Source organism: Anderseniella sp. Alg231-50 (assembly GCF_900149695.1).
Taxonomy (GTDB): domain Bacteria; phylum Pseudomonadota; class Alphaproteobacteria; order Rhizobiales; family Aestuariivirgaceae; genus Anderseniella.
Window position 1 is genome coordinate 172,664 of sequence record NZ_LT703007.1, and the last position, 192,997, is coordinate 365,660.

Annotated in this window: 177 protein-coding genes and 1 tRNA gene (1 of these 178 only partly in view); 93 read left to right on the forward strand and 85 right to left on the reverse strand. The window is 58.2% G+C overall.

The window, feature by feature from the left end; translation table 11 throughout:
- Positions 1–819, forward strand: the 3' portion of a protein-coding gene (locus DHN55_RS20810) for a peptidoglycan DD-metalloendopeptidase family protein (protein ID WP_108883475.1). The gene continues 477 nt to the left of window position 1, outside the view; 819 of the gene's 1,296 nt are visible here — the last part of the coding sequence; its start codon lies beyond the left edge, outside the window; its stop codon occupies positions 817–819.
- Between the two features lie 64 nt (positions 820–883).
- On the forward strand, positions 884–1,363 hold the full coding sequence (locus tag DHN55_RS20815; RefSeq protein WP_337660624.1) for a bactofilin family protein: 480 nt from the start codon (positions 884–886) through the stop codon (positions 1,361–1,363).
- A gap of 29 nt (positions 1,364–1,392) precedes the next feature.
- On the opposite strand, the gene prfB is transcribed toward DHN55_RS20815, so the two are convergent.
- The 3 genes from prfB to DHN55_RS20830 form a co-directional block, all read right to left on the reverse strand.
- A protein-coding gene (gene prfB / locus DHN55_RS20820) for a peptide chain release factor 2 (protein ID WP_108883477.1) occupies positions 1,393–2,524 on the reverse strand; the annotation gives its coding sequence in 2 pieces (ribosomal slippage) (positions 1,393–2,454 and positions 2,456–2,524; 1,131 coding nt in all).
- Between the two features lie 42 nt (positions 2,525–2,566).
- A complete protein-coding gene (locus tag DHN55_RS20825) occupies positions 2,567–5,092 on the reverse strand; it encodes a PBP1A family penicillin-binding protein (protein WP_108883478.1) in 2,526 nt (841 codons plus the stop codon).
- 136 nt (positions 5,093–5,228) lie between these two features.
- A complete protein-coding gene (locus DHN55_RS20830; protein ID WP_337660625.1) occupies positions 5,229–6,662 on the reverse strand; it encodes an N-acetylmuramoyl-L-alanine amidase in 1,434 nt (477 codons plus the stop codon).
- A 679-nt stretch (positions 6,663–7,341) separates the two neighbouring features.
- Between DHN55_RS20830 and DHN55_RS20835 the strand changes: the two genes are divergently transcribed.
- Positions 7,342–10,209 carry an Rne/Rng family ribonuclease gene (locus DHN55_RS20835; RefSeq protein WP_108883479.1) on the forward strand — a complete coding sequence of 956 codons (2,868 nt, stop codon included), beginning with the start codon at positions 7,342–7,344 and terminating at the stop codon, positions 10,207–10,209.
- A gap of 94 nt (positions 10,210–10,303) precedes the next feature.
- Entirely contained in the window at positions 10,304–10,933 is a 630-nt protein-coding gene (locus DHN55_RS20840; protein ID WP_108883480.1) for an ATP-dependent Clp protease proteolytic subunit, read from the forward strand.
- A 13-nt stretch (positions 10,934–10,946) separates the two neighbouring features.
- On the opposite strand, the gene DHN55_RS20845 is transcribed toward DHN55_RS20840, so the two are convergent.
- A complete protein-coding gene (locus DHN55_RS20845) occupies positions 10,947–11,555 on the reverse strand; it encodes a LysE/ArgO family amino acid transporter (RefSeq protein ID WP_337660626.1) in 609 nt (202 codons plus the stop codon).
- A 9-nt stretch (positions 11,556–11,564) separates the two neighbouring features.
- The gene (locus DHN55_RS20850; protein WP_108883482.1) at positions 11,565–12,728 is read right to left on the reverse strand and encodes an aminotransferase class I/II-fold pyridoxal phosphate-dependent enzyme; all 1,164 of its coding nucleotides are present in this window, start codon (positions 12,726–12,728) and stop codon (positions 11,565–11,567) included.
- Positions 12,729–12,970: 242 nt separating this feature from the next.
- Between DHN55_RS20850 and DHN55_RS20855 the strand changes: the two genes are divergently transcribed.
- The 7 genes from DHN55_RS20855 (at position 12,971) to DHN55_RS20885 (ending at position 19,982) form a co-directional block, all read left to right on the forward strand.
- On the forward strand, positions 12,971–14,350 hold the full coding sequence (locus DHN55_RS20855) for a M48 family metalloprotease (protein ID WP_337660627.1): 1,380 nt from the start codon (positions 12,971–12,973) through the stop codon (positions 14,348–14,350).
- Between the two features lie 81 nt (positions 14,351–14,431).
- Positions 14,432–15,211: a DsbA family protein gene (locus DHN55_RS20860; RefSeq protein ID WP_108883484.1), complete on the forward strand. Its 780-nt coding sequence runs from the start codon at positions 14,432–14,434 to the stop codon at positions 15,209–15,211.
- A gap of 200 nt (positions 15,212–15,411) precedes the next feature.
- Positions 15,412–15,867: a type II 3-dehydroquinate dehydratase gene (gene aroQ / locus DHN55_RS20865; protein WP_108883485.1), complete on the forward strand. Its 456-nt coding sequence runs from the start codon at positions 15,412–15,414 to the stop codon at positions 15,865–15,867.
- A 23-nt stretch (positions 15,868–15,890) separates the two neighbouring features.
- The gene (gene accB / locus DHN55_RS20870; RefSeq protein WP_108883486.1) at positions 15,891–16,364 is read left to right on the forward strand and encodes an acetyl-CoA carboxylase biotin carboxyl carrier protein; all 474 of its coding nucleotides are present in this window, start codon (positions 15,891–15,893) and stop codon (positions 16,362–16,364) included.
- Between the two features lie 55 nt (positions 16,365–16,419).
- Positions 16,420–17,757, forward strand: a complete 1,338-nt coding sequence (gene accC / locus DHN55_RS20875) for an acetyl-CoA carboxylase biotin carboxylase subunit (RefSeq protein WP_108883487.1) — start codon at positions 16,420–16,422, stop codon at positions 17,755–17,757.
- 111 nt (positions 17,758–17,868) lie between these two features.
- On the forward strand, positions 17,869–19,179 hold the full coding sequence (locus DHN55_RS20880) for an adenylate/guanylate cyclase domain-containing protein (RefSeq protein ID WP_108883488.1): 1,311 nt from the start codon (positions 17,869–17,871) through the stop codon (positions 19,177–19,179).
- A gap of 44 nt (positions 19,180–19,223) precedes the next feature.
- Positions 19,224–19,982: a pentapeptide repeat-containing protein gene (locus DHN55_RS20885; RefSeq protein ID WP_108883489.1), complete on the forward strand. Its 759-nt coding sequence runs from the start codon at positions 19,224–19,226 to the stop codon at positions 19,980–19,982.
- 17 nt (positions 19,983–19,999) lie between these two features.
- On the opposite strand, the gene DHN55_RS20890 is transcribed toward DHN55_RS20885, so the two are convergent.
- On the reverse strand, positions 20,000–20,617 hold the full coding sequence (locus tag DHN55_RS20890) for an XAC2610-related protein (RefSeq protein WP_337660628.1): 618 nt from the start codon (positions 20,615–20,617) through the stop codon (positions 20,000–20,002).
- A 62-nt stretch (positions 20,618–20,679) separates the two neighbouring features.
- Positions 20,680–20,817 carry a hypothetical protein gene (locus tag DHN55_RS22555; RefSeq protein WP_337660629.1) on the reverse strand — a complete coding sequence of 46 codons (138 nt, stop codon included), beginning with the start codon at positions 20,815–20,817 and terminating at the stop codon, positions 20,680–20,682.
- A 127-nt stretch (positions 20,818–20,944) separates the two neighbouring features.
- Here DHN55_RS22555 and aat point away from each other — a divergent pair, with 127 nt between their 5' ends.
- Complete coding sequence (gene aat, locus DHN55_RS20895) at positions 20,945–21,634, forward strand: leucyl/phenylalanyl-tRNA--protein transferase (protein ID WP_108883491.1); 690 nt, start codon at positions 20,945–20,947, stop codon at positions 21,632–21,634.
- A 117-nt stretch (positions 21,635–21,751) separates the two neighbouring features.
- Positions 21,752–22,225, forward strand: a complete 474-nt coding sequence (locus tag DHN55_RS20900; protein WP_108883492.1) for a DUF2141 domain-containing protein — start codon at positions 21,752–21,754, stop codon at positions 22,223–22,225.
- Positions 22,226–22,259: 34 nt separating this feature from the next.
- Here DHN55_RS20900 and DHN55_RS20905 read toward each other — a convergent pair whose 3' ends face one another.
- From DHN55_RS20905 to DHN55_RS20925, 5 genes are all read right to left on the reverse strand, one after another.
- Entirely contained in the window at positions 22,260–22,661 is a 402-nt protein-coding gene (locus DHN55_RS20905) for a hypothetical protein (protein ID WP_108883493.1), read from the reverse strand.
- 83 nt (positions 22,662–22,744) lie between these two features.
- On the reverse strand, positions 22,745–23,194 hold the full coding sequence (locus DHN55_RS20910) for a DUF2155 domain-containing protein (RefSeq protein ID WP_337660630.1): 450 nt from the start codon (positions 23,192–23,194) through the stop codon (positions 22,745–22,747).
- A gap of 29 nt (positions 23,195–23,223) precedes the next feature.
- Positions 23,224–23,991, reverse strand: coding sequence for a methyltransferase domain-containing protein (locus DHN55_RS20915; RefSeq protein ID WP_108883495.1), 768 nt, complete (start codon positions 23,989–23,991; stop codon positions 23,224–23,226).
- Positions 23,988–24,479 (reverse strand): outer membrane lipid asymmetry maintenance protein MlaD, encoded by a 492-nt coding sequence (gene mlaD / locus DHN55_RS20920; RefSeq protein WP_108883496.1) that lies wholly within the window; start codon positions 24,477–24,479, stop codon positions 23,988–23,990. The genes DHN55_RS20915 and mlaD overlap by 4 nt, the downstream gene beginning before the upstream one ends.
- Positions 24,480–24,533: 54 nt before the next feature.
- A complete protein-coding gene (locus DHN55_RS20925) occupies positions 24,534–24,935 on the reverse strand; it encodes an NADH:ubiquinone oxidoreductase subunit NDUFA12 (RefSeq protein ID WP_108883497.1) in 402 nt (133 codons plus the stop codon).
- 198 nt (positions 24,936–25,133) lie between these two features.
- On the opposite strand from DHN55_RS20925, the gene DHN55_RS20930 reads away from it, so the two are divergent.
- The 3 genes from DHN55_RS20930 (at position 25,134) to DHN55_RS20940 (ending at position 27,554) form a co-directional block, all read left to right on the forward strand.
- The gene (locus DHN55_RS20930) at positions 25,134–25,922 is read left to right on the forward strand and encodes an ATP-binding cassette domain-containing protein (protein WP_108883498.1); all 789 of its coding nucleotides are present in this window, start codon (positions 25,134–25,136) and stop codon (positions 25,920–25,922) included.
- 118 nt (positions 25,923–26,040) lie between these two features.
- Complete coding sequence (locus tag DHN55_RS20935; protein ID WP_108883499.1) at positions 26,041–26,409, forward strand: DM13 domain-containing protein; 369 nt, start codon at positions 26,041–26,043, stop codon at positions 26,407–26,409.
- Positions 26,410–26,564: 155 nt separating this feature from the next.
- The gene (locus DHN55_RS20940; RefSeq protein ID WP_108883500.1) at positions 26,565–27,554 is read left to right on the forward strand and encodes an EamA family transporter; all 990 of its coding nucleotides are present in this window, start codon (positions 26,565–26,567) and stop codon (positions 27,552–27,554) included.
- A 15-nt stretch (positions 27,555–27,569) separates the two neighbouring features.
- Here DHN55_RS20940 and DHN55_RS20945 read toward each other — a convergent pair whose 3' ends face one another.
- Positions 27,570–28,436: a LysR family transcriptional regulator gene (locus DHN55_RS20945; protein ID WP_108883501.1), complete on the reverse strand. Its 867-nt coding sequence runs from the start codon at positions 28,434–28,436 to the stop codon at positions 27,570–27,572.
- 117 nt (positions 28,437–28,553) lie between these two features.
- Between DHN55_RS20945 and glyA the strand changes: the two genes are divergently transcribed.
- Positions 28,554–29,876 (forward strand): beta-eliminating lyase-related protein, encoded by a 1,323-nt coding sequence (glyA, locus tag DHN55_RS20950; RefSeq protein WP_108883644.1) that lies wholly within the window; start codon positions 28,554–28,556, stop codon positions 29,874–29,876.
- A gap of 136 nt (positions 29,877–30,012) precedes the next feature.
- Here glyA and DHN55_RS20955 read toward each other — a convergent pair whose 3' ends face one another.
- Genes DHN55_RS20955 through DHN55_RS20965 form a run of 3 tightly spaced genes read right to left on the reverse strand, consistent with a single transcriptional unit; the run spans position 30,013 to position 34,256 of the window.
- Positions 30,013–30,633 (reverse strand): hypothetical protein, encoded by a 621-nt coding sequence (locus DHN55_RS20955; protein WP_108883502.1) that lies wholly within the window; start codon positions 30,631–30,633, stop codon positions 30,013–30,015.
- 17 nt (positions 30,634–30,650) lie between these two features.
- Positions 30,651–33,041 carry a 1-deoxy-D-xylulose-5-phosphate synthase N-terminal domain-containing protein gene (locus tag DHN55_RS20960; RefSeq protein WP_108883503.1) on the reverse strand — a complete coding sequence of 797 codons (2,391 nt, stop codon included), beginning with the start codon at positions 33,039–33,041 and terminating at the stop codon, positions 30,651–30,653.
- Positions 33,042–33,050: 9 nt separating this feature from the next.
- Positions 33,051–34,256, reverse strand: coding sequence for a methionine gamma-lyase (locus tag DHN55_RS20965; RefSeq protein WP_108883645.1), 1,206 nt, complete (start codon positions 34,254–34,256; stop codon positions 33,051–33,053).
- A gap of 116 nt (positions 34,257–34,372) precedes the next feature.
- Here DHN55_RS20965 and DHN55_RS20970 point away from each other — a divergent pair, with 116 nt between their 5' ends.
- The 5 genes from DHN55_RS20970 (at position 34,373) to DHN55_RS20990 (ending at position 41,540) form a co-directional block, all read left to right on the forward strand.
- Positions 34,373–34,831 carry an Lrp/AsnC ligand binding domain-containing protein gene (locus tag DHN55_RS20970; protein ID WP_108883646.1) on the forward strand — a complete coding sequence of 153 codons (459 nt, stop codon included), beginning with the start codon at positions 34,373–34,375 and terminating at the stop codon, positions 34,829–34,831.
- Positions 34,832–35,759: 928 nt separating this feature from the next.
- The gene (locus tag DHN55_RS20975; protein WP_108883504.1) at positions 35,760–39,509 is read left to right on the forward strand and encodes a vitamin B12-dependent ribonucleotide reductase; all 3,750 of its coding nucleotides are present in this window, start codon (positions 35,760–35,762) and stop codon (positions 39,507–39,509) included.
- Between the two features lie 196 nt (positions 39,510–39,705).
- Positions 39,706–39,975 (forward strand): HNH endonuclease domain-containing protein, encoded by a 270-nt coding sequence (locus tag DHN55_RS20980; protein WP_337660631.1) that lies wholly within the window; start codon positions 39,706–39,708, stop codon positions 39,973–39,975.
- A gap of 159 nt (positions 39,976–40,134) precedes the next feature.
- Positions 40,135–40,902, forward strand: a complete 768-nt coding sequence (locus DHN55_RS20985) for an ImmA/IrrE family metallo-endopeptidase (protein WP_108883506.1) — start codon at positions 40,135–40,137, stop codon at positions 40,900–40,902.
- 239 nt (positions 40,903–41,141) lie between these two features.
- Positions 41,142–41,540, forward strand: a complete 399-nt coding sequence (locus DHN55_RS20990) for an SgcJ/EcaC family oxidoreductase (RefSeq protein WP_108883507.1) — start codon at positions 41,142–41,144, stop codon at positions 41,538–41,540.
- Positions 41,541–41,582: 42 nt separating this feature from the next.
- Here DHN55_RS20990 and DHN55_RS20995 read toward each other — a convergent pair whose 3' ends face one another.
- Positions 41,583–41,846, reverse strand: a complete 264-nt coding sequence (locus DHN55_RS20995) for a hypothetical protein (protein ID WP_337660632.1) — start codon at positions 41,844–41,846, stop codon at positions 41,583–41,585.
- Between the two features lie 196 nt (positions 41,847–42,042).
- Here DHN55_RS20995 and DHN55_RS21000 point away from each other — a divergent pair, with 196 nt between their 5' ends.
- On the forward strand, positions 42,043–42,426 hold the full coding sequence (locus tag DHN55_RS21000) for a hypothetical protein (protein WP_337660633.1): 384 nt from the start codon (positions 42,043–42,045) through the stop codon (positions 42,424–42,426).
- Between the two features lie 57 nt (positions 42,427–42,483).
- Here the strand turns inward: DHN55_RS21000 and DHN55_RS21005 are convergent, their stop codons facing one another.
- The 4 genes from DHN55_RS21005 to DHN55_RS21020 all read right to left on the reverse strand — a co-directional run bounded on the left by DHN55_RS21005 (position 42,484) and on the right by DHN55_RS21020 (position 44,844).
- Positions 42,484–42,753: a hypothetical protein gene (locus DHN55_RS21005; RefSeq protein ID WP_108883510.1), complete on the reverse strand. Its 270-nt coding sequence runs from the start codon at positions 42,751–42,753 to the stop codon at positions 42,484–42,486.
- Between the two features lie 176 nt (positions 42,754–42,929).
- A complete protein-coding gene (locus DHN55_RS21010) occupies positions 42,930–43,367 on the reverse strand; it encodes a MaoC/PaaZ C-terminal domain-containing protein (RefSeq protein WP_108883511.1) in 438 nt (145 codons plus the stop codon).
- A gap of 243 nt (positions 43,368–43,610) precedes the next feature.
- Positions 43,611–44,267, reverse strand: a complete 657-nt coding sequence (locus DHN55_RS21015; RefSeq protein ID WP_108883647.1) for a L,D-transpeptidase family protein — start codon at positions 44,265–44,267, stop codon at positions 43,611–43,613.
- A 148-nt stretch (positions 44,268–44,415) separates the two neighbouring features.
- Entirely contained in the window at positions 44,416–44,844 is a 429-nt protein-coding gene (locus DHN55_RS21020; protein ID WP_108883512.1) for a transcriptional repressor, read from the reverse strand.
- Between the two features lie 175 nt (positions 44,845–45,019).
- Here DHN55_RS21020 and DHN55_RS21025 point away from each other — a divergent pair, with 175 nt between their 5' ends.
- From DHN55_RS21025 to DHN55_RS21040, 4 genes are read left to right on the forward strand one after another with little or no spacing between them, the layout of a single operon-like run.
- Positions 45,020–45,862 (forward strand): metal ABC transporter solute-binding protein, Zn/Mn family, encoded by an 843-nt coding sequence (locus DHN55_RS21025; protein ID WP_108883648.1) that lies wholly within the window; start codon positions 45,020–45,022, stop codon positions 45,860–45,862.
- Positions 45,862–46,749 carry a manganese/iron ABC transporter ATP-binding protein gene (locus DHN55_RS21030; protein WP_108883513.1) on the forward strand — a complete coding sequence of 296 codons (888 nt, stop codon included), beginning with the start codon at positions 45,862–45,864 and terminating at the stop codon, positions 46,747–46,749. Before DHN55_RS21025 ends, DHN55_RS21030 begins: the two co-directional genes overlap by 1 nt.
- Positions 46,746–47,603, forward strand: coding sequence for an iron chelate uptake ABC transporter family permease subunit (locus DHN55_RS21035; protein ID WP_108883514.1), 858 nt, complete (start codon positions 46,746–46,748; stop codon positions 47,601–47,603). Before DHN55_RS21030 ends, DHN55_RS21035 begins: the two co-directional genes overlap by 4 nt.
- Positions 47,600–48,469, forward strand: a complete 870-nt coding sequence (locus DHN55_RS21040) for an iron chelate uptake ABC transporter family permease subunit (protein WP_108883515.1) — start codon at positions 47,600–47,602, stop codon at positions 48,467–48,469. Before DHN55_RS21035 ends, DHN55_RS21040 begins: the two co-directional genes overlap by 4 nt.
- Here the strand turns inward: DHN55_RS21040 and DHN55_RS21045 are convergent.
- Positions 48,456–50,762: a phosphate acyltransferase gene (locus tag DHN55_RS21045; RefSeq protein ID WP_108883516.1), complete on the reverse strand. Its 2,307-nt coding sequence runs from the start codon at positions 50,760–50,762 to the stop codon at positions 48,456–48,458. The genes DHN55_RS21040 and DHN55_RS21045 overlap by 14 nt on opposite strands.
- A 188-nt stretch (positions 50,763–50,950) precedes the next feature.
- The gene (gene aspS / locus DHN55_RS21050) at positions 50,951–52,735 is read right to left on the reverse strand and encodes an aspartate--tRNA ligase (protein ID WP_108883517.1); all 1,785 of its coding nucleotides are present in this window, start codon (positions 52,733–52,735) and stop codon (positions 50,951–50,953) included.
- 155 nt (positions 52,736–52,890) lie between these two features.
- Between aspS and DHN55_RS21055 the strand changes: the two genes are divergently transcribed.
- Positions 52,891–54,135, forward strand: coding sequence for an MFS transporter (locus tag DHN55_RS21055; RefSeq protein ID WP_108883518.1), 1,245 nt, complete (start codon positions 52,891–52,893; stop codon positions 54,133–54,135).
- A 70-nt stretch (positions 54,136–54,205) separates the two neighbouring features.
- Positions 54,206–55,357, forward strand: a complete 1,152-nt coding sequence (rnd, locus tag DHN55_RS21060; protein ID WP_108883649.1) for a ribonuclease D — start codon at positions 54,206–54,208, stop codon at positions 55,355–55,357.
- A gap of 202 nt (positions 55,358–55,559) precedes the next feature.
- Here rnd and cydB read toward each other — a convergent pair whose 3' ends face one another.
- The 8 genes from cydB to DHN55_RS21105 form a co-directional block, all read right to left on the reverse strand.
- The gene (gene cydB, locus DHN55_RS21070) at positions 55,560–56,564 is read right to left on the reverse strand and encodes a cytochrome d ubiquinol oxidase subunit II (RefSeq protein ID WP_108883520.1); all 1,005 of its coding nucleotides are present in this window, start codon (positions 56,562–56,564) and stop codon (positions 55,560–55,562) included.
- Positions 56,554–57,969 (reverse strand): cytochrome ubiquinol oxidase subunit I, encoded by a 1,416-nt coding sequence (locus tag DHN55_RS21075; RefSeq protein ID WP_108883521.1) that lies wholly within the window; start codon positions 57,967–57,969, stop codon positions 56,554–56,556. The genes cydB and DHN55_RS21075 overlap by 11 nt, the downstream gene beginning before the upstream one ends.
- 116 nt (positions 57,970–58,085) lie before the next feature.
- Positions 58,086–59,597, reverse strand: coding sequence for a Ppx/GppA phosphatase family protein (locus DHN55_RS21080; RefSeq protein WP_108883522.1), 1,512 nt, complete (start codon positions 59,595–59,597; stop codon positions 58,086–58,088).
- A 59-nt stretch (positions 59,598–59,656) separates the two neighbouring features.
- A complete protein-coding gene (locus DHN55_RS21085) occupies positions 59,657–61,861 on the reverse strand; it encodes an RNA degradosome polyphosphate kinase (RefSeq protein ID WP_108883523.1) in 2,205 nt (734 codons plus the stop codon).
- Between the two features lie 124 nt (positions 61,862–61,985).
- Positions 61,986–62,687: a DnaA/Hda family protein gene (locus tag DHN55_RS21090; protein ID WP_108883650.1), complete on the reverse strand. Its 702-nt coding sequence runs from the start codon at positions 62,685–62,687 to the stop codon at positions 61,986–61,988.
- A 5-nt stretch (positions 62,688–62,692) separates the two neighbouring features.
- On the reverse strand, positions 62,693–63,787 hold the full coding sequence (locus DHN55_RS21095; RefSeq protein WP_108883524.1) for an AI-2E family transporter: 1,095 nt from the start codon (positions 63,785–63,787) through the stop codon (positions 62,693–62,695).
- 5 nt (positions 63,788–63,792) lie between these two features.
- Positions 63,793–64,365 (reverse strand): CDP-alcohol phosphatidyltransferase family protein, encoded by a 573-nt coding sequence (locus tag DHN55_RS21100; protein ID WP_108883651.1) that lies wholly within the window; start codon positions 64,363–64,365, stop codon positions 63,793–63,795.
- A 31-nt stretch (positions 64,366–64,396) separates the two neighbouring features.
- A complete protein-coding gene (locus tag DHN55_RS21105; protein WP_108883525.1) occupies positions 64,397–65,602 on the reverse strand; it encodes a DUF2066 domain-containing protein in 1,206 nt (401 codons plus the stop codon).
- A gap of 132 nt (positions 65,603–65,734) precedes the next feature.
- On the opposite strand from DHN55_RS21105, the gene purM reads away from it, so the two are divergent.
- From purM to DHN55_RS21120, 3 genes are all read left to right on the forward strand, one after another.
- A complete protein-coding gene (gene purM, locus DHN55_RS21110) occupies positions 65,735–66,817 on the forward strand; it encodes a phosphoribosylformylglycinamidine cyclo-ligase (protein WP_108883526.1) in 1,083 nt (360 codons plus the stop codon).
- Position 66,818: 1 nt separating this feature from the next.
- Positions 66,819–67,466 (forward strand): phosphoribosylglycinamide formyltransferase, encoded by a 648-nt coding sequence (gene purN / locus DHN55_RS21115; protein ID WP_108883527.1) that lies wholly within the window; start codon positions 66,819–66,821, stop codon positions 67,464–67,466.
- Between the two features lie 136 nt (positions 67,467–67,602).
- Positions 67,603–68,307 (forward strand): glutathione S-transferase C-terminal domain-containing protein, encoded by a 705-nt coding sequence (locus tag DHN55_RS21120; protein WP_108883528.1) that lies wholly within the window; start codon positions 67,603–67,605, stop codon positions 68,305–68,307.
- A 259-nt stretch (positions 68,308–68,566) separates the two neighbouring features.
- Here the strand turns inward: DHN55_RS21120 and DHN55_RS21125 are convergent, their stop codons facing one another.
- The gene (locus DHN55_RS21125; RefSeq protein WP_108883529.1) at positions 68,567–70,657 is read right to left on the reverse strand and encodes a molybdopterin-dependent oxidoreductase; all 2,091 of its coding nucleotides are present in this window, start codon (positions 70,655–70,657) and stop codon (positions 68,567–68,569) included.
- A 209-nt stretch (positions 70,658–70,866) separates the two neighbouring features.
- Here DHN55_RS21125 and DHN55_RS21130 point away from each other — a divergent pair, with 209 nt between their 5' ends.
- Positions 70,867–71,301 (forward strand): NUDIX hydrolase, encoded by a 435-nt coding sequence (locus DHN55_RS21130; protein ID WP_337660634.1) that lies wholly within the window; start codon positions 70,867–70,869, stop codon positions 71,299–71,301.
- Between the two features lie 103 nt (positions 71,302–71,404).
- Positions 71,405–72,925 carry an inorganic phosphate transporter gene (locus DHN55_RS21135; protein WP_108883531.1) on the forward strand — a complete coding sequence of 507 codons (1,521 nt, stop codon included), beginning with the start codon at positions 71,405–71,407 and terminating at the stop codon, positions 72,923–72,925.
- Positions 72,926–72,936: 11 nt separating this feature from the next.
- Here the strand turns inward: DHN55_RS21135 and DHN55_RS21140 are convergent, their stop codons facing one another.
- Together DHN55_RS21140 and DHN55_RS21145 are read right to left on the reverse strand one after the other, a co-directional pair.
- Entirely contained in the window at positions 72,937–73,695 is a 759-nt protein-coding gene (locus tag DHN55_RS21140) for a hypothetical protein (RefSeq protein ID WP_108883532.1), read from the reverse strand.
- Entirely contained in the window at positions 73,692–74,189 is a 498-nt protein-coding gene (locus tag DHN55_RS21145; protein WP_337660635.1) for an RNA polymerase sigma factor, read from the reverse strand. The genes DHN55_RS21140 and DHN55_RS21145 overlap by 4 nt, the downstream gene beginning before the upstream one ends.
- Before the next feature lie 107 nt (positions 74,190–74,296).
- Between DHN55_RS21145 and DHN55_RS21150 the strand changes: the two genes are divergently transcribed.
- Both DHN55_RS21150 and DHN55_RS21155 read left to right on the forward strand, forming a co-directional pair.
- Positions 74,297–74,725, forward strand: coding sequence for a DUF4399 domain-containing protein (locus DHN55_RS21150; protein WP_108883533.1), 429 nt, complete (start codon positions 74,297–74,299; stop codon positions 74,723–74,725).
- 162 nt (positions 74,726–74,887) lie between these two features.
- Complete coding sequence (locus DHN55_RS21155) at positions 74,888–77,308, forward strand: FAD-dependent oxidoreductase (RefSeq protein WP_108883534.1); 2,421 nt, start codon at positions 74,888–74,890, stop codon at positions 77,306–77,308.
- A gap of 238 nt (positions 77,309–77,546) precedes the next feature.
- Here the strand turns inward: DHN55_RS21155 and DHN55_RS21160 are convergent, their stop codons facing one another.
- From DHN55_RS21160 to DHN55_RS21175, 4 genes are all read right to left on the reverse strand, one after another.
- Positions 77,547–77,861, reverse strand: a complete 315-nt coding sequence (locus tag DHN55_RS21160; RefSeq protein ID WP_337660636.1) for a hypothetical protein — start codon at positions 77,859–77,861, stop codon at positions 77,547–77,549.
- A 164-nt stretch (positions 77,862–78,025) separates the two neighbouring features.
- Positions 78,026–78,661 carry a VUT family protein gene (locus DHN55_RS21165; protein ID WP_108883536.1) on the reverse strand — a complete coding sequence of 212 codons (636 nt, stop codon included), beginning with the start codon at positions 78,659–78,661 and terminating at the stop codon, positions 78,026–78,028.
- 97 nt (positions 78,662–78,758) lie between these two features.
- The gene (ndk, locus tag DHN55_RS21170; RefSeq protein WP_108883537.1) at positions 78,759–79,181 is read right to left on the reverse strand and encodes a nucleoside-diphosphate kinase; all 423 of its coding nucleotides are present in this window, start codon (positions 79,179–79,181) and stop codon (positions 78,759–78,761) included.
- Positions 79,182–79,323: 142 nt separating this feature from the next.
- Positions 79,324–81,609, reverse strand: a complete 2,286-nt coding sequence (locus DHN55_RS21175; RefSeq protein WP_337660637.1) for an OmpA family protein — start codon at positions 81,607–81,609, stop codon at positions 79,324–79,326.
- Positions 81,610–81,698: 89 nt separating this feature from the next.
- Here DHN55_RS21175 and DHN55_RS21180 point away from each other — a divergent pair, with 89 nt between their 5' ends.
- From DHN55_RS21180 to DHN55_RS21205, 6 genes are all read left to right on the forward strand, one after another.
- Positions 81,699–82,085 (forward strand): carboxymuconolactone decarboxylase family protein, encoded by a 387-nt coding sequence (locus tag DHN55_RS21180; RefSeq protein ID WP_108883539.1) that lies wholly within the window; start codon positions 81,699–81,701, stop codon positions 82,083–82,085.
- Positions 82,086–82,186: 101 nt separating this feature from the next.
- The gene (locus tag DHN55_RS21185; RefSeq protein ID WP_337660638.1) at positions 82,187–82,627 is read left to right on the forward strand and encodes a c-type cytochrome; all 441 of its coding nucleotides are present in this window, start codon (positions 82,187–82,189) and stop codon (positions 82,625–82,627) included.
- The gene (gene trhO / locus DHN55_RS21190; protein WP_337660639.1) at positions 82,624–83,541 is read left to right on the forward strand and encodes an oxygen-dependent tRNA uridine(34) hydroxylase TrhO; all 918 of its coding nucleotides are present in this window, start codon (positions 82,624–82,626) and stop codon (positions 83,539–83,541) included. The genes DHN55_RS21185 and trhO overlap by 4 nt, the downstream gene beginning before the upstream one ends.
- Positions 83,542–83,875: 334 nt before the next feature.
- Complete coding sequence (locus tag DHN55_RS21195; protein WP_108883542.1) at positions 83,876–84,613, forward strand: pyridoxamine 5'-phosphate oxidase family protein; 738 nt, start codon at positions 83,876–83,878, stop codon at positions 84,611–84,613.
- A 1,143-nt stretch (positions 84,614–85,756) separates the two neighbouring features.
- Positions 85,757–87,661: an ATP-binding cassette domain-containing protein gene (locus tag DHN55_RS21200; RefSeq protein ID WP_108883543.1), complete on the forward strand. Its 1,905-nt coding sequence runs from the start codon at positions 85,757–85,759 to the stop codon at positions 87,659–87,661.
- 101 nt (positions 87,662–87,762) lie between these two features.
- Complete coding sequence (locus DHN55_RS21205) at positions 87,763–88,215, forward strand: GFA family protein (protein WP_108883544.1); 453 nt, start codon at positions 87,763–87,765, stop codon at positions 88,213–88,215.
- Positions 88,216–88,352: 137 nt separating this feature from the next.
- On the opposite strand, the gene DHN55_RS21210 is transcribed toward DHN55_RS21205, so the two are convergent.
- The 11 genes from DHN55_RS21210 to DHN55_RS21260 all read right to left on the reverse strand — a co-directional run bounded on the left by DHN55_RS21210 (position 88,353) and on the right by DHN55_RS21260 (position 97,911).
- The gene (locus DHN55_RS21210; protein ID WP_337660640.1) at positions 88,353–89,072 is read right to left on the reverse strand and encodes a DUF1194 domain-containing protein; all 720 of its coding nucleotides are present in this window, start codon (positions 89,070–89,072) and stop codon (positions 88,353–88,355) included.
- Positions 89,073–89,222: 150 nt separating this feature from the next.
- Positions 89,223–90,227, reverse strand: a complete 1,005-nt coding sequence (locus tag DHN55_RS21215) for an ATP-grasp fold amidoligase family protein (RefSeq protein WP_108883545.1) — start codon at positions 90,225–90,227, stop codon at positions 89,223–89,225.
- A gap of 135 nt (positions 90,228–90,362) precedes the next feature.
- Complete coding sequence (locus DHN55_RS21220) at positions 90,363–92,054, reverse strand: Na(+)/H(+) antiporter subunit D (protein WP_108883546.1); 1,692 nt, start codon at positions 92,052–92,054, stop codon at positions 90,363–90,365.
- A complete protein-coding gene (locus tag DHN55_RS21225; protein WP_337660641.1) occupies positions 92,044–92,322 on the reverse strand; it encodes a hypothetical protein in 279 nt (92 codons plus the stop codon). The genes DHN55_RS21220 and DHN55_RS21225 overlap by 11 nt, the downstream gene beginning before the upstream one ends.
- A 3-nt stretch (positions 92,323–92,325) precedes the next feature.
- Positions 92,326–93,792, reverse strand: coding sequence for a proton-conducting transporter transmembrane domain-containing protein (locus DHN55_RS21230; protein WP_108883547.1), 1,467 nt, complete (start codon positions 93,790–93,792; stop codon positions 92,326–92,328).
- The gene (locus tag DHN55_RS21235) at positions 93,789–95,282 is read right to left on the reverse strand and encodes a monovalent cation/H+ antiporter subunit D family protein (protein ID WP_337660642.1); all 1,494 of its coding nucleotides are present in this window, start codon (positions 95,280–95,282) and stop codon (positions 93,789–93,791) included. Before DHN55_RS21235 ends, DHN55_RS21230 begins: the two co-directional genes overlap by 4 nt.
- Entirely contained in the window at positions 95,279–95,638 is a 360-nt protein-coding gene (locus DHN55_RS21240) for a cation:proton antiporter subunit C (RefSeq protein WP_108883548.1), read from the reverse strand. The genes DHN55_RS21235 and DHN55_RS21240 overlap by 4 nt, the downstream gene beginning before the upstream one ends.
- Entirely contained in the window at positions 95,638–96,630 is a 993-nt protein-coding gene (locus tag DHN55_RS21245; protein ID WP_337660643.1) for a DUF4040 domain-containing protein, read from the reverse strand. The genes DHN55_RS21240 and DHN55_RS21245 overlap by 1 nt, the downstream gene beginning before the upstream one ends.
- Positions 96,627–97,130, reverse strand: coding sequence for a monovalent cation/H(+) antiporter subunit G (mnhG, locus tag DHN55_RS21250; protein ID WP_108883549.1), 504 nt, complete (start codon positions 97,128–97,130; stop codon positions 96,627–96,629). Before mnhG ends, DHN55_RS21245 begins: the two co-directional genes overlap by 4 nt.
- A complete protein-coding gene (locus DHN55_RS21255; protein ID WP_337660644.1) occupies positions 97,130–97,426 on the reverse strand; it encodes a monovalent cation/H+ antiporter complex subunit F in 297 nt (98 codons plus the stop codon). The genes mnhG and DHN55_RS21255 overlap by 1 nt, the downstream gene beginning before the upstream one ends.
- Before the next feature lie 5 nt (positions 97,427–97,431).
- On the reverse strand, positions 97,432–97,911 hold the full coding sequence (locus DHN55_RS21260; RefSeq protein WP_108883550.1) for a Na+/H+ antiporter subunit E: 480 nt from the start codon (positions 97,909–97,911) through the stop codon (positions 97,432–97,434).
- 138 nt (positions 97,912–98,049) lie between these two features.
- Between DHN55_RS21260 and DHN55_RS21265 the strand changes: the two genes are divergently transcribed.
- The 3 genes from DHN55_RS21265 to DHN55_RS21275 all read left to right on the forward strand — a co-directional run bounded on the left by DHN55_RS21265 (position 98,050) and on the right by DHN55_RS21275 (position 99,603).
- Positions 98,050–98,739 carry a zinc metallopeptidase gene (locus DHN55_RS21265; protein ID WP_108883551.1) on the forward strand — a complete coding sequence of 230 codons (690 nt, stop codon included), beginning with the start codon at positions 98,050–98,052 and terminating at the stop codon, positions 98,737–98,739.
- Between the two features lie 144 nt (positions 98,740–98,883).
- Positions 98,884–99,216, forward strand: coding sequence for a PilZ domain-containing protein (locus tag DHN55_RS21270; RefSeq protein ID WP_108883552.1), 333 nt, complete (start codon positions 98,884–98,886; stop codon positions 99,214–99,216).
- Positions 99,217–99,240: 24 nt separating this feature from the next.
- Complete coding sequence (locus tag DHN55_RS21275) at positions 99,241–99,603, forward strand: hypothetical protein (protein WP_108883553.1); 363 nt, start codon at positions 99,241–99,243, stop codon at positions 99,601–99,603.
- Between the two features lie 13 nt (positions 99,604–99,616).
- On the opposite strand, the gene DHN55_RS21280 is transcribed toward DHN55_RS21275, so the two are convergent.
- Positions 99,617–100,339, reverse strand: a complete 723-nt coding sequence (locus DHN55_RS21280) for an SDR family NAD(P)-dependent oxidoreductase (protein WP_108883554.1) — start codon at positions 100,337–100,339, stop codon at positions 99,617–99,619.
- Between the two features lie 48 nt (positions 100,340–100,387).
- On the opposite strand from DHN55_RS21280, the gene DHN55_RS21285 reads away from it, so the two are divergent.
- The 3 genes from DHN55_RS21285 (at position 100,388) to DHN55_RS21295 (ending at position 102,892) form a co-directional block, all read left to right on the forward strand.
- Positions 100,388–101,518 (forward strand): M14 family zinc carboxypeptidase, encoded by a 1,131-nt coding sequence (locus DHN55_RS21285; RefSeq protein ID WP_108883555.1) that lies wholly within the window; start codon positions 100,388–100,390, stop codon positions 101,516–101,518.
- Positions 101,519–101,558: 40 nt separating this feature from the next.
- Positions 101,559–101,858, forward strand: a complete 300-nt coding sequence (locus DHN55_RS21290; protein ID WP_337660645.1) for a Rap1a/Tai family immunity protein — start codon at positions 101,559–101,561, stop codon at positions 101,856–101,858.
- A gap of 89 nt (positions 101,859–101,947) precedes the next feature.
- Positions 101,948–102,892: a Stealth CR1 domain-containing protein gene (locus DHN55_RS21295; RefSeq protein ID WP_337660646.1), complete on the forward strand. Its 945-nt coding sequence runs from the start codon at positions 101,948–101,950 to the stop codon at positions 102,890–102,892.
- A gap of 12 nt (positions 102,893–102,904) precedes the next feature.
- On the opposite strand, the gene DHN55_RS21300 is transcribed toward DHN55_RS21295, so the two are convergent.
- From DHN55_RS21300 to DHN55_RS21320, 5 genes are read right to left on the reverse strand one after another with little or no spacing between them, the layout of a single operon-like run.
- A complete protein-coding gene (locus DHN55_RS21300; RefSeq protein ID WP_108883557.1) occupies positions 102,905–103,588 on the reverse strand; it encodes a glutathione S-transferase N-terminal domain-containing protein in 684 nt (227 codons plus the stop codon).
- Between the two features lie 2 nt (positions 103,589–103,590).
- Positions 103,591–103,770, reverse strand: coding sequence for a DUF1737 domain-containing protein (locus DHN55_RS21305; RefSeq protein ID WP_108883558.1), 180 nt, complete (start codon positions 103,768–103,770; stop codon positions 103,591–103,593).
- Between the two features lie 35 nt (positions 103,771–103,805).
- Positions 103,806–104,495, reverse strand: coding sequence for a methyltransferase domain-containing protein (locus DHN55_RS21310; RefSeq protein WP_108883559.1), 690 nt, complete (start codon positions 104,493–104,495; stop codon positions 103,806–103,808).
- Positions 104,495–104,986: a DNA polymerase III subunit chi gene (locus DHN55_RS21315; protein WP_108883560.1), complete on the reverse strand. Its 492-nt coding sequence runs from the start codon at positions 104,984–104,986 to the stop codon at positions 104,495–104,497. Before DHN55_RS21315 ends, DHN55_RS21310 begins: the two co-directional genes overlap by 1 nt.
- A gap of 28 nt (positions 104,987–105,014) precedes the next feature.
- A complete protein-coding gene (locus tag DHN55_RS21320; protein ID WP_108883561.1) occupies positions 105,015–106,499 on the reverse strand; it encodes a leucyl aminopeptidase in 1,485 nt (494 codons plus the stop codon).
- A 469-nt stretch (positions 106,500–106,968) separates the two neighbouring features.
- Here DHN55_RS21320 and DHN55_RS21325 point away from each other — a divergent pair, with 469 nt between their 5' ends.
- The 4 genes from DHN55_RS21325 to rsmA are packed head-to-tail and all read left to right on the forward strand — an operon-like array spanning position 106,969 to position 112,393.
- Positions 106,969–109,278 (forward strand): LPS-assembly protein LptD, encoded by a 2,310-nt coding sequence (locus DHN55_RS21325; protein ID WP_337660647.1) that lies wholly within the window; start codon positions 106,969–106,971, stop codon positions 109,276–109,278.
- Between the two features lie 15 nt (positions 109,279–109,293).
- Positions 109,294–110,451 (forward strand): SurA N-terminal domain-containing protein, encoded by a 1,158-nt coding sequence (locus DHN55_RS21330; protein ID WP_108883563.1) that lies wholly within the window; start codon positions 109,294–109,296, stop codon positions 110,449–110,451.
- Positions 110,452–110,492: 41 nt separating this feature from the next.
- Positions 110,493–111,548, forward strand: a complete 1,056-nt coding sequence (gene pdxA, locus DHN55_RS21335; RefSeq protein ID WP_108883564.1) for a 4-hydroxythreonine-4-phosphate dehydrogenase PdxA — start codon at positions 110,493–110,495, stop codon at positions 111,546–111,548.
- Positions 111,545–112,393 (forward strand): 16S rRNA (adenine(1518)-N(6)/adenine(1519)-N(6))-dimethyltransferase RsmA, encoded by an 849-nt coding sequence (rsmA, locus tag DHN55_RS21340; RefSeq protein WP_108883565.1) that lies wholly within the window; start codon positions 111,545–111,547, stop codon positions 112,391–112,393. Before pdxA ends, rsmA begins: the two co-directional genes overlap by 4 nt.
- Before the next feature lie 49 nt (positions 112,394–112,442).
- Here the strand turns inward: rsmA and gmk are convergent, their stop codons facing one another.
- The 8 genes from gmk to fabD form a co-directional block, all read right to left on the reverse strand.
- Positions 112,443–113,093: a guanylate kinase gene (gene gmk, locus DHN55_RS21345; protein WP_108883566.1), complete on the reverse strand. Its 651-nt coding sequence runs from the start codon at positions 113,091–113,093 to the stop codon at positions 112,443–112,445.
- Positions 113,086–113,973, reverse strand: a complete 888-nt coding sequence (locus DHN55_RS21350; protein WP_108883567.1) for a YicC/YloC family endoribonuclease — start codon at positions 113,971–113,973, stop codon at positions 113,086–113,088. The genes gmk and DHN55_RS21350 overlap by 8 nt, the downstream gene beginning before the upstream one ends.
- A gap of 129 nt (positions 113,974–114,102) precedes the next feature.
- Positions 114,103–115,350, reverse strand: a complete 1,248-nt coding sequence (gene mltG, locus DHN55_RS21355; protein WP_108883568.1) for an endolytic transglycosylase MltG — start codon at positions 115,348–115,350, stop codon at positions 114,103–114,105.
- A 158-nt stretch (positions 115,351–115,508) separates the two neighbouring features.
- Positions 115,509–116,774 carry a beta-ketoacyl-ACP synthase II gene (gene fabF / locus DHN55_RS21360; RefSeq protein WP_108883569.1) on the reverse strand — a complete coding sequence of 422 codons (1,266 nt, stop codon included), beginning with the start codon at positions 116,772–116,774 and terminating at the stop codon, positions 115,509–115,511.
- Positions 116,759–116,908: a hypothetical protein gene (locus DHN55_RS21365; protein ID WP_337660648.1), complete on the reverse strand. Its 150-nt coding sequence runs from the start codon at positions 116,906–116,908 to the stop codon at positions 116,759–116,761. The genes fabF and DHN55_RS21365 overlap by 16 nt, the downstream gene beginning before the upstream one ends.
- Before the next feature lie 130 nt (positions 116,909–117,038).
- The gene (locus DHN55_RS21370) at positions 117,039–117,275 is read right to left on the reverse strand and encodes an acyl carrier protein (RefSeq protein ID WP_108883571.1); all 237 of its coding nucleotides are present in this window, start codon (positions 117,273–117,275) and stop codon (positions 117,039–117,041) included.
- Between the two features lie 234 nt (positions 117,276–117,509).
- Positions 117,510–118,247, reverse strand: a complete 738-nt coding sequence (gene fabG / locus DHN55_RS21375) for a 3-oxoacyl-[acyl-carrier-protein] reductase (RefSeq protein WP_108883659.1) — start codon at positions 118,245–118,247, stop codon at positions 117,510–117,512.
- A 47-nt stretch (positions 118,248–118,294) separates the two neighbouring features.
- A complete protein-coding gene (gene fabD, locus DHN55_RS21380; RefSeq protein ID WP_108883572.1) occupies positions 118,295–119,242 on the reverse strand; it encodes an ACP S-malonyltransferase in 948 nt (315 codons plus the stop codon).
- A 121-nt stretch (positions 119,243–119,363) separates the two neighbouring features.
- Here fabD and DHN55_RS21385 point away from each other — a divergent pair, with 121 nt between their 5' ends.
- The 10 genes from DHN55_RS21385 to DHN55_RS21430 all read left to right on the forward strand — a co-directional run bounded on the left by DHN55_RS21385 (position 119,364) and on the right by DHN55_RS21430 (position 128,865).
- Positions 119,364–120,329 carry a threonine dehydratase gene (locus tag DHN55_RS21385; protein WP_108883573.1) on the forward strand — a complete coding sequence of 322 codons (966 nt, stop codon included), beginning with the start codon at positions 119,364–119,366 and terminating at the stop codon, positions 120,327–120,329.
- Between the two features lie 288 nt (positions 120,330–120,617).
- On the forward strand, positions 120,618–121,040 hold the full coding sequence (gene rpsF, locus DHN55_RS21390; protein ID WP_108883574.1) for a 30S ribosomal protein S6: 423 nt from the start codon (positions 120,618–120,620) through the stop codon (positions 121,038–121,040).
- Positions 121,040–121,273, forward strand: coding sequence for a 30S ribosomal protein S18 (rpsR, locus tag DHN55_RS21395; RefSeq protein WP_108883575.1), 234 nt, complete (start codon positions 121,040–121,042; stop codon positions 121,271–121,273). Before rpsF ends, rpsR begins: the two co-directional genes overlap by 1 nt.
- 119 nt (positions 121,274–121,392) lie before the next feature.
- Complete coding sequence (locus tag DHN55_RS21400; RefSeq protein WP_108883576.1) at positions 121,393–122,358, forward strand: DUF2232 domain-containing protein; 966 nt, start codon at positions 121,393–121,395, stop codon at positions 122,356–122,358.
- A gap of 59 nt (positions 122,359–122,417) precedes the next feature.
- Positions 122,418–123,056, forward strand: coding sequence for a 50S ribosomal protein L9 (rplI, locus tag DHN55_RS21405; protein WP_108883577.1), 639 nt, complete (start codon positions 122,418–122,420; stop codon positions 123,054–123,056).
- A gap of 180 nt (positions 123,057–123,236) precedes the next feature.
- Complete coding sequence (locus tag DHN55_RS21410; RefSeq protein ID WP_108883660.1) at positions 123,237–124,556, forward strand: class I SAM-dependent methyltransferase; 1,320 nt, start codon at positions 123,237–123,239, stop codon at positions 124,554–124,556.
- Positions 124,557–124,623: 67 nt separating this feature from the next.
- On the forward strand, positions 124,624–126,129 hold the full coding sequence (locus tag DHN55_RS21415; protein ID WP_108883578.1) for a replicative DNA helicase: 1,506 nt from the start codon (positions 124,624–124,626) through the stop codon (positions 126,127–126,129).
- Between the two features lie 7 nt (positions 126,130–126,136).
- Positions 126,137–127,246: an alanine racemase gene (alr, locus tag DHN55_RS21420; RefSeq protein ID WP_108883579.1), complete on the forward strand. Its 1,110-nt coding sequence runs from the start codon at positions 126,137–126,139 to the stop codon at positions 127,244–127,246.
- Between the two features lie 72 nt (positions 127,247–127,318).
- On the forward strand, positions 127,319–128,092 hold the full coding sequence (locus DHN55_RS21425) for an MlaE family ABC transporter permease (protein WP_337660649.1): 774 nt from the start codon (positions 127,319–127,321) through the stop codon (positions 128,090–128,092).
- Between the two features lie 8 nt (positions 128,093–128,100).
- Entirely contained in the window at positions 128,101–128,865 is a 765-nt protein-coding gene (locus DHN55_RS21430; protein WP_108883580.1) for an ATP-binding cassette domain-containing protein, read from the forward strand.
- A 22-nt stretch (positions 128,866–128,887) separates the two neighbouring features.
- Here DHN55_RS21430 and DHN55_RS21435 read toward each other — a convergent pair whose 3' ends face one another.
- Entirely contained in the window at positions 128,888–129,736 is an 849-nt protein-coding gene (locus tag DHN55_RS21435) for a HalD/BesD family halogenase (protein WP_108883581.1), read from the reverse strand.
- Positions 129,737–129,969: 233 nt separating this feature from the next.
- Between DHN55_RS21435 and radA the strand changes: the two genes are divergently transcribed.
- The 5 genes from radA (at position 129,970) to DHN55_RS21460 (ending at position 135,385) form a co-directional block, all read left to right on the forward strand.
- A complete protein-coding gene (gene radA, locus DHN55_RS21440) occupies positions 129,970–131,349 on the forward strand; it encodes a DNA repair protein RadA (RefSeq protein ID WP_108883582.1) in 1,380 nt (459 codons plus the stop codon).
- Positions 131,350–131,630: 281 nt separating this feature from the next.
- Positions 131,631–132,305: a CvpA family protein gene (locus DHN55_RS21445; RefSeq protein WP_108883583.1), complete on the forward strand. Its 675-nt coding sequence runs from the start codon at positions 131,631–131,633 to the stop codon at positions 132,303–132,305.
- A 55-nt stretch (positions 132,306–132,360) separates the two neighbouring features.
- Positions 132,361–133,836: an amidophosphoribosyltransferase gene (purF, locus tag DHN55_RS21450; protein WP_108883662.1), complete on the forward strand. Its 1,476-nt coding sequence runs from the start codon at positions 132,361–132,363 to the stop codon at positions 133,834–133,836.
- Positions 133,837–133,888: 52 nt separating this feature from the next.
- A complete protein-coding gene (locus DHN55_RS21455; protein WP_108883584.1) occupies positions 133,889–134,620 on the forward strand; it encodes an SDR family NAD(P)-dependent oxidoreductase in 732 nt (243 codons plus the stop codon).
- A gap of 3 nt (positions 134,621–134,623) precedes the next feature.
- Complete coding sequence (locus DHN55_RS21460) at positions 134,624–135,385, forward strand: fumarylacetoacetate hydrolase family protein (protein WP_108883585.1); 762 nt, start codon at positions 134,624–134,626, stop codon at positions 135,383–135,385.
- A 15-nt stretch (positions 135,386–135,400) separates the two neighbouring features.
- Here DHN55_RS21460 and der read toward each other — a convergent pair whose 3' ends face one another.
- From der to DHN55_RS21495, 7 genes are all read right to left on the reverse strand, one after another.
- Positions 135,401–136,858 (reverse strand): ribosome biogenesis GTPase Der, encoded by a 1,458-nt coding sequence (der, locus tag DHN55_RS21465; protein WP_108883586.1) that lies wholly within the window; start codon positions 136,856–136,858, stop codon positions 135,401–135,403.
- Positions 136,859–136,872: 14 nt separating this feature from the next.
- Entirely contained in the window at positions 136,873–137,544 is a 672-nt protein-coding gene (locus tag DHN55_RS21470) for a tetratricopeptide repeat protein (RefSeq protein WP_108883587.1), read from the reverse strand.
- Positions 137,545–137,679: 135 nt separating this feature from the next.
- Positions 137,680–139,086 carry a multicopper oxidase domain-containing protein gene (locus DHN55_RS21475; RefSeq protein WP_108883588.1) on the reverse strand — a complete coding sequence of 469 codons (1,407 nt, stop codon included), beginning with the start codon at positions 139,084–139,086 and terminating at the stop codon, positions 137,680–137,682.
- A gap of 9 nt (positions 139,087–139,095) precedes the next feature.
- On the reverse strand, positions 139,096–139,914 hold the full coding sequence (gene panB, locus DHN55_RS21480) for a 3-methyl-2-oxobutanoate hydroxymethyltransferase (protein WP_108883589.1): 819 nt from the start codon (positions 139,912–139,914) through the stop codon (positions 139,096–139,098).
- 39 nt (positions 139,915–139,953) lie between these two features.
- Entirely contained in the window at positions 139,954–140,448 is a 495-nt protein-coding gene (locus DHN55_RS21485; RefSeq protein WP_337660650.1) for an MOSC domain-containing protein, read from the reverse strand.
- Positions 140,438–141,013 (reverse strand): NnrU family protein, encoded by a 576-nt coding sequence (locus DHN55_RS21490; RefSeq protein ID WP_108883590.1) that lies wholly within the window; start codon positions 141,011–141,013, stop codon positions 140,438–140,440. Before DHN55_RS21490 ends, DHN55_RS21485 begins: the two co-directional genes overlap by 11 nt.
- A 92-nt stretch (positions 141,014–141,105) precedes the next feature.
- Positions 141,106–142,050, reverse strand: a complete 945-nt coding sequence (locus DHN55_RS21495) for a cupin domain-containing protein (protein WP_108883591.1) — start codon at positions 142,048–142,050, stop codon at positions 141,106–141,108.
- A 161-nt stretch (positions 142,051–142,211) separates the two neighbouring features.
- Between DHN55_RS21495 and DHN55_RS21500 the strand changes: the two genes are divergently transcribed.
- A complete protein-coding gene (locus tag DHN55_RS21500) occupies positions 142,212–142,745 on the forward strand; it encodes a DUF4142 domain-containing protein (RefSeq protein WP_108883592.1) in 534 nt (177 codons plus the stop codon).
- A 5-nt stretch (positions 142,746–142,750) separates the two neighbouring features.
- A complete protein-coding gene (locus tag DHN55_RS21505; protein ID WP_108883593.1) occupies positions 142,751–143,113 on the forward strand; it encodes a plastocyanin/azurin family copper-binding protein in 363 nt (120 codons plus the stop codon).
- Here the strand turns inward: DHN55_RS21505 and DHN55_RS21510 are convergent.
- Positions 143,107–143,673 carry an NnrU family protein gene (locus DHN55_RS21510; RefSeq protein ID WP_337660651.1) on the reverse strand — a complete coding sequence of 189 codons (567 nt, stop codon included), beginning with the start codon at positions 143,671–143,673 and terminating at the stop codon, positions 143,107–143,109. The genes DHN55_RS21505 and DHN55_RS21510 overlap by 7 nt on opposite strands.
- 209 nt (positions 143,674–143,882) lie before the next feature.
- On the opposite strand from DHN55_RS21510, the gene DHN55_RS21515 reads away from it, so the two are divergent.
- From DHN55_RS21515 to DHN55_RS21525, 3 genes are read left to right on the forward strand one after another with little or no spacing between them, the layout of a single operon-like run.
- A complete protein-coding gene (locus tag DHN55_RS21515; protein WP_108883595.1) occupies positions 143,883–144,407 on the forward strand; it encodes a hypothetical protein in 525 nt (174 codons plus the stop codon).
- Positions 144,404–144,748, forward strand: coding sequence for a TraR/DksA C4-type zinc finger protein (locus DHN55_RS21520; RefSeq protein ID WP_108883596.1), 345 nt, complete (start codon positions 144,404–144,406; stop codon positions 144,746–144,748). The genes DHN55_RS21515 and DHN55_RS21520 overlap by 4 nt, the downstream gene beginning before the upstream one ends.
- Complete coding sequence (locus tag DHN55_RS21525) at positions 144,745–145,398, forward strand: hypothetical protein (protein WP_108883597.1); 654 nt, start codon at positions 144,745–144,747, stop codon at positions 145,396–145,398. The genes DHN55_RS21520 and DHN55_RS21525 overlap by 4 nt, the downstream gene beginning before the upstream one ends.
- A 22-nt stretch (positions 145,399–145,420) precedes the next feature.
- Here DHN55_RS21525 and guaA read toward each other — a convergent pair whose 3' ends face one another.
- Positions 145,421–146,971, reverse strand: a complete 1,551-nt coding sequence (gene guaA, locus DHN55_RS21530; protein ID WP_108883598.1) for a glutamine-hydrolyzing GMP synthase — start codon at positions 146,969–146,971, stop codon at positions 145,421–145,423.
- 146 nt (positions 146,972–147,117) lie between these two features.
- Between guaA and DHN55_RS21535 the strand changes: the two genes are divergently transcribed.
- Positions 147,118–147,300 (forward strand): hypothetical protein, encoded by a 183-nt coding sequence (locus DHN55_RS21535; protein WP_108883599.1) that lies wholly within the window; start codon positions 147,118–147,120, stop codon positions 147,298–147,300.
- Between the two features lie 20 nt (positions 147,301–147,320).
- On the opposite strand, the gene DHN55_RS21540 is transcribed toward DHN55_RS21535, so the two are convergent.
- From DHN55_RS21540 to DHN55_RS21570, 6 genes are all read right to left on the reverse strand, one after another.
- The gene (locus tag DHN55_RS21540) at positions 147,321–148,280 is read right to left on the reverse strand and encodes a hypothetical protein (RefSeq protein WP_108883600.1); all 960 of its coding nucleotides are present in this window, start codon (positions 148,278–148,280) and stop codon (positions 147,321–147,323) included.
- A gap of 370 nt (positions 148,281–148,650) precedes the next feature.
- Positions 148,651–149,943, reverse strand: a complete 1,293-nt coding sequence (locus DHN55_RS21550; RefSeq protein ID WP_108883602.1) for a class I SAM-dependent methyltransferase — start codon at positions 149,941–149,943, stop codon at positions 148,651–148,653.
- Positions 149,943–150,371 carry an MAPEG family protein gene (locus DHN55_RS21555; RefSeq protein ID WP_108883603.1) on the reverse strand — a complete coding sequence of 143 codons (429 nt, stop codon included), beginning with the start codon at positions 150,369–150,371 and terminating at the stop codon, positions 149,943–149,945. The genes DHN55_RS21550 and DHN55_RS21555 overlap by 1 nt, the downstream gene beginning before the upstream one ends.
- 18 nt (positions 150,372–150,389) lie before the next feature.
- The gene (guaB, locus tag DHN55_RS21560; RefSeq protein ID WP_108883604.1) at positions 150,390–151,868 is read right to left on the reverse strand and encodes an IMP dehydrogenase; all 1,479 of its coding nucleotides are present in this window, start codon (positions 151,866–151,868) and stop codon (positions 150,390–150,392) included.
- 257 nt (positions 151,869–152,125) lie between these two features.
- Complete coding sequence (locus DHN55_RS21565; RefSeq protein ID WP_108883605.1) at positions 152,126–152,860, reverse strand: SAM-dependent methyltransferase; 735 nt, start codon at positions 152,858–152,860, stop codon at positions 152,126–152,128.
- Entirely contained in the window at positions 152,844–153,893 is a 1,050-nt protein-coding gene (locus DHN55_RS21570) for a Ppx/GppA phosphatase family protein (RefSeq protein WP_337660652.1), read from the reverse strand. Before DHN55_RS21570 ends, DHN55_RS21565 begins: the two co-directional genes overlap by 17 nt.
- A gap of 322 nt (positions 153,894–154,215) precedes the next feature.
- On the opposite strand from DHN55_RS21570, the gene DHN55_RS21575 reads away from it, so the two are divergent.
- The 13 genes from DHN55_RS21575 to DHN55_RS21635 all read left to right on the forward strand — a co-directional run bounded on the left by DHN55_RS21575 (position 154,216) and on the right by DHN55_RS21635 (position 169,984).
- Positions 154,216–155,130, forward strand: coding sequence for a sensor histidine kinase (locus DHN55_RS21575; RefSeq protein WP_337660653.1), 915 nt, complete (start codon positions 154,216–154,218; stop codon positions 155,128–155,130).
- A gap of 12 nt (positions 155,131–155,142) precedes the next feature.
- On the forward strand, positions 155,143–157,266 hold the full coding sequence (locus DHN55_RS21580; protein ID WP_108883607.1) for a helicase HerA domain-containing protein: 2,124 nt from the start codon (positions 155,143–155,145) through the stop codon (positions 157,264–157,266).
- A 91-nt stretch (positions 157,267–157,357) separates the two neighbouring features.
- Positions 157,358–157,431 (forward strand) — tRNA-Gln (locus DHN55_RS21585).
- A 189-nt stretch (positions 157,432–157,620) separates the two neighbouring features.
- Entirely contained in the window at positions 157,621–159,147 is a 1,527-nt protein-coding gene (locus DHN55_RS21590; protein WP_108883608.1) for a long-chain-fatty-acid--CoA ligase, read from the forward strand.
- 226 nt (positions 159,148–159,373) lie between these two features.
- Positions 159,374–161,668, forward strand: coding sequence for a bifunctional salicylyl-CoA 5-hydroxylase/oxidoreductase (locus DHN55_RS21595; RefSeq protein ID WP_108883609.1), 2,295 nt, complete (start codon positions 159,374–159,376; stop codon positions 161,666–161,668).
- Between the two features lie 2 nt (positions 161,669–161,670).
- Complete coding sequence (locus tag DHN55_RS21600; protein WP_108883610.1) at positions 161,671–162,438, forward strand: SDR family NAD(P)-dependent oxidoreductase; 768 nt, start codon at positions 161,671–161,673, stop codon at positions 162,436–162,438.
- Positions 162,435–162,908 carry a MarR family transcriptional regulator gene (locus DHN55_RS21605; protein ID WP_108883611.1) on the forward strand — a complete coding sequence of 158 codons (474 nt, stop codon included), beginning with the start codon at positions 162,435–162,437 and terminating at the stop codon, positions 162,906–162,908. Before DHN55_RS21600 ends, DHN55_RS21605 begins: the two co-directional genes overlap by 4 nt.
- Positions 162,905–163,717, forward strand: coding sequence for an enoyl-CoA hydratase family protein (locus tag DHN55_RS21610; protein WP_108883612.1), 813 nt, complete (start codon positions 162,905–162,907; stop codon positions 163,715–163,717). Before DHN55_RS21605 ends, DHN55_RS21610 begins: the two co-directional genes overlap by 4 nt.
- Positions 163,718–163,719: 2 nt before the next feature.
- Complete coding sequence (locus tag DHN55_RS21615) at positions 163,720–164,868, forward strand: acyl-CoA dehydrogenase family protein (RefSeq protein ID WP_108883613.1); 1,149 nt, start codon at positions 163,720–163,722, stop codon at positions 164,866–164,868.
- 4 nt (positions 164,869–164,872) lie between these two features.
- Positions 164,873–166,492, forward strand: a complete 1,620-nt coding sequence (locus tag DHN55_RS21620; RefSeq protein WP_108883614.1) for an AMP-binding protein — start codon at positions 164,873–164,875, stop codon at positions 166,490–166,492.
- Between the two features lies 1 nt (position 166,493).
- Positions 166,494–166,898: a Rid family hydrolase gene (locus DHN55_RS21625; RefSeq protein ID WP_108883615.1), complete on the forward strand. Its 405-nt coding sequence runs from the start codon at positions 166,494–166,496 to the stop codon at positions 166,896–166,898.
- A 24-nt stretch (positions 166,899–166,922) separates the two neighbouring features.
- Entirely contained in the window at positions 166,923–168,377 is a 1,455-nt protein-coding gene (locus tag DHN55_RS21630) for an oxidoreductase (protein WP_108883616.1), read from the forward strand.
- Positions 168,374–169,984 (forward strand): AMP-binding protein, encoded by a 1,611-nt coding sequence (locus DHN55_RS21635; RefSeq protein ID WP_108883617.1) that lies wholly within the window; start codon positions 168,374–168,376, stop codon positions 169,982–169,984. The genes DHN55_RS21630 and DHN55_RS21635 overlap by 4 nt, the downstream gene beginning before the upstream one ends.
- Positions 169,985–170,001: 17 nt before the next feature.
- Here DHN55_RS21635 and DHN55_RS21640 read toward each other — a convergent pair whose 3' ends face one another.
- Genes DHN55_RS21640 through DHN55_RS21650 form a run of 3 tightly spaced genes read right to left on the reverse strand, consistent with a single transcriptional unit; the run spans position 170,002 to position 178,032 of the window.
- The gene (locus DHN55_RS21640; RefSeq protein ID WP_108883618.1) at positions 170,002–170,436 is read right to left on the reverse strand and encodes an Ohr family peroxiredoxin; all 435 of its coding nucleotides are present in this window, start codon (positions 170,434–170,436) and stop codon (positions 170,002–170,004) included.
- Positions 170,437–170,479: 43 nt separating this feature from the next.
- Positions 170,480–172,561 (reverse strand): penicillin-binding protein 1C, encoded by a 2,082-nt coding sequence (gene pbpC, locus DHN55_RS21645; RefSeq protein ID WP_108883619.1) that lies wholly within the window; start codon positions 172,559–172,561, stop codon positions 170,480–170,482.
- Entirely contained in the window at positions 172,558–178,032 is a 5,475-nt protein-coding gene (locus DHN55_RS21650) for an MG2 domain-containing protein (protein WP_108883620.1), read from the reverse strand. Before DHN55_RS21650 ends, pbpC begins: the two co-directional genes overlap by 4 nt.
- Positions 178,033–178,202: 170 nt before the next feature.
- On the opposite strand from DHN55_RS21650, the gene DHN55_RS21655 reads away from it, so the two are divergent.
- Positions 178,203–179,018, forward strand: a complete 816-nt coding sequence (locus DHN55_RS21655) for a phytanoyl-CoA dioxygenase family protein (RefSeq protein WP_108883621.1) — start codon at positions 178,203–178,205, stop codon at positions 179,016–179,018.
- 13 nt (positions 179,019–179,031) lie between these two features.
- Here DHN55_RS21655 and DHN55_RS21660 read toward each other — a convergent pair whose 3' ends face one another.
- Positions 179,032–179,640: a peroxidase-related enzyme gene (locus DHN55_RS21660; protein ID WP_108883622.1), complete on the reverse strand. Its 609-nt coding sequence runs from the start codon at positions 179,638–179,640 to the stop codon at positions 179,032–179,034.
- 94 nt (positions 179,641–179,734) lie between these two features.
- On the reverse strand, positions 179,735–180,688 hold the full coding sequence (locus DHN55_RS21665) for a helix-turn-helix transcriptional regulator (protein WP_337660654.1): 954 nt from the start codon (positions 180,686–180,688) through the stop codon (positions 179,735–179,737).
- Positions 180,689–180,785: 97 nt separating this feature from the next.
- Between DHN55_RS21665 and DHN55_RS21670 the strand changes: the two genes are divergently transcribed.
- The 5 genes from DHN55_RS21670 to DHN55_RS21690 all read left to right on the forward strand — a co-directional run bounded on the left by DHN55_RS21670 (position 180,786) and on the right by DHN55_RS21690 (position 190,244).
- The gene (locus tag DHN55_RS21670) at positions 180,786–181,610 is read left to right on the forward strand and encodes an isochorismatase family protein (RefSeq protein ID WP_108883624.1); all 825 of its coding nucleotides are present in this window, start codon (positions 180,786–180,788) and stop codon (positions 181,608–181,610) included.
- Positions 181,611–181,787: 177 nt separating this feature from the next.
- Positions 181,788–183,143, forward strand: coding sequence for an efflux RND transporter periplasmic adaptor subunit (locus DHN55_RS21675; protein ID WP_108883625.1), 1,356 nt, complete (start codon positions 181,788–181,790; stop codon positions 183,141–183,143).
- Positions 183,140–186,226 carry an efflux RND transporter permease subunit gene (locus tag DHN55_RS21680; RefSeq protein WP_108883626.1) on the forward strand — a complete coding sequence of 1,029 codons (3,087 nt, stop codon included), beginning with the start codon at positions 183,140–183,142 and terminating at the stop codon, positions 186,224–186,226. The genes DHN55_RS21675 and DHN55_RS21680 overlap by 4 nt, the downstream gene beginning before the upstream one ends.
- 325 nt (positions 186,227–186,551) lie before the next feature.
- Positions 186,552–187,967 (forward strand): TolC family outer membrane protein, encoded by a 1,416-nt coding sequence (locus DHN55_RS21685; protein ID WP_337660655.1) that lies wholly within the window; start codon positions 186,552–186,554, stop codon positions 187,965–187,967.
- A 132-nt stretch (positions 187,968–188,099) separates the two neighbouring features.
- Positions 188,100–190,244, forward strand: coding sequence for a type I secretion system permease/ATPase (locus DHN55_RS21690; RefSeq protein ID WP_108883628.1), 2,145 nt, complete (start codon positions 188,100–188,102; stop codon positions 190,242–190,244).
- Positions 190,245–190,277: 33 nt separating this feature from the next.
- Here the strand turns inward: DHN55_RS21690 and DHN55_RS21695 are convergent, their stop codons facing one another.
- Positions 190,278–190,892 carry a ribbon-helix-helix domain-containing protein gene (locus DHN55_RS21695; RefSeq protein ID WP_108883629.1) on the reverse strand — a complete coding sequence of 205 codons (615 nt, stop codon included), beginning with the start codon at positions 190,890–190,892 and terminating at the stop codon, positions 190,278–190,280.
- A gap of 245 nt (positions 190,893–191,137) precedes the next feature.
- Here DHN55_RS21695 and DHN55_RS21700 point away from each other — a divergent pair.
- Positions 191,138–192,997 (forward strand): hypothetical protein (locus DHN55_RS21700; RefSeq protein WP_337660656.1); only part of this gene is annotated, 1,860 nt, incomplete at its 3' end.

Genomic DNA, 192,997 nt, shown 5'->3' on the forward strand with positions numbered 1-192,997 from the left:
CCGCAAGCCACACCCGGCGTTCGTACAGCAGGCAATACCACATCACCGCGCGCGGTTGACAAATTCACCTCGGATTTCACTTCACCTGAAGAAGCCGTGAAACCGCTAGCCGACTTGCGCGCCTATATGGCTCAGATGGAAACCCGGGAAGCCGCACTGCTGGGTGCTGTCACAGAGTATGTTGCAGGTCAGACAACACGACTTGGCAAAGTGTACCGTTCCCTGGGAGTGAATGCCGACAAGATCGCGAAATCATCAAGATACAAGCCCGAGGCGGTCGGCGGTCCGTTTGTCGCTGCAAGTGCGGGCGATCTGGGATCGAAGGTGCTGGCGCAGAGTGTGTCGGACCTGTCGACACAGCTCGACCGGTGGGAGACCCTGAAATTTCAAACCACCCGCCTGCCGCTCACAAGGCCCATGTCCCCGGAGCACAAGACATCCAGTTCCTTTGGCCTGCGCAAGGACCCGTTCCGCAAAAAGCCCGCCATGCACTCCGGCATTGACTTTCGTGGCCCCACCGGTTCTCCGGTCCATGTCACGGCCCCGGGAAAGGTGATCAAGGCAGGCTGGTCCGGCGGATATGGCAAGATGGTCGAGGTGCGTCACGACGGCGGCGTTACCAGCCGATATGCGCATTTAAGTATAATTTCTGTTCGCACTGGCCAAAAGGTCAAGTCAGGTGATAGAATAGGAAAAGTTGGAAGTACAGGTCGCAGTACTGGCCCGCATCTTCATTACGAAACACGCGTGGGCGGCCGCGCAATAGACCCTGTAAGATTTTGGAAGGCCCGCGATGTTTTTCAAGAAATCACGCGCTAAAGCGCCAAAGAGCGGAGCCAATAGCGGCGGAGGCCGACAACGGCATCGTTCCGGTCCATCGCTTTTGTCTCTGGACCTTGTCATCGACGGTTCGGTGTCAACCGGCGGCGAACTGCAAGTTGACGGCACCATAAACGGTACGGTGCGTGCACGCGCCGTGGTGGTGGATGGCAATGGTGTCGTTTATGGCGACATTACCGCAGAAGAAGTGATCGTTCGTGGTCGGGTGATTGGCCCGATACGCGCGCTCCACATTCATATCTATGCGGGAGCCCATATTGAAGGCGATGTCATCAATCAGACGCTGTCGATTGAAAACGGCGCCCATGTGGATGGCAAGATACGCCGCGTGGAAGACCCCTTGTCGGAACCGATCGATCAGGAACAGGGTTATGCCAGCAGCGGCTGGGGACAGAATTATGCTCCGGTCTATGACCAGCATTACCCGCAGGAGAACGTATATTCCCTGCCAGGCACCGATGACATCGAAGATGACCCGGTCTATCCCGAGCCGCCGGCCCGCAAGCCGAAGGCAGCCGAATAAAATCGCCTGAGATCACACGGCCGTCAGCCTTATTCTATGTCGGACACCTCGTCCGGGCCTCCGCCATGCACTCTTTGAGCCAATGACGCCTCGATGAACTCGTTGAGGTCTCCATCCAGTACTGCGGACGGATTGGTGCTCTCGTGGCCGGTCCGCAAATCCTTCACAAGCTGGTAGGGCTGCAGAACGTAGGACCTGATCTGGTGCCCCCAGCCTATGTCGGTCTTGGTGGCCTCTTCGGCGTTGGCCGCCTCCTCGCGGATCTGCAACTCGCGTTCATACAGTCTGGCCCGCAGCATGTTCCATGCGGTCGCCCGGTTCTTGTGCTGCGATCTCTCGTTCTGGCACTGTACCACAATGTTGGTCGGGATATGAGTGATGCGAACGGCTGAGTCGGTTGTATTCACGTGCTGGCCACCGGCTCCCGATGCCCGATAGGTATCAATCCGGCAGTCGCTTTCATTGACTTCAATTTCAATATTGTCATCGACCTCGGGATACGACCACACCGATGCAAACGAGGTGTGCCGGCGCGCATTGGAATCGTAGGGCGAGATTCGCACCAGCCGGTGTACTCCGCTTTCGGTTTTCAGGCGGCCATAGGCATTGTGACCATTTACCTTGAGGGTGGCCGACTTTATGCCGGCCTCCTCACCGTCATGCATTTCGATCAGTTCGACCTTGAAGCCCTGCTTTTCAGCCCAGCGGGTATACATGCGCGTCAGCATGGAAGCCCAGTCCTGGCTCTCCGTACCGCCGGCGCCTGCATGCACTTCCAGGAAACTGTCATTGCTGTCTGCCTCGCCCGACAACAGCGTCTCTATTTCGAGTTTGGCGATTTCGGGCTGTAGTTCCTGGATCTGGGTTTCAGCCTCGCCAATGACCGACTGATCGTTCTCCATCTCGCCCAGTTCGATCAGTTCGACACTGTCGGAAATGGTTTGTTCCAGCCGCCGAACCGTGCCGATGCGGCTTTCAAGGTCCTGGCGCTTGCGCATGACGCGCTGGGCTTCTTCAGGATCGTTCCACAGGTCCGGATCTTCGGCCTGGGCATTCAGCAGATCGAGATCACGTAGTGCCTGATCCCAGTCAAAGATGCCTCCTCAGCAGCCCAATGGACTGCTTGAATTCGTCGACAAGTGTCTCGATTTCTGCCCGCATGCGAATCTTTCCGTGCCTGATTGGTGAATAATTCCGGCCCGGTCAGTACAGGCCGCCGGTGCCTGTCGTCAACCCGCCTTCGGACACAGCCGCAGACCCCGTGTCGCCACCGTTGATCACGATGCCACCGGCCTCGTTGTAGCCGCCGACATTGAGGCCTGAACTGGCGATAGCATCACCGCCGGTCACCAGCCGCTGGCGCTCCGGAGGTTGTTCGCCCGGCTTGAACGCTTCCAGGATGACATTGGCATTGCCATAGATGCCGCGCTTGCCGCTCTTCGGGTCAATCGGGATCAGCCGAACGCCGGAAGGTACACGAAACGGCGTTGCGGACACGTCTTTCAGCGCAAGCTTCATGAACTTCGATACGATGGGAGCAGCCAGCGAACCACCTGTCTCACCCTTGCCCATCGGCCTGGGCCGGTCGTAGCCGACATATACGCCAACCACAAGATCCGGCGTATATCCAATAAACCAGGCATCGCGCTCATCATTCGTCGTACCGGTCTTGCCGGCAATAGGTTTGCCTATTTCCTGCAATTTCTTGGCTGTCCCCCGCTGAACAACACCTTCCAGCATCGACGTGATCTGATAGGCGGTGTACGGGTTCATCACCTCTTCCCGGTTTTCAATAAATTCCGGCTCTGGCTGGTTCGTCCATTCCGCCGCGTTACACTGGGTACACTCGCGCTTGTCATGGCGCCACACCGTGCGCCCATACCGGTCCTGTATGCGATCCAGCATGGTTGGCTCGATTTTCTTGCCGCCATTGGCCAATACGGAATACGCCGATGTCATTCGCAGCAAAGACGTCTCGCCGGAACCAAGTGATGTTGCGAGCACTGCCGGCATGTTTTTATAAATGCCGAGCTGCTCTGTCAGGCTCTTGAACTTCTTGATGCCCATATCCTGCGCCAGGCGCACCGTCATCACGTTTCGTGAAAACTCGATGCCGCGCCGCAATGTCGACGGCCCATAGAACTTCTTGGTGTAGTTGGACGGTTTCCATGTCTCGCCGCTGCGCAGCTTTATCTCCACCGGCGCATCCAGTACGACCGATGATGGCGTGTAACCATTGTCCAGCGCTGCCGCATACACAAATGGCTTGATCGAGGATCCGGGCTGGCGTCTTGCCTGTGTCACCCGGTCAAACTGACTGCGGCTGTATGAAAACCCGCCGGTCAAAGCGAGCACGCGGCCGGTGTGCGGGTCCATCGCGACCATCCCGCCGTCGATCTCAGGTATCTGGACCAGATGGTAATTGTTGCCGGATCCTGCCGCGGTTGCATAAACCACATCGCCCGGTTTCAAGACGTCAGCCGCAGATTTTATCTTGTCGCCGAGCACCACGCCGTTCTTGTTGATGCCTTTATGCTGCCGTGCCCAATGCATGTGCTGCAACGGGATGACACCTTCTTTTGCGTCCGGCGTCTTGCCCTTGACCACCCGCGACGGCCGCAACCCGATGCGCGCCTGCTCGTCGCTGACTTCCAGCACGACGGCCAGTTGCCATGGATAGACATCGCCCAACGGCTTTTTCTTGGCCAGTGCGGCAGGCCAGTCCGCATTGACCTCTATGCGCGAGACCGGGCCGCGCCAGCCGTGATTGCGATCAAACTGGATCAATCCACCTGCCAGGGCCTGGCGGGCAAATATCTGCAGTTTGGGATCAATGGTCGTGCGGACGGACAAGCCGCCGGTACGCAGGACTTCCTTGCCGTAAATCTTCTCCACGGCCTGCCGCGCTTCTTCGGTAAAGTACTCGGCCGCAAACAGTTTGGCGCCAAACGGGCGAAGTGTCACTTCGATATCCTTGGCCTGCGCTTCCTTCATCTCGGCTTCCGTGATGTAACCGTTGTCATACATCCGTTCCAAAACCCAGTTGCGCCGCCCAATTGCACGTTTGCGATGACGCACGGGATGATAATTCGACGGACCCTTGGGCAGTGCCGCCAGATAAGCGACCTGAGCAAGATCCAGTTCGATCAGCGATTTGCCGAAATAATTCAACGAGGCCGCCGCGACGCCATAAGAGCCCTGCCCCAGGAAAATCTCGTTCAGGTAAAGCTCAAGAATCTGCTCCTTGCTGAACGAACTTTCCATGCGCAGGGCAATCAACGCTTCGCGCAGCTTGCGCGTAATGGTGCGTTCATTGGTCAGCAGAAAGTTCTTCGCGACCTGCTGGGTAATTGTAGAGGCACCGATCAGCCGCCGGTTCGACCCTTGCAGGCGCGCTCTTACGTTCACGATAACGGCTCTGGCAAGCGCTTCGGGATCAACACCGATGTGCCTGTAGAAATTCTTGTCCTCTGCGGAGGTCACGGCCTCCACCAGCCTTTTCGGAACCGCGTCTATAGGCACAAACAGCCGGCGCTCCTTGGCATACTCCGCCAACAGGGATCCGTCGGCGGCGTGAATACGCGTCATTACCGGGGGTTCGTATTTGGCCAGGCTTTCATGAGACGGCAGGGTCTTGGAGGTATCATAAATGATGTAACCCACAGCCAACGCGATGGCAAAACACACCGCCAGCCCAAAACTGAACAGATATTTGATAAATCGAAGCATTCAGATCAGCGTCCCGGGTTTGCAGCGAACCATGCCCGCACCTTTATACTTGGTATGCGCTCACAAAGCCAAATATTGTGGCAATCGGACGGCACTGCAACGGTTTGTATGAAGATTGACCGATGGACGCGGTATTTCATTGTGCCAGTTGCTGCCGGGCCGCCACTTCCGGCGAGAAAAACCCCTCGATTGCCGCGGTAACGGCACCTGCCGCCTTGCGCCGCCACCTTGATGACACCAGGTTTTTCTCGTCATGCCGGTTCGACAGATAGCCCAGTTCCAGCAAAACCGATGGAACGTCCGGTGCACGCAGCACCTTGAACCCGGCTGACCGCACGGGGCGCCTGTTCAACGGGGTAACCGGCTTCAGGTTCTTCACCACCCGGCGGGCGAAGTAGATTGAATGATTCTTGGTCTCCCGCAGGGCCAGATCAAGCAGAATATCAGCGACCTCGCCTGCATCCTCGCCAAGGTCGACACCGCCGATGAAGTCTGCGTTGTTTTCTTTTTCCGCCAGTGCGGCCGCTTCCGCGTCGGATGCCTTTTCGGACAAGGTGTAAACGGTCGCTCCGCGCACGCGGCGCTGCCGCAAGCTGTCCGCATGAACCGCAATAAACAGATCAGCCTTTTTGGCGCGGGCAAATTTGACGCGCTTGCCCAGGGAAATGAACCTGTCATCGTTACGGGTCATGTGAACCTCAAACCGCCCGGTCGCCAGCAGCCGCTTGCGCAATTCACGCGCAAATGCCAGCACAACCTTCTTTTCCGGCGTACCCTTTCTCGACACCGTTCCGCCATCAATCCCGCCATGTCCGGGATCCAGCACGACAACCGGCCTGGCAGGAATGGAGCCGGCCCCGATGCCCTGTTCTGTGGATGCTGCTGCGGACTGGGAAGGTTTTGGACGGGGTTTGGGAATGAGGCGAGCTGTTCTTTCTGTCAGTTCGACCCTTTCAGCCTCTTCATCAATGCGTGCAACTCCTTCGCGTTTCAAGAGTTCCGCCAAGGTGTCGGGAACCTGACGAACCGGTGAAGCCGCAGCGTTGCGGCTCGGCCGTTCGGTTGCCTTGATGCGGGCGAAAGTACGCTGATCGGTTTGAATTATATCGATAATCATACGTGCCGGCTGGCCGTTTTCAGGATTGAGCACGAACGATTTCTCGATCAGGACGGGGCCGGTTGTATCAATAACGATGCGCGATTTTCCGGGTGCAAGTTGGCCAAACCGATACGCCCTGACGAGCCCCCTGCCCACATCTCCGATTTCGGGAGGCATATTGAAGCGCACATCCGGCAGGTCGACCACCACACGATAGGGATTGTCGATCACATAAACCGAATAACTCACCGGCCTGTCGAGATCTGCCACAAACCGGGTCCGGGCATCATCTCCTGCTATGCGCGCTTCGCTCACGCTGGCAATTGGCGGCGTGGCGCTGGCGGAATCCGGGTACACTGCAATGTGAACAGCAATGAAAACGGCGGTTGCAACAGCAACCGCAGCGCACCACCTATACAATGCAGTGATCAGATATATAGCCCGGCGAGCCACGATATTGCGCTTCCCCATCACAAGATTCAGTCGCGCAAATTCTAGCAATAGTGTGGTTAACCATTCGTTTAGAGTCGTCACGCATGACGGGCCTATTCACAAAAATTCGCCCGGTTTGCCGTGAAATTCCGTTCCCGATCAGCGAATCCCGCCACACTGCACCCCAGGTCAGGCAGTCAAAGGCGGCTCTGTCACCGCCACCTGCCCTAGCGGAATACTTAAAACGCACTATTGCGTAACCCCAGAGACGTGATAAAAGCACAGTTGATCCTTAAGCGTGGTTTCACGGTGCAGCGAAGCAGCATCACACGCTGAAAGGACCTGTAATTTCTTAGCGTTCACAAAGTCCGGGCTGGAGAAAGCCACTTTGTTGAACAGCGAGTGTCACCGCACAGGGTGACGGGTTCGATGGGCAACTGCCCAGCGCGTAATCCAACCCCTGAAGCGGTTTAGTGAACCGTTCAGCGCCAGATTAAGGCGCGAACATATGTGGAAAACAAAGAATGAGCGCGGCAAGCAATATGACCAGCCGGTTCCTGCTTTTCAGCAGTGAAGCCTCGGCTGTGTTGTGCCCTGTCGGCACCAGACGCGCCCGTCCTGATTACTACCGTACAACTGCCCGCAATCGTATAGGTGCGCCACCCGGAGCGCCGCCTGTCCGAATCTGTGCCCGTTTGTGCGGCAAGGATTTGCCAATATGGCCAGCAAAATGCTTATCGACTCAGCGCACCCGGAAGAAACCAGGGTTTGCGTTGTCCGCGGCAACCGTATCGAGGAATTCGATTACGAATCCGCATCCCGCCGCCCTTTAAAGGGCAATATTTATCTCGCCAAAGTTACACGGGTTGAACCCTCTCTGCAGGCCGCCTTCGTTGAATACGGCGGCAACCGGCACGGGTTTCTGGCGTTTAGCGAGATTCATCCCGATTACTACCAGATCCCCGTTGCCGACCGGCAGGCACTGCTGGACGCAGACGCCGAAGACGCCCGTCTGGCCCGGGAGGAAGAAGACGCCGAGCCCGAAAAAACCAAACCGCGCCGCCGCCGCTCACGGTCTGCGCGCTCCAAGGACGACAAGGTTGCCAGTGACCCGGTAGTTGATGAAGCAGCAACGGATGACAGCGTCGACGGTGAAACGGCGGACAGTGAAGATGGTCAGGTTGAGGCCGGGACATCTGATACCGACAGTGACGCTGCCGAGGCTAAAGCCAAGGACGCCGACACTGATGCAGAACCAGCAGACGCGGCTGAAGCGAAGGTTTCGGATGCAGACGACGCCGATGAAGAACTCTCTGCTTCACAGCAGGCTTCAGAAACCGCCGAAGATGACAACGGCGAAGGTGACAACGGCGAAGGTGACAGCGAAGACACGGATGAGGATGCGCAGGCTGATGCAGATGACGACAACGAAGTTGCCGCTGCTGAAGACGACGGCGAGTCCGCCGATGACGATTCGGACGAAGCCGCACCAAAACCCCGCAAGCGGGCCCCGCGCAAGAATTACAAGATTCAGGAAGTTATCAAACGCCGTCAGGTCCTGCTGATCCAGGTTGTCAAGGAAGAGCGCGGCAACAAGGGCGCTGCACTGACCACCTACATGTCTCTGGCCGGTCGCTATTGTGTGCTTATGCCGAACACGGCGCGCGGTGGCGGCATCTCGCGCAAAATCACCGATGCTAGCGACCGCCGTCGCCTGAAAGACGTCATTCGTGAAGTCGAAGTGCCCGAAGGCATGGGACTGATCGTGCGCACAGCTGGAGCACAGCGCACCAAAACCGAGATTCGCCGCGACTATGACTATTTGCTGCGCATGTGGGAATCAGTGCGCGAACTGACCTTGAAGTCAGCCGCCCCTACCCTCGTTTACGAAGAAGGCAACCTGATCAAGCGATCCATTCGCGATCTGTATTCAAAAGACATCGACGAGGTTGTCGTGGAAGGCGAAGAAGGCTTCCGCGAGGCCAAGGATTTCATGAAGATGCTCATGCCAAGTCATGCGCGCAATGTGAAACTTTACAAAGATACCCGTCAGTTGTTCACCCGCCATCAGGTTGAGAGCCAGCTTGACGGGCTGTTCACACCAAACGTCACCCTGCCGTCCGGCGGCTATATCGTAATGAACCAGACCGAAGCGCTGGTATCGATTGATATCAACTCCGGCAAGGCAACCCGTGAACACAGCATCGAAGACACGGCGTTAAAAACAAACCTGGAGGCCGCCGTGGAAATTTCCCGGCAGTTGCGCCTTCGCGACCTGGCCGGGCTCATTGTCATCGACTTCATTGATATGGAGGAAAACCGCAACAACCGTGCGGTTGAGCGCAAGCTCAAGGATGCATTGAAGAACGACCGCGCGCGTATACAGGTTGGCCGTATATCGCACTTCGGGCTTTTGGAAATGTCTCGCCAGCGGCTGCGCCAGGGCATGATGGAGAGTTCCACCATGCAGTGTCCTCACTGCGAAGGCACCGGCGTCATTCGCGGCGTTTCAAGTTGCGCCCTTTCTGTATTGCGCGGCATTGAAGAGCATCTACTGTCCCGCAAGCCCGAAAGCCTGGACGTGCGGGTGCACCCGGATGTGGCTTTCTACATCTTCAACGAGAAACGTGACCACCTGCTGTCTCTTGAAGAGAATTACGGAATTTCAATTTATGTCCTGCCGGATTCAGACCGTGCGCTTGCCGACAGCGTCATAGAGCGCAAGCCGGACCGCAAGGGCCCGGCTGCCCGTCCTGTTTCATCGGATACGGCAGTCGCCATGGGCGACGGCATGGAAGCCAATGAAGAACCTGCTGCTGGAGATATTGATAGTGCAGACGGTGACGCGTCTGACAGCAAGCGGAATGATGAAGTGCAACTGGACGAAAACGGCGAGCCGCGCAAGAAGCGCCGCCGCCGCCGGGGACGCCGCGGTGGCCGCAAACAGCGTGAAGAACGCGAAGGCGAAGTAGTTTCCGGTTCCGATGACGCTTCCGCTTCTGCGGAAACCGCTCAGGCCAGCGAAGAAACGCCTGAAGCGAGCGGCGAAACCGAGGCAGCAACCGACACCGTTGCTGATGAAGACAAGCCGAAAAAACGCCGCCGCCGGTCACGTGGCGGGCGCAGCAAGGCAGCTGACGAAGGCACCGAGGCCGAAGAAATTGCGGCAACCGCAGACCCTGAGGTTGAGGAAGCCGTCGCTGTTGAGGCGGACGCTGCTGTGCAAGCAAGTGCCGAAGCAGAAGAGAAACCGAAGGCCAAAAAGCGCAGTCCGCGCAAGGCTGCTAAAAAGGCCAAGGCAGACAGCCCCGAAGCTCCTGCCGAAGAGACGGCTGAAGTTGCTGCAGAAGCCGAAGCCGAACCGGCTGCTGACGAAAAGCCTGCCAAGAAGCCGCGCAAGCGCGCTGCGAAAAAGGCAAAGCCGGCAGAAGCGGAGTCACCTGTTGAAACCGTTGTCGCAAACGGGAGTTCCGCACCAGTTGAGCTGGCGGAAAGTGAACCGGCTGCCTCCAAATGGGCACCTCCCGAGCCAACCGTCGATCCTGCAACAGCTCCGAAAAAAGCCGGCTGGTGGGGCAAGCGCTGACATTTCGGCATTTCGATCCGGATGACTTTTGGCTGATACGGCCAGAAGTCTTCCCGATCTGTTGCAATTACGCCCACAACGAACGGCGGTTCGAATGAGCACGAACCGCCTTGTTCTGTTTGGGCTGGTTGTCGTCGCCGTGCTGATGGGATGGCGGCTATACGAGCAGAAACATGCAGATACCGGGCAGTTGGCCGTACACCAGAGCGGTGATGTGGTTGTTCTCTCGTGGTCCGGTGAGGTTGACCTGCCCATGCATACGCTGCTGATGCGCGCATTCGAAGAACGCCGCACCACGTCAAAGCGCTTCTTGCTGCGTTTGAATTCGCCCGGCGGCTCGGTTCGCGAAGGCGGCGACGTGGTTGAACTGCTGCAACGCATCAAACGCACCCACACGCTCGACACCTATGTGGCGTCCAGAGACATCTGCATGTCCATGTGCGTTCCGATTTTCCTGCAGGGCAGCGGCCGCATCGCGGCAACAGATGCACGCTTCATGTTCCATGAGCCCAAGCGTTTCTACGATGACGGCAGCGAGGCCAAAGGCTTTTCATTCGAGCGCCAGGCTCTCACACGGCGGTTTTTTACCAGGTATTTCGTCAATTCTCCCATGAACGCCAATTGGAGAATCCAGCTCGAGAAAGACTGGGTCGGCAAGGATATATACAAGTCGGGCAAACAGCTGGTTGAGGAAAACTCCGGGATCGTCACCAATCTCCGCTAGGGAATTGGCCCTGCTACAGCAAGTCCCACAACAGCCGCCCTGCCAATGCCCACATGATGACGCCGATGATGGTGTCGAGCGCCTGCCAGCTGGTAGGCCGTGCAAACCATGGCGATAACAAACGAGCGCCATAGCCGAGCGAGAAAAACCAGGTAAACGACGCGATGCATGCACCGGCCCCGTAGGCAACTCTGTCCACACCATCGTAACGCGCCGACAAGCTGCCCAGCAGCACAACTGTATCCAGATAAACGTGCGGATTGAGAAATGTGAAGGCGAGCACGGTGGTAATCGCCGTTCGCAGGCTCAGCGGTCCACCGTCGCCTGCCCGTAACACGCCGGGAAATGCAGCCCGCCTGAAGGCCAGGAGGCCATAGGCAAACAGAAATGCAGCGCCACCGGCAGTTATGAATTTCAAGAGGAACGGCGCCTGTTTGACGAGCGTTCCCAAACCCGCGACACCTGCCGCGATCAGCATTGCGTCCGCCAGCGCGCAGATGAAGCACAACACAAACACATGTTCGCGCTTGAGGCCCTGACGCAGAACGAAAGCGTTCTGTGCGCCAATGGCGATAATGAGGGTCCCGCCAAGCAGGAACCCGGCTATGGCGGCAGCCATCACGGAACTGTCCTATCCTGCCTTTGGAAGCCAGCGTGACAGTCGTTCAACGGCCTTTTCCATGTGTTCCATCGAACCGGCAAACGACAGGCGCAAAAACCTGTTGCCGCGTTCTGCATCAAAATCGGCCCCCGGAGACACGGCGACATGAGCTTCCTTGAGCATTGCCTGAGCGAAGGCAAAGCTGTCATTGGTCAGGTTTGCGACGTCGGCATAAAGATAGAAAGCCCCGTCTGCCGGCGACAGATTGCCGAGCCCCAGTCCCGGCAACTCACGTAACAGAAAGTCCCGGTTTTCACGATACTCCGCCTTGCGGTGCTCCAGCTCTTCGGTCGCGTCAAACGCCGCTATGGCCGCGTATTGTGAAATTGTCGGCGGTGAAATGAACAGGCTTTGAGCCAGGCATTCTACAGGACGGACCAGGCTGTCGGGGACGATCATCCAGCCGATACGCCAACCGGTCATGCAGTAATATTTCGAAAACGAGTTAATGATGAGAGCGTCCGGATTGCTGGTCAGTGCGGTCGCCTGCGGCATTTCATAGTTGAGGCCGTGATAGATTTCGTCTGAAATGAACCAGATGTCCCGGTTCGCGCAGGTGCGGGAAACGGCTGCCAGATTTTCCGGTGTGACCATTGTCCCGGTCGGATTGGCAGGGCTTGCCAGCAACAGGCCGGACAATCCGTTTTCACAGGCGGTTGAAATCTGCTCGGGAGTTGGCGCCCAGCGATGGCGCCCGTCCACCTCAATGTCGGCAACCGTGATATCAAGCGCCGTCAGGATGTTGGAATATGCAGGATACCCCGGCACCGTAAGTCCGACCTTGTCGCCCTGGTCGAAACAGGCGAGAAAACTGAGGACGAACGCCCCCGACGAGCCGGTTGTCACCACCACCCTGCCGGGGTCAACTTCCACTCCATAAGCGTCGTGATAATGCTGTGCTATGCGCTCCCGCAGCGCCGGCAGGCCAAGCGAATTCGTGTAGCCCATGTATGCACCGTCCAGAGCCTGCCTGGCTGCCTCAACCACCTTTTGAGGTGGCCCGCCGGCGGGTTGGCCTGCCGACATATGCACTACGTCGTGACCGATAGCCGCTAGCGCATTGGCTTCACGAAACATGTCCATTACGATGAACGGTTGAACAAGAGCAGCTCGTCTGGAAGATGAAGGGGACATTTTACCTGGAATCGATGAATTGGCGTGGGGGGGAACGTTACTGGCCCTACCTATCAGATGCGATGGTTCGTGCAAACCGGCTGAAGACAAACTACATCACGGCTCTGTGACCCTGGACCTCATCGCATCACCCATGCTTTTGCCGTAATGTTCGATACAAATCCGTCTGATCCGGACATGCGTTTCATCGGTGTTGAAGTCGCGTGGAACCGGACGCACAAAAGGACCTATTCAAACCGCTGATGAAGAAATCATTGCGCACGATCGGGATTCTTGTTCTGTCCGCCGCCATGCTGGCGCAGGCCAGCCTGTCCTCCTTTGCGCAACAGCGCGGCAACAGTCCCCGGCTGATCCGTGACGCGGAAATCGAAGAGCTCATGCGGCGCTATCTCAAGCCGATCTTCAAAGTCGCGAAAATTCCACCCAGAGCCGTGAACATCTACCTGATCGACGACAGTCGCATCAACGCGTTCGTTGCCGGTGGCCAGCGCATTTTCATTCATACCGGCCTGATCGAAAAGGCTCAAAGTCCCAACGAGGTTATTGGCGTCCTGGCGCACGAGACGGCCCACGTTGCCGGTGGTCATCTGGCCCGGCTTGGTGTTCAGCTCGACCGCGCTTCGACCCAGGTCATCATCGGAACCTTGCTGGGCGCGGCAGCCGCAATCGGTGCATCACAGGCTGGTGCGGCATCCAGCGGCGGGGCGACCGGGGCACTGGTCTTTGGCGGTGCGGAGTTTGCCAGGCGCAATTTGCTGACCTATGTCCGGGCCCAGGAAGCAGCGGCGGACGAAGGCGCATTGCGCTATCTGGAGGCATCGGGGCAATCCGGCCGGGGTATGCTGGAATTGTTTCAGAAGCTCTACAACCAGTCCATTGCCTCCCTGCAGTACGTCGATCCGTATGCCGTGTCCCATCCGTTGCCCCTGCAGCGTATCCGGGTTCTGGAGAATCGCGTCCGGGCATCGAAGCATTACAACAAGAAGGACAAGGATTACCTGGTGTTCCGCCACAAGATGGCACAGGCAAAACTTGCCGGTTTCACCCGTTCGGCGCAATCCGTGTACTCATCCTATCCAGCTGCGGACAAATCCATCCCTGCCCAGTACGCCCGCGCTATCGCTGCCTACAGGGTGGGCGACCTGCAGACCGCCATCCCTGCGATTGACAAGCTGATTGCAAGAATACCGAAGAACCCGTATTTTTGGGAACTCAAGGGTCAGGCCCTGCTTGAAAAAGGTTTCCCGGCTGATGCCGTCGCACCATTGCGCCAGGCTCTGAAACTGTATCCGAAAAGCGGCCTGATCAGCATTCTGCTGGCGCAGGCACTGCTTGCCGCCAATACCAAAGAAGCGGCGCGGACGGCATTGTCAGTGTTGTCCAAAGCGCAGAGATTTGAGGGTGAGTCGGGCTCGCTGCATTTGCACAAGGCGCGGGCACACGGCATTTTGGGCGACTATGCTCGCGCAGAATTGTCCACTGCGGAAAGTGCCATGCTGCGCGGCGACAAAAAGCTGGCAAAACGGAAGGCCGAAGGCGCCAAGCGGCGGTCAAAATCCGGTTCTACTGTGTGGATCAGGGCAACCGACATACTCAACGCCCTGAAAAAAAAGAAAAGTTGAAGATGAAATTCCCCAAGGAACCGGTATAACCGGTCCAACAAACAGATCCGTCCGGTTTGGACAACACAGGAGTTTAGTTTCATGCGCACCAAATTCACAGCCCATCTTGTGGCCCTTGCACTTGCAGCCGGCAGTGTCGTGCTGCCTCAGCACGTGTCCGCGCAGGAAACTTTCTCAAAGGCGCAAACCAATGAAATGCACAATATAATTCGTGAGTACCTGCTGGAGAACCCGGCCATTCTCAACGAGATGATCGCCAAGCTGCAGGTTGCTGAGCGTGATCAGCAGGACAAGCAGGCCCGCGAAGCCATCGCCAGCAACGCGAAACAGCTTTTCCGCGACGAGAATGACTTTGTTGTCGGAAATCCCGATGGCAATGTCACCATGGTCGAGTTCTTCGACTACAATTGCGGCTTCTGCAAGCGGTCTGTCGCAGACGTGCTTCGTTTCACCGAGGAAGACAAGAACCTGCGCATCGTCATGAAGGAATTTCCGATTCTGTCGGAAGGTTCGATCATCGCATCACGCGCGGCAATCGCAGCCAAGAAACAGGGCAAATACTGGGAGTTGCACCTCGCCTTGATGGCAGCCAGCGGCGGTATCGACAATGAGGCAATGGTCATGTCGATTGCCGCTGAGGCCGGCCTTGATGTGGAGAAGCTGAAAGCCGACATGACATCGGACGCGGACGCGATTGAGAAGAGTATCAATGACAACCGTGCACTTGCCCAGTCCCTCGGAATCAACGGAACCCCTGCGTTCGTTATCGACGACAATCTGGTCCCTGGCGCCATGCCTTACGAGCAACTTGCAACCAGTGTCAAAATTGTTCGCGACAAAGGCGGGTGCCAGTTCTGCTGACGCCGCAACAGCAAATCACAGGCTTCCGCTTCCTGTGATCCATACATCCGTGGTGACCAGATAATCTCATCCACAGCCTGACCGGTGCCTACGCTTGGCCGGGCGCTGTTTTTGTGGCAATACCGGTGTACAAGAAAAGCACGGGACGGCATTTGCATGCTGTGAGCCTGCTGACCTGCCCCAATTGGAGATGATCTCTGTTGTCCGACACGATTCTGATACTTAACGGTCCGAACCTGAACCTGCTCGGCACGCGCGAACCTGAGATATACGGCGCAACCACGTTGGCCAACATTGAAGCCCGTTGCCATGCCCATGCGGAAAAACTCGGCGCCAAAGTCGATTTTCGCCAATCCAACACCGAGGGCGAACTGGTGGACTGGATACAGCAGGCGCGGGATACGGCTATCGCGATTGTCATCAATGCCGCCGCCTACACACATACGTCGGTCGCGTTGCACGACGCGCTGAAAGCCACCGGGCTGCCAGTCGTGGAACTGCACCTTTCAAATGTGTACAAGCGCGAGAGCTTCCGGCATAAGAGCTTCATCTCCAGCGTTGCTGACGGGGTCATGTGCGGGTTTGGAGCGCATGGCTATGTATTGGCAATCGACGCTGCAAAACAAATCGCCGCCGACAGGGCTGGCAAAACCTGAACAACAGGACACCGGAATCAGACATGGCCAAGGACAACAAGACATTCGACAACGAGCAAATCCGCCAGCTTGCCGAAATTCTGACCGACACGGGTTTGAGTGAAATCGAGGTTGAACAGGATGGCCTGAAAATCCGGGTGGCGCGCGAGATCTCCGCCACCTACGCAGCGCCTGCACCGACGATCCAGGCACCTGCGCCGAGCATTGTCAGCGCACCCAGTGCACCTGCCGCAGAGGCTTCCGCCGCGCCTGCGGCAAAATCTGCCGGAACCGTAAATTCACCGATGGTCGGCACCGCCTACATGTCGCCTTCACCGGAGGCTGCCCCGTTTGTACAGGTCGGCAGCAAGGTCAAGGCAGGCCAGGCCATCATGATCATCGAGGCCATGAAGACGATGAACCAGATCCCTGCCCCGCACAGCGGCACCGTGACGGCGATTCTCGTCGGCAATGGGGATCCTGTTGAATATGACGAGCCGCTGATGGTGATCGAGTAAATCCGCTGCACCCTGCACCCCAAAAACGGACCGCCCCTGTAAGGCCCAGATCCTGATGTTTGAAAAAGTCCTGATAGCCAACCGTGGTGAAATCGCACTTCGTGTCTTGCGCGCCTGCCGCGAGCTGGGCGTGCAGACGGTCGCTGTTCACTCGACCGCAGACGCAACGGCCATGCATGTGCGCCTGGCAGATGAGAGCGTGTGCATCGGTCCGCCATCTGCAACAGACAGTTATCTCAATATCCCGGCCATCGTTGCCGCGTGCGAAATAACAGGTGCCGATGCGGTGCATCCTGGCTACGGATTCCTGTCGGAGAATGCCAGGTTTGCCAAAATTCTCGAAGAGCATGACATCGCCTTCATCGGCCCATCGGCCGAACACATCTCGGTCATGGGGGACAAGATCGAGGCCAAGCTCACGGCCAAGAAGCTGGGCATCCCGGTGGTTCCAGGCTCGGACGGCGGGGTTTCAGGGTTTGATGAAGCCCGGCGTGTGGCGAAGGAAATCGGCTATCCGGTGCTGATCAAGGCCGCCGCCGGCGGCGGCGGGCGCGGCATGAAGGTCGCGTTGTCCGAGGACGAAATCGACACCGCGCTGTCCACCGCTCAGACCGAAGCGAAGGTCAACTTTGGTGACGATGCCGTATACATAGAACGGTATCTGGGCACGCCGCGCCATATCGAGGTGCAGGTGTTTGGCGACGGAAAAGGCAATGCCGTCTATCTGGGCGAGCGCGACTGTTCGTTACAGCGCCGGCACCAGAAGGTCTGGGAAGAAGCCCTGTCGCCGGCCCTGAATGCAGCCCAGCGCAAGGAAATCGGGGAGACCTGTTCCAAGGCGATGGCGGAAATGAAGTACTCCGGTGCCGGCACTGTAGAGTTCCTCTACGAAGACGGCGAGTTTTTCTTTATTGAGATGAACACCAGGCTGCAGGTTGAGCACCCCGTAACAGAGGCAATTACCGGGCTTGACCTGGTACAGGAGCAGTTGCGGGTTGCGTCAGGCGCCACGCTCGGCTTCAGGCAGGAAGACATACATTTTTCCGGCCACGCCATTGAGTGCCGCATCAACGCGGAAAACGCGGAAACCTTTGCGCCTTCTCCCGGCAGGGTAATCGGCGTTCATCAGCCGGGAGGCCTGGGTGTCCGGGTCGACTCAGGTATCTATGCCGGCTATTCAATCCCGCCCTACTATGACAGCCTGATCGGCAAGCTGATCGTACATGGCCGTGACCGCAATGAATGCCTGATGCGGTTGAGACGCGCGCTGGGGGAATATGTCATCGAGGGAATCGAAACCACGATTCCGCTGTTTCAGCGCCTGCTTGGCGAAACCGATATCATCGATGGTGAATACGATATTCACTGGCTGGAGAAGTTTCTGGCCAGGTAATGATCTGGCCGCGAATTTGTTCAGCCCGTCGGCATGGAAACTTGCGAAATTTATCCTATATAAGTCGTTCGGTCCGGGCATTTGTGTCCGGGCGATCCACGGGAACAGTCTATGCCACCGATTTATCTTGATCCGGCACCAAGGTCCTATCCGGACTTTGTCCACCTGCTTGGCCGCGGCAATCGCGGCGAGGCGGCAGCTGGAACAACGTCTTCAATAACCGATCTTGAGGACTGGCTTCTGGGAGAAGCCATAAACGAAACCGACATGCTGTCGCTGACAGAGTCACTGGCCTGGCGCATGGTCGCTGCCGGCCTGCCAATCGTGCGCGCCACGATCCATGTGGGGACACTGCATCCGCAACTGACCGGCTTCGGCTGGAGCTGGAACAAATTTGACGGTCTGTGCGACGAGATCGTTGTGAAGGCCATGTCAGCCCAGTCGGAAGCATACATGCGCAGCCCATTGCGCCCGGCAGTTGAAGATGGCCAATCACTGTTTCTGGACGTTAGCGACCCGGAAACCCAGGCCCGGTATCCGATCATCGAAGAACTCGCCGAACAGGGCATCAAGCATTACGCCGTCCTGCCAATGCCCAAGCGCATCGGGGCACAACGCTTCGACGTGGTTACAATCGCGACCGCTGAACAGGACGGTTTTACAAAGCAGCAGCAGCGTCAGCTTGACCGGGTACTCAAGTACCTTGCGCTGCATGTTCACCGTCACACATCGCGGCGTGTCGCCGAGAACGTCCTCAATGTCTATTTGGGTCACAGCGCCGGCAAGCAGGTGCTCGAGGGTTCGATCAGCCGGGGCGACGGCAACGCCATCGAGGCAGTAATCTGGTTTGCCGACATGCGCGGGTTCACCGAACTGACCGAAAAATATTCAGGCCCGCAGGTCAACCGGATTCTGAACGGATTCTTTGAGCAGGTGGTGAGCGCGGTTACGGGCAATGGCGGCGATGTGCTGAAATTCCTGGGTGACGGGGTGTTGGCGGTGTTTCCGTTCCAGTGTGCCGCATCGGCTGCAGATGCGGCAAAAGCGGCCATGGGCGCCGCCGACGAAGCGCTCAGAAACCTTGATGCCTATAACGCCAATCCTTGCGAAGATGTCCGCAATCTGAATGGCTGGACCCCGATCCGATGCGGCATCGCCATGCATATCGGGGAAGTGTTCTTCGGCAATGTCGGCGGTCATGACCGGCTGGACTTTACAGTCATAGGCAGTGCGGTGAACGAGGCCGCCCGCCTGGAAGCTCTGACCAAGCGCGTCATGCGCCCGGTGGTGATGTCACAGCAGGTCGGCGACCTGCTTGAAATCCCGCTGGACGACATCGGTCACCATGAATTGAAAGGAATTGTTCAACCCGTCCGTGTTTTCGCCCCAAAGCACTGGAAGTCTACTGCTATACAAATCTGAGAATCAGATTTTAAGGCGACAAAGATGTTCGGGAGGCATTCTCTATGAAAATGGCTGCGCTGATAGCCACGGCAGTGATGCTGCTTGGTCTTGGCCCTGCAACGGCACTGGCCGGGTGCAAGGATCATGCGGGATCAGGCGTTGACTGGTCCGGCTGTTCAAAAAAGCTGCTGATGCTGGGGTCTGCTTCACTGGATGGCGCAAAGCTTGACGGCAGCAACCTGACCAGCACAGACCTTGGTGGTGCAAACCTCAACGGCGCAAACCTGGATAATGCCGACTTGAGTTATACCTCTTTGAAAGGAGCCTCTCTCAAGGGCGCATCGCTGGTGAAAACAGCAGGCAATCGCACAGTGCTCGCAGAAGCGGATCTGAGCGATGCCAAGATGCAGGCGATTGAGTTGTTCCGCGCTGATTTGAGCGGCGCCAACCTGACCAAGGCCAACTTGTCACGTTCCAGCCTGCCACGCGCCATGTTTGAAGGCGCAAACCTCAGTGGTGCGTCACTCGAAAAATCCGACGTCATCCGCAGCAATTTCAACGATGCCGACCTGACCGGTCTCGACTTCACCTACGCCATAGTCGCAAGGGCCTCATTCAGAAATGCCAAGCTGGCGGGATCCGACTGGACCAACGCCTACCTGTACCGCAGCAACCTGGTGGGTGCCGACCTGTCAGGCGTAAAGGGACTGACCTCGGCCCAGGTGGCGATTGCATGCGGAGACGGCACGACCAAACTCCCGGCAGGCGTTGATGCGCCAGATCCATGGCCGTGCAACAAGCAGGATGAAAGCGCTCTGTAGGGCCCTTACCCTGATTGTCAGCGAGCGACTTCGCGGGAGATCCCCTGCAGCACCAGTTCACCCTTGTGCCAGGAATAGGTCTTGGTGGTGATGTTGTTATGCTCGTCAACCAGGTAAGCCCGCACGACCTGTGACGCTGTACTTACTTCCGGATTCGGCAATTTGCTGAGTGCGCGGTGATACACAAATCTGTCGAGCACCTCATCCCACAACCAGAATTGCCAAGGCTCGTTTGCGCCGGTAAGAGCAAAATCCCTCAACCCGAAGTCCGGCATGCCGTCAAAATTCATGTCGCGAACAATGATCGATACATTTTCAGGGTCAATGAAAGGCCGGGCTGAAACCGCAATGCGCTGGACCGTTTCATTGCTTTCACTCCGGAACAAAACCTCTGTCACCCGGTTCGGCGCCTGCCCGACCAGTTCAACCGAGCCCTGGCTGCCTGCAAATTCGACCTGACAACGGGCCAACACGCCATTGCTGCCGCTGGCAACAAGCGGCAGGTCGCAGGGCTGGAAGCTGGCCGTAAACGAAGCATTGCCGGGTGCAGGCACGGCCGTTGACGCGAGCCATAACATACAGCATGCAAGCGCACCCTGCCCGGCTGCTGTCCAACTCATCTTTGAAGCAGTCATGATGCACCTTGTGTTTGCGATCCGGACAGGCTCGCATCCGCATTCGGCATGACAACCCGATGTTAGCCGTTGACGTATCCGACAATGAGGAAACCAACCACCAGCAAGGTGATCGAAGTCATCAGAATTTTCAGAATCCGGCCATTCTTCACGATCCGCCCGGCGCGAGCTTCCTCGCCTGTAATCTTGTCGTCCTGCATTTCTCATTTCCCCGGTTTTCTGTCCAACAACCGGCAGGCCTAGCATGCCAGCCGATATTGCGCACCCTGCTTCACCAAGAATTGTTCTCTTGCCGGTCACACCGGCAATCCGGTAACACTATCAGCCATGTCGACGATCACACCCCAGGTTCTGCTGAAAGCTTACACTGCCGGGATTTTTCCGATGGCAGAAAGCGCTAATGACAGTGCGCTTTACTGGGTTGAACCGGAGGTGCGGGGAATTATCCCACTGGATGGTTTTCATGTATCACGCTCACTCGCCCGCCGAATCCGGTCCGGGCAGTTTTCCGTTACAGTGGACACTGACTTCGACGGTGTAATCCGGGCGTGCTCGGGCCAGGCCGGCAGTGCCGGCGAAAATGCGGTTGTCGAGCGGCCCTCAACCTGGATCAACGCCAGAATCTCAGCATTGTACAACCAGTTGCATGCGATGGGGTGCTGTCATTCGGTTGAATGCCGCGACAGCGAAGGGACGCTGGCTGGCGGGCTTTATGGCGTACGCATCGGCGCCGTGTTTTTCGGCGAAAGCATGTTTTCCGCACAGCGCGACGCTTCCAAGGTGGCGATGGTGCATCTCGTCGCGCGCCTAAAGGCAGGCAGCTTTCGCTTGCTGGACACCCAGTTTGTGACCGACCATCTGAAGACATTCGGTTGTGAGGAAGTCCCGCGCGACGACTATCGCAAACTGCTTGATGATGCTTTAGTGGCGCACGCGGACTTTACGGCATTTACAGACGACGACAATCCGGAGGCTGTACTGGCATCGGCAAAGTCCGGCCATCATGACGACACATAAGATGATCACAATTTTGCAGACACACAACGCACTGACCCCAGATCACACAATGTGCTCCACAAAATCGAGCTTGCTGCTATACTAGTTTAGAACCAATCAGTTACGGTGTTATCCAACATGTTGAAACTCTCCTCCCTCCGGTCCATTCGCTGCATCGCCGTCGTCGCCTGGTCATGTGCGCTGGCAACGCCGGCAATTTCTGCAGACGTGTTTGTGTCGGTCACCGGGGTACGCAATGCAAGCGGTACGGTTCTGGCATGCCTGTGGAGTTCCGGCTGGGGTTTCCCGAGTTGTGAAGAAGGCCGCAGCAATGTCAGGCAGGTCAAGATTCCTGCTGTGCAGGGGACTGTAAGCTTCCTGTTTGAAAATGTGCCGGACGGGAAATACGCCATCTCCGTAGGACATGACCAGAACAATGACGGAGTTCTGGAACGGCACCGGTTCCTGAAATACCCGATCGAGGGTGCGGGCGTTTCAAATTACAATACACCGCCACGCTTCATACCACTTCATCACGAAGCGACATTTCCCGTAAAAGGTCCTGCTGTCACTGAAATCAGCATTCCGATGCATTACCCGCCGGACGACTAGTCCTCCTGGCATCAGGGCGGGAGTACCGTCATTCCTACCGATTCAGCTGACCGGGACAGCCCGCAGCGGACCAGCGTTTGTTGACGTTGAAAATACGCCGTGATGCGGACGTCATCTGGGTCGCAAATTTGCGGCATGATTTCCTGTCCGAGCGCGAATCGCAGTTGGCCAGCATCGCCTTGTGGGTCTTGTTGATATCCGCAAGCGTCGGATGCGCTCCTGATTGCTGCTTTTTCAGCGTCGCATGATACCAGTTGCTCAGATGGAATTCTTTCTTGGCCAACCTGAGAATTGACGGTCGTATCTTTTTCGAAAACTCTTTTTTCAGTGCCGAGCACGACGCAGAATGTGCCGGCGTGGCCGCCATGGGCACACAGATGATACATGCCGCCACTGCACCTGACAGAAAATTCACCAGCCGCTTTGTTACCATCATGTTCCCGCCTGTCTCAGCATTGCCCGTTCGTATGTCTTGATCGCGCGGATGTGTGGCAAAACTAGGGTTCGCGCCCAAAGTCGTCATTCTTGTGGCGATGTTTGCTGCTCAGCTTCAGCGGGAGGCTCGTTTTGGGCCGGTGGAATGGTGCCCGGTTCATCGTCAACGCTTTTGCGATTCGGATCATGACACCCAATGAGCCACACATCATAGACCGGGTGCTCAACTGCATTCAGGCCAGGGCTTTCGGCCAGCATCCACCCCGAAAATATTCTGCGCGTGCCGCCGCTCAGCAGGTTTTCATCAACCTGAACAAAAGAGGTCGTTTTCGGTTCCTCTGTCGGCGGCCTGGAATTGCAGATGCGCGGATACACATTCAACGCCCCGAACCTGCGCACTTCATTGACGGGAATTTCAAACGTGGTGATGCGGCCGGTGATCTTGTCGAGCCCGGCAAAAACCGCCAGCGGGTTTTCAATGGCCTGCGCGCGCAAGGGACCTGGTGCAACAACCAGAACCCCTGCCAAAATCATACCCGAAACAAGGTATATCCCTGACAGCTTCATAAAGGCTTCACTGCCTCCACGCGAATACGCACATAGTCAGCCGTCCAATTACCGCGAGCATCACACAGGCTCGGCCGCAGCAATTGCTCGACCTCATCCAGGACGCTGTCCGCTTCGGTTCCAAACTGCTCGAAAAACGGCTTGCGGAAAAGCTTGAGCCATTCCTTCATGCCGGTCTTCAGAGGTGTCGGGCGCGGATACAGCCCCACCCTGCGCACGTCGAACCCTGCGTCTGCCAGCATATCGGCATAGACATCCGCAGACGGAAAAAACCATGGTCCCGCCAGGCTCTCGTCGCCTTCCCTGCGTGCGCTGACAGCCCGCATCGCAGTCACAATAGCTGCCACATTGCCATGCCCGCCAAATTCAGCAACGAACCGGCCACCAGGTTTCAGGGCACGCCATATGCCGTCAATGACCAGTTCCGGCTGGCTCATCCAGTGCAGCGCCGCATTGGAGAATACCGCGTCAAACTCTGCCGGAAAATCAAGCTTGTGACCATCACGGTTCATAACCTTAAGGCCACGCTCGCGCGCCGCCGCCAGCAGATCATCGCTCATGTCGACGCCAAGCACATCGGCACCAATATCGGCTAGCTTGTGCGTCAGGGCACCGTCTCCGCATCCAAGGTCGAGAATCTTTTCGCCCGCCTGCGGAGCCAGCCACTCAAACACGGCACCGGCCAGATCGGCTACAAAACGGCCATGCGTAGAATAGGCATCGGCAGACCAGGTTTGCTTTGATGATGATGTGTTGAAGTTCATTGGCTTGACTGGGTCGAGTCGCCTTCCGATTTCTTGTCGTCCGACTTGCCTGAGCCAAGCACGAACTGGGAGACCAGTCCGAACAGGTCAATGGCGTCCTGGGTGAACTCTATCTCACCGCCGCTGGCAATCAGGGTGTCACTGCCGCCCGGCTCCAGCGAAATGAATTTTCCGCCAAGCAGACCTTCGGAAGCGATCTTGGCAGTGGTGTCCTCGGGCAATTTGACAGTGGAGTCGACCGCCAGTTCAAGATTTGCCCGATAGCTTTCACGATCAAGTTTCTGCGCCGTCACCGACCCGATCTTGATGCCGGCCATACGCACATCGGTACCAACCGAAATTCCGTCAACAGATCCGAACGATGCGTTGACGCTGTAACCGTTTGCAGGCCCGCCGAGCCCGCCTACGAAATACATGAAACCGAAAAATCCGACCGCAATGGCAACAACGAACGCGCCAACAGCTGTCTCCGCCATGGAATTCTTCATATCCGGGGTGCTCCTGCCTCAATACCCGTGGTGTGAAAGTGCTTGACCAGGCCGCTATTCAGGCTGCCATGCGTCGTAATCCGGTTTTGCCGCCTGCTTCGGCGTCGCACCCAACAGGCTGCCGGCGGGCCTGTAAGCTTTGGACGATCCGGTCAGGTTGGGATGATGCGGTTTTTGCCATTCGCGCGCGGCATACTCCACCTCGCTTGGCGGCGTATCGGTGCGGTGATGCATCCAGCCATGCCAGCCGGGCGGGATCATCGACGCTTCCGCATAGTTGGCATAGATGACCCAGCGGCGCTCGGCAATCGACGCCGGCAATTTGGACGGGGCGCGGTAATAGGTGTTGCCGAATTCGTCGGAACCGACCTTCTCGCCGTGGCGCGCCGTGAACCAGCGCGTTCCCATGGTCTGACCGTTCCACCAGGTAAACAACTGCAGTAGTAAGTTTTTCATGCCAGAAACCCGAGCTGCGCAAAGAGCAGACATATAACGTGAATTGCTGACCCGTTATGGCCTATTCGGAAGGCTCAAGTCTAGGGTGTGGCGACAATTACAAGCATGGAATTGAAACGCTGCAACGATTGAGAAAAGTGGCTGCACGCGGTACAAGCTCATATCCAACGCCGATGACAATCACTCCGGACCTGCCTCATGACCACCAGCACAAACACCGTGAAACTGTCCATTGCCGGTGTGAACATGTCATTTGACGATGCAAAAGTGCTGCATGACATCTCCATGGATATTCCGACCGGCCGCAAGACCGTGCTTATCGGGCCTGCCGCCTCAGGTAAAACCGTGTTGATGAAATGTGTCGCCGGTATTCATGCGCCGAACACGGGCACCATCAGGCTGGACGGTCAGCTGATTACGGGAATCAGTCAGCGGGACCGTAATGAACTGCTTGCCGATACCGGCGTGCTGTTTCAGCAAGGCGGCCTGTTCGACAGCCTCATGGTCTGGGAGAACATTTCGTTCCGGCCAATCAACCATGACGGCATGAACCGGACGGAGGCCCGCGAGCTTGCAATTGACAAGCTGGCCCGTGTGAACCTGCCGGCCAGTACCGCGGACCTGTTGCCGTCCGAATTGTCCGGCGGAATGCAAAAACGGGTCGGCATCGCACGCGTCCTGGCCAGCCAGCCTTCGCTGATGCTTCTTGATGAGCCCACCGCCGGCCTTGACCCGATCACCACCAAGGCGATTTACCGCCTGCTCGACCGCTCCATTGAAGACAGCCACGCCACCGTGTTCGCCATTACCAGTGACATGGATGCTGCCCGCAGCGAATACGATCACATGTTCATGCTGCATGAAGGCCGGATTGTGTGGAGCGGTGCTGTGGCCGACATCGACGCGTCGGAAAACCCATATGTCCTGCAGCTCGTCAACGGCCGGGCTGACGGACCGATCAAGATGCGCATGAAGGCGCGCGCCTGACCATATAATGTTCACTTCCTTCGGTATAATCACCGCATTCACACTGCCATGTGATTTGCACGTGACTTCTGTGACACCATAAATTGGCCACAAAACAAACCCGACCGGAGAAACCCTCATGTTCAGATCAACCGCACTGGCCGTCGCCCTGCTGGCATTTGCTGCCAGCCCTTCGCTGGCTGCAAGCGGCAGCTTCAAAGGCGCCAAGGGCCACACAACGACCGGATCGGTTACCGTGACCGAACAGGGCGGCAAGCTGGTCATCAAACTGGGCTCCAACTTCAGCCTAGATGGCGCGCCGGATCCTTATGTGTCACTGGGCAACGGTTCCCGCCCCGTCAAGGGCGGCACGGCAGGTGTGCTGCGCAGGAACAAAGGTTCCGGCACCTATTCGGTTCGGGCAACAAAGGCCACCAAAGCCGCCAAAGAAGTGGTTATCTGGTGCAGGAAGTACTCTGTGCCGCTCGGTGTTGCCAGATTGAAATAGCCGTTTCCCGGCCTGACCCATTGTCAATTCGCGACATTTAATCTGGCGTTTTTGAGCGAGACATCCTCAGGGCCTGCATGACAGGCTTTCAGTATCAAGACTTGGTCTCTGCGTTGCAGATGGCCGGCAATTGGTAAGGAAAGCGGCTGCAAGCGATGAGCGTTCCAACCGGCGATTTCAGGCTGTCCGGCATGAGCGATACGGCTCGTGCGGTTTTGTTCTTGTGCGCCGGCATTTTCATCTTCTCGTTTCAGGACGTAATCGTCAAACAGCTGTCGGACCGCTATCCGGCACATCAGATCGTGTTTGTCCGCGCCATCATCGCCCTGCCCCTCATGTTCATGATCGTGCACTATGAATCAGGCCTGGGGACGCTGGCGACACGACATCCGATCATGCATGCGCTACGATCGTTCATCGGCTTCGGCGCATTTTTCTTCTATTATCTGGCACTTCCCACCATGCCCTTGACGGCGGTGGTGGCCATCTGGTTCACCGCGCCCCTGTTCATTACCGCGCTTGCCGTTCCCATCCTCGGGGAACGGGTTGGCTGGCGCAGATGGGCCGGAATCCTGTTCGGGTTTGCAGGTGCCATGGTGATTATTCAACCGGGCGCCGACACATTCCAGGCAACAGCCATCCTGCCGATCCTGGCGGCATTCTGCTATTCGATCTCGGCCCTGCTCGGCCGCAAGATGGGGATTACGGAATCAGGATCCGTAATGGCGTTCTACATGATGATCACCTTCTTCTACTGCGGCGGCGCGATCGGGGTGCTGGTCGCCAATCTTGACCCCCCGGCTGCAACCGACAGCGCACTGAAATTCCTGCTGCTGCCGTGGCACATGCCGGCAGGAACCGAACTGTTGATGATAGTGGTGATCGGGGTGATTTCAGCATTGGGGTTCTGGCTGCTGGCCACCGCCTACCGCATCGGCAATGCTCCGACCGTTGCGCCATTCGAGTACACATCAATGCTGTGGGCCACTATCCTGTCATACCTGTTGTGGGGCGAAGTGCCGAAATCGACCACCCTGGTCGGCGCCCTGATGATCATTGCGTCGGGTGTCTATGTGCTCCGGCGCGAGGCTGTGGTCAGAGACCGTCCGCTGGCGGGTAAAGGCATGTGGCGCTCGCGCAACTGACCTGAACCGGCCGAGTTACCGGTTTTGCTGCAGCCACCGCATAACCCGGTATGCCGCACCGCCTGGCTTGAGAGGCCTTTGCGACCACAGCCTGAGCGAAGTGTTCAGCTCAACCCTGAGATCAAAGGGCGCCACCAGTTCACCGCTTGCCAGATGCGATGCGACCAGCGCCTCGTGTCCCATCAGCACACCGGCACCGTTGACCGTCTCCTCAACCGCCAGCGTATAGAGTGAAAACACCGGGCCACGGGGTGTAAAATCCGAACCGGCAGTGCGAAACCAGATTGCCCAGTCGTCGATCCAGGTTGAGTCAGACAGGCAGGAAACCTGCGCAAGGTCGGCCGGTGATCCAAGCTTTTCAGCCAACGCCGGCGAGCAGACCGGAAATATGACATCCCGGGCCAGAGTTCCCTTGGCGTCATCGCCGTAAAACAGGCTCAGCTCGTAAGGCGTGCGCTTGAGGTTGGGCGGAACTTCCATTGCCGTGATGGAGATTGATATATCCGGTGCTGCGGCACGCAAGGCCGGCAGGCGCGGCGACAACCACAATTGCGCCAGCGACGGCAAGGCGGCGATATGCACAGCACTTGGCGCCGCTTCGTTGCGCAGGGTCTGAACCGCGAGCCCGAGCCCGTCGAACGCCTCGGTGAACCCCGGCAGCACCGCCTGGCCCAGGGCGTTCAGCTGGACACCTCGCGGTGTACGTTCAAACAACACCGCGCCCAGTTCTGCCTCCAGCGACTTGATGTGCGCGGTGATGGCACCCGGTGTCACGCCCAGTTCCTGCGATGCCGCCGCAAATCCGCCCAGCCGGGCAGCAGCTTCAAAGGCCCTGAGCGCAGTCAGCGGAATGTCTTTGGGTCGTGGTGGTGCAACAGCCATTTTAGCCTCAATTTTTCTAACCCTAATATTTCGCAAAACTGATTTGCCTGCAAGCCCGTCCGCTGCTCTTGTGGGAAGATGATCGCGACACTACTTCTGCCCGCCAAGGAGACAGCCATGACATCCATCTCACCAAGACCCTGGGTTCCGACCCACTGCGAGACCGTGGTACAGCGCATCGCCGACGAGACGGCGCGGGCCTCCAGCGCGCAGATAGATACCCGGCTTGAGCAACTGGTTGAAGACAACAAGACCATCCATGAGCGTGATTGCTTCAATCTCAACCCGGCCACCAATGTCATGAACCCACGCGCCGAAGCCATGCTGTCGGCCGGCCTTGGATCACGTCCGTCGCTGGGATACCCGGGCGACAAGTATGAGATGGGGCTGGAAGCCATTGAAGAGATCGAAGTCATCACTGCTGAATTGTGTGCAGAAATTTTCGCGGCAAAGTATGCGGAAATCCGCGTGGCATCGGGTGCCATGGCCAACCTGTACGGCTTTATGGCACTGACCAGACCCGGCGATGCGGTGATCGTGCCGCCGGCATCAATCGGCGGTCATGTAACCCATCACGAGGCCGGATGTGCAGGCCTTTACGGCCTCGATATCCATCGTGCTCCGATCAGGGACGATGGTTACACCATCGATGTGGACGAGTTACGGGAACTTGCCCGCAAGGTTCGCCCCAGGCTGATCACAATCGGCGGCAGCCTCAACCTGTCGCCGCATCCCGTGGCTGAGGTGCGCGCGATCGCCGATGAGGTAGATGCCCGCGTGTTGTTCGATGCGGCACACCAATGCGGCATCATAGCGGGTCAGGCGTGGCCCAATCCCCTGGCGCAAGGTGCGCATATGATGACCATGAGCACCTATAAGAGCCTCGGCGGACCTGCCGGCGGGCTGATTGTCAGCAATGACGCCGAAATCGCGGAGCGGCTCGACCACATCGCATTTCCCGGCATGACTGCCAATTTCGACGCGGCAAAATCTGCAGCACTTGCCATCACCATGCTGGACTGGCGTGAGCATGGAAAAGCCTATGGCGCCGCCATGGTCGAGCTGGCAAAAACCCTGGCGTCAACGCTCGCCGCTCACGACATGCCGGTTCACGGCGAGGCATTCGGCTACACGCAGTCGCACCAGTTTGCCATCGAAGCCGCCCGCTTTGGCGGTGGCCAGGCTGCATCGAAAAAGCTGCGCAAGGCAGGATTTCTGGCCTGCGGTATCGGCCTGCCGGGAACCGAAGTCGCCGGAGACATGAACGGCCTGCGCATCGGCACGCCGGAACTCGTGCGCTGGGGCGTGACGCCGGATCACGCAGAGAAACTGGCCGGGCTGATTACACGTGCGCTGGGCACAAACGATCCAGCGTCGCTGGCCAGCGAGGTGACGGCCTTCCGGCAGCAGTTCGACCAATTGCAATTTGTCAGGAACTGAACAGCCGGTGCCGCAATCCTGCCGGATCAGATCTTATCTTTCGTCAGGCTCAGGTGAAAAATTTGTCATTACAACCTCCCGTGTTCTACAAGCACGATGAGAGTAACAACTGTTTGACACACCGGCAACTGGCATACTATTGCGGCGGCAGTCCGCGCTGCTGCAGAACCTGCCGGATGAGATCTTCGGCGGATGCCGGGTTGTCGAAACAGCCTGAAATATTGCGGATGCGGCTGGCGATGCTGATCTCGGGGAACCCGATCTTTGCCATGTCGGCGCGCAACGCGGCAGTCACCTTGTCGAACGCCGGCTTGCCGAAGCCTTCTTCATCGCGCAGACGGCGGATGGAAACGCAATCACTGATGGCTTCATTCATGAGATGTTCGGGACCATTGCGCGGCGGATGCGGCCGATCGACATCGCCGGTCTGGTGGTGAGCACATTCATGCCGGTCGATGAACTGCTGGAACTCACGCGGTGCCGACGCGAAATTGGACCTGAGTACGACAGGTTTTCCGTTGCCATCCCTGATCGCCATGCCGGCTGCCAGGCCGGGACGGCCCCGGTCCGTCGTGTTGAACTGAACCTGCTCACCCTTGTTGTTGATACAGGCAGGAACCCTTGCGAGATCAGCAGCAGCGGCTTCATTGTCCCCCTGCGCTACTGCACCGCCGCCAAACATTGCCATGACCAGCACTGTTGCGGTCACAGCAACCGTGCCTGTGCGGCTACGTTTCTCGGCAACACCGCCTGCCATACTGTGCCGCAAACCTGTCATTGGTCGGTGAACAGCAGGGCCGGAATTTCCGAGCTTCCCTCTGTCAGACCGGTCGCGGCGTGCACGATGGCGTTGGCATCAATGCCGAAATGATCGTACAGATCGGCAATACTGCCGGTCTGGCCGAAGTGCTCCACGCCGAGCGGGATTGTCCGGTGCCCGACCACGCCGCCCAGCCAGGCAAGCGTCGCCGGATGACCGTCAATGACGGTGACAATCGAGCAGTTGCCCGGCAGCGGCGACAACAATGCCTCGATGTGACTGCGCGCCCGGGCATTGCCGCGCCGGCGATCACGTTGCGCGGCTGTCCAACCGGCATTCAGTCTATCTGCCGACGTAACGGCCAGAACGCCGACGTCGCGCCGGACCTCGGCAATACGTGCCGCCGCCGCAATGGCCTGCGGTGCAACGCAGCCCTGATAGGCAATGACCACTTCGCAGTTCGGACCCGGCTCGCGCAGCCAGTAAGCCCCGTCAATGGTGCCCTGCCGGAAGTCGTCATTGGCACGGGTACCGGGCTGTTCAATCGGATTGGTGCTCAGGCGCAGATACACCGAGCCGCCGGTTTCGTCGCGCAGCCAGGTTCGTTCGTCACGGTCGCCTTCGCCATCCTTCTGCATGTAGTCGAATGCCCACTGCATGATGACCGCCAGTTCATCGACGAAGGCAGGCTCGAACGCCGCCAGCCCGTCCTGGCTCATACCGATCAGTGGTGAACCGACAGACTGATGGGCCCCGCCTTCAGGCGCCAGCGTGACGCCGGACGGGGTGCCGACGATCATGAAACGGGCATCCTGATAGCAGGCATAGTTCAGCGCATCGAGACCGCGGGCGACAAACGGGTCGTACACAGTGCCGACCGGCAGCAGGCGCTTGCCGAACAAGGAATGCGACAGGCCGGCAGCGCCGAGCAGCAGGAAGAGGTTCATTTCGGCAATGCCGAGCTCGATATGCTGGCCTTCCGGCGTGAACTCCCATTTCGCCGTGGACGGGATTTTCTCGCTGATGAAGGTGTCGGCCTGTTCGGTGCGGGCAAACAGCTTGCGCCGGTTGACCCAGGGGCCCAGGTTGGTGGTGCCGGTGACATCCGGTGACGTGGTGACGATGCGCTCGGCCAGCACACTGTCACCCTTCGACAGGTCATCGAGCACCTTGCCGAAACCCATCTGGGTAGAAATTTCACGTTCGCTGGAGGGTTCGATATCCGGCACCGGTATTGCCGGCTCGCTGAACCGGCGCACGCCTTTGGAAAAGAACGCCGTCTGGTCCAGAAATGCCTGCAGCGCATTGGCATCACTGACTGTTGCGAACCGGTCCCATTCCTCGCCCTCGGCCACGCCCATGTGCTGTTGCCACGCCGCCATCTGGGTCTTGTTCATCAGCCCGCCATGATTGTCCTTGTGGCCGGCAATGGGGGTGCCCCATCCCTTTACGGTATAGGCGAGGAAACAGACCGGCCGGTCATGGTCGACGGCAGCGAATGCCTCGGCCATAGTCGCCACGCAATTGCCGCCGAGGTTTTCCATCAGTTCGGCCAGTTGGTCATCCGACCTTGCATCGATCAGCGCCGTCACATCGCCCTGGTCGCCAAGATCATCCATGAGGCGCTTGCGCCAGACTGATCCGCCCATGAATGTCAGGGCTGAATAAAGCTGGTTCGGACAGGCATCGATCCAGGCTTGCAGCTTGTCGCCGCCGCGTTCTTCGAAAGCAGCGCGCTGCAGATGGCCGTATTTGACGCGCACCACATCCCAGCCGAATGTATCGAATATCTTTTCCACCTGTTGCCAGAGGCCTTCGCGCACCACGCCGTCCAGCGACTGGCGGTTATAATCGATGACCCACCAGGTGTTGCGCAGGTCGTTCTTCCAGCCTTCCTGCAAGGCTTCATAAATGTTGCCCTCGTCCAGTTCGGCGTCCCCGACCAGCGCCACCATCCTGCCGAGCGGCACTCCCTGCCCCCAGGCCTTGGCGGTGATGTAGTCCTGCACCAGCGAAGCAAATGAGGTTATCGCGACGCCAAGGCCCACCGACCCGGTCGAAAAGTCGACATCGTCGATATCCTTGGTGCGTGACGGATAGGACTGGACCCCGCCGTACCCTCTAAAATTCTCCATCTTCTCACGCGTCTGGTTACCCATCAGATATTGAATGGCATGAAAGATCGGCGAGGCATGCGGTTTCACAGCCACCCGGTCCTCGGGCCTGAGTGCGGAGAAATACAGCGCGGTCATGATCGACACCATCGAGGCGGACGATGCCTGATGGCCGCCGACCTTGATACCGTCAGCCTTGGGCCGGATGTGGTTGGCGTTGTGGATCATCCAGTGCGACAGCCACAAAAGCCGTTGCTCAATGGTCTTCAGATGGGTTTGTGTTTCGGTCATGAACCTGGTCTATGCAGCTTTCAAATTGGTGGCCCCCGGCAAGGCCTGCTCGAGATCTGCCAGTATATCGTCGACACCCTCAAGCCCGATCGACAGGCGGACAAGGCCATCGCTGATACCATGCACCATTCGTTCTTCCGCTGTATAGGTGGAATGCGTCATGCTGGCGGGGTGCTGGATCAGGGTTTCCGTGTCACCCAGCGACACAGCGCGCCCGATCATCTCAAGGCGGTTCATCAGGGTGCGCCCGGCGTCAAGGCCGCCTTCAAGTTCAAAGGCAATCATGCCGCCAAAGCCGGACATCTGCCGGCAGGCCAGTTCATGCTGGTCAAATCCGGGCAAGCCGGGATAGCAGACCTTTGTGACGGCTGGATTTTCATCCAGCATGCGAGCAACAGTCATGGCACTCTGGCAATGCCGGTCCATGCGCAATTCCAGGGTCTTGATGCCGCGCAGTATCAACATGGCATTGAACGGCGCCATGACGGCGCCGGTCATGTCCTTCATCCCGAACATGCGGATTTCGGCGATCATCTCCGCACTTCCAACGACAAGTCCTGCAACCACGTCGCCATGTCCACCGAGATACTTTGTGGCCGAATGCACCACCAGATCAGCGCCCAGCGTGACAGGACGGGTCAGGTACGGTGTGGCATAGGTATTGTCGACCACGACCACCGCGCCTTGCGTGTGCGCAATCTCCGATACACGTTTAATATCAACCAGCCGCATGTTGGGATTGGCCGGGGTCTCGAAGTACACCACCTTGGTCCTGTCGCTGATTGCGCCGACCAGGTTGTCCGGCTCTGTCAGATCCACATGCGTAATCACGACGCCGAACTTACCCAGCCCGTGCTGCAGATAGGAGAATGTGCAGCCATACAGCGTCTTGTCGACAATGATCTCATCGCCCGGGGCAACCAGGGTCCACAAGGTGGACGAGATGGCTCCCATGCCGGAAGCCAGCGCCAGGCCTGCCTCGGCCTCTTCCAGGTCGGCAATCCGCCGCTCCAGCAGGTCAAGCGTGGGGTTTGATATGCGCGAGTAGATGTGACCCTGCCTGTCTCCGCTGAACATTTCTCCGCCAGCTTCGGCGGTTTCGAATGCGAAGGTCGACGTGAGATGCACTGGCGGTGTCAGGGCACCTTCGTGGTCAGCCGGTTCATAGCCATGGTGAATTGCCCGCGTTGAAAAGCTCCTGGATGATGATTTCATGACAGCCTCCGATGTTTGTACTCGGTCCAGCATATGTGAGGTTGGCAGGCTAAATATTGCTATTTATGCCAATATTACTGTATTTATTGGAATTATATGCCAACATGGAATTCGATATGGACCCCAAAGACCGTCAGATCATACGCGCGCTGCAGCGCAATGGCCGCATGACCAACCAGGACCTGGCAGCCGAAGTGAATTTGTCTCCGTCGCCCTGCCTCAGAAGACTGAAGAACCTTGAGGCCAGCGGCGCCATTCGCGGCTACAGCGTGAGCGTGGACGCCAGGGCCTACGGCCTTCCGGTAAACGTGTTTGTACGTGTCAGCCTGGAAAGGCATACCGAAGATGTGGTGCAGCATTTCGAAAGCCGGGTCAGGGCCATCGATGAAGTATTGGAATGCTATGTGATGACCGGCGTTTCGGATTATCTTCTGCGCGTCGTGGTGGCAGACCTCGATGACTATGAGAAATTCGTCCGCAAACGGCTGCATCCCATTGGCGGCATTGGATCAATTGACACCAGCTTCGCCTACGGAACCGTCAAGAAAACCGATGTCTTTCCGGCAATTGACTGACCCTACCTGCACTGCCTCGCAGTAAAGGTGTGCTGAAACAACTGCCCGGAACGCTACTTTTTCCCCTGACGATAGGACATGGTCGCCAGCACGATCCCGAACGATACAAAGGCAACTATGACCATGGCGAGATACAATTGCTCATAGGTTGTCATGACTTCATCTCCGTTGTTCAGATACCTGATCCGATGGAGAGTGTGTCGCCGGTGATGAAAATGCGTGTTGATCCAGATCAATCCAGCGAGACCGTTGAGCGCTCCGATTCCCGGCCACTCGCCTGATTCTCGCGATTATCACCATCACCACAACTTAAACGTGTATTTTTAACTTCCAAAGCAACCCTGGGTGCTTTGGCGTTAACCTGTCGTTAACCAAAAACTTCACCGGTTTGAAATGTGACCGGCACTATATCTCGTGGTGTCAGCGCGGTGTTCAGAACCATGACGGTCGCGTGACGTCAGATATCTATGGATAGTTACTGCCGCAATGCCGCGGAATCGTTGAGGTTCGGGGGCGAATCGTGGCTATCTCCGGTTATCCACAGAACCTGTCAAGGCTGTGGATACTATATGTTGTGTTAGGGTTTCGTTAACACACTAGGTATTGACGAGAGCCCGCAATCGGCACTACATTCATGTGCATGGGAACGGGGCATGGGACGGCTCGGAGTTAGGGCCATCCCCAAGGTAATTTTAGTTACCGAACTCCAAGGTCTAACGATGGATAAAGCGGAGTAATACCGCACTATCCAAACGGGGAAGCTGTGACTTGTGCGTACGGGCTGGGAAGCCAGGTACGCGTGAAGGTAAAGCTTTGCTGCGAAGTCTTGTCTGTAGGGGGGCGTAAGAACAATGGGATCGCTGAAAAGCGCTTGAAAACAACAACTTGATCAATTGAAAGCAGATAGGCTGCTTTGAAGGGGAATACAATGCGGGTAGAACGGCGCTTTACAGCCGAAGGTAAAGGTCCATATGCAGGTGTGGAGTTTCGCAAGGCGACCAGCGAAATCAAGAACCCTGACGGGTCTATCGTGTTTCAGCTCAAGGACATCGAAGTCCCCAAGGCCTGGAGCCAGGTTGCCTCCGACATCATCGCACAGAAATACTTCCGCAAGGCCGGTGTACCCGCACGGCTGAAAAAGGTTGAGGAAAATTCCGTCCCGTCATGGCTGTGGCGCTCCGTGGAAGACACAGATGCGCTGGCAGAGTTGCCTGAAGACGAACGCTATTCTTCTGAAATGTCTGCACAGCAGGTGTTCAACCGGCTGGCCGGCACGTGGACCTACTGGGGCTGGAAAGGCGGTTACTTCGATGCCGAAGAAGATGCGCTGGCGTTTTACGAAGAGATGGTCAACATGCTGGCGACCCAGCGTTGTGCACCAAACAGCCCGCAATGGTTCAACACCGGCCTGCACTGGGCCTATGGTATCGACGGTCCCGGCCAGGGCCACCACTATGTCGACTTTGAAACCGGCAAGCTGACCAAGTCCACTTCGTCTTATGAACACCCGCAGCCACATGCCTGCTTCATCCAGTCGATCTCCGACGACCTGGTCAATGAAGGCGGCATCATGGACCTGTGGGTGCGCGAAGCCCGCCTGTTCAAATACGGCTCCGGTACCGGATCCAACTTCTCCTTCATCCGCGGCGAGAACGAGCCCCTGTCAGGCGGCGGCAAATCCTCCGGCCTGATGAGCTTCCTGAAGATCGGCGATCGCGCTGCCGGCGCCATCAAGTCCGGTGGCACGACGCGCCGCGCCGCCAAGATGGTGGTGGTGGATGTCGATCATCCCGACATCGAGGCCTATATCGACTGGAAGGTGAAGGAAGAAGAAAAGGTTGCGGCACTGGTAACCGGCTCCAAGGTCACCCAGCAGCACCTGAAGATCATCATGAAGGCGTGCGTCAACTGCGACGGCCCTGGCGATGACTGCTACAATCCAGCCAAGAACCCTGCCCTGAAGCGCGCCATCAAGGATGCGCGCAAGTCACATGTGCCTGACAGCTACATCAAGCGCGTCCTGCAGTTTGCGGCACAGGGCTTCAAGGAAATCGAATTCGACACCTATGACACCGACTGGGACGGCGAGGCCTACCGCACGGTATCCGGCCAGAATTCCAACAACTCGGTCCGCGTGACCGACGAGTTCCTGCGGGCCGTTGAAAACGGTTCTTCCTGGGACCTGAAATGGCGCCTGCAAGACGGGGTCGCCAAGACAATCGATGCCGGCGACCTGTGGGGCAAGATCGGCAATGCGGCGTGGGCCTGTGCCGACCCGGGTATCCAGTTCCACACCACCATCAATGACTGGCACACCTGCCCGGCCTCCGGCGACATCCGCGCATCAAACCCATGTTCGGAATACATGTTCCTGGATGACACTGCCTGTAACCTGGCGTCGCTGAACCTGTTGACCTTCCTCGACAAGTCCAACTCGAAGTTCGACATCGAAGGCTTTGAGCACGGTGTCCGCCTGTGGACCATGGTGCTGGAAATCTCCGTCCTGATGGCACAGTTCCCGTCCAAGGAAATCGCCAAAAGGTCCTACGAGTACCGCACGCTGGGCCTCGGCTTCGCCAATATCGGCGGCATGCTGATGACGTCCGGCATCTCCTATGACTCAGATGAAGGCCGCGCCATCTGTGGCGCCATCTCGGCCATCATGACCGGTGTGTCCTACGCAACGTCTGCCGAAATGGCCGGCGAGCTTGGCCCCTTCCCCGGCTACAAGAAAAACGCAAAGGCCATGCTGCGGGTCATGAAGAACCATCAGCTTGCCGCGCGCGGATCTTCTCAAGGCTATGAGAAGCTGGCGGTGAACCCGGTGCCACTTGACCATGCAAACTGTGCCGACAAGGACCTGGTGGCACACGCTGTTGCCGCCTGGGACCGGGCCGTGAAGCTCGGCGCCAAGAACGGCTACCGCAATGCGCAGGCCACGGTGATCGCCCCGACCGGCACCATCGGGCTGGTCATGGATTGCGATACTACAGGTATCGAGCCTGACTTTGCCCTGGTGAAGTTCAAGAAGCTGGCCGGCGGCGGTTACTTCAAGATCATCAACCGCGCCGTGCCTGCAGCCCTGCACACGCTGGGCTACAGCGAAGGCCAGATCGAAGGCATCATCAAATATGCCGTCGGCAACGGTACGCTGTCAGGTGCTCCCGCCATCAACCATGAAACGCTGAAAGCCAAGGGCTTCACGTCCAAGGAACTGCAGATCGTGGAAGATGGCCTGGCATCGGCGTTCGATATCAAGTTCGTGTTCAACAAGTGGACGCTGGGCGAAGAATTCTGCACCAAGACACTCGGCATCTCCGCCGAACAGCTTGACGATTTCAACTTCTGCGTGTTGAGCCACCTCGGTTTTGCCAAGGCGGACATCGAGGCAGCCAATGTCTTCGTCTGCGGTGCCATGACGCTGGAAGGCGCACCGGAACTGCAGGACGAGCACCTGCCCGTCTTCGACTGCGCCAATCCGTGCGGCCGTCTCGGCAAGCGCTACCTGTCGGTGGACAGCCACATCCGCATGATGGCGGCAGCACAGCCGTTCATCTCGGGTGCCATCTCGAAGACCATCAACATGCCGAACGAGGCAACCGTTGAGGACTGCCAGGCGGCCTACATGCTGTCGTGGAAGCTGGCCCTGAAGGCCAATGCGCTGTACCGCGACGGATCCAAGCTCAGCCAGCCGCTCAATGCAGCACTGATCGAGGATGAGGACGAAGACGCCGATGACATGATCGATCAGGTCGCCGCCATGCCGCAGACACAGCGGGTGGAAAAGGTCGTCGAGAAGGTCATCGAAAAGGTGCTGGCGCGCGAGCGCGAAAAACTGCCGCAGCGGCGCAAGGGCTATACCCAGAAGGCCATTGTCGGCGGGCACAAGGTCTACCTGCGCACCGGAGAATATGACGACGGCAAGCTTGGCGAGATCTTCATCGACATGCACAAGGAAGGTGCCGCCTTCCGCGCCATGATGAACAACTTCGCCATCGCGGTGTCGCTCGGCCTGCAATATGGCGTGCCGTTGGAAGAGTATGTCGAGGCGTTCACCTTCACCCGCTTTGAGCCTGCGGGTCAGGTCCAGGGCAACGAGGCGATCAAGAACGCCACGTCGATCCTCGACTATGTGTTCCGCGAACTGGCCGTGTCCTATCTGAGCCGCAACGACCTGGCCCATGTCGAGCCAGCCGATATTCGCTTCGATGCCATGGGCAAGGGCGAAGACGAAGGCAAGCCCGGCGCGGCGCCGTGCCCTCCAGGCGGCATGCCGGCCATGGCGGTGGCATCATCGGGCTACACACGGCAGAAGTTGTCGGACAATGTGTTCATGATGCCGAACAGCCTGACGTCGGCAGCCATAACCAATCCGGTTGCCGCCAGCCAGTCGCGTATTGAAGCGGCCTATGTGGCAGACGGCGCGGCTGCTCTTGATGTGGCTGTCGAGATGGCGGTTGAAGCCAGCCTGCAGCCGGCAATAGAGACCGAGGAAAGCGTGGCCCCGCTGGACATCGATTCAGACGGCCAGGTGAAAACCGAAGCCGAACGCCGGGTCGAGGCGCGCATGAAGGGATATGAAGGCGACAGCTGCGGCGAATGCGGCAACTTCACCCTGCTCCGCAACGGCACCTGCATGAAGTGCGATACCTGCGGGAGTACGAGTGGCTGCAGCTAAACAAATGTCGGAGGGTGGGGCTTGTGCCCCACCTGTTATCAAACTTGACAGGCCAATACTCCGGTGTTGGCCATCAGCACGAGGAGAACAAAAAGTGATCATTTTTTAGGAAGAAGAAAGGGCACCGCGCTACTCGTAATAGCACGATGCCCCACATGCTTAGCCCCCAAAATTGACATACCAAGGACCTCACAAAATGAGTTTACTACAAATGTTCGAGTCGGACAGCCGCAAGGTTGCCGCATGGCAAAAAGCTACAATTGTCCCCGGTTTTGACGCTTCTAGAATTAGGCGCGACAGGTTCGGCAATTACATCAGCTGGTTCGACTATGGATTGAAAACTACCTACGGTTGGGAAATAGACCACGTCTGGCCCAGTTCACTCGGCGGCAGCGACGCCAACGGCAACCTCGCTGCGACCCATTGGCAAGCCAATAGAATAAAATCCAATAGATTTATTGGATAACCCAACTGATGGCGGGGCAACTGCTCCGCCATATTGGTTGCTGCAAAGCTTAAAATATCGTCCACAATATTGCGACTCAGTCGCAAACTAGGATATCCTAAAAAGTCAATCAATTCAATTCGCTGACATTGCTCAAATACTGCGAGTTAGGCACAAATTATGAAATCAATCAGCACAATTTCAAGAGTCGCAAATCTAGTGCGAATTAGGTTGTTTTGCTCTGATTCGTTTCCTTTACCAATCGAAATATTGCTACATCGCATTAATGATATCGTACGCGGGGCGAAAATTATCGTCAAAACAGACAATACAATGCCTCATGACGAAGCTTATGCTGATTGCGAAGAAAAGATCATCTATCTCCGTAAGACAGTGGTCGACCAGCTTAGATCGAATAACCCGAGAGCGAGATGGACCTTAGCCCATGAGCTTGCTCACTTAGTGCTTTCTCATCGAGGCACATTATCACGGGCAGTCACCAATTTGCGCGGCAGTCAGTCAACAGTGCGAGTTTACGAACGAGAAGCAAACATATTTGCGGAGCACTTTTTGGCCCCTGATATGATGGTAGAGACTTGTGCGGATGCTGGAGAACTTTCAAAAAAGACCGGGATGTCCCTTTCCGCGGCACAAATCCGGTTCAACGAATTTCAAGCCTTAAAACGTCAGGAGAAGGGCGAACTACGTGATCTGCCTGGATCGGCAAAAGCGTATCTGAAGAAGCAGATCGACAAGGGTTACAAACCGCGCCATGTCTCTGTCGACTCGATCAACGTACATTCACTTGGATCTGAGAAAGCCGCGATCGCACAAGGATATCTCGCGGAACCTTGCCCCCAATGCGGCGATAGAAAACTAGTTAGGCGATCCGGACGGATATTCTGCGAGTGTGGCTGGCCACCGGATGGTGACTTTGCGACAGATTGACTCGGAAAATGCCGTGGTTCCTGAGGGCATCATCGTTATGCCAGCAAAGGCTGGCATCCATTTCCGTAACGACGCGTGTCCAAATTGCTGCCTATGGACCCCAGCCTTCGCTGGGGTGACAATTTGAATGGATTGCTGGCGAACTCCTCTTTCCAAACCGGCCTGTATTTCCCTATGCTCAACACTCGATATGAGCGCTCGGCAGCAAATCCCTCACACCATCAGGAAACACCCGACACATGGCCCCTTCCCCGAAATCCGTTCATGACATGGCGGCAAAATATGCTGCTGCCTGGAGTTCCCAGTCACCGGAAGGCGTCGCGTCGTATTATGCGCCCGACGGCAAGATTGCCATCAATGGCGGCGATGAGATCGCGGGCCGGGCAGCGGTCGCGGAAATGGCGGCCGGGTTTTACGAGGAGTTTCCAGACCTGATCGTGCATCTGGATGATATTCGTGCTGCCGGCAACCAGGCGATTTTCGTCTGGACCCTGGAAGGCACCCATTCAGGTACCGGCAACCGGGTCAAGGTACAGGGCTGGGAAGAATGGACCCTGAGCGATGATTGCCTGGTGGCAATGTCGCTGGGCCGGTTTGATGCAGTGGAATATGACCGCCAGATCGCCGAAGGCATCTGACGGGAGTTCGCATCGGCATCTCGTCTTCGCCGGATACCCGGATCAGTTGATCAGCATGGCTTCCGTTGACGAATGGCCGCGGTCACATCCACCGCCATACCCGGAATAAGACGGTACGGACTGTGACTGCTTGCCGGTCTTGCCGACTTCGCCCGTCGCCACTGTGGCGGCAGCTTCAGCGGCCGTTGTGGTCGTTACTGCAGTGTTGGCATTTGTTGCCGGAGCGGGTGTTGCTTCAGGCATCGAGCCGGCGACAGCCGGCAATGCGAACAGGGCAATGAAAGCAGGAACAAGCATTGTTTTCATGGTAACCTCCGATAAATCGACATGGTACTCATCAAGGCCGTCTGCCTTAGTGTAACGCACTCAATGCGGTTTTCCTATGGAGCTTTCGTGGTTTTGGCGATCAGGTAACCTGAGCCCCGGCGAGACCAGGCTGGCAACAACGCCTGTTGCTCCCCATATCTGACAGGTAGTGAAGTCGAACCAGGAGGATGCACAGATGGCCGTAACCCAGATACTTGCCGCCCTGATCGGGCTCTATTTCATCTGCGGCGGCATCGCCATCCTGCGCGACCGCAAGGTGATGGCTGGCATGATGGAGTCGCTTATTGATCAGCCGGTACTGGGCTATCTGGGCGGCGTCATGGCGTTTGCCATCGGCGGCACGATTTTGGCCGTGCATTCACTGTGGACCGGATGGCTGGCTGGTTTCGTGACGCTTGTCGGTTGGGTGGCGCTGGCAGAAGGCGTGCTGCTGATTGCGGCACGTGAACCATTTTTGAGGATTGTGTCGAAACTGAAACTGGACAATCGTTTCGGCACAATCTTGAGCCTGGGCATCATCGCGCTTGGCGGTGTGCTGCTGGCGGCGTCATTACTGTGAGATGCAAACCCTGAAAACCGGCCCGCGTTAAGCGGTTCGTGTCATTCCACAGAGCGTTCAAAGGTGGAACTTCGTTGGTGACTGGCGGGCCGTTTTTGGCTTGGCGGGCCGTTTCCTGGCAGGCGATTTCCGATTTCCGGCAGCAGCGTTGTTGGCTGTCAGCAACGGGATAAGGCGTGACAGACGTGCACTGCACTGCACCAGCAGTTTAAAATCGTCCTCGCTCAAGGTTCCGCCGCCTGCGGCCAGCTTTTCCAACACATCAAGATCAGCGGATACTGAATCCACAGCAATCGTCTCTTCGGAAAAATTGTTCAACCCGGTCATGTGATACGGGGCCTTTTACAAGGATGATCGACAACTTCACCTTCCCCCGATGGCGCGAACTCAACGCAACAAACATGTTTCTTTAAGCAGGTATTAGCAGATTCGGCGATTCTGCAGAATCCCGATCAGGCAAAGATTATACTGCAGTTATGATGAAATTGAGTTTTCTGCGTGCGTCAGTCGTCATCCGCACTCGGCACCTTGACCAGGGCCTCGCCTTCCAGCACCAGCAGATCTTCAACCGAGCAACTGCAGGCCAGCCTGACGCGATTGCCCTTGTCGCTCAATTCCAGCACTTCGACACGCGCCGTTACAATGTCACCAATGCGCACCGGAGCCTTGAAATTCAGTGTCTGCTTCATGTAGATCGCGCCGGGCCCCGGCAACCTGGTGCCGATCACTGCTGAAATCAGGCTGGCTGTGTAAAGGCCGTGGGCAATTCGACCCTTGAAAGGGGTCTGGGCTGCAAAGTGTTCCGACAGATGGATCGGATTACGGTCACCTGATATCTCAGCGAAACCTATCACGTCGGACGACTTGACCTCCTTGGCATAGGTCTCCGACATGCCAACGGACAGATCTTCGAAATACAGGGTCTGGGTGGCAGGAAGCATGGCTGGAATCTCGCTTAAAACTGGCGACAGACGAATTATATTGCACCGCAATATGCGCATCCGGGCAATTTCTGTCCAGCCCTGGTAGAAAGGATTCGGCGAACTGGTTTTCGCCCGCCTGGCCAAGCAAAAACAGGCCCCAAAAATGAGAGACCCCGGAACGCTTGAGCCCCCTCGTGCGTTCCGGGGTCAGGGTAACCCCCCAAGGCTCCCCTGCAAAACCAGTTATGTGGGCGCTGCCTGCTAGCGGCGCACGATCACCCTCGCACCGACGCGGGCGCGCTTGTGAAGATCGATAATGTCAGTGTTGGTCAGGCGAATGCAGCCCGACGATACAGCACCGCCGATTGAAGACGGGTTGTTGGTGCCATGAATACGGTACAGCGAGCTGCCGATATAAAGTGAGCGGGCGCCCAGAGGATTGTTGGGACCGCCTTCCATGCGCGCCGGCAGGATAATGCCCTTTTTCTTTTCACGCGCGATCATTCGTTTTGGCGGTGTCCAGCTTGGCCACGTGGCCTTGCGGGAAATTTTCGCGCTGCCGGACCACTGGAAGCCCTGGCGGCCTACGCCGACGCGGTATTTGTAGGCCTTGCCGCCGGGTTGAATGAGGTAGAGGTTGCGTTCGGACGTATCGACAATGATCGTGCCCGTCTTGTGTTTGGCCCCTTGCGGAAAACTGACCAATCTCCGCGTACTGGGTCCGTAGTTACCACCGCCCCCACCAAAATTGAAGCCGGAGCGGCTCCTGTCGCCGTTGTTGTTATTGCCGATTCCACCAAAAAGACATTCGATAAAATTACTGCACTGCTTGCCGTTTCGCGATTCTGCGCTTGCTGTTGGCACTGCCACAGCCGCTGCGAGTACAATCGCGGAAAGTGATAGTAATGTGCGGCGCATGGAACCTCCTGCTCGCGAATCCCTTGAAGCAATCAGCTTCTCGATGACCTGACCATAGATGCGGCTGCGCAGCACATTCAAGGGCGAGTAGAGGCGTCGATGCATTATTTTGAAAAGTGTTGCATAAATGCCACGGTCGGCAAAAACCTTATACTTTAGTCTTACGACCGTACAATTCGAGCCGGTGATGGACAATTTCATAACCCAGTTCGCGGGCAATCTCTTCCTGCAGGCGTTCGATCTTCTCCGACTGGAACTCGATCACCGCGCCGGTGTCCATGTCTATCAGGTGATCATGGTGCGGCCCGTCTGCCGGCTCATAGCGCGACCTGCCGTCGACAAAGGCGTGGCGCTGGATGGCGCCATGTTCTTCCAGCATTTTCAAGGTGCGGTAGACAGTGGGCAGCGAGATGCGGCTGTCCTGCCTCACAGCACGCCGGAAAATATCCATGGCATCGGGATGCTCGTCCCCCTTGTCGGCCAATATCTGGATGATGAGTTTGCGCGGCTTGGTAATACGCGCCCCGCCCTCACGCAGGGCGTTCAAAAGTTCATCGCTGTCCAACGGTGTCGACATGGCGGCAAACTAGCAAGTTGATAATCATTTGCAATAACAAAATGCCGTTGTGAAATTCCTTATTGCAAATAATTTGCATTTACATAAAGTAACCGCCAGCAAACTGACAACCGGAGCATCGTACGTGGGTCAAAACCTGAAACAGATCGCAATCCTGGCAACACTGGCGGTCGCCATGTTCGGCATGGCGCCAGGTGCCCATGCAAAACTGAAGGTTGTCACCACCTTCACCATCATTGCCGACATGGCGTCCAACGTGGCCGGAGATGCCGCTGAGGTCGTTTCCATCACCAAGCCCGGCGCGGAAATACACAACTACCAGCCGACCCCCAAAGACATTGTCCGCGCCCAGGATGCCGACCTGATATTGTGGAACGGGCTCAACCTGGAACAGTGGTTTGAGAAGTTTCTCGCCAACCTGTCCGGCGTTCCGTCCGTCGTCATCAGCGACGGGGTCCAGCCCATGAGCATTGTGGCAGGCCCCTACTCCGGAAAACCCAACCCGCATGCCTGGATGAGCCCGACAGATGCGCAAGTGTATGTCGACAACATGGCCCGTGCCATGGCTGAACAGGATCCGGAAAACGCAGATGTCTACAAAGCCAATGCAGAGAGTTACAAAGCCGAGATCGAAGCCCGCGTTGCCCCCATCCGCCAGTCACTTGCCGCCATTCCCGACAACGAACGCTGGCTGGTCACAAGCGAAGGCGCATTTTCCTACCTGGCCCGGGATTTCAATCTGAAGGAACTGTTCCTGTGGCCGATCAATGCCGACCAGCAGGGAACGCCACAGCAGGTGCGCCGGGTGATCGACGAGGTACGGGCCAACAATATCAGGTCGGTGTTCAGCGAAAGCACGATTTCGCCGGCTGCCGCAAAACAGGTGGCGCGTGAAACCGACGCCAGATACGCCGGGGTACTGTACGTGGACTCACTATCCGGCCCGGACGGTCCCGTGCCCACCTATCTCGACCTGCTCAGCGTCACAACCCAAACAATCGCGGCGGGATTGAAGTGATGCTAAACCCGGTCCGAACAGAGCAACACAACGACGACGGACTCCAAGTCCAGGATGTGACCGTTACATATCGTAACGGTCACACTGCACTTTATGACGCCAGTTTCTCATTGCCGGCCGGCACGATTACGGCCCTCGTCGGCGTCAACGGATCCGGCAAGTCCACCCTGTTCAAGGCCATTATGGGATTTGTACCACTGGCCAAGGGCGACGTCAGAATGCTCGGCATGAGCGAGGAACAGGCGCTGGAGCGCAACCTTGTCGCCTATGTGCCGCAATCCGAAGAAGTCGACTGGAACTTTCCCGTCCTGGTCGAGGATGTGGTGATGATGGGCCGGTACGGCCACATGAACTGGCTGCGCATGCCGAAGCAACGTGACCATGAAATGGTTGCCAGCGCACTTGAGCGGGTTGGCATGAGCGACTTCCGCAAACGCCAGATCGGCGAACTGTCCGGCGGCCAGAAAAAACGGGTGTTCCTGGCCCGGGCGCTCGCCCAGGAAGGCAGGATCATCCTGCTTGACGAACCGTTCACGGGCGTCGACGTGAAGACCGAGGACGCCATCATCAAACTGCTGCACGGTTTGCGCGATGAAGGACACATCATACTTGTCTCGACCCACAATCTCGGCTCGGTGCCACAGTTCTGCGACCGCGCCATCCTGATCAAGGGCACCGTGCTTGCCGACGGACCGACGGCGCAGGTGTTCACGCAGGCCAATCTTGAACATGCCTTCGGCGGCGTGCTGCGCCAGTTCACCCTGGGCGGCGAAGACCTGCATGACGACGATGATGCCCGCACCGTTACGGTTCTCACCGACGATGAGCGCCCGTTCGTGATTTACGGCGACAAGGAAAAGGAAGAAGAACAGGAGCGGCGAAAATGAACCTGCTGCTGGAGCCGTTTGCCTACAACTACATGGTCAATGCCATGTGGGCTTGCGCGCTGGTCGGTGCCGTGTGCGGTTTCCTGTCGGCCTATCTGATGTTAAAGGGCTGGTCCCTGATCGGCGATGCCCTGTCGCACGCGATCGTGCCCGGCGTGGCCGGCGCCTACATGCTCGGATTGCCGTTCTCGATCGGGGCGTTTTTCTCCGGCGGCCTGGCGGCGCTGACCATGCTGTTTCTGAACCAGCGCACCAAGCTGCGCGAAGACGCCATCATCGGCCTGATCTTTACATCGTTCTTTGCGCTGGGACTGTTCATGGTCTCGCTGTCACCGACATCGGTCAACATCCAGACCATCGTGCTCGGCAATATCCTCGCCATTACCCCGGAAGACCTGGTCCAGCTGGTCATCATCTGCGGCGTTTCCATGACCGTGCTGCTGCTCAAATGGAAAGACCTGATGGTCACGTTCTTCGACGAGAACCACGCCCGCTCAGTCGGGTTGAACACAACCGCCCTCAGGCTGGTGTTCTTCACCCTGCTGGCAGCGTGCACCGTTGCTGCACTGCAGACAGTCGGCGCGTTTCTGGTGATCGCAATGGTGGTGACACCGGGTGCCACCGCCTATCTGCTGACCGACCGGTTTTCCAGACTGATCATCCTGTCAGTGTCGATTGGAGCCGTCACCAGCTTTCTCGGAGCCTATCTCAGCTATTTCCTCAACGGCGCGACCGGCGGGATCATCGTCATCCTGATGACTGCTGTTTTCCTTCTCGCTTTCTTGCTGGCGCCAAAGCACGGCATGCTGGCGGCAAGGGCAAAGGCCCGAGCCGTCCTGGAGACACGGTCATGAGCCCCGTCCTTGACTGGTTCATGCAGCCGTTTGCCTTCGAGTTCATGCAGAAGGCGTTCATCATCACTTTCCTGCTGTCGGTGCCGATGGCGGTCCTGTCCTGTTTCCTGGTGCTCAAGGGCTGGTCGCTGATGGGTGACGCCATTTCACACGCAGTGCTGCCCGGCATCGTGCTGGCCTACATTGTCGGCGCGCCCCTGGCCGCCGGTGCGTTCGCGGCGGGCATGGCATGTGCGATGGCAACCGGATTCCTGGACCGTAATTCCAGAATAAAGCAAGATACCGTAATGGGGGTGGTGTTCTCCGGCATGTTCGGCCTCGGCCTGGTGATGTATGTCGCCATACAGACCGAGGTACATCTCGACCATATTCTGTTCGGCAACATTCTCGGACTGACCTGGGGCGATGTTACGGAAACAGCCGTCATCTCGATCATTTGCAGCCTGGGCATGGCGATCTGGCGCAAGGACCTGCTGCTGCATGCGTTTGACGCACAGCACGCTCGTGCCATCGGGCTGAAAGTCCAGCTTTTGCATTACGGGCTGCTGGCCGCCATCTCGCTGGCCATCGTCGGCGCGCTGAAAGCGTCCGGGATCATACTGGCGATTGCGTTGCTGATCGCGCCGGGAGCGATCGCATTTCTTGTCACGCGGCGGTTTGAAACCATGCTGGGCGTCGCCGTCGCGGTCGCGGTCGGCTCAAGCCTTGCCGGTGTGTTTGCCAGTTTTCATCTGGATTCAGCCCCTGCGCCGACCATCGTACTGGTCATGACCGGCCTGTTCATCGCCGCCTTCATCCGCCAGCAGATGCGCTTTGCAAAGCTCAGTCGGCAGCCACGCCAGAGTTCTGACCCTACGCCTTCGTGATGGAGTTGGCGTAGTCGATACGCGCCTGCACTTCCACCGCGGCAACAGCCGATACATTGACCACCGACCTGGTGGTGGCGGCCGGCACCAGCACATGGGCGGTTGCCGCGGCGCCCACCAGGATCGGGCCGATCGGTGTGCCGGCGCCGAGCTCCATGACCAGCTGGTAAGCCAGGTTGGCCGCGTCGGAGTTCGGGAACATGAACACATTGGCCTCGCCTGTCAGGGTGGATCCCGGGAACAGCCGCTGGCGCAAATCTTCGTTCAGCGCCGTGTTGCCATGCATCTCGCCATCAAACTCAAAGTCGGTGCCCTGCTCATGCAGCAGGTCGGCAGTGTCACGCATCAGCTGGATCTCTGCCGACTCGGCGGAGCCAAAGCTGGAATTGGCCAACAAGGCCACTTTGGGCTCGACGCCAAAGCGCTTGATGATGCCTGACACCCGCCGGGTCAGTTGCGCCATCTCCGCGGGCGAGCGCTCGACATTGCCGTAGGTATCGGCAAAGAAGTAGACGCCGCGATCCAGAATGCAGCCCGATATGGCAGCAAAATCACCGGTCCGTGGTCCCATGCCGATAATCCGGCGGATGTGGTCGAGATGGCTGTAAAACCGTCCTTCGAGTCCACAGATCATCGCGTCGGCGTCGCCGCGCTGAATGGCGAGTGCCGCGATCACGGTTGAATTGGTCCGCACCAGTGTCCTGGCGGCATTCAGCGGTACGCCCTTGCGGCCGGCGATTTCAACCAATGTGTTGACGTAATCCAGATAGCGCGGGTCCGATTCCGGGTTGATGACCTCGACATCCTTTCCGGCCTTGAGATGAAGCCCGAAAGAGGCAGCCCTGCGCTCGATCACGTCAGGCCGGCCAATCAGGATCGGAATGGCCCAGCCGTCTGTCTTGGCCAGGGATGCAGCACGCATGGCACGCTCATCTTCACCTTCGGCGTAGATGATGCGCTTGGGGTTCTGCTTGGCAGCGGCAAACACCGGACGCATGATCATGCCGGAGCGGAATACGAAGCGTGTCAGGTGTTCGACGTAAGCGTCGAAATCCTCAATCGGCCTTGTCGCCACGCCTGTCTCCATGGCCGCCTTTGCAACGGCAGGTGCGATGCGCAATATCAGGCGCTGGTCAAACGGGTTGGGAATCAGGCTGTCTGTGCCGAACGAAGAGACGCCACCTTCATAGGCACGTGCGGCGAGCTCGGAAACCGCTTCGTGGGCAAGGGCGGCAATAGCATGGGTTGCCGCAATCTTCATTTCCTCATTGATCGCCGTCGCACCGACATCCAGGGCACCGCGAAAGATATACGGGAAGCACAGAACATTGTTTACCTGATTGGGGAAATCAGACCGGCCGGTGCAGATCATGGCATCAGGTTTGACCTTGCGGGCTTCATCGGGGTGAATTTCCGGATTGGGATTGGCCAGCGCCATGATGAGCGGCTTGTCGCCCATCTTTTCGACCATCGCCGGTTTCAGTACACCGCCTGCGGACAGCCCCAGGAACACGTCAGCCCCTTCAATGATATCGCCGAGGGTGCGGGCTTCGGTCTTCTTGGCGTAAGGCGCCATCCACTGGTTGATGCCGTCGCGGCCTTCATAGGCCACGCCGTCAATGTCTGAAATCCAGATGTTTTCCGGTTTTGCCCCCATGCCGACAACCAGGTTGAGGCAGGCCAGCGCTGCAGCACCTGCGCCGGAGGTCACAATCTTGCTGTCTTCCAGTTTCTTGCCGGCAATCTCCAGCCCGTTTACGATCGCAGCGGCGACAATGATTGCCGTGCCGTGCTGGTCGTCGTGAAACACCGGTATGTTCATGCGCTGCTTGAGCTCGTCTTCGATAATGAAGCATTCCGGCGCCTTGATATCCTCCAGATTGATGCCCCCGAAGGTCGGTTCCAGTGCCGCGACAGTATTCACGAAGAGGTCGGAATCCTTGGCATCAAGCTCCAGATCAAATACGTCGATGTCGGCAAATTTCTTGAACAGGACCGCCTTGCCTTCCATCACCGGCTTGGACGCCAGCGGACCGATATCGCCAAGCCCCAAAACGGCGGTGCCGTTGGTGATCACCGCAACCATATTGCCGCGCGCCGTCAGCGAATGCGCTTCAGCGGGCTTGTCATGAATCTCCATGCACGCAGCCGCCACACCGGGTGAATAGGCCAGCGCCAGATCGCGCTGGTTGGACAAGGGTTTGGTGGCCTTGATCTCCAGTTTTCCCGGTTTCGGGTTGCGATGGTAGTGCAGCGCGTTTTCGCGCAGCTCGTCGGTTACAATGCGTGGCATGGAGGCGTTTCTTCCGGGTTGTTCATGTCCTGGCGGATCTTGTTATGGCTCCAAGCCTATAGCAGCGTAAGAAGACATTCCACAGTATAGATTGCTGCGAACCGAAGGTGTCACACAGCACAATACTCAGGACATGGAGCCGGGATCATGCAAACCGTGTTTGCAGGGAGGTCACCTTCGGCCGGCGTTCACTCTTTCGGCAAGGACAACCGCACATGCAGTTCCCGCAACTGGCGCGGTTCTGCTTCGGACGGCGCGCCCATGAGCAGGTCGGAGGCCTGCTGGTTCATCGGGAACAGGGTGATCTCGCGCAGGTTTCGCGTACCGCACAGCAGCATCACAACCCGGTCGACACCAGCCGCCATGCCGCCATGGGGCGGTGCGCCATACTGGAACGCCCGGTAAAGGCCGCCGAAGCGTTCCTCGACCACGTCCTTTGGCAATCCGGCAATCTCGAACGCCTTGACCATGGTCTCCGGCTTGTGATTTCGGATACCGCCCGAGGCGATCTCGAAACCGTTGCACACCAGGTCATACTGGTAGGCCTTGATGGTCAGCGGGTCCTGGTTCTCCAGCGCATCCATCTCGCCCTGCGGCATCGAGAACGGGTTGTGCGAAAAATCGACCTTCTTTTCTTCCTCATTGAATTCGTAAAACGGGAAGTCGACGATCCAGGCCAGTTCGAAACGGTCTTCATCGATCAGCTTAAGTTCCGCCCCTGCCCGGTCACGCGCAGCGCCTGCGAAGCTGGCAAACTTTTCCGGCAGGCCGGCAACAAAGAAACAGGCATCACCGTCATCCAGGCCCATCTGGGTGCGAATGGCATCAGTCCGCTCTGGTCCGATGTTCTTGGCCAACGGCCCCGCCCCTTCAAGGTTTTCACCTTCGCCGCGCCAGAAAATATAGCCCAGGCCGGGCTGGCCTTCGCCTTGCGCCCACGAGTTCATCCGGTCGCAGAAGGCGCGCGAGCCGCCGGTCTTTGCCGGGATCGCCCAGATTTCGACCTTCGGATCAGACGCGATCATGCCGGCAAACACCTTGAAACCAGAGCCGGCAAAGTGTTCGGTCACCGCCTGCATTTCAATCGGGTTGCGCAGGTCCGGCTTGTCGGAACCATACTTGCGGATGGCATCGGCATAGGCAATGCGCGGGAAGCTTTCGGTCACCGGCTTGCCGTCGGCAAATGCCTCGAACACGTTGCGCATCACCGGTTCAACAGTACTCAGTACATCGTCCTGGGTCACGAAGCTCATCTCAAGGTCGAGCTGGTAGAACTCACCGGGCAACCGGTCGGCGCGCGGGTCTTCATCGCGGAAGCACGGCGCAATCTGAAAGTACTTGTCGAAACCCGACACCATCAGCAACTGCTTGTACTGCTGCGGCGCCTGCGGCAGCGCATAGAACTGGCCCGGGTGGATCCGGCTCGGCACCAGGAAGTCGCGCGCGCCCTCAGGCGACGATGCAGTCAGGATGGGCGTCGAAAACTCGTTGAAGCCGGCACCGGCCATTTCAGCCCGCATCTTGGCGATGATGGCTGACCGTTTCATGATGTTGGCATGCAGCGTCTCACGGCGCAGGTCGAGGAAACGGTATTTCAGCCGGATATCTTCGGGATAGTCAGGCTCGCCGAACACCGGCAGCGGCAACTCCGATGCTTTCGACAGCACCTCGATTTCGCGTGCGAACACCTCCACTTCTCCGGTCGGCAGGTTGGTGTTGACGGTTTCTTCCGAGCGCGCCTTGACTTCTCCGTCGACACGGATGACCCACTCACCGCGCACGGCTTCAGCAGTCTTGAAGGCGGGTGAGTCCGGGTCAGCCACGACCTGGGTCATGCCGTAGTGGTCGCGCAGGTCGATGAACAGCAAACCGCCATGGTCGCGCACACGGTGAACCCAGCCTGAAAGGCGTGCGGTTTCACCTACATTGGTCTTGGAAAGCTGGGCGCAGGAATGGCTGCGATAGGCGTGCATGGGTAACCCTCTTGGCAAACACGGAACTTGTGCGTTGGAATGCGCGGGAAAAGCGCACGAGGCAGCCTATTTGTCAAGGTTTTGGCTTGAGAACCCGAGGACAGAAGTCTAGGACAGATGTACGCACTGATTTTGCTTCGCGCGGACGCACGTCGATGAATTTCCTGCTTCCCCTGTCTCCCCTGCTCGCCGCCGCCGGCATCCTGCTTGCCGGCAACGGATTGCAAGGCACGCTGATTGCCCTGCGTTCTGCTCACGAAGGGTTCGATCCGTCGCTGATCGGGCTCATGGGGACCGGCTATTATGCAGGGTTCATGTTGTCATGCCTGTTTACCGCAAGGCTGATCCGCGCAGTAGGCCATATTCGCGTGTTCTCCGGACTGGCCGCCATAGCGGCATCGGCATCGCTGACCATGGTTTTGTGGCTTGACCCCGTTGCGTGGATTGGCCTGCGCTTCATTTCCGGCTTCTGCTTTGCCGGCCTGTTCATGGTCATCGAGAGCTGGCTCAATGCGTCCGTTGACAATGCCCATCGCGCCAGCACCTTGTCGGTTTACAGGCTGGTGGACCTTGCGGCGGTTACCGGATCGCAGTTCCTGCTGCCGGTGTTCGGTGCGTACGGCTTCGCCATTTTCGCCATCGCGGCGATCATGACCTGCCTGTCGCTGGTACCGATATCCCTGATGGACAGGACCGCCCCGAAACCGCCTGACGAGTTCCGGTTTTCCATCGCCAGCATCTGGGCCGTGTCACCGCTGGCCTGTTTCGGCTGCATCACCATCGGCATGACCAATTCGACCTTCCGGCTGATGGGGCCGATCTATGCATCAGACATCGGTTTTGACACGACCGGCGTTGCTACTTTCATGAGTGCAGGCATCATTGGCGGGGCGGTTTTGCAGTTGCCGCTCGGCTGGCTGTCGGACCGGCTCGACCGGCGCTGGGTCCTGATCATTGCCACACTGGGCGCTGCTGCTGCAGGCTTCGTATTGTCCTATGCAGCCGGGACATCACATTCGATGGCCCTGACCGGCATCTTCATGTTCGGCGCCTTTGCCCTGCCGCTGTACTCCTTGTCGGCAGCGCATGCCAATGACCGGGCAAAACGGGGACAGTATGTCATCGTGGCCGCCGGGTTGAGTTTCTTCTTTTCGCTGGGCGCGATGATCGGGCCGTTTGTGGCCGCACAGGTGCTGTTAATCTTCGGACCGGACTTCTTCTTCACCTACACCAGCATCGTGCACCTGAGCCTGGTAGCCGTAACCCTGTGGAGAATGACAGTGCGCCGGACACCTGACATGAAGGCGAAAAAACGCTATGCGACGCTGCTCAGAACCTCTCCGGTGATGTATCGCCTGGCCCACAAGGCCGCCAACAAAGGCCAACGCAAGAGCGATTGACGGTGTTTTCAACCATAGATTGAAGCGATGCGCTTGATTTGCGGCCAACATTCTGGCTTTGTCCCTGCCCATGCAAATAATTACCACCACCGACGACCTCGCCCGCCTCTGTAAAACGCTTTCCTCAGACGCTTATGTGACTGTTGATACCGAGTTCATGCGCGAGCACACGTTCTGGCCGATCCTGTGCCTGATCCAGATTGCGGGAACCAGCGAGGAGGCCATCATCGACCCGATGGCCGACGGCATCGACCTGGCTCCGTTCCATCAGTTGATGGCGAATGAGGCGGTGCTGAAAGTGTTCCATGCCGCCCGGCAGGATGTCGAGATTTTCGTTGAGGCAACCGGCGCCACGCCGACACCGATCTTCGATACGCAGATTGCCGCGATGGTGTGTGGGTTCGGCGACCAGGTCGGATATGAGGCACTGGTCCGCAAGCTGGCCAGCCAGCAGGTCGACAAGTCTTCCCGGTTCACCGACTGGGCCCGCCGGCCGCTGACCGACAAGCAGCTTGCCTATGCGCTGTCCGACGTCACCCATCTCCGGGTGGTCTATGAAAAGCTGCACGACATGCTGGCCGAAAACGGCCGCACGCCCTGGCTGGCGGAAGAAATGGCGGTCATTGCATCTGCCGATACATACATTTCCAGACCGGACGATGCGTGGAAGCGGCTGAAATTCCGCCCGCGCAATCCCAAGCAGATGGGAATTGCCGTTGCCCTGGCGAAGTGGCGTGAAGAGCGTGCGCAATTCAAGAACATGCCCAGAAACCGCATCATCAAGGACGATGCAATTTCTGAACTGGCAACACAGGCGCCGCGCAACAAGGCCGGGCTGGCGAAACTGCGCGCTCTGCCGCGCGGGCTGGCGGATGGCGGGCTGGGAGACGAAATCCTGCGCGCCATCGAGGCAGGCCTTGCCATGTCGAAGGACAAACTTCCACGAATTGAACCGTCGAGAGGCCCGCAGCCGGAAGGTGCATCAGCCATTGCCGATGTATTGAAACTGGGCCTGAAAGTGGTCTGCGAGCGCGAAAACATCGCCCCGCGCCTGATTGCCAACGCGGCCGATATCGAGGAATTCGCCGGCAATGGCGGGGATCACCTGCAGATGATGCGCGGCTGGCGGCATGAGCTGTTTGGCGAAGTCGCACAAGGCTTGAAAACCGGCAAGCTGGCGATTGGCATTCGCGACGGCAAACCGGACATTTTCAGCGCTTAGAGCGGCATGGGTTCAGCTGAACTCATTTAGTTTCTCTAACATCTTATAAACAATCAGCTTTATGGCTTTTGATTGATTCAGTCAAACGCCATACGGATCTAGACAAGCACAAGCTTGATCAGATAAGCGATGCTGCCGACGACGGCCACACCGGCCAGCCAGTAAGCGACGAACCACATCAGTTTGCCGGCAGAAGACGCCATCAGTGGTAGCCCTCGTCCGGATCGATCTTGCCGCGAAATACCCAATATGAATAAGCCGTATAGGCGAGGATCAGCGGCAACAGCAAAGCGGCACCCACGAGGGTGAAGGCCAGGCTTGAATCGGGAGCGGCCGCTTCGGCAATCGTCAGGCTCGGCGGCACGATGTGCGGATAAAAGCTGATGCCGATGCCGGCAAAGCTCAGAATAAACAACACCAGAGACGCCAGAAACGGCGTGGCGTCGTGTTTGTCCCGCAGACCGGTGTACAGCTTCCATGCCGATGCAGCGAGCAACAAAGGCACAATCGCGGAGAAAATCGCGGTCGGCCAGGCGAACCAGCGATCAGCATAAACCGGGTCCAGAAACGGGGTTATGGCGCTGACAACGCCAATGAAGCCAAGCGTTATGACAGCCAGTCCCCGGGCCCTTGACCGCATTCTCTCCTGCAAGCCGCCTTCTGTCTTGTAAATCAGCCAGGTGGCCCCAAGCAGTGTGTAGCCAAACACCACCGCGACACCCGTCAACACGGAAAACGGGGTCAGCCAGTCCCACCAGCCACCGGAGTAAGCACGGTCGGTAACGGAGATGCCCTGCACGAGAGCCCCCAGTGCGACACCTTGCGTGAAGGCCGCAACAAACGAACCGCCCCAAAAGCCCCAGTTCCACAGAAACTGGCCGCGTGCCGTGCGCCAGCGATACTCGAACGCAACCCCGCGGAACACCAGTGCCAACAGCATGATGATCAACGGCATATAAAGCGCCGGAAGAACAGTCGCATATGCCAGCGGAAACACCGCAAACAAGCCGCCGCCGCCCATCACGAGCCAGGTTTCGTTGCCGTCCCAGACAGGGGCCACCGAATTCATCATGATATCGCGATCATGCTTTTCATGTTCGACCACGAACAGCATGCCGACGCCGAGATCAAAACCGTCCAGCACCACATACATAAGAACGGCAAACGCGATGATGGCGGCCCAGATATGAGGAAGATCAAATTCCATTGCCCGTGCCCTCCTGTCCTGCCGCCTGCGCAACAGGCGTGATGCCTGCGCTGCGCAAGGGACCCAGTTTGAGTTCTGCTCCGCCACTGCCCGGGGGTTTGCTCATCATCCGGAGAATGTAGAACACGCCTGCCCCGAACACGAAGAAGTACACAATGATGAAGGCGACCAGCGATGTGGCGACGGCCGGTGCCGCTATGGGAGCAAGCGAGTCACTTGTCCTCAGCAAGCCGTAGACGGTGAACGGCTGGCGGCCGACTTCCGTTGTCACCCATCCGGCCAGCACCGCGACAAACCCGGCAGGCCCCATGGCAATGGCAGCCATGTGCAACCAACTGTCGCGATAGAGCACATTGCGCCAGCGCGCCCACAGGCTCCAGATGCCGAGGCCAAGCATGGCGAAGCCCAGGCCGACCATGATGCGAAAACTCCAGAACACGATGGCAACCGGCGGTTCGTCTTTATCGTCAACTGTGTCCAGGCCCGCCAGTGGCGCGTTCAGGTCATGCTTCAGGATCAGGCTCGACAGTTTCGGAATTTCGATGGCGTAGTCGACGCGTTTTTCCGCCTGGTTCGGTATCCCGAACAGGATCAGCGGCGCGCCGTCCGGATAACTGTCGAAATGGCCTTCCATGGCCATGACCTTGACCGGTTGATGTTCAAGCGTGTTGAGCCCGTGCAGGTCGCCGGCGAATATCTGGACCGGCGTTACGATGGCCGCCATCCACATGGCCATGGAAAACATCACGCGGGCCGGTTTGTGCTTTCTGTCCTTCAGCAGATGCCAACCGCCAACCGCACCGACAACCAGGGCCGTGGTGAGAAACGCAGCCAGCACCATATGCACCAGCCGATAGGGAAAGGACGGGTTGAAGACAATCGCCCACCAATCCTCCGGCACAAACTGCCCTGCTTCGTTGATCGAGTATCCGACCGGTGTCTGCATCCATGAGTTGACCGACAGGATCCAGGTAGCCGACATCAAGGTGCCTGCTGCGACGACGGCTGTGGCAAACATGTGCAGCTTGTCGCCGACGCGTTTGCGCCCGAACAGCATGATGCCGAGGAAACCAGCCTCCAGGAAAAACGCGCTCAAGACCTCATAGGCCATCAGAGGCCCGAGAATGGGTCCGGTCTTGTCGGAAAACACGCTCCAGTTTGTGCCGAACTGGTAGGACATGACGATGCCCGACACGACGCCCATGCCAAAGGCCACCGCGAATATCTTTTTCCAGTACTCAAACAGGGTCAGATAGGTCTCGTCGCCGGTTTTCAACCACAATGCGTTGAGCACCGCGAGGTAGTTCGCCAGGCCAATGGAGAACGCCGGAAACACGATATGAAAAGAGACCGTAAACGCGAATTGAAAGCGCGCAAGCAATTCGGCAGAGAAGCCATCAAACATCTGTCATGTTCCGGGTTCGATTGGAATGCCTATGGTTTCAAGATAGGCTTCCGCACTGACCAGCACACTGGCGGATACTGTCGCAGGGCCAAATCGCCGCAAGGCGTAATCACCTGCTATCCGCGGCGGATTTCCGGTTCCAGCCCCATGGCGCCGGCCAGCTGGTTCAGCTTCTTTGCAACTGATTCACCGTAAAGGTCCGACAGCTTCTTCGGCATGTCCAAGACCAGTTTCTTGCCGTCAATGAACAGTTTTATCTTGGGCAGAAGGCCGGTCATGGCACCGGTCAGCACATATGCAAGGCGCATGGCGCCGGCCAGTATGCGCGCGCGCTCCAGCCAGTCTTCCGGAATCAGGTCGACGAATTCGCGCGGTGCATGTTTGGCATTGATGCCCTGGTAGCGGAAAAAGACGGCCAGTGCCAGGAACAGCCGGCCGGGATGATCGACGCCCACAATTGCCGCTTGCGAGATGATGGTCAGCGCGCGTCCCGACCGGTAATCAGGGTTTGCCCGCCAGGAAATGTCAGCCAGCATGCAGGCCGCGTGACGCAGGCGGCGCTCTTCTTCCGTCTCGGCCTGCTTGGCATCGGCAAACAGGTTGTTGGTCCATGCGCACAGTTCCAGTTCGTGATTGGGCGATCGTGCATAACGTTTTGCAAAGTCCCAACTGGCGTTTAGCAACGGGTCGGAATCGCGGACACGCTTTTTGAGCTTGCCGAACAACAGGCCCTCACGAACACCGTAGATCGACGTCACCATGTCTTTTGGTTGCGTGCGCGCCAGCAGGCGCTCCAGCACCAGTGCCGCCAGCGGCAGTGTTTCCGACCGGCTCTTGGACACAGCGTCAATACCCTTGAGCGTGTCCGGAGACAGGCGTGACACAAAATCAGCCAGCGACAGGGCAGTTGAATGATCCATTGTGTAGCCCTGAACAATGATCAACGGATAGTGGATCTGGGCCATGTGCAGACGGGCAAGGTTACGCCAGGCGCCGCCAACGCCATAAAAGGTTCGCCCCTTCAGGTTTTGCAGCAGTTTCGCCCGATCAAGCTGCGCATCGATGTATTGCTTGGCCGCATCGATGTCGGTGCCGGTTTCACCCAGAATCCGCAACGGGCCCAGAGGCAGGGTTATGCCATCGCGCAGCTTGCCCATCGACACATCAACAAGTTCCAGGCTGCCGCCGCCCAGGTCGCCAACAACGCCATCGGCATCGGGTATGCCCGACAACACGCCCTTTGCCGCAAAGGCGGCTTCCTGGCGCCCGGTCAGAACACCGATATCGACGCCCAGGAGCTTTTTGGCTTTTGTTATGAAATCCCGGCCGTTGGATGCGTCGCGCACGGCAGCGGTTGCCACGGAAAAGATTTCACTGACATTCATCTGACTGCACAGGGCGCGAAATCGCCGTATGGCGTTCAGGGCGCGTTCCGAGGCGTCATCATCAAGCGCGCCGGTTTCAGCCACGCCGCGGCCAAGTGCGCACAATACCTTTTCATTGAACATGGGCGACGGCGCGCGCCTGAGGCCGTCATACACGACCATACGCACGGAGTTCGAGCCGATATCCACCACCGCTACCGGGGGTGCACCGGAAATCCTGTCGAGTCTCTTGGCCGGGTTCACTCAGACCTGTCCCGCTACTGAAGTGCAGATCAGAATCACCCCCTGACCGCGCATTGCCTTTAACGACCGGCAATAGCAGGTGGAAGGCTATCTTTCAAAGAACTTCCGCGTCCGGATAGCGATGGGTTGTTCATAAAGTAGTCATGAGCGTTAAATGGCTCTTCGTCCGGACCCGCTGCGATGCGCTGCGAGCTGCCGTCAGGCATCAGTTGCCAGCTTTGCTGGTTATCCCTCAGGTTGGCGACCATGATCTGGTCAAGCACCTGTTCATGGACTGTCGGCGTATCCACCGGCACCAGGGTTTCCACGCGGCGGTGCAGGTTGCGCGGCATCCAGTCTGCCGATGAAATGTAAATGCGTGCCTTCTTGCTTGGCAGGCCTTCGCCATTGCCGAAACAGACAATGCGGGAATGTTCCAGAAAGCGGCCAATGATGGATTTAACGCGGATGTTCTCCGACAACTTGGGCACGCCCGGCCGCAGGCAGCAGATCCCGCGGATGACCAGTTCGATCTGAACACCGGCATTACTGGCGCGATACAGCGCATCGATGATTTCCGGATCGACCAGCGAATTCATTTTTGCCCAGATGGCTGCCGGCCTGCCGGCCTTGGCGTGAACGATCTCTTCTTCGATATGCGACAGCAGGCGCTTGCTCAGCGTCAATGGCGACAAGGCAATACGTTCCAGTTCGGTCGGCTCTGCATAGCTGGAAACATAGTTGAACAGCCGCGCCGCATCTCGGCACAGGGCCGGGTCGCAGGTAAAGAACGACATGTCGGTGTAAATGCGCGCGGTAACCGGGTGATAATTGCCGGTTCCGTAGTGGACGTAGGTTCTCAGGTGACCGCCTTCGCGGCGAACGACCATTGACGTCTTGGCGTGGGTCTTAAGTTCAACAAAGCCGAACACCACCTGGACACCGGCACGCTCCAGGTTGCGCGCCCATTGAATGTTCTTTTCCTCGTCGAATCGGGCTTTCAGCTCGACCACCGCCATGACGGATTTTCCCGCCTCCGCCGCCATGACCATCGCTTCGACAATCGGGCTCTGGTTGGACGTGCGGTACAGGGTTTGCTTGATGGCCACGACATCAGGGTCGCGAGCCGCCTGACGGATAAACTGCACGACAGCATCAAACGACTCATACGGGTGATGAACAATAATGTCCTTTTGCCGGATAGCGGCAAAACAGTCGCCACCATGGTCGCGGATGCGCTCCGGGAACCGCGGATTGTAAGGCGGAAACTTGTGTTCCGGCATATCGTCGATAATGAGCTGGGAGGTATCGGCATAGCCGACAACCCCGTCGCACATGACAATGGCATCGGCCTCCGCGTTGAGTTCGCGGGCAATGAAGGTTCTGAGGTTTTCCGGACAACCGGTATCGACTTCAAGGCGCACCACGCTGCCCCGGCGGCGGCGTTTCAGGGCTCGTTCAAAATAGCGAACCAGGTCCTCGGCCTCTTCTTCCACCTCGATGTCACTGTCGCGCAGGATGCGGAATATACCCCTGCCCTGCAATTGATATCCGGGGAACAGCCGCGGCGCAAAATGGGTGATCATGTCTTCGATCATGATGAAGCGCGCAACCGACAATCCGTCATCCGTTTCGCCATTCGGCAGACGGGTAAACCGCTCCAGCTGCTGCGGCACCTGCACCAGTGCCTTCATCGTCTCGCCATCCGACTTGCGCATGAGCTGCAGTGCAATCATCAGGCCACGGTTGGGCAGGAACGGAAACGGATGCGCAGGATCGATGGCGATCGGCGTCAGCACCAGCAACACCTGTTCATGGAACCGCTCATCAAGCCAGGCCCGGTCCTGCCGGGTCAGTTGATCGGTATTGATGAGTTCAACCCGGTTTTGCTGCAGCTCATCACGCAGGGCATGCCAGCGCTCGTCCTGCTCGCCCATCAGTTCGGCCGCCTCCGCGCGCACGCTGGACAACTGATCGGCCGGTGTCAGGCCATCTTGCGACAAACCGGTGACATGCTCGCGTATCTGGGCGGCGAGCCCGGCGACGCGGACCATGTAGAATTCATCCAGGTTATTGCCGGATATGGACAGGAACCGAAGCCGTTCGAAAAGCGGATGGGCGGTGTTTCGTGCTTCCATGAGCACACGGTAATTGAACCCCAGCCACGACAGTTCGCGATTGAAAAACCGCTTGGGTGAATTGATCAAATCCGGACTGGCTACAGGACCGCCGGTTGTCGGGTTGGCAGTCGCCAGTTCCTTGGATTCCTTGCTCTCGAGATTCATGTTTCCTGGTTCCGCGGGCTGATCAGAACCGCAAAAATTGCAGACGATCACCTATCTGATAGAAAAACATAACACATCTATGACAGCGACCCCAATGACGCTGCGCAAAGAGTATTAATCAGGTTCAGTCGTCATCGAACGTGTCCTGCCCGGCATCGTCCTGCATTACACGGGCAACCAGGTTGCGGGTGATTTCAGCGCGATCCGCCAATGCCCGTGCGTCGATTTTCGCCACCAGCGACCGGGCCGCCGCAAACGAGCGTTCCATCCGCAATACCATATAACTGATAGCGGCTTCGTCGACATGCAACTGCCGGTCTGCAAATTGTTTCACCAGCAGTCCGCGCAACAATTCATCATCAGGATCACCCAGGCTTGCCACCTGTGCCGCCTTGAGGCGTGAAACGAGATCAGGCAATGCAACATTCCAATGCGACGGGTAATCGCAAGACGTGATCAATATGCTACCGGACGTTTCGCGTGCCAGATTGATCAGGTGAAACAAGGCAACTTCGTCGAACCCGTCACCCGGTGCATCTTCCACGGCAACCGCACCGGCGCGCATCAGGTCGGCCACACCGGACATTTCCAATGCACTGGCCTGAACCACGCCGGCGTCAGCACGGGTACACCACACATCGCACAGATGGCTTTTGCCGGACCCTTCCGCGCCCACCAGAATGAGCACTGGTGACGGCCAATCGGGCCATGCATCCACAGCCGCCACGGCAGCCTCATTGGCGCCTGAAACCAGGAAGTCATCACGCCCTGTCGCCACCCGGTGCGGCAGGTCGAGCGTGAGTTGATGTGCAGGTCTTGCGGACACGGCGTTCAACCGCCTTTGGGGGGTGCCGGCTGGCGACGTTTCCTGACCCCCAGATACAGTTTCGAGCCGAGGTACTTGTTCAGGAAAAACCGGGACAACACACCAATGGCGGCTGCAAGCGGCACTGCCAGCAATATACCGGCGAATCCGAACAGGTAACCGAACGCCAGCAAGGCAAACATCAGCCAGACCGGATGCACGCCGATGGACTGGCCAACCAGTTTCGGCGACAGGAAGTTACCCTCGATAAACTGGCCAAACCCGAAGATGCCGGCAATGATGAGGATCTGCACCCAGTCCGGCCAGAACTGCACCAGCGCCGTGGCTATGGCGAGAATACCGCCAATAGCAGCACCGACAAACGGAATGAAGGACAACAAACCCGCTGTGAGGCCGATCAATAAGCCGAAATTCAAGCCAGCGGAAATCAGCGCCACGGCATAGAATATTCCAAGCAGCATGCAGACGGTGCCCTGCCCGCGAATGAACCCGGCCATGGCCGCATTTATGTCGCGGGCAACACCACGCACGGTATCAACATGATCGCGCGGCACCCAGCCGTCGATCCGCTCAACCATGCGGTCCCAGTCGTTCAGCATGTAGAAAGTGACAAGCGGCGTGATGATCAGCAGCGACATGAGATTGAACAGCGCCAGGCCACCTGTAAGAATGGACTGCAGGAGACTGGCTATCCACACCGCAGCCTTGGCAGCAATATCCGACCCCGATGCCGGCAGGGTTGAACTTGTTTTGGCAAGCGCTTCCTTCAGCCAGACCGGCGCCAGATCATTGAACAACGTTACAAGGGTCGAGACATTGGATGGCAAGCGCTCGGCGAATTTACCAATCTGGTCTCCGATGAGCGGTACAACCAGCAGCAGAACCAGCACGAGCACAAAAATACTGGTCAGGACAATAACCAGGGTTGCCGCCAGACGCGGCAGTTTCAGGCGTTCAAGGGCATCCGCTACGGGATCGAGAAAATAGGCCAGCACAATGCCTGCAATGAACGGAAGCATGATGTCGGCAAACAACCACATGAAGGCAATGAACGCGCCGAGCACGATCAGCCATACAGAGACCTGACGCTGGACAGTCATGGCTTTCACCCCTCATCGGCAGAATCAGCAGAATGATCTCTAGCACCCGCTTTCGCCATATGTTGTAGCCAGTCACGCAAATAAACAGCAAGAGAGGCCAAGGTCAGAGCTGCCGTAAGCGATGCTCCTGCCATTACCATGGTTGAGTTCACTGAAGAAAACGCTAACGCGGCAAGCAAGGCTATCACCAGCAGGATCTGCATTACCGTATTGGCTTTTGACACCATGTTCGGTTCCATCTTGACCGGCCTGTCCATCAGCCAGGACAGGATTACGGCACCGACAATCGCCACGTCCCGGCTGACTACGATAATCACGATCCAGGTCGGCAGGTGCTCGAATATACCGAGTACGACGTAGATGGTCACCAGCAACGCCTTGTCAGCGATAGGATCCAGATAGGCGCCGAGTTCGGACGCCAGGTCAAACTGCTTGGCCAGAAAACCGTCCACGGCGTCCGAGATGCCGGCCAGGACGAAAACGAAGAACGCGGCCGGGTAAAGCGACTGATACAGCAGCCACACGATAACCGGCACCAGGAACAAACGCCCGATTGTGATGAAATTGGGAAGCGTCATTGCCGATGCACCGGCAAACCGCACCTGAGCATCAACTTGCCTGCAACACCCATGTCCCACCTACGTTCTGCAATGCAAGGCCAGCCGACCAAAGCGACTGGCGCAATTGTTCAAACCCCGTCACGTAAGACAACTGCACGATGGCGCCGCCTTGTGAAATGGTCGAAATATCGACGCCTGAGACCCCCGGTGTCGACAATATCCTTGCGCGCAATGCCGACCACTCTTCGGTCGAATAAAAGGCAACGGCGATCGGAAGCGTCGCGACAGGCAGACTCTGGGTTACGGGGCCTGTTTCGTTCTTCTTCTTCCAGCGCAACAGCATGACCTGATGGAAGCGCAAAGCCGCAATTCTTGCAGCTTCTGCGATACCGCCGCCGTTCTCCGCGACATAAGCCTTGTCAAATTCCAGCCTTCCCACCGCGCTGGCGCCGACCATGGTCGCCTGGACCGTATCCTCGCCGACGGCCGAGGCTTCCGCGACCAGGATCGTATCCGCTTCATACCGCAATCTGATCGCCTCCAGCGACGCCTCATCGCGGCCGGCGGCAAGTTCGGCGGTCAGGGTATCGGTGTCGGCCAGATCGCCCAGCGGTACAATCAGGGGAACAGGCGAGTTCTCCGCCCGCAGTGACAGCCAGGCCGTCCGCCACGGGTTGTCTTCCCACAACATCAAACTTTCCGGGGTGCGCCAGACCGGTATAATGACCGTCCTGCCGGCCAGCTTCTCGCTGTAACTGACCCCCAGTTCAGCCATTATCTTGCGCATTTCACCGGGCAGGAAGCGCACTGTAAGTTTGCCGATATAGCGCTGCGGTCCGGTACGCTCTTCCTCAATCGACAGACTGTCTAGCATCGCGTCAATGCGTTTGGACGGGATGCCCGAGAGTTTGCCCGCAAGTGCATTACCACCGACGCGCTGCGCAAACAGGGCGAATGCTTTCACGTTTGCCTCAGTAATGGCCTGTTTTTTGGCCTCGGCTGCGGTTTCTGCCCGTACGTCCACCTCTACGCCGGTTATCGTGTACAACGGGTTTTCCCGGGCAAACGACGGTGATGCAGCAACAAGGCTTGCGAACCCGATCAGCAACGCGCAGACAACTGCGAAGCGCATGGCAGCGGCGGTCTGCCGGCACGTGCGCTTGAGGCGACCGGTCAAGTTGGCCGGCCCATCTGCGGCAATCGTGGCCCTCGAGCTGTCGCACCTGTTCAGCACGTCGTGGATAAATGACTTCATTACCCGGCGATTTTCCTTGCAACCATCCCGTTCAATCACCCAATAAGGGTGGCCTTCATGCCAGTGTCAACCGGCACAACAGTCAATGGCAGTGGCAGACGGAAAATTCAAGCGTAGTGTGCAGGCACAAACATGACAAATGAGCACAACGGACTGACCTACAGCGATGCAGGGGTCAGCATTGAGGCGGGAAATTCACTGGTGGACGCCATCAAGCCATTGGCGGCTTCCACGAAGCGCAAGGGCTCAAGTCCGTCGCTCGGCGGTTTTGGCGGACTTTTCGACCTGAAGGCATGCGGGTTCAAAGACCCGGTCCTGGTCGCAGCCAATGACGGCGTCGGCACGAAGTTGCGGGTCGCGATTGAAAGCGGCATTCACTCCGGCGTCGGCATCGACCTGGTGGCCATGTCGGTCAACGACCTCATTGTGCAGGGTGCAGAGCCCCTGTTCTTCCTCGACTACTACGCAACCGGGAAACTCGATGTCGGTATCGCCCGCGATGTCGTTGCGGGCATTGCGGAAGGCTGCCGCCAGGCAGGCTGCGCGCTCATTGGCGGTGAAACAGCTGAAATGCCAGGCATGTATCATGGCGCCGATTACGACCTGGCGGGGTTTGCCGTCGGCGCGGTAGAACGGCGCAAGATACTGCCGAAGAAGGGCGTCGGAGCCGGAGACGTGATCCTTGGCCTGGCATCATCGGGTCCCCATTCAAACGGCTATTCACTGATCCGCAAGATTGTCGAGGTGAGCGGCGCGAACTACAAGAATGCAGCGCCGTTCGACAGTTCGCGCACGCTCGGCGAGGCGTTGCTTGCCCCAACCCGGATTTATGTGAAACCTGTGTTGACTGCCCTGAAGGCACACACCGGCATAAAGGCGCTTGCGCATATAACCGGCGGCGGCTTCACGGAGAACATTCCGCGTGTGCTGCCGGACGATTGTGCAGCTCATATCGACCTGGCAAGCGTCGGTTCGCCGCCGGTGTTCGGGTGGCTCGCAAAAAACGGCGGTATAGCGCAGAAAGAAATGCTGCGCACCTTCAATTGCGGTATCGGCATGATTGTCGTGGTCAGCGCAGCCAAGGCCGATGATGTTATGCTGACCCTTGCCGAAGCCGGCGAACAGGTTGTGCGGCTGGGCGAGATTGCAAACCGCACGGGCCGGCAGGCGAGAGTGAAATTTGCCGGCGCATTGTCGTTGGGAGACAACAGCTGACATGAGCCGCAAACGGGTTGGCATACTGATTTCAGGGCGTGGCTCGAACATGGCTTCGCTTGTTGATGCGGCCCGGCGTGATGACTGCGCCTACGAGATTGCCTGTGTGATTTCAAACCGGCCCGATGCACCGGGTCTGCAGATCGCCAGAAATGCCGGTATCGAAGCTGTTGCCCTCGATCACAAGGCACTGGGCACGCGAGACGCACTGGACGCAGCCATACATGAAGCTTTGCTCGCCAATGGGGCCGAACTGGTTGTGTGTGCCGGTTTCATGCGCATCATGACAGGCGATTTTATCGCCAAATGGGAAGGCAGCATGATCAACATCCACCCTTCCCTGCTACCCTTGTTCAAAGGTCTGGATACCCATGAACAAGCACTGCAGGCCGGCGTGCGCGTGCATGGATGCTCGGTACATTTCATCTCTGCGGAGCTGGATGCCGGTGCGATCATCGCACAAGGCGTAGTCAAAATCGGGCTGGATGATGACGCGGACACGCTGGCAGCGCGGGTGTTACCGGTGGAACATCTCATTTATCCGGCAGTGCTGGGCGCGCTGGCTGAAGGCCGCATCCGGCTGGAGAACGGGCAGACAGTATTTGCTGACGACGATGCCGCCAGCCTGTCCATTCTGGCAACCGGTTAGCGAGCACCTGTCTTGATATCGAGACCTTTTCCTACACGATAGTGTTACCTGCGGTACGCCCACTTGAACTGGCGACAGAAATGTCGGAACATAATAAGAACATTGATGTTTGTTCAACGCCTTCATGGAGTGTATTATGTTGAAATTACAAATGTTTGGCACGGCATTCGGATTGCCGGACCCCAGCCCGTTCGCCATGAAAGGTGAAATGCTGCTGAAGCTGGCTGGCCTCGAACACTCCACGGAAGTCGGAGATGTGCGAAAAGCACCGAAGGGCAAGATGCCGGTCCTGGTTGATGGCGACACGGTCATTCCGGATACGACCTTTATCCGGTTTCACCTGGAAGACAAACATGGCATCGACTTTGACAAGGGTCTTTCGGCACGTGATCGCGGTATCGCATGGTCGGTTGAGAAGATGCTGGAGGAAAGCCTGTACTTTGCGGTCATGCACGAACGCTGGGCGATAGATGAGAATTTCGACCGTGGACCTCGGATGTTCTTTGACACCATTCCTGCGCCTGTGCGGGGTGTCTTGGTCGGGATGATCCGAAAACAGGTCAAGCGCAACCTCTGGGGACAGGGAACCGGAAGGCATTCTCGTGCCGAAATCTGCCGACTGGCAGGGCGCATGCTGACATCATTGTCAGATGTGATGGGCGACAACAAATACCTGATGGGCTCTCGCACATGCGGGGCAGATGCTGCGGTATTCAGCTTCGTGGCGGGCAGCTTGTGCCCGGTGTTTGACAGTGAGGTCCTGGCACATGCGCAATCACACAAAAACCTGGTGGAGTACAATCAGCGCATGATGGCGGAATTCTATCCCGACCTGGCATAAGCAAAACCGGACACTTTCAGGAACAAAGCGGTTTCAAGAATTGCCTTGATCCGGATGTCAGGTCAGTGCAGAGGCCAGAACAGCCAGCGGAGCCAGCGTTGCAACGGCAATCAGACCTGCTATGCAGACCAGCTCCAACACAGGAGAACGTGTACGTACAAAAATCATGGCCGAAAGATGCCGTGATTCTCGAAATCAGGAAACGATTCTTTTCAAGGGCTTGGCAGACAGAGATGACATTCTGCCTGAACTTTCGCGTTCAGGCTGGCCTGATCCAGACATGATTGTCGTGAAAGGCACCGCCGCCAACCGGCGCAGGCTGATCGGCACCGACCAGGGTGTTAATGCCGCAACCGCCTTCAAAACTGCGGTTCGGCCAGATGCCCTCAGATACCACGACACCGCGCTTTACCTTGTCGTGCGTACGCACATGCAGGATCACGACACCCAGTTCATTACCGATTTTGACCTTCTGGCCATCAGAAAATCCACTTGCATCCATGTCGGCGGGATGCATCAGCAGTTCCGGCCGGCCTTCGCGCTTAACCGAACCGGGCGTTTCGTTGAACGTGGTGTTTAAAAAAGTCCGTGCAGGACTGGTGGCCAGCCGGAACGGATGGACTTCATCTGCCGCCATGATGACTTCCCAGTGATCCGGGAATCCGGGCATCTGTCCAACCGGGCCTTTTGAACTGACATGGGCCTTGTGCCGTACATCCTGCCATTCGGGTTTAAACCGGAACCTGCCGTCGGGATGGCCGAAACCGTTGAGAAAGTGAGCGGTTTCAAAATCGGGTTGAACATCGCACCACCTGGCCGCTTGAAGATCGTCGATACGCATCCGGCCGGAATTTTCAAGCGTCCAGTCAATCAGCTCACGTTCACTCATCGCGAATCCGGGATGCTCGGCGCCCACCCTGCCAGCCAAGTCACAAATTACCTGATGGTTGCTGCGGCATTCGCCCGGAGCATCAATCAGTTTCGCGCCGACCTGAATGAACTGATGTCCGCTGCCCTGATAAACGTCGTCGTGTTCCAGGAACATGGTGGCCGGCAGCACGATGTCCGCCAACTCAGCCGTTTCGGTCATGAACTGCTCGTGTACACAGACAAACAGATCATCTCTGGCAAAGCCCTGTTTCACCGCGTTCTGATCCGGCGCAACCGTGATCGGATTGGTGTTTTGCGTGAACAGGACAGTGACGGGCGGGCCACCCTGCAAATCATAAGGGTCATTGTTGAGGACAGCACCTATGCGGCACTGATCCAGCATACGGACCGCAGGGTCGAAGGCATCAAGGCCCTCGATCATCATCTTGTTCCATTTGTAGATACCGGAATTCGAATGCAGCGCGCCACCGCCTTCATGCTGCCAATGCCCCATCACCGCTGCAATACTGGTGACCGCATGCATGTTTGCCGAGCCGTTGCGCGATCTGGCAAAACCATAACCGAGGCGGAAATAGGTTGCGCTGGTGCGGCCCACAACTGCTGCAAAATTCTCGATCTCTTCGACACTCAATCCCGTGACAGATGCGGCCCATTGCGGTGTCTTGTCTTTCAGGTGTGTCTCAAGTCCCGCCGGATCGTCGGTGTATTTTTCCATATAGGCGCGATCGGCGTAGCCATCTCGGAAGGCGACATGCATGACAGCGCACGCCAGCGCACCATCGGTGCCAGGGCGGATCACGAGGCCGATATCGGCTTTCTTGAGAGAGCCGGTTTCATAAACGTCAACCACGGCGATTTTCGCACCCCGGGACTTTCTGGCCGCAGCGGCATGGGTCATGACATTGACCTGGGTGTTGACCGGGTTGGTGCCCCACAAAACAACCAGGTCGGACTTGGCTATCTCGCTGGAACTGGTGCCGCTGAGACTGCCGGTGCCCGCCGTATAGCCTGCGATCGGCAGCGACGTGCAGATGGTATCGTACATGCCGGAGTATTTTTTTACGTGACGCAGGCGATGCATTCCATCGCGCATGACCAGCCCCATGGTGCCGGCAAAGTAGTATGGCCACACGGCTTCGGCCCCGTGTTTTTCTTCTGCGGCCAGCATTGCTGCTGCGACTTCGTCAAGTGCGTCTTCCCACGACAATTGCTGCCAGTTACCTGACCCGCGCGCGCCCTTGCGCTTCAGCGGATGCAGCAACCTGTCCGGATGATGGATACGCTCGGCATAGCGGCCGACCTTTTCGCAGATCACCCCGGCGGTGTAGGGGTTGTCCCTGGCACCGCGCACCCGGCCAATGGTGTAGGCGTCCAAGACCTCGACCTCCAGGGCACAGGTCGATGGACAGTCATGCGGACATACGGAGTGCATTGTCTTGATATTCGGGCGCAGGTTCATATTTGCACCGTAGCTTCATGATACTGTTACGCCAATGGTCTTTGAGATCATATCAGCAATGTGAAGACTGCTCAGCCGCAGGCGACGCCCGCGACAAGGCACGAATCACCATGTTCCTATATCATCACCGCACCTGTATTGGACGCGAAGGGCGACAGTGGCCAGTGGAGTACAAATCGATCAGAGACTGGCTTTCCGGGGCGGCGCAGATGTTTTCTGCCCGTAACTCAGCCCTGCAAATCGGTGCCCTGCCATGCCGCAAAGGCAACGGATCACTGGAGGTCTGCCTGATCACGTCCCGCGGCGGCGGCAGGTGGATCATCCCCAAGGGGTGGCCGGAAACAGACCTCAGCCATGTCGAGGTTGCGGCGCAGGAAGCCTGGGAAGAAGCTGGCCTGACCGGACCGGTAAACCGCGATCTTTATGCATCCTACACGGCATCAAAGGAACTTGAGCCGGGGGTTGGAATTCCGGTGCGCATGGATGTCTACCTGATGATAAATCCTAAACAGGCCAAGAAGTTTCCGGAACTGGGAGAGCGCAAGGTCAAGTGGTTGTCCATAGACAAGGCTGCCGAACGAGTGGACGAAGACGGTTTGAAAGATGTGCTGATCAAACTGAAAACCGACGGCTTGCCCACCTAGCCCGGCCAAATATTGGCGGGCATAACTTTTTCACAATGATGGTGCCGCCACGTTGCATTTGATAGTCACAAAACTGTCATAAACCAGCGGAACGGCCATAAAGATGAGTGACGACGTCCAACCAGATGCGCCCCAGTTGCGCAAGACTTCGCTCGACAAGGATCTGTCAAAACTCTCCAGTATGGAAACCGCCACCAGAGCGCTGTCCATGCAGCTTCTGGCACCTGGCCTGGCGATTGTGTTTCTGGCCTGTGCCGGGTTGCTGGCCGCCGCTTATTCCGGTGAAAATCCGAACAGCGCGCTGATCGTTGCAGCCGCCATCATCGGTGGTTACATGGCGCTTAACATCGGCGCAAATGACGTGGCCAACAATGTCGGCCCTGCCGTGGGCTCCAAGGCCATGTCCTTGATGGCCGCGCTGGTGATTGCGGCTGTTTTTGAAAGCGCAGGCGCCATTATCGCCGGCGGCGATGTTGTTTCAACCATCTCAAAGGGCATTGTCGACCCCAAACAGGTGGCCGATGCAAACACCTTCGTGTGGGCCATGATGGCTGCACTGCTGTCGTGCGCCATGTGGGTCAACCTGGCAACCTGGCTCGGCGCGCCGGTGTCTACCACCCATTCGGTTGTAGGCGGTGTGATGGGCGCCGGCATTGCCGCTGCCGGTTTCAGCGTGGTGAACTGGGGAGTGATGGGCGCCATTGCGGCAAGCTGGGTGATCTCACCGCTTCTGGGCGGCGGCATCGCCGCGCTGTTCTTGTGGTTCATCAAGTCGAACATCATCTACCAGGATGACAAGATTGCCGCAGCGCGCAAATGGGTTCCGGTGCTGGTCTCCATCATGCTCGCAGCGTTTACCTGTTACCTGGTCATGAAAGGCCTCAAAAAAGTGTGGAAACCTGACCTTTCGGTCATCGCCATGCTGGGCCTGGCGGTGTTCGGTGCTTCCGTTCTGGTACTGCGTCCGATCATCCGCACTCAGTCGCAGGGCATGGAAAACCGCAATCAATCTCTGCGAAAACTGTTTCATATTCCATTGATCTTTTCCGCCATGCTGTTGTCTTTCGCCCATGGCGCCAACGATGTCGCAAACGCGGTCGGCCCGCTTGCCGCCATCCTGCACACCATCCAGTCCGGTTCGGTGGACGCCAAGGTCGGTATCCCCTTGTGGGTCATGATGATCGGCGCCTTCGGCATCAGCCTTGGTCTGTTTCTGTATGGTCCCAAACTCATCAGAATGGTCGGCGAACAGATCACCAAGATGAATCCGATGCGGGCATTCTGTGTGGCGCTTTCTGCGGCCATTACAGTGTTGATTGCCTCCGGACTGGGTCTGCCTGTCAGTTCCACCCACATTGCCGTGGGCGGGGTGTTCGGTGTTGGTTTCCTGCGCGAATATTACACAACGCATTCCAAACGCCGGCGCACCTATCTGGCCCGAAAGGCAGGCAATACCAGGTTCACACAGGTCCAGGCCGATGAGCGCAGCGAAGACGAAATCGTCTACCGCAAACTGGTGCGCAGATCACACTTCATGACAATTGTCGCGGCATGGCTCATCACGGTACCGGCAACCGCCGTGCTGGCTGGGGCACTGTACTTCGTACTGCAGCAAATGGGTTGAACGGAAAATACCTACAACTGGCCGCGCAATGCCTGCGCCATGCCAACCAGTTGCTCGTTCGGAACATCACCTATGACCATGTAGCTGGTGCCGTTTCTGGCCCAGTGGACGATGGGCAGACCTTCCCTGACCTCCGTCGCCAGATCTGCATCTGGCGCCCCATCCTGCGTGATGCAAAAGGCAACCGGTGTGACGCCGTCATGCAGATAGGCCAGTTGCACCAGCGGACGCGAACCGAACCTGAGCATCTGCCCACGCCTGAAATCGGCTATGGGAACTTTCAACGCCTGCCGGGTGAGCGTTACGCCGATACGGCCGGACAAGTGTTCCAGCGTCTTGTCCACTTCGGCAGGCGCAATTGCGTTCCACTTCAGCGTTTCTGCCGAGTAAAGCACCTGATACTCAGCCACTGCTTCACGCCATGACTTGTCCGCGGTAGTCAAGTTACCTGAGCCTGATCCCACCAGCACACCTATCGCCAGACACGCCGCGCACGCTGCAGCTACCAGCAGTCTCCTGTTGCCAGCACCGGTTTTCACATCATTGGCGGGTTCTGCATCCATTGCCAGGGCAGATCGCAGTTCATCAACCGGCGCGCCTGCCCCGAGCGCCAGATAGTCTTTTGACATACGGTCACGATCGATCTGCAACTCCGCCAGTTCAGAGGCCAGCTGTGCATCGGCGAGGCTGCGCTCACGCACTTCCTTCGCCTGGTGTTCGTCCAGTTCACCATCAAGATATGCTGTGAGTGTTTCGGGCGTGATCTTCATTTCGATTTCCTGACCGCATCGTTTTGCGGATTCATACCAGCCAATTTAGCCCGTGCCGCAGCCAACCTGCTCATAACAGTGCCGATTGGCACATCCAGCGCCTGAGCCGCTTCTGCATATGTCCATCCTTCGAGATAGACCAGCAGAACCGTTTCACGCTGGGCCTCTGGAAGCTCTGCTACTGCAGTTAACACCTGGGATGCGAAAATATTCGTTTCCACATGGCCGGCCCCGTCAAAACTCAACACGTTTTCCGCCTCAACCGTACCACTTCCCGTGCGCACCCGCGCCGCCCTGAGTTCATTGCGCCACACATTCATCATCATGGTCATCAACCAGCGGTCCAGCCTGGTGTCGGGATGGTACATGGCGGCCTTTTCCAGCGCGCGGACACATGTCGCCTGCACCAGATCCCGCGCGCGTTCCGCATCGCGGGTCAGCACGAGGGCGAACCTCCACAAGGCGGACAGATGCTGTTCCAGTTCATCGCGCACTACGCCGAGATCCCATAATTTGCTTCATGATCGAATAAACCGGGGCCTTGCGGTGTTTATCCCGCAGTACCGCAACGGCGTACTGACCTAACCTATGGAGAGAAACTATGAACAAACTCATCTCAATCGCAAGCCTTGCCGCCACAATTGCATTGTCCGGTGCAGCCCTTGCCGGCGAAACCCCTGCTCCTGAAGGTGCCGGTGTCTACTTCATCAATGTCAATGACGGAGACACCCTGACCAACCCCGTAACCATCCAGTTCGGCCTCAAGGGCATGGGTGTCGCGCCGGCCGGTACTGAAAAGGAACATACCGGCCATCATCACCTGATTATCAATGAAACCATTGAAGGTGAGGAACTGAACGAACCCATTCCTGCCGACGACCAGCATGTGCATTTCGGCGGCGGCCAGACAGAAAAGACACTGGACCTGCCGGCAGGCACACACACCCTGCAACTGGTCCTGGGCGACTGGAGCCACATTCCGCACAATCCGCCGGTCATGTCCGAAAAGATCACCGTAACCGTGAAATAACACTCTGCATGCGTGAAGCCGCTTCATCTGATGGTGAGGCGCCTTCACCTTGCTCCGACCAGAGAGGAATATTTGTCAGAGCCACGATGTGTCGCTTCTTGCCGATACAGTTGAATACGGTGTCTAATGGGTCAGTATTTTTTCCCTTGAAGGACATAGAGCATGAAATCGACTGCGCGGGTTGTCATCGTTGGCGGCGGTGTAATGGGCGTCGGCCTGTTGTATTCTCTGGTAAAAGAAGGCTGGAGCGATGTGGTACTGGTTGAAAAGGGCGAGCTGACGTCGGGCTCTACCTGGCATGCAGCGGGCCAGTGCCCGCATTTCACCGGCTCACTTAACCTGGCCAAGATCCATCACGAAGGCACACTGGTCTATCCCAGGCTGGAGGAAGAGACCGGGGAAGCGGTGTCCTGGCACGGCTGCGGCGGCCTGCGTCTTGCCATCACCGACGCGGAAGTCGAATGGTTCAAGCAGGTCTACGGCGTTTCCAAGCTCATCGGCTATGAAGCTGCCCTGATCGGACCTGACGAAATCAAGAAGTACCATCCCTATCTCGAGACCTTCGGGGTCAAGATGGCCTATGTCACCGTAACCGACGGCCATGTGGCACCGGCGGATGTCACCAACTCCATGGCAGCAGGCGCGCGCCAGGGTGGCGCGGAAATCTATCGCCGCACCATGGTTGAGAACATTGAACTGCTGCCCACCGGCGAATGGAAAGTCATCACCGACAAGGGCAGTATTGTGTGCGAACACGTGGTCAATGCGGCCGGCTCCTATGCCGACGTGGTGGGCGCATGGACCGGACATAATGTGCCGATCTGCAACATGCTGCACCATTACCTCATCACCGAACCGGTTCAGGAGCTGATCGACCTGAAAGACGAACTGCCGGTGGTTCGCGATCCCTACTCCCATTCCTACCTGCGTGAAGAAACAAACGGTGTTCTGGTTGGTCCTTATGAAACCGAAGGCGCACATGTGTGCTGGGACGGCAAGCCACCGACATGGGACTTTGAGAACGAACTGATCACACCGGAACTGGACCGGTTGATGCCGTGGCTGGAAAAGGCCACCGAGCGCATGCCGATCTTTGCCAATGCCGGCATCAAGTCGGTTATCTCCGGCGCCATCACCCACACCCCGGACGCCAACTTCCTGCTTGGTCCGGCACCCGGGCCGGCAAACTACTGGATGGCAACCGGCGCTTCCATCGGTGTCTGCCAGGGCGCAGGCGCGGGCAAGTACCTGGCACAATGGATGGTGCATGGCGCAACCGACATCAACATGGCTGAATTCGATCCACGCCGGTTCGGCAACTGGGCCGACAAGGACTATGCGACCGAGCTGTCCATCGTTGACTATCAGCACATGTATTACTGCTATCGCCACGGCGAGCAGCACATGAACAAACGGCCATTGCGCACATCGTCCCTGTATGACCGCCTGAAGGACCGCGGTGCCCAGTTCCAGGCTGTGTTCGGCTGGGAGCGCGCACGCTGGTTCTCCACCGACGGCAAGAGCGAAGACTATTCCTTCCGCCGCTCCAACTGGTTTGATGTGGTGGCTGAAGAGTGCAAGGCGGTGCGCGAAACCGCCGGTCTCATGGACCTCACGACATTTGCCAAGTTCGACGTGAAAGGCAAGGACGCAGAAAGCTTCCTGGAGCGCATATGCGCCAATCGCATCCCCAAGAAGGTCGGCGGCATCATGCTGGGCCACCTGGTCAAGGAAGGCGGGCGTATCGAGAGCGAGATCACCGTCACCCGCCTCGGCGAAGAGCACTTTTATGTCCTGTCAGCCGCCGTTGCCCAGTTGCATGACATGGATGCGTTGCGCTGGCGCCGCAGCAAGGACGAAGTCGTTACAATTACGGACGTAACGGATGATTTTGGCGTCCTGGCGCTGGCCGGTCCGTTGTCGCGGGATATTCTGCAGCCGCATACGCCGCAGGACCTGTCCAATGACGGACTGCGCTGGCTGCGCGGTACTATCACCGAGGTTGCCGGTATCAAGGATGTCCGTCTGATGCGGGTCAATTATGTGGGTGAACTGGGTTGGGAAATACATGCCCCGATGGATGGCCTGCCGGCAATCTTCGACGCCTTGATGGCAACCGGTGAACCATTGGGAATGCGACTCTTCGGCGCCTATGCCATGAACTCGCTTCGCATGGAGAAGGCCTATCGCGGTTGGGGAACCGAGCTGACCCAGGAAGTCACCCTGATCGAGGGCGACATGGAACGCTTCTGCCGTCTGGACAAGGAGTTCATCGGCAAAGCGGCTACACAGGCATCGAAACAGCGCGGCCCGCGTATCCAGCTTGTCTACATGGAGGTTGAAACAACCGATGCAGACTGTGCCGGCAATGAACCGATCTATCAGAACGGTGAGATTGTTGGCCTGACCACCGGCGGTGCCTATGGTCATGCGGTGAAAAAATCACTGACCTTTGCGTACCTGGATCCGAAAAAGGCCGACATGGCCAAGGACTTCGAGATCATGATGTTCGATGAAATGCAGCCTGCCAGGATCATCGAGCAACCGGCCTGGGATCCGGAGAATGTCCGCCTGAGAGCGTAGTTCTCCTTCACCTCAACATGAACCGTGGGTGAACAAGGCATTCACTCACGGTTCTGTGATCATGTGGAACAGTGGCGCCAATAATAACAACTCCGACAAAAGGAGATTAGCGCCATGACTTACGACATCAAAGTGATCCTGTTACTCGGCATGCTTGCCGGTTTGTCGTTCATTGCCAGCCTGGCCATAGTCTGAAACGCGCCATGCACGGCAGGCATCAATAGTGGAAACCGCTGGATCAGAGCCCGGAAAGCTTCGGTCTGCGGCTGTATTCAGCCCAGGAATTGCCGGCTGCAACAATGCAGGCCGTGCCATCAACCTGAGTAACCACAATGGTCCAGGTACCGGTTTCCGATGTGAACAACTCCACCATGCCGGACGATCCGACAAGCCCCATCCCTGAGCGTTGTTCATTGTACTTTGCCGACAGCTTGTCGGTGATCTGGTTGTGTTCGGCGCAGTAACGGATGCCAGCATTGGCTCGCGCGGGCGCTGTGGCCCAGGCAAAAATGGCGAGCGCAGCAGCAATCAAGGCGTAAACTCTTAAAGACATTACCGTCTCCTTCCCCGCACCCCCTGCAGCAGTTTTTGCGCCACACGCGAGATGCAATAGAAATTGCCAAGCCGGTCCCTGTCAGTCTGATGACAAAGCCTGCGCCCTTATGGTTAATGAAAGATTAACAGCCGGCGAAACAGTCGCAGTGGAATGGCAGAATCTCAGGCAACCGAGGTCTTGCCGACCACTCGATCGAGACGGCGCCACAGCAGGCCATAAGGTGCCAGCAACACCAGCGCCATCGTTACCTTGACCATCAGATCGCCCAATGCCCAGGACACCCAGCGTGGCGCCTCAACGGCAAGCACACCAAGCAATGGCGCAGGCTGCACGGCAAAGTCGAGACCTGCTCCCAGAAAGGAAAAACTGGCTGCAAAAGCGAATGAGAAGAAGATGAAGGTGTCGACGACTGCGCCGACCATGGAAGAAATCAACGGCGCCCGCCACCATTGGCCCGACCGCAGCTTGTCAAATATCGATACGTCCATCAGCTGGGAAATCAGGAACGCCGAGCCGGATGCGATGGCAATGCGCGGGCTGGCCAGAATGATCGAAACCAGTACTGCGATGGCAAAACCTGCAAATACCACCTTGCGGGCCGCCGCGGCGCCGAACAGCCGGTTGGTCAGGTCCGTCACCAGGAATGCCACCGGAAACGTAAACGCGGCATAGGTCAGAAGGTCGGCCAGTTGCACGGCACCAATGGTCGCGTGCACCGGAAACTGCACAAGATAGTTTGACCCGGCAATGATCACGGCCATCGCCACCACGGCAACAAAGAACTGATGTATTTTCATGTCAGCTGACTTCATAGCCGATGTACCATTTCCGGTTAAAATGCCATGAGAGTGACTGCAACCGGCCACTCCCGCATTTCAGTTCATGTTATCTGACCTAGCCGACGATTTCAGCTTCCGAGAAATTCTGGCCGATTTCGATAGCGGCATTCTCAACACTGTCGGAACCGTGTACGGAATTTGCCTCGATCGACTCAGCGCACTCCTTGCGGATTGTACCGGCATCAGCGTCAGCCGGATTGGTCGCGCCCATGACGGTGCGATAAGCCGCAACAGCGTCTTCGCCCTCAAGAACCTGTACCACAACCGGGCCGGAGGTCATGAAGTTGACGAGGTCCATATAGAACGGGCGTTCCTTGTGAACGGCATAAAACTCCTTGGCCTGGTCTTCGGACCACTTCACGCGCTTTTGCGCGACGATGCGCAGGCCGGCAGCTTCAATCATGGAATTGATCTTGCCGGTCAGATTGCGGCGGGTAGCATCTGGCTTGATGATGGAGAATGTGCGCTGGACGGCCATGGGTCGTTCTTTCATGAAAAATGGTTTTGAGGATTGCTTCAGATGGCGCGCTTATAGCCGCGCTGCAATCAGACTTCAAGCGGGCATAGATACAGCAAAGGGTGCCGCTTTGACGCGGCACCCCTGCTCTTCGATAACGCTGTTACCGGCTGGCAAGAAGCGGCGTAATGCGCCGGATGGTAACACGGCGGTTTTCTGCCTCTTCTTCCTCGGTTTCAATTTTGAGGAACTCCTCGCCATAGCCCACCGTTTCGATGTTGGTGCGCTCTATGTTGAAGAATTGCAGCATGGCATCGCGAACCGCATTTGCACGCTTGGATGACAAACCCTGATTGTAGGCGGCAGATCCAACCGCATCGGTATGCCCTTCGATGAGGAAGACCTCATTGGGGTTGGCAGCGATGATGCGCTCAATGATCTCGCCAATTCGTTCAAGTTGAGGAATTTCCTCTTCGCGAACAAACGATTCATTGAAGCCAAAACGGATTGTGTCCACTTCAATGGCCGGCATGGAATCGCGTGCCGACGGACGGCCACTGCGGAACTCCTGACGTGAGAACTTGCGTTCAATACGCCGGCGCGGTGGCGCCACCAACTGCTGTTCAAGCAGTTCATCATCAGCCTCTGCAGCGGCGATATCATCCCGGTCGGGACCGATGCGCACTGGCGGGATCTGGATGATGATCTGGTTGTTGTCGCGGTTGCGGCGCAGTCTTTCCCTGCGGTCCGCACGCCCGGCAATCAACCTGCGGCGTTTCTCACGGCGAGCTTCGCGCAGCAGATCACGCAGGCGTTCCTTCTGACCGGCACGCAATGTGTTGGAGGCCAGCAGATCACGGGCAGACTTGATGCGTCTCTGCAACTGCCGGTCGTTCAGGTCACGAACATCGCGACGGTCACGCAGCAGTTGACGGGCATCCAGCCTGTCTTCACGCCGTTCGGCCCGGTTCTGGTCACGGCGGGCAACACGATCGCGCAATTCATCGCGATCGGTACGCGCCATGCGGCGTACCTGGCGGAACAACGGCCGATTGAGATCGCTGTCACCCATGATCCGGCGGGCCCGTTCGAGCCTGCGGCGCAATTGCGGGTCGCGCAGTGAAGCGGCAGACCTGTTGTCAGCCAGCAAATCGCGGGCTTCGCGGTTGACATTGGAAGCCGGTTGCTGGGTTACCTGTGAGCGGCGATCAACTTCCGACCGTGCCACACGCACCTGTTCGCGCACCTGGCGCTCAAGCCGGTTGCGCAGGCCATCACGCTGCAACAGGTTGCGGCCATTGCGAATACGGGTCCGCAACTCACCATCACTCATCCTGCGCACGTTCTTGTCATTGAGCAGGTAGCGCCGGGCCTGGCGGTTCACATTGCCGGACTGATCCGGTTGCGGTGGTGTCACCACGGTAGAGCGACGATCCGCCTCCGCGCGCGCAGTCTGGACCTTGTCACGAACCTGGCGCTTCAGCCTGTTGCGCAGGCCATCGCGCTGCAACAGGTTGCGTCCGTTGCGGATGCGGGTCTGCAGTTCGGCATCACTCATCCGGCGCACATTCTTGTCATTCTGCAGATAGCGCCGGGCCTGGCGGTTTACATTGCCAGCCTGATCCGGCTGTGGCTGGTTCGCAACTTTTGCGCGGCGAGCTTTCTCATCACGGGCTAACAGAAGCTGTTTAAGCACCCTGCGCTCCGTGTTTTCGCCCAAACGCTTGTCCCGCTCCATGATGTAATTGCCATCACGGATGCGGGCCTGCAGTTCGGCATCACTCATCCGACGCACTTTTTTCTTGTTGCGCAGATAGCGTCGTGCCCGTTGTTTTACATCACCGTTGTTGCCTTGCAGGGCAGGCTGGACCTGTTGTTGCGGGACCGGCTGAACCTTAGGCGTTTTGACGACGGCAGCCCGGCGCGCGGTTTCAGCGCGGGCGGCCTTGACCTGGTCACGAACCTGGCGTTTGAGCTTGCCGCTCAACCCGTCCTGCTGCAGCAAATTGCGACCATTGCGGATGCGGGTCTGCAACTGGTTGTCTTTCATGCTGCGCACATTGGCATTGTTGCGCAGATAACGCCGTGCCAGGCGGTTTACGTTGGCAGACTGATCCTGCTGTTGTTGAACAGGTTGTGCCTTGGGTTGAGGCTGTGGCTGCGCTTCCTGCTGCTGCTGTACGGGCTGCGGCTGAGCCGGTTGTGGTTGGGCCGCCTGATTCTTGCGGCGCTTGAGCTCACGCTGAACCCGGCGAAGCTGGCGTTTCTGTTTCTTGCCACCTCCATTGTCGATTTCGCCGCGCAGGACCTGCTGGCGCTGCAGCAACTGCTCAACCGACATTTGCTTAACCTGGTCTTTGCTTTGCGCCATGCTGCCGACCGGCGCCAGCGCAAGGCCGGCGGCAACCACCAGCGCGCCCAGCATGGACGTTTGAAATACCCGTTTCATTAATTTCCCTCCTTGGCAAACCTCGCACATGCGCGCAAGTTTGCGGTCAATGATGTCCAACAATCTGGCAAAACGGAGATGAACGAGACATGAACCCGATTGAAATGGAAAATGCATCGCCTGCCGTGCGAGCTGTCTATGACGACATATGTACCACGCGCGGCGTTCCCGACGTCAACAATTTCTGGAAGTACCTGGCCAATGAACCCCGCATGCTGGCAAATGTCTGGAACAGCCTGAAAGACATAATGGGACCTGGTGCGCTTGATCCTCTGACCAAAGAACTGATCTACACGGCGATTTCCATGTCAAACAACTGCGACTACTGCATGGCAAGCCACGGTGCGTCGGCGCGCGCCAAGGGCGCGGATGAAGCAATGATGAATGAACTGATCGCAGTTGTGGGACTGGCCAATATGACCAACCGGCTTGCAACGGCTTACAAGGTGCCTGTAGACGAGGCTTTCAAAACCTGATCCGCCGGGATTCAGGCCGCCGGCACGACTTGAACGGCGCAACCAAGTTGTGCCAAACCCTCACTGTGACCCAAACAACCACTCTCAAGGAACGCCGACCAGTGACCCGATGCACTAAATTAGCAGTTTTTGCCGCAATTTTCGCGATACCGACGCTTGCGCTGGCTCATTCCGGCGCGACAGGTATCGTGAAGAAACGCATGGAAGTCATGAAGGACGTCGGTGCGGTGATGAAAGAACTTGGCGCCATGGTAAAGGGAGATGCGAATTTTGACGCATCGACGGTGGCGAGACGTGCCGGTGATCTGAAGGTGCATGCCGCCGGCATGCCTGCCCTGTTCCCGGAAGGCTCCATCCATGGCCCAAGCGAAGCGCTGCCGCAAATCTGGGCGGATTTTGAAGAGTTTAGCAGAATCGCTTCAGATCTTGAATCCGCTGCCGCGACCCTGTCCGGCGTGACCGAGGCAGCAGCCCTGCCCGCCGCACTCGGTGCTGCCGGCAAAACCTGCAAAGCCTGCCATTCGGATTATCGAAAACCGTGAAAAACCCGGACAAGACAGTCGTTGCGGCCCTGTACAGGTTCGCGGTGTTTGACAGGCCGGAAGACCTGCAGGGCCCGCTGTCCAGCATTGCCGGCCATCACGGTGTCAAAGGCACGCTGTTGCTGGCGCGCGAAGGTATCAACGGCACCATTGCCGGCAGTCGTGAAGGTATTGATGCCGTTCTTGCCCACATCCGCACACTGCCCGGCTGCGCTGACATCGAGCACAAGGAATCCTGGGCTCCAGACATGCCGTTCAATCGGCTGAAAGTCAGGTTGAAACGCGAAATCGTGACGATGGGCATAGAAGACATCGATCCCAACCAGATTGTCGGCACCTATGTTGAGCCACAGGACTGGAATGACCTGATCAGTGATCCTGATACAGTGGTTATCGATACCCGCAATGACTACGAGGTTTCCATCGGCACTTTCGATGGCGCAATTGACCCAAATACCAGGTCTTTTCGCGAATTTCCCGACTGGCTGAACGCCCGTCACAACGAGCTTGCCAGCAAGAAAGTCGCCATGTTCTGCACCGGCGGCATACGATGCGAAAAGGCAACCGCCTTTGCCAAACAGGCCGGGATCGACGAGGTTTATCACCTCAAGGGCGGCATTCTGAAGTATCTCGAGCTGGTGCCGCCGGAAGAAAGCAAGTGGCGCGGCGACTGTTTTGTGTTTGATGAACGGGTGTCCGTCGGCCTCGGGCTGGAACCGGGTGAACATCAACTGTGCCGGGCGTGCCGCATGCCGTTGACGGCCGAGGACCTTCAATCTGAATTGTACGAAGAAGGCGTTTCATGCGTACATTGCCACGACACCCGCACGAACGAAGACCGGGCCCGCTTCCGGCAGCGCCAGCACCAGATCATGCTGGCAAAGGCGCGCGGCGAAAAACATCTCGGTAATTAGACGCAAATTGCAAAAAAGACGCGCCCCGGTCGCTTGAACGGCAGGGGGAACCGTTGTGCGAGGGAGCGCGATCTGATCAGCGGGGCTTTTCATGGTGTCCGGGAGGGGTATACCGGGGCCATGATGCCCATCTTCTAAGTCCGGCGTATGTTTGGTTCTTGTTGCATCACAATGCCCGGATACGTTTGCAGGGGATCGGGGGGCTTGCCTTTGCTTCGTCTTCTTGTTGTTCAACGCCTTGTTGTTGATGAGTAACCTAGGCATATTTTGAAGACATGAATGTGCATTTCATCACATTGCGAAACTGCCCTGCTTTTCCGCCCAAGGAACCTACATGCAAGCCATCACTCCCAGAGGCGTTGAAATCAACCTGGATGCGGCTCGCCCGATAGAAGCCATCCGCGTTGCCCGAACGCTGCTGCGCACAAGCCGGGTCACCACGCTGGCGACGCTTGATCCCAGTGGATATCCATACAGCACAGTTACCAACCTGATCGTCGAACCCGACGGCGTGCCGGCTGTGTTCATGTCGGGGCTTACGGTTCATGCCCGCAACATAACGGCTGACGCCCGTGTCTCGATGACGGTGGCAGACACCGGGAGCGACGTCATGACCACCGCGCGCCTGACGCTCAGCGGACAGGCAGTGCGGGTGCCGGATGCTCAGGTACCTGCGCTAAAGGCACGGTATGTGGAACGGTTTCCCAAGGCGAGACTCTATCTCGGCCTGCCTGATGCGCTTTGGTACCGGGTTCGTGGCGAAGCGGTGCAACTCAATGGCGGACCGGCGCAGAACGCCAATTCCGTTACACCTGAGGATCTGCTGACCAATCTGGCTCCGGCTTCAGAACTCATGGACTCAGCCCCTGCCCTGATTGCTTCACTGAACGAAGGCGACCGGGCGGCCCGGCTGGCTGCAACTGCGGGAGCCGAACCCGGGCGCTGGCGGGTCAGTGGTATCGATCCGGAAGGTATTGACTTGAGCACAACCTCAAATCTGGCGCGGCTGTGGTTCACCGGTCCGGTTGCCTCGCGCGAAGACTTCGATACCGCGGTCGCGGATGTGCTCTAACTGGTCACGGCTTCCTGAGTCCGCCCGAAGAACAGAAACCTTCTCAGACCCTGCCCCGGCCTGGTCAGGCGCTCATAAAAGCCAACAATGAAGCGAAGTTCTACAAGGGAAAAATAGGACTTGGAGATATCAAGCGCCTGGTGACTGGAGCCGCGTATGTACCACCCGATCAGTCCCGATGATCCATATCCAAAAACAAAAAACCGCGCTCCTTATCGCATTTACGGCAGGGGGAACCGTGTTGCGGGGAGCGCGGTCTTAATTCGCGGGGGCTGTGTCATGGTGTGCCGGGAGGGGTAACCGGAGGCCATGGTGCCCATCTTTTAAGTCCGGCGTCTGTCTGTTTCTTGTTGCATCACAATGCCCGGATAGTTTTGCAGGGGATCGGGGGGCTTGCCTTTGCTTCGTCTTCTTGGTGTCCAACGCCTTGTTGTTGATGAGCAACCTAGGCGGGTTTTAAAGACTCAGATGTGCAATTCATCACATTGCGAAAATCATCACTTTCCAGCCGGCTTGTCGGCGCTACTGCCGGGTGTATCCGGGGATGTGGCCGGCATCCTGGCCGGGATCGCACTGATCGTGACAGCATTCGTTATACTGGACAGGATCATTTCGCGACCGGTGGCTGCAACTGCCGAATAATTTGTGCTGACCCGAACCACACGCGCTAGCGGCATGAAGCGCCGGAATGGCACGGCAAAACTCAAGCAATACCAGCGCAAACAAAAAAACCGCGCTCCTTATCGCGGTTACGGCAGGGGGAACCGTGTTGCGGGGGAGCGCGGTCTTGAACTCGCGGGGGCTTTGTCATGGTGTGCCGGGAGGGGTAACCGGGGGCCATGATGCCCATCTTTCTTAGTTCGGCGTCTGTCTGGTTCTTGTCGCTTCAGAATGCCCGGATACGTTTGCAGGGGATCGGGGGGTAAACTTTGCTTCGTCTTCTTGGTGTCCAACGCCTTGTTGTTGATGAGCAATCTAGGCGGGATTTAAAGACTCAGATGTGCAATTCATCACATTGCGAAATCGGCGATGGGCAAAACAAGCCTGCCGATGGACCTGCGGACACAAGAAACTGATGCGACTGGGACAAAAACACCGCAATCGGCACATGACAACTCGGCCGACAATCGCTAAATACCCCGCATGCTTCATATCAATGCGCTGACATATCGCGTCGAGGGACGCCTGCTGATCGACAATGCCACCGTTGCCCTGCCCGCCGGCCATACGGTCGGCTTCGTCGGGCGCAACGGCACTGGCAAGTCGACGCTTTTGAAGTTGATACTCGGCCAGATACAGGCAGAGTCAGGCTCGTGCACCGTGCCGCGCAATGCCCGCATCGGAACGGTTGCCCAGGAAGCACCAAGCGGGTCTGAAACGCTGATCGAAGTGGTACTGGAAGCCGACAAGGAGCGCGCCAGCCTGCTGGCCGAGGCAGAAACCGCAACCGATCCAAACCGGATCGCCGACATCCAGATGCGTCTGGCGGATATTGATGCACACTCTGCACCGGCGCGCGCTGCGGCCATTCTGGCCGGCCTTGGCTTCAACGATGCGGCTCAAAACGAACCCTGCTCCGCGTTTTCCGGCGGCTGGCGGATGCGTGTCGCACTGGCGGCAGCCCTGTTTGCCGAACCGGACGTACTGTTGCTGGACGAACCGACCAACTATCTCGACCTTGAAGGCGTGATCTGGCTGAAGAACTATATCCGCACCTATCGCCACACCGTCCTTATCGTCAGCCATGACCGCGACCTGCTCAACGACGCAGTCAGCGCCATCCTGCACCTGGAGCAATGCAAACTGACGCTCTACCAGGGCAATTACGACACCTTCGACCGCATTCGCCGCGAAAAGCAGGCGCTGCAGATGAAGATGAAGCGCAAGCAGGATGACGCGCGCCAGCACATGCAGGCGTTCGTCGACCGCTTCCGCTACAAGGCGTCGAAGGCCAAGCAGGCGCAATCACGCCTGAAAGCGCTGGAGAAGATGCAACCGATTGCAGACGTGATCTCCGATCGCGTTTCGCCGTTCCTGTTTCCAGAACCGGCCCGCCCGATAAATCCGCCGCTGGTGCGGTTTGAAAAGGCAGCGGTGGGGTATGAGGACGGTAAGCCGATCCTGCGCAATATCGATTTGCGCATCGATGGTGATGATCGCATTGCCCTACTGGGGGCAAACGGCAACGGCAAGTCCACATTTGCGAAGCTGCTGTGCGGCCGGCTTGGCGTGATGGATGGGCACATGCGTCATCACAAGAAGCTGAATGTGGCCTATTTCGCGCAACACCAACTTGATGAACTGAACCCTGGGCAAACGCCTTATGATCATTTCGTGGAACTGATGCCAGATGCCACCGAAGCCCAGCGCCGCTCAAAACTCGGTGCATACGGCTTTGGCGCCCACCTGACCCACAACAAGGTCGAAACACTGTCGGGCGGCGAGAAAGCCCGGCTGCTGTTTGCGCTGGCAGCCTTTCACGGGCCGAATATCCTGGTGCTCGATGAACCGACCAACCACCTTGACGTGGCGGCGCGCGAAGCGCTGGTGCATGCGCTTAACGAGTATGAAGGCGCGGTCATCCTGATCAGCCATGACAGGCATCTGATCGAGGCATCGGTTGACCGGCTGTGGCTGGTCGATGAGAGCACAGTCAAGGCCTATGACGGTGATCTGGACGGCTATGCGCAACTGGTTCTGGAAAAGAGCCGGACCGCAAGGCGTGAGGCGAGGAAAAGCGCGCGCGCGTCAAATCCCGCCACCGAGCCTGTAAAATCCAAGCCGGCGCCTGCCAAGGTCAACCTGGTGCATCTTAAGAAGCAGATTCAGCAAAGCGACAGCAAGATGCTGGAACTGCAGGAAAAAATAACCATTCTTGACCGTGCGCTGGCGGACCCGCAAATGTATGCGGCACAACCGAAAAAGGCGGCCGACTTTGCCAAACTGCGCGCCAAGCTGGCGGAAGACCTGGAGGCGACGGAGTTGAATTGGCTGCGAATGCAGGAGACCTTCGACTCCGCCTCAAAGGGCCCACGGAAATCGGCTTAGGCCTGGCCAAGGCGCCGTACGGGTTTCCAATTGATTCCAGATACCGGCTAGACTGGCTCTGAGCGATAGAACCTGTTTTTGACACATGGGATGATGATGCGATGGTGTTTTCGGGCGGCTGCCAATGCGGCACAATTCGGTACGACATAAACAGCAAACCGGTTCTTGCCTATTGCTGTCATTGCACTGACTGCCAACGGCAGTCGAGCAGCGCCTTCGGCATGTCCGTCTGGTTCCCGGCGAGCGCATTCACGCTGACCTCCGGTGCATTGCTGACCTGGACAACAAGGGGCGATAGCGGAAACGAAAAAACCTGCACCCTGTGCCCCGATTGCGGCACGCGCATTTATCATTCTTTCCCGGACCAGTCGGATACCCTCAGTGTGAAAGGAGGATCACTGGACAAGATCCACGAAATAGATCCGGTCGCACATATCTGGACAAGAAGTGCGCAGCCATGGGTCTTGCGACTGATCGATGGTGAACTCTGTCATGAGACCGAGCCCGAAAATTTCGACCATCTGGTCGCCCGATTCCAACGAAAACCGGATTAAGTGCTGGTGCGGGCTGACACCGGTCAACTGGCATGGCAAATCTGGCGCATCTCAAGAAGCAGATTCAGCAAAGCGACAGCAAGACGTCAGACACCGCCTCAAACGCGTCAGCCAGGGCCAGATTGGAAACGCCAGAGTTAATCGCGGTTTGCCGCGAAACTATAGGTTGCCGGTGTCACACCCGATACCTCAAGCACCAGTTTGCGCCGTACCGTTTCTGCAAAACTTGCTCTGCCCTCCGCCGTCACCATGAAGGCACCGGGACCGCCGATGATACGGTCGGCGTATTCCTGTTCCAGGTTGGCCCCGGCCCGTCTGCCGTCTTCAGGGCGCAGAATTGGCAGTGCGTTGATAGTGATGCCCGCCGCGAGCACCTCTGCACGCGCGACAGCGATAGGAGGGCCTGAGAAATTGCGGATACTGTCGCCGGAAAAATCGATCACGGCGCGGGGTGCGCGAATGTCATTTGCCTCGATCAGTTTTTTGGCATCCAGCAGGGCACCGCCAATAGCGTTGCTGCCATATGCCTGGCGCGGCGGGCCGGTCAGGGCTTTCGCGAAGGCTTGGGCGGTTTCCAGGCTTTCGATAATCATCCAGTCGGCCACCACGGCAGTATTGCTTGCCCATTCTACATAGGTCACCGCAATTGAACCGTAAATCGAACTTTCAATAGCGGCCACGACCTGCGGGTCGGTCATGGCCGACGCGTATCCCTGGCGCTGAAAGGCAAGTTCCTCAGCATCGATGGAGCCCGAGGCGTCGGCAAGCAGTACCAGTTCCAGCCCGGCTTCGCGGCGCTCCTGCGCAGCAGCGGTTCCGGTAAGCAGGAGAACGAGAAGAACCCTGAGAAACATCATATTGCTCAGGTTAAGCAGATTTTGCCTGATGGCAAGCTGTAGACCGGGTCCTGGTCCGGGCAATAAGCCGATATGCAGAAATAGGCAGCATCCGTAGAGAATGCGGACGCGACACTTATGGTCAACCGCGATGTTGATGTGCGCAACTTGTCATCTGGCGAACGTCAGGTCCTCAGCCATGTCCGCAAACTTGCGATCCAGGTCCGGGTCATCGAACACGCCGCTGCAGTTGCCGGGACACAGGGTGATCTCGCTTAACTTCAAATCGCCGTTTTCCAGCAGGAACAGGTCGACCCGGGCATATTTGAACTGGCCGCCGATTGCCTCTGCTACCTTGCACATGGCGGCAAACTCTGCCGGGGCCGGTATGAATTCACCTTGCGCCGTGCTGTCGATGTTGAGTTTCAACGGCCGAAAGTTCCGGTCATACAAATTGCGCTGATAGCTCTCGAACCGATCCCGGATGTGCTGGACAAAACCGATCCGGCCACCCAGTACCGTGAACTGAAACTCGTTTGGCGAACCGGCATCTGAAACCGACGGTTCCAGGAAGTACTCCTTTGGATAGGTGTGGTACCACCACTCGCCCAACCCTTCCACGTCTCTCCTGCGCGGCCACCGCCGTGCCTGCGACAACGCTCTGCGCCGGGTATTTTCCGAGATTGGGAATGCAAGCCGCAATTGGTTGCCAGATCCGTAATTGGCCTTGAAAAAATAATTGACCGGCGGCACGTCTTCGTTGCGCGGCAGGGAAATTTCGTCAGACAGCCAGACAGGTTTTACGGGCGATACCAGATGTGCAACCTGTGACGGGACAAAATTGCCGACAGCAAGCTTGTTGCCCGGTGACGGCTGCGGAATGTCGCAGAACACCTTCATCCAGAACAGCTTCTCATTGTAGGTTTTGGGATCGGAAAGGCTCGGCATTACGCCGTGCGCCTTGCGAAAAATGTCAGCCCCTCTGGCGATCGCATACCTCAGGTCGTCCGGGTCGTAATAGTCCACGCCGCGCAGGTGGTCAGGTTTGGGCGGCCGGTCAATCTGGTCTGCGTAGCGTTGGTAGACTGTGTGCATTTCGATTGCCGCATGGGAAAGCGCGCTGCTGCTGACGCTTACCAGCGGAAAATACCGCTGCAGTTTCCCCATGAAACTCATGACCGTTACTCACACTTTCCCTGACAGCAGAAAGGCAAGGGTACGGAAATTCCTCTGATGGCTCAACAAGATGGCCGGAACAGGATTAATATTTACCTGCCCTCGCCCGGCCTCTTCCGGTTAGGCGGCGCTCGGCTAATCCAGATAATAGACCAGTATGTAGAGCGTCAGCAGGACCATGGCATACAGGGCTGCCAGACCGGTTGCAGATGTGGCGCGCAGGATCAAGCCGTCACGTTCAGACAGCTCGTCCAGCCTTTCCTGTCCGGTTTTCAGGAACCCCAGAACGGTTTTCTCCACAGCGGATCTCGCTGCGGTGCAGGCGTCATAAACCAGGTCGCCTGCCCTGAAGACCGCGATACGCCAGATCCAGTCGAGGTCCAGCGTGATGGTCAGGGTCCGCTTCATGTAGTTGAGCAGCAGGAAGAACGCCAGACCGGAGAACAACAGCAATTGCAGGTAGAACACCACCTTCTCAGGCTTGTAGACCGGCACAATTGCCGCATTCGGCAACATGGCGTAAAGCGGGTCCGCATAAATACCCAGGGCCACACACAGGAAGGCAAAGAAGATCATCGCCGCCGCCATGTTCCAGGGCGCATCCTTGGGCCGCAGGCCGGAGTCTTTCTGGAAGAACACGAACCACGGGAACTTGATGCCTGCGTGCAGGAAAACACCGGCGGAGGCTGCCGCCAGCATATACCAGACAAACACCAGATGCTGCTGTTCAGCCGCCACTGAAATCATGGTTTTGGTTGTGTAGCCTGACGTGAGCGGGAATGAAGAAATAGCCAGCGCGCCGATGATACCGCAAATGCAGGTCACCGGCATGGTGCGGAACAGGCCGCCAAGATCGGTACACTTGCGCATGCCGGTGCGATACAGGACGACACCGGCACTCATCAGCAGCAATGCCTTGTAGATGATGTGGGCAAATGCATGCAGTGCAGCACCGTTAAGTGCGAGTTCCGTCCCGATACCGACGGCGCAGACCATGAAGCCAACCTGGTTGATAATCGAATAGGCCAGGATACGCCGTGCATCGTTTTCCAGAAGTGCGTAGATGATACCGTAGAACACCATGTACAGCCCCACCCAGATCAGCACCTGTTCGCCGGGGAACAAGAGGATCAGCGCCAGCACGGCCGTCTTGGTCGTGAACGCCGACAGGAAGACGGCGCCGGTCGGACTGGTTTCGGGATAGGCATCCGGCAGCCAGGCCGAAAACGGCGGTGCCGCGGCATTGATCAGGATGCCGATCAGGATCAGCCAGCTGTCGAGATTCGTGGCCAGCATGGCCTCGATGTCCAGCGAACCGGTATGAACATATACGCCTTCAATGCCGATTTTCAGCAGGATTCCCGACAGCAGGTGCATCATTGCGTAGCGGATACCGGCCCGGCGCGAGGCTTCTGTACCGCCACACCACACCACAATGGTGGAGAAGATCGCCATGATCTCCCACCAGATGAACAAGGTGATCAGGTCGCCGGCAAACGACACCCCTACCGCGCCGGACGCATAGGCGAAAGCGGCGCCCAGTTCTGCCGTCTTGGCGGTCCGGAACGAAAACAACGCGCCGGTGAATGCCATGATGGTGAACACGGTGGCAAACATGCGCCTCAACGGCGAGACTTCGAGCGGTTCGATCGGGTAGCCCAGGAACCTGGTGGTGATCAAGACACCGTCCGGCAGCGACCAGATCGCCCACAAAGTGATAAGCGGTGCTACCAGCAAAATGATGGCGCGTGCATTGGGCCGGGATATCACCGCCATGAAGGCGGCAAACAACAAGATCAATGCGGGCGGGAAGGTTTCAAAGATCATAATAATCATCCTTCCGCTTCACGATGTTACCCAATACCTTGGCGACGAATACCATCGCCACACAGGCCAGGAATCCGAACACGGCCGGGAAGGCAAACCATTCGTCGACACCATGAAAATGACCCGCCGTGCCGGTGAACAATTCCAGCACAACGGTGATCGCCAGCACGATGATGGAACCTATCCAGATCTTGCGGATGTTTTCCGGCCGCACCAGCCAGTGATCGTGACCGGGAGCCGTTTCGGGTTTTTTCGGGGTGCGGGCCATGATCTATTTCACCAGTATCTGAGCTTCAAGGTCAGCAATCGGCTGATGGAAGAGGAAGAATGCGAATGTCAGCAAGGCTGTAAACGTCAGTGCCGCCACCATCGGCCAGGGCGCCTCGCCATGCTGTTTGACCGGCTTGACGTCTTCTTCATACAGGAAAGCGGCAAAGATGAACGGCAGGAAATAGGCTGCATTCAGCAAGGTAGACGCAACAAGTGTGGCAAGGGCCAGGTAGTTGTCGTCCTGAATGGCGCCGCCGAGAATGTACCATTTGGAGATGAAGCCGCCGGTGGGCGGCACGCCGATCATCGACAGGGCACCGACGGCGAAGGCCGCCATGGTCCATGGCATGCGCCTGCCGATGCCGCGCATGTCGGTGATCTCGGTTTTCTTCGATGCGACGTAAATGGCGCCTGCTGCGAAGAACAAGGTGATCTTGCCGAAGGCATGCGCCATCATGTGCATGGAAGCGCCGACTTCCGACAATGGCTTGAGCACCGATGCCGCCAGCACCACATATGACAACTGGCCGATGGTCGAGTAGGCCAGCAGGCGTTTGAGATTGGTCTGGCGCAGCGCGATGAAACTGGACACCACAATGGTGAAACACGCCATCCAGATAATCAGCCGGTGGCTTGGCTGGTTGAACAGGAAATCAATGCCGAAGATGTAGACGAACACCTTGGTGACGGTGAATACACCGGCCTTCACGACCGCGACGGCATGCAGAAGGGCCGAGACAGGTGTTGGCGCCACCATCGCAGCCGGCAGCCAGCGGTGGATCGGCATCAGTGCCGCCTTGCCGATGCCGAAGGCAAACATCAAGAGCAGCAGACCTACCAGCGGTTCAGCGATCTTGCCTTCAAGAATGCCCCCTGGCGTGAAATCCAGCGTGCCGGCAACCGAGTATGTCCATATCATTGCCGGCAACAGCAGGCCGATGGAGGTTCCCAGCAGGATCCCCATATAGACGCGCGCCGACCTGACGGTCGCCTCATCGCCCTTGTGGGCCACGAGCGGGTACGTCGAGATGGTCAGGACTTCGTAGAAGATGAACAATGTCAGCAGGTTGGCAGAGAACGCCACACCGACGGCAGCGGCAAGCGCAATGGCAAAACAGACATAGAACCTGGTCTGGTTCTGCTCGTTGTTGCCGCGCATATAGCCGATCGAGTAGACAGAATTGACAATCCACAGGCCCGACGCCAGCGCCGCAAACAGCATGCCGAGCGGCTCAACCTTGAAGGCAATCCTCAGGCCGGGCAGCATTTCACCCAACACCAGTTCAGGGCGTCCGCCGGCCTGCAGGGTGGGGACCAGGCTCCACACCACGACAGCAAGGCAGACCGCTGTTGTCAGGGTTACGGTTTCGCGCACATTGGGCCAGCGCCCCGTCAGTGCAATGGCGACAGCACCCACAAGCGGGATGATCAGTGCATAAAGAATGGTGTCTGCTTCGCTGAATATCATAATGCAACACCCAGCAATGATTTGGCGGCAATGGATGCAAGCCCGACGGTTACGCTGGTATCAAGCGCGATCCATATGCCGGTCAACACCACAATCCATGTCGGAATCAGCATGACCAGCGGCGCTTCTTCGGTTACCGGCACGGCATTCGAGCGCGGTTCACGGAAGTAGGCAACCTCGATCACCTTCCACACGTAAATCACCGCCAGCAGCGACGACACCAGGATCACGGCAACCAGCAATGCGCCGAGCCAGCCTTCAGCAAGCGCGGCCAGAACCAGGTACCATTTCGAAATGAAACCCGGCGTCAGCGGCACGCCGATGAGCCCCAGCCCACCGACGACAAAAGCCGCCATGGTCCATGGCATCGCCTTGCCCGCCCCGGCCAGGTTGGCCACGTTCACCGTGCGGTAGCGCAGCGCAAGGCACGCGACAGCCATAAACATTCCACCCTTGATAAGGCCGTGGTTGAACATGTGGACGATGGCGCCGGTCAGCCCTGCAACCGAAGTCATTGAGATGCCCAGCGCAATGTATCCGATCTGCGCAACAGACGAATATGCCAAAAGCCGTTTCAGATTTTTCTCGTAGATGGCCAACAGGGAACCGGCGAACAACGCCAGGACGCCAAGTGGAACCAGGAAGAACGTCAGCTGGATTTCATGATTGGTAATGCTGTTCTGGAAGATCGCATAGTCCACCCGCATCAACACATACAGCGACACCTTTGTGGACGCGGCCGCGATAAACACCGTTACCGCATTGGGCGCAAAGGTGTAGGCGTTCGGCATCCACGAGTGCAGCGGGAAAACCGCCGCCTTGACCGCCAGGCCGACAGACACGAAGCCTGCAGCCACCAGCACCAGACGGATGTCTTCAACCTGCCCGACCCGGGCAGCAAGGTCAGCGGTGTTGAGGGTTCCCGTCACCATGTACAGGAAACCGACGCCGATCAGATAGAAGGTGGCGCCCACGGTACCCATGACAATGTAGCGATAGGTGGAAATCAAAGCGCGCCGGTCAGGCCCTGCCGAGATCAGCACATATGTCGACAGGGACGAGATTTCCATGAACACGAATATGTTGAACGCATCACCGGTTATCACCATGCCGACGAGGCCGGCGGTACACAAAAGCCAAGCTGCGAAAAACGCCGGCGCGGTTTCCTCACCGACTTCATCGGCCAGGCTCTTGTAACCGAAAATCAGCGCGGCAGAAGACGCACCGGTGATCAGCATGGTCATCAGCGCCGATAATGCATCAATGTGCAGCACAATGCCGTAAGGCGCCGGCCATCCGCCCATTTCATAGATAATGGTTTCACCGCCGATGACGCTTGCAGCCAGCGAACAGGCCACGAAAAATGAGGTGACGACAGCTGCCGTTGCCGCAAACCACGGAAATCCGTGCAGGCGCAGCATGTAGGTTATCGGCGCGGTAAACAGCAGCACCGCAACCACCAGTGCCGGAAGCTGGTCATAAAGTGTCACGGTTCGCGGTCCATTTCCTGAATCTTGTCTTCTTCAATCGTACCGTAGGCTTCCTTGATACGGACCGTGACGGCCAACGCCAGTGCCGTTGTCGATATGCCGACCACAATCGCCGTCAGGATCAGCACCTGCGGCAGTGGATTGGCGAACACCTGGTTTTCCACGCCCTCCTGGATAATGGGCGCGGTACCGCCATCGATCTTGTCCATCGAGATGTACAGCAGGAACACCGCTGACTGGAAAATCGTCAACCCAATCAGAGACTTGATGATATTGGTTCGGGCAAGCACACAATACAGCCCGATCATCAGCAGGACGGCGAAGATGAAATAGTTATACAGCCCCAGCACTTCCATTACCTGATCCCCCGTCTGGAGAAGGCCTGGAAGATGGTGATCATGACACCGGCGACGGTCATCCCGACGCCTGCCTCGATAATCAGGATGCCCAGGTGCTGGCCGTGGACCGGGTCGTGGGACAGGACGGAATAGTCCAGGAAGCGCCCGCCCATTGCCATGCTGGCGACGCCAACAGAGGTATAGGTGAACGCGCCCAGTGCCACCAGCATGCTGGAAAACCACTCCGGCACCAGTTCGCGGCCACGCGCGCCGCCTTCGACCAGCGAATACAGTATGACGCCGGCAGCAATGAGCGCACCGGCCTGGAAGCCGCCGCCTGGGCCGAAATCGCCATGGAACTGAACATACAGGCCGAACAGTACGATAAACGGCACCAGCATCTTGCCGACGACGCGCGGAATGAGATGGTGGCGCAGGTTGTCGCTGCGCTTGTCGAACTCACCTTCCTCGATTGAATCACGGCGCGGCCGCACCCGCCCGAGCAGTGACATCACGCCGATACAGGCAATGAACACCACGAACACCTCGCCGAGCGTGTCATAGCCGCGAAACGAGGCCAGCACCGCCGTTACCACATTGGGTACGTCGATCAGTTCCGGTGTCTTTTCCAGATACCAGGGCGCAACGTGCTTGTGCACAATGGCGTTGGGGTCGCCCAGCCTCGGAGCCTGGAAGGTTGCAAATATGATGACGCCACCCAGCGCGGATGACGTCAGCAGCGGAACCCATGAGCCGACCGGCGGCGAGCGGTCATACTCCGCGGTCAGCGCCAGGGCACCGAGAAACAGCACCGTGGAAATCCCTGCCCCGATCACTGCCTCGGTCAGGGCCACGTCCGCTGCGTCCAGGATGAAAAAATTGGCCGCCATGATCAGCGAGAAGATACCGGACAGCATGACCGCGGTGAACAGGTTGTCGGTGCGCAAAATGGCAACAGCCACGATCACCAGCATGGTCAGCAGAAACAGGGAGAACACGATAGTCATCATGACTTCTTCCTCGCTGTTTTCTTCGCCGGTTTCTTAGCTGGTTTTTTCGCCGCTTTCTTGGCCGGCTTCCGGGTGGCAGTCTTCTTTGCGGCCTTCTTCGCGACAGTCTTGCCCGCAGTATCCTTAGCTGCCGGCGCTGCCGTTTGCGTTACAGATGCAATCGCCGGGTCGTTCTCCGGAAGCGGTGTACCGGTTTCGTTGCGGCAGGCTGTCTTGACGCCCGACAGCAGGGCCGCGTTGGCAAGCGCGTAGGATGCCGTCGGAGAGGTCAGGAACAGGAACAGAAAAATCGCAGCCAGCTTGAGGGGCACCAGGGTGAAACCACCCTGCAGCATGAGACCTATGAGGATCAGTGCCGCACCGCCCGTGTCGGTCAGCGATGCTGCGTGCATGCGGGTAAAGAATTCCGGCATCCGCATGACGCCAAAACCGCCGACAAAAACGAAGAACCCGCCAGCGAGCAGCAGAACAGCAGATGCTATATCAAGCAACAGATCCATTACTTGCCTGCCTCCCTTTCGGCTTCTGCGTCACGGCGCACGGCACGGGACTGGAAGAACAGGAGAACGGCAAACACGCCAATGAAATTGATCAGCGCGTAAGCCAATGCAAGATCAAGGAAATCCGGACGCCCCGACAGGAAGGAGATCACAGCGATGAACAGCACCGTCTTGGTGCCAAACATGTTGACTGCCAGCACCCGGTCGAAAATGGTCGGGCCGATGAGGCCGCGCACCACAGCCAGGACCATGGTGACCAGAATCGCTATGCAGGTGCCGAAATAAACCCACTCCATGCCAGCTATCGCTCCAACGCCGTTATGCGACGGTCCATCTCGCCTTCATGAAGACCATCCGCACCGGACTGGGCCAATGCATGCACCAGCAAATCGCCGTCCTCGATGTCGACGGTAATGGTACCGGGTGTCAGCGTAATCGAGTTGCCGTAAATCACCTGCCCCATTTCCGTCGCCTGCCCGGCCTTGAGCCTGATCATGACCGGATCAATATTCATCTTGCCGGACAGAATGATCTTCGCGACTTCGACATTTGACTTGGCAATCTCCAGCAGCAGCCAGGGCCAGTAAGTGGCCAGCTGATGCACATGCTGGAGGATTTTGAACTGGGAACCTTCTCCGTCTGCCTTGCGCATGCGCAGCGCCAGATAGGTGCACACCAGTGCAGACGCGAGGCCAAGCCCCAGCAGCAACGGCTTGAAATAGCCGGACCACAACATCCAGCCGACACACAGTGCTACGAACAACCCGAGCTTTTGAAGCATCCACTACCCCTTGAACATAAACAGTTGTTCGCCATTTATGGCACTAGCGTCAATGGGTTTCCGCAAGTTTTAATCAACTGATCGTGCCAATTGTGCCGCATGGCAGAATGATTCCGGTCAGGATATCAATGAGTAACCATGATTTACGCCCTTATAGCCGTGATTTTCCTGGCCCTGATGTTCGGCCCGCAAATGTGGGTCCGCTATGTAATTGCCGAGCACGCGGATGACAGGCCCGACTTTCCCGGAACCGGCGGCGAGCTTGCGCGGCATCTTCTAGACGAAGCCGGTCTCGACCATGTTCCAGTGGAAGCGCTGCCCGCCGATGGCGGCGACCACTACGACCCGCAGGCAAAGGCAGTGCGCCTGAGCCCCTCACACCATGACGGCAGGTCGATAACCGCCGTGGCGATTGCGGCTCACGAAGTCGGGCATGCGATGCAGGACGCGGAAGGTTACAAACCCCTGGCATTGCGCACAAGAATGGCGATGGCAGCCCAGAAAATTCAGGGAATCGGCTCAATACTGCTGATCGGCGCACCCATCGTCATGGCAATTACGCGCAAGCCTTCCATCCTGCTGATCGAAATTGGTGCCGGTCTCGCCATACTGGCCACCGGCGTGGTCGTGCACCTGATTACACTGCCGGTTGAATTCGATGCCAGTTTTTCACGTGCGCTGCCAATTCTGAAGCACGGGGAGTATCTGAAAGAAGATGACTTGCCGGGAGCAAAAAAGGTCTTGCGGGCTGCCGCGCTGACCTATGTGGCCGCGGCAATGGTCAGCCTGCTCGACGTCATGCGGTGGCTGCGTTTATTGCGGTTCTAGAGCCTGACGGCCCGGATTCGCAGAAATCCGGGATGCTGTTTGCGGGATTATCATCAATTTTTAGCGACCCTTTTAAATCAACAGTAGCCTGAGCCTGATAGCTTTCCAGTGTCGCGTGAAGCGATTGCGGCCAGGTGGAGGAGAATGGAATTGGATATTCTGGGTGAATTCGAAGACAGGCGCAAAACAGCTAGGACAAAGGTGCTGCAAAGCGGAGTCGCACTCACGATAGACGGCGCGCAGCGTGAAGCCTGCGTTATCGACAATTTGTCGGAGACCGGCGCACTGCTGTTTGTTGAGCGGCCGGAGCAGTTGCCGGACGACCTTATTCTGGTGATTGACGGGGAAAGCAACAAGCGTCCGGCTCATGTTATCCGGCGCAAGGAAGATGCGGTCGCGGTAAGTTTTGTAACCAGAAACACCGCTGAAACCCAAGATAGCGGTTGGGTGTTTCCACCAGATCAGGACAAGGACTGAAATTTTCAGGGGAGAGACAGGGCAATGGCAATGTTTGGAACAAATGAAGATACCAAAACCAGCAAGCAGCAACGCGCCGAGCGCCATGACTGCAAGCAGTTTGGAACGTTAATCAGCCCATGCGGCAACTTCACAGAACCATGCCTGGTACTGAACCAGTCAAGAACCGGCGCACTGGTCGAAGTGGAGTTCGCAGACGACGTCGGAGATGATCTGATGCTGGCTGTGGATGGTGACAAGTACCGCCGCCCGGCCCGGGTTGCATGGCGCGACAGCTTCCGTCTTGGTATCGAGTTTATCCTGCAGACAGACACTGCTGAAAACAGGGCCAACTGGATCCTGCCGCTGCCCGTGCAGGAATCACTTCCCGACGATTATTTCGATTAAGCACTGGGTGGCCTCAGAAGTTTTCCAGCCACGGTCTCAACTCGGTCTCCTGGGTCCAGGCTGATCGATGCTGGTTGGCCAGGTGCCAATAGGTATCCGCAATGGCGTCAGGGTCGAGCATGCTGTCCGGCTTGCCCGGCGCGTCATGGCGCTCCGGGCGGGCGTCGCTTCGAATACCACCATCGATATTAACATGAGTCACGTGCACGCCTTTCGGCTGCAGCTCACGCGCCATGGATTGAGCCAGGCCGCGCAGGGCGAATTTTCCCATGGCAAACGGCGCAGACATGGCATAGCCCTTCATGGACGCCGAGGCACCGGTGAAGATAATCACCCCCCTGCCCGCATTGGACATCCGTATTGCAGCCTGCCTCGCCACCAGGAAACCACCGTAACCGGTGACCATCAATGCACGACTGACATCTTCCGGGTCGAGTTCGGTAATCGAACCGCGCACCCTGAAGGACGGATTGTAGACCACTGCGTCAGGAGCTCCGGACTTTGACTTGTCCAGGTTTGCAAACAGCACCTCGACCTGGTCGGGCTTCGATGCGTCGCACTTGTAAACCTCCGCCCCGGTTTCATTGACCAGTTCATCGAGCTTGTCGGTGTTGCGTGCCGCCAGGGAAATTGCAACGCCTTCGGCATGGAACCTGCGGGCAATGCTGGCGGACAACCCCGCGCCGGCGCCAACGATCAACACATGGTGTAACTTGCTTTCGGACCTGCTATTCATCGGCTGAGTGTTTCCATTTTCGAGTTTTCCTGGGAGTGCAATTTATCTATGGCAATCTGTAGCACAATTAACCTGCCACGCCATGCGGTCGGCACACAACACAGCCTTAAAGTCTGGCAATTTGGCGAACCCGGTGCCTCGCCAAAAGTCTATATTCAAGCCTCCATGCATGCAGACGAACTGCCGGCCAGCCTTGCGGCGGCAAAACTGTTGCCCAGGCTGATGGCAGCCGATGAGGCCGGGAAAATTTCAGGCGAGATTATCCTGGTTCCCGTGGCAAACCCAATTGGCCTGAACAATGTCAGCCTGCGCAGTCACAATGGCCGCCATCATCTTCCCACCGGGGAAAACTACAATCGCGGGTTTCATGATGTGTCGGATCAGGTGCTCGATGCCATTGACGGCAAGATGGCAAATGGCCCGGAGGCGGACACGGCTCTGGTGAAAAGGGAAGTGGCCGCGGCCCTGGCGGCGGCGGCCCCGGCCAATGAAGCGCAGGCCCTGCGATTGGAACTGATGCGGCTGGCGTGTGACGCCGACATCGTGCTGGACCTGCACACTGATTCAGAGGCGCAGATGCATCTGTACCTGGACGAAGACCACTGGCCCAAGGCGGCCGACCTGGCCGGCCTGCTGGACGCCAGAGTGGTCATGTTCGCTCGCGCATCAGGCGGTGGCCCGTTCGAGGAAACCATCGCCTGGCCCTATGTTCGCGCGCGTGAGACATACGGTGCGGATGCCGTGGAGCTGCCGCTGACCGTCGTGGTTGAGCTGCGGGGCGAGTATGACGCCAGCCACGCACTTTCGGATTTTGATGCAGACGCCATGTACCGCTTCCTGTGTCATCGCGGTGCCATCACCGAAGGTGCCGGGCTGCTGCCCGAATTCACCGGTGTAGCCGCGCCGTTTTCCGCCACAGACACCTTGACGGCAAAAGCCGCCGGCATCGTGGTCTATACCGCCGACATCGGCCAGGCCGTCAAGAAAGGCGATGTGCTGGTTGAAATCATCGACCCGCTTGCGGACGGCAATATTGTGGTGGACCGTATCACTGCTGCGGCGGACGGTGTGTTTTTCGCCCGTTCCAATCAGCGTCTGGCCTGGCCCGGAGAAACCGTCGGCAAAGTGCAAGGCACAGAAGTTCTCGCACATCGCACAGGCAAGTTGCTTTATGATTAGGATACTGTTTTTATTGTTGTCAGTTGCCTGCTGTCAGACAGTGCCGCCGGCTAACGCAACCAGCAGCCGTTTGTTCAACGCCGACATACTGTCGAAGTTCTGCAACTCGCCGCATGGCGCGCCGTATGATGATGGCATCTGTGCCGGTTACATTACCGCCATTGCCGACGTCTTGCTGCAGGACCAAGCCCTGGCAGAACGCCTGTGCGTGCCTCGAAACCTGTCGACTTCCGACTTTTCCAAGCTGGTTACGCGTCACATAGCGCGTAATCCCGACGACAAGAGGCTGCCGGCCGCCCAGGTGGTCCGCGCAGCGCTGCTCAAGGCGTTTTCCTGCTAGCGCGGCGGTTGCAGGTAAAACCAGATGTGACTTGGATTCGTAAAAGGACTCCGTTTATAAAATGGTCACATTGATGACTGGAAGCCGGAATGATTGACGTAGATGCCGTGGTGACCTGGGTGGACGGTGCAGACCAAACCCACGCGAGGAAGCGTCAAAGCTTCATGGCGTTGTCGCAGTCCGAGCTTCATGAAAACGCGATCAACCCGCATCGGTGGGTGGACAATAACGAACTACATTACTGCCTTCGTTCAATTCAGGTGAATGCACCCTGGATCCGACGCATCTGGCTCGTCACAGACAATCAAACTCCTGATATTTCTGCATTTTCACAAAAATTTCGCGACAAGATCCAGATTGTGGATCATGTCGGTATCTTCGCTGGATTTACCGAGTTTCTGCCGACATTCAATTCTCTGGCCATTGAAAGCCTGCTGTGGCGTATTCCGGACCTGGCTGAACACTTTGTCTATTTCAACGACGATGTGTTCGTGTCGTCCCCGGTTCGCAAAACTGACTTTTTCAAGGACGGCGAGCCGGTCTTGCGCGGCAAATGGGTGGACTATTCCGAGCTTGCTGGCTCAGCCGAGCGGCGCCGGGATCCGGCTTTGATGAACCACTACAATCAGATCGAGGCAGCCGAACTGGCGGGTTTTGATGCCGGTAACCTGTTCTGCAGCGCCCATGCAATCCACCCGATGAACAAATCGGTCATGGCGCGACTATTTGAAGATCATCAACCGGCATTTATGAACAATATCGCGCATCGGTTTCGCGTCACTGACCAGTTTCTCCCCCAAGGCCTCTACAATCACGCCAGCATCAGGACAGGCAAAGCCAGGATACTGGACAAACGGGACCACATTCATCTTGCCTCCGGCGCCTTTGACAAATGGTCGACGCGGGAAGTCACCGATCACCTGCTCAAGGCGGCAACGCCGGACATAAAGTTTCTTTGCGTGAATGACCTGCCCGGCGTCGAGCAAAACATTCCCGACGCCCGCGATCTGATCGAAGAAATTATCGGCGCCTGACCGGCACATATATCAGGCCGCCAGCAGCGCCTGTACCTCGGCCTCGTCCGTCATCAACTCCAGGCAGCGCCGGAACCAGTCCATTGCGGGACCTTCTTCCAGCACAGAGAATTCGGACACCACGTGGGGCCACATCAAGGTGCCGAACAGAATACAGTCCGCATAGTCAGGTTGTTCGCCGCCAAGCCATTGTGCTTTCGCCAATGCCCGCCGGACCGGCGCCAGCGTCATGGAGTTGAAACCGGCCACCCGGCCTTCGCGGCCGGCCTGGAATTCCTCGAGTGTCTTGCCGAAACGCCCCTCCCGGCTGGAACGAAAATAGTCCTGGTCCTCCGGCCGGAGTACTGACCACACGTCCACGATAATCATGGATGCCAGTCCGGCAACGACTGCAGTGTCAGCCCAGCCCTGGATCAACCGGCAATGGGCTTCAGCCGCTTCGCCCCGGAACAGCGGCTTTGCGGGATGAACCTTGTCGAGGTGCCGGGCAATCTCGAAGCTGTCGACAATTGCCCCGCTGTCCGTTTCCAGTGTCGGCACCGTCTTTCCGGTGCCGCTGCAAATGCCGGGTATCTCGGTGAAGCCCACAGAGGCAGCTTCAACTTCAAGCCCCTTGATGGCCAAGGCCATTCGCGTGCGCCAGCAATAGGGTGAAAAACGCCGCTCATCGTTTCCGCAAAGTTCATAGAGTTTCATGTTCAGTCTCCTGCACGAATTTTCAGGACAAGCGCCTGCGCGACTACGCAATGCTCGCCATTGTGGGTGATTGACGGCGAGCCGTACAACTCATACCCATCGTCCAGAGCAGTTGAAATCCGTTCACAAAAGCCGCGATCATCCTTCCCCGTCAGAATCCGGTAACGCAGTTTATCACTCATATTCAACCCTCTGTTTTATCTCAACATTTTTCAGCTCAACCGGGTCGTTCAAACATAACCCTGGCATGCGCAACACTGTGTTGGCCATCTGCCAGGCTGAAGCTCTGATAGGCCCGCGGTGTCAGTCCGAAATTTTCAAACTGCATGAACTCAGTCTTGGTGAGTGGCCAGGGAGGGCCCGCCACGTCAGTTCCCTCGTCCCGTACCCGACCGATAACCAGAAGCATTCCACCGGGGGCAATGAGACTTGCAATGGCCGGAAAGGCATCAGCCCGTTCCGCCCCCCTGAGCGCCTGCAGTGTGTAGGTTTCGTGTACGAGATCAAACTTTCCCAGCCACTCGCGTGGCGGATCCAGAAGACTAGCAACCACATATTCCACCTTGGAATGGGGAAACCTCTTGCCTGCCCATTCTATTGCGACTGGTGACACATCAAACGCGGTCACGTCGTAGCCTGTGGCCGACAATGCCTCGGCGTTGTCACCCAGCCCGCAACCGACATCGAGTGCACGTCCTTCGTGGATCATGCCGGAACGGGCGATCCATTCGGCAAGACCGGGATGGGTTTCCTCATCCGCCCAGGGCACCATTGCCGTATCGCCGCCGGCCCTGCGGTAAACCTCGTCAAACCAGGCCAGTGGTTCGCCACGAGCCTCGGCCTCGGCGTGAATCGACCCGGTTGTTTCGCGCGCGCGCCTGCGTCTTGAGGCGAATTCCTCGTTCATCAGCCCGGGTCACTTTTCTGTTGGGCCTGCCTGGAACCGGATTCAGCCTTCTTGACCCATCCACCACGTTCGTCCTGCTGCCAGTATGTCGCCGTCAGTCCCTGCGAACTGACGCTCTTCCATCTTTCACGTGCCGCCGCCAATGCGCCGTCATCGTTACCGTCGAACAAAATGATCAGGCGATCCAGTCCGGCAGGGTTGTCAAACTGAGCACCGTCCACCAGGAATCTGATATTGGAATCATTTGGATTTTCATCACTCGTGGTCAACCAGACCGGTTGCAGCTGTGCATTGCCGTCGTCCTCGCTGCCGTGTGCAAGAAACTCATCATCACGCCATTGCCAGAACTGTTCAGACAAGAATTTCAGCCGCCCGGGATCAACGGTCTGCACGACCGCTTTCCATCCGCGTTGCAGGGTTTTCTGCACAAGTTGCGGCAGCACGTCTTCAAGGCGCGCGCGCTCGAGATGATAGAACAACACTTCTGTCATGGTTGACGGTATCCGCGCCGATTGAGGCTCACTTCTCGTAGTGCCTGGCCACCAGACGGTCGAGCAGGCGCACTCCCCACCCCGATCCCCACGACTGATTGATCGGCGACTTGACCGCATCCATGGCGGTCCCGGCCACATCCAGATGCGCCCACGGCACGTCGTTCACAAAGCGCTGCAGGAACTGTCCGGCCGTAATGGATCCGGCCATTCTGCCGCCGATGTTTTTCATATCCGCAATATCTGAATCGATCAGTTTGTCGTATTCCGGCGCAAGCGGCAGGCGCCAGACGCGCTCGCGCGTCTCCTGCCCCACACCTGCCAGTTCATCGGACAGCTTGTCGTCATTGGAAAACAGCCCGGCGTGCTCCTTGCCAAGCGCAACAAGGATGGCGCCCGTCAAGGTGGCCAGATTGACCATGAATTTGGGTTTGAAACGGTCTTGCGTGTACCAAAGCGCATCGGCCAGAACGAGACGTCCCTCGGCGTCGGTATTGAGCACAGCAATGGTTTGCTTGGACATGGACGTAACCACGTCACCGGGGCGCTGGGCATTACCGTCCGGCATGTTTTCGACCAGGCCCACAACACCTATGGCATTGACCTTCGCCTTGCGTCCTGCAAGCGCGGCCATCAGGCCTGTGACACATGCGGCGCCCCCCATGTCACCCTTCATGTCTTCCATGCCGGCAGATGGCTTGATCGAGATACCGCCGGTATCGAAGGTCACTCCCTTGCCGACAAAGGCAACGGGCTGATCGCCCTTCTTGCCGCCTTCCCAGCGCATGACACACAACCGCGGTTTGCGCGGAGATCCGAGGGAGACACCCAGCAATGCGCCCATGCCCAGCTTGCCCATCTGCTTCTCGTCAAGCACCTCAATGACCAGCCCAAGTTTTGATAATTTCTTGATTTCGCCGGCAAAACTTTCCGGATGAAGGATGTTGGCCGGTTCGTTCACCAGGTCTCTTGCCAGGTGAACCCCCGTGGCAACCGCATCCAGGGCAGCATACCGGGTTTTTGCCGCAGCCGCCGATGCAGTCAGCATTTTGACACTGGCAAGCTGCTTGGTCTTTGACGGTTTCGATTTGTATTTCGTGAAACTGTAAGTGCGCAAGCGGATACCCGAGGCAATCCGGGAAGAAACCGCCGCCGGGTCGATACCGGGCTTGCCGGGAAGTGACGCCGACACCGTCAAACCGGTTGCCTGAACCGCGCCGGCCGCGGCAGCAATCGCACCCCCGACATATTCGGCGGCAACTTCATCCAAATCGTCGGTTTTGCCGACACCCATGACAATGATGCGGTCAGCCCCCGATCCCTTCGGCAGGATGATATCGAGGGACTTTTCACGCTCTGCCTTGAAATCCGCCACCTTCATGGCATTGCTGATCGCACCGTTGACGGACTTGTCAAGCTCGGCACCATCGTCGGACAATTTACCGTCCTCACCTGCCAAAACGACTGCGACACCCGATTTCGGGGCTGAAAACGTGGAAAAACTGATTTTCATTGGAGAATCCTGTAAAACGGAAGAAAGATGTGCGTACGTCCGGCAGAGCCACGGTGAACGCCAATTAGTAGCTGCCTGCTCGGGTGCTGGCAATGGTCTGCCAATCAGGCTTGGTGTGCCATACACGACAACGTGTTCACCATGTGTTTACCAGACCGCCTTCAGCAACCGAATCGCGGCACTAAATTTACTAATAAACTGCTGTCAAGCCCTTCTCATTGCATGGCAAAACAGGTTAAAAGTTCAAGGGTGTATTGATTTTGAGTGTGTGGGCTTTTGCTTGCGCGTGTCTGGCATGAGTTACGCATCCGGTCTTTGGGAGGATCGGAACCGCCTGATGCGGGGAAACAGCCAGAGGATGGCGCAGTGAACGGCAAGTGGGATACAGGGGAATAACGGAATAGCACAACGGCCCAGATATGGTTCTGCGGAACAGGGTAGTCACGCGCGTGCGCACGGGAGCGTACGTGTGCCCGCGCTCGTGCGAACCGCTGCTGCGGTCGCGCTGTTCGGTGTGCTGGCGACCGGCAGTCTGGGCGCATCCACAAGCCCGGCGCAGGCGCAATCGGTTACCAGCGGCAAGTCGGATTTTTCAAACCTGCCGCGCACCTCCCGCAAGACCCCGCCGAAAGGCACACGCGTCGATGTAGATGCGGATCAGATCGTTTTTGACGAGCGGACCGGAGAAGCAATTGCAACCGGCGATGTCGTCCTGACTTACGGCAACTACATACTCATCGGCCGCAAGGTTACCTATAACCGGCATACCGACACGATGCGCGCCGAAGGCGAAATCAGAATGCGCGAGCCGGGCGGCAACATTCTCGAAGCTGATATCCTGCAGTTGCAGAACCGGTTCCGTGACGGCTTTGCCGAACACCTTCGCCTGCTGTTGACCAACGAAGCCGTGGTGACGGCGAACTATGCCAAACGGCGCGATGGTTATCTGACCACCTATGAGCGCACGACCTATACCCGCTGCAGAAGTTGTGTGACCGATGACGGCACACCGGCTTGGCAGCTCGTGGCCAGCGAGTCCGTTCATGACGAACGTGAAGGCATTATCGAGCACACGAATGCGCGGCTGGAAGTTCTGGGCGTGCCGGTTTTCTACTGGCCGTATCTATCGCATCCTGACCCCACGGTGAAACGCAAGTCGGGACTGCTGATACCGCGCTTCAGTCATTCCACCGTATTCGGCTATGGCTATGAACAACCCTATTTCTGGAACATCGCGCCCAATGCCGATCTGACGCTGTTGCCGAAGTTCACCTCCGAACAGGGTCCCTTGCTGGGAGCCGAGTTCCGGCACCGCCTTGCAAAGGGCGAATATTCCATCAAGGGCGTAGGCGTTTACCAGTTCAATCCCGATGATCTGCCATCACCGGGCAATGAGCGCTGGCGCGGCTGGGTCCGGACCCAGGGCAAGTTCAACATCAACAGGCACTGGGCCTGGGGGTGGGACGGCACGATTGTGTCCGATGATACCTTTGGCCGCGAATACGACTTTGACGAACGCACCGAGATTGCCAACTTCATTTATCTGGACGGGATTAATGATCGCAATTATGCGACCATACGGGCCTATAATTTCCAGGGACTGCTGCAAACGGACGGTCAGGACACCTTCCCGACAGCGGCCCCCTACTTCCGGCACGATTACACATTCGATTTCCCGGTGCTGGGCGGCGAACTGGGTCTGAACACAGACGTCTATGCCGTCTTCAGGGACAGTGGATTTGTTGTTTACGACACAAACCCGCAGACCATTGACGTTGTACAGGGCACACGCCAGTTGCGGGCAACCACCCAACTTCACTGGCGCAATGAGATTGTGACCGACGCAGGTGTGATCGTGACACCGTTTGGCCGCCTGCGCGGTGATCTGCTGTTGTCAAACGGCGTGCCTGAGCAACAGTTGGTCAATCCGGGTCCGGCGCCTGCTTTCGGTGAAGTCACAGACGGTCGTTTCCTGCCCTCGGGTGGTGTGGACATCCGCATGCCGCTGCTGAAGGTGGACGGCATGGGCACACATGTCCTTACACCGATCGCGCAGATTATCTCGTCGAAGAACGAGGGCGATACGTCGACATGGGGTAACGAGGATGCCATCTCGCTGAACTATGCAACAACGAATCTGTTTCTCGAGAACCGCTTCACGGGCAATGACCGTTATGAAGGCGGCACTCGGGTAAATGCCGGCTTCCTGTACACGCTCGGCCTGGACAATGGCGGTTCCTTCAATGCCAGCTTCGGCCAGTCGTACCATATTGCCGGACAAAACAGCTTCGTGCTCGGTTCCGGCCTCGAAGAGACGGTTTCGGACCTTGTTGCAGCAATATGGCTGCAGCCTGACGAACACTACAAGTTGAGTTACCAGGCCCGTTTTGATCAGGAAGACCTGTCAATCCGCGAGCAGGATGTCGGCATAAGTGCCACTTTCTCACGCCTTAAAACTGCCCTGAATTACGTGAAAGTGGACAAGGCGGTGGCTTACGGTCGTCCGGACGATCTCCAGCAAATCTGGGGATCAGCTGAGGTCAATGTCGGGCGAGGTGTAAGTGTCTTTGGCGGTGGACGATATGATATCGACAATGACAGGTTCATCGATCGCCATGTTGGTATCGGCTTCAATTGTGACTGCGCCAAAGTCAGGTTCCGCTACAAGGAAGAGTTCCTGACTGACCGCAATCTTGTGAGGGACCGTTCGTTCCTCCTCGATGTAGAGCTGGTTACACTTGGCAGCACGTCCTTTGGGACAAGTCTGTCGGGTCAGTGAAGAACAGGTGGAACTATGAAAACGCTGCGGCCGTCCGGTCCTGCAAAATCAATCCTGAGAGTCAGCACTTTAACGGCTGCCGTTCTGTTGCTGGCCGGGTGCGGGCAGCAGATTGATCTGTACGATTATTTTGACGACGACAAGCCTGCTGCGAGCCCATCGGTAAATGCCGGTGGAGCGCAACCGGCCAATGCGCTTGTCAGCAATTCAACACTTGGCGCCACCGACGCAGCACTGGCAAATGCACGCCCGTCGAGCGGCATAGAGAAAGTCAGCCTGAAAGATGCCCAGGGGGTTGCCGCCACCGTTGATGATCTTCCAGTCACCAATTTTGACATCTCCCAGAGGATCAACCTGGAAAATGCACTGGGTGCCCGGCTCTCTGCCGACTTGCCGACGCGAAAGCGCATTCTTGGAACGCTGGTCAACGAGAAAGTCGCCAAGTCAAAAGCGAGCAAGGTAAATTTCAAAATCCCCGAGAGAGATCTGAACAAGCGCCTGGACGGCATGGTCAAGCGCATGAAACTGACGCGCGAGGGCCTGAAACAGCGCCTCGGGGAAAAAGGCGTGAACGAATCCACGCTGAAGAACCAGATCGAAGGGTCACTGTATATTCGCTGGGTCATGTCTCAGCAAAACTCCGAGACCAAGGTCGAAATCGATGAGGCTGCGGTGGACGCGAAATTCAACGAGATACTTGCAGACCCACGCATGAAGCCTGTAACGGTGATCTCGCTTCAACAGGTAGAGCTGCCTGTGGAAAAGACAACTGAAGCCATGCGTCAGCAACTGCTGTATGCGCGCAGTATTGAAGCGCGTCAGATCATGAAGCGGTACAAAGGCTGCAGGTCAATAAAATCAGCGAGCAAGGATGTGTTCAACGTCAAGATGGGCAAACGCGTCGACGCGGACCTTGGGAAATTGCCGGCCGAGTTGCAAAAGGCACTGCGCAAGGCAGGCACACGCAAGATGATCGGCCCGATCCCCGGCCCGACCGGTGTTCGGCTGATTGCAAACTGTGGAACCCGAAAAATTTCACCGCCCCGGCCAAGCCGCGCGCAGGTCAAGGCGTCCCTTCGCAACGAGCGGTTCGAGGCTGTAGTTCAGCAGGCAATGGCAAAGGCGCGTGAAGACAGCTTCATTGACTACAAGGACCCGTCGTTCAGACCGTAGGGAATTGATCCCGACAAGCTGAACCGGGCCTGTGGACGGCAATGGCGAACCAAATCTCACCCCTACCCCTGGTCGTAACGATGGGCGAGCCGGCAGGTGTCGGCGCAGACATCATACTGTCAAGCTACCGGCAGGCGGCGAAGCACCGGCTTCCGGTGTTCGGTGTCATCGGTTGCGCAAAGGCACTGCACCATCGTGCGCAGCTGACAGGACACTCTACGGTTGAAGTAATCCCTGTTACCGGCGCCTCGCAAATCCCGGACGTGTTTGAACGCGGCCTACCCGTGCTTGACCTGCCGCTGGAACATGACCCGCAAGCAGGTGTGCCGTCTTCGCATTCTGCCAGCAAGGTTATCGAATGGGTGGACACGGCAGTGAGGCTGGCACTTGCCAGCGACGTTTCGGGAATTGTAACCGGCCCTATCCACAAGGAAACGCTTTATCAGGCGGGGTTCAGACACGAGGGCCACACTGATTATCTGGCACATCTTGCTGTCAAGGCTGGTTATCCCGCCGAGCCGGTCATGATGCTGTCTGCGGGTGACTTCCGCACGATCCCTCTCAGCGTTCACATACCTCTTTCACAAGTCCCTTCTGCGGTGACACATGCCGCCATTGTTGCCCAGGCGCAGGTGATAGACCGCGATCTGAAACGTTATTTTGACATTGAGCAGCCGCGCATCGCGGTAGCGGGCCTGAACCCGCATGCAGGCGAAAACGGCACGATCGGTTCAGAAGACCGGGACATCATCTCACCGGCAATCCAGGAACTTGCGCAGGCAGGAATAAATGCTTTCGGCCCGGTATCGGCAGATACGCTGTTCCACGAAGAAGCACGCCAAGACTATGACGCCGCCTTGTGCATGTACCATGATCAGGCATTGATACCCGTGAAGGCCATCGGATTTCATGAAGGCGTCAATACCACATTGGGCCTGCCTTTCATCCGGACCTCCCCAGATCACGGCACGGCACTGGAATTGGCAGGCACGGGCGGCGCCAACCCGTCCAGCTTCATTGCCGCGGTAATGCAGGCTGAGCGAATGGGCGGTGCCGAGCAGGTGCTGCGCGAGCTCGTGTCATCGCAAGTCTCATGAACGAGACTGCAGACGACAATCTGCCCCGCCTCAGCGAAGTTATTGAGCGTCATGGATTGTCGGCCAGAAAAAGCCTCGGTCAGAACTTCCTGCTTGATCTCAGCCTGACACGGCGAATTGCCCGGACAGCCGGGACCCTGGAAGGTTTTACCGTGATCGAAGTGGGCCCCGGCCCCGGCGGGCTGACCAGAGCCTTGCTGCTGGAAGGAGCGGACAAGGTTGTGGCGGTTGAACGTGATGAGCGTGCCTTGCCGGCACTGGATGAAATATCCGCCGCCTGGCCGGGCAAACTGACCGTGATGCACGGCGACGCCCTGGCGACCGACTGGCAAGCCATTGCCGGGCACCAACCGGTCAAGATTGTCGCCAACCTGCCTTACAATATTGCAACGCCGTTGCTGACCGGATGGTTGACCGGACATTCCTGGCCGCCGTTCTGGTCTTCACTGACCCTGATGTTCCAGAAGGAAGTGGCGCAGCGAATTTGCGCCGGTGTGGGAGACAGTGCCTATGGCCGCCTGTCGATCATTTCACAGTGGCGCAGCGATGCCGTAAAAATGTTCGATGTGTCCCCGAAAGCCTTCACGCCGCCGCCCAAGGTGACGTCTTCCATAGTGCATATCACGCCACGCGCCGAACCGATGGTTGATTGTGATGTAACCGTGCTCGAAAAAGTCACGGCTGCCGCGTTTGGACAAAGGCGCAAGATGTTGCGATCCAGTCTCAAGACGTTGGGCGGTGACCCCGCCGCCCTTATTACACAAGCCGGGCTGAAACCGACCATGCGGGCCGAGGAAGTCGACGTCGCCGGGTTCTGCAGGCTGGCGAAAGCCGCGTCTGCCTGACGGTCCGAAGCAGGTACTTTCAGCCTCCAGCCGATGCACCCAGTATGTGTCACAGGTGCTTTCTGAGCCGTTTCACAAACGTATCAAGGCCGACGCGGCGGTGACGGCGCAACCGCTCGGCATCGAGAATCTTGCTTATGGATCGATCGCACTGATCCAGGTCATCATTGATCAGCACATAATCGTACTCGGCCCAGTGACTGATCTCGTTGGAGGCTTCCGCCATGCGCTTTGCCACCACGGATGCCGCATCCTGCGCGCGGCGAACCAGCCGGTCACGCAGTTCCTCCGCAGATGGCGGCAGGATAAACACCCGCACAAGATCGTCAGTCATGCGGGCATGTATCTGCTGCGTGCCCTGCCAGTCTATATCGAACAGCACGTCCTTGCCTTCTGCCAGCCAGTCGTTGACAGGTTTGATCGGCGTGCCGTAGCCATTGCCGAACACTTCGGCATATTCCAGCAACTCGCCGTCTTTCACCATTTGATCGAACTGCGCGCGCGAGATGAAATGATAGTCCTTGCCGTCGGTCTCACCCGGCCGCGGTTTGCGCGTTGTCACGGATACCGACATAACCATGTCTGACTCGCGCGCCAGTAACTGTCTTGACAATGTGGTCTTGCCGGCTCCCGACGGCGAGGACAACACAAACAGGAGGCCGCGTCGCGCAATAGCTGATGATGTGCCTTGACTACTCAATGTTTTGCACCTGCTCGCGAAGTTGATCGATCACGGTTTTCAGTTCCAGCCCGATGTGGGTCAGTGACGTGTCAGTGGATTTCGAACACAAGGTGTTGGCTTCGCGATTGAACTCCTGTGCCAGGAAGTCGAACTTGCGCCCAACCGGTCCTTCTGCAGTCAACAGCTCCCGCGCTGCTGTAACATGGGCCACCAGCCGGTCCAGCTCCTCCTGAATGTCGGCTTTTGCGGCTGCCAGCATGGCTTCCTGATGCAGACGTTCCGGCTCCAGGGACGATGCCGTGCCGACAATCCGTTCAATACTCGCAGCCAGCCGGGCCTGGATGGCGTCGGGTGTACGGGACGGGTTGGCAATTGCCTGGGCAGTGAGATCCGCGATCCGGTCCAGTTGACCTGATACAACTGTTGCCAACCGCTCGCCTTCGGCCAGGCGGTTTGCGGCCAGCGCCCTGATTGCCTGATCAGCTGCAACGATAAGAGCCTCGTCACGCGCAGCTACGGCCTCCTCGTCGGGCTCATCTGCGGCATGCTCGATTACGCCGCGCATAGCCAAAATGGCATCGGTAGAAGCCGGCTGTCCTCCATTTGCCTTTTCCACGGTTCGCACCGCCTCGATGGCTGCGGCAAGGGCATCCGTGTTCACCCTTATGCTGGAAACCGCCTCATCCTTTTCAAGATTAAGGAACACCTGGACATTGCTGCGCTTCAGGTGCTTGGCTGCACTGGCGCGAATAGCCTGTTCCACGGCTTCGGTGCCGGTCGGCAGCCGCAGACGCACATCAAGCGACTTGCCGTTGACCGAACGCATCTCCCATTGAAACGTCCATGGCCCAGAACTTCCCTCGCCGCGGCCAAAGCCGGTCATGCTGGAAATGGTCATGTCAATTTGCCCTTTACCCCGGTCCCGTTACCATCTGGTAGCTGGCGCAGAGCTACCAAGAATCACTCCCCGGCACCACCTTACCGGCAGGCGGAGCGATATGCCATGCGAGGATGCAGGGCAATTGCCTCACTGGCGTTGCGGCTTGCTCTTGGGAATGGGAACACTGCGACCTGCAACTTCGACGACGCGAAAGTTGCCTGACCGCTGCTGCGCGCCGTCCGATTGTGCCGGCACCGGGACGGACGCTGCAGAACTCTCAGAAGCCTGGCTTTCGGACGGTGCCGGAGGCTCTTCCTCAACCGCCGCCTGTTGTTCGGCTTCCCCGGTAGCGGTCTGTTGTTCGGCTTCCTGTTGCTCGCGTTTATCGCGCAGCCAGCTGCGCCATTTTTTCACGTTGGCGTTATGTTCAGGAAGTGTCTTTGCGAACACATGCCCGCCGGTACCATCTGCCACAAAATACAAATGCTTTGTCTCGACCGGATTGAGAACGGCTTCAATGGATGCCCGGCCCGGATTTGCGATCGGCGTCGGCGGCAGTCCGTCAATCTGGTAGGTGTTGTAGTCGGTCTTCTCGCGAATGTCGCTGCGCCTGATCGGCCGGTCGAGCTTACCCTGCCCCCTGGTGATACCGTATATAATGGTCGGGTCCGACTGCAGTCTCATGCCCCTTCTCAGCCGGTTTACAAACACGGCAGCGACCTGGGCCCTCTCGTCCGCCTGACCCGTTTCCTTTTCTACGATGGAGGCCAGTATGAGTGCTTCTTCAGGTGTCTTGAAAGGAAGGCCTTCCGCGCGCGCCGGCCACTTTTTTTCAATAAACTTGTTTTGTGCCGTATTCATCTGGTCAATGATCGACTGGCGCGTACTGCCGCGGGTAAACAGGTAGGTATCAGGAAGCAGTTCACCTTCCGATGGCGGTTTTTCGATTTCACCGACAAGCACATCATTGGCCTTCAGGCGTTCCATCACCTGCCATGATGTGAAACCTTCGGGCATTGAAACCTTGTAGAACAGAGTCCGGCCGGTCTTGATCTTGCGAAGCACATCGATCAGCGAACTGCCGGCAGCGAACTCGTATTCACCTGCCTTGGGATCGACATCGAAAGTGTAGCGCACCGCGGTTATGCCGAGAATCGTCATGATGCTGCTGTCCACAACACCCTGCTCGTTCAACCGGTTCGCAATGTCGATGGTTGAGCTTCCCTTTGGAATGTTCACCACCTTGGCTTTTGCAAGCGGGCCTTCAATGTTTGCAAAGAACCACAGCAGCCCAGCTGAGCAGGTGGCCACGAACGTCAGAGCAAACAGCCACCTGAACAAACGGCCAATCAGGCTTCTCGACGATTTGGGCCTGCGGTTGGGCAACACACTCATTCAGGTTTGCATCCCTGTTATCTGCTTCAGGGCAATCCACGCGCAGATGACTCCGCCGGACGGCACCAACAATCTGGAATTGATCAGACAGACAGTTTCCGGTTGTAACAACCAAAAGTCATCCCGATCCCGCACCCCGGTTATTCAGGCGCGGGACTTCAGATGTCCACGCGACGGAAAATCAGGGAAGCGTTAGTGCCACCAAAACCAAATGAATTCGACAGAACTGTGTTGATCTCCTTTTTTCGCGCCGTGTGCGGCACCAGGTCGATAGCAGTTTCAACAGATGGATTGTCCAGATTGAGTGTTGGCGGCGCCGTGTTGTCGCGCATGGCGAGAATAGAGAAGATGGCTTCAATGGCACCGGCCGCTCCCAACAAGTGGCCGGTTGCGGACTTTGTCGACGACATGCACAACTTGTCTGCCTGATTGCCCAGGAGGCGTTCAACGGCTTTCAACTCGATCTCGTCACCCATCGGTGTCGATGTGCCGTGGGCATTTACATAATCGAGGTCCGAGGCGGAAATACCGGCTCTTTTCAGCGCCGCGGTCATACAGCGAAACGCACCGTCGCCATCTGCTGCTGGTGCCGTGATGTGAAAGGCATCACCCGACATGCCGTAGCCCACAACCTCGGCATAGATAGTCGCGCCGCGTGCTTTCGCATGTTCGTATTCTTCAAGTACCACAACCCCCGAGCCTTCACCCATGACGAATCCGTCACGATCCTTGTCGTAGGGCCGCGACGCTTTTTCCGGCGTGTCGTTGAAATGGGTTGAAAGCGCCTTGCATGCCTGAAAGCCCGCGTAACCGATACGGCTTATAGCCGCCTCGGCGCCACCTGCGATCATCACATCGGCATCGTCAAGCGCAACGATTCGCGCGGCATCACCGATGGCATGAGCGCCTGTCGAGCAGGCCGTCACAACCGAATGGTTCGGTCCCTTGAACCCGAATTCTATGGATACGAGACCGGACACCAGGTTGATGAGCGAGCCTGGAATAAAGAACGGGCTGACCCGCCGCGGGCCTTTTTCGGCGAGCAGATGGGTCGTCGCTTCAATGGACGGCAGGCCGCCGATTCCGGAGCCTATCAGAACGCCGGTGCGCCAATGATCCTCGTCTGTCTCCGGTTTCCAGCCGGAATCGCGAACCGCCATTTTCGCGGCGGAGTAGCCATACTTGATGAATGAGTCGTAGCGGCGCTGCTCTTTCGGCTCCATCCAGTCGTCACAGTTGAATGTGCCGTCGGCGCCGTCTCCGGTTTTCACTTCGCAGCCGACCTTACAGGCCATGTCAGACACATCCATACGGGTCACACGGGTCGCGCCCGACTTCCCGGCCAGCAGATTGGCCCAACTGTCATCCACGTTGGCGCCGACCGGCGACACCATGCCAATTCCCGTGACTACGACTCTGCGCATGAAAACACTCCCTGGATCAGGACGATCGCTTTTTCTCTGCCCTCGACCAGCATGGCTTTCAGTTGGTTCAACCGAAACCCGTCCTGATCGCTTTCGACGTGATAGAGGAACTTTACCGATTCAGGTGAATCCATATTGTTCCGGCAAAAAATGCCTGTGACCGGCATTCAACAAATACGGCGGCAGTGTTTTGCACTGCCACCGTACTCAACTCCGTAACTGATACCGTACGCCAGCAACAGGCGAACGGCAGGACCTGACAGATCAGGCCGCATTCTTTTCAATGAAACCAACAGCATCACCAACAGTCTGGATGGTTTCAGCTGCGTCGTCCGGAATCTCAATTCCGAACTCTTCTTCGAACGCCATAACCAACTCAACGGTATCCAGGCTGTCTGCGCCGAGATCGTCAATGAAGCTGGCCTCCTTTGCCACTTTGTCAGCGTCTACGCTGAGGTGCTCAACGACAATCTTTTTGACCCGATCAGCAACATCACTCATTTCAATATAACCCTCGTTAAGTTGATCCGGCGTTCAAGACTGCCCCCGCACCCTGCGGGAACCGAATCCGGTTCAGAAAAATTTCCAGTGGGTAAGCCTCTGTTTATACCGAACTTTCAGCCAGCAAGGCTGAGCATTCCCACATCTACAACGCGCCTATTATCACACATTTACCCGCTACTCCAAGCCCGAAAACCGAAACAATGCGAGGTTGTGGACGACGTGCGCAGCGGATCACAACATGGCCATTCCACCATTGATGTGCAAGGTCTGGCCTGTGACATAGGCAGCTTCCTCGCTGGCAAGATAAGCCGCCCCTGCGGCAATTTCGTCCGTATGCCCCAAACGACCAGCAGGAACCGAAGCCAGAATCGCCTCTTTCTGCTTGTCATTCAACTCATCCGTCATAGCCGTCTCAATGAAACCCGGGGCAATGCAGTTGACCGTGATGTTGCGCGAGGCAAGTTCCTGGGCGAGAGATTTCGACATGCCGATCATGCCGGCCTTCGATGCGGCATAGTTGGCCTGGCCGGCATTGCCGGTCACACCCACGACCGACGTTATGTTGATCACCCTGCCCCAGCGCTGTTTCATCATGGTGCGCATGCAGTTTTTGGTAAGTGTAAACGCAGCCGTCAGGTTCACGTCCATTACCGCCTGCCAGTCTTCCCGCTTCATGCGCATGGCCAGGTTGTCTCGCGTGATGCCGGCATTGTTGACCAGAATATCCAGGCCATCCATGGCTTCCTGAGCAGCCGGAACAAGTTTTTCAACATCATCCGGGTCAGACAAATTGCATGTCAGCGCATGGGCGCGCTCCGCAAGACCTGCCTTTACCTCTTCCAGAACTGCGGCACGCGTTCCGGACAGGGCAACGGTCGCGCCATTGGCATGCAATGCCTTCGCAATGGCTGCACCAATACCCCCGGTAGCTCCGGTTATGAGGGCCTTCTTGCCGGTAAGGTCAAACATGTTCATCTCTCCTGATTGGTTCGGCAGACGGTTTTGGGGTCCTGACCCTAAGCGTTCAGGCTTTGCGCAACCGCCTCGATATCGGCAACAGATGTTGTGGCCATGCAGGCCGCATCTGGTGCCATACGCCTGGCCATTCCCGTCAACACCTTGCCGGCGCCAATTTCAATAAAACTGGTGACGCCGTTGTCAGTCATCCATGCAACCGATTCACGCCAGCGCACAGTGCCTGTTACCTGGGCAACAAGATTATCGCGAATCTGGTTTTGGTCACTGACGGCGCTGGCCGCAACGTTGGCCACCAGCGGCACGGACGGCGCAGCCATGTCGACTTGCGAAAGAGCACCGGCCATGACATCCGCAGCCGGTTGCATCAGTGCACAGTGAAACGGTGCCGATACCGGCAGCAGCATGGCCCGCTTGGCGCCATGTTGTTTGGCAATATCAACAGCGCGCTCAACAGCGGCCTTTGACCCGGACACAACGACCTGGCCAGGAGCGTTATCGTTTGCCGCCTGGCATACGTCGCCCTGGGCAGCCTCCTCGGCCACTTTCATGGCTGCTTCAAAATCAAGCCCCAGCAAGGCCGCCATGGCACCCGTGCCGACCGGTGTTGCCGCCTGCATGGCTTCGCCGCGGGTGCGCAGCAACCGGGCGGTGTCTGCAAGGGAAAAGGTCCCCGCCGCTGCCAGCGCTGAATACTCGCCCAGCGAATGCCCGGCCACATAGCCCGCCTTGCCCGCAACAGAGATACCGAATTCCTGGTCAAGGACGGCTGCAACAGCCATTGAAACCGCCATCAGCGCCGGCTGTGCATTCTGGGTCAGTGTCAGTGTCTCTGCAGGACCGTCCCACATGACGGCTGACAGCTTTTCGCCGAGTGCCGCGTCAACTTCATCAAATACTGCACGGGCGGCGGGAAACGCGTCTGCAAGGTCCTTGCCCATGCCAACGGCCTGCGACCCCTGGCCCGGAAATGTAAATGCAACTGTCACGTCTGCGGTCTCCAGTCAGATAACTAAGATGTAGCGGGCTTGCAGCATGGGCAGCTATGTATTGTCAAGCAGGCAGGCTTATGCAAGCGTCCCGGCTCACCTTTCACAACAGACGAGCCTTATGTTTACAGCAGACGAAATTGCAGACGCGCGCGCCATCATCCATGAGGCGATGCCGCCTACACCACAATATGCCTGGCCGCTCCTGCAGGCCGAACTGGGCATCGAGACCTGGGTCAAGCATGAAAACCACACGCCGACCGGCGCCTTCAAGGTGCGCGGCGGACTGGTGCACATGCGAAAACGCGCCGAGCGCGGCGAAACCAATGGCGTGATTACCGCGACCAGGGGCAATCACGGCCAGTCAATTCCCTATGCAGCGTCCCGCAACGGCGTGAAAGCCACAATTGTGGTGCCGCACGGCAACTCTGTTGAAAAGAATGCCGCGATCAAGGCACTGGGTGCAGAGCTGGTTGAAACCGGACAGGATTTTGATGAAGCCAGGGTTACCTGCATGCAGATGGCGGCAGACCGCGGACTGGACATGGTGCCTTCGTTTCATCGCGAACTGGTGCTGGGGGTCTCAACCTATGCACATGAGCTGTTCGAGGCCGCCGGTGAACTGGATGCGGTCTATGTTCCCATTGGCATGGGATCAGGCTGTAGCGGCGTCATCTCGGCGCGCGACCATCTGGGCCTCAAGACCAGAGTGATCGCCGTGGTGTCCGAAAATGCCAATTGCTACAAGTTGTCGGTCGATGCAGGCCGGGCCATCGAGACCAATTCGGCGGAAACCTTTGCAGACGGCATGGCCGTGCGGGTCCCCCACCCGGACGCGCTTGAGATCATTTCGCGCGGCGTGGATGAGATTGTGGAAGTGTCGGATGACCAGGTGGCTGATGCAATCAGGCTGTATTATCGCGCCACACACAATGTTGCAGAAGGTGCAGGTGCCGCGCCGCTTGCCGGGTTGATGGCTCAACGCGAGGCAATGCGCGGCAAGAGGGTTGGTCTCATATTGTGTGGCGGCAACATCGATACAGGTAAAATGGCGACAGTTCTTGAAGGCAAGACGCCTGCCCCATGATCGGGCCGCACAGTTGTCAGGGTCGGGAGCCGCCAATCTTAAACCTTGCAAACCGGGCAGATTGCCGTATAAAGCGCGCGTTCTTGAGCGGTTTTCCGGTCGGGGGCTGAACGGAAGGTCATGTTCGTTTCCTGGGCATGACAGGGCTTGAAAGCCCGGCTTCCCGTGTCCCTGCTCTTTCGAGGAACCGGTGTCTCGAGCCTTTCTTTCCGATGGGCTCGGGGGAGGCTATGCGCCGGAAAGTTTGTTTAAGAACAAGACTTTGGATCAAACAGAAAGGCTGAATTCATGCCATTGTATGAGCATGTATTCATGGCGCGTCAGGATATTTCCACCGCGCAGATGGATGCACTTACAGACCAGTTCAAAGCCGTTATCACCGATAATGGCGGCTCGATCGGGCGCTCCGAATATTGGGGCCTGAAGCCACTTACCTATCGCATTCGCAAGAATCGCAAAGCCCATTACGCACTGATGAACCTCGATGCACCTGCACCTGCGGTTGCTGAAATGGAACGCCAGATGGGTCTCAATGAAGACGTCATCCGGTTCATGACGATCCGTGTCGAAGAACATGAAGAAGATCCTTCGGTTCAGATGCGCGCCGGCCGTGAGCGCAGTGACCGTCCCGGCGGAGACCGTGGCGACAGAGGTCCCCGCACCCCGCGTCCGCCGCGTGAAGATGCGCCCAAAGCAGAAGGAGCCAGCTGATGTCAGGTGCACGCAGACCATTCTTCCGCCGCCGCAAGAGCTGCCCGTTCACGGGCGACAATGCGCCGAAGATAGACTACAAGGACTCACGCCTTCTGTCGCGCTACATCTCCGAGCGCGGCAAGATCGTGCCCAGCCGCATCACGGCTGTTTCTGCAAAGAAGCAGCGTGAACTGGCCAAGGCGATCAAGCGCGCACGGTTCCTGGGCCTTCTGCCCTACGTCGTGAAGTAAGACACAAGCATTCCCCCTGATCAGGCAATTCAGCCCGGTCAGGGACAGCTCGGTATTAACCGGTTGGGGCAGGCTTTTGGATTTGCCTCTAACCCATCGCAAGATGCGGGACAGCCCAGATGATGAACAACTGGATTGTAATAGGCATTATCGCCGGCTTGGCAGCTGGCCTGCTCCAGGCAGGCGGCAGCTCGGGCAATGCGGTCGGCCTGATGATGATCTACCTGGCGTCTTTTCCACTTTTCATTGCCGGTCTGGGCTGGGGTGCCGTAACCGCGGCACTCGGCGCATTGGTGATGATCGTCGGCTACCTGATCGGGTTCGGCTGGAAGGCGGCTTTTTATGTGGCGCTGAGTGCCGGCATTGCCCCGGTAGTGCTCAGTCACCTGGCGCTGCAGAACAGGCCAGCTTCAGTTGGCCCCGCCGATGAAGGCGAAGTTTCCGATACAGACAGAGCCTGGTATCCAGAAGGCCGTCTCGTTGTGTGGACCGCCATCGCCAGCGCCATCTTGAGTGTGCTGGTCATTCTTGCGCTGGGACCCGATGTCGACAGTTTCCGCGCAGCGGTCGGCGAAGTCCTACAGCCGTTGTTCGATGAAATGGCCAAGCAGCCCAACGCCCCTGCTGCCGATCAGATTGAACAGATAAGGTCTTTTGTCGTGCTGGTGCTGCCGGCCGCACTCAGCATTGTCTGGTGCATTTCGACCATGGTGAACATGTATCTGGCCGGCAGCGTGCTGCGCAAGACCGGCGCCGGACTGCGGCCATGGGCGCCGTTCAGCCAACTGGCCTTTCCACGCTGGGCGATCTGGATATTGTCGGCGTCGGCCGTGGGCACCTTCCTGCCCGGCACGCTGGGGGCATTTGCGTGGGTATTCACCGCAGCCCTGATGCTGGCTTACGCGATACTGGGCCTGGCTGTGATGCACGGACTGCTCGACAACCATCCCATGCGCGGTTTTCTGCTCGGCCTCTTCTACCTGTCCATGCTGTTTCTGTCGGCGATCGCGATTGTCCCGCTGATCATGCTCGGCATGTTCGACCAGAGCTTCAATATCCGCAAACGAAACAAACCGCCCGACTGAGGTGGTTGCCTTTCAATCCCAACATCCAAATTACTGAATCAATCAAGGAGTACTAAATCATGCAAGTCATTCTGCTGGAAAGGGTCGAAAAACTCGGCGCCATGGGTGATACGGTCCGCGTCAAGGACGGTTATGCCCGCAACTTCCTGCTGCCACGCGGCAAGGCGCTTCGGGCATCGGCCAAAAACATGGAAAAATTCGAAGCCCAGCGCGCAGAGCTTGAAGTCAAGAACGCAGCCGCTGTTGAAGCTGCCAAGACCGATTCGGAAAAACTCGACGGTTCAAGCTTCATCCTGATCCGCCAGGCTGGTGAATCCGGTCAGCTTTACGGCTCGGTTTCAACTCGCGACATTGCGGCGGCAGCCAGCGAAACCGGCGTCAGCGTTACACGCAACCATGTGGTATTGCCTGATCCGATCAAGACCATCGGACTGTACGACGTACGTGTTGCGCTGCATGGCGAAGTCTCGTCAACCGTGCAGATCAATGTTGCCCGTACGCAGGATGAAGCCGAAGCACAGGCGCGCGGTGAAGACCTGACCGGCAACGCGGATGAGCGTGACGAAATCCGCCGCGCAGCCGAAGAACTGTTCGAACAGGCCGAAGCTGATGCAGCTGCAGAAGAAGACGCTGAAGACGCAGCAGCAGACGAAGCTGGTGAAGCAGACGATGCTGAAGCGGAAAAAACAGACGAATAACCAGCCGCCTTTCATGGGCGATAAATGCTGATCAAACAACTCAATACAGCCGTCTGCGTACAGCGCAGGCGGCTTTTTTGCGCCTGATACTACCCTTACGGAAATTGACCAAAAGCAAAGTGTTTGCCAAAATTGCCGGTATATTGAGACCGGGTGGCAATGGATCGAGGAATCGAACCGATGCAGACTTTGCTCAAACAGATGTTGAGCCATGTGGTGCAGCACGGAGACCTGAGCGTCTCCATGCCGGATGGCAGTGAAACCCGATTTGGTGATGCCACCGGCAAACCGGCGGGCTTCCGCATTCATGACCAGGCCACTGTCCTGCACCTGCTCGTGGACCCTGACCTTTATCTGGGTGAGGCTTACACAAGCGGTCAGCTGACGGTGACACACGGCAACATATACGACGTGCTGAAACTGCTGATGGCCAATCTGGAAACCGCAAAGACACCGGTTCCGGTGCGCCTGCCCTACGCTATCCGCAAACGGCTGAAACGCCTGCAGCAGGACAACCGGATTGGCCGGGCCCGAAACAATGTGGCACATCATTACGACCTGTCGGGCGACCTGTACGATCTGTTCCTGGACAATGACCGGCAGTATTCGTGCGCATATTTTGAGAAGACCGGCCAAAGCCTGGAGCAGGCCCAACTTTCCAAAAAGCGCCATCTTGCTGCAAAACTTGTGATTGAACCGGGCATGAAGGTGCTCGACATCGGGTCCGGATGGGGTGGTCTGGGGCTTTATCTCGCTCAGGCTGCGGGCGCGGAGGTTACCGGTGTTACCCTGTCTGAAGAACAGCACAAGGTATCCAGCCGGCGTGCCCAGGATGCCGGACTGGACGGCCAGGTCGGTTTTCACCTGAAAGACTACCGGGAACTGGACGGCAAGTTTGACCGGATTGTATCCGTCGGCATGTTCGAGCATGTCGGCGTCGCCCATTATGGCGAATTGTTCGGCAAGGTCCGCGACCTGCTGGCACCGGATGGCGTTTTCGTACTCCACTCCATTGGACGGGCAGATGGTCCCGGAGCAACAAGCGCCTGGATACAGAAATACATTTTTCCGGGCGGCTACTGCCCGGCCCTGTCGGAAGTCCTGCCGGAAGTCGAAAAAAGCGGCATGTACATGACCGATGTCGAAATACTGAGGCTTCACTACGCCCGCACGCTGGCTGAATGGCGCAAACGCTTTGCGGCACACAGAAAACAGGCCATCGCCCTTTATGACGAGAAGTTTGCCCGGATGTGGGAGTTCTATCTCGCTTCGTCCGAATTGAGCTTCCGCTATCTGGGCCTGAACAATTTCCAGCTGCAGGCAGCAGGCAATCAGTATGCCCTGCCCCTGACCCGGGACTACATTGCCCGGGAAGAGACTCGTCTGCGCGCGATCGAAGGCAAGATTTACAACCGGCGCAAGCAGGCAGACCGGCGAAAACAGGTTGTGAAGGCGTCTTCGGTCGAATCACCGCATTATCCACAGATTAGCAAGCAATAGTGGAAAGGTCGGCGCCACGGCAGATTGGGCCTCGCGGCATAAGGCCGGGCGCGCTATCAACAAGGTCATGGAATCAGTTCTCAAACTCAGTCAGGATGGCAGCGACCCGTCTGACGCGGAAGAATATCGCACCGCGCCGCATAATCTGGAGGCGGAGATGGCATTGTTGGGTGCCATTCTGGTCAACAACGAGGCTTGTGACCGGGTGTCCAACTTTTTGCTTCCGGAGCATTTCCATGAAGGCGTGCATGCCCGCATTTTTGAAGCTGCCTCAACACGTATTCGCAGCGGCCAGCTGGCATCGCCGGTGACGCTGAAATCCTTCTTTGAGCAGGATGAAACCCTGCAGGACATCGGAGGTCCTGCCTATCTGGCCCGTCTGGCGGCATCTGCCACCACCATCATCAACGCCGAAGACTATGGCCGCACCATCTATGAACTCGCCCAGCGCCGCGCGCTGATCGGCATCGGGTCGGAGATCGTCAACAACAGCTTCGACACACCGGTCGACAAATCCTCTCGAAATCTGATTGAAGAGGCCGAACAGCAACTTTATGAAATTGCCGAGTCGGAAAAATACGGCCAGGGTTTCCAGCCATTCGGTACGGCGCTGACAGAAGCCATCGACATGGCGGCAGCCGCGTATCAGCGCGATGGCGGATTGTCGGGCATATCGACCGGCCTCAAAGACCTGGATGAAAAGCTTGGTGGACTGCAGGCATCCGACTTGCTGGTGCTTGCCGGACGCCCTGCCATGGGCAAGACATCGCTTGCCACCAATCTCGCCTACAATGTTGCCGCAGCCTATCAGGCTGAACACAATGCCGACGGCACCATGAACGTGAAGAATGGCGGTATCGTCGCGTTCTTCTCGCTGGAAATGTCCGGCGAACAGCTGGCCACCCGTATCGTGTCCGAGCAGGCTGAAATTTCGTCGGAACGCATCAGGCGCGGCAAAATCACGCCTGACGAGTTTGACCGCCTCGTCGAAGCAAGCCAGCGGCTGTCCGCGATGCCGCTGTATATCGATGCAACGGGTGGTCTGAATATCGCCCAGCTTGCCGCCCGTGCGCGCCGCCTGAAGCGCCAGCGCGGCACCCTGGGCCTGATCGTGGTCGACTATCTGCAGCTTCTGGCAGGTTCTGCCCGCAGGGCCTCGGAGAGCCGTGTTCAGGAAGTTACCGAAATTACCACTGGTCTCAAGGCATTGGCCAAGGAACTTAATGTACCCATCCTGGCGCTGTCACAGCTGTCACGCCAGGTGGAAAACCGTGAAGACAAGCGGCCGCAACTGGCCGACCTGCGTGAATCCGGTTCAATTGAGCAGGACGCGGACGTGGTCATGTTCATTTATCGCGAGGAGTATTACCTGGGCCGTGATGAACCCAAACCCAACACCGACGAACACCTGCAATGGCAGGAACGCATGGACGGGGTAGTCGGTGTGGCAGACGTGATCATCGGCAAGCAACGCCACGGTCCCACCGGTACAGTGTCGTTGCACTTTGACGCGAACCTGACCCGGTTTGAAAACCTGGTACGGCCTGGTTACGCACCAGATATCCGCGACTAACCGCTTCATGGCTGTCCCACCCGAACTGGCCGCCGCCGAGCTGACGATCAACCTTGCCGAGCTGGTTGAGAACTGGCGCATGATCGCCCGGCAGGTAGCGCCCGCCGAATGCGGCGCCACCATCAAGGCCAATGGCTATGGTTGCGGCGCAACTGAAGTCGCGCAAGCCTTGTGGACAGCTGGTTGCAGGACCTTTTTCGTGGCGTTGCCCGTGGAAGGCAAACAGGTACGCGACGCCCTGCCCGAGGCAGTCATTTATGTTCTCGATGGCCTGTTTGCAGGGCAATCGGACTTCTACATTGCCCATGGCTTGCGTCCCAGCCTGGTATGCCCGGAAGACCTGCACGAATGGGCCGACGCTGCCGGCGGCAGACACAAGGCCGCCGTCCACATAGATACCGGCATCAACCGGCTGGGATTTGATCATGCGCAGGCAGAAGCTCTTTCAGCTGATGCGGACCTGATGAGACGTGCCGGGCTGTGCCTGCTGATGAGCCACCTGGCCAGCGGTGATGACGAGACCAGCCCATCCAACGCAAACCAGCGCGACCGGTTCGCCGGCCTGCGCACACTGTTTCCAGACCTGCCTGCCTCACTGGCAAATGCGCCCGGCACATTTCTCGGGCCTCAGTTTTCTCATGATCTGGTGCGCCCCGGTGTCGCCCTTTACGGCGGCAATCCGCTGACCGGCAAACCGAACCCGATGCGTTCCGTCATTTCCCTCAATGCTCCGGTATTGCAGGTCCGCGACGTGGCTGCCGGTGACGGTGTCGGGTATGGCGCGACATGGCGGGCGGACCGGCCCTCGCGCGTTGCCATCGTCGGTGTCGGATACGCTGACGGCCTGTTGCGCGCAATGTCATGGCCGGCGCAGCAGGACGGACCTGCCAAGGTATGCATTGCCGGACAAATGGCACCTATTGTCGGCCGGGTATCGATGGACATGATTACCATAGATGTCACCGACCTGAACCCGGAACAGGTTCGCCGCGGCACCGCAGTCGAACTGCTGGGGAAAAACATCGGTGTAGATGACTGGGCGCGCTGGGCAGGCACCCTGTCTTACGAAATTCTAACATCTCTTGGCAGACGCTACGCAAAAGTGTACTCGTCATGAGTGCATTTTGCGGGGGATGCAGAGCAAAATGACGGCAGGACGACCAACGGCATCAAGAGGCAGCGATTACCGGTGACTTTTCTGGCTACCATCGGCAGTTTCATTTTTTCCATGTTTGCGGAGGTGGGACGGGTCACGATTTTTGCGCGTGATGCGGTTATCCGCGGACTGCTGCCGCCCTGGTATTTCCGCCAGTTGCTCGAACAGATTGTCCGCATTGGCTACAATTCCCTGCCGGTGGTCGGGCTGACGGCATTCTTCACCGGCGGTGCACTGGCGCTGCAGATCTACATTGGCGGCACGCGCTACAATGCAGAGAACCTGGTCTCGTCCATCGTGGCACTGGGTATCACCCGCGAGCTCGGCCCGGTCATGGCCGGCCTGATGGTGACCGGCCGGGTTGCGGCGGCCATAGCCGCTGAACTGGGCACCATGCGCGTGACCGAGCAGATCGACGCATTGACCACCTTGTCGACAAATCCGTTCAAGTATCTCGTGGGCCCGCGCATTCTGGCGGCGGTGATCACAATGCCCATACTGGTCGGCGTTGCCGACATTATCGGCATCTTCGGCGGCTTTGTGGTCGGCACCTCGTCACTCGGCTTCAACTATGCGGCCTATATCAAGAACACCACCGATTTCGTGCAGGTTGCCGACGTGACCTCAGGCCTGATCAAGGCTGCCGTATTCGGTTTCATCATCGCGCTGATGGGCTGTTATCACGGCTTCAACTCGAAGGGTGGTGCACAAGGTGTCGGCAGAGCGACGACCAACGCGGTCGTGTCCGGCTCCATTTTGATCCTGGCAGCAAACTACGCACTGACGTCGCTGCTGTTTAGCGAGTGAGGCGAGTGATGGCTGAGCCGCACATCGTACTTGAAAATGTCCACAAATCGTTCGGCAGCAAGCATGTGCTGAAGGGTGTCAATGTGGGGGTTGGCAAGGGACGATCACTGGTGGTGATCGGCGGCTCAGGCTCCGGCAAATCGGTTACGCTGAAATGCATTCTGGGACTTTTGCATCCTGAAAAGGGCTCGATCCGGGTGGACGGACAGGAAGTCATCGGGCTGGAAGGGCCGGCGCTGGACCAGATGATGAGCCGGTTCGGCATGGTGTTCCAGGGAGCCGCCCTGTTCGACAGCCTCAGCGTCTGGCGCAATGTTGCGTTCGGCCTGATCCAGGGCCGGAAAATGAAGGCGTCCGAGGCGCGCGCCATTGCAATCGACAAGCTGGCGGAAGTAGGCCTGGGTGCGGAACTGGCCGATATTTCGCCGGCGGAACTGTCCGGCGGCATGCGCAAGCGCGTCGGTCTGGCACGTGCCATAGCACCGGAGCCGGAAATCATCTTCTTCGATGAGCCGACCACGGGTCTTGACCCGATCATGGGCGACGTCATCAACAACCTGATTGTCGACAGTGTGAAACGGCTGGGTGCGACGACCATCACCATCACCCATGACATGGCATCCGCCCGCAAGATCGGCGATGACATAGCCATGATCTACAAGGGCAAGATCGTGTGGTGCGGCCCGGCGGATGAGATAGACCAGAGCAACAATGCTTACGTCGACCAGTTCATCCACGGCCGCGAAGAAGGCCCGATCGAGATTGAACTGTAGCTCCCGGGTGTCACCACTGGCCTCAGTCAACCAGAGTATCTGCCCTCACGCCTGCGCGCTCCATATGGACAGGCAACACGCGTCCGTATAATTGCCGGGTTCGTTCCGGGCTGCCGACCATGGCAGGTTCTTCAACAAAAGAATAAATCGCAACATAGCGCCTGCGCGGGCCCGCTAACGGGCGAACGCGGTGCAGCGAATACCTGCCCTTGAAAATCTGCAGGTCTCCCGGTTGCAGCGCGAGTGTCTTCACCGTTGAGCTGTTCTCATCCAGCACCGCTTCAACGCCGGGATAGTTTTCGTCATCCGGGGTTCGCAAGTTGGGGCAATACTCGAACTCCCCTCCCTGCTCTGCATTCTGGATCGCCAGGGTGACCGTGAAATTGTTGGTATCAAAATGCCACGGGAAACCGGCGCCTTCCTCGGCGACATTCACTATGACATCAGCGAGCGGGTCGGCATACCGAAAGAACCTGTCTTCACACAGTGCCTGCTGCACGAATGCTGAAAACAGCGGCCATTCATAAATGCTTCTGATGCTGCTTTCCGGCCCGAAATTATCAGCCGGGACAAACGAGTTGGAGCGGTCGAAAAACCGCCTCAGCGGATGGCTTTCACGATAAGCGGGGTTATCCTGCGTAAAATACACATTGGTCCGATTGAACGAGCGATGTCCCCGGTCTGCAACCCGGTTCGCTTCCTGAACCAGGCCAGTGATCCGGTCGGCCCGCACAAATCCGCGCAGTACGGCGCACCCATCGTCGTTCAGTTGAGCCTGGGTTTGTGCAAGCAAGCTTCGAAAGTCGCCGGACGTCGGCAAATGAATGGGATATTTGTCCAGATCGACCAGGTCCAACACATCAATAGCCATGACCCCACCTTGTCCAATACTGCTCCAGATCACACCATGCGATAAATGATCACCGCCTGTGAGAGGAACATTTCATGGCTGTGCGGCGTGGGAAAGCAAAAAAGTGAAGCCTGATGTAACCGGCATCGCCACTGTCGGACCGGATTTGCGGCAAGATGGTTGCCGTCAGGCAAGGTTGTGAATACCGTCGAAAAGCCGCTCGACATTGTTCTCTTTTTGTTCTATGACGCGATATGGGAAAGATCACACTGAGATTCGTCTGTCAGGGCTGTGGCGCTGCATATTCGAAATGGGCCGGGCGCTGCGAGAATTGCGGCGACTGGAACTCGCTGGCCGAGGAAACCTCGACACAGGTGCCGGTTTCAGGCGCCAAGGGTGCCGCCATGCCGAAGGGCCGGGCAACACGGCTTGTCGGGCTTGAGGGTGAGACGCCAATGCCGGAACGCATCATGACCGGCATTGCCGAGCTTGACCGGGTGGCCGGTGGCGGGTTTGTACCGGGATCCGGCATCCTGATCGGTGGTGACCCGGGCATCGGCAAATCCACCCTGCTGACCCAGGCGCTGGCAACCGTCGCCAATGCGGGCCACAAGGCCGTTTATATTTCCGGCGAGGAGGCGATTGACCAGGTGCGGCTGCGGGCGCGCAGGCTGGGGCTTGGCAAGTCCCCTGTCCTGCTGGCGGCGGAAACCAACGTGTCTGATATCCTGGCCACATTGAGCGAAGGCGAACCGCCGGCCGTGGTGGTGATCGATTCCATCCAGACCCTGTGGTCGCCGGTGATCGAAAGCGCACCGGGCACGGTTTCGCAGCTTCGCGCCGGGGCTGAAGCGCTGATACGCTTTGCCAAGCAAAAAGGAGCGGCGGTCCTGCTGGTCGGGCACGTCACCAAGGACGGCCAGATCGCCGGACCAAAGGTTGTTGAACACATGGTGGATACGGTGCTGTATTTCGAAGGCGACCGGGGACATCAGTTCCGGATTCTGCGGGCGGTCAAGAACCGCTTCGGTCCGACCGATGAAATCGGCGTATTTGAAATGTCGGACGCAGGCCTGCTTGAAGTGGACAATCCATCGAGGCTGTTCATGGGGTCCGGCGAAACGCCGACACCCGGCTCTGCGATCTTTGCCGGCATGGAAGGTACCAGACCGCTGCTGATGGAGGTTCAGGCACTGGTTTCGCCATCAGCCCTCGGCACGCCGCGGCGCGCCGTGGTCGGCTGGGACCAGAATCGCCTGGCCATGGTGCTTGCGGTGCTGGAAGCCCATGGTGGCGTGAATGTCGGCCAGCAAGATGTCTATCTCAATGTCGCAGGCGGCATACGCGTCAAGGAACCGGCTGCGGACATGGCAGTAGCGGCAGCGCTGGTATCGTCCCTGACCGGTGCGGTGATTCCCCCTTCCTGTGCGCTTTTTGGTGAAATCGCGCTGTCAGGCGCCCTGCGCCCGGTCGGTCAGAGTGATCAGCGCGCCAGGGAGGCAGCCAAGCTGGGACTGGAAACCGCCATTGTTGCGCACGGTGGTGAGATGAAGCAGCGGACCGCGCCGGATCTTCGCCAAATGGCCTCCGTTGCGGACCTGGTGGCCTATATTGCGGGGCTTCCCAAAGGCTAGCATTCATCACTCGGCAAAGCGGTTCATGCGTGCGAGCAGTATTCCCTGACACAACTCGCCTGCTCTTCGGCAGGCGTTAAGGCACAAACTTGAACTGCGCTGCGCCAGTTATCCAATTTACGATGTGTGTAACCACACTGTCACATTGATTTTGACATGCTTCCATGGCACACAGACCCGACTTGCTGATCAATTGGCGAGCTTGTCTTGTAAGTATGAATTATGTGGACGTGCGTTTGCCGCTTTGACCGCGCCGGCTTGTGCCGGAGGAGTTTTTGAACATGTCTTTCACCTGGCTCGATGTCGTACTGGTCTCAATTATGTTGATTTCCGGTTTTCTGGCAGTCATGCGAGGATTTTTCCGCGAGATAATGTCACTTGTGGCCTGGGGCGGTGCGGCAGGTGCGGCTGCGCTGGTTCTGTCCGTTCCGGAATTGCGGCAGCAGGCAGCAGACGTCCTGAAGCCTTATCTGGACAACAATGACACATTGATCATCATCGCAATTGCCGGAATCGTGTTCCTGGTGATGCTGATTGTCCTGTCAATCATCACGGTGAAGCTTTCCGATTCGCTGCTTGAGTCGGGCGCGGGCCCGATTGACCGTTCACTGGGGTTTCTGTACGGGCTGACACGCGGCCTTGCCCTGATGGTAATCATGTTTACACTTTTCGTCTGGTATATCCCGCGCGAAAAGGTGCCTAATGAATTGCGTGATGCGGCCATGTTGCCACTGGTGGAAAATTCGTCGTTTTTCCTCGTGGACACCATGTTGACAATTGGCTGGATGCAGCCCGCTTTGGCCGAAGACCTGAACGGCAAGATCAGGATTTCAGGCGGGTCGCGTTCAAACAGTGAAGCCACGCGCGGCACGAGCGGCGAAGGCAATACCGGTTATCAGTCGAACCAGCGCAATACGCTCGACCAGATTATCGAAAGCACGCAAGGCCAGCAGTAGATGATACAGTCTGCGGCCAAGGACCAGGATAAAGGCCACTAGAAGGCAGAGCATGATGACGGACGCTCACGACAGACTGACTTTCGAACTGGATATGGATGGCGACAGCCTGCGCGAAGAATGCGGCGTGTTCGGCGTGTTCGGCCATGACGATGCCTCTGCCCTGACCGCACTCGGCCTGCATGCCCTGCAACACCGGGGTCAGGAAGCATGCGGTATTGTCTCTTTCGACGGCAAACGCTTTCACTCTGAACGCCGGATCGGCCTGGTCGGCGATGCATTTTCCAAACCCTCCACCATGCAGCGCCTTCAGGGCCGCGCGTCGGTCGGCCATACCCGTTATTCCACAACAGGCGAACAGGTGCTGCGCAATGTGCAGCCAATGTTCGCGGAGCTGAGCACCGGCGGTTTTGCGGTAGCGCACAACGGGAATATCACCAATGGCCTGGCGCTGCGCCGCTCGCTGATTGCCGATGGTGCAATCTGCCAGTCCACGTCCGACACCGAGGCAGTCCTGCATCTGGTGGCCCGCTCCCGCCAGCGGCACCTGGTTGACCGTTTCATTGATGCCATCAAGGCGCTGGAAGGCGCCTATTCGCTGGTTTGCATGTCTTCAAAGAAAATGATCGGCGTGCGCGACCCACTCGGCATCCGGCCCCTGGTTCTGGGTGAGCTGAACGGTGCCTACATATTGTCGAGCGAGACCTGCGCGCTGGATATTATCGGGGCGCGCTTTGTGCGCGAAATCGAAAACGGCGAAGTGGTCGTCATTACCGAAGACGGTGTCCAGTCCCTCAAACCGTTCCCGCCGCAGCAGGCGCGTCCGTGTATTTTCGAATACATCTACTTCTCACGACCCGACAGTGTCATCGGCGGGCGCTCCGTCTACCAGGTGCGCAAGGAAATGGGCCGCGAGCTTGCGCGCGAAGCAGGCGCGGACATCGATGTTGTGATCCCGGTCCCCGATTCCGGTGTGCCGGCCGCACTCGGATATTCACAGGAAGCCGGCGTGCCCTTTGAACTCGGCATTATCCGGAACCACTATGTCGGACGCACTTTCATTGAACCGACACAGCAAATCCGGGCACTTGGGGTGAAACTCAAGCACAATGCCAACCGGGCGGTTATTGAAGGCAAGCGCGTCATGCTGGTCGATGATTCCATCGTGCGCGGAACAACCTCGGTGAAAATCGTGCAGATGATGTTCGAGGCGGGTGCCAAGGAAGTCCACATGGCGATTGCCTCTCCCCCCATCACGCACCCGGATTTCTATGGTATCGACACGCCTGAGCAGAAGGCCCTGCTCGCTGCAACTCACACGATCGAGGAGATGAGCGAATATATCGGCGTGCAGTCGCTGACCTTCCTGTCGGTGGACGGCATTTACCGTGCAACCGGGTATGAAAAACGCGATCCCGTCCGTCCACAGTTCACCGACCATTGTTTTACCGGTGACTACCCGACTGCCCTTACCGACTATAGCGACGGCGGCAATCCTCATCAGTTGTCCCTGCTGGCCGAAGCCGGCTGATCCGGGCGCACCACCGGGCCTCATGTCCCATTTGAACTTCAGGAATTGATCCATGGCGAAATCACTGGCTGGACGCATTGCGCTTGTTACAGGCGCATCTCGCGGCATCGGCAAAGCCATAGCCTTGAGGCTTGCTCAGGAAGGCGCCCATGTGATTGCCACAGCCCGCACCGTCGGAGGGTTGGAAGAGCTTGATGACGACATTCAGGCCAGTGGCGAGTCTGCCACGCTGGTGCCGCTGGATATCAAGGACTTTGCCGGAATCGACCGACTGGGCACTCCCATTGCGGAGCGTTGGGGCAAGCTCGACATCCTGGTCGGCAATGCCGGCATCCTGGGTTCACTGACCCCCCTGCAGCATCTGAAGCCGGAAACGTTTGATGACCTGATGGCGATCAATGTGATGGCCAACTACCGGCTGATCCGGTCCCTGGAACCGCTGATCAAGGCGTCGGACGCAGGCCGCGCGATCTTTGTAACCTCAGGAGCTGCTCACAAGGCGCGGGCGTACTGGGGCGGGTATGCTGTTTCAAAGGCAGCGCTTGATATGCTGGTGCGCACCTGGGCGGCGGAACTGGAGACAACCAACGCCACCGCCAACCTCCTGAACCCCGGCCCCATAGCCACCCGCATGCGGCGCCAGGCCATGCCCGGTGAAGACCAGAAAACCCTGCCCACACCGGAGCAGTTGGCGGACGCGATGATTTCGTTATGCTCGGCGGATGCAACCTCCAACGGCGCCGTTCACGATTTCAAGGACGGTGTCCTGATACAGCGGAACTGATAAATGAACATTGCACAAGCACTGGCGGATGCACGTACGCAAGGCCGCAAACTGAACGACTATCCCGGCCATGCCCCGGCAAGTGAGGCAGATGCATTTGCAGTTCAGTGTGACGCGGCCAGACTGACCGGCTGGAAACAAACCGGCTGGAAGATCGGCTGTACCAGCAAAATGGCGCAAGACATGCTGCGTGCAGACGGCCCCTTCCCGGGGCCGGTCTATGCTGAACGCACCTTCCCCGACGACGGCGATGTGCCGGTGAGCCCGTCAGCCATTCGCCTCGTTGAGCCGGAAATCGCCTTCACCATGGCGCGAGACCTGCCGGCGGGTGCGACGGATCATTCCGTCGAAGACGTACTTGGCGCGGCGGCATCGGTGCACCTGTCGCTGGAACTGGTCAACCGGCGGCTGCCGGGAGGCCTTGAAGACGGCAATATGTGGAACATTGCCGATGGCGGATGCAATGACGCCTTCGTGCTTGGCCCGGCAAACGATGTGTTGCCGGCAAGTAAGTACGCGGCACTGGAGCTGAACGTCACCAGGAACGACCAGCCGGCAACAACCGGTGTCGGCGCCAACGCGCTCGGCGGACCGGACATTGCGCTCACCTGGCTTGCAAACTATCTCAACGCCGGCGGCCTGATGCTGAAAGCAGGCGACGTGATCACAACCGGTGTGGTGACCGGGCTGGTCTATGTCGACCCCGGTGACGAGATCATCAGCACCTGTGCCGAACTGGGTGAAGTCAGCGCGCGCTATAAATAGAGTCAATACAACGGATTATCGTTGTTTCTTCGCCTTGTGGGCATAAGGGTTCTTACCCTCGCGCAGGTTGATGCGCACGGGCACGCCCCACAGGCCAAAGTCTTCCCGCAGGCCGTTGATCAGGTAGCGGTTATAGCTTTCCGGCATGTTTGACGCGTTTGAGCAGAACGCCACGAACGTCGGCGGACGGGCGTTCACCTGGGTCATGTAACGCAACCGGATGCGCCGGCCACCGGGTGCCGGCGGCGGATGACGCTGTATCTGCTCTTCCAGCCAGCCATTGAGCCGGTTCGTCGGTATCCGCATGTTCCACAGCTTGTAGGTCTCCATCACGGCGGGCATCAGCTTGTGAACACCGCGGCCGCTAAGGCCGGAAAATGTCACGACAGCAATGCCGGAGACCTGTGGCAGAAGCCGGGTAACCTCAAGCTCGATTTCACGGCGCAAAGCGTCCTTTTCCTCGATCATGTCCCATTTGTTGATCGCCAGCACCATTGCCCTGCCCTCGCGCGCCATAAGCGAGGCCAGCTGCAAATCCTGCTTTTCCAGCGGCTGTGTCGCGTCTATCAGCAACACGACGACTTCGGCGAACTTGATGGCACGCAAACCATCGGACACCGACATCTTTTCCAGCTTGTCGTTCACACGCGCCTTCTTGCGCATGCCGGCGGTATCCCACAGTTTGATGCGCTGACCGTTCCATTCCCAATCGATGCCGATCGCATCCCGGGTAATGCCCGCCTCCGGGCCGGTGAGCATACGTTCTTCACCCACCAGCCGGTTGATCAGCGTGGATTTGCCGGCATTGGGCCTGCCGACGATGGCGAGCCTCAAAGGCCTGTCGGGTGCCAGACCGTCACCGGCGTCTTCATCGTCAGGATCAAAGGCAATGACATCGTCGAAACCGTCTGCCTCATCATCGAAATCTGTTTCCTCGGCAGCCGGGCCGTGCAGTCTGAAGGCTTCTTCCAGCGCGTCGTGCAGGTCTCCAAGACCCTCGCCATGCTCAGCCGAAATCGCAACCGGATCCCCCAAGCCCAGTGAATAACTTTCCAGACGGCCGGACTCGCCCTTGCCGCCTTCCGCCTTGTTGGCAGCCACGATGACCGGTTTTCCGGTCTTGCGGACCAGTTCGGCAAAATGTTCATCCGACGGCGTGACACCGGCCCTGCCATCGATCATGAACAGGCAGACATCAGCCTGTTGAATGGCCTCGCGGCTCTGCTCGGTCATGCGCCGCGCCAGCGTCTCAGGACCGGCGTCTTCCAGACCAGCCGTATCAACTATACGAAACTTCAGGCCGCCGATTCTGGCATCGCCCTCGCGACGGTCACGGGTCACGCCGGGGCGATCATCAACAAGCGCCAGACGCTTGCCGGTCAGTCTGTTGAACAGGGTTGATTTGCCAACATTCGGCCTGCCAACGATCGCAAGAGTTGGAAGCCGTCTGGCCTGTGCCGTCTCGGAGGCCATGGAATCAAGACTTTCTAATTGGTGGCTTGCGGCAGCATCGACTGTATCTGTGCGGACACGAGCACGGTGCGGGCCCGCAGTGCGGCGGGTGTCGCCGGGTCTGCAAGGATCAGCTTGAGTTGTTCATCGGCAGCCTTGAAGTCAGACGCGCGAACATGGGCCAGCGCCAGAATTTCACGCACCGCATGACGCCAGGAAGAATCGCTGCCATCAAGGCCCGACAGGCGTGAGGTAAGATCGGAGACCCCGTCCGTATCCACCAGGAGATAAGCGGCGCGTATCCGCGCCAGGTTGCGCAAGGGCTTGTCGACGGAGGTGTCGGCTGCCACGGCATCGTATATTTTCACCGCTTGAGCATTGTTGCCGTCCTGGCCGAGGCGGGCCGCCTGCGACAGCTTGGCCAGCACCGAATAACCCTTGTGGCCGGACTTGGTGATCTCGTCAAATGCCGCATCTGCTTCGGCGCTCTTGCCTGCGGCACTGAGGGTGATGGCATTATACCATTCCATGCCGGCTTTTTCCGCCAGCTGGGCCTGCCAATACTGCCAGCCCTTGAAGCCGCCAACCACGACAACGATGCCAATGCAACCGGCAAGGATCAAGTTGCCGAAGCGATCCCAAATCTGGGTTAGCTTGTCGCGGCGGACTTCTTCATCCACCTCACGAAACAGTCCATCGTCACTCATCGGTCAATCCACGTGTTGAAAAAAGGCGGCTCTTTTCGCTTTCACCGCGCTTCGTTGCGCCTTGGGTAAAGCAGGCGTTCAAACCGATCAAGGCAAATTGAGTTGATCAGGATATATGCAGTGCCGCACCCACATTCAAATTTCGACATTAATCCACGTCATCATGCCGGCAGCCTGATGCTCCAGCATGTGACAATGCAGCATCCATTTACCGGGGTTGTCGGCGACAAACGCCACCCGCATCCGGCTATTTGCAGCCATGACGACTGTGTCACGCCAGTCCAGGCTGGTCACTGGCTTGTCGTCAACCGTCAGCGGCAGCACGTGATGACCGTGCAAATGCATGGCATGGGGCCAGGCGGTTTTGTTAACGAAGTCAAAAACTGCCGTATCGCCTTTCTTCAGGCTGGCAAACGGTTCTTCTGTCATGCCGGCCACACCATTGAAGGCCCAGGCCATGCCATTTTGCACAAGCTCGCGCATGTCTACGTCGCGGCCACGCAGTTTCGCCCCCGCAAGCCCGCCCATGGCACCGCCTTCCATGACCAGTTCAATCGGGGCAACGCCGGAAATGTCCAGGGTTTTCGCCAAGCCGTTGCCCGGCAAGGATGCAATGTCACCTGTATCTGCGGCTCCCTGATCACCAGTGCGATCGATATAGGCAACCTCCAGCGGTTCGTTGGCCCGGTTCAGGTTGGCCAGGATGATTTCATCCGCCCCGCGCCGGATCATCAGGTCGGTTCGTCCGCCAGGGCCAAGCTGCAGCGGATCCGTCCCCAATGCACGGGCTGCCCCAAGGGGCTGACCATCCAGCGCGACGATGTATGGTTCCGCGCCTTTTAGCTGAAGGTTCATGACGCGGGCGTTGGCGCAACTTATCAGGCGCAGGCGCAGGCGCCTGCCGGCCGGAGCAGCAAGGCGCGGGCGGGACTTGCCGTTGACGGTAAACCAGTTGCCCAGCCTGCCGCCGTGCGCTGCCATGCGAATGTCGCCAAAGGCCTGCTGATTGATGGTGCCGTCGTCGTTGATGAGCCAGTCATCCAGCACCAGGGTCAGTTCTTCGGTTTCGGCGGGCGGCGTTTTTTCTTCAACGATCAGTGCACCATAAAGCCCGTGTTCCACCTGCCTCGATGATCCAATGTGCGGGTGATACCAGTAGGTGCCGGCATCCGGAGCGGAAAACACATATTCGAATGTTTCTCCCGGTTCGACGGGGTTCTGCGTCAACGGCGAACCATCCATGGCATTGTCGATGCGGATGCCGTGCCAGTGCAGCATGGTCGGTTCATCCAAACCGTTGACCAGGCGGACCTTGACCTGGCCGTGTCTTTTGACGCGAATTTCGGGGCCGGGATTGATGCCATTGTAGGTCCACAACCGGGTTTCTCTACCCCCTTCCAGAATGACACGCGGCACCTTCTGTATTTTCAGTTCAACGAAACCGTCGCTCGCCGTTTCCGCCTGCATCATCTCGGGGTTACCACCGATCACCGCAAAGGATGCAGCGGTTCCGGCAAGTATCTGGCGACGGTTGAAGCGCATCGGCGTTATTCAGTCCTTCACATCATAAGTGTTTTCAGGTGCCGGGAAGGCACGGGTGCGCACATCTTGCGAATATAGTTTGATGGCGCGTTCAATGGCGCGACCGACCTTGCCGAACTCCTTGACGAACTTCGGCACGCGGGGGCTCAGGCCAAGCATGTCCTCCATGACAAGAATCTGCCCGTCGCAGGCAGCAGATGCACCAATGCCGATGGTCGGGATGGCTATGGACCTGGTGATACGCGAAGCCAGCGGTTCGGCCATGGCTTCCAGCACCACACTGAATGCGCCCGCCTCAGCCACGGCTTTGGCGTCGGCCTCAATGGCTGCCCACTGGTCACGCTGCCTGCCCTGGGTCTTGAAACCGCCGATCGTATTGATGGATTGCGGGGTGAGACCGATGTGCGCCATGACAGGGATGCCGCGCTGCACCAGGTAGCTGATGGTTTCCGCCATGTGGGCGCCACCTTCAAGTTTCACTGCGCCGCAATCGGTTTCCTTCATGATCCGGGCCGCATTCCTGAACGCAACTGCCGGGCTTTCCTCATAGGCGCCAAACGGCATATCGACCACGACAAGGGCGCGCTCAGACCCCCGCACCACTGCCTTGCCATGCATGATCATCAGTTCAAGCGGCACCGGCACCGTAGATTCAAACCCGTGCATCACCATGCCGAGAGAATCTCCCACCAGCAGAAAGTCGCAGTACTTGTCGGCAATACCGGCAGTATGGGCGTGATAGGCGGTCAGAGAGACAACGGGCTCGCCGTTCTTTCGGCTTGCAATGTCGGGGGCGGTCAGGCGCCGGACCTGTTTCTGGACAGACATTGGGATTCAAGCTCCTTGGATCGGCAAGTCAATTCTATTTCAGGGCAATCTTATCACTCGTTGCGGCGGGGAGACCAGCACTTCGACCGTATCGCCCAGTGCGACATGACCGCCTTCCAGTACACGGCAGGTGATACCACCGCGCCAGTCCGGATGCAGCGCCTTGCGCAGTCCGGCCAACGCGTCATCCATACGCTTGCACGGCACTGTCTGGCTGGTGACCTCAAGCAGCACGTCGCCTACACGCAACACGCCGCCGGCAGCACGCGGCAGATGAACATCTTGCACCAGAAAATTCGCCCGGCGGGCGGTCCACGGCAAATCCGGCTCGCCGGCGTCACTTGCTGCGGCGCGCCATGCTTCGAGCGCCAAAACGGTAATCTGGCGCTTTGGAAATTTCGTCCCCTTGTGATCACCTTCAAGACCCGCAGCAACAGTCACGGATCCGGACAATACTTCCTGCATTGGCACAAGCCGCTCCGCCCGGCGCGCGATGCCGATCAGGCGCCCGGTGGTGTCTGGATCACTTGGCAAAGATGGCCATGTCCTGAATGGAAAACAGCGCCACGCCGATAACGTGCTGATGCATCTGGATCATGACACCGTAGAGAGCAACGCCCACGAACAGCGCGATAACATCATGTCCCTGGCGCACTTCCGGCGACGGTCTGAACCCTTGCGCGAATCCGGCGGCAAGATGGGTTGCACCATAGGCCAGGAGCCCGCCGAACAGGATGACACTTGCCTGATCACCATTGGCCAGCAGATGGCCGGTTGCCCACAACACCACGGCCATGGCCAGAGGTAAACGCAGTAACTGGCGGGCCTTGCCACGGAACAGAAACACGCCGAGCAGCAGGAATGCGACGAAACTCAGGGCAAGGTTGGCGCTGAACCCCCAAGCTGGCGGATCGTACACCGCAATCCGGTCCGCCATCTGCCAGCCCAGCACGATCAACACCAGTGACAGGATTGAGCCGGCGGCAAACAACATGCCGTAGGCCTTGCCGAACCTGTCCTTCAGGCGAGCCTTGAGAGACGGAAACGCCGGAACAAGATGTAGAACTGCAAACAGGACAACGGCAAGGAACAACAGCATGGGAATGGATCAATCCGGTTCGAACATGGTCAACAGGTGGACTGATACAGGAACGCGACCGCTGCGCCAATGGACGGGTGGTCACACTGACCCTAGGCCAACTGCTGGATCTGCCGCCTGTAGCTTGCAGGCGCCACACCCAGCTGCTTCTTGAAAACCCGCCCGAAGGCGGCCTCGGACTGGTAGCCTGCCTCTTCCGCAATATCGATGATGGGTAATCGCGATTCCGCCAGGCGCTGGCGGGCGATCTGCATGCGCCACTGGGTAACATAGCCCATCGGGGTATTGGACATGGTTGAGGTAAAGCGGCTGGCAAAGGCGGTTCTTGACAAACCGGCGGTTTTTGCCAGCGTCTCCAGCGACCAGGCATGTGACGGGTCCTTGTGGATGGCCTCAAGTGCCCTGCCGATTGCCCGGTCGGCAAACCCTGCCAGCACCGGCTTGTCGGACCCGCTGGACGCAAGATAGGTGCGCAAGGCCTGGGCAAACACGATCTCCGAGAGCTTCAGTGCGATCATGTCGCTGCCCATCTGGCCGTTGCCGGCCTCAGCGCCGATGACACGAAGAGTGTTCTCCATCCAGGTGCCTGCCGCGCTGCCATAATTGCGAACGTGGATGTGGTCAGGCAGCGCATCAAGCAACGGATGGTTGGCATTTTTCTCAAACGCAAAATGACCGCAAACCAGTTGGGTTTCCTGGTCTGTTCCCAGCTCTCCGTAAACAAGCGTGCCACTGCCGGTAAATCCGGATTCCTGAACCACCCGATCCAGCTGAACCGACAGGTTTTCGGTGCGCGGGTCGCAGAACAGCGTATGACCGGCACCGCGCATGATGATTATGAGATCGCCCTGCTCCAGTTGCACCGGTTCGTCCGCACCGCTCACCCGGACGAAGCAGCGGCCGCGATGGGCAAAGTGAAACCGCGCCACGTTTTCAAACGACGGCACCGCAATGCTCCACGGCGAGGTGAAAGAGGTCCGGAAATACAACGTACCGGCCAGTTGCAGACGCGAAAGGATGTCACTCAAAAGGTCCATGCAGGCTTGTTACACCATAATCCTAAAACCCACAACGAAATGGGACTATCGGTCAAATAATCCGGACGATCTGAAATGGAACGTCCGCAACTCGTTCGTTTTAATGCGCTCACCGCCCAGGAACGCTTGGGCTGATCACTTTGACAAGGACACAAAGCCCCATGAAACAGAAACTGCTCATTGCCGCCTCCATGCTCGCGCTCGTGATGCAGGCAACGCCCTCTGCCGCACAATCTCCTGCCGAACTGAACGATCTGCAGATTGCCCACGTTGCCTATGTGGCGGACAATATCGACATTCGTTATGCCCATCTGGCGCTGGCGATCTCCAGCAATCCGGCCATTCACGAGTTCGCCCGCACCATGATCCGCGACCACACTGCGGTCAACGAGCAGGCCCTTGCGCTGCTCAAGAAACTCAACGCACAGCCGCAGGACAACTTTCTCAGCAAGCAGCTGACTGCAAACTCCGAAAAACTGGTCGACGAGATGAGCCAGTTACGCGGGGCTGCGTTTGACAAGCGCTATGCAGAAAACGAGCTGGCCTACCACAAGGCGGTCAACGACCTGGTCAGCAATGCCTTCATTCCCAATATCGAAAATGCCGAAGTAAAATCATTGTTTGAAGCCGGCCTGAAAATCTTCAAGGCGCATGAGCATCACGCTGAAATGATGGTCAAGGCCGTGAGCAAATAGGCACCATGAAACGGCGTATTTTCCTCAACAAGGCTGCGGCGGCAATTGCCACTGCGGCCTTTCCCGCCCTGCTCTTTACGTGGCCCGGAAGCGCAGCTGCCCAAGCCCGCAATCATCGTGTCGAGATCAGTGGTTTCAAATTTACACCAGACAGGCTTGAAGTTTCGGTTGGTGACACCATCACCTGGATCAACCGGGATATCGCGCCACATACTGCCACGGCATCTGATGCAAGCTGGGATACCGGTGAACTGGTCAGGGACGCCGAAGCCAGCATTGCCGTTACTGCCGGTATGGAAACATCCTATTTCTGCGCATTCCATCCGATGATGAAGGCACAGCTGTCGGTCACCGCACCGGATCAGTAAACCGGCGACACGCTGAACAGGGTCTGATGCAGGCTGAAAACGACGCCGAATATCACAACGCCGGCAACCACTGCGATGATGTCGTGTTTGAGCTTGGGCTCATAGGACGGCACCTTGCCGCGCGCAGTGTTCACGATGATGTCGAGTACACCGAGAGTCAGAAAGCCGCCAAACAGCAGCACTTCGGACAGATTGCCGTTGACCAGCAAATGTCCTGTTGCCCACAGGGCGACACCAAGTGACATCGGGTGCTTGACCCACAGCCTGATATGGCTTTTGCCGTGCGCCGACGCCAGCAGGACAAGAGCGGCAAGCACCAGTACCGTGGTGCCAAGGCTGCTGCCGACAATCGGATCATAGACAATACGCGCGGCATCAGGCCCGGCGCGGGCCAGAATGAATCCCCAGATCATCAGGCCAAGGCCTGCCAGCGAGATCAGGGAATAAATGCCCTTGTAGGCATTCTCACTGAGCTTTGAGGTGATGGCGGCGCGCAGGGGCGTCAGCGACATCAGGTGAACCCCGAAGAACAAAACCATTCCCCAAATCAATTTTGTCATCTTGTCCTTGTCCGTTCCGTTTTGTCGGGCACACCCACCTAGTATGCGGCAAAAGAATCTGTCCTGTACTCTAACTGTTGCCACAGTGATTGACCATGACATCTTAGAAGTGGCATCAATAGGTCGCGTGACCGCCTGCCGCAGGTTACCACCGGCGACAAATTCATAACTACGGCACCAGCCGCCCCCTTTGCACAGGAGACTCCCCCGTGAACAGACGTCTGAGCACTGCCCTGACAGCTATTTTTGCACTGGGGCTGGTTACACCGGCATTTGGCGCTGAAATCTGCGGCATCGAAGCAACCGCCAGCAATGGCGGCATGATGGTGCAGACCGGCAAGTTTACAGCGCGGTGCATCGAGAAGGGCAAGTGTTCCATTTCCCTGTCCAGCGTCGACAATGTTGGCATTGCGCTCGAGAGAGCCTCTGTTTCGGGTTCGTGGCTCACGCTTGTGACGAGCACTTCGTCAATTGACTCCGGCGCCGGTTTTGATCTGCTTTTCGACGGCGAGGACGAAACCCGGATCGCGCCGGATTTCCTGATCGCGGCCGAAGACATGAAGAGCGTGCGTGTCGATGATGATGTGTCCGACATCGTGCTGACCACCATGCTGCAGTCAAAGACGATGAATGCGACCGTGCAACTGGTCGGCGGCAAAAGGATTGTCCACGAGATTGCTCTCGGCAACCTGGCCGCCGCCACCAAATGGGTTGATTGCGCGCAAGCCAAATGACCGCTGATCCGGAAACAGCCAGGGCCCGGCTGACGGCACGGCGCGACGAACTCGAAAAGCTGTCGTCAATCTCGGCGGAAGACCGCGATGCCGTCGAACTGGATCAGCAGTCGGTGGGCAGGCTGTCACGGATGGACGCCATGCAGCGCCAGGCCATGGCGCAGGCACAGGAACGCGCACGCACCGCGGAACTGGCCCGGCTCGACCAGGCCATGCGGCGGCTTGAGGACGGTGAATACGGGTGGTGCGTCACCTGCGGGGATGAAATTGCGGCAGCCCGCCTGGAAGTGGATCCGGCAGCTGCGGTGTGTGTTGAATGTGCTAGCGGCGGGAATTCATGATGCGGCGGTTATCTATCTGGCTTGCTTCGGCAGGCCTTTTGCTGACGGTAAACAATGCTCAGGCCGAGCAGTTATGCAATCAGCAGGTGCATGAGAAATTTGATGAAACCCGCATCTATTCGCGCAGCTTCATCGCTTCCTGCAAGCCGGGATCGCACTGCCGGGTTGTAACCCACAGGCTGGACAAGCGGGCGCCGCTGGGTTTCAGCCACACGCTGACGTTTCAGCGTGCCGACCCCCAGTCAAAATGGCAAATATTGCTGGTCGATGTGCTTGAGCTCGCCGATACAAAGACCGGGTTCGCCCTGACAATAGACAAAAACCCTGTCCTGGACATCTCCAGCCAGGCAATCACCACGCCGGTTTCAGTAAACGAATATGCGATTGAGCCAGTCGTGAGCGACAAGGCGCTGAGCGAGGCAAAACCCGGCGACAATATTAGCTGGAGCTACACGCTTCAGGCTGGCGAAACAAGCAAAGTGCGGTTTTCATTGTCGGGCCTGACAAAGGCGCTCGAATGGGCAGAGTGCGCGCAAGCCAAGCTTGCCAGCGGCAAATCCAGCCCGCCAAAACCAGGTGGTGAGAAACCGGAGTATTCACCGCCGGAACCGGATGTGCCTGTCGATCCCATTGGTGACGGCAGGGATTAGGTGCTCCAGCACCTGCCCGGCCCTACTCCCACTCAATGGTGCCCGGCGGCTTCGAGGTTACGTCATAGACGACCCGGTTGATGCCGCGGACCTCGTTGATGATGCGGGTTGCGACACGACCCAGGAACTCCATGTCATAGGGAAAGAAGTCTGCCGTCATGCCGTCGACAGAGGTGACAGCACGAAGCGCGCAGACGAACTCGTAGGTTCTCCCGTCGCCCATGACACCGACGGTCTGGACCGGCAGCAGGACCGCAAATGCCTGCCAGATGTCGTCATAAAGACCGGCTTTTCGAATTTCATCGAGATAAACGGCGTCAGCCTCCTGGAGGATCCTGACCTTGTCGCGGGTCACACCGCCGGGGCAGCGGATCGCAAGACCGGGACCCGGGAACGGATGCCGCCCGATGAAGCTGTCCGGCAGGCCCAGTTCGTGGCCAAGCGCCCTGACCTCATCCTTGAACAGTTCGCGCAGCGGCTCGACGAGCTGCATGTTCATACGATCCGGCAAGCCACCAACATTGTGATGCGACTTGATGGTGACCGACGGGCCGCCGGAGAACGACACACTCTCGATAACGTCGGGATACAACGTGCCCTGGGCCAGGAAATCCGCACCGCCGACTTTCTTGGCTTCGCGTTCGAATTCCTCGATGAACAGGCGCCCGATCGTCTTGCGCTTGGTTTCCGGATCAGCCTCGCCCTCAAGCGCGTCCAGGAAGGTATCGGCTGCATCCACCAGCACCAGCGGGATGTTGTAATTCTCGCGGAACATTGTGACGACCTGCTGCGCCTCGTCTTTGCGCATCAGGCCATGATCCACCAGGATACAGGTCAACTGGTCGCCAATGGCCTGATGGATCAGCACCGCGGCAACGGAGGAATCCACACCACCGGACAGGCCGCAGATGACCCTCCCGGAGCCGACCTGCTCGCGAATGGCCGCAATTGCCTGGTCCTTGTAGGCGCCCATGGTCCAGTCGCCAGAGAACCCGGCCAGCCTGACAAAGTTTTCATACAACTTTGCGCCGCGCGGCGTGTGGTGGACCTCCGGGTGGAACTGCACGGCGAAGAAACTGCGCGACGTATCCGCCGTGATGGCAAACGGCGCATTGGGTGATGTGCCATAGACTTCGAAGCCTGGTGCGAGCTTCGACACATGATCGCCGTGGCTCATCCAGACCTGTTCGTCGCCGGCATCGAACCAGCCGTCCAGCAACGCCAGTTTGCTTTCTGCCGGCGTCACATAGGCGCGTCCAAACTCCGCCGTGCCTTCACCGCGTTCCACCAGCCCGCCAAGGCAATGCATCATCACCTGCTGGCCATAGCAGATGCCAAGAACGGGAATTCCCAAGTCGAATACCGACGGCGGCGGCATTGGCGCACCGTCATCAAACACCGATGCCGGCCCGCCGGAGAGGATCACCGCTTTCGGTGCAAACTCTTTCAGGAAGGCATCCGTGACATTCTGGAATGGATGGATTTCGCAGTACACGCTCAGTTCGCGCAACCGACGCGCGATGAGTTGGGTTACCTGCGAACCGAAATCGATAATGAGGAGACGGTCTGTCATAGCGAGCGGATACAGAAAAGCCGACGAGTCCGCAAGACAAACAGTCAATCTTGCCACGCGCTATTCACAACTCAGACGGTCTTTGTGGTATCATGCCCCCGTTACGGCTGGAGGGTGTTTGCTCGGTTTAGGAGGAGACGCTGTTTATGAACGCAATACAAACTGCCGAACATGCCCGCGCTCTGATTGATGCATATGGCGAAAAGGCGGAAGCACACGCAGCTCAAAAAGCCAGTGAATTGCGCAATTCAGGCGAGCATCAGCACGCCGAGGCGTGGCTGCAGGTGCGAAAGGCCATCATGCAGATGCGTGGATCACATGTGAGTTGAATGCAACGCTACCCGCAAACTCAGTTGAGTTTGCGGGTAGCATCCATGCGCCAGAAAACTTCCTGGCAGCGCTTCATGCGGCGGCCAAGAGCCTTGGGCGCAGTTGGCACAAGAAACGCCGGTGCCTGGGAGGTTCGCTCAAAGCAGAAACTACGCGGCAGACTGCTATAGATTGACCGCGGCGGTTTCGACCATTTGATCCGCTTCATACGCACACCGGTATCGCTGTTATGATACCAGACCTGCGATATGCCGATTTCATCGCAGAGAAAGCCGATCGCAGCTGACAGAGCGACTTCGGCCCAGTCATTGGCGTGACGCTTGAGAACATATTCGCAGTAAGGCTTTACTCTCCTTGCAGGACCAATACCCCAGACGCCATCGTTAGGCCGCCCGCTTTCTATTGCTCTGATAGCTGCGGAACGAGCCGAGCTGGCGCCACGCAGCCAGTCATTCTGCACCTCTTCGATCAACGCCTGGCCGCTGGCAAGGTCGAGATCCAGGCGTACCCATGCCATTGTAGTGCGACCGCTTTTGCAAACCGGATGAGCTGAATAATTCAGATCCGTTTTCGAGACCGGCCGCGCCACGCGCTGATAGGTCTCGTCATGCTCCCGGTCGAAGTTCACCTGCAGAACCAGGTTCACGCCTGGCCGCGAAGTCTGATAGTAGCTGCGGTCCCCTCCCCGCCAACCCCACAGCCCGAGCGTGAGGACATAAGCCCGGTCGTTCTCGCGGGGCATGCCCAGCAAGTCATTGTTACTCAAGTTGGCTCCGCCACAGTGTTTCAGCACTGTCGCGACAGGCTTGCGATCAAGCAGGCGCCCCCAGCGGCTGGCCCGGATGTCACGGACCGGCACACCGGCGGAGCCCAGTTTCGGTGCCAGTAGCCGGGCGGCATATTCATCGTTGCAATAACGATAAACGGTTCGCTCCTTCGGCAGGCAGGCGATAATTTCGTTGGCATCACGGATATCCATGCTGCGTCAACTCCGGTTCATTGCAAATGCCCAGCCGGCCGCAGCCTGGAAAACGCGTGAGCAAACGCACGAACACACAGGCCCGGCAGACCGGGACAGTTAAAGTCTTTCATGAAAGGTCAAAGGATGCCGGCTGGCGCCGAGCACGGCTCAGAAAACTGACGTGGCAGCTCCGGGCACAAGAGCAGCGCATGCGGCAGGTGATTTACCTGTCGCAGCAATCGGCATCGCGAATTGGCGATCGAATAGCATGTGCGTTACTCCACGAATTGGGTGACGGCATATGCCACAGTTCCCGCAGCCTTGCCAAGTGCCTGGGCAAAAAATTCGCAAAGTGTTGTATTTTTACAACACTGGAACCTGAAACGCCCTAGTCCTGCCGCTGCATGACGGCGATGAAGAAGCCGTCGACATTGTGATCTGCCGGAGACAACAACAGTGTATCAGCGCTGCCGTCAGATGACGCAGGCGCATCGCCGGGAAGGCACTGAGTCCAGACATCAGCATAAGGCACGATAGAGAAATCCGGATTCGACGCGAGAAACACCTCGATCTGGTCGGTGTTCTCTTCCGGCAACAAAGAGCATGTCACGTAGATCAACCGTCCACCCGGTTTCACCAGCGGAGCAGCTCGGGCCAGCACAGCACGCTGATCATCACCTCGGTTGATGAGGCTTTCAGGCGTCAGCCGCCACTTTGCATCAGGCTTGCGCCGCCAGGAGCCGGACCCGGAACACGGTGCATCGACCAGCACCCGGTCCATGCGACCAACCAGTTCATCGAGCTTGTCCGGTTCGTCGGCCGGAATGACCTGGACATTGTGTACCCCTGCCCGATTGAGCCGAGCGATAATCGGTTTCAGGCGGTTCTTGTCGGCATCCCAGGCGTGTATCTGGCCCTTGTTGCCCATGGCCGATGCCAGGGCCAGCGTCTTGCCGCCCGCCCCTGCGCAGATATCTGCAACCTGGTGGCCGGCCGCTACCGCACACATGCGGGCAGCGACTTGTGATGCCGCATCCTGTATCTCAAAAGCGCCGCGCTGGAAGGACGGCTCCGCTTCAAGATTGGGCGTGCGTTTCAGGCCTTCGGGTACCTCGATGCGAACGGCATCAGGCGCAAACGGGACTTCCACCGCGTCGAACTTCGACAGCTGGTTGAGCAGTTTTTCCCGCGTTGTCTTCAGCAGATTGGCGCGAACATCCACCGGCGCACGAACGCCAAGCGCCTTGCCGTGGCGCACCGCATTGTCGCCAAACGCCTTTTCAAAGGACGGCATCAGCCATTCGGGAATGTTGGCCTGGTCATGGAGCGCCGCATCGGCGGGCATCCCGGCAGACAGCGCTTCTGTTTCTGCTTGCGTCAATTCGCCGGGACCATGCTTCGACACACACAGTTCAGCCAGCTCTTCCACGGTGATATTCATCAGCCTGACGGCACAGGCAAGTACCAGCGCCCGCGGCGTATCGGAGCCCATCATCGACGCGAGCACCGCGCGCTGGCGCATGATGTCGTACACTATGTTGCCGATGGCCGCGCGATCACTGGAACCTGCAAACCGGTGCGCCTTACCCCAATCAGACAAGGCCCCGTTCACCGGGCGATGACGGTCGCTTACATCAGCGATAACCTCGACAGCGGCTGCGAGCCTTCCGGACAGATGCATTAGATTGTTCCCGTCGAAAAAACATGTGCGGCCAACATGGCCCACATAATGGTGACTGCAAAGACACTGGTGAAAAAGCTGCAGAACCGAACCGGCAGCTTGTTCGACCCGCAATGACAGATGGAATGCACGATGCGGGCGCTGACAAAGCCCCATGCCAGCCAGACAAACACCACACTTACGGCGTTGATGGCAAGTGCAGTGGCAACCGCGGCGAAGAACAACAGCGGTATTTCGAACAGGTTCTTGTAGTTGTTGCTGGCTTTCAGCACATGGGATGGCCACACCCGGTCGTCCAGCATGGCCTCCCTGCCGACTTTTCCGGCCTTGTAAGCGGTGCGCCGTCTCGCACCAAGTACCAGCAAAACAACGATGGTCAGCAAGGCTTGCGCACTTGCAGCCAGCACGAGCATTTGCGGATTGGTCATGGCTCCGGCTTCCCGAATTCAGCCCTGGCGTTGATAGTTTGGTGATTCCCGGGTGATCTGCACGTCATGCACATGGCTTTCGCGAAGACCGGCGCCGGAAATCCGCAGGAATTCCGCCCTGGTCTGCAAGTCCTCGATGGTTGCAGACCCGGTGTATCCCATCGCGGCCCGAAGTCCCCCGGCCAGCTGGTGCAGCACGGCACCAACCGGTCCCTTGTAAGGCACCTGGCCTTCAATGCCTTCCGGCACCAGCTTGAGCTGGTCCTTCACTTCCTGCTGGAAATAGCGGTCGGCGGAACCGCGCGCCATGGCGCCGACTGACCCCATGCCACGATATGATTTATAGGAACGGCCCTGATACAGGTAAACTTCACCGGGACTTTCATCGGTACCGGCCAACAGATTGCCAACCATGGCGCACGATGCTCCGGCCGCAACTGCCTTGGCCAGGTCGCCGGAAAACTTGATGCCGCCATCGGCGATCACAGGAACGCCTGTTTGCTTTGCTCCTTCGGCGCAATCCATGATGGCGGTGAGCTGGGGTACGCCGACACCGGCGACAATGCGGGTCGTGCAAATGGAACCGGGCCCGATACCGACCTTGACGGCATCGGCTCCCGCATCGATCAATGCTCGGGTTGCATCCGCCGTGGCAACATTGCCGGCGATGACCTGCACCTTGTTGGACAGCTTCTTGATGCGGCGTACCTGCTCCAGCACATATTGCGAATGGCCATGGGCAGTGTCGACCACAACGAGGTCCACCTCGGCATCGACCAGCATTTCAGCGCGGGCATAATTGCCTTCACCGGTACCGGTCGCTGCCGCTACTCGCAGGCGCCCCTGTTCGTCCTTGACCGCGTTGGGGTTCAGCGCAGCCTTGTCCATGTCGGTGACGGTAATCAGGCCGGTGCAGTGAAAATCGTCATCAACGACAATCAGTTTTTCAATGCGATGCTTGTGCAGGAGCTTGCGGGCTTCATCCTTGTCGACGCCTTCTTTCACCGTAACAAGGTCACGGGTCATCAAATCCCCGATCTTGCGGTTCAGGTCGTCTTCAAAGCGAACGTCGCGGTTGGTGATGATGCCGACCAGCTTGTTGCCGTCATCCACGACCGGAATACCCGAAATACTGTGCAGGGCCTTGAGTTCACGCAGATCACCCAAAGTGGCTTCAGGGCGGATGGTGATCGGGTTGACCACCATGCCGCTTTCAAACTTCTTGACCTGGCGAACCTCGTTGGCCTGGCGCTCGGGATCCATATTTCGGTGCACGACCCCCAGGCCACCGGCCTGCGCCATGGCAATCGCCAGGCGGCCCTCGGTCACCGTGTCCATCGCCGCGGACAATATGGGCAGCGACAATTCAATATCACGGGTGAGTTTGGTGCGTGTCTGCACATCGCCAGGCAACACGGCTGACGCCGCAGGCTTCAACAGCACGTCGTCAAAGGTCAGGTATTCGGGGATCGAGTCGGAACGCAGTTTGGCGGCCATTGCCAATCCTTTCGCACTTTTAAAGTGTTAGAACAACTTTTCGGGTCCGTTCGACCCCCTGTTGATCTAAGGAACGGTCACAGCGCGTTCGGCGTCATTCCAAACACGACTCGCAACCAGATTGACGACTGTCTGTAACACCCAGTTGAAGGCCGCGGCAAGCGACAGTTATCCACACCGGGTGTGGCATGTTGGCCATTATCGGATTCATCGCCGGATCGACAGCCGGTTGATGGGACCAAGGCGAGATAATCAGCCTATTCGCTGGCCCCGCGATAGCCCATGGCCACGAGGAACAGTTCGGCGGAATCTTCGCGGCTGGATTGCGGCTTGAAATGACGCACGCTTCTGAATTCCCGCTTCAGCATGGCCAGCAATTCGCTCTCCGCGCCGCCACGCAGTACCTTGCACACGTAAGTTCCGCCCGGCTTCAACACCTGGCGGGCAAACACGAGGCCTGCGTCGGCCAGGGCCATGATCTTGAAATGGTCGGTCTGGCGGTGGCCGGTGGCGTGAGCTGCCATGTCGGACACCACCGCGTCCGCCTTGTCCCCGCCAAGCGCCTCGATCAGGGCATCTGCTGCACCGTCTTCAAGAAAATCCTGCTTGAATATGGTGACACCGGCGATCGGCTCGATGCCGTGCATGTCGATGGCGACCACCTTGCCTTCACCGGAATCGGCATTTGTCCGCCGTGCCGCAATCTGCGACCATCCGCCGGGAGCCGCGCCAAGGTCCACCACACGGCCACCGGGTTTCAGGAACCTGAACTCGTCATCGATTTCGGCGAGCTTGAAGGCGGAGCGCGACCGATAGCCTTCCAGCTTGGCGCGCGACACGTACGGATCGTTCAACTGGCGTTCCAGCCAGCGGGTGGACGACAGTCTGCGTCCACGCGCGGTCTTGACCCTCTGCGCCGTCTTGGTCGGGTTGCGGCCCGAGGTTCCCGTAGAGCGGGGTTTCTTGCCGCTTGGTCTACGTGGGCCTGGCATAGTTTCCATCCTCGTTCATGAGTGAAGTCAAGATGCCCTCGCGAAGCCCGCGGTCCGCCACGCGGATACGGTCTGCCGGCCACAGGTTGCGAATTTCCTCCAGTATGGCACAGCCTGCCAGAACAAGATCGGCCCGTTCCGGCCCGACACACGGCGATGATGCACGTTGTTCATAGGTCATGGACAACAGATCATTGGTGACAGCGCTGACTTCATCCCCCAGAATCCAGGCGCCGTCGACGCGGGCGCGATCATAGCGGCGCAGATTCATGTGGATGCCGCACACTGTGGTGACCGTCCCCGACGTTCCCAACAGATGATCGGGCACCGGATCAATTCCCGACCCGTTGCGCAAGCGGTCCGCGAACGGCCGGGCAAGTTCAGCCACATGGGCGCGCATCGCCGCGAAACTTTCAGAATTTACGTGCTTGCCGCCGAATTTCTCGGCAACTGTCACCACGCCTGCGGGAATTGAGGTCCAGTCGTCAATCTTGTAGCGTCCGTCGACGACATTGAGCCACAGGATTTCGGTCGACCCGCCGCCAATGTCGAACACCACCACCGACTGTGCCTTGCCGCAAATCAGCGGCGACGCCCCGGCGGCGGCCAGACTTGCTTCGGTTTCCCGGTCAATAACCTCAAGATCCAGCCCGATCTCGGTTTGCGCCTGCTCGATAAAGCGCTCGCCATTGCCTGCCATGCGGCAGGCTTCGGTGGCAATCAGACGAAAACGCCGGACATCCCACCATTTCAATTTGTTGGAACACACCCTGAGGGCTTTTATCGTGCGATCTATCGCGTCCTGGGAAATCTCTCCGCTTTGCGATACGCCCTCTCCCAGCCGCACGATGCGGGAAAACGCGTCAACCACCTCAAAACCCGAATCTGCCGGGCGCGCCAGCAGCAGGCGGCAGTTATTGGTGCCCAGATCAAGCGCACCATAGATGGTTTCACCCGGAATCTTGCGGAATCTTGCGGTTGGCTTACCGGACGTAGCCGTACCGGACTTCGCCTTTTTCTCAGGCTCAGCCACCTCGTCACGCCGACGCGGCGGGCGGCGTAGATGCCACCCATGGCGCCGGCGCGTTTTGGCCGGTTTCGCGCCGGTTTTACCCTCAGCGCCCAAATCAACACCCTGTCAGGTTACCCGTCGCCCGCGCCTGGCCCCAGCGTACTCAGCCATTCCAGGGGGCGACCATAAAGGCAACCTGCCTCAATACGTTTCGTTACGTTCACTGTAACAGCTTTACGGACAAGGTAAAGCGAGCTGATTTTTCATGGTTACATTGAGCGGGATTTCATTAACGCATGATTAGACCTTGAGCGGTATGTTTAGCCCCGCAAGGGATAGTCGCATGAATAGCTATGGAAAAAGCTGGTTTGCAACCGGGTCGCTAATCGGGGAGTTCTCCGATCAAATCCGTATGGCCGTTACTCAGGAGCGCTCGGCACTGGCTGTGAACACGGCCCGCGTCGAGGCTGAACTCGCATCCAAGGCGAAATCCGAGTTCATCGCGTCCATGAGCCACGAATTGCGCACACCCCTGAACGCTATTATCGGCTTTTCCGACATGATGCAGTCCCACAAGGACCTGCCGGATGCACAGACCGATCAATATGCCACTTACATCAATGAAGCCGCTCAGCACCTGTTGCAGCTGATCAACGAAATTCTTGATGTTTCCAAAATTCAGGCCGGCGCACTGACAGTCGATCTGCAAATGCTGGATGTCAAACCCATGGTGGAAAGCTGTGTGCACTTCGTCGAGATGCGTGCCGCAGAACAGAAGGTTACGGTCATCTGCAACATTGCCGACGACCTGCCGGCCATCAAGGCTGACCCGCTGCGGTTGAAACAGGTCATGCTGAATCTTCTGAGCAATGCCGTGAAATTCACCGACGAAGGCGGCAAAGTGGTTCTTGAGGTAGTGGCCGAGGGCACCGGTTATGTAGCGTTTTCCGTCACGGATACCGGTCGCGGCATGAGCCAGGAAGAACTGCTGATGGCGACGCAACCGTTTGGCCAGGTTCGCGGCGGACACAGCAATGCCAATGAGGGAACCGGACTGGGCGTCCCGATTTCTGCTGCACTGATCAAGTCGCACGGCGGCAAGTTCACCCTGGAAAGCAAGCAAAACGAGGGCACCTGTGCCCGGTTCATCATCCCGATCGGAACAAATGATGAAGTTTCCATCGAAGCAGAAACTGCTTCGGCACAACACGACACAGCACAAGCTGAAACAAGTTTGCCGGCACAACCGGCTCATTAGAAGGCACACCAAATGACCACGCAACCCATTGCTGCTGCTACCACTTCGCGCGGGCCCATGAATATGGCCAGTGAACGCATTGGCCGCATTGTGGCCGTGACCGGTGCCCATGCGATCATCCTGCTTGATGCCGACGATGCGTTTTCCGCAGGCAATGAAGGCTCACCGGAAATCGGCACACTGTTGAAAGTGGATACCGAAGCGACCGTGACGCTTGCGTTGGTCTCAGCCCTGAGTTCTCCCACGCCGTCGCACGAAAACCCGGAACAGGAAATGCGTATTGTCGAAGTGGAATTCATCGGCGAGTTGCCGAAGGATGATCACGGCAACCCCAAGAGCTTCCGGCGTGGTGTGTCGTCCTATCCAGGTCTCGGCAACATTGTTTGTCGTGCGTCCCAGAACGAACTGTCGATGGCCTATGCCAGCGACGAAGACACCTCGATCCGCATCGGCCACATCCAGCAGGACATAACCATTCCCGCAATGGTCAAGATTGACGAACTGCTCGGCAAGCACTTTGCCGTACTGGGCACAACCGGCACCGGCAAGTCATGTTCGGTTGCACTGATCCTGCGCCGCATCCTGGAGAAAAATCCAAAGGCACACATTCTTCTGCTGGATGTCCACCGTGAATATGCATCTTCCTTCAAGGAGTACGCCGAAGTTATCCAGCCTGCGAACATGTCTTTGCCGTTCTGGATGCTCAATTTCGAGGAAGTCGTTGAAATCCTGATCGGCAACCAGCCAAACCGGGAGCAGGACATTGAAATTCTGCGCGAGCTGATCCCGCTCGCGAAGACCCGCTACGCCGCCAGTACCCGCCGCGACAAGGCGGCGGCTCCAAGCCTGCGTTCCAAGGACCCTGCAGACACCATGAATCTGGGTGTCGATACACCGGTGCCATATCGCTCGTCCGACCTGATGAGCCTGATTGAGGAACACCTCGGCAAACTCGACCTGAAAGGTGAACTTGCCCCGTTCAAGCGGCTCAAGGCACGCCTCGACACCATGACGCGTGACCCGCGCTATGCATTCATGTTCGGTCACATGACCATATCCGACAATATGGCTGAAGTGGTTGGCCGTATCTTCCGTATCCCGGTCGACGACAAGCCGATCACGGTGCTCGAGCTTGGCGGCCTTCCGTCGGAAGTGATCAATGTCTGCGTATCCGTCCTGGCGCGCATGGCGTTCGACTTCGGCCTGTGGAGCCAGGGACGCGTGCCGATCACCTTTGTGTGCGAAGAAGCCCACAGGTATGTGCCGTCTGACAAGACCAGTGGATTTGAACCGACCAAACGGGCCATTTCGCGGATTGCCAAAGAGGGCCGTAAGTACGGCGTCTCGCTGGCGATTATCACGCAGCGCCCGTCGGAACTGGATCCGACTATCCTGTCACAGTGCAACACCGTGTTTTCCATGCGCCTGACCAATGAGCGCGACCAGGAAATCCTGAAGGCCGGTATTTCCGACGCCGCAGCTTCCCTGATGGAATTCATGCCGACAATGGGCACAGGCGAAGCAGTCACCTTCGGTGAAGGCGTATCGCTGCCGACCCGCATCAAATTCGACCTGCTGCCGCGCCATGCCCTGCCGAAGAGTTCCACCGCATCATTTACCCGCAACTGGAGCATCGATGTGCCGGATGAAGGCTTCCTGGAAGCCATCGTGGCGCGCTGGCGCATGCAGTCCTACGATGTCGGCTACGAGGATTCAGCTCCGGAAGCGGCTGACTTCAACCCGGAGACCGGCGAGTTCGCGGAACAGGCCGCCGAGCCTGCGCCTGCTGCTGCGCCCCAGCCGGCAGTTGCACCGCAACCTGCAGCCCCGGCTGCCCAGGCACCTGCGGCCGCACCGGCGGCAGCGCCTGCCCCGGCACCAGCAGCTCCGGCCCCAGCGGCGGCTGCGGCCCCTGCTCCCGCAGCGGCTGGAGCAGTAGCCGGTGCAAGCTCATCACTACTGAAAAAACCACTCGATGTATCCGGTCTGTCAATCGGACAACCGGAAGCAGCACAGCCCGAGGCAAACGGCGCTCAGCCACAGCCTGCACCGGAAGCCCCGGCGGCGGCCACTGCGGCGGCATCCCTGCGCAAGGACACCGGGCTTGGCTCGTTGTTGCAAAAACTGCGCAACTAGCGGTTTTGCATCTATCCTGAATTGCCGGGCTTGACACCGGCAAGCCGAATTGGCTAAGCCACCAGTCATACCGCCCGTTCGGCATGAGTATTGGGGAATAGGTTAACGGTAGACCCACGGACTCTGACTCCGTTAGTCCTGGTTCGAATCCAGGTTCCCCAGCCAGCCTTTCATTCTCCGACAGTTTTGCGGAAATCAAAACACGCTTCTTGCAAAACTTGTTTGCAGATCGACGACTTTTGGCGGAAAATCAACGGCAACCCTGAGAACCTTCGGGCGATAACCTCTAGCAGTCCCTTACCGTTTCCGGCTGGTTCGGGTAGCGGGGTCAAACAAGATTGAGAGAGGTTGATCATGCTGACCGGCGATATGCTGCGGCGATCTGCGGAAAGATTTCCTCATAAATCAGCAATCCTCTGGGAAGGCAGTTCGCTGACTTACCTTGAACTCGACAACGCGGCCAACCGGCTGGCGAACGCGTTGATCGCGCATGGCATCGCCAAGGGTGGCAAGGTCGGCATCATAAGCCGCAACCGCACTGAATATGGGATCGCCTTTTTCGGCGTTGCCCGCTCCGGCGCGGTTCTGGTCAATACCTCGGTTCTGTATGCGCCGGACGAACTGGCCTATGTACTGGACAAGGCAGACATCGAACTCTTGTTCTACGAAGACCTGTTCGGCGAAAAAATCGATGCGGTGCGAGATCGGCTGCCCAAGCTGAAGAAAGCCATCCGCATTGCAAGCAATGACAGTGACGAATTTGCCGATTTTCTCTCATCATCACCTGCTGATGCACCGGCGGCTGACATCCACGAAGATGATCCGTTCTGCATGACCTACACCGGTGGCACCACCGGCCGACCCAAGGGCGTCCTGGTCAGCCACCGCAACCGGGCGGTCACCGCGCATACGGTGATGGTGGAAGAGGCCATCGACGAGCGCGACGTGGTCGGGATCGCCACCCCGATGTTTCATGTGGCAGCTCTCAACATCATGTTTCAGCCGGCCATCCTCGCAGGCGCCACCACGACGCTGCTGAGCAAATGGGATGCTGGCGATTTCGCGGACATGGTGCAGCAATCCGGCATGACCGCCGCCTTCATGGTGCCGACACAGGTGTCGATGGTGGTCAGCGATCCGCAGTTCGATGGGGCGAAGTTCGCAAGCTGGCGCAAGCTGTCATTTGCCGGCGCCCCGATGCCCGACTGGGTGCAGCACAAGATGATAGAGGTGCTGCCCGACGTGAAGATGACCCAGATTTACGGGCAGTCGGAGATGGGTGTGCTGACCTCGCTGCGTCACTGGTACCTGCCTGAAAAACTCGGGTCCGTGGGCCGTCAGGCCTACAATGTGGATGTGGCGGTAATTGATCAGGACGGGCATCCGGTTGCTGTTGGTGAAATTGGAGAAATCGTCTCTCGCGGCGACAATGTGATGCTGGAATACTATGACGAACCGGAGCAAACGGCCGCTTTCTGGCGGCATGGCTGGGCCCATACGGACGACGTCGGCACCATTGACGAGGACGGTTTCATCACCCTGGTCGACCGCTCCAAGGACATGATCATTTCCGGTGGCGAGAACGTCTATCCCAAGGAGATCGAGAATGCCATCTACGATCATGAAGCGGTTGCCGAATGCGCCGTCTTCGGCATACCGCACGACAAGTGGGGTGAAGTGCCGGCCGCCTATGTGTGCCTGAAGGACAATACCGAGCTTACCGAGCAGGACCTGGTTGCCCATTGCGCCGCCCGCCTGGCGCAATTCAAGCGGCCGCGCATCGTTAAGTTCGTCGACGAGTTCCCCAAAACACCGATCGGCAAGATTCAGAAGAACATCCTGCGCGAACCGTACTGGAAGAACCGGGACAAGAGGATATGACCGGCCAATACGCCCCGCCTTGCCGTGGGTGACACCGCACTCTCGCCCTCTCATTCGAATTTTTTACATCATAAAACCGATACAACCTTCTGTTTTTTATAATCAAAACTACATTTCAATGTCTCTTTATAATTCATATCTAAATATTTTACTTTTAAAACATATTGACCTGATGCATGATCTGACCATCTAACGCAGCACTTTTGCTGGCAGGAGGTTGGACCCGATGAAGGCTGGATGTATCGGCGGCGGCCCGGCGGGGTTGTATTTCGCAATCTCAATGAAACTGCGTGATCCGGATCATGAGGTCATCGTCTATGAGCGAAACCGGGCCGATGACACTTTTGGATGGGGCGTTGTGCTGTCCGATGAAACCCTGGACAACCTGGCGGCCAACGACGCCATAAGCGCGACATCCATCCGCGAGCATTTTGCCTACTGGGACGATATTGCGGTTCATTTCAAGGGTACGACACAACTCTCCACAGGACACGGGTTTTGCGGCATCGGGCGCAAGCGGTTGCTGCAAATCCTGCAGCAACGGGCCCGCGACGTGGGCGTGGACCTGCGTTATGAGACCGAGATCAAGGACATCGACGACCTGATGCGAACCCACGACCTGGTGGTCGCGCCCGACGGTGTCAATTCGATTGCCCGCGGCAAGTTCCAAGACGTATTCAAACCGGATATCGACGTTCGCAAATGCCATTATATCTGGCTTGGCACGCATCAGAAATTCGACGACGCCTTCACCTTTATTTTTGAACAGACAGAACACGGCTGGATCTGGGTGCACGCCTACCAGTTTGATCCCGACACCGCGACTTTCATCATCGAGTGCTCTGACGAAACCTATCAGCATTTCGGTTTCGAACACATGAGCCAGCAGGAGTCCATCGCCACCTGCGAGGCGATCTTCAAGGACTATCTCGGCGGGCACTCGCTGATGACCAATGCCGGTCATATACGCGGTTCCGCCTGGATCCGGTTTCCGCGCGTGCTGTGCGAGCGCTGGAGCCATGACAACCTGGTGCTGATGGGCGATGCCGCGGCGAGCGCGCATTTTTCCATCGGATCAGGCACCAAACTGGCTCTGGAAAGCGCCATTGCACTGGCCGACTACCTGCACACTGAACCGTCCATGCAGGCGGCGTTTGAGAAGTATGAAGATGCCCGCCGCCTCGAGGTATTGCGTTTGCAGTCGGCAGCGCGCAATTCGCTGGAATGGTTCGAGGACATTGAGCGTTACTTCAATCTCGATCCGGTGCAGTTCAATTATTCCCTGATGACCCGGTCGCAACGCATCAGCCACGAAAACCTGCGCCTGCGCGATCCTGAATGGATGCAGCAGGCAGAACGCTGGTTCCAGACAAACTCCGGAGTGGCGGAAGACAAACCGGTGCGGCCACCGATGTTCGCCCCCTATTCCCTGCGCGCCATGACCTTGAAAAACCGTGTGGTCGTATCGCCGATGGCACAGTACAAGGCGGTGGACGGCTGCCCGACCGACTGGCACCTGGTGCACTATGGTGAGCGCGCCAAGGGCGGCGCCGGACTGGTCTATACCGAAATGACCTGCGTCAGCCCGCACGGACGGATCACGCCGGGATGCACGGGCATGTATGCAGCCGAACATGAAGCGGCGTGGCAACGGCTGGTGAACTTCATTCATGCGGAGACAGGCGCCAAGGTCTGCTGCCAGCTCGGCCACTCCGGCGCCAAGGGCTCAACCCAGCTCGGTTGGGAAGAGATGGACGCGCCGCTGCAGGACGGCAACTGGCCCCTGCTGGCAGCGTCCGAAATCGCCTGGTCGCCACGCAACCAGACACCCAAGGCGATGGACCGGACCGATATGGACCTGGTACGCGAGCAGTTTGTGGCATCTGCGCAGATGGCTGACCGTGCCGGATTTGACATGATCGAACTGCACTGTGCCCACGGCTACCTGCTGTCGTCCTTCATCACGCCGCTGACCAATCACAGGACCGACGACTATGGTGGCAGCCTTGAAAACCGCATGCGGTATCCGCTTGAGGTGTTTTCCGCCGTGCGCGCCGTGTGGCCTGACGACAAACCGATTTCGGTCAGGATATCCGCCAATGACTGGATGGACGATGCGGGCATCACGCCACAGGACGCTGTAGACATCGCCCGCATGCTGAAAGCCGCCGGGGTGGATATCTGCGACGTGTCTGCCGGCCAGACATCCGTGTCGGCCCAGCCGGTTTATGGCCGCATGTTCCAGACGCCGTTTTCCGACCGCATCCGCAATGAAGCCGGTATCGCCACCATGGCGGTCGGCAACATCTATGAGGCCGATCACGTCAATTCCATCCTGATGGCCGGCCGGGCCGATCTGGTGTGCCTGGCCCGCCCGCATCTGGCCGATCCGTACTGGACACTGCGGGCAGCCGTAGCGCTGGGTGACACACAGGCACAATGGCCGGCCCCCTATCTGGCAGGACGCGACCAGGCCTACCGGCTGGCGGAGCGGTCCGAACAACAGACACTGAAGGTGTGATCATGCAGGCAAACCTCGATGGACAACATGCGCTGGTTACAGGTGGCGGCACGGGCGTTGGCTCTGCCATCGCCGTGGCACTGGCAGAGGCAGGAGCCGCCGTCACCATCACCGGACGCCGCGAAGCACCTCTCAGGGAAACGGCAGCCGGCCACGACAAGATGAGCTTTGCCATTGCCGACGTCACCGATGCTGACGCCTTGCGCACCGCATTTTCTTCCGCGGCAGACAAGCACGGCCCGGTGTCCATCGTGATCGCCAATGCCGGGGTGGCCGAAAGCCAGCCGTTCAGCCGACTGACCGGGGAACAATGGCAGCATACGATCGATGTCAACCTGACCGGCGTGTTCAACACGTTTCAGTGCGGGCTGGCCCCCATGCTCGCTGCCGGCTACGGGCGGATGATCGCCATCGCTTCCGTGGCAGGTTTGCGGGGAAGCGCCTATGTCAGTTCCTACTGTGCCGCCAAGCACGGCGTGGTTGGCCTGACCCGCGCTTTGGCCGCGGAACTCGGCCCGAAGGGTGTTACGGTCAATGCCATATGTCCTGGCTATACCCGGACACCGATGCTGGACCGGACACTGGACAACATTGTGGAGAAAACCGGCATGAGCCGTGAGCAGGCTGCGGCCAGCCTGCTGAAAGGATCTCCAACCGGCCAGTTCGTGCAGCCGGATGAAATTGCAGACATGGTGCTGCAGTTGTGCGCCGACAATGCAGCGCCGCGCAACGGAGAAGCTATTGCCATGCCGGAAGGGATCGCAGGATGAGCACGCCTTTGAAACAACCCGAACAACGCCCGGCATCGAAACAACGGCTGCGGTTCTGGCTGCGCCTGTTGAAACTTCAACGCCATATGGAGGCAGTGTTGAGGGAGAGATTGCGGGCGGAATTCAACACCACGCTGCCGCGATTTGACGTCATGGCGGCGCTGCACCATTACGAACGGGGCTTGCGGATGAGTGCCCTGTCCTCCTTCCTCAAGGTTTCCAACGGCAATGTCACCGGCATTGTCGATCGCCTGGTGCTTGACGGCTACGTCATGCGGGTACCGGTCAAGGGTGACCGGCGGGCCATGGTGGTCCGGCTGACGAAAAAAGGCCGTGACGATTTCATCCACATGGCGGGCGTGCACGAAGGCTGGGTGAACGAGCTACTTGCCGACCTCTCGCCTGACGAAGCCGAAGCGATGATGGCCGGCATGGACCGTCTCAATCAATCTCTGGGAGAGCACACATGAGTGACATGAGCGGGCTGAAGCCCGAGCACTTTCACTGGCAGATGGACGGCAGCGTCGCAACGATCCGGCTGGCCCGGCCGGAGCGCAAGAACCCGCTGACCTTCGACAGCTACGCGGAACTGCGCGACACGTTTCGCGCCCTCGTCTATGCCGACGATGTGGATGTCGTGGTGTTTCTGCCCAATGAGGGCAATTTCTGCTCCGGCGGTGATGTGCACGACATCATCGGGCCCCTAACCAAAATGGACATGAAAGGGCTTTTGAACTTCACCCGCATGACCGGTGACCTGGTCAAGGCCATGCTGGCCTGCGGCAAGCCGGTGATCTCAGCAGTCGACGGCGTTGCCGTGGGCGCAGGCGCCATCATCACCATGGCATCAGACCTGCGGATTGCAACGCCGGACGCAAAAACCGCCTTCCTGTTCACCCGGGTCGGGCTGGCAGGATGCGATATGGGAGCATGCGCAATGCTGCCCCGCATTATCGGCCAGGGACGCGCGGCTGAATTGTTGTACACCGGGCGCGCCATGACGGCGCAGGAAGGCGAGCGCTGGGGATATTTCAACCGACTGGTGGATGGAGCAGAACTTGAGGCGGACGCGCTGGCGCTGGCGGCCAGGATTGCAGCTGGACCGAATTTTGCCCATTCCATCACCAAGACACAGCTCAACCACGAATGGTCGATGAGCCCGGAACAGGCCATTGAGGCCGAAGCGCAGGCGCAGGCCATCTGCATGCAGACCCAGGATTTTCATCGTGCCTATGAGGCATTCGTTGCAAAGGAAAAACCCGTGTTCGAGGGCAATTGATCATGCCGGACACCAGCTTTCTCCACTGGCCGTTTTTCGAAGACAGGCATCGCGAACTGGCAGCAGCGCTGGACAACTGGTGTGAAGCCAACCTGCCGGTGGATCATTCGGATGTGGACGCGGCCTGCAAGGCACTGGTGGCAAAGCTTGGACAGGACGGCTGGCTGAAACACTCGGCAATCGATCCTGACCAACCCGCCGTACTGGACGTGCGCAGCCTTTGCCTGATCCGCGAGACACTGGCACGCCACGACGGGCTGGCCGACTTCGCCTTTGCCATGCAAGGCCTCGGCACCGGTGCGATTTCGCTGTTCGGCACGACCGAGCAGCTGGGTTGGTTGCGCAAGACGAGAGCCGGACAAGCACTCTCGGCATTCGCACTGAGTGAACCCAAGTCTGGTTCCGACGTCGCCGCCATGGACATGACAGCCGCACGCGATGGCAATCATTTCGTGCTGAACGGTGAGAAAACCTGGATCTCCAATGGCGGTATTGCAGACTTCTACTGTGTTTTCGCCCGCACCGGGGAAGCGCCGGGTGCCAAAGGCTTGTCGTGCTTCCTGGTACCGGCGGATGCGGATGGCCTGAACATTGCCGAACGCCTTGAGGTTATCGCCCCTCACCCGCTGGCCCGGCTGGAGTTTGACAATGTCCGTGTCAGTGCCGACGCGCTGATCGGTGAACCGGGACAAGGCTTCAAGGTAGCCATGTCGGTCCTCGATGTTTTCCGCTCAACCGTCGGGGCTGCAGCGCTGGGCTTTGCACGCCGGGCACTGGATGAAACGCTTGTAAGGGTGCGCGAACGCGAGCTGTTTGGCGCCCCGATGGCTGAGCTGCAAATGGTCCAGGGTCACGTGGCCGAGATGGCGCTGGATGTGGATGCCAGCGCCCTGCTGGTCTACCGCGCGGCGTGGACCAAGGACACAGGTGCTGCCCGGGTCACCCGCGAGGCCGCCATGGCAAAGCTGCACGCGACGGACAAGGCACAGGATGTGATCGACCGCGCGGTGCAGCTACATGGTGGCGACGGCGTGCGCAGCGGCCACATCGTGGAGAGCCTGTACCGTGAAATCCGGGCACTTCGCATTTATGAAGGCGCATCGGATGTACAGAAAGTCGTTATCGCGCGTCAGATGCTGGCAGGAGGTTAAGCCAATGGACCTGTTACCAAGCGCTCATGTGGATACGTTCAGCCGGGACAACCTGCCGCCCACCGACCAGTGGCCGGAGTTCCTGCTAGACGGGTTCGCCTATCCTGAGCAGCTCAATGCGGCTGTGGAGCTGACAGACCGGATGGTCGAACAGGGGTTTGGTGACCATGTGGCCCTGATCGGCAATGGCCGCCGGAGAACCTACAAGGAACTGTCCGACTGGACCAACCGCCTCGCCCATGCACTGGCGGAGGATTACGGCGTCAAACCGGGCAACCGGGTACTGATCCGGTCTGCCAACAATCCGGCCATGGTGGCGTGCTGGCTGGCCGCAACCAAGGCAGGTGCCGTTGTAGTCAATACCATGCCGATGCTGCGGGCCGGCGAACTGTCGAAAATCGTCGACAAGGCGCAGGTGAGCCTCGCCTTGTGCGACACCCGTATGATGGACGAGATCGTGGCTTGCGCAAAGACATCGCCGTCGCTTGAAAAAGTCATCGGGTTCGACGGCACGGCCAATCACGACGCTGAACTGGACCGTGCCGGACTCGATAAACCGGTCTCCTTCGACGCGGTACAGACCAGCCGGGACGACGTCGCCCTGCTCGGCTTTACTTCAGGCACCACCGGCGAACCGAAGGCGACCATGCACTTCCATCGCGACCTGATGATCATTGCGGACGGGTATGCCAAGGAGGTTCTTGGTGTTACACCCGACGACGTGTTTATCGGTTCGCCGCCGCTTGCCTTCACCTTTGGCCTCGGCGGACTGGCGGTGTTCCCATTGCGCTTCGGGGCAACGGCCACCCTGCTGGAGACCGCCTCACCGCCCAACATGATCGAGATCATCGAGACCTACAAGGCGACCGTGTGCTTCACCGCGCCGACCGCCTACCGCGCCATGATGCGGGCGATGGATGAAGGCGCAGACCTGTCATCCCTGCGAGTTGCGGTTTCTGCCGGAGAAACCCTGCCCGGCCCGGTTTTCGAGGAATGGAAAGACAAGACCGGCAAGGAGATGCTCGACGGCATCGGCTCGACGGAACTGCTGCACATCTTCATCTCAAATCGCTTCGGGTCCGCCGCACCTGCCCAGACCGGCACCCCGGTCACCGGCTATCAGGCCATTGTGGTCGACGACGCAATGAACGAAGTGCCCCGCGGCACAATCGGTAAACTCGCCGTCAAGGGTCCGACCGGCTGCCGCTATCTGAACGATGACCGACAGGCAAACTATGTGCGCGATGGCTGGAACCTGACCGGTGACAGTTTCATCCAGGATGAGGCAGGGGTATTTCATTTTGCCGCGCGCAGCGACGACATGATCATATCTTCCGGCTACAACATCGCCGGGCCGGAAGTGGAAGCAGCGCTTTTATCCCACGACGACGTCGTTGAGTGTGCCGTCATCGGTGTGGCGGACGAGGATCGCGGCCAGATTGTGCAGGCCCATGTAGTGCTGATCGAAGAGGTCAGCGCAGATGATGACTGCATCAAGCGCCTGCAGGATCATGTGAAACAGGCCATCGCGCCGTTCAAGTATCCGCGCTCAATTGTGTTCACCAGCGCGCTGCCCAAGACACAGACCGGCAAGATCCAGCGCTTCCGGCTGAGAGAGGAATGAGATGATGGAATTTCTGCAGCCAAAAGGCTGGAAACAACCGAAAGGCTATGCCAATGGCGTAGCTGCTGAGGGACGCATGGTGTTCACCGGCGGTATGATCGGCTGGACCGCCGAGGAAGTGTTCGAGAGCAAGGATTTTGCCGGACAGGCCGAGCAGACACTGCGCAACATTGTGGCCGTGCTGGCCGAGGCAGACGCTAAGCCTGAACATATTGTGCGCATGACCTGGTACGTCACCGACAAACAGGCATATCTCGCCTGCCAGCGCGAGCTGGGTGCCGCCTACAAGCGGGTCATCGGCAGGCATTTCCCGGCCATGGCTGTGGTTCAGGTCACAGCGCTGGTTGAAGACGACGCGATGGTGGAGATCGAGGCGACGGCGATGATGCCGCCCACCGGCCAATGACCGTTTCAACGAGTTCACGATAACATGTGGAAGCCGCCTGAAAAAATACGATGGAAACCGGAACCCGGTCATCTGCCGGACGCGGAAGAGCGCGCGGCGGCGGCCCTGTTCTCCCCCTTGCTGTCCGGCCGGCTTGCACTGCGCAACCGGACCTGGGTACCCGCAATGGTGCCATGGCGGGCCACGGACAATGGCCACGTGACACCTGAAGTACTCGACTGGTATGGCCGGTTCGCACGAGGACGCCCGGCAGTCATCGTGGTGGAAGCCACCGGCATCCGCGATGTACCGTCCGGACCTTTGCTGCGCATCGGCCATGACCGGTTCCTGGACGGGCTTGAACAACTGGTTGACGTGGTGCGCCGGGAAAGCGGCGGGACAACCAGGCTGTTCATTCAGCTGATCGATTTCCTGGCAATCAAGCGTCGCCCCGACCGGGTCAAGTTCCTGCAGCGCTTCCTCACCGTCACGCCGCAGCACAGGCAGGTGCTCGGCATGGGTGATACTGACGAAGCCGATGTCCGCCAGGCCATGATTGCCATGACCGACAGTGAGCTGGAACCGGTTCTGGCCGCGCGCGAATTCGAGGCGCTGACAAAAGGCTACCGCGAACAGGTGAATGACATGCATCTGGACCACATCAGAGATCTGCCCCAGGTGCTGCCGGAGCTGTTTGCCGAAGCCGCCAGCCGGGCCAGCCGGGCCGGATTTGACGGTGTTGAACTGCATTACGCCCACGCCTACACCATGGCCTCGTTCCTGTCGGCGACCAACCGGCGTGATGACGGATATGGCGGCGCGGCAGATGCAAGGGTTCGCCTGCCGCTTGAGGTGTATGAAGCGGTCCGCAAGACGGTGCCGGACGACTTCATCGTCGGCTCGAGATTCCTGGCTTCAGAGGAGGTTGCAGGCGGCAGCTCACTTGACGATGTCTGCCACTTTGCAACAGCTTTCGCCCGTGCCGGTATGGACTTCCTGTCGCTGTCGCGCGGCGGCAAGTTTGACGATGCCAAGCAGCCCAAGGTGGGCGCTGCCGCCTACCCCTATACCGGGCCGAGCGGATACGAGTGCATGCCGCAATACATATCCGACGAGAAAGGCCCGTTTGGCCGCAACATGGCCGCGACGAAAACCATTCGCGAGGCGGTGCGCAGAGCCGGGTTCAACACACCGGTTGTTGCGGCAGGCGGCATACACAATTTCGATATGGCGGAAGCAGCGCTCAATGACGGTACTGCTGACATTATCGGCGCGGCCCGCCAGGCACTCGCCGACCCGGACTGGTTCAGGAAACTCGAAACCGGTCACGGCGGCGAAATCAGGTTATGTGAATATACCAACTACTGTGAAGGGCTCGACCAGAACCACAAGCAGGTGACCTGCAAGCTCTGGGACCGGGTGCAACTGGACGAGCCGGGGGTGCGCAAATCCTCCGATGGCAAGCGTCGCCTGATTGCACCGGACTGGACACCTGAATGACGCCGCCGGCCAGCCCGCAGAAGGACCGGTTTGTGCACGACCGGCTGCCGCCCCGGGAACAGTGGCCGCAGATACAACCTCTGGCAGCCAGCGCAGGTCTGGACACTCTCAATTGCGTGTCCCTGCTGCTTGACCGGCATGTTTCAAATGGAAATGGAGACAGTCCGGCAATACGAGGCGGTGACCGCACCTGGACCTATGCAGAGCTGGACGAGCATGTCTGCCGGACTGCATCGGTCATGGTGCACCGCTACGCCATCGAACCGGGCAATCGCGTGCTGATCCGCGGCGGCAATTCTCCGGAAGTGGCCCTCATCTGGCTGGCCGTACAGAAAATCGGTGCGGTCGCCGTTACGACCATGTCACTGCTGCGCGACAACGAGCTGCGGGTGATTATCGACATGTCACAACCTGCCCTGGCGATCTGTGAAACCAGCCTGATGCAGGACCTGTCACTCGCTGTCAGGTCGTCTGGCAGGAATGTTCCGGTCATCGGATTTGAAGCCGGTCACGGCGAGCTGTTCGAGCTGATGGCCGACGCTTCGCCACAACATGAAACCTGCGCCACGCTGCCGGATGACATATCGCTGATTGCCTTTACCTCCGGCACCACCGGCAAACCCAAGGCCACCGTTCATTTTCATCGCGATGTGATCGCCATTTGCGAAACCATGTGCCGGCACATGGTTGCCCCTGACCGGCAGGATGTCTTCATCGGTACCGCGCCGCTGGCATTTACCTTCGGCCTCGGCGGGTTGCTGGTGTTTCCGTTACACGCCGGGGCCTGCAGTGTTCTCAATGCACGCTATTCACCGGAGCAACTGCTCGATGCGATAGAGACCTACGGCGCAACTGTCTGCTTTACCGTGCCGACGTTCTTCCAGCAGATGGTAAAACTTAAGGCAGACCAGTCACTGGCAACACTGCGCCTGGCGGTATCCTCAGGCGAGGCGCTGCCCTTGCCTGTCAGGCAGGCATGGGCCGATGCGACGGGCATGCAACTGGCGGAAGTGCTCGGTTCAACGGAAATGCTGCATGCCTTTGCCGGTTCAACCGGACAGGATGTGCGCGCCGGTTTTATAGGCCCGGCCATACCGGGCTTTGAACTGGCAGTCGTTGACGATACCGGCCGCAAACTGCCGGCCAACGAGATTGGGCGGCTGGCGGTCAGGGGGCCAACCGGATGCCGCTACCTGGATGATGCCCGCCAGCAGGCATATGTGCAGCACGGTTGGAACATCACCGGCGATGCCTGTTCGATGACGGAAGACGGGTATCTCGCCTATCACAGTCGTCTCGACGACATGATTATTTCTTCCGGCTACAACATTTCAGGTGTTGAAGTCGAAAACACGCTGCTGCTGCACCCGCATGTTCGTGAATGCGCCGTCGTCGGTGAAGCATCAGAGGAACGCGGACAGGTCGTGGTTGCCTACGTGGTAACACCGGTTGCCGTTGAAGACCGGTCAAGGCTGGCGGGCGACCTGCAGGATCATGTCAAAAACACCATCGCGCCCTACAAGTACCCGCGCGCGATCCGGTTTCTGGATCAGTTGCCGCGCAATGAATCGGGCAAGATTCAACGCTTCCGCCTGCGCGGCAGCTGACCTGTCATCGTTTCGATCTAGACAACCACCGGATTGATGTCGAGCGCGCCGCGGGTCGCGTTGGAATACGGGCAGACCTGGTGGGCTTCCTCGACCAGCCTGGCTGCCTTGTCCTTTGCGACGCCCGGCAGCGAAACCTCAAGTTTCACATCGAGGCCGAAACCACCTTCGGAACGAGGTCCGATACCGACGGTGGATGTGACGGTGGTGTCGTCAGGAATTTTCATTTTCAGGTCTTCAGAATGGCCGGCGACAAATTTCATGGCGCCGAGAAAACACGCGGCATAACCGGCAGCGAACAATTGCTCGGGATTATTGCCGTCCTTGCCGTCTCCACCCAGTTCCTTCGGTGTTGAAAGCGTCACATTGAATGCGCCATCCAGCGTGCCGGAGACGCCGTCGCGCCCGCCGGTTGCGCGGGCCTGGGTGCTGTAAAGTACTTCGGTTGGCATGATCGGTTCCTTTCTCGTTTTCACACAACAGACTTGCCGTCGCCTATTCCAGATACACGCTGATACTGGCAGATCGTCCCCGGGCATCAATAACGGACAGGCGTGAAAACCCTATACCACCAGCCTGCCACAAGCCACTGCGCGACCGCAGCGGCTCGCCGACGGGAACACCGTTGGCCAACAGGCGGTACGGGGGCCGTCCGCCCTGCAACTTCAACATGAGTGGTTGCACAGCCCCGCCCGACGCCAGGCCAAGGTCCACGTGCGCCCCGTCCGGCGGATAGACAATATGCAATGCGGGTTCGTGCAGGCCGACCTGCGGCAGTCCGGCATCCGGCGCGGTGAAAAACCTGAGCCCGGAAGGCAGATCGGCTGCCTCTATCCGCACCGCGCCGGCAGGCGCTTGCGGCAGGGCCTCGAACTTCAGTCCGGTGCGCGCAAAGCTGTCGAACAGGATTGGTGCCGCCACGGTTATTCCGTTCAGATCAGGCACCGGCGCGCTGTCTGCCCGTCCGACCCACACACCCAGCACATGGCGTCCGTCGAACCCGATGGACCAAGCATCTCGATTGCCGTAGCTGGTGCCGGTCTTGTAGGCGATCGGCAATCGTGCAGTACCACGCGGCGGTGCGACACCTGACAAAATGTCGGACACGTGCCAGGTGGCAACAGGCGAGAACATCGCCCGCCCCGCAGCGGCGGCAGGTCTTCCTGTAACACCGTCTCCAAGCGTCACGGTGCGACCGTTATTGGCGAAAACGGTATATGCCTGCACCAGGTCTTTCAGTGTGACGCCGACACCGCCAAGACCAATGGCCAGGCCGGGCGCCTTGTCCCTCGGCAGCACTGGCACAACCCCTGCCCTGTGCAACCGGCCGAGCAGGCGCGACGGCACCGTGGCCTGCAGCAACCTCACAGCCGGGACATTGAGCGACAGTTGCAGCGCCTGGCGCACACTTACATCGCCCTGGTAGGTCAGGTCGAAGTTCCGCGGCCTGTAACCATCGAAACTGGCCGGGCGGTCCTCAATCAGTGTTTCCGGCAATACCAGGCCGTCTTCCAGGGCCAGTGCATAAATAAACGGTTTGAGTGCAGACCCTGGAGACCGCGGTACGCCGGTCATGTCTATCCAGCCTGACCGCCTGACGTCCAGCAGACCCGCCGACCCGACTTCCGCCAGCACCTCTCCGGTATGGACGTCCGCCAGCATCATGGCAACCGACAAATCCGGGCCGAGCCGTTGGGCAGCCTCTGATGCCACCACTTCCAGTGCCTTTTGCACCGGACGAGACAGCGTAACCTGATGCACTTGTTCCGTGGGCCGCAACCAACGCGCCTGCTGCGCCAGATGAGGCGCCAGTGCCGGCAAGGCCAGCCGCCGTGCCCGGACCGGAACAGCAGAGGCTCGCGCCACCTCGCCGGATGCGATGAAGCCGCCTTCAGCCATGCGGGCCAGCACCTGGTCACGGGCTGCTTTCGCGCGCTCGCGATAGCGGTCTGGCCGGCGACGTTCCGGCGATTGCGGCAGGGCCACCAGCAGTGCGCCCTGGGCAAGGCCAAGTGACTTCGGCTCCTTGCCGAACCAGGCAAGCGAGGCAGCCCTCACTCCCTCGATATTGCCGCCATAAGGTGCATGAGTAAGGTAGAGTTCGAGTATCCGCCGCTTGTCCAGCCGGCGCTCTATCTGCAGCGCCCGCGCCATCTGGCGCACCTTGGCAGTCAAGGAACGTTCAGGCCGCGGCTCGAGCAGCCGTGCCAGTTGCATGGTGATGGTCGATCCCCCTGACACGATACGACCGTGACGCAGCATCTGCCACGCCGCGCGGATCATGGCCAGCGGGTCCACACCGCCGTGCTGCCAGAACCTGCGGTCTTCGTAGGCGACCAGCATGCGCACGAACTCCGGGTCGACCTTGTCCAGCCGGACCGGCAGGCGCCAGCGCCCGTCTGCGGCAGCGAACGCCCGCAACAGCTTTCCGTCACGATCAACAACCTCGACGGATTGTGTCGAGCTTTCAGGCAACGGCGGCGGATAGGCTTCGTCCAAGGCCGCCAGGCCCGGCATCGCGGCAAGCGCCACCATGACGACGAGGGCCAGTGCGACAATGCCCGGCTTGTGTTTCATGGCCGGGCCGGGTTTACGTCAATTTGCCCTTGTGCTGTTCGTGCCGTGAACTGGGGCCGGTACATGTCCTCGACCACGGCGGCGGGCTGGGCAAATTTGCCCGGTGAGACAGCACGCACAACGTAGGCCGCGCTGAACTCCCTGTTGCCGCCCTTGCGCACATCGAACGCCGCAATAAAGCGGTCGGCGCGGAACTCGCTGTGCGCCGCACTGGCATTGCCCAGCCATTCAAAAGACTTGAGGTCGGCGCTGCCCACCAGTTTCGGACTGTCGATTTCGAAGCCGCCCGGCAACAGGTCGCTGACCACGATGCGCGCGGGCCAGTTGTTCTGCTGCACGATGCTGATCGTTACAACGAAGCGGTCATTCTGCCTTACCTGACTGACGTCGGTTTCAACCCCATCCAGCGTGTAGTACCTGCGTTCGATGGTGAAGCCCTTGCCGCCTGCAGGCAGTGCCGCCAGCGGTGCTGCAAGCACATTCACCGTTGCCAGCACCTGCTCCTTCCCGCGATTGACAATTTCCAGCGGTGTGGCGGCAAGATCTTCACCTGTCGTCCTGGCGGAATAGCCACCGGCATGATCGGTGCCGCCCACCGCAAGCTTCATCGACGCATTGGCCTGCCTCACGCCGCGCGCGGCAAGCAGCATCCAGACATTTTCCTGCGTGGTGGAATACCGGTCGCGGGCCGCCTTTGCCGATACCAGGTCCACCATTGCCGGAATTGATTGCGGCCGGGGCTGGGTTTCCGACGCCAGCGCCAGCATGGCCGAGGCATCACGCAGGCTGGAGCCGTAATCCGAACGTGACAGGTTACCCTTGTCCTTCCGCGCCTGTGCCAGGGCTGACTGGAACGCCGTGCCGGATCGGTTAGCATCACCGTAGAGCGCCAGCGCCGCGCCAAGCTGCGCCCGTGCCATCGGGCTCCGGAATTCTTCCATCTTGGTGTCGGCATAGTAGCGCAGGTCACCCGCCGACGCCCGGCGGTTGCGTGCCAGCACATAAAGGGCATAGGCAATGCCGCCGCCGCGATCCTTGACGTTCTGGTCATAGGACAGGACGTTTTGCAGGTTTTCAAGCGCTGCCAGCATGGCTTTCTCACGGACCTTGAACCCCTTTTCCCGGGCCCGGGTCAGGAAATCAGTGACGTAGGCATCGAGCCAGAGATCGCCATAGCCAGGCGACCACAAGCCGAAGCTTCCGGTCGAAGACTGGTTGGCCAGCACCCGGTAAATCGCCTTTTGAACCCGGTTGCCGACATCGCCCGCATCCTCTGCCTTGGGGTCTCCCGGCAGATCGCTCAGATAGAGCAGCGGCAGTGCACGGCTGGTGGTCTGCTCCGTGCAGCCATAGGGATAGCGATCAAGCGACGCCAACACCGATGCCGTATTAATACCACGCGTCCTTGTTACATCGACGGTTACCATCGCACCGTCAGGTTGAGAACCTGCGAGCAACTGCTCATCCAGGGCGATGGCGCCGCCATTTGCCGCCAGCGTCATCTCTTTGCGCCGCGTGACCGGCAACGCCGCGGGGCGGACCGGCACATAAAGCGTCTGGGCCAGATCGATGCCGGTATCATGGGTCAGCCGTACGCTCACCTGGCCGGAACCGACGCCGGTGGCCGAGATGGGAACAGACAGGGATGTCTTGCCGCCTTGCGCCAGCTTGACGATGTTGGGCAGCAGCCCCTGATCGGCAGACAAGCCGTTTTCCGCGATGATTTCGACCACATAATCACCTTCCGGGCCGTCGGTGTTGGCGATGTCCAGCCGCAGGCGTGATGTGTCGCCGGGCGACATCACTTTCGGAGCGGATGCCAAGAGCACAACCGGATCGCGGACGATTACGTCGCCGGATGCACTGCCGACCTGATCTTTCGACCACGCCACCGCCATCAGACGGACCGTGCCGTTGAATTGCGGCAAATCAAAACTTACCGATGCCTTGCCGTCGGCACCCACTTCCACCGGCCCGGAAAACAGCGCCAGCAGTTTCTGCGTCGGCGGGCTGCCGTCAGACGACAGGCCTGCAGCGTCACCGCCACTCCGGATCCGTCCTTCGACACCCAGCGAACTGTCAATCAGGCGGCCATAGATGTCGCGGATTTCCAGTCCGATCTTGCGCTGACCAAAATACCAGCCGGCCGGATCAGGCAGTTCATAACGGGTCAGGTTCAGAATACCGACGTCGACGGCTGCTACTGTCACGTAGGCCTGCTGACCTTCGGCGAGACCAGTCAGTGTCATGGGAACATCAAGCAGTCCCCGTGCCGCAATTTTTTCCGGCACATCCAGAGCCAGGTTGATCTTGCGTGGTTCTGGATCGACCTGCAGCCATTTCACGCCGATGGCGCGAGACGGAAGCCGGCTTTTTTCGGCATCACCGCGCCGGTACAGCGTGGCGGTTACGTAGGCACCTGCTCCCCAGTCTGCACCCACCGGCATCTCGATGACCGTATCGCCTGCCGGAACACTGGCTGTCCTGACGTCGGACAGCTTGTTGGTGCCGACGGTTACCAGCACTTCGCCGGCATGGCGTGCAGAGATTGTCAGCCGCGCCGTATCACCGGCAGCATATGATGCCTTGTCCAAAGCCATCTCGAGCCCGTCCGGGGTGTCGAGGGAGGCGGCGGCTACAACCCATCCGGCATTGAACTCCACGCTGGCGGCGGCGCCGCCGGAACGGGGATCGGTCACCTCCAGCCGATAGCGGCCCCAGCCGACAGGAACGGATATGCTGGCTTCCCCTGTTGCCGGCGCATCGACCTGCCCGTCCATCACCTGCCGGGTCAGGTCGATGGCTTCATAACTCCACCGGTCTCCGGTCCTGTACCACTGGTAGTTGCGTTCTACGCGGATCAACCGCCATTTCAGGCCGGCGACACGCGCCTTGCTGCCGTCCGGTGTAACGGCAATGACCTTGAATCCGGCTGTTGAATTTTCCGCGACCTGCGCCTCGCCAGCTTCCTGCTTGATGCCGATGACCATGCGCTCAGGCTTGACCTTCAGAGCAACATCCCTTTCCACGGCCCGGCCGCCGGGTTCGCGCACGCGCATGACGACACTGGCGCTGAGCAATTGCGTTGTCGCCGGCGCTCCCGTCAGGACGACCGGGAATTCGGCCTTGCCGGTGCCGTCCAGGTCCGGGACCGCGTCGAGCCTGCGGGTCACGGTTTCCACCTGTTCCTCCGCCAGGCCGAAGGAGTAACCTGGATAGGCGTCCCACTCGCGTGTCGTCTTGATCCGGACGCTGCCCTCAACCCCAAGACCAGCCGCCGGCGCCCCGTACAGGTACTGCCCGTCGACTGCGACTGTGGCGGGCTGGGTTACGGCAATTTCCGCTGGCGTGGCAGCAAGATCAAATTCCAGCCGGTCAGGTACGAAATCCTCGACAAGGAAGCGCATCTCCGCAACCGGTTGAGCCTTGACGTCGGTGTGCATCCGCACGGTCCAGGTGCCACGCATTGCATTGCCCTGAAGCTCGTAGCCCACCGTATGGCCACCAAGCCTGTCGTCGCTGGATACGATACGCCGGTCTTCGACACCGTCTGGGCGGCGGAAGATGAAGGTCAAAGGCAAACCACCCAGGGCATGAGCCGATACGTCCCGCAGCAGTGCGGAGGCATGTACTGTTTCACCGGGCCGATAGATGCCGCGTTCGGTCCACGAAAACGCATCGATCGCGCCGGGAGATGCCCTGCCCGCGACGCCACGGTCCGCAAAATCGAAACCGGCCTTGGTCAGGTCAAGCAGCACGAAGTCATTGCTGCCGTGGCGCACCAGAACTGCCGCCGGAGCCATTGCACCTTCGCCGCGAACCAGGCCGGCGGCAAAGCTGGCCCGTCCTTTGGCATCGCTGACGGTGGTCCCCAGCACTTCATTGTTGCGGGCGACCAGTTGCACATCCGCTGTTGCCAGCGGTTTCGCCGAAGCCAGGCTGCGCACAAACACGTTGAGGCCGTCTTCACCGGTAAAGCTGGTTATCCCGATATCGGAAATGACAAACCACTGCGTTGCCCGGGCGTCCCAGTGATCGCTCTTGCCGTCCTTGGGCACGGCGGTCAGCACATAGATGCCCGGTTTGCGGTCGGGTATCGCCTTGTCAACCGGAAAGCTTGTCGTCACTTCCTTGTTCAGCTTGCTGGCAATATCGATGCTGCCCTGCCATACGGAGGATCCAAGCTCCTGCTTGATGTTGTCGACCTCATGACCTTTCAGCTGGCGCAGGAAAGAACTGCCGGACAACAAACGGGCGAGTGCCCTGTCACCTACGCGGTAGGCCTCAAGCCGGGCACTGTCTGTGTTGACCGAGACCAGCGGGATGCCGTGCCGGGTCGTACTGGGCAGGACAAAGCGGTCTCCGGTAAAGCGCACTGCCGGAGCACGGTCGCGAACATAAACATTCAGAACCACCGGTTGCTCCAGCACCTCGCCCACCGATGATGGCAGGCCCTGCCGAAGTCCAACCGCGTAGGTCTGACCATGGGCCAGCCATTCGGCGCAGACCTGCTTGTCCTTGGCCTCCAGTGACTTGGCAGGTACGCCGTTTACAGTGACAAACTGGGCATAGTCAGTGCCGGAGCGCACCAGGGCCTCGGAAAACTGCACACAGATGCGTGGTGTGGTAGCGTCGCTGTCCACTGAATGGCCGACGACCCGAAAGCCCTTGCGTTCGCGCAGTTCCCTATAGGCCGCGCGCACCTCCGCCGACGATACCAGCCCGAGGCTGGCCTTGTAGGCTTCCAGCGCAGGCCGGAACAGATTCCGCTTGTCGAGCGCATCTGCCAGCACCGCCAATGCCTCGGCCCTGAGTGCAGTGCTCTTGCTTTCGCGATAGGCAATCTGGGCAGCCGAAGAGGCGGTCTGTTTGAACCGGTAACTGTTTTCACCCGGGCCGGGGATCATTCGAAGTGCCGCCCTGGCAAGACCAACCCAGAGCGAAGCGTCACCCGCATCCAGTCTCAGTGCACCCAGATAGGCATCGCGCGCGATCCGAACTTCCCCCGAAACCAGGCCTGCTGCCCCTGCACCCTTCAACGCGTTGAACCCGCGCGCCTCGGCGGCATCGGGGCTGCCGATTTCAGACTGCGTCTGGCGCACTTCAGCCTTCACATAGTCCGGCAAAAAATTCAGCGGCGGCGGAGCGGCGATTTCAGGTTGCGTCGATTTCTCCACCAGTCGCCCGGCGACCGCGCCGACGAACGGTTTTGCCACGCCATGATCGGATTTAAGGAAACACCAGCGCTGCTTGCTGGTGTAGGTGAGCGCGTGGCACTGTTCATCTTCAAGACAAAGCGCCTTGCATTGATCAAGCGACACATCGGCCTGCGTCCTCAGGTCAAACCCGAAGTAATCCGCATCCCGCGATGTAATGATGGTTCGTTCAGCAGGATCGGCGTGCGCCGGTAGAAAAACGAATGTGAGCAGTAACAAGGCGAACGCAAGCGCGCTCAAGAAACCCGACCTCATGGTCTGTTCTCCGTCCAACAACGATCGCCCCGTCTGACTACCCATAATGCTGCGCCTGCGCCAGATGTCAATTGACAGAATTTCCAGTTACATGTCCAAATCCCTACCGCGGCCAGTATCGCGGCCTGATTGCTTCAATCTGACGACAACAACGTTTGAGACCCTGTACCATGACCCAGTCCAGCGCGGTGCGCGACATCACCGAAAGTGAAATCGAAACCTACAGGCAAGACGGTGTTGTCTGCCTGCGCGGGCTGTTTTCATCCGACTGGGTGGCAGTGCTGCGCGACGCCGCGGAACGATCAATGCAAGCCCCGGGTGAACTTCATGCGGAGCTGGCAGAAGACCGGAAAGAAAGCGGCCGCTTCTTCCACGACACGTTCATCTGGACGCGGGACGACACCTGCCGCGACTTCGTTTTCAATTCTCCGGCAGGCGCAGCAGCCGCCCGGATCATGCAGTCGACCAAGGTGAATATCTTCTTCGACCAGTGGCTGATCAAGGAGCCCGGGACGACCACCAGAACCCCATGGCATCATGACATGACCTACTGGCCCATTGACGGTGATCAGATTTCCACCCTGTGGCTGGCGCTCGATCCGGTAACCAAGAATACCGGCGCTGTCGAGTACGTGAAGGGATCACACAACTGGCGCCAGAAGTTCAGACCAGCCAGCTTCAGCGGCTCCAACCAGTACAAGGAAGCCTTGCCGGACGTGCCCGATATAGACGCCATGCGCGACGAGCTGGAATTCGTCCGGTTCGACCTGGAACCGGGAGACTGCACCCTGCATCACGGATTGACGGTTCATGGCTCACCGGGAAATCAGTCAGCCAGTCACAGGCGCCGTGCCCATGTTTCGCGCTGGGCCGGCGATGATGTGATTTTTCACCCGCGAGACGGGTTGCAGGAAATGCCACCCCTGCCCGATCTGGCCGGCGGCGATCCGATTGACTCAGACCTGTGGCCGAGGATTGTCGGATAGCAACTTCCAAAATTCAGGCGTGGTTCCAGTCGTCCGGATCATCGGAATTGTTCGGTGACAGGCCCAAAATGTCTCCGTCCGTCGAGCACCCCAGGCCCAGTACGGTGCGGTTGGCATAGCTGAAATACGCGGACACCTGATTGATTTCGAGGATTTCGCCGTCGGTGTATCCGGCAGACCGTAATTCGGCAACTATGCCTTCGCGCATGGCGGCTGGGTTTTCGGTCAGTTGCCTGGCGTATTCCATGGCGATCTTCTGCCTGCCATCCAAAGGCGCATCGTCAATGGCCCGGGCCTCGACAGCCGCACGGATCGCCGCCGCCCTGGTGTCATCCTTCAGGAGTCGTTGCAGCCCGCAAAAATGATGCTCAACGCAGTAGCTGCACTCGTTGAGCGAACTGACCCAGACGCCCAGCGTTTCCAGAAACCACTTCGGGATAGTGTTGCCGGAGTGATGCAGGACATATTTGTAGATGGCCATGTGGCCTTCCATCGTGTGTGGCCTGAGCGAATGCATCATCATGATATTGTCGACGTTGTTGCCGGGCCCTTTGACCCGGTCGTACAAGGTCTTCAGTTTTCCCTCCGCATCCTCATAGGGAACAGTTTCTATCCAGGCCATTTCATTTCCTCGCTGGGTTCACGCAAGTGCCATCGCAGATCCATGGGCTAGCAACCATTCCAGAAGGTTGCAAACCCAAATGGAGCTGTCCTGCTCAATCCCGATTGTTCCTGTGGTTCTTGCGATAGGTATCAGGAGATGTACCGCAGGTGCTCGAGAAGGCCCTTGAGAAAGCGCTGCGACTGAGAAACCCGACCTGCTCGGATATCCGTTTCACCGGCAGGTCCGAGTGGGCAAGCAATGCCGCAGCGGTGTGCATGCGCAAACCGCGCAGCATTTCCATCGGCCCGTGGCCGCAGGCCCTGGAAAATTTGTCCGCAAAAGACGACCTGCTCATACCTGCTGTAGCAGCGAGACTGTCCAGCGAATGCGGATGGCCGGGTTTTTCCAGCATGGTCCGCAGCGCCGTCCAGAGACGCTCGTCCACCAATGCAGCCATCCAGTTGAGACCGACATCACCGGCCACAAGCCTGTTGCGCAGAAGATGTATCATGCACTGGGTCAGGATGGCGCGGATCAGTGCCCTGCTGCCGAGAGACGGCGATGACAATTCAACCAGCATCTGTTCGATGGGCGCCAGCATGGGGCTTTGCGCCGTTACCTTCTCAATCACCGGTTCACGAATCAGATTGATGAGATCGCTGGTGCCACGCAGGCCGATATTGACGTGGCTGCAGATGGCCAGGAGCTTGCCTTCAGTCGCACCATTGCCATCGCTGCGAAGGTGGGATGCAAGATCAAGTTCTGCGGGATGACAATCCGGAACCGGCGTGCCTGGATGACCAAAGCTGCGCAGGGTGTGCGAGCGAAGTGTCGGCACAAGCACCAATGTGCCCGGCTCTATCGGAACCGGCGTGCGGCCCTTGAAAACAAGTTCCCCGCGGCCTGCCAGAATATAATGCAGCGTGGTGCCGGACTGGCTGTCGAGACCAAGCGAACACTGCCCCTGCAACTCGCATAGAGCAAATGGCTCGGCCCTGACGGCTATTTCATTGAAAACACGTTCGAACGGCATGTGCAGACCATAACGCAGCTTCTGGACTTTCAAGCACTGAAAAACCCAGCTGGGCACGACATCTGGACGAAAAAGCACATCGATTGCCCCAAGTTAACCCCGTCGCCCCCTGAACAGGAGAGTTTTCAAGATGTGCAATGATCATGACTTCAACAACAACAAGGTGAACCGCCGCGCGGCCATCACAGGCAGTATTGCCGCCGGTGCAGCGGCAGCCGCCAGCGTGGCAGCTTCCGGCGCGGCCAATGCAGCCGACGACCCTTATGCGGAGCCTGCAAAGCCTGCCCTGCCACCAAGTGACATGAAACTGGACCTGAAGCGGACTGCTCTGGTGGTCACCGACCCCCAGATCGACTTTCTCAGCCCTGAAGGCGTGACCTGGGGCGTGGTGGGCGCCAGCGTCAAACACCACAACACGGTTGCCAACATCGAGACGCTGTTCCGCGCCGCCAAAGCCAGGGACCTGACCGTTGCGGTTTCCCCGCACTATTACTATCCGACCGACCACGGCTGGCGGTTTGAAGGTGCGCTTGAAAAACTGATGCACAAGATCGGCATGTTCGATCGCAAGGGCAGCCTTACGACAGAAGGGTTCGAGAACTCCGGCGCTGACTTCATGCCGCAGTACAAACCGTACATCTTTGATGGCAAAACCATCGTGACCTCGCCGCACAAGCTGTACGGCAACGAGTCCAACGACCTGGCACTGCAATTGCGCAAGCACAAGGTTGACCAGATCATCCTGTCTGGAATGTCGGCCAACTTATGTACCGAAAGCCATTTGCGGGAACTGCTGGAACAGGGTTTTGAAGTTGCCGTGGTCAAGGACGCAACCGCTGCAGCCATGTTGCCGGAAGGCGACGGCTATCTCGCCGCCCTGACCAATTTCCGGTACATGGCCAACGCTGTGTGGTCGACAGAAGAAGCCGTGAAACACATTCAGGACGCGGCATAAGGCAACCGTCGCCTGCCACAATCCAGCACTTATGCGCACCTGGTCCCGACCGGGTGCGCTTTTTCGTATGTGACGCCGCATTAGCGCCGGATTCCGGGGCTGGATTACGTCCCATATCCCTGCAAGTATGAGCACCCCGGACCGGGGCTGATTCACGTTCAAGCAAGGGCTCAAGTCATGTGGCGTAAACTTCTGATATTGCCACCCATTTTGCTGGGTGTCTTCGTTGTCTGGTGGTTTGTCAACCAGCGCCAGCCGCCGCAGACAACCGCGCCGCAGGAAGAAGTCCGCAATGTCCGCATTATCGAGGCTGTGCGCGCTGACCTGATCCCCGCTGTCAGTGGTTTCGGCACCGTACAGCCAGCGAAAACCTGGCAGGCTGTTGTGCAGGCGGCCGGAGAGGTTGAGTACAAGCACCCGCGCCTCATGCGCGGCGCGATCATGCCCGCCGGGACGGAGATTATACGAATTTCACCGCGCGACTATGAACTTGCGATTGCCCAGGCGGAAGCCAACATCAGCCGGGCCGATGCGCAGATTACCGAATTTGACCTGACCGAGGACAACACCAAGGCCAGCCTCAAAATCGAACGCCAGTCCCTTACGATCAGGGAGCGCGAGCTGGCGCGGAAGGAAGAACTGGTTCGCAGCGGCGCGACATCCAGAACTGCGCTTGACCAGGAGACCCGTGATACGCTGGTGCAACGCAAGAAGGTCCAGGACCTGGAGAACACGCTTAAGCTGATACCATCGCAACGCGCCGCGCTCGTGGAGCAGAAAAAACTCAACCAGATCGAATTGGACCAGGCCAGGCTGAACCTCGCCCGCACCCGAATTGCGCTGCCTTTCGATGCCCGTATCAGCGAGGTTTCTGTCGAAATAGCCCAGTATGCACAAGTTGGATCGGTGCTTGTCGCTGCCGATGGCATCGAGACTGCCGAAGTCGAGGCACAGGTGCCGCTGGCCCAGTTTTCAGCGCTGGCCAGAGCGACGACACGTGGCGACGGCCCCGTTGGTATAACACCTGAAACGATCGGTGATGTCGTCAAGCGACTGGGATTTTCCGCCACTATTCACCTGAACGCCGGTGAGACCGAAATCATGTGGCCTGCCCGGTTCTCGCGCATTTCCGATACGATTGATCTCAAGACCCGCTCGATAGGCGCCATCGTTACTGCACAGGACACCTGGAAAACAGCCAGGCCCGGGCAACGCCCACCGCTGTCGAAGGGGATGTTTGTCGAAGTAAGAATACGGGCCGGCAAACTGGCCGATCAGATTTTAGTGCCCCGCTCCGCCCTGCACGATGAAAACCTCTACCTTGCCGACAAGGACAACCGGCTGGTCATCCGGCCGGTGGAAACCGGCCTGGCGCAGGAAGGCAATGTCGTTATCCGCTCTGGCGTGGAGCCCGGTGACCGGGTCGTTGTGTCCGACCTGCTGCCGGCAATCGAAGGCATGCTGCTGCGCGTCACCAGGGATGAAAAACTGGAGGCCGAGATTCAGCGCCAGCTTGCGGACAACATCAAATGATCGGGTATTTCGTCCGACATCCGACGGCTGCAACCCTGGTCATGCTGGGCCTTCTGACCCTCGGCATCTTCTCCTTTCCGTCCCTGCAGCGTGAAACCTTTCCACGCATTGCACCGAGCAAGTTGCAGGTCACAGCAGTCTGGCCAGGCAGCAGGCCTGAAGAGGTCGAGCAGGCCGTCTGCCAGCGGATTGAAGATGCCATTGACAGCGTCAACAACGTCGCTGAGGTCATATGCGAGGCGCTCGAAGGCATTGCCACGGTCACGGTCGAAAAAACCGACACGGTTGATCTGGACCGGTTCACATCCGACATTACCAATGCGGTCGACGGTATTACGGAGTTTCCGGAAAATGTCGAACGCCCGGTGGTTTCGCAACTTGGCCGCACGGACTTTGTCGCATCGGTGGCGATCACCGGACCGAAAGATCCGGTCAGCCTGAAGGCCTATGCGGAGTACATCAAGGACCAGATGAAACTCTGGGGCGGCATACCCAAGATCGAGGTTCTGGGTTTCTCCGACCATGAGATACGCATCGAGCTTTCCCGGCCGAACCTGCGCAGTCTCGGCGTGTCGGCAGAAGACGTCGCACGCGCAGTGCAGAAGGAATCGATCGACCTGCCGTCCGGCAGCCTGGAGACGACAGACCGCGAATTTCTGGTGCGCTATGCCGGGGAGCGACGCAAGGTGGATGAATTCCGCGACCTGGTGGTTGTCTCAGCCAGCAATGGTGGACAAATACGCCTGGGCGATATCGCGCATATTACTGACCGGTTCAAGCTGGATGAACAACGCATTGATTTCAATGCCAAACCTGCCGCCATCCTGTCCATTACCAAGACAACGGACCAGGATACACTGACTGTGATCGAACGGGTAAACGGCTTCCTTGGCGATGCCCGGAAAAAAGCGCCCCCCGGCGTCAAGATGGCTGTTACCAATGACGTGTCGTCAATCGTTTCCGACCGCCTGCGCCTGCTGATCAACAATGCTGTCCTCGGTCTTGCGCTGGTGTTCCTGGTGCTTTGGCTGTTTTTCGGATTTCGCTATTCATTCTGGGTGACCGCCGGCTTGCCGGTCTCGTTCGCAGGCGCGTTTTTCCTGATGGTGCTGGTGGGGTATTCCATCAACATGCTGACCATGGTTGGACTGCTCATCGTGATCGGGCTGTTGATGGATGATGCCATCGTGATCGCCGAGAACATCGCCAGCAGGTACGCCGCCGGCAGCTCAAGCAAGCAATCAGCCATCGATGGCGCCGGACAGGTGCTGCCCTCGGTATTCGCCTCATTTGCCACAACAGCCTGTATCTTCGGGTCGCTGGCGTTTCTGAAAGGCGATATCGGCCAGATACTGCGCGTGGTGCCCGTTGTCATGCTGTTCGTGCTGATCGTCTCGCTGGTCGAAGCCTTTCTCATTCTGCCCAACCATTTGTATCATGCGCTTGAAAAGTCAGGCTCCAAACAGGGCCGGGTCCAGCAGGCCGTCGAGACCGGCGTCAACTGGCTTCGCGACCGCCTTGTCGTCCCGCTGGCCAGGATAGCTGTGACATGGCGGTACCTGACCTTTGGTGCCGCGATCGGCGTGCTGCTGCTTGCGGTGGGAGCGATGGTCGGCGGCCTGATCAAGTTTTCTCCGTTTCCGGACCTGGACGGCAATGTCATGGAAGCCCGCATCATGATGCCTCAGGGAACGCCGCTTGAGCGCACCGAGGCCGTGGTCGCACGCATTGACGAGGCGTTGGAGACCGTGAATGCCCGCCTGAGTCCGAAGCAACCGGGCGGCCAGAAACTGGTGCGCAGCATAACGCATCGGTTCAGTTTCAATTCAGATGCGGGTGAGACCGGGCCCCATGTGGCAACGGTGATTGCCGACCTGCTCGATTCAGAAACAAGAACCTCGCAGATCACCGACGTGATCGAGCAATGGCGTTTTGAAACAGGTGAGCTCGCCGACGTGGTGACCCTGAACTTTACCGAGGGCACATTTGGCCCCGGCGGCCGCGCCATCGACATCCGGCTGATGGGCAACGACCTGGCGGAATTGTCAGCGGCAGCGAAAGAAATGGTGACATGGTTGCGGCGCTACACGGGCGTCTACAATGTTACGGACGACCTGCGCCCAGGAAAACCGGAATTGCGCATTACGCTGCGTGACGGGGCAGCCACGCTGGGTGTGGACGGACGCACGATTGCCGACCAGATCCGGTCAAGTTTCTATGGCTTCAAGGTCGATGAGATCCAGTCCGGCGCGGAAAGCTACGAAATCAATGTCAAATTCGATGCCGCAAGCTCGGATTCACTGGCTGACCTGGACACCTTCACCGTCACGGCGTCGGACGGCAGCCAGATTCCGCTGAGTGTCGTTGCAACGGTTGAAAACGGCCGCGGGTTTTCGCGCATCCGCCGTGTGGACGGACGCCGCACTGTCACCATCCAGGGCGAACTGGACAGCCGTTTCGGCAATTCAACCGAGATACTTGCTGACACCCGGGACCAGTTCCTGCCGAAACTGAAACAGGACCATCCCGGTGTGTCGTCAAGTTTCGAAGGCGCCAATGCGGACGCCGCAAAAACCCAGGCCTCAATGCTGAGCGGATTCGTGCTTGGGCTGATCGGGGTTTACTTGCTGCTCTCGTTCCAGTTTCGCAGTTACATCGAGCCGCTTGTGGTGATGATCATCATCCCGTTCGCCTTCATTGGCGCGATTGGCGGGCACATGCTGCTTGGCCTGGACTTCACCATGCCGTCAATGCTGGGGTTCGTGGCGCTGGCCGGAATCGTTGTGAATGACTCGATCCTGCTGGTCAATTTCATCAAGCACTATCACGGCGACACAAACTCCGTGGCCGAGGCGGCACCACTGGCCGCCGGAGCCCGGTTCCGGGCGATCCTGCTGACCTCGCTCACAACAGTTGTGGGGCTGATGCCGCTGTTGACGGAAACCTCGCTGCAGGCCCAGGTTCTGGTGCCGCTGGTCACAAGCCTTGCATTCGGCCTGATGGCAACCACCGTGCTGGTGCTGTTCATCGTGCCTGCGGTCTACACCATTCTGGATGACATGGGCGTTGCGCGCATAGACTAAAACGGGCGTTGCTTCAATCTGGTTGCAATAACGCCAATGATCAGCATAAGAACTAACTTGATTCGGCAAACAATCGGCGGAGTCTTGCCGGATGGTGGATGCACATGAGCAAGAAACAGGACAACCGTTCCACCCGAAATCTCAGTGGTGAATTGTGGAAGTTTCACTGTGTTGCCCAAAAGACACAAATTCTAGGAAAACGAGTTTTGGGCACGATTTTTTTACTTCTGTATGGCAAAAATGTGTAATAAGGACTTCCAGTTACAAGTGCGCCATGCTGTTTCATTTCGGCGCAACGAGTATGCTGGTCTGGTGAGGGATGGTAATGCGTTTTTTTGGCAAACGGACTTTTGCAGCGGCTGGTTTCTTGTGGGCTCTGATCGGCCCTGGCCAGGCAATGTCTCTCACCGAAGCTGTCAGCATTGCCGTTGACAGCAATCCGGAAATCGGCCAGGCGATAGCAAATCGCGAAGCTATTGAGTTTGAACTGGAACAGGGGCGCGGACTGTTCAGACCCAGAGTGGATCTGGAAGCGCGCATCGGCGGCGAGTTGCGCGACAGTGCGACGACCAGATTGAACGGCGACGACGATCATGTGTTCCTGCGCCGCGACGCAAGCATTGTTGCAAGGCAGTTGTTGTTTGATGGCTTTGAAAGCCGGTCGGAAGTGGAGCGTCAAGCGGCCCGAGTCGACGGTGCATCATTCCGGGTTTTTGAGCGCAGCGAGTTCATCGCTCTTGCCGTTACAAGAGAGTATCTGAACATTCTCCGCCTGAGGCGGATTGTAACCATCGCGGCACGGAACGAAGGCTATCACCGCAGTCTGCTGAGCAGAATAGGCAGAGGAGCAAGTGGCGGTTCGATAAGCACCGCCGACAGGGATCAGGCGCAAGAACGCCTGTTTGCAGCGCGAGCAAGGCTGGCTGAATCCAAGGAAGATCTCACCGCGGCAGAGGCCCGGTTTCTCAAACTGGTCGGCAGATCATCGGGACGTATGTCGCAGCCGAGACCGATCACCAGGCGTTTGCCACCTTCGCTGAGTGCAGCCATCGGGCACGCGCGCGTCAACAACCCGTCCATCAAGATTGCCCAGGCCGACATTGACGCGGCAGATGCACTTGTACGCAAGGCGAAGGCCCGGTTCGCCCCGAAACTAAGCCTTGAAGGACGTGCGTCAGCTGGCGACGACGTGTCAGGCATTCGCGGCCAGGACAATGACATACAGGGCAACGTTGTCATGTCATGGAACCTGCTCAATGGCGGCATCGACAGGGCGAATGTTCAGGAACAGGTGCGGCGCGTTGATGAAAGCCGGATGAAACTGCACCAGATTTCCAGAGACGTGGAAGAAGCTGTCCGACTGTCCTGGAATACCCATAAACAACAGCGGCGCAGGCTCCAGGAACTGCGCAGGCAGGAACGTACGATTGGCCGTCTGGTGGAGTCCTACTCACAGCAATTCGGGATTGGCGAACGATCCCTCCTCGACGTGCTGGACACGCAGAACACTCGCTTTTCAGCCCAAAGTGCGGTGGTGACATCCGAAACAGCGGTCAGGTTTGCCCGGTACAGGATTCTCGCTGCAACCGGCCAGTTGCTGTCAACACTTGGTGTGCGCGCGCGTCCTGGTGCAGACGCATATGCCCGCGATCTGATGAAGGTGCCTCCCACTCCTGAAGCCGAGACCCACGAAAGGCATGAGCCGGACCGCGCCAACACAGGTTTAGGCCCCCTGTACTGACAGCGGGTTTTCGCGACTAATGCCGAGGAGCATGACCTGTACCGAGCACAGGTCGCGCACGGAAAACTGCCGGCGGAAACCGGCGAAGAACACTCGGCAGTTGGCGATACTTAACGCATGGATGGCTGGTAAATGAACGTTCACTCAGGCGACGTCGATGTGTCGGGAGACAGCAAGGACCCCCTGCTGCGGTGCCTGCTGTTTCTCTCCGGCCTGTTTGACCGCGAAGTTTCTGTAGACTCCGCTTTGGCCGGTCTGCCGCTGGTCAATGGCAGATTGACTCCGGACCTCTTCATTGAAGCGGCGCAGCGGGCCGGATACGGGGCTGCCATTGTCAAGCGACCTCTCGCCAAGATCCATCCGATCGCATTACCTGCCATCTTGTTGTTGAAAGACCAGGGAGCATGCGTCCTGCTTCAAAAGAAGCGCGGCAAAAGGGCAGACATATACGATCCGGTTACCGGCACCCAAACGACCATCAGATTGCGCAGTCTTGCGCCGTCCTATGAAGGTCATTCGATTCTCGTCAAGCCTGAAGCCCAACTGGCTGCAGACGTGGTACAGGCCTCCTCAGAATTCAGGGGACACTGGTTCTGGGGAGCAGTGGCCAAACTCTGGCCAGCGTATGTGCGGGTCATACTGGCAGCCGCCCTTGTCAACATTCTCGCACTGGCGTCGCCACTGTTCATCATGAACGTCTATGACCGGGTGTTGCCGAACAAGGCTGTTTCAACGCTTTGGGTGCTGGCGTCCGGAGTCTGCTTGGCAATACTGTTCGATTTTCTGTTCCGAAACATCCGCAGCTGGCTGACAAATGCTGCAGGCCGGCGGGCGGATGTTCTGCTGGCTACGCGATTGTTTTCCCATGCCATGTCGCTGAAACTGGGCGACAGGCCAGAAACCACGGGCAGCTTTGCCAGCCAACTGCGGGAATTCGATGCCGTGCGCGATTTCTTTACCTCAAGCACGCTCGCAACACTGACGGATTTGTGTTTCTTTGGCCTGTTCGTGTTCGTGATCTACCAGATCGGAGGTCCGATTGCTGCGGTACCGGTAATCGGTGCGGCACTGGTGGTGATATTCGGCCTGGCCATTCAACTGCCACTGCGTTCCGCGGCACGCAAGACCCAGAAGGAAGCTGCACAGCGACACTCGCTGCTCGTGGAATCCATTGCCGGACTTGAGACAATCAAGACGTTGCGGGCCGAAGGTGTCCTGCAGCGTCTCTGGGAAGGCCTGGTCGGCAAGACGGCCAAAACAATGGAACGCTCGAGAAAGCTGCAGGCACTGATCACCAACGTCACGACAGCGGTTCAGCAGATGGTGACCATCGGCGTGGTACTGGCTGGCACCTACATGTTCGACGCTGGTCAGATTACCATGGGCGCCATCATTGCTTGTGTGATCCTGGCCGGGCGCAGCGTCGCACCTTTCGGGCAGTTCGCATCGCTGCTTGCTCGTTCACAGCAATCGTTTGCCGCACTGTCGACACTGAATGCACTGATGCGCCTGGAGAGCGAAAGGCCATTGGGCAAGAACTTCGTCAACACTGACATTGAGCCAGGCTTGATTGAGTTCCGCGGAGTCTCGATGACCTACCCGAATTCACCGACACCCGCACTGTCGGAATTCAACCTTACAATCCGCCCGGGCGAGCGGGTCGGTATCATCGGGAAAATCGGTTCTGGGAAAACCACCATTGGCCGTTTGCTTGCCGGAATCTACCATGCCCAAACCGGGCATTTGCTGATTGACGGTGTCGATATCCGCCAACACCATCCACATACGGTGCGGCGCGCGATTGGCGTGGCAGGGCAGGATTCCGACTTGTTTCATGGCACCGTAAGATCAAATATCCTGCTTGGCGCGGGAGATGTTTCCGACGAGGAGTTCCTGAGCGCGACGCGATTGTCCGGTGTAGACGATTTCACGATGAAACATCCCTCCGGATACGACATGGAAGTCGGCGAGCGTGGAGCCCTGCTGTCAGGTGGCCAGCGTCAGTCGGTCTGCCTTGCCAGACTATTTATCAGAAGACCCAGGATAGCGTTTCTCGATGAACCGTCCGGATCCATGGATCTGGCAAGTGAACGTGCCCTCATTGGAGAACTGAAAAGCAGTTTTTCCAGCGATCAGACATTGATCGTTTCAACGCATCGCTACAGCATGCTCGAACTCGTGGACCGGCTCGTGGTCATAGCAAATGGAAAGGTGGCTGCAGATGGGCCCAAGGATCGTGTGCTGAAAGCGCTCAAGGACCGGCTGGCTAGCGGCTGATGCTCATCTGTTGATCACACGACCTGGCAGGTATCAACTGGCCTCGACAAACACCACCACAGGGCTGCGTGCACCCAACGACCGGTCCAGCAGTGCGAAGCGCACACTTCTCTGCAGCGTCGCCGTGTCCGTCATGAAACCTACCTGACCCGAGACTACCTTGTTTGGATTGTCGGCCAGGTACTCGACGATTTTCTTGAACGGCTGGTTGAATGTGAGTCTCGGAGAGGCGGGCTGGTCGCCATCCTCGTCTTTCATTGCTTCGAGAACGGACGACACGAAAGCCGGGTTGAAGGCGACTATCTTGCGATCCCGGGAGACGACGAAAACCGGACTGGGACATGCCGTAATGATCTCGCCGAGATTGCTCCCTCCCGGAAACGACACGTTGTGCTGCAATTGTGAATTCAGTGCCTGCAGACAATGACAGCGCAGAAATGAAGCACGGTTCTGCTTGTCGGGGACCCGCGAAAGCAGGGAATGGACATGTGCTGAGAGGCTCTGTTTTCCTGCTTTGGCAAGTTGCTCGAGCTGCTGCCAGTACACGCCCTCCAGACGCACTGCCAGCCGCGATTTGTTGTGTTGCAACACCCTGGTTTCCATGTTCAGCCCACTCGGTACGCTATAGATTGTTGTTTCAGCATTCATCGACTCCTCATATCATATCATAATATGTTTCATTGCGTTATCCGTTGACCATACGGCGCGAAACTGGTGCTTTCTTCGCTATATTCGCAGCCTCCTCATATCATAATATGTGTTTTGCGTGAAAAAACCGTTGCCCGGGCATGGACTCGTTGTGTAGGACGCCCCATTGTTCCGTTAATAAAGAGTAAACAGGTCAGTTAAAATTGCACGCCGGCAGTGGCCGGAAGATGTAGGGATGGCACAAGATGACAGACTATTCGAACGGTCCTGCCGACGAGGCGGGTTCAACCGGGCAATCGGTAAATCCGGAGACGGAACTTTCCGAACATACCTCGACTCAAATTGCACAAGCAACCACCGGTTCAGAGACAGTCCCGGCTGCACAGGGACCGGAATGGAAGATTTCGGGAACCGATGGCGTCGTTGAAGGCGGAAACGCCAGTTATCAGCTGTCGGCTGGCGGCCCGGTGCCCGAAACAGGACAGTCCCATTCCGTTCAGATGGAACTGCAGCTGGACAATAGCGGATCATACACGCCGGTAGAAAATGCGGACTTCACCTCCAAGTTTGCCGACGCCGTCAAATCGGCGGCCCCGGCAGGTTTCACTGTTACCGGAGACGGTAACGGTCCGCTGACAATAACTATTGACTCGAATGCCCAGGAAACCGGGTTCAGCTTCACGCTCAAGACTTATGACGATGGCCATGTAGAAGCGGTGGAGGATTTCTCCATTGTGCTGTCGAGTCCGGTCTCCTCGAACACACTGGTTGACGCGCGTATTGCCCCATCTTTCCGCGAGGCTCGCACCATAGTGCGGGATAATGACCAGGAAGACCCGATCGCGCAACAAGATCGGACCGACAACAACACAACCGGGTCGGCCACCGCGAAAACCGACCAGATAGACACTGCAGCTATCCGGGAAACGGTGACCGTCACGGAGGGTCAACCGGTTGTGCTGCCGGCGGATTTCCAGCTGGCGGCGGTGCTGGTCTCCGGTAATGATCTCGTTCTGCGCGGCACGGACGGCTCTTTGATCGTGATCAGCGATGGCGTCAACAATGTGCCGACCATCCAGACGGCGGCCGGCATTGAGATTCCGGCAAACGTTATGGTCTCGGCGATCAATTCCGCGAACACACAAACGGCAGCGGGTGAAGATGGCAGTGAACCCACGGCACCGGCCAGCAGCGGCGGCAATTTTGCTGCCGGACCAGGGCAGATAGGTGACCCGTTTGATCTCACGGAATTGCTGCCTCCGACCGCCTTCGACCGGGAGTTCACGGATCCGGTGGAATTTGAAGGGGTTTTGATCGAAGGCGAAGACATCCCACCTCAGATCATCGGCGTGTCACCGGAGGCTCTGCTGGTCGAGGAACCCGATCTGGACGGCATTGGTACGACACCGGGCGAAACCGGGGAAACCGACAGCTCGCAGATCACCATCCTTGCCGGGTCATCCACGGTAAATGCTATTGCCTTTTCTCCCGACCAGTCGGGCATACAGGTGACCGGCCTCGACTTGAGCCTCTCCGCCCCGATTGTATGGGCTATCGATTCTTCGACCGGCAATCTGGTTGGCACTGTCGATGGCACTGAAGTCATCCGGATATCACTCACATTGAACGGCGGTATTATTCCCGCTGACAACACCGGAACGGCAGACATAGAAGTCGAATTGCTGGGGCCACTGCAGAATCTGCCTGGTAACGGCAGTGTTGTAGTTTCCAACATCTCGCTGTTCGTGACCGACACGAATGGCGAGACAGCCAGCACGGTCACATCGGTCGAAGTGATTGACGATGCACCGGTGGTGAGTGCCGTCGCAGATGATCAGGTAACCGCAGCACTTGACGAAGGCGATCAGGATGCCGGGTCGCCGTCAACCGGGGTGACCTCGGTGATCAACACCGGCGCCATCACCAAAGGCGACGATCCTCATGTTGTAAACACCAATGGCGATGCAATTGCTGCTGCTTCCACCACTGAAGCACTGGTCGATATCACCGCCCTGTTCGGCGCCGATGGCCCTGCAACAACAGATAACACGCAATATGCCCTGGCGTTCACCAATACCACCTCAGGCCTGACCCTCACCGACGGC

Excerpts from the sequence above, each read along its gene's own strand:
- DHN55_RS20825 (WP_108883478.1), bottom strand. The coding sequence starts at position 5,092 with ATGCTTCGATTTATCAAATATCTGTTCAGTTTTGGGCTGGCGGTGTGT.
- DHN55_RS20830 (WP_337660625.1), bottom strand. The coding sequence starts at position 6,662 with ATGGGGAAGCGCAATATCGTGGCTCGCCGGGCTATATATCTGATCACT.
- DHN55_RS20835 (WP_108883479.1), top strand. The coding sequence starts at position 7,342 with ATGGCCAGCAAAATGCTTATCGACTCAGCGCACCCGGAAGAAACCAGG.
- DHN55_RS20840 (WP_108883480.1), top strand. The coding sequence starts at position 10,304 with ATGAGCACGAACCGCCTTGTTCTGTTTGGGCTGGTTGTCGTCGCCGTG.
- DHN55_RS20850 (WP_108883482.1), bottom strand. The coding sequence starts at position 12,728 with ATGTCCCCTTCATCTTCCAGACGAGCTGCTCTTGTTCAACCGTTCATC.
- DHN55_RS20855 (WP_337660627.1), top strand. The coding sequence starts at position 12,971 with ATGAAGAAATCATTGCGCACGATCGGGATTCTTGTTCTGTCCGCCGCC.
- DHN55_RS20860 (WP_108883484.1), top strand. The coding sequence starts at position 14,432 with ATGCGCACCAAATTCACAGCCCATCTTGTGGCCCTTGCACTTGCAGCC.
- accB (WP_108883486.1), top strand. The coding sequence starts at position 15,891 with ATGGCCAAGGACAACAAGACATTCGACAACGAGCAAATCCGCCAGCTT.
- accC (WP_108883487.1), top strand. The coding sequence starts at position 16,420 with ATGTTTGAAAAAGTCCTGATAGCCAACCGTGGTGAAATCGCACTTCGT.
- DHN55_RS20880 (WP_108883488.1), top strand. The coding sequence starts at position 17,869 with ATGCCACCGATTTATCTTGATCCGGCACCAAGGTCCTATCCGGACTTT.
- DHN55_RS20885 (WP_108883489.1), top strand. The coding sequence starts at position 19,224 with ATGAAAATGGCTGCGCTGATAGCCACGGCAGTGATGCTGCTTGGTCTT.
- DHN55_RS20890 (WP_337660628.1), bottom strand. The coding sequence starts at position 20,617 with ATGACTGCTTCAAAGATGAGTTGGACAGCAGCCGGGCAGGGTGCGCTT.
- DHN55_RS22555 (WP_337660629.1), bottom strand. The coding sequence starts at position 20,817 with ATGCAGGACGACAAGATTACAGGCGAGGAAGCTCGCGCCGGGCGGATC.
- aat (WP_108883491.1), top strand. The coding sequence starts at position 20,945 with ATGTCGACGATCACACCCCAGGTTCTGCTGAAAGCTTACACTGCCGGG.
- DHN55_RS20900 (WP_108883492.1), top strand. The coding sequence starts at position 21,752 with ATGTTGAAACTCTCCTCCCTCCGGTCCATTCGCTGCATCGCCGTCGTC.
- DHN55_RS20905 (WP_108883493.1), bottom strand. The coding sequence starts at position 22,661 with ATGATGGTAACAAAGCGGCTGGTGAATTTTCTGTCAGGTGCAGTGGCG.
- DHN55_RS20910 (WP_337660630.1), bottom strand. The coding sequence starts at position 23,194 with ATGATTTTGGCAGGGGTTCTGGTTGTTGCACCAGGTCCCTTGCGCGCG.
- DHN55_RS20915 (WP_108883495.1), bottom strand. The coding sequence starts at position 23,991 with ATGAACTTCAACACATCATCATCAAAGCAAACCTGGTCTGCCGATGCC.
- mlaD (WP_108883496.1), bottom strand. The coding sequence starts at position 24,479 with ATGAAGAATTCCATGGCGGAGACAGCTGTTGGCGCGTTCGTTGTTGCC.
- DHN55_RS20925 (WP_108883497.1), bottom strand. The coding sequence starts at position 24,935 with ATGAAAAACTTACTACTGCAGTTGTTTACCTGGTGGAACGGTCAGACC.
- DHN55_RS20930 (WP_108883498.1), top strand. The coding sequence starts at position 25,134 with ATGACCACCAGCACAAACACCGTGAAACTGTCCATTGCCGGTGTGAAC.
- DHN55_RS20935 (WP_108883499.1), top strand. The coding sequence starts at position 26,041 with ATGTTCAGATCAACCGCACTGGCCGTCGCCCTGCTGGCATTTGCTGCC.
- DHN55_RS20940 (WP_108883500.1), top strand. The coding sequence starts at position 26,565 with ATGAGCGTTCCAACCGGCGATTTCAGGCTGTCCGGCATGAGCGATACG.
- DHN55_RS20945 (WP_108883501.1), bottom strand. The coding sequence starts at position 28,436 with ATGGCTGTTGCACCACCACGACCCAAAGACATTCCGCTGACTGCGCTC.
- glyA (WP_108883644.1), top strand. The coding sequence starts at position 28,554 with ATGACATCCATCTCACCAAGACCCTGGGTTCCGACCCACTGCGAGACC.
- DHN55_RS20955 (WP_108883502.1), bottom strand. The coding sequence starts at position 30,633 with ATGGCAGGCGGTGTTGCCGAGAAACGTAGCCGCACAGGCACGGTTGCT.
- DHN55_RS20960 (WP_108883503.1), bottom strand. The coding sequence starts at position 33,041 with ATGACCGAAACACAAACCCATCTGAAGACCATTGAGCAACGGCTTTTG.
- DHN55_RS20965 (WP_108883645.1), bottom strand. The coding sequence starts at position 34,256 with ATGAAATCATCATCCAGGAGCTTTTCAACGCGGGCAATTCACCATGGC.
- DHN55_RS20970 (WP_108883646.1), top strand. The coding sequence starts at position 34,373 with ATGGACCCCAAAGACCGTCAGATCATACGCGCGCTGCAGCGCAATGGC.
- DHN55_RS20975 (WP_108883504.1), top strand. The coding sequence starts at position 35,760 with ATGCGGGTAGAACGGCGCTTTACAGCCGAAGGTAAAGGTCCATATGCA.
- DHN55_RS20980 (WP_337660631.1), top strand. The coding sequence starts at position 39,706 with ATGAGTTTACTACAAATGTTCGAGTCGGACAGCCGCAAGGTTGCCGCA.
- DHN55_RS20985 (WP_108883506.1), top strand. The coding sequence starts at position 40,135 with ATGAAATCAATCAGCACAATTTCAAGAGTCGCAAATCTAGTGCGAATT.
- DHN55_RS20990 (WP_108883507.1), top strand. The coding sequence starts at position 41,142 with ATGGCCCCTTCCCCGAAATCCGTTCATGACATGGCGGCAAAATATGCT.
- DHN55_RS20995 (WP_337660632.1), bottom strand. The coding sequence starts at position 41,846 with ATGAAAACAATGCTTGTTCCTGCTTTCATTGCCCTGTTCGCATTGCCG.
- DHN55_RS21000 (WP_337660633.1), top strand. The coding sequence starts at position 42,043 with ATGGCCGTAACCCAGATACTTGCCGCCCTGATCGGGCTCTATTTCATC.
- DHN55_RS21005 (WP_108883510.1), bottom strand. The coding sequence starts at position 42,753 with ATGACCGGGTTGAACAATTTTTCCGAAGAGACGATTGCTGTGGATTCA.
- DHN55_RS21010 (WP_108883511.1), bottom strand. The coding sequence starts at position 43,367 with ATGCTTCCTGCCACCCAGACCCTGTATTTCGAAGATCTGTCCGTTGGC.
- DHN55_RS21015 (WP_108883647.1), bottom strand. The coding sequence starts at position 44,267 with ATGCGCCGCACATTACTATCACTTTCCGCGATTGTACTCGCAGCGGCT.
- DHN55_RS21020 (WP_108883512.1), bottom strand. The coding sequence starts at position 44,844 with ATGTCGACACCGTTGGACAGCGATGAACTTTTGAACGCCCTGCGTGAG.
- DHN55_RS21025 (WP_108883648.1), top strand. The coding sequence starts at position 45,020 with ATGTTCGGCATGGCGCCAGGTGCCCATGCAAAACTGAAGGTTGTCACC.
- DHN55_RS21030 (WP_108883513.1), top strand. The coding sequence starts at position 45,862 with ATGCTAAACCCGGTCCGAACAGAGCAACACAACGACGACGGACTCCAA.
- DHN55_RS21035 (WP_108883514.1), top strand. The coding sequence starts at position 46,746 with ATGAACCTGCTGCTGGAGCCGTTTGCCTACAACTACATGGTCAATGCC.
- DHN55_RS21040 (WP_108883515.1), top strand. The coding sequence starts at position 47,600 with ATGAGCCCCGTCCTTGACTGGTTCATGCAGCCGTTTGCCTTCGAGTTC.
- DHN55_RS21045 (WP_108883516.1), bottom strand. The coding sequence starts at position 50,762 with ATGCCACGCATTGTAACCGACGAGCTGCGCGAAAACGCGCTGCACTAC.
- aspS (WP_108883517.1), bottom strand. The coding sequence starts at position 52,735 with ATGCACGCCTATCGCAGCCATTCCTGCGCCCAGCTTTCCAAGACCAAT.
- DHN55_RS21055 (WP_108883518.1), top strand. The coding sequence starts at position 52,891 with ATGAATTTCCTGCTTCCCCTGTCTCCCCTGCTCGCCGCCGCCGGCATC.
- rnd (WP_108883649.1), top strand. The coding sequence starts at position 54,206 with ATGCAAATAATTACCACCACCGACGACCTCGCCCGCCTCTGTAAAACG.
- cydB (WP_108883520.1), bottom strand. The coding sequence starts at position 56,564 with ATGGAATTTGATCTTCCTCATATCTGGGCCGCCATCATCGCGTTTGCC.
- DHN55_RS21075 (WP_108883521.1), bottom strand. The coding sequence starts at position 57,969 with ATGTTTGATGGCTTCTCTGCCGAATTGCTTGCGCGCTTTCAATTCGCG.
- DHN55_RS21085 (WP_108883523.1), bottom strand. The coding sequence starts at position 61,861 with ATGAATCTCGAGAGCAAGGAATCCAAGGAACTGGCGACTGCCAACCCG.
- DHN55_RS21095 (WP_108883524.1), bottom strand. The coding sequence starts at position 63,787 with ATGACTGTCCAGCGTCAGGTCTCTGTATGGCTGATCGTGCTCGGCGCG.
- DHN55_RS21100 (WP_108883651.1), bottom strand. The coding sequence starts at position 64,365 with ATGACGCTTCCCAATTTCATCACAATCGGGCGTTTGTTCCTGGTGCCG.
- DHN55_RS21105 (WP_108883525.1), bottom strand. The coding sequence starts at position 65,602 with ATGAAGTCATTTATCCACGACGTGCTGAACAGGTGCGACAGCTCGAGG.
- purM (WP_108883526.1), top strand. The coding sequence starts at position 65,735 with ATGACAAATGAGCACAACGGACTGACCTACAGCGATGCAGGGGTCAGC.
- purN (WP_108883527.1), top strand. The coding sequence starts at position 66,819 with ATGAGCCGCAAACGGGTTGGCATACTGATTTCAGGGCGTGGCTCGAAC.
- DHN55_RS21120 (WP_108883528.1), top strand. The coding sequence starts at position 67,603 with ATGTTGAAATTACAAATGTTTGGCACGGCATTCGGATTGCCGGACCCC.
- DHN55_RS21125 (WP_108883529.1), bottom strand. The coding sequence starts at position 70,657 with ATGAACCTGCGCCCGAATATCAAGACAATGCACTCCGTATGTCCGCAT.
- DHN55_RS21130 (WP_337660634.1), top strand. The coding sequence starts at position 70,867 with ATGTTTTCTGCCCGTAACTCAGCCCTGCAAATCGGTGCCCTGCCATGC.
- DHN55_RS21135 (WP_108883531.1), top strand. The coding sequence starts at position 71,405 with ATGAGTGACGACGTCCAACCAGATGCGCCCCAGTTGCGCAAGACTTCG.
- DHN55_RS21140 (WP_108883532.1), bottom strand. The coding sequence starts at position 73,695 with ATGAAGATCACGCCCGAAACACTCACAGCATATCTTGATGGTGAACTG.
- DHN55_RS21150 (WP_108883533.1), top strand. The coding sequence starts at position 74,297 with ATGAACAAACTCATCTCAATCGCAAGCCTTGCCGCCACAATTGCATTG.
- DHN55_RS21155 (WP_108883534.1), top strand. The coding sequence starts at position 74,888 with ATGAAATCGACTGCGCGGGTTGTCATCGTTGGCGGCGGTGTAATGGGC.
- DHN55_RS21160 (WP_337660636.1), bottom strand. The coding sequence starts at position 77,861 with ATGTCTTTAAGAGTTTACGCCTTGATTGCTGCTGCGCTCGCCATTTTT.
- DHN55_RS21165 (WP_108883536.1), bottom strand. The coding sequence starts at position 78,661 with ATGAAAATACATCAGTTCTTTGTTGCCGTGGTGGCGATGGCCGTGATC.
- ndk (WP_108883537.1), bottom strand. The coding sequence starts at position 79,181 with ATGGCCGTCCAGCGCACATTCTCCATCATCAAGCCAGATGCTACCCGC.
- DHN55_RS21175 (WP_337660637.1), bottom strand. The coding sequence starts at position 81,609 with ATGAAACGGGTATTTCAAACGTCCATGCTGGGCGCGCTGGTGGTTGCC.
- DHN55_RS21180 (WP_108883539.1), top strand. The coding sequence starts at position 81,699 with ATGAACCCGATTGAAATGGAAAATGCATCGCCTGCCGTGCGAGCTGTC.
- DHN55_RS21195 (WP_108883542.1), top strand. The coding sequence starts at position 83,876 with ATGCAAGCCATCACTCCCAGAGGCGTTGAAATCAACCTGGATGCGGCT.
- DHN55_RS21200 (WP_108883543.1), top strand. The coding sequence starts at position 85,757 with ATGCTTCATATCAATGCGCTGACATATCGCGTCGAGGGACGCCTGCTG.
- DHN55_RS21205 (WP_108883544.1), top strand. The coding sequence starts at position 87,763 with ATGGTGTTTTCGGGCGGCTGCCAATGCGGCACAATTCGGTACGACATA.
- DHN55_RS21210 (WP_337660640.1), bottom strand. The coding sequence starts at position 89,072 with ATGATGTTTCTCAGGGTTCTTCTCGTTCTCCTGCTTACCGGAACCGCT.
- DHN55_RS21215 (WP_108883545.1), bottom strand. The coding sequence starts at position 90,227 with ATGAGTTTCATGGGGAAACTGCAGCGGTATTTTCCGCTGGTAAGCGTC.
- DHN55_RS21220 (WP_108883546.1), bottom strand. The coding sequence starts at position 92,054 with ATGATCTTTGAAACCTTCCCGCCCGCATTGATCTTGTTGTTTGCCGCC.
- DHN55_RS21225 (WP_337660641.1), bottom strand. The coding sequence starts at position 92,322 with ATGGCCCGCACCCCGAAAAAACCCGAAACGGCTCCCGGTCACGATCAC.
- DHN55_RS21230 (WP_108883547.1), bottom strand. The coding sequence starts at position 93,792 with ATGATATTCAGCGAAGCAGACACCATTCTTTATGCACTGATCATCCCG.
- DHN55_RS21240 (WP_108883548.1), bottom strand. The coding sequence starts at position 95,638 with ATGGAAGTGCTGGGGCTGTATAACTATTTCATCTTCGCCGTCCTGCTG.
- DHN55_RS21245 (WP_337660643.1), bottom strand. The coding sequence starts at position 96,630 with ATGATGACTATCGTGTTCTCCCTGTTTCTGCTGACCATGCTGGTGATC.
- mnhG (WP_108883549.1), bottom strand. The coding sequence starts at position 97,130 with ATGGATCTGTTGCTTGATATAGCATCTGCTGTTCTGCTGCTCGCTGGC.
- DHN55_RS21255 (WP_337660644.1), bottom strand. The coding sequence starts at position 97,426 with ATGGAGTGGGTTTATTTCGGCACCTGCATAGCGATTCTGGTCACCATG.
- DHN55_RS21260 (WP_108883550.1), bottom strand. The coding sequence starts at position 97,911 with ATGCTTCAAAAGCTCGGGTTGTTCGTAGCACTGTGTGTCGGCTGGATG.
- DHN55_RS21265 (WP_108883551.1), top strand. The coding sequence starts at position 98,050 with ATGATTTACGCCCTTATAGCCGTGATTTTCCTGGCCCTGATGTTCGGC.
- DHN55_RS21270 (WP_108883552.1), top strand. The coding sequence starts at position 98,884 with ATGGAATTGGATATTCTGGGTGAATTCGAAGACAGGCGCAAAACAGCT.
- DHN55_RS21275 (WP_108883553.1), top strand. The coding sequence starts at position 99,241 with ATGGCAATGTTTGGAACAAATGAAGATACCAAAACCAGCAAGCAGCAA.
- DHN55_RS21280 (WP_108883554.1), bottom strand. The coding sequence starts at position 100,339 with ATGAATAGCAGGTCCGAAAGCAAGTTACACCATGTGTTGATCGTTGGC.
- DHN55_RS21285 (WP_108883555.1), top strand. The coding sequence starts at position 100,388 with ATGGCAATCTGTAGCACAATTAACCTGCCACGCCATGCGGTCGGCACA.
- DHN55_RS21295 (WP_337660646.1), top strand. The coding sequence starts at position 101,948 with ATGATTGACGTAGATGCCGTGGTGACCTGGGTGGACGGTGCAGACCAA.
- DHN55_RS21300 (WP_108883557.1), bottom strand. The coding sequence starts at position 103,588 with ATGAAACTCTATGAACTTTGCGGAAACGATGAGCGGCGTTTTTCACCC.
- DHN55_RS21305 (WP_108883558.1), bottom strand. The coding sequence starts at position 103,770 with ATGAGTGATAAACTGCGTTACCGGATTCTGACGGGGAAGGATGATCGC.
- DHN55_RS21310 (WP_108883559.1), bottom strand. The coding sequence starts at position 104,495 with ATGAACGAGGAATTCGCCTCAAGACGCAGGCGCGCGCGCGAAACAACC.
- DHN55_RS21315 (WP_108883560.1), bottom strand. The coding sequence starts at position 104,986 with ATGACAGAAGTGTTGTTCTATCATCTCGAGCGCGCGCGCCTTGAAGAC.
- DHN55_RS21320 (WP_108883561.1), bottom strand. The coding sequence starts at position 106,499 with ATGAAAATCAGTTTTTCCACGTTTTCAGCCCCGAAATCGGGTGTCGCA.
- DHN55_RS21330 (WP_108883563.1), top strand. The coding sequence starts at position 109,294 with ATGAAAACGCTGCGGCCGTCCGGTCCTGCAAAATCAATCCTGAGAGTC.
- pdxA (WP_108883564.1), top strand. The coding sequence starts at position 110,493 with ATGGCGAACCAAATCTCACCCCTACCCCTGGTCGTAACGATGGGCGAG.
- rsmA (WP_108883565.1), top strand. The coding sequence starts at position 111,545 with ATGAACGAGACTGCAGACGACAATCTGCCCCGCCTCAGCGAAGTTATT.
- DHN55_RS21350 (WP_108883567.1), bottom strand. The coding sequence starts at position 113,973 with ATGACCATTTCCAGCATGACCGGCTTTGGCCGCGGCGAGGGAAGTTCT.
- mltG (WP_108883568.1), bottom strand. The coding sequence starts at position 115,350 with ATGAGTGTGTTGCCCAACCGCAGGCCCAAATCGTCGAGAAGCCTGATT.
- fabF (WP_108883569.1), bottom strand. The coding sequence starts at position 116,774 with ATGCGCAGAGTCGTAGTCACGGGAATTGGCATGGTGTCGCCGGTCGGC.
- DHN55_RS21365 (WP_337660648.1), bottom strand. The coding sequence starts at position 116,908 with ATGGATTCACCTGAATCGGTAAAGTTCCTCTATCACGTCGAAAGCGAT.
- DHN55_RS21370 (WP_108883571.1), bottom strand. The coding sequence starts at position 117,275 with ATGAGTGATGTTGCTGATCGGGTCAAAAAGATTGTCGTTGAGCACCTC.
- fabG (WP_108883659.1), bottom strand. The coding sequence starts at position 118,247 with ATGTTTGACCTTACCGGCAAGAAGGCCCTCATAACCGGAGCTACCGGG.
- DHN55_RS21385 (WP_108883573.1), top strand. The coding sequence starts at position 119,364 with ATGTTTACAGCAGACGAAATTGCAGACGCGCGCGCCATCATCCATGAG.
- rpsF (WP_108883574.1), top strand. The coding sequence starts at position 120,618 with ATGCCATTGTATGAGCATGTATTCATGGCGCGTCAGGATATTTCCACC.
- rpsR (WP_108883575.1), top strand. The coding sequence starts at position 121,040 with ATGTCAGGTGCACGCAGACCATTCTTCCGCCGCCGCAAGAGCTGCCCG.
- DHN55_RS21400 (WP_108883576.1), top strand. The coding sequence starts at position 121,393 with ATGATGAACAACTGGATTGTAATAGGCATTATCGCCGGCTTGGCAGCT.
- rplI (WP_108883577.1), top strand. The coding sequence starts at position 122,418 with ATGCAAGTCATTCTGCTGGAAAGGGTCGAAAAACTCGGCGCCATGGGT.
- DHN55_RS21410 (WP_108883660.1), top strand. The coding sequence starts at position 123,237 with ATGCAGACTTTGCTCAAACAGATGTTGAGCCATGTGGTGCAGCACGGA.
- DHN55_RS21415 (WP_108883578.1), top strand. The coding sequence starts at position 124,624 with ATGGAATCAGTTCTCAAACTCAGTCAGGATGGCAGCGACCCGTCTGAC.
- alr (WP_108883579.1), top strand. The coding sequence starts at position 126,137 with ATGGCTGTCCCACCCGAACTGGCCGCCGCCGAGCTGACGATCAACCTT.
- DHN55_RS21430 (WP_108883580.1), top strand. The coding sequence starts at position 128,101 with ATGGCTGAGCCGCACATCGTACTTGAAAATGTCCACAAATCGTTCGGC.
- DHN55_RS21435 (WP_108883581.1), bottom strand. The coding sequence starts at position 129,736 with ATGGCTATTGATGTGTTGGACCTGGTCGATCTGGACAAATATCCCATT.
- radA (WP_108883582.1), top strand. The coding sequence starts at position 129,970 with ATGGGAAAGATCACACTGAGATTCGTCTGTCAGGGCTGTGGCGCTGCA.
- DHN55_RS21445 (WP_108883583.1), top strand. The coding sequence starts at position 131,631 with ATGTCTTTCACCTGGCTCGATGTCGTACTGGTCTCAATTATGTTGATT.
- purF (WP_108883662.1), top strand. The coding sequence starts at position 132,361 with ATGACGGACGCTCACGACAGACTGACTTTCGAACTGGATATGGATGGC.
- DHN55_RS21455 (WP_108883584.1), top strand. The coding sequence starts at position 133,889 with ATGGCGAAATCACTGGCTGGACGCATTGCGCTTGTTACAGGCGCATCT.
- DHN55_RS21460 (WP_108883585.1), top strand. The coding sequence starts at position 134,624 with ATGAACATTGCACAAGCACTGGCGGATGCACGTACGCAAGGCCGCAAA.
- der (WP_108883586.1), bottom strand. The coding sequence starts at position 136,858 with ATGGCCTCCGAGACGGCACAGGCCAGACGGCTTCCAACTCTTGCGATC.
- DHN55_RS21470 (WP_108883587.1), bottom strand. The coding sequence starts at position 137,544 with ATGAGTGACGATGGACTGTTTCGTGAGGTGGATGAAGAAGTCCGCCGC.
- DHN55_RS21475 (WP_108883588.1), bottom strand. The coding sequence starts at position 139,086 with ATGCGCTTCAACCGTCGCCAGATACTTGCCGGAACCGCTGCATCCTTT.
- panB (WP_108883589.1), bottom strand. The coding sequence starts at position 139,914 with ATGTCTGTCCAGAAACAGGTCCGGCGCCTGACCGCCCCCGACATTGCA.
- DHN55_RS21490 (WP_108883590.1), bottom strand. The coding sequence starts at position 141,013 with ATGCTGTTGTTCCTTGCCGTTGTCCTGTTTGCAGTTCTACATCTTGTT.
- DHN55_RS21495 (WP_108883591.1), bottom strand. The coding sequence starts at position 142,050 with ATGGACCTTTTGAGTGACATCCTTTCGCGTCTGCAACTGGCCGGTACG.
- DHN55_RS21500 (WP_108883592.1), top strand. The coding sequence starts at position 142,212 with ATGAAACAGAAACTGCTCATTGCCGCCTCCATGCTCGCGCTCGTGATG.
- DHN55_RS21505 (WP_108883593.1), top strand. The coding sequence starts at position 142,751 with ATGAAACGGCGTATTTTCCTCAACAAGGCTGCGGCGGCAATTGCCACT.
- DHN55_RS21510 (WP_337660651.1), bottom strand. The coding sequence starts at position 143,673 with ATGACAAAATTGATTTGGGGAATGGTTTTGTTCTTCGGGGTTCACCTG.
- DHN55_RS21520 (WP_108883596.1), top strand. The coding sequence starts at position 144,404 with ATGACCGCTGATCCGGAAACAGCCAGGGCCCGGCTGACGGCACGGCGC.
- DHN55_RS21525 (WP_108883597.1), top strand. The coding sequence starts at position 144,745 with ATGATGCGGCGGTTATCTATCTGGCTTGCTTCGGCAGGCCTTTTGCTG.
- guaA (WP_108883598.1), bottom strand. The coding sequence starts at position 146,971 with ATGACAGACCGTCTCCTCATTATCGATTTCGGTTCGCAGGTAACCCAA.
- DHN55_RS21535 (WP_108883599.1), top strand. The coding sequence starts at position 147,118 with ATGAACGCAATACAAACTGCCGAACATGCCCGCGCTCTGATTGATGCA.
- DHN55_RS21540 (WP_108883600.1), bottom strand. The coding sequence starts at position 148,280 with ATGGATATCCGTGATGCCAACGAAATTATCGCCTGCCTGCCGAAGGAG.
- DHN55_RS21550 (WP_108883602.1), bottom strand. The coding sequence starts at position 149,943 with ATGCATCTGTCCGGAAGGCTCGCAGCCGCTGTCGAGGTTATCGCTGAT.
- DHN55_RS21555 (WP_108883603.1), bottom strand. The coding sequence starts at position 150,371 with ATGACCAATCCGCAAATGCTCGTGCTGGCTGCAAGTGCGCAAGCCTTG.
- guaB (WP_108883604.1), bottom strand. The coding sequence starts at position 151,868 with ATGGCCGCCAAACTGCGTTCCGACTCGATCCCCGAATACCTGACCTTT.
- DHN55_RS21565 (WP_108883605.1), bottom strand. The coding sequence starts at position 152,860 with ATGCCAGGCCCACGTAGACCAAGCGGCAAGAAACCCCGCTCTACGGGA.
- DHN55_RS21575 (WP_337660653.1), top strand. The coding sequence starts at position 154,216 with ATGAATAGCTATGGAAAAAGCTGGTTTGCAACCGGGTCGCTAATCGGG.
- DHN55_RS21580 (WP_108883607.1), top strand. The coding sequence starts at position 155,143 with ATGACCACGCAACCCATTGCTGCTGCTACCACTTCGCGCGGGCCCATG.
- DHN55_RS21590 (WP_108883608.1), top strand. The coding sequence starts at position 157,621 with ATGCTGACCGGCGATATGCTGCGGCGATCTGCGGAAAGATTTCCTCAT.
- DHN55_RS21595 (WP_108883609.1), top strand. The coding sequence starts at position 159,374 with ATGAAGGCTGGATGTATCGGCGGCGGCCCGGCGGGGTTGTATTTCGCA.
- DHN55_RS21600 (WP_108883610.1), top strand. The coding sequence starts at position 161,671 with ATGCAGGCAAACCTCGATGGACAACATGCGCTGGTTACAGGTGGCGGC.
- DHN55_RS21605 (WP_108883611.1), top strand. The coding sequence starts at position 162,435 with ATGAGCACGCCTTTGAAACAACCCGAACAACGCCCGGCATCGAAACAA.
- DHN55_RS21610 (WP_108883612.1), top strand. The coding sequence starts at position 162,905 with ATGAGTGACATGAGCGGGCTGAAGCCCGAGCACTTTCACTGGCAGATG.
- DHN55_RS21615 (WP_108883613.1), top strand. The coding sequence starts at position 163,720 with ATGCCGGACACCAGCTTTCTCCACTGGCCGTTTTTCGAAGACAGGCAT.
- DHN55_RS21620 (WP_108883614.1), top strand. The coding sequence starts at position 164,873 with ATGGACCTGTTACCAAGCGCTCATGTGGATACGTTCAGCCGGGACAAC.
- DHN55_RS21625 (WP_108883615.1), top strand. The coding sequence starts at position 166,494 with ATGATGGAATTTCTGCAGCCAAAAGGCTGGAAACAACCGAAAGGCTAT.
- DHN55_RS21630 (WP_108883616.1), top strand. The coding sequence starts at position 166,923 with ATGTGGAAGCCGCCTGAAAAAATACGATGGAAACCGGAACCCGGTCAT.
- DHN55_RS21635 (WP_108883617.1), top strand. The coding sequence starts at position 168,374 with ATGACGCCGCCGGCCAGCCCGCAGAAGGACCGGTTTGTGCACGACCGG.
- DHN55_RS21640 (WP_108883618.1), bottom strand. The coding sequence starts at position 170,436 with ATGCCAACCGAAGTACTTTACAGCACCCAGGCCCGCGCAACCGGCGGG.
- pbpC (WP_108883619.1), bottom strand. The coding sequence starts at position 172,561 with ATGAAACACAAGCCGGGCATTGTCGCACTGGCCCTCGTCGTCATGGTG.
- DHN55_RS21650 (WP_108883620.1), bottom strand. The coding sequence starts at position 178,032 with ATGAGGTCGGGTTTCTTGAGCGCGCTTGCGTTCGCCTTGTTACTGCTC.
- DHN55_RS21655 (WP_108883621.1), top strand. The coding sequence starts at position 178,203 with ATGACCCAGTCCAGCGCGGTGCGCGACATCACCGAAAGTGAAATCGAA.
- DHN55_RS21660 (WP_108883622.1), bottom strand. The coding sequence starts at position 179,640 with ATGGCCTGGATAGAAACTGTTCCCTATGAGGATGCGGAGGGAAAACTG.
- DHN55_RS21670 (WP_108883624.1), top strand. The coding sequence starts at position 180,786 with ATGTGCAATGATCATGACTTCAACAACAACAAGGTGAACCGCCGCGCG.
- DHN55_RS21675 (WP_108883625.1), top strand. The coding sequence starts at position 181,788 with ATGTGGCGTAAACTTCTGATATTGCCACCCATTTTGCTGGGTGTCTTC.
- DHN55_RS21680 (WP_108883626.1), top strand. The coding sequence starts at position 183,140 with ATGATCGGGTATTTCGTCCGACATCCGACGGCTGCAACCCTGGTCATG.
- DHN55_RS21685 (WP_337660655.1), top strand. The coding sequence starts at position 186,552 with ATGCGTTTTTTTGGCAAACGGACTTTTGCAGCGGCTGGTTTCTTGTGG.
- DHN55_RS21690 (WP_108883628.1), top strand. The coding sequence starts at position 188,100 with ATGAACGTTCACTCAGGCGACGTCGATGTGTCGGGAGACAGCAAGGAC.
- DHN55_RS21695 (WP_108883629.1), bottom strand. The coding sequence starts at position 190,892 with ATGAATGCTGAAACAACAATCTATAGCGTACCGAGTGGGCTGAACATG.